The organism is Dysgonomonas termitidis, assembly GCF_054657735.1.
Genome location: NZ_BAAHYD010000003.1, coordinates 112,593 through 343,278, shown reverse-complemented (window position 1 = coordinate 343,278; position 230,686 = coordinate 112,593). Strand labels below are relative to the sequence as shown.

Below are 230,686 nucleotides of genomic sequence, written 5' to 3'. Positions count from 1 at the left end.
AACAAGATACGAGTAGACAAGATACGGGATACAAGATGTTGACTGCTAACTGTTGACTGACATATCTGTTACCTTTGTTACTTTTTCTATAGTGTTCTTTGTGTAACTCTTTGTGCCCCTTGTGGTAAAGAGTTTTTAACCACTAAGTACACGAAGGGAATCACAAAGAGCACAAAGGCTAAAAAACTGTTACCTTTGTTACCTTTTAACGAGTAGTAAGTATTAAGTAATAAGTTGAAAGTTATATGAGATACGGGATACAAGTTGTTAACTGTTAACTGATATCCCTGTTACCTTTTGCATATTTACAAAGGATTTTTAAACACAGAATAAAAGGAATAAAAAAATAATAGGTGGGGAAAGGAAATGAAAAACCTATTTAAGAAGATAAAAAAAGATTATAATACAATCAATCCCAAACAGAAATCGGGACTTCTTGAGGTATTGAAATATATCGGACCAGGACTTCTGGTTACCGTTGGCTTTATTGATCCCGGTAACTGGGCCTCAAATTTTGCGGCGGGGTCAGAGTTTGGCTACGCTCTATTGTGGGTGGTTACACTATCCACCATAATGCTGATTATTTTACAGCATAATGTCGCCCATCTGGGGATTGTTACAGGATTGTGCCTATCGGAAGCCGCAAATAAATATTTGCCGAAGACCGGTTCACGCATTGTACTCTGGTCTGCGATCGGTGCATCCATTTCCACATCACTGGCCGAAATTCTGGGAGGGGCAATAGCCTTGAATATGCTGTTTGATGTACCCGTTAAAATAGGGGCAGTATTTGTCGCGGTCTTTGTATTTATAATGATGTTCTCCAATTCCTATAAGAAGATAGAACGCTATATCATTTTCTTTGTTTCCATGATTGGACTTTCCTTTATATACGAACTGTTCCTTGTGGATATTGAATGGGGAGAAGCGGCAAAAGCATGGGTCGTGCCGTCTGTACCGGAAGGGAGTATGCTGATAATCATGAGTGTACTCGGAGCCGTAGTGATGCCACACAACCTGTTCCTGCACTCGGAAGTTATACAAAGCCGCCAATGGAACCTGCAAGACGAAAAAGTGATGGAGAAACAACTGAAATACGAGTTTTTCGATACGTTTTTTTCGATGCTTATCGGCTGGGCGATAAACAGCGCCATGATATTACTGGCTGCATCTACGTTTTTCAAACAGGGAATAGTTGTCGATGATTTGCAGCAGGCCCATTCCCTTCTGCAACCGCTATTGGGCAGTAATGCCGTTGTTATATTTGCTGTCGCGCTGTTGCTGGCCGGCATATCGTCATCCATGACATCGGGTATCGCCGCCGGTTCTATCTTTGCAGGGATGTACAACGAACCATACAATATAAAGGACATACATTCCCGTATGGGAATACTTATTTCCTTAGGTACGGCTTTACTTATAATATTTATGATAGGCGACCCGTTCAAAGGACTGATTATATCGCAGGCAATACTAAGTATGCAGCTTCCTGTAACAGTCTTTTTGCAAGTCCGGCTCACGTCATCGAAAAAGGTAATGGGTAAATACGCGAATTCGTTGCGGACTAAGATATGGCTGTACGGTATAGCATCTATTGTGACATTCCTGAACATACTTTTACTTGCAAGTTTTTTTACAGATATCAAATTATAAGGATAAGATTGTTACTTTATTACCAAATACCTATCTTTAAGGCCGTAATCCTATCCCATTTTATAAAATAGAAGTATATGAAAAAGATTATATTATTTATCCTTTGCTCTACTCTGATAACAGGAGTATCGACAAGTTGCGGACCGAAGGCAAAGACAGAAGCCCCGGCCGAAACGGCAAAAACAGAAAATAAAGCAGAAGCACCAAAATCTAAATTTGTAAAGCTGGCCGAAGAAACGAATAAGAGCATGCCGATGCCGCTACCCGGAGGTATCAGGATGGACAAAGCGGAAGCGGTATCTAAAAACGAGTTCAAGTATCACTATACATTTACCCAGACTCCAGCTGTTACGGCCGAAGAATTTGTAAGAAGCACAAAGCCGGCTCTCACCCTTGCTTTGCAAAGCACTAAAGGAAAAGATCTGGATATGTTCAAAGATGATAAAATGACATTGATATATGCATATTACACAATGGACGGAAAGCTTTTCGCGGAAGTAAAACTGATGCCGGAAGACTATATTAAGTAACAATAAAACAAAATTCAACTATAATGATCAAACATATTGTAATGTGGAAGCTCAAAGACGAGGCCCACGGAAACGACAAGGCAACTAATGCCGGACTGGTAAAAGAAAAACTGGAAGCCCTGAGCGGAAAGATCGACGGCTTATTAAAAATAGAAGTCGGTATCGATTTTCTGGGAGGAGGGAATTTCGATGTAGTACTCTATTCCGAGTTATCAAGCAAAGAAGCACTGGATATCTATCAGAATCATCCCCTGCATCAGGCAGTCCTTCCGTTTATCAGGGAAGCGGTTATGGACAGAAAAGCGGTAGATTACGAGGGATAAAATGCAACAAGAAGAAATAATAAGGGATATCCGTCAGCGTTGCCGCAAAGCCATGAACGGTATCGCATCTACCAGTATGCGGCAGCGGGGCATATCTTACAAAGTGAATTTCGGGCTGAATATCCAGCAGATAAAAGAGTTATCGGGCCGTTACAAACCGGATGCAGAGCTAGCTGAAATACTCTGGAAAGAAGATACCCGTGAACTAAAAATACTGGCGACTCTCCTCTATCCTGCTGATAACTTTACAGAGGTCGTTGCCAATAAATGGGTTACTGAGATTCCGAATCAGGAGATAAGGGAGCAACTTTCCCTTAATCTGTTACAAATCCTTCCTTTTGCCGGCAAACTGGCTTTGGAATGGGGTAACAGCAAAGACGAGAGTATCCGCACAACAGGTTATTGGCTACTGGCCCGCCTGTTTCTAATAAAGAAAACCGGCAAACAGTCTGCAAATGATTATACCTTTATATGGAATGATGTTATTTCAGATAATATGTTTCTTCGCAATGCTGCGTCGTTGGCATTGAAACATACAGGAAGGCAATCGAAAACGGAAGCCGGTACAATACTGGACAAGCTATCTATATATAAAGACGATAGCAACTTGATAAAGCAAGAAGCATATAATAGTCTGGCTTTCGAATTTGAGTATTATAGCCTCCCCAACCCCTCCGAAGGAGGGGCTTCATGAGAGACTCTATACCAGACACCTCCCCAAGGGGGAGGCCGGGAGGGGGCTCGTTTACTTCCCTATAGTATATCTCAGGCCGGCATAGAACTTACGTCCCATTGTAGGGCCCCAGACCATTGTAGCATCAAAATCGTCTCCGAATGGATTTTCGGAAGATATGACAGGATTCTTCTGCCTGAAATCAGTTATATTTTCCGCACCTACATATACGCTCCAGTTTCGGAAGTTCTTGGTAACCTGGGCATTCAGGATAGTAAACGAATCGAATCTGGTATCCCACAGCGGATTTACTGCATCAGGAGTAGGCATACGTCCGCCACCGTTAAATTGGGCAGTGAGGTCGAATACCCATTTCCTTAAAGGAGTTTCATATGAAGCAGTAGCCAATGCTTTGTAATCACTGACAAGGGGCTTCTTCATCAGCTTGCCGCCATAATTCGTCTTCGCGTTTGTCCAACGGTAAGCTCCGAGTATATTGAAGCCTTTGAATAAGGGATAGGATGCCTCTACCTGAAAACTATTGGCGTATGATTTGCCCTGTAGGTTATAGAATTGTACTGCATGAGGGTTGCTGTCCACGTCTGTTACTACCTGATTATCGAAGTCGGTACGGTACCATTCTCCGGAAATAGTAAGCTCTTCGCCTTTGACCGGGATATGGAAAGATATGCTTGTACCGTAATTCCATGCCGATTCCTGCTTCAGATTATCGGCTATCTCTATCTTCCTGCTACTGGCCAGATAGAAACTGTTCTCCGGCATAACAAATACAGTCCGGTAGCCTTTGCCTGCCGAAGCTCTCATGTTCAGCCATTGTACAGGCATATATTTCAGATGCAGGCGCGGGGTTACAAACATTTTGTCATGCAGGGAACTGTAATCGGTACGCAGACCTGCCAGCGCGATAAACTTATCATCCTTGTTGAAAGTATACTGGAGATAACCGCCTGTTGTAGTTTCCTGATCCGGCTGATTGGTAACAGGCTGCGCCAGATATATGGACTGGCTGTATTTATCCCAGTTCATACTGAGACCTGCGCTTAACTGATGCTCCTTTCCAAACCCGGTTTCATACATCAATGAGGCATACAGGTTGTTACCGTACACATTATACTTATTGGCTGCATACTGTGACTTCTGGTCGTGGTACGATCCTGTGAATATCAGTGCTACATTGCCATTCCTTTCTTCATCGAGTATATAGGAGTTCTTTGTATAAAACTCTCCGCGGTTTGCATTCACGGTTATCTCATAAGGATTATCCTTATTCAGGGACGAAGGAGTCAGGGTATGCACTGTCTGTCCGCTGGTACGGTAATCCTGCACAAAGCGTACGCCAAATTGAGAAGCATAGCGTCCCGACATATAATGCCAACGGTTCATCAGATTGAACTGATGCTTCTTCGGCGCGTCCAGAAAGCTATCGTCATTATCATCATGTGAAGCCGACTCATTCGAATAATGAAGGAATACACCTGTATTCAGTTTATCATTCAATATAAAGGCTGCATCCGCATTTCCTTCATACCGGCCTGCGTCACTCGCGAACAGATTCAGACTGAGAGGATCGGCGCTATTAGGCTTCTTGTATTCCACATTCATTTGTCCGGTAATAGATTCATAGCCGTTTTTCACAGATGCTGCTCCTTTGGATATCTGTATGCTTTCCATCCACGGGCCCGGAATATAATCCAAACCATAAATAGAAGCCGGCCCGCGAAAGTTCGGATAGTTCTCGGTAAGGGTCTGTACATATGTTCCCGCCAAGCCTAAAAGCTGGATTTGCTTTGCCCCTGTCACAGCATCACTGAACGATACGTCTACCGAGGGGTTGGTCTCAAAGCTTTCGGAAAGATTACAACATGCGGCACGATGCAGTTCCTTGGTTGTTATCTTTTCGGTATTCAAGAGGCTGGTGCGGGATTTAATAGTTCCCGGAGGGGTCTTTTCTACAATGACCTCACCCAGTTCATTATCTTCATCCAGTGTTATATCCTGCATATCCACAAAATCATGAATATGAACGACCTTATTTTTAAAGCCGATATAGTTCACTTCGAGCATATGATCTTTATGGGGCGTACCGCTTATTTCAAAGTAGCCTTTTTCATCTGTGATCACACCTGTTTTGGAATTTTCCCAATGTACGCTGGCGCCTATCAGGGGCTGTTTCTGAGCGTCATAAACATATCCTTTCAGTATGTCTTTACTGAAAGCCAGAGTGGGAAGAAGTAGTAATATTATAAATAGTTTTATCGTTTTCATCTGATTCTCTTTATTAGTAATGAGTTAATAAGCACTTAGTCGTAAGTACAAAGTATTAGCTACAGGATTATCTGAATATCCTGTATAACATAACTAACGTAGAAAAATCAAATGATAAGTACACTGATAAGGGACAGGTAATCCCTTGGAGGAATTTCGGGAGGTGATTCAAACTGAGCATATTCATCTGTATATTCTACCTTCTCGGGCAAAATATTCGAGGTGACAGCTAATGAAGCATCCGATATCCATACAAAAGGGGTTGCCACGTGAGGACGGAATGATGAGGCATCTATATCTATCGACAAGCGGGATGCCGAACAGTGTATCTCACTTTTAAACGAAGTTTCACACGTATCGTGATGTGCGGTGTCTTTAACGGAACAGCAGCCTGAAACTTCTTCAGTTTGACTAGCCTGTGCACAGCATATATGTTGTTCGGTCATAAAAAGAGTCTGCCCACTACAAGTAGTACAGCAGTAGTTCATAATTGTCACTCCTGCGCCTGTGAAAAATACAGTTGCGGCGGCAATTAATAATATAAGTGTCTGACCAAACTTTCTCATTTCAACCACAAAGGTAATTATTTTTATATAACAGATACGTTTTTAAGAAGTTTTAGCAGAAACGCACTCATGATGCATTTTTTCCAAATATGTTTATCTATATAATAGAAGCCGATAGTCTTTAGCTGTTAGCTTATAGTTCTTTGAAAGATTATAATAATATTTAAAGACTGGAAAATAAAAAATATACAAAAGTTGTCAGTTTTTCACCATCCAGCTCCCTCAAGAGGTCATAGGAAGGGTAAAAGTAATAGATGAATTTCCCCACCGGGGATCATATCGCCTATTATTCTTTATAATATATATGCTTAACCCTGTTGGATATCGATGTAAATATTTCGTAAGGGATCGTATTTATTTTTTTTGCCAAATCGGTTACCGGAAGATTTTCTCCGAAGATAGTAACAATATCCCCTTCTTTGACTTCTATACCTGTAACATCTATCATTGTCAGGTCCATACATATGTTACCTACAATAGAGACCTGATGTCCGTTAACGAGGACAACCCCTACACCGTTCCCAAACTGACGGCTGATACCATCGGCATAACCGATCCGGATAGTGGCTATTGTAGCATCGTGGTCGAAATGCCCCTTACGCCCGTAACCAACGGTTTCTCCGGCCTTGATGTGCTTTATCTGCAAAATAGTGGTTTTCAGCGTACATACATTGCGAAGCCCGTTCAAGCCACTGGCACTGACACCATAGAGGCTTATCCCCAGGCGTACCATATCCAATTGTTCTTCCGGGAAACGTTCTATTCCTGCCGAATTGAGAATATGCTTCATCACCGGATAATGACAGCTCTCTTCAATTTCTCCGGCTATCTTCTTAAATGTCTTGATCTGTTGGAGGGTGAAATCATCAAAGTTCCAGCTTTCGCTGGCAGCCAGATGGGAGAATACGGATTGTATGCGTACTCCGGTCTGCCCTTTGACGCGATCCATTAATTCGGGTAAGTCCTCTTCTGTAAATCCAAGGCGGTGCATACCCGTATCTATCTTTATATGTATCGGGTAATTAGTAATACCCTGCAATTTAGCCTCCTTAATAAAAGCATCCAGTATTCTGAAATTATAGACCTCAGGCTCTAAAGAGTATGTAGCAAGCTCCTCAAAGCCTCCGACTTCCGAATTGAGAACTATAATAGGAACTTTTATCCCTTGTTTACGCAGAATTACGCCTTCTTCGGCAACAGCCACAGCAAGATAATCACATTTATGGTACTGGAGCGTTTTAGCAACCTCGGACGAGCCTGTGCCATATCCATCGGCCTTAACCATACAGATCATCTTTGTTTTCGGATTCAGCTTAGACCGGTAAAACTTAAAGTTGTGGACAATAGCGTCCAAATCTATATCCAGTACGGTTTCATGGGTCTTTACCTCCAGCAGTTTATTTATACTCTCGAAAGAGAAACTTCTCGCCCCTTTCAGCAGGATAAACATATCATGGAAATCGTGCCAGATGTCGGAGTGTATAAAGTCTTCGGTAGTATTAAAGAACAGACTCTCGGTGTCTTTAAACATTTCCTTATGAGCTGATATCTCCTGTCCTATACCTATCAGCAGGTCTATTTTCTTATTCAAAACCAGATTGGCAGCCAGATAGTACAGTTCTCGCAGAATAAGCCCTGATTGTGGAATGTCGGATATGATAAGCACCTTTTTCTGCTCACTGGCGGTAGCACGTTGTACAAGAAAGTCCAGTGCTATATTCAGGGAATTGATATCCGAATTGTACGAATCATTAATCAGGGTAGAATTATTCTTCCCCTGACGTACATCGAGCCGCATCGCCACGGGCTCGAGGGTAGCCATACGCTCATTTATATCCGGAAGTGATACATGAAGATAGAAAGCTGTGGCCAAAACGTGGATGGCATCTTCGACAGAAGCATCGTCAGAGAAAGGAATCGTCAGCCTGGAGGCCATACCCAAAACAGAATAATGGATCGTAGTCGTTTTTTCCTGCTTCTCTATTTTCATTATGTACAAGGGACTTTTGTTCGACCCCCTGCGTGACCATGTCAACCGTTTATGCGAGAGACATGCAATTTCCATACATTCATCTATCAGTTCATTTTCCTCTTCGCAAATGATAACATCGCAGTTGATAAACAGTTCCAGTTTCTCCAGACATTTCTGCTTCATGGATTTAAAACCTTCCTGATGAGCCTGCCCGATATTGGTGAGAATGCCTATAGTGGGACGGATAATAGCTTCGAGTTTCGACATTTCTTCCGGCTGGGAAATCCCTGCTTCGAAAATACCGAGTTGTGTGTGACCGTTCATTTGCCATACCGACAGAGGCACGCCTATCTGAGAATTGTAACTGCGGGGTGAATGGGTTATATTAAAGTCCTGATGAAGTATCTGATATAGCCATTCTTTCACCACGGTCTTTCCATTGCTGCCGGTAATACCGATAACAGGTATTTCAAACTGACTGCGATGATATGCCGCAATACGCTGCAACGCAGCCAAGGTATTCGTTACCACAAGGAAGTTCGCATCCTGATAATTCTCCCAATCGGGAAGTATCTGCGAAACAACAAAATTACGGACACCCAGCTCGTACAGTTCATTGATGTATTTGTGCCCGTCGTTATTCTTTGTGGATAAGGCAAAGAATAATGTTTCAGCCGGATAAAACACCTGTCTGCTATCAGTCAGTAATATGCTTATATCCGCATCATTCAGGTCGGAAGCAATAGCGTCAAGTATTTTGGCTATTTTATGAATGGAATATTTCATTTCTCTCTTCTTTCTATTTATAGTCGACTCTCTAATTCAGAGGCTTCGGCACTACAGCAAATGTATGGATATTTCTCGTTGAAGGCTTTAATCTTTAACAAAGTTTGCCTTAAAAAATGCTTATACTCATGGGTTTCAGCATTGAAAGGCCGATGATTGAGAGCAAGATATATCTTGTTCCATTCTTCTATTACCGGATGGGCTTCGGCACTAAAATATGTATAGGAAAACCGTTCCCATATATATTTAATCGCCATCGTATTCGGATGTGTCATATCGTCATTGTAGAAGCGGTAATCACGCAGTTCATCAAGGACAATTTCGTAGGAGGGAAAGTAGTGTAATCCATCCATTTTTTCTCTTAGCTTGTCAATAGCAAGAAGTAAGACCGACTTACTAAGCTGGTTCTCATGCGCTCCATCTTTCATATGACGAATGGGGCTTACCGTAAATATAATCTGGAGGGCCGGGTTTATCTGCTTCAATTCACCTATCAAAGATTCCCAGTCACCCGCAATATCATCAACAGAAAGACGGTATCTGTCAAAATCCGATGCGGGCAGTTTATGACAATTACCTACAATCATATTATATTTCTTCGAACGGAAGACGTATGCCGTACCGAATGTGATGAACAGAATATCTGTCTGCCGTAAATCAGCAGAAGATTTTTCGATTTTTGTGTTTATTTCCCCAATACATTTATCTATATCTATATTAGAAAATACACTATGATGGTAAAAGCTATGATAAAGTCCTTTGTATTCGAAAACATCGTTTACGGTGAATTTCTTTTTTTCGATGAGCAGCCTCAAAGCCTGACTGATCGATTTGGGATTGTAAAGTACACCGAACGGATTGAGATTTACATTGAATTTATTGTCGATAAGCAATTTTCCGATATTTTCTATAAAGCAGGAGCCAAACATTAACATACTGCTTTTATGAGAAATAGCCAATCCGGATTTGAGTATCTCTATTTTTGTCCTGAATTCCATTTTTTAGATAAGATAATGGTTGTACAAAAATAAGAAAAAGGAAATTAAGAAACGGGTATAATCTTACGATATATTTTATATCTTGATATTTTCAATACAGAATCCCGTATGGCTTTAAGTCCAGGATCTTTTTCAGAATACCCTTTTGGAAACGGTCATATGGTATAACAGTGCCTAGCGTTCTTTGAAATCATTTTTATGTAAAACTCGCAGAACCATCTCTCGCCGCTGGCGGGATATCGTAATACCCGAACCATCTTTCATCAGAATATATCCCCCATCGGTTTTCACAAAGCTTTTTACTTCATTCAGGTTTATCAGATGGGATTGATGTACCCGAAGGAAATTTATAGGAGAGAGTAATTCGTCGTATTCTTTCAGAGTCTTTGAGATCAATAATTTCTCACCACTCTTGAGATAGAAGAATGTATAATTCCCGTCCGATTCGCACCGGATAATATTCATAATCTCAACGAATTCAATTTTATCGGACAGAGGCAGGGCAATCATTTTCTTATTATCCTGTTTACTCCTGTTATTCAACAAATTAAGCATTCGTGTATTATTTTGTTTACCGCGTATTGTTTCTATTGCCTTATCCACTGCTTTCAATAACTCCATCGTATCTATTGGTTTTACAATGTAATCCAATGCCGATATCTTTATTGCTTTAACTGCATAACTGGTAAATGCTGTCACAAAAATCACTTCGAAATCAAATTTGGAAAGACTCTCCAGCATCGAGAAACCATCTCCGCCTGGCATCTCGACATCAAGAAAGACCAGATCGGGTTTTAATTCTACGATATTCTGCCGGCCTTCAAGCGCCGACGAACATAGAGCAACTATCTCAACTGCAGGACAGTATTCTGAAAGAAGCCGCTGTAGGTTTTCACGATTATTTTGCTCGTCTTCTACGATAATTGCTCGTATAGGAGTATTTGTCATTAATATTTTAAGTTTTAAACCGGTATTGATATTGTAACCTTGCACCCGGTGATTTTGCGATCTGTTTCAATATTCTCTATTTGCAAGCCGATCTCCAGTTTCAGCTCCTTGTTTAACAGCTTCAGCCGTTCACGTATTGCCTGTAGACCAAATCCTGCTTTCGCCGCATCTTCCGACACAAAATAACCATTTCCCGTATCTGTTACAGTTACATACAGCACTTGTCCAGTCATGGTAAAGGTCAACTTTATATGCCCACCTCCCTCAGGAACAACCCCGTGTTTCACGGCATTTTCAACAATCGGCTGAATCAACATCCCAGGTATTTCCTCGTTCTCCACGTCGATGCTTTCATCTATATCAATAGTATACCTGAAAGGTACACGCAACTGTTCGAGGCGAAGGTATAATTCCAGTTGCTCTATTTCTTCCGACAGAGTAATCAGTCTCTTCTCCGATGTTGATAATACCAGACGAAGCAGTTTTGCAAAGTTAACCAAATAGTCATTCGCTTCTTTATCCTTCTTCTGATTTATAAGATTCTGAATGGAACCTAGAGCATTGAAAGTAAAGTGTGGATTCATCTGGGCACGGATAGCCTTCAGTTCAAGTTCTGAAATATGCCTTTTGATACGTTCTCGGCGTTGGATTACCAGCCGTACTATGAAAAATGTAAGTATTACAGAGAAAAGCGAAGATAAAATAATAGGCGCCAGAATACCGCTCGAAGCGGTACTCTGATTCTTTTGTTTTTGAATATCTTCTTCTATTACCGATAAGATAAGAATACCTGAGTCGTTATAGTTACCCAGTACCCTATCCAAAATAGTCCCATCACTTCTCATTATGATATAACATCCTTTTCGAGTAATAACTTTATCATAATAATCGCGTAATTTATCATCGGGTACAAAAGTAATATGCTCCTGCACATTGTTATTTTTTTCAAAAAGGGATTTTCTTGATTCGGAAGTTATTACGCAGGATGTTATTTTATCCCGCAGATAATCATTTTCCTTATCCGATTCTTTATAGGGATTCTTCAGTTTAAGGCTAAAGGATTCTGTTAATCCTTCATCGACAAGCAATACGATATAACTATCAGATGCATTTTTCAATGGTATATAGTTCTGAATTGCCAGATCAAGATTCTTAATATTAGCTCCGGGTTCTACTTTTTCCACCTGTTCATGCATAGAGGTTACGCTTTTACGCAACTCGGGTTCAGTGCATTTTCTCAGAAAATCGTCATATTCTCTTTGGCTATCCTCCAGATGAAAGCCTGTCATCAGATATTTCAGTGTCTCAGAGGTCAGATAAAACCGTGGATATCCCCAGAATATGGCATCAGCAAAGTAATATCTGGGAATATGTTCTTGAAGAGACCTCATTCCGGTAAGCACATCATCATTTGTTTGCCAAGCTTTGTAGCTATAGTAGCTGTCCAGGAACTCTCCATAGGTATAAGGCTGGTACAGATAGTCGGTAGTAGGAAATATACTCCCAAATTCTTTACTCGTCCAGTCTATCTGATACTGTGGAGGCATTGGTCTCATAAAGTCCCCGATATTCTGCTGCGTTATAACATTATGCATGTTCACTTTTTCGGACAAATACCAATAGTTGTATGATAGCTCTGCCGATCTTATCCAATAAGCATTCATTTCTTTGTAATAAGTTTGCAGCAGGGCCTGATGTTTGGCTTTTCCTTTGTCTAAAAAGTCGTCTATCTGTTGCTGAGTAATTTTCCATATTTCACCATAGTTCCGCAACCCTTTTTCCTCCTTATAGAACTTTACGATTTGGTGAGTATAGGCAGAATTGGCTCCGCCCCTGCCTGTAAATGAATAGTCATTTTTTACAGTATTATATTCTATCTGTATTGAATCATCAGGTGTGACGTCCAGTAAAAGGCTATTAAGTTCCATCCTTTTTGGTGAGGGCAGGAAGAACTCAAAAGTGTATGAACCATCAGATGATTTCTTTACGGGCCTGATTCTTTCGCCATCATTGGTTATAAAGACCCGATCTCCGGCTACATCTTTAGGGGGTGTATATACCAGATGTATATTCGGTTGAAGATAGAATGAAGCAGAAACTATTTGTACAAATGTAGGGGCTTGAGCATTCTGGGTAGTGACCGAATCTCTTAAATCGACAAACCACGACATCAGATTGCCTTCTCTGCTCTTTTCGATCCAATTGTGAAAGAATCCTTGAGCCGCAGTTCTCAGAACTGCCTCAAAATCTAATGTCAAATCTTTCGGAATACCACCTCCTCTGATTTTCACCCCCGTTGTTATCTGTAGTAAATCGCTATACCACCTTTTTCTGTCACGTGTGAATATTCCGCTTTCTTCGGGAATAGGGAGGAAGTTTGTACTTACTCTTCCATCCTTTATACTTGCGGAAAGGATAACGTTATTATCTCTAAATAAATAGAATATGCTTTCACCATTTGCATAACGACTAAAGAAATAAGAGTCGTAATAATTATATGTTTTAAATGGGCTGTATGAATTTGGATCATATTGATCCTTATCCTGAAAATGCGCAAACCAATTGGTAGGTTTGATTCCAAATCTGACAGAATCTTTATCTACAGAAAACACATTGAATTGTACTTCTAACTTTTGTACCTGGTCGAAATCCCATATCGAATTATGGCCGGCAACTCCATCCGATACAGTTACTTTGAGAGTGAATGAGTCACCTTGTTTCAAGTCGTTTAAAGTCCGGACCTCTCTGGCATGGATAAATGCAGGGATTAACGCTAACAGTACAATCAATAGTCTTGTTTTCATAATAACAAATTTAATTAATAACTTAAATCTCAAGTCAAATCTATGATTTAATATTATTCTGGAATGTTGTTATTATTATATAGCTATCCGGAGTTATTAAATGGTTATAAGAAGTTATTATCCGAAACAAGTCCCTCCGCATGGTCATACCAGTCAATATAGCGATGAATAAACCTTATTTATAAAGTCTTGAAAATGTTTTCATATCGTAGGTTTATGGGATTTATGTGTTTCCGGAGTAATGGTATTTATTTATCAAACAGCTATAAAAAAGAAAAGGTTGTCATCCCGACAACCAATCTTCATTGTTAACCTTAAATCTAATACTATGAAAAACACATTACAAAGATAAGAGGCGTTTGGGAATATTCCAAATAATCTCAAGTGTTATTTTAACAGTTTAAATTTGTTTAACGGAGACCTTCGGAATACCAGCCGAATTGTTAAATAACCTTGCTTATTATAAACAAATAAAAACGACCCATAACTGAGCCGTTTTTATATAATATACTGATAATAAACCTCAAACACTATCTATTCACAATATCCATAGTATCTGAAGCAATCATAAATTCTTCATCAGTTGGCACAACCATTACCTTTATTTTAGAATCCGGTGAGGTGATTACCGCCTCTTCTCCGTAAATCTTCAGATTTTTCTCCCTGTCGAGTTTTATTCCCATAAACTCTAAATCAAGACAGATTTCTTCTCTAAGATAAACGGCATTTTCCCCTATACCTCCGGTAAAAAGCAAAATATCAAGACCACCCAAAGCTGCAGTATACGCCCCGATATACTTCTTGATACGGTAGAGGAACATATCATAAGCTAATTTGGCCTTTTCGTTTCCTTCTGCAATAGCTGCCCGGATCTCGCGCATATCGGATGAAACACCTGAAACGCCGAGTAATCCGCTATGTTTATTTACCAGAGTAGAGATAGCCTGTGTACCAATATTTTCTTTTTCCATTACGAATGAGATAATACCAGCATCTACATCACCCGAGCGTGTACCCATCAATAAGCCTTCCACCGGAGTCATACCCATGGAGGTATCTATGGAAACACCCCCTTTAATAGCAGCCAGGGAGCCGCCATTACCGATATGCGCCGAAATAATCCGTTGCCCCTCATAGGGAACATCCAGTATTTCGCATGCTTTACGGGAAACATAACGATGGCTTGTGCCATGGAAGCCATAGCGGCGAATAGCGTATTTCTGATAAAGCGAGTACGGCAGACCATACATATAAGCCTTAGGCGGCATTGTCTGGTGAAAAGCAGTATCGAATACCCCAACCTGAGGAATATCTCCCATCAGTTCCTTAACAGCATAAATACCTGCAAGGTTAGGCGGATTATGCAACGGGGCAAGTTCGATACATTCCTCCATCTTCTTAATCACTTCATCCGTAATGTACACACTGCTGTTGAATTCTTCTCCGCCGTGTACTACGCGGTGACCTACGGCATCTATTTCACTTAATGATTTTATACAGCCATATTTTTCACTGAGAAGGACTCCGAGGATATATTCTATACCGGCCTGATGTTCGAGTATTTCTCCTTCAAGGACAACTTTATCTCCATTGTCTGCGGGAAATTTAAGGAATGAACCTTTCAGCCCTATTTTCTCTACACCTCCCTGAGCCAAAACTTCCTTGCTTTCCATATCGAAAAGCTTATATTTTATAGATGAACTACCACAGTTCAATACTAATATCTTCATACTGTTAAATTAAATTGTTTGGACCAAGTTGTTTTCCTGCTTCATCATAGATGTAGAATCCCCTACCCGAAGATATGCCTAACTGCTTAGAGCGATACAGACGCCATAGAATAGGAGCAGCCTTATATTTTTTATCACCGTACTCATGGAACATATCCTCCATCATCATTACCAGTTTCTCTATACCTATTATATCGGCAATATGGAAAATACCATACCGCTGGCCGTAGATAATAGTAAATTCCTTGTCGATATCTTCGATAGAAGCCACGTTCTCCATCCATATCTGGCATGCCTCATTGAGCATTATAATCAACAGGCGGAAACTCACCAGACCGCTACTTTCATGAACCGGAATCGGAAGATACTTTATCATATTGGCAAACAGATAGATCTTATCTATTGCCTCCTGTGATGTAAATGTACCTCTTACTACTTCAAGCAAGCGGGCCTCTGTATGGGTAATAGGAAAGTGAAGACTTATACAGCGTTCTTTGTGCGTCAGTTCGGCCGCCAGCTCACTAATAATAACCGTAGTGGCGTTCGTAGCAATAATCGCATCGGGCGCAAGCACCAGTTCCAGATTTCTGAAAACCTCCTTACGAAGTTCTGTACTGCGTTCTCCGTTTGCTTCGTAACGGATACATTCTATCACAAAGTCACATCCTTTAAGGTCACTGTAGTTGAGTGTGCCTTTTATACGCCCCATAGTAGCGCGTTTTTCACTCTGAGTCAACCCCCAGTTTTCAATCTTGGTATCCAGTCCATGACCTATATCTTTGAGGGCTTCCTGAATTCTGTCTTCCGAAACTTCAATGAAGACAACCTCCATCCCCGACAATGCCGTAAGGCTAACAATATGCCTGCCATCACGACCACAGCCGACAACTCCGATTTTGGAGAAAAGAGACCGTTTTTTATGTTTATTGCTTAACCCGTATTCTTCAATAGGTTCTATGATTTCTGCCATATATAATTTATTGATTGTTATTTATTTTTTGCCGCTATGGCCTGATTTGCCGCTATGGCTACCATATTATAAACATCGCTCACAGAACAGCCGCGCGAAAGGTCGTTTACCGGAGCTGCCATGCCTTGTAAGATAGGACCAACAGCTTCTGCATTGCCTAAACGCTGAACAAGTTTATATGCAATATTCCCTACCTCCAGCGAAGGAAAAACAAGCACATTTGCATGCCCCGCAACCTTACTATCCGGCGCTTTCTGCTGGCCTACAGACGGAACCAGAGCAGCATCTGCCTGTAATTCTCCGTCGATATTCATTGCAGGGTCAATTTTCTGCGCAAGCTGGGTTGCCTCTATCACCTTGTCAACCATAGGATGTTTCGCACTTCCTTTTGTAGAGAAACTCAATATAGCCACGTGCGGTTCTTCACCTACCAATGCACGAGCTGTGCGGCCTGTCGCAACTGCAATTTCTGCCAACTGGGACGCAGTAGGGTCAGGTGTAACAGCGCAATCCGCTACTACGAGCAATCCGTCTTTACCGTATTGTTTCTGAGTGGTAAACATTAAGAAGGCACCTGAAACAACGCTGATACCGGGTGCTGTCTTTATAATCTGAAGCGCAGGACGAAGCACGTCTCCTGTCGTATTTTGCGCGCCGGCTATCTCTCCATCGGCATCTCCGTTCTTTATCATCAGACAACCGATATACAATGGATCTTCGGCTAACTTAGCTGCTTGCCCGATTGTCATTCCCTTGGCCTTTCTCAATTCGAAAAGAAGATTCGTATAAGCCTCTTTTTTCTCATAGCTCTGAGGGTCAAGAATGGTTGCTTTACCTATATTTTTCAGGTTTAAACTCACAGCCAGGTCCTTAATCTCTTTTGTATCCCCTATAAGAATAATATCTGCAACTCCATCTGCAAGTAACTGGTCGGCAGCTGTAATAGTTCTCTCCTCTGTTCCTTCGGGAAGGACAATACGTTGTTTGTTTGCCTTGGCCCTTTCTACAATTTGTTTAATTAAGTCCATATAATAGATGTTTTTACTTGTGTTCTTGTGTAAGTAGTATATGCCGCCTTTTTATGCGTGCGCAAATATACTAAAAAATGCAATCTCCGGTTTGCATTTCCGAATAAAAATAATTGTTTTAAATGCAAAATATGCTAAAAAACAGCCTGATATCAACGCATAAAAAGTACCCGCCTGAATAAGCCTGAAATAAGCAATTAGCTATATGTGACTCTTTCAAAAAGGTAACATATGTTTCAGTCAACAGTTAGCAGTCAACATCTTGTATCCCGTATCTTGTCTACTCGTATCTTGTTTACTTGTAACTCGTAACTGCCCAAAGGGCGAAGTAACTCGTAACTGCTTTAATCAATACTTCAAAGAACTATCAGCTAACAACTAAAGGCTAATAGCTTATTATATAGATAAATCTTCCCAATAAATATAACATAAATGACTATAAGCATACAGTAAAAGTTTTCTATCGCCATTTCCAGTTCAGGTCTTCAACAAAAGATACGTGGCTATACTCATTATATCGCAACAGGTGTGTCCTCACCTCTTCCACATTATTTATCCGGTGTTTAGGGATTATAATAGTTACCTCATAGCTCATCGTAATAAAAAAGTAATATCCTGTTTCAATTATCGCATCCATATCATTTACGCTAAAATGACGATGGCCTTTCTTCGTCTCGAGTTCTATAACATCATTTCCGAACAAAAGTTTTGTATTGTAAGGAAAGTCAGCCCGTGAACTTTCAGATATATGCTTTCTGTACATCCGTTTATAAAACCATACCGACCACCATGGATAAATAGCAAAAAAGAAAACAGACGACCCCAGAAAAAAATAGGAGAGTAAACGATAGCCTTCATCGAAAAACAATAAAAGCCCACACAGGAACGACAGACCCATAATTTTGTATTTTTCTTTTTTACGCTGTTTTATTTGCATCTCATCCTTAGAGGCAAAATACATCTGTAGTTGCAGGAAGTCTTCCTCGTCAAAATCGTAGTTCAATTCTAGCATTGATAAGCTTTATAGAAAAACTCCCATTGTTCTATGATCTACAATGGGAGTTTTATATTATTGTTGTTTTTTCTCCTTTTCTTCCGACTGCGCGATAAAATCTTTCAATTTCTCCACCATATTTGCGCTTCCGCAATAAAACGGTGTACGCTGATGAAGTTCGGTAGGCTGCAACTCCAATATCCGGTTTACACCATCTGTCGCACTCCCTCCGGCCTGTTCGGTAATAAATGCCATAGGGTTACATTCATACAACAGTCTCAGTTTTCCTTTCGGTGACTTGTGAGTAGACGGATAAAAATAGATACCGCCTGTAATCAGATTACGGTGACAATCGGATACCAAACTGCCTATATACCGGGCAGAATAAGGCCGGTCTTCCTTTTCTTCCTGGCAATATTTAATATAATCTTTTACTCCCTGTGGAAAATGTACATAGTTCCCTTCGTTCACTGAATATATCTTAGCATTTTTAGGGCATCTCATATTCGGATGCGACAGGTAGAAACTGCCTATCGCCGGATTCAGCGTAAAGCCGTTTACCCCGCGTCCGGTTGTATATACTATCATGGTAGATGTACCGTACAGAATATATCCTGCCGCTACCTGGTTGACTCCCGGCTGGAGAAAATCTTCCATCGTTACGGGCGAACCTATCGGGGAAATACGCCGGTAGATAGAGAATATAGTGCCCACAGATACATTCACCTCTATATTGGAAGAGCCATCCAATGGGTCCATCAGTACCACATATTTATTGTTGTGCCCTTCGTCCAGTCCCTGTATGGTTATAAAATTATCATTCTCTTCCGAAGCGATACCACAAACAATCTCCCTGTTGACCAATGTTTGTATGAATACCTCATTGGCATATACATCCAGTTTTTTCTGCTCTTCACCTTGTACATTAACGTTACCGGCAGCACCGAGTATATCTACAAGCCCGGCTTTATTTACCTTATAGCTTACTACTCTGGCAGCAAGCAGAATGGAATTCAGAAGACGGGAAAGCTCTCCTGTAGAGTACCTGAAATCTTCTTGTCTCTCAATAATAAACTCGTCAAGAGTTTTTCTTGCGATATTCTTCATACTATTAAATGAGTTATGTTATTAATGCTTCAAAGATAGTGATTATTTACATTGTTCAGCGGGTTCCCCTATAAGGTTTATTTATTAATGAATAAATAGTTTCTATGCCGGATGTGATCAGATGCCCATTGCTTTTCCCTCTATTTCTTACGACTGATCCGCATAAGCAATACTATATAAACAAAAAGACAGGGGACGGCTTTTACAAGCCGTCCCCTATTCTATTATAAAAGATTTTCAATACTTATTTCGCATCGCTGCCACCAGAAAGTTTTTCTTTAAGAGCTGCCAGTTCTTCGATATCACCTAATGTGGTTTTTTCCATATTAGAAGATTGACTTACTGTTTCGTCTTTTTCTTTCTTCGCGGTTTTTCTGGCTTTCTTTTCAGCTGCTGCTTCTTTAGATTCCGGTCTTTCGTCTTCGAACACACGGCTATGAGAAACGATAATTCTCTTAGAGTCCTTGTTGAATTCGATTACCTTGAAGTCTAATTTCTCGTCTACTTTCGCTTGAGAACCATCTTCTTTTACTAAGTGTTTTGGAGTTGCGAAACCTTCTACACCATAAGGAAGAGAGATTACAGCGCCTTTATCAACCATTTCAACAACCGTACCTTCGTGTACCGAACCTACAGTAAAGATAGTTTCGAACACATCCCAAGGGTTTTCTTCCAGTTGTTTGTGACCAAGACTCAAACGACGGTTTTCCTTGTCTATTTCAAGCACCTGTACTTCGATATCAGCACCGATAGCAGTTACTTCGCTAGGGTGTTTGATCTTCTTGGTCCAGGAAAGGTCAGAGATATGGATAAGCCCGTCTACACCTTCTTCTATTTCAGCGAATACACCGAAATTAGTGAAGTTGCGGACTTTTGCAGTATGTTTGCTTCCCACAGGATATTTTTCTTCGATATTTTCCCATGGATCCGGTTTCAATTGTTTGATACCAAGAGACATCTTACGTTCGTCACGGTCAAGGGTAAGCACTACAGCTTCTACTTCATCACCAACTTTCATAAAGTCCTGTGCGCTGCGCAGGTGCTGCGCCCAGCTCATTTCTGAAACGTGGATCAGACCTTCTACGCCCGGAGCGATTTCGATAAATGCACCGTAATCAGCCATAACCACAACTCTACCTTTCACCTTATCACCAACTTTAAGTTCAGCGCTAAGAGCATCCCATGGATGAGGAGTAAGCTGTTTCAAGCCGAGAGCGATACGTTTTTTGTCATCGTCGAAGTCAAGGATAACAACGTTGATTTTCTCGTCCAGTTTAACCACTTCTTCCGGATGCTGAACACGTCCCCAAGAAAGGTCTGTAATGTGGATAAGTCCGTCTACGCCGCCAAGGTCGATAAATACACCATATGATGTGATGTTCTTAACTGTACCTTCAAGTACCTGACCTTTTTCAAGTTTCGAGATAATATCTTTCTTCTGTTGTTCAAGTTCAGCTTCGATAAGAGCTTTGTGAGAAACAACAACATTTTTGAATTCGTGGTTGATCTTAACAACTTTGAATTCCATTGTCTTACCAACGAATACATCGTAGTCGCGGATAGGCTTCACGTCGATCTGAGAACCCGGCAGGAATGCTTCGATACCGAATACGTCCACGATCATACCGCCCTTAGTACGGCATTTGATGTAACCTTTGATGATTTCATCTTTTTCAAGAGCCTCGTTAACACGATCCCAGGAACGTGTAGCACGTGCTTTCTTGTGGGAAAGGATAAGCTGTCCTTTTTTATCTTCCTGGCTTTCGATGTATACTTCTACTTCGTCACCAATTTTCAGATCAGGATTGTAACGGAATTCATTCATTGATACAACACCATCTGATTTGTAACCGATATTAACTACAACTTCACGTTTGTTCATAGCGGTTACCTTGCCCATTACCACTTCTTTGTCGTTTACTTTGTTCAGCGACTGGTCATAGGTTTCTACAAGTTCTTCTTTGCTCTTACCTGCATAAGAGTCTCCTTTTTCGTACGCATCCCAGTCAAAATCTGCAACCGGTTGTACATTTTTTAAATTGTCAATCATTCAAATCCGATCTGGCGCCTGTCCTGATCAGTATCATTAAAAAGTTAAACATTTTTTGCTTCGAAAAGCGGTGCAAAGATATTGTTTTTCAGAATATAAAGCAATTTTGAAATATATTTTAATAATCTTTTTTATTTATGGGCACTATCCACGCTTAATATCTTTGTGTCAAAGAAAGCCTGCTCATTATGCAATAAACAGCCCCAGCCCGTAATAAAACAGCATAGCCATAACCGCGCTTACAGGAATAGTCAGAATCCAGGCCACAAGCAAGTCTTTTGTCACTCCCCAGCGCACAGCTGAAAGGCGTTTTATGGAACCTACGCCGATAATGCTACCGGTGATTACATGTGTTGTACTTACTGGCACATGCAACACTTCGGTAATAAACAGTGTCAATGCACCTGCCGACTGGGCACAAAAACCTTCTATGGGTGTAATTTTGGTAATACGGTTACCCATTGTTTTCATTATCTTCCATCCTCCGCACATGGTACCGACTGCTATTGCCGTAAAACAAGCCAATGGCACCCAATCGTGCATATCGGCCATTGAATCCATCTGCAGCCATGGATGTACATCGGCATTCGTTTGGGTAAATGCGATCAGGGCAGCGGCAATGATACCCATCACTTTCTGCGAATCATTGAGACCGTGTCCTATACTAAGCAACGCGGATGATATAAGTTGCAGCCTTTTAAACCAGCGGTCGGCTTTGTTCGGTTTAACCTTTTTCACGAGATGAAGTGTCAGCAATGTAATAAAGTTACCGCCAACCATACCTATCAGCGGAGCTACAACAATAAACAATGCTATAACGCCTATCACTCCTGCATGCACAGCCTGAAAACCCGAGGCGGCAATACCGGCTCCGGCGAATCCGCCGATAAGCGTATGAGATGAAGACGAAGGGATACCCAGCCACCATGTAATCAGATTCCATGTGATAGCAGCCACCAGTCCCGCAATAATAACATGCGAAGGATTGGCTATAAAACTCATATCCACGGTTTTGGAAACGGTATCGGCAATACCGAAACCTCCGATAATGAATTTGGCTATAAAATAAGCGACAAAGTTGAAGAATGCAGCCCAGATAACGGCTTGGGTAGGAGTAAGAACTTTTGTGGATACGACTGTAGCTATTGAGTTAGCCGCGTCATGAAATCCATTGATAAAATCGAAAATAATGGCTAAAACAATAATTATTATCAGTAATGTCATTTCTACGTTGGTTATGAGTACTTAACAATCATTGTCTTTATAATCTTCCCGACAGCTTCAGAGGCATCTGTAGCCCGCTCCAGTTCGTGGAGGATATCTTTAAGTTTTATAACTTCGATGGCGTCCGTTTCATTCTCAAACAGGTCGATAAGGAAATGCTCATACACATCATCCGCCTTTTTCTCAATAACGCCTAATTGTTCGCAATATTCTTTAATCTTGGTCGTACTCTTCTTCAGGATATCCAGCTCATCAATCGCCTGAACCAGGAAACCCGCAGATTCGCGCACAAACATGGCTAGACGGATTGCGGCTTCGGGCATTACTTTCGGGCTGTAAAGCATAATGCGTTTAGCACAACTGTTGATCAAATCAGTCACATCATCCATTGTTGACGAAAGATGGTTGATATCTTCCCTGTCGAACGGAGTGATAAACGTTTCATTCAACTCTTCAAAAATTTTGTTTTGGATAGCGTCTGCCTTGCGTTCCTGTTCTTTGATTTTCTTGTAGTATTCTACAGCATCATTGTGGTTAGTTACTTGAACACATTCGATAATCAGGTCAGATGCAACCAGAATTATCTGAGCCATCTCGCTCATTAGCGGAAAGAACTTGTTTTCTTTAGGTTTAAACCTATCGAAGAAATTATTTTTCATAAAAATTTAAATATATCCATATTTGAAAAGGATTGCAAGAAAAATGCAACACCAAACGCCTGCAAAGATAAAAAAAAATCTATTCTGCGAAAGCTTTTTTAACATAAAAATAAAAACGATATCTACCTCTGAATTTGGCGGTTAGCCCTATTTATATATTTTCATTCAAATTGTATATCCCCGAAATATAAAGGCATGTGAAAATTTGGAGTTTCTGTCCCTACCGGATTCCATGAAAGAAAGTGCGGGAGAGTCAGATTATCTCCGCATTTATAAAAATTCCCACGCGCTTTTACACCGCTGAATGTCTCCAATCCGGATTGCCAATAGACCGAAACCGGAACAACGACCAACATATTCCACTTAAAATCTCCCCGCCTCTTTCCGAAGGGCTCCGTACCCAGGCTCGGATACCGTTTTACCGAAGATAATAATGCCGGGGCAGCATGTACAGGATCGGCCTTGCCTTTCCTGTACCCTAAGAGCACTTTGCCGATACAGGACATTTCCAGATTGTAATAATGGAGAGAGTCCCCGAATGATATGAAAAACTCAACGCATGAATCTTTCCAGACAGGACCGTTATCTTCACTCGCTTCAGCCAGAATTTCACTTTCTTCCACAAAGAATTGCAGGAACAGGTGTGTTCCGTTATGAGCTATCCTGAAAGCAGTTTTCGGCTTGGACGGATAAAGTTCCGGCCAATTTACGCAGGATATCTCATGTTCGGGAACTTCCTGCATGCATTCTGTTATATTTGCACAATTACTGGCATCTGCCACATCAATCAACGGAACAAACAGCATATGGTATTCGATTTAGATTTTATATAATTATCTTATCTTTTATAAACTTTTGTTTATCTGCTCAATATATCCCAATATCTCATCTACTCCCAGCCTATGCTCGGCAGATGAATAAAATACAGGGGGGATTTCTTCCCATGTTTCTTTCAGCCTATCTGTATATGCTTCTGAATTTTTCTTCAAGGCGCCTTTGCTCAATTTATCTATTTTCGTGAACACAATAGCAAAAGGCACACCTTCTTCTCCCAGCCAGTTCATAAATTCGATATCTATCTGCTGCGGCTCGTGACGGCAGTCCAACAATAGGAACAAGCAGGTTAGCTCTGCCCTGTTTACGATATAACTGTCTATGATTTTCCTGATTTGTTCTCGTCCTTCTTTCCCCCGCTGGGCATAACCGTACCCGGGCAAATCGACCAGATACCACTCATTATTGATTATGAAATGATTTATCAATTGTGTTTTCCCCGGCTTGGAGGAAGTCATAGCAAGACCTTTCCTGTTTGTCAGCATATTAATAAGTGAAGATTTACCGACATTGGAGCGCCCGATAAAGGCATATTCGGGTTTCCCATCCTGAGGACATTTGCGGTAATCGGTATTACTTATTACAAACTGAGCATCTTTTATAATCATTATCTTATTCTCTTTTATGAAGTAGAACTACAAAAATAGTCTAAAAATATGAATATCTTTGCTTTCTGAACATAACATCTTATATATTGGTTTAACATAAAACATAAAATCATGACAGCAAAGAAAGTCATCATAACAATCGCGGTCATCATTGTGGCCGGCTTTCTCATTTTCGGATATGTCTGGTACTTTGTTCCTTTCAGCGACTCGGGTGTGAAAGCCGGCATACTGAATAATGTAAAGCACAAGGGTATTATTTTCAAAACATATGAAGGAGAGCTTATACAATCCGGATTCGGTCAAGGTATGCAAGGACTTCAATCCAACGAATTCCAATTTTCGATAGACGATAAAGGCCTGGCTATAAAACTGATGGGCATGAGCGGACAAAACGTAAAACTCCACTACAAAGAATATTACGGCAGACTGCCCTGGCGTGGCTACTCAAAATTTGTTGTCGACAGCATCGTTTCCGCAGATCCTGTAATACCAGATCAGTCAAATGAAATTCCACCTCTTGTAACTCAATAATTTATGATAAGAGACGTAACCCCGGACGACGCAAAAAAAATTGCGGAGATTTACAATTATTATATAGAAAAGACCATTGTTACTTTTGAGTATGATATGGTAAGCGAACAGACAATAAAGGACCGTATAAAAAAAGTAAAAGATAAGAACTTCCCTTATTTTGTCTATGAACAAGACGGCATTGTTGTCGGCTATGCGTATCTTAGCAACTGGCGCGAACGGGCCGCATACGATATAACCTTGGAAACCAGTGTATATCTCGACCACAAAGCAACCGGGAACGGAATCGGCAGTATCCTTTATCAGGAACTGATAGACAGGGCGCGTAAGATAAATCTCCATTCCCTGATAGGAGTCATATCCCTGCCAAATCCCGAAAGCCGGAAACTGCACCGGAAATTTAATTTCGAACTGATAGGAAATTTTAAGGAATCGGGAATAAAATTCGGGAAATTGATCGACGTGGAATTCTGGCAACTCATATTATAAACGTTTGCGCAGATTATTCACGGGATAAACCACTGCAAGAAGGCTTATCAGGCTTACTGTGACAAATATGAGCAGGACATCCAAAGGTTCCACTACTACCGGATAAGCATCCATAACGAATGTCCCGGGTGTAGAGCCAAGTTGTAGCAGCCCGAAATGTTGCTGCAACAGGCAGATTATAAGGCCCAATATTATCCCGGCAATCGTACCCACAAAGGTTATCAGACAACCCTCGAACAGAAAAACTTTCAGTATAAGTTTATTATCAGCTCCTAAGTTTTTCAGGATTCTTATATCTTCATTCTTTTCTATAATAAGTATCGTCAATGATCCTACGATATTAAAAACCGCAATCACCAATATTATAGCCAGTATAAGGAAAGTAACCCATTTCTCAATGCTTACCATACGAAACAGGTCCTCCTGTTGTTCGAAGCGGTTTTTAACAAGATAATCATTACCTAAAATGGACTTGATTTTAGCCTGGACCTTATCTGCTTCGGCTGCATTTTTCAGCTTTATATCAATAGAAGACACTTCGGTCTCATACCTCAACAGTTCGCGTGCAAGGTCTATGGATACAATCATCATCTGATCGTCATACTTTGCCTGATTCAAGGCAAATACCCCGCTGATAAACACACTGCCACGATCGAATGCCGTAGATGGGTTGGCCGGATTAACTCTTACGTTCCTCTTAGGCACATAAATCTCCACGGGATCGACAAAGTTGGCACGTACACCGAGAAACATCGCGAGTCCGGCCCCTATTACTCCGTTATCTATATGCCACTCGGTCAAAGAATCGGGTTCCATGCTCCCAGCCGTACCGGAAGCATCTTCCCGCAATAAGAAACGGCCGTCTATAATAAGCTTGTCTATGTTCGCGATATTTTCGAACTTCTTCGATACCCCCTTTAGTATGATAGGTTCCTGACGATCCCCGTTTTTCAACAGGGCGTTCTCTTCGAGCGTTTCGGATGTAAACGCTATTTCGTCTATCTTTTTCACTTCCCCGATCTGAGGATTGGCCGGATTAAACACCTTGCCTTGCGCAGGGGTAATTTGCAGTTCGGGATCAAACGCACTGAATGTCTGGGATACCACCCCGGTGAACCCGTTAAATACAGAAAGGACACAAACCAAAGCCGTTGTTGCCAAAGCTATCCCGAACACCGATATCATGGATATGATATTGATGGCATTATGCGACTTTTTGGCGAAAAGATAACGCCGGGCTATGTGAAACGAAAGGTTCAAGTTCTATTCTTCCTTTTTAAGGTCGCAGACCGATTTATTACTTTTTATCTGCAACAATAATAGTCGGTTTAAGGGATGTTGCATTAAATTCTTTCTTTTACTTATTATCTGAGTTCAGCAGTTTATCTATATTCTCCAGATAATCGAGCGAATCGTCCAGATAAAAGCTCAATTCGGGAATCACGCGTAACTGTTTGCCAACCTTCTGGCCTAAATCGAAACGCAAAGCCTTTACATTCGTCTTGATATTAGCAAGCAGATCTTTCGCCTGTCCGGATGGAAAAATGCTCAGATATACTTTTGCCAATCCCAGATCGGGGCTGACACGCACCGTGCTCACAGAAACGAGTACACCCCGCATCTGCTGAGTCTGTTTCCTGAATATTTCACTTAGTTCCTTCTGAATAAGGCGGTTTATTTTTTGCTGTCTGGTAGTATCCATGTTATATTATTTTGGGTACAAAGGTAATACTTTTCAGTTAACAGTAATCAGTTAACAGTTAACAATGGTTATCCTTTATTCTGCAAAGATAAAATACCGACCGGCTATTTTTTCCAGATCAATGTCAACCCATCCCGTACAGGCAGAATAACTTTCTCCACCCTTTCATCTTCAGCAAGCATATCATTAAAAGCCTGTATTCCGATAGTCTGCTTATCTGACTGCTTCGGAGTCTCCAGCACATGCCCGTCCCACAGGGTATTATCGGCTATAATAAGCCCACCCGGACGTACTTTATCGAAGATGAGATTATAATATTCTATATAGTGGCGCTTATTGGCGTCTATAAACACCATATCGAATATGCGGTCTATATTGGGGATAATCTCCATCGCATCACCTATATGCAGATGTATCTTATCTTTCAACTTTGTCTTATGAAGGTATTTCATGATGAAATCTTCCAGTTCGTCATTTACTTCAATAGTATGGATTTCCGCATCATCGGCGGCGCCCTCTGCCATACAAAGGGTTGCATAAGCTGTATATGTGCCTATCTCCAGGATATATTGCGGCTGCATGATCCGGCAAAACATATTCAACATCCTCCCTTGCAAATGCCCCGACAGCATACGCGGCTTTAACAGATTTACATGTGCATCCCTGTTGAGCTGTTTCAACAAATCCCCTTCATCATCTATATGGGAGAGAATATAATTTTCAATGGCTTCGTTTTTGTCTAATGACATTGTTTATTACGATAAAATTAGGTAATCTAACACAGGTTAAAGATAATCATTTCGTAATTATTTTCAGAAAACAACAATACTTTCCAATATATTTCTTAATTTTAAGACATTACACCTTTAAAATCTATAGAAGTATGAGCAGAGTGATAGATAAAAATTCGGCGCCTCATTATTTCTGGGGCGACAAATGTAGTAGTTGGATTCTCATGAACAGGGATTCTTTATCGGTGAAAATTGAAACCATGCCCGCCGGAACACGGGAGACTTTGCACTTCCATACCTCCTCACGGCAATTCTTCTTTGTACTGAAAGGTCCGGCAATCTTTCACATAGACGGTAAAAAAGTTACGGTAAAAGATCAGCAAGGTATTCTGATAGAACCTATGATGAAGCATTATATTGCAAATGAAACATCGGGGCCGATAGATTTTATACTCGTATCCCAACCGGACAATGACACGACTAACGACAGAACGGACGTGGAATAAAATATAAAAAGGATGCCTGATCAGGCATCCTTTTTATTCTAACGAACTCATTAGCCCACAAACAACTACCATCATCCCAAAAATTGTCTTTTATTATATCTACATAAGGGAGGGGATGCCATGAGGATGTGTTGCTAATTACTGAACTTATCTTTCCGGCCATTCGTTAATTGTATATATGTTATTTGTTAATTAAAAAATAATGAACATGAAATCAAAAATGCCCGTTATGCTGCTGATTATTGCCACTTCATTTATTTGTCCACTTCCAACGGAATCATGCACTGGCATAACTTTGAAAAGTAAAGCAGAAACTACTATTGTTGCGCGCACTATAGAATGGGGCGGAAGCAATCTGAACAGTCAGTATGTTATTGTACCCAGAGGGCATACCAAACAATCATATATCCCCGGAGGAATCGGCGGCATGTCTTTTACATCCCGTTATGGATATGTGGGCCTGGCTGTCGAACAAAAAGATTTTGTAGCCGAGGGGTTAAATGAAATGGGACTTTCGGCCGGACTATTCTATTTTCCCAACTACGGAAAATATGAAAACTATGATACTGCAAAAAAAGAAAAGAGCATAGCTGACTTACAACTCGTATCCTGGCTGCTAGGTGAATGCAAAACAGTAGACGAAGTAAAAGAAGCCGTGAAAAAAGTATGCATCATAAGTATCGACCCACGAGCCTCAACTATTCACTGGAGATTTACCGATACATCGGGACGCCAACTTGTGCTTGAAATTATAAATGGTACTCCTCTGTTTTACGAAAATAAACTGGGGGTACTTACAAACTCTCCGGGTTTCGAGTGGCATATGACGAATCTCAATAATTATGTTAACCTTTTTACGGGTACAGCTCCTGCAAAACACCTGGGAAGTACAGAATTAATATCTTTTGGCACAGGAAGCGGCTTTCTGGGTATGCCCGGAGATATAACGTCTCCATCCCGGTTTGTCCGTGCTGCTTTTTATCAGACGTCAGCGCCACAACAAAATACCTCTCTGAAGACTGTTCTCCAATGTTTTCAAATATTAAATAATTTTGATATACCGGTAGGAATAGAATTTCCGATAGGGGAAGTACCCTCCGATATACCCAGCGCCACACAATGGACTTCAGCTACCGATATGGAGCACCGCATTATTTACTTCCGCACCATGTATAACAGTACTATCAGAAGTATCGATCTGAACACTATTGACTTTTCCAATGTCCTATATAAGGCAACACCAATGGATATTATAATGCAGCAACCTGTAGATGTAATAAATATAAATCAGAAAACGGACATATAATAAAAAAGGATGCTTGAACAAGCATCCTTTTTGTTTCAGTAAAGCGACAAATCAAAACGTATCATTCACGGCTCATCGCTTATAACTCTTACACCTTAATCTACCGGCACTTCGAAAGCGTCGCCTGCATCTACTACACGGCCAACACCATTGATTTCAAGGAAAGAAGTTCCTTTACCTTCTCCGAATGAACCGCTAAGGTAAGCAACCTGGTCATCTTTCTTAACCAGCCCTTTGTCTAACATAGAGTTAAGAGCCTTCAGGAAATATTGTTTATGTTGGTGAGTTGTAAACCCTGTCGATTCCTGATAGCTTGCCTGTATCCCGTAGCATACTGAAAGCTGGCGGGCAACTTCGTTGCTGCAGCAAACAGCGTAAACAGGACATTTACTGCGGAATGCAGCGATCGTACGGGCTGTACGGCCGGTATAGCTATCTGTGATAATGGCAGCCAGACCCAGCTGAGTTGCGGCTTTTACAGCTTGTTTTGCAAGGAATGATGTAGTATCATATTCCTCATCCTTAAACGGAACCGGAATAACTTTTTCGTCCAGTTTAGATTGCTCTGTAGTAGCACATATCTGAGCCATTGTACGAACAGCTTCCAACGGATATTTACCGTAAGCGGTTTCACCGCTCAACATCACTGCATCCGTTCCGTAATATACCGCATTGGCGATGTCTGTTACTTCGGCACGTGTAGGACGTGGATTCTCTATCATTGTGTGCAACATCTGGGTTGCTACGATAACCGGTTTCTTATACTCAATAGACTTACGGATAAGCAAACGCTGGATTGCCGGAATTTTTTCCTGTGGTACTTCGATACCAAGGTCACCGCGCGCAACCATCACGCCATATGCCGTTTCAAAGATTTCGTCGATATTGTCAACACCTTCCTGATTTTCGATTTTAGCGATAATCTTGATCGGGCTGTTATATTCGTCAAGGATTTTTTGTACATCCAGAACGTCTTGCTTGTTTCTTACGAATGAGTGAGCGATAAAATCCGCTTTGTTTTCGATCGCGATTTCGATACTTCTTTTATCTTTAGCCGTGATAGAAGGAAGGTTTACACTAACTCCCGGTATATTTACACTCTTGCGGTTGCCGATAGTTCCATCGTTCTGAATTTCACAAAGAAGGTAATCAGCCGTTTTATCTATCACTTTCATTGCAGTTTCACCATCGTCAACGAGAAGAACGCTACCTACAGGCACATCCTGTACGATACTTGGATAAGAAACACCGATTTGCTCTTGTGTGGAAAGGAAATCCAAATCTCCGACAACTTTAATTTTATCGCCTGTTTTTACAATGATCTTTTCTCCCGACGCATTTTTAGCTGTACGTATTTCCGGACCTTTAGTATCCATCATGATACCAATGTAAGGAGATACTGCGCGTACATTTGTCATTACTTGAATAAAGCCTTCTTCAGTCATATGGGCCGAATTCATTCTAACAACGTTGATTCCGGCGTCGTACAACGACTTGATGAAATCAACATCACAACGCATGTCTGAAATTGTAGCTACAATTTTCGTTTTCTTCTGAGTCATAAATGCAATTTAATTAAATGTATATAGTTCTTTTTTTGTTCTAATCTTCTCAGGCCTTTTTTACCTTTCGAAAAAAGTCTATTGCAAGTTCGTATGAGAATAGTCCCAAGCCGGCTATCGATCCTTTACATGCTGCCGCAATCATTGATTTGTGCCGGAATTCCTCCCGTGTGTGGATATTGGATATATGCACCTCCACCACCGGAGTATTCACCGCCTTGATAGCATCATGAAGGGCAACGGATGTATGCGTATAAGCTCCCGCATTCAATATGATTCCGTCAAATGAAAAGCCTGCCTCATGTATTTTATCGATCAGCGCCCCTTCGTGGTTCGATTGAAAATACGACAGTTCGCAGTCCGTGCAGGTTTGTTGTAATTGAGAAAAGTATGTTTCGAAAGAAGTATTCCCGTAAACATCCGGTTCCCTTTTACCCAACAAATTCAAATTTGGCCCGTTTATTATCAGTATCTTCATTTTTATCAGCTATTTAGCGCCGAATTCAGCTATTTTATTTGTTTAGAGGACAAAAGTACTACTTTTCTTTGAAACAAGTGACTAATATTTTACAATTAACGTAAAATTACAATCATTACTTCAAATCCTTCAGCGCCTGTATAATATCAGCCTGTAAATCTGAAACGTCTTCCAAACCGACCGACAGACGCATCAGATTATTTTCTATCCCCATCACTTCTTTCAGTTCCGGCGAAAACGTACCGTAAATAGTGGATTCGGGATGGATTATCAATGTTTTGTTGTCAAACAGGTTCGTTGCACGGCGGATAATTTGCAGCCTGTCCATAAATTTATAGCATGCTTCTTTGCTCTCAAGGCTGAAAGTAAGCATTGCCCCCGGATTCCCGCTAAACAGGTCATCCGATATTTTCTTATATGGCGAACTCTCCAGCTTCGGATAGCCCACTTTCACCACTTCCTTTTGGCCGGAGAGGAACTGAGCCAGCTCGTACGCAGAAGCAGATACCCTTTCGTAGCGCAATTGCAGTGACTCCATACCTAAAGCCTGTAAGTAAGCAGCCTCAGGGTCCATCGCCGCACCTATATTACGGGCTATCTCACGCTTTAGTTTAAAAGAGAACTGTGACATACCGCCTTTATGAGCTACGGCAGCCAACCGTTTATTGTGTGCCCAGTCGAATGTACCGTAGTCGAGGATGGCTCCGCCTATAGTAGTAGCGCCTCCGGATATATATTTTGTAGTCGATACCACTTCTATATCCACCCCCGCTTTGCGGGCATCGAAACCACACCACGGGATGATGGTAGTATCTACGATCATTGGCACATTGCGCCCCTTCAGCACCTTCGATATTCCGGGCAGATCGGCTATTTCCAAATGTGGGTTCGTTATCAGTTCGCAGAAGAAGGCACAGGTATTTTCATCAATAGCTGAGGCTATTTCTTCGATATTATCGGTATTCACAAAACGTACTTCGACACCAAAGGCAGCAAGTGTAAATTTGAATAACGAGAAAGTATTACCGAACAGATGCGGCGAAGTCACAATATTGCTTCCGGCATAAGCTATTGTAAGAAATGTATTGGATATAGCCGCCATACCGGAAGCTACCACCATCACGTTCTCAGCGCCGGATGCCGCTTTCATCTTACGTTCGAGATTTTCGACCGAAGGGTTCGTTATCCGGGTATAGGTATGGGATGCCACTTCTTCTTTATACTGAAATGCAGCAGCAATACTTTCCGAATCGGAAAACTCAAAGGCTGCATTACGGTAGACAGGCATCGCTATAGCCCCGTGTACATCCTGTTTGTTAAACTTTTCGCTGATAATGCGGGTAGAGAATTTCTTGTTTTGAGAGTCGTTTTGAGCCATTGTCTATGACATTTGAAAAATTAAAGCCCAAAGGTAAAAAAGTATTAGGAAATTATTATTACAATACGATGAAATATAATAGTAAATACCATAAATATGGCAGAGGCACTACTCCCAGAAATCGAAGAAATGATGGACAGGCCCGTGCCCCTTCCCTATTTCATAACCGGCTCCGGCGGTGATCGCCTTATTTATATAATCTTTTGCATGCTTTACCGCACCGGTCAGGGACAATCCCCGGGCCAGGAACGCGGCTACGGCAGAAGAGAATGTACAACCCGTCCCATGCGTATTCTTTGTATGGATACGCTGCGAACTCAGTTCTATTATTTCATTTGTTTCAGCATTGTAGAAGACATCCGTCAGTTTGTCCCCGGTCAGATGCCCGGCCTTCAGCAACACGGACACCCTGTTCCCAAAGGAAAGGTCTTTAATGACTTTTGGCAGCTCCTCCTGACTCCTGATCTTTTTCCCCAATAAGATTTCAGCTTCAGGAATATTCGGGGTAATAACCCTGACAAAAGGTATGAGTTCGCTTTTCAATGTTTCAATAGCCTCGTCCTGTAAAAGTTTATCGCCCGATGTGGCAACCATTACAGGGTCGAGAACAATATTCTTTATACTGTACCGCGACAATGTATCCTTTACAGCGAGTATGAGCTCCGAAGAGTGGAGCATTCCTATCTTTATCGCGTCCGCCCCGATATCATCCAATACCGATTTAATCTGTCCCGATACAAACGGGACGGGGATAGGATGCACATCCGTTACACCTATTGTATTTTCATCTACTACAGCCACAATCACCGTTGCCCCGTAGCAACCGCAAGCCGAAAATGTTTTCAGGTCGGCCTGTATCCCTGCTCCCCCGCTGGGATCACTTCCCGCAATGGTAAGCGCAATTTTATAGTGTTTCATAATGAGTTCCTCCAACCTCCCCTAAGGGGAGACTTAATCAGTGTATTTAATTCTGTATTTTTATATTTACTTACCCCCTCCTCCGGGGGACAGGGGACTTACACAGGCCATTTCTCCAATCGCCATGCACTGTCCCAGAATATCCATTCCATTCTGGAGCACATTACATACGCATCGGTCATCGCCTGCTGTTGTTCCGAGGTACATCTATCCGCGAGTTCGTCACAAATGGAAATAGCAGTTTTTACCGACTGTTCGAATTCTTCCCCGCCATATGTATTTATCCATTTCTGATATGGATTCCCGCCCATAGTCTGGTGTTCGAGGATATAATCCCCCACTTCTTTGTAAATCCAAAAGCAAGGTAATACAGCCGCGGCAATTACTTCCACAGGAGCATTTGCCAGTTGCCTCAAAAGGAATGAAGTATATAGCAAACAACCCGGAGAAGGCACCGGTTTGGATGTGGAAGATATTTTACTGACGAAGCTTTCGTGCAGCGCTTTTTCTACAGCTATACTATCTCCGGCAAAATGAATAAATGCTTCGATATGTTCGGGACGACTAAGCTTTGAGGCCAACCCGGTCAATACTTTTCCATATTCGGCCAAATATAGCGCATCCTGTTGGATATAGAACATGAATTTTTCATTATCCAGTGTGCCATCTATCAATCCCCGAATAAAGGGTTGCTCTAATATTTTTTCGTATATGGGTTTAGCTTTATCCCATGCCTGTTTACTCCATTTCATAACTTTGTATTTTTTGATCTGTTTACGATTTCTTTTAGCTGACGGGCTGATTGCCGCGGATCAGGAGCCGACATAATAGCCGACACTACCGATATTCCATTCGCGCCTGCCTGTATTATATCCTGCGCATTCGTCTGGTTGATGCCTCCTATTCCCACACCGGGATGTCCGGATATGCGGGTTATTTCACGTATTCCTTCCAGACCCAAAGCTGTCGCGGTATCGGTTTTGGTTAGCGTACTGAAAACAGGAGAAATCCCGATATAATCTACGTCCAGATTATTGGCTTCGATTGCATCTTCGACACTTTCCACTGACAGGCCGATAATCTTATCTTTGCCCAGCAGTTTACGGGCAACGGTATATGGCATGTCCTTCTGTCCTATGTGCAAACCTTCAGCATCGCAGGCCAAAGCAATATCCAGCCGGTCATTTATAATAAGAGGTACATTGCAAGGTTTCAATATTGACTTCAATCTCATCGCCATATTATAAAAATCCTGTGTAGAAGCATCCTTTTCCCTCAGTTGCACCATCGTCACCCCACCTTTGACAGCTTCCTCAACAACCGTCTCCAACGGTCGACCAAGTGAAAGCGAACGGTCGGTAACCAGATACAGGCTCAAATCGAATGACAACATAATTACGATTGCTTTATATTATTCCTTATGGCAGCCTCATCAAGATTGTAAAGCTCATCCAAAAAATTGACCTGCAAACTTCCGTTTCCGGAAGACTTACAGGCGGCAATTTCTCCGGCAACACCCATAACAGCCATACCATGTGTGGCGGCTTCCAGCATATCGCCATTGATTGCGGCAAAGGCCGCGACAACCGCCGTAGCCGTACAACCCATCCCCGTAACACGGGCCATCATCGGATTACCATTTTCTACGGTGCGGGTATTCTCTCCATCGGTAATATAATCTGTCTGTCCACTGACAACGACTACCGCACCTGTTTGCCGGGCCAGAGCCTTAGCCGAATCGAGCGCAGAATCCGAAGAATCGGTACTGTCAACACCTTTAGTCTGTACATTGGCATTCCATAAAGCCATTATTTCGGAGGCGTTTCCCCGTATAACTGAAGGTTTACACTCTTCAATTATCTGTTTACATACTTTTGTCCTGTATGAGGTTGCTCCTGCTCCTACCGGGTCGAAAACGATGGGAGTATTCTTTTTTAACGCTGTCTTACCTGCTGTTAGCATGGCCTTCACCCATTCAGGCTCAAGAGTTCCGATATTTATTACTAAAGCAGATGCTATACTTGCCATTTCGGCAACTTCTTCGAGCGAATGCGCCATAACAGGAGACGCACCTATTGCCAGCAGGCCGTTAGCTGTATTGTTCATCACCACATAATTTGTGATGTTATGAATCAAAGGGGATTTACTTCTGACAGTATTTAAATCCCTCACTAATTTTTGAATATCAATCATATCCGGAAATATTAAAATAAAAAGCCGCTTCGAATAGTACGAAACGGCTTATAGATATATATTTGTTATTAACTGCTAATCTAAAATACGACCGTTTTCCTACGATGCCCATTACAGCATATCAGGTTCAAGGGTTTAATCTCAGCTCTTTTAAAAAAAGAACACCCCTAACAGTGACATGCAAACTTAACGAAAATTATTGGAGAAACAAGTCGTATTTTCAAAGAAGTTTATCTATATAATAAGCTATTAGCCTTTAGCTGTTAGCTTATAGTTCTTTGAAGTATTGATTAAAGCAGTTACGAGTTACTTCGCCCTGCGGGCAGTTACGAGTTACAAGTTAGTTCACTGTTTACTGTTCCCTGAAACAAGTGTTACCTTTGTTACCTTTTGCGCCTTAGCGTCTCTGCGTGAAATACTGTTTACTGCTAACTGTTTACTGTTAACTGATATATCTGTTACGTTTTGTTTTTCTTTTTATTTACAGGCTATATAAAGATTAGCAAAGCTGCTAATGGTATCAGCATAACGGACTTTCCCAGATAGAACGATACACCCTTTGCTTTTCTAGGAGAGTTGTCACCTAAAGAAAGTTCTCCGGTAAAACTGTAATTATTCCAACCGGAATTGGAATTATGATTGAAAGTCCAGAAGTCATCCTGAGTAGAATCAGGAAAATAGAACAGTTCCTGGCAGTATCCGCTCAATTTCCTTCTCTTTATTTTTATTTTATCAACAGTGCCTATACAATTAACCTCACAGTGGTAAACTATATCTTCTTCCTGTCCAAATTCGTTCACCGCCCTGAATTTATAATAAGTATAGCAATCTTTCATGTAGTATTTGCCATTGCTGGCTTTTGCAAATTCGAAACGCCCTACTTTCCTCAGTATCCGGACCATCTTTCCCAGATATCTTTTTGCAGGTTGCGAGGCCAGGATAGAATCGACCGATTCTATCTCCATCGACTTAATAGTCATATCGCTTTTATTGATCCGCACCTCTCCATTCGCCCAGCCTTCTTTCCCGGCCAGAGGTTCTATATTCAGTATGATGAGAGAACTGTCGGATGTATATGTACGTGTTGTTTCATTGTTAATACTTTTACCGAACGAGAGCAGGTGCGAAGCATGATACTCGGCCCCGTAAAGTTCTGACGTAGGAGTTACGGATTTTTGCAGCCGCCTGATATCTACGATATTGTATGTATAAGGTATCCGCTCCTTTTTTAAGGACTTCTTCAATATTTTTTCATCCAGAATGGTTGTGTATTTGAGGTATATCTCGTTTTGGAGGGTGTCGGTAGTTTTTGTTTGCAGGAAATGTAACAAGTATCCGATGGAGTGGTCTGTGACCAGATTCCTTTTGGTATTGAGCATCACTTCCTCCAGCAACATATCGGCATCATACGGGTTGATAACAACCGGATTGAGGGAGACCGGATTGAGTTCCATCATAACAGTCGGCTGTTGGCGCAGAGCAGACTTCAATACTGATCTGGATTTGTAGCCGATGGATTGAAAGTAGATGACATCCTCGCTGGTTGCGGGTATAGAGAATTGTCCGCCGGCATTGGTATATGCATATTCTTTCGATGAGGTTCCGTATTGGACAATAACGTCCGGAACAGGCTTCTTTGTATCCTTATCCACAACAATGCCTTTGATGGGTGCTTGCGCAAAGGTATGTATGCATAGAAACAAGAGGGGAAGAATGATGGCTCTTTTCATCTGTTCGCTATTTAGGTTGTTATCAGATAAACGTTATTAAGCGATATTTATTGAGGTATTCTGTGACAAAAATCAAATTTATATCTTTCGGAATCAAAATCAACAACTATATGCTCTTTTTTATACCTTTGCTCAGAATATTTAAAATTGACGATACATGGCATTCAATATTGCGGATATACTACCTATCATTATCATAGTGCTCACAGTGCTTACCAGTATCAAGGGGTTTAATGACATGGCCTTCTTCGACAGATATAAATTCCAGGTGGGAGCTATATTGGGAAAATCGAAGCAGTGGGACCGGTTATTGACTTCAGCAACATTGCATGGCGATTATATGCATCTCATTTTTAACATGATGACTTTATATTTCTTCTCCGGTGTAATCATACAATCTCTGGGTATCTGGCAATATCTGACAATTTACTTCTTATCCATCATAGGAGGAGGCCTGTTGTCTTTGTGGGTTCACCGTAAGGAATATTATTACAGCGCCATCGGGGCTTCGGGTGGAGCCGTAGGTGTCCTATTCGCCGCTATCGCTTTGTTTCCGGATATGACGCTCGGTGTGATGTTCATCCTCCCCATGAAAGGATGGCTTTTCGGCATACTCTATCTCGGATATTCCATATACGCGATGCAGACACGACAAGGGAATATCGGACATGACGCACATCTCGGAGGTGCGGCTGTAGGGCTTATCCTCGCTGTGGTTTTTGCACCGGTAATACTCCAGATCCATACATTATATATCGGAATAATGATACTGCCGTTGATTATTTTGGCATATCTTGTTTTAAAAAAGAAATAAATTGTATATTTGCTACGTTTTTTAACACAAACAGAATGACAACTCAAACTGTCTTAGTCTGTAAAAACTATTTCGTTCATTGAACATAGCACTTATTACTTTGTTATAAGTTATACATATATTTGTAAGTAAAAAGCAACAATAATGAACAGCGAGAAAGACCTTATACAGTACGACGAAGATGATGCGGTAAAGTTTATACAGAACTATCTTCCCCAGGAAATGAAAGGAAAATATACGAACGATGAGATAAATTATATCATCGATATAGTGTATGACTTCTATGATGAAAAAGGATTTATGAATGATGAAACCGATGAAGAATCGGTAGTAGACATCGATGAAGATGAAATTGTCGCCTACGTCCTGAAATATACAAAGAAGGATAAAGTGAATAATTTCGCGGAAGATGAAATAGCCTTTATCATACAGGGAGAACTTGCTTATTGCGATTCTATCGGAATATTTGAATAGAGAAAATATCACAAACAAAAAGTATACAAATAATTATTAAAATTTTATCAATTATGAAACAGTTTTCAATTCTTGCAGCAATATTTATGAGTTGCGCAGTTATATTTTCTAGTTGTGGAGCTAGTGATACAGTAAAAGGCGGTGGTATCGGAGCAGGTGCAGGCGGAGCTCTTGGTGCTGGCATCGGAGCCATTATCGGTGGCGGCAAAGGTGCTGCATGGGGAGCAGGTATCGGAGCTGTAGTCGGAGGTACTGCAGGTGCTGTTATCGGGAACAAAATGGAAAAACAAAAGAAAGAATTGGAACAAATCAATGGAGCCCAGGTTGAGTCTATCAATGACGGGCAGGCTATCAAAGTTACTTTCGAATCAGGAATCTTGTTCGCTACTAACTCTAGCACACTGAATTCCGCTTCTCAAAGTGCATTGACAAGTTTTGCAACATCCTTGAAAAACAACCCTGATACAGATGTTCAGATATACGGTCACACCGATAACACCGGTAGTGATGCCATAAACAATCCATTGTCTGAAAAACGTGCACAATCGGTTTACAATTTCCTTCAATCTAAAGGAGTTTCAGGCAGCCGTATGGTATCCCAAGGGTTCGGTTCCACCCAGCCTGTTGCCGACAATAGCACTGTTACAGGAAGAAGCCAGAACCGTCGCGTTGAAATCTACATCCTTCCTAATGAGAAGATGATCAAAGACGCAGAACAAGGAAAATAAAAGCGTTGAAATTATAAGTAAGGAAGAGGGTTGTTCGTAAGGATAGCCCTCTTTCTTATATAGCCGGATTTTCTATATATTAAAAACAACAGAGAACTTTTTTAACATTCCGTATGTTATATAAATGATTGCTTTTGTAAAAGCAACTAACTGCAGGAGATTGAAGACTTCACAATATTAACAAGTAAATATAAGAAAATATGGGATTTATATGGTCAATCATAATCGGTATACTAGCCGGGTTCATAGCCGGTAAAATAATGAAAGGTAGTGGTTTTGGTCTTATCCTTAACCTTATAGTCGGAGTCGTCGGAGGATTGCTCGGAGGATGGATATTTACGTTGCTTGGTCTGGGTGTAAATGGTATTATAGGTAATCTGGTAATGTCCACAATCGGCGCTATTGTGCTGCTTTGGATAATATCCCTGTTTAGCCGGAAGAAAGAATAGAATTACTAATTGATAAAAGACGGATAATTATGAAGAAAGTATTGATAGGAGCAGCCCTGGGGGCAGCAGCAATTTACGCAGTAAGCAGACTGTATAAGCAAGGTAAATTAGACGGGTTTTGCGACGATATGAATAAATTTGCCAGCAAAGCAAAACGGAACCTGAAAAATGTTGCCGATGTAGGTAAGAATCAGGTAGAATACATCAAAGACCGCGTTGAATATGAATTAAATAACGCAAAAGAGAGTAAATAATACGCAGATAAGAAAATATAAGAATGGGTAGCTTAGCGGTTACCCATTCTTATTATATATAGAGGATGTTATTTCGTCTCTGCCTCCTGTTTCTCTTTCAAGTGTTCTCCCAAGAATTTCTCCATAGCACGATAGAAATCGAATCTGTTTTCCTCGTTATGAAATCCGTGACCTTCATTATCCTTTACCATGTATTCGGTTTCTATTCCTCGTTTTTTCAGAGCCGCCACCATCTGGTCCGATTCGTCTTTATTTACACGTGGATCGTTTGCACCCTGCGCTATAAATAGTGGAGCTTTTATATTATCTACATGAAATACCGGAGAAGAACCGGCAAGCAGAAGGCTGTCTTTCTTTGGATCACCTACCATTTCATACATCATATCCAGCATCGGTTTCCAGTATGGAGGTATCGTATTCAGGAATGTAAACAGGTTCGATACTCCTACATAGTCCACTCCGCAAGTGTAGAGATCAGGGGTGAATGTAAGGCCTGCTAAAGTAGCGTATCCACCATAGCTTCCACCATATATGGCTATTTTATCAGGATTGGCTATCCCTTTTGCTTTCAGCCATTCCACACCGTCCGTAATGTCGTCCTGCATTGTTTTCCCCCATTGCTTAAATGATATTTCCCAGAATTTTTTACCGAATCCGGTAGAACCCCGGAAATTCATCTGGAACACGGCATACCCCCTGTTTGCCAGGAACTGTATCTCAGGATTGAATCCCCATCCGTCGCGGGCCCAAGGCCCTCCATGCGGGTTAACCACTACAGGCAGGTTCTTCGCAGTCTCCATGGTATATCCTTTCGGCAGTGTCAGGTATCCTTCTATTTCCAGACCATCACGTGTTTTATATGTAACACAGTTCATTGTAGCCATGTTGTTTTCATCCAGCCACGGGTAAATATCGGCGATATGTGTCAATACGTCTTTTTCCACATCATAGACATAATAAGCTCCCGGTGTCTTGTCATTGTATGTGCGGACAATAAGCATATTCTCATCCTTATTTTTGCTGTTAATGCCAAACGGCCTGTTTTCTACCTTAGAGGATATCTTATCATATATGCCTTTCAATTTATCATCAAAGAAATGGCGTTTTATACCATCGTGCCCCTGATATGCAACCAGCTGCAACTTCTTGTCCTTTAGAGAATATGATGCTCCGGATATATCGTATTTATCATTTTCATAAAGCTTTTCATCTTCTTTCATTGTCTGAGGATCGAATATGATCAATGCATCTTTGTCTCTGCCGATATTCGATGTCGCATACAGTTTCTGGTTATCAGATGTAAAGAAATACGGATCGAGGGTTTCTTTAAAGCTGGTGGTTATAAGTACCTTGAAAGCGTCCTCTTCTTTATCCCTGTACAGAAGGCTCTGATTCACTCCGTCAAGTGCCATGGCAACGCGTAATTTGCCATCATGGTCGGTCATCCATCCCTGAATATTTCCCGGATTTTCGGCAAGCATTGTCAACTCTCCGGTCTCAATATTCAAACGGTAAGGATCGAATATCTGAGGGTTTCTTTTATTCAGCCCGATAATGACTTCACTGTCTATCTCAGGCAGGTCATCAATGATTTGAGTCCGCACTTTTTCGAATGCAGTAAGTGGCAGAGGGTTACTGCCGTCTATATTAACGCCATAAAGCTGATAGTTTTCGTCACCTCCGGTATCTTTCAGGAACAGGATGCGATTATTATTACCCCACAAATATCCGGCAATATCCCTCTCTGTTTCCGAGGTAATTCTTATCGCTGAATCTTGTCCTATTTTCTGCACATAGATATTCATCCTCTTTTGGTAAGGAGCGGTATAAGAATAGTACTTCCCGTCAGGAGATATCTGATAAGAAGATTTTTCGGGATTCCTGAAAAAATCTTCCAGAGGTAAGACCGGAGCAGCTACCGGAGCCTTGTTGCATGAGGTTGCCAACCCCAGGGTCAAACAGAATAAAACGATGATGTTCAATGAGAATGATTTCCTTTTCATAGTTAAGATGATTTTATTACTACTATAAGTACTTGTCGTACAAATGTATTAAAAAATCACAAGAATATTTTTTTATTTAAAGAAGTTGCTCCGGTAGATTTTCAGGCAATCAGTATATTTCCCAAAAAAACGGGAAAAATCCGGTTGATTCGCTAATCGACCGGATTTCTTATATCCACATCTTTAGTTCTTGAAGCTCAACTCCCCATCCTTCATATCTATTATAATTGGATTTTCTTTATCCACTGTTCCGGCGAGCAGTTGCCTTGATAATGTATCCAGAACGGTTCGTTGGATAACACGCTTAACAGGACGTGCCCCGAACTCTGGATCATAACCCATTTGCGCTATCCCGGCAATAGCTTCTTCTGTAAATTCCAGTTTCACCCCGTTGCCTTTCAGCATTTTCACTACGCTTTCGAGCTGCATGCGGACAACCTGTTCTATCTGTGCCAGATTTAATGGTTCGAACATAACTGTCTCGTCGATACGGTTCAGGAATTCGGGACGCATATTCACTTTCAGCATATCCAGCACTTCCCGTTTGGTTCTCTCTACTACTTCTTCATGGTTCTTGGGTGTTATTCCCGCGAAGTTTTCACGAATCAATGGGGAGCCCATATTGGACGTCATGATGATGATTGTGTTTTTGAAGTTTACCACACGGCCCTTATTATCGGTCAGACGCCCATCGTCCAATACCTGCAACAAGATATTGAAAACATCGGGATGCGCCTTTTCTATTTCGTCGAACAATACTACCGAATACGGCTTACGGCGGATAGCTTCTGTCAATTGTCCCCCTTCGTCATAACCTACATATCCCGGAGGTGCCCCGATAAGCCGGGTAGCACTGAATTTTTCCTGATATTCGCTCATGTCGATACGGGTCATCATATTCTCGTCATCGAACAGGAATTCGGCGAGGGCTTTCGCCAGCTCGGTCTTGCCGACACCTGTCGTACCCAGAAAGATAAACGAGCCTATGGGACGTTTGGGGTCTTGCAGTCCTGCACGGCTACGGCGTATCGCATTTGATACGGCAGAAATAGCTTCATCCTGTCCCACAACACGCCTGTGCAATTCCACTTCGAGGTTCAGTAATTTCTCCCGTTCGCTTTGCAGCATCCTGTTGACAGGGATGCCTGTCCAGCGGGAAACCACATCAGCAATATCATATGAATCGACTTCCTCTTTTATCATTGCCTGATTTCCCTGCATTTCATGTAGTTGTCCCTGCAATTTACCGATACCATCTTCCAATTCTTTCAGTTTGCCGTAACGGAGTTCGGCAACCTTTCCGTAATCGCCTTCGCGCTCGGCCTTTTCCGCTTCGAATTTGGTATTTTCTATCTCTATCTTATTCTGCTGGATCTTATTGATGACTTCCCTTTCCGATTGCCATTTGGCTTTCAGGTCTTTTTCCTCATCTTTCAGCCGGCTTATTTCTTTCGATAGCTCTTGTTCTTTCAACTTGTCATTCTCACGGCGTATAGCTTCACGTTCTATTTCGAGTTGTTTGATACGGCGGCTCTTTTCGTCCAGTTCTTCCGGTACGGAATCTACTTCCATACGCAGTTTTGCCGCAGCCTCGTCCATCAGGTCGATAGCCTTGTCGGGCAAAAAGCGGTCGGATATATAACGGCTCGACAGTTGCACGGCAGCAATAATAGCCTCGTCTTTGATACGCACCTTATGGTGGTTTTCATATTTTTCTTTCAGTCCCCGCAGGATGGAGATTGCATCGGCCTCACTTGGTTCATCCACCATTACAGTCTGGAAACGGCGTTCCAATGCTTTGTCCTTTTCAAAATATTTCTGATATTCGTCAAGTGTAGTAGCACCTATCGAACGTAACTCCCCACGGGCCAGAGCCGGCTTTAAAATATTGGCAGCATCCATGGCTCCCTCACTTTTACCTGCGCCCACCAATGTATGTATCTCGTCGATAAATAAGATAATCTCCCCTTCCGATTTGGTAACTTCGTTGACTACAGATTTCAGCCGTTCCTCGAATTCTCCTTTATATTTCGCCCCTGCAATCAGCGCGCCCATATCCAGAGAATAAATCTGTTTGCTTTTCAGGTTTTCAGGAACATCACCCCGTACAATACGATGCGCAAGCCCCTCGGCAATAGCGGTTTTACCCGTACCCGGTTCGCCTATCAGTATAGGATTGTTCTTGGTGCGGCGACTAAGTATCTGCAACACACGGCGTATCTCATCATCGCGGCCGATAACGGGGTCCAGCTTTCCGTCCTTGGCTCTTTGAGTCAGGTTTATAGCATATTTTTCCAGTGACTGATAAGTATCTTCGGCAGTCTGGCTGGTTACATTCGTGCCTTTACGTAGTTCATTGATGGCCGGTTGCAGTTCCTTTTCGGATATACCTGCATCTTTGAGCATCTGCGCCGCCGTGCTTTTGCCTGATAATACACCTAATAATATATGTTCGAGGGAAACATACTGGTCACCCATCTTCTTTGCATATTCGGCAGCTTTATCCAGTGCAGCATTGCTTTCGCGGCTGAGGAACGCCTCACCTCCTCCCGAAACCTTCGGAAGGGAATCGATCTCCTTGCTTAACACATTCGTCAAATGACCGGGATTTGCTCCCAGTTTCTGAAAGAGGAAATTCACGACATTCTCCCCGGTCATGATTACTCCCATAAGTATGTGTGCCGGTTCTATAGACTGCTGGCCTTTTTCTTTTGTGATCTCAATGGCTTTTTGTATCGCCTCCTGAGATTTGATTGTAAAATTATTGAAATTCATATGTTTAGTTTTTCTGTTTGCTTGTATTTTATATAACTATTGTCTGTTTACACTTGTTCAAAATATTTGCCAGGCTGATGTTTTTGACAAAATGTCAGATAATAATTAATTATTCGCCGGTAGCTGATCGTTTCCGGTCTTGTATTAGTGATGCTTACTAAAAGTTGACAAAGTTGACACTTTTTACAGTAAACAGTTAGCAGTAAACAGTATCGTGGTTTGTCATGCTGAGAGAAACGAAGCATCTCGTCAGGGAGTAGTTAATAACCTGTCTCTCGTGTCTTTCTCCAAAAAGGTAACAAAGGTAACAGATATATCAGTTAACAGTAAACAGTTAGCAGTAAACAGTATTTCACGCAGAGACGCTAAGGCGCAAAAGGTAACAAAGGTAACACTTGTTTCAGTGAACAGTAAACAGTGAACTAACTTGTAACTCGTAACTGCCCGCAGGGCGAAGAAATAACATTCGCCGAAGCGAAGGCGAGGCAAACTCGTAACTGCTTTAATCAATACTTCAAAGAACCATAAGCTAACAGCTAAAGGCTAATAGCTTATTATATAGATAAACTTCTTTTGAAAAAGCTACCGATCCGCTTTTTTATTTATACCCGTAAATTCTTAATTAAAGAAAAATTCGCACTATTTTTAATCAAAATCAGACATTCGATTGTTTCTATAAAATAAGCGAATTAAATTAACAACCGATTTATAAAAACCCGAGGATTATGGAAGATTTTGAACTAAATGATAAAGAGACGAAAGAACTTAAAGCTTTGAAACGAAAAAACAGAAGGCAGAATGCCTTCTGGGTATTAGTTGCCTTGCAGGCAGGGTCACTGCTGTTATCTTATTATTTGGGCAGATCTCATAAATAACAGCCCCTGATAAAAAACAATATGGAGTAAGGCATTAATATACTTTTGCCTTACTCCATATTATTTTCTTATCCTAAGCCGGAAAACTTATTGCAGGCTCTGTATTTCCTGATTGCGGGCTTGTACTTCCAATGGAGGAATCTGTCGTTGCAATTGATCCTGTTTCTTTTCCAAATCGATGATTTCTGTTGTCATCGTACGCCGGGCTTCCTGCGAAGACTTACCGTATATACTTCTGAGATTATCCAGTTTCTCAGATACAGACTTCAAGTCCGATTTCATCTGCACCACTCTGAAATATGTATCACGGGCAGTTTTATCCTTAAAATCGGCAAGTTTGTAATATGTATTTCCGTCATTGATTACAAATTCAAAATCACGTATCACTTTTACCTCCTCTTTAGGCGCCTTACGGGCAAGGGCGATTAGCTGCGAATAATTTTGTCCTTTCAGCCATGTATCTTTTATAGATGTGATACGGGCCCTGCCGGCCATATATTTTTCATCGTCGCTCTCTACGATTTTCACGATCTTGTTCGGAATAAAGGTATAAATGCATACTTTACCTTCGGGTTGGAACCTGTCGGAAGCAAACCATCCTATCCCTTTCTCTTCATCCACAACCATCATATAATCATTGTAAAGCGAGTTGAATGGCATATTCAGGCGTTCGGGCGCAAGATAGGTATCGTTATTCATATTGTAGCGCGAAACAAACAGGTCATATCCTCCCAGGCTATCATAATCTTTTGCTGAAAAATAAATAGTAACCCCGTCGGCCATGACGTAAGGATAATTAAGATCGCCTGTCAGGTTGAAATTGGTAGCCGAGAGTCTCTTCTCATTACCATACTTATCCAATAATTTCTCCATTGAATATAAAGTGTACGAACCGTTCCTTTCCGGCTGCGCATAATATATCTTCGTTTCCTTTTCATTAAAATAGACAGTAGATTCCACCCGCTTGTTGGAAGTAAAAACCTTATCAAAATAATCAAGGCGTCCCGAGCTATGACTCAACTTGTAGGCCGACAGGAAAGTAGTTTTATCCACTACCACGCTGTCTATTATCTGTATATCCTCAGTATTGGACACCACACGGTTCAGGCGTGACATCTCTTTGCGTTTCTCTTCGAGGCGGGCACGTGCGTCATCATCTTTCTTTTTCAGCATGGATTCATACTTATTGAAAGCTTCGGTAGCTTCGGCAAACCGGAACTCGCCTGTGTACAGTTGTCCCAGATAATAAAACGAATCCTGTATTCTTTTTTGTGATGCAAACAACAGGTTTTTCTCTGCCTGTACCCGGTCGCCACCTGTTTCGAACAGGCATACCCCATACCAGTGGTTGATATTAGCATCGTTGGGCTTAGCCGCATATTCTGCCTCAAATACAGGGAGAGCCTTTGCATATTCCCCTTTCAGGTAAAGGTCTTTTGCTTCCGCCAATGTCTGAGAAAATGCAACTGGTAAGCAACAGAAGGAAAGCACTATATAAATAAATACCGATTTCATAAATTGACTACTGATTATTAATGATTTCAAAGATAAGAATTTAAAATTATAAGATATTATAAGTGATGTATAGAATTTAACGATGCACCCCGAAATCGCAGCTGTTTTTATAGCTTTAATTGCCGAAATAATAAATAGATATGTAGTCTTTGTTTTCAAAATTTGAGTTACTTTTGCGTCGCAAAATATTAATGCTATTACAATTATGAATCTTGCCGGCTTATATACAATATTATTATTGGTCGTATCCAATGTGTTTATGACCTTCGCCTGGTACGGGCATCTGAAAATGAAAGAATATTTATGGTTCGCCGCACTCCCTCTCTTTGGTGTGATATTTATCAGCTGGGGTATCGCATTTTTCGAATATTGTTTTCAGGTTCCGGCAAACCGCCTGGGTTTCCAGGGTAACGGAGGGCCTTTTTCCCTGATGCAGCTTAAAATTATCCAGGAAGTTATTACTCTCACCGTTTTCGTTCTCTTCAGCACGCTGGCGTTTAAGACTGAAACGTTCAAATGGAACCATGTACTTGCTTTTGTCTTCCTTATTGCGGCAGTATATCTGGTTTTTAAGAAGTAGATTCAGTCCGGTCTCTTGTTGCGCAGGATAGACACTACAACTACACCCCCATAATACCGGAGGTCAGACTGGTAAAAACACAGCCTCTAAGTTAATAAGTTATTTTTTAGGAAGTGGTTTGCCCTAAAAAGGGATTATATTTGCACCCAAATTAAAATCTATGAAAAAAGATATACATTGGAAAGTAAACCGCTTCGACGAATTTACGATAAACGAATTATATGATATATTACATCTGCGGTGCAAGATATTCGTGGTAGAACAGGATGCGCCCTACCTCGATCTGGACTATAAGGACCAGAAAGCGCTGCATCTGCACGGCTACGTCGACAATAAACTGGCTGCCTATTGCCGCATATTCAGATCCGGCGATTATTTTGACGAGGCCAGTATCGGTCGTGTAATTGTAGCAGAGGAATACAGGAAATACGGCTATGGGAACGAACTGATGAAAAAGGCCATCGGACTGGAAGAGTCTGTATTCGGTGAAACAAAGATCACGATATCCGGGCAATTATACCTGAAAAGGTTCTATGAAAGCCTTGGTTTCAGACAAACAAGTGAGATGTATCTCGAAGACGGCATACCGCATATAGAAATGAAGAAAGAATAAAATCCTTGCGAAAAATATTGGAATTTAATATTTTATCCCTAAATTTGCAGCCCGAAAACAGAAAGGAGGTTTAATGATCTTTTGAACAGAACATAATTGATTTATAGTCAGATACTGCTTACAGAGCAGCGTTCGGGAGATTATTATACAAAAACCACCTAATAAAAATTGTATGGGAAAACATACCCCACTAATTAAATTGCATTAAACAAAACAAAAAATAAATAAAAAATAAAACGACAATTATGATCATTGTTCCATTAAAAGAAGGCGAAAACATTGAAAAAGCCCTGAAGAAATTCAAAAGAAAATACGAAAAAACAGGTGTAGTAAAAGAACTTAGAAGACGTCAGGAATTCCGCAAGCCATCAGTGGTGAAAAGAGAACAAAAATTGCACGCCGTATACGTTCAGGCAATGCACCGTTCGGAAGAATAAAATACTATTGTCTTTTTCGCATAAAATTATTAACTTCGTCATTCAGGATTGAAATTCGGATAGATGATGTTACTAATTGACAAATATAGCAGATATCTCCGTTATGAAAAGAACTTCTCTTTACATACGGAGATTTCTTATTCCACAGACCTTCATCAGTTTACCGGATTCCTGCAAGAACACTTCCCGGACATAGATATAAAAAGCGTGGACAGCGATATAGTCCGCATGTGGATCGTATCGCTTATGGAAGCAAAAATAGCGGCACGGTCAGTAAACCGCAAGCTGAGTACGCTTAAATCGTTCTACAAATATCTGTTGCGGATAGGCGAAGTTTCGGCAAACCCGGTAAAAAAGATCACAGGCCCCAAAACACCAAAACCCATCCCTTCATTCGTGAACAACGGGGATATGGAGAAAGTATTGGAAGAATCAAACTTCGATAACACATTCGAATCGCTCCGTAACCATATAATGATCGAGCTGTTTTATGTTACGGGAATTCGCCGGGCGGAGCTGATCGGACTAAAAGATACCGATGTGGATTTCAGCGCCGAAACAATACAGGTGACAGGGAAGCGTAATAAACAACGCCTTATTCCTTTCAGCGACGGGATGAAGGGAATGCTTGAACAATACCTGAATGCAAGGAACGGGGAAATAGGAAACTTATCCGGCTACTTATTTGTTAAGAATGACGGGCAGCAACTTTACCCAATGCTTGTACACAGAATTGTGACAGAGAATCTGAAACAAATACCGACTCTTTCAAAAACGAGTCCCCACGTCCTCCGTCACTCATTTGCAACAAGCATGCTAAACAACGGCGCGGATATAAATGCGGTAAAAGAACTATTAGGACATTCAAGCCTTGCGGCTACAGAAATATACACACACACTTCATTCGAAGAATTAAAGAAGATTTATAACAAGGCTCATCCGAGAGCCTAAAAGTAAAGGAGGAAATATTATGAATATTGCAATTCAGTCAGTGCACTTTGATGCAAGCACTCAATTAAAAGACTTTATAGAAAAGAAATTATCTAAACTGGATAAATTTTCTGACCTGATTGTAGACGCCGAAGTAATACTTAAAGTAGTAAAACCGGAAGTTGCGAATAACAAAGAAGCATCAGTAAAACTAAATATCAAAAGCGGAGAACTCTTTGCCAATAAGACTGCCGACTCATTCGAAGAGGCTGTTATGCAAAACATAGAAGCCCTCGAAAAACAGATACTCAAAGTCAAGGAGAAAACGCAAGCCAAATAATAACAAACATTTATCCATCCGCTTTCTATTCAACGGATAGAGGAATATGTACCAAAAGAAAGAACTCCGGAAAAATAAATACATAAAGTATTGTTATTCTAAAAAATAATTTCTAATTTTGTCGCCGTTTCGCTATTAAAAGTCGTAATGGCGGCAAAATTTGTTGTTATGCCTCTTTAGCTCAGCTGGCCAGAGCACGTGATTTGTAATCTCGGGGTCGTTGGTTCGAATCCGACAAGAGGCTCGGATAAAAGGAAAAACAAGAAGTTGTTGTAAACCTGGAATGGTTCCGCACCAAAACTTCTTAATTCTTTTCAATAAACAGGCTGGTACCTTATAATATACTATAAGGGGAATTGGAAGGAAATTTCTTTACTGTCTATGCCAATGTAGCTCAGTGGTAGAGCACTTCCTTGGTAAGGAAGAGGTCACGGGTTCAAGTCCCGTCATGGGCTCTGATTTATTTTAGTGAATTTATTCAAATAGAATTTAAATATATACATTTAACTAAATAATAGAAGATTAATTATGGCAAAAGAACATTTTAACCGGGCGAAACCGCACGTAAATATCGGTACAATCGGTCACGTTGACCACGGTAAAACTACTTTGACTGCTGCTATCACTAAAGTATTGGCTGACAAAGGTCTTTCTCAAGCTCGTTCATTCGATTCAATCGATAACGCTCCTGAAGAAAAAGAACGTGGTATTACTATCAACACTTCACACGTTGAATATGAAACAGCTAACCGTCACTACGCTCACGTTGACTGTCCCGGACACGCCGACTACGTAAAGAACATGGTTACTGGAGCTGCTCAGATGGACGGTGCTATCATCGTAGTTGCTGCTACTGATGGTCCGATGCCTCAAACTCGTGAACACATCCTGCTTGCACGTCAGGTAAACGTTCCAAAACTGGTTGTTTTCATGAACAAATGCGATATCGTCGAAGACGAAGAAATGCTAGAACTAGTTGAACTTGAAATGAGAGAACTTCTTTCATTCTATGAGTTCGACGGCGACAATACTCCGGTTATCCGCGGATCTGCTCTGGGTGCACTTAACGGTGTTGAGCCTTGGGTTAGCCAGGTAATGGAACTTATGAACGCTGTGGATACCTGGATTCCACTTCCTCCACGCGATGTTGATAAACCATTCTTGATGCCGGTTGAAGACGTGTTCTCTATCACAGGTCGTGGTACAGTAGCAACAGGTCGTATCGAAACAGGTAAGATCAAAACAGGCGAAGAAGTTCAGATCATCGGACTTGGTTCAGAAAACAAAAAATCAGTTGTTACAGGAGTAGAAATGTTCCGTAAGATCCTTGACGACGGACAAGCCGGAGACAACGTAGGTCTATTGCTTCGTGGTATCGACAAAGACGAAATTAAACGTGGTATGGTAATTTGCCACCCAGGTAAAATCACCCCTCACACTAACTTCAAAGCTGAGGTTTATATCCTTAAGAAAGAAGAAGGTGGACGTCACACACCATTCCACAACAAATACCGTCCTCAGTTCTACCTGCGTACTCTTGACGTTACCGGTGAGATCACTCTTCCTGAAGGAACAGACATGGTTATGCCTGGTGACAACCTGACTATCAACGTAGAACTTATCTATCCGGTTGCTTGTAACGTAGGTCTTCGTTTCGCTATCCGCGAAGGAGGTCGTACAGTAGGTGCTGGTCAGATTACAGAAATTACTGCATAAGGATTTCAATCTATAATAATAGAGTCGGTTTGCGATATAACCGGCTTTAATTTACGGGCGTAGTTCAGTGGTAGAGCGTTGGTCTCCAAAACCAAATGTCGGGAGTTCGAATCTCTCCGCCCGTGCTAAAAAAACTCAAGAAGAGTAATGAAAAAAATAATTAATTACATTAAAGATTCTTATAACGAGCTTGTATACAAGGTTTCTTGGCCTACTCGTGCAGAACTGACCAACAGTGCGGTAATTGTCATGATTGCTTCCATAATAATGGCACTAATCGTTTGGGGTATCGATTCTGCATTTGAGTCTATTGTCAAGTTTTTCTATAGTCTTTAATCCTTATCAAAAGCTATGACTGAAATCGAAAAAAAATGGTACGTCCTGCGTGCTGTTAGTGGAAAAGAAAATAAAGTCAAAGAGTATCTTGAAGCTGAGATAAAGAAATCAGACTTAGGAAAGTATATCTCTCAAGTTCTTATCCCTACAGAGAAGACTTATATCATGCGTAACGGAAAGAAAGTTCTGAAAGAAAGAGCTTATCTTCCCGGCTATATCTTGATCGAAGCTGCCCTCATAGGAGAAGTTATCCATGAATTGCGTAATATAAATTACGTAGCCGGTTTTTTACCGAATACAACCAACCCTCAACCGTTGAGCCAGTCTGAAGTAAACAGGATACTGGGCACTATGGACGAACTGGACGAGCAGGAAGTAGGCATGGATGTTCAATACATTGTCGGAGAAAATGTAAAAGTGACCAACGGTCCTTTCTCAGGATTTTCGGGAATCATTGAAGAAGTGAACACTGAGAAAAAGAAACTGAAAGTAATGGTAAAGATATTCGGGCGGAAAACTCCACTCGAGTTGAATTACATGCAAGTCGAAAAAGAGCAGTAAGATTGGTTACGCAACTCTGAATGCTTTAATCTTAAGTTTTAACAAAACTAAAAATTAAAAACAAAAATGGCTAAAGAAATTGCTGGACAATTAAAATTACAAATTAAAGGCGGTGCAGCAAATCCATCTCCTCCTGTGGGACCAGCTTTAGGTTCTAAAGGTATTAACATCATGGATTTCTGTAAGCAATTTAATGCCAGAACTCAAGACAAGGCAGGTAAAATATTACCAGTGGTAATTACTTACTATGTTGACAAGTCTTTTGATTTTGTTGTAAAACAACCACCGGTGGCAATTCAATTACTGGAAGCCTCTAAGGTGAAAAGCGGATCGGCAGAACCTAATCGTAAGAAAGTAGCTGAAGTTACCTGGGAACAAGTAAAAGCTATCGCTGAAGATAAGATGGTCGACCTTAACTGTTTTACAATCGAATCAGCCATGAGAATGGTTGCTGGTACAGCAAGAAGTATGGGTATTACTGTAAAAGGGGCTTTCCCTGATGTTCAATAATTAAACTTCAATTGAGAAATGGGTAAACTTACTAAAAATCAAAAGTTAGCTTTCAGCAAGATTGAAGCAGGGAAACTATATACATTAACCGAAGCGTCAGCTCTTGTAAAAGAAGTTACGACAACTAAATTCGACGCCTCTGTCGATTTGGATGTCCGCCTAGGTGTAGACCCACGTAAAGCTAACCAGATGGTGAGAGGCGTAGTGTCTCTTCCTCATGGAACAGGAAAACAAGTTAGAGTTTTGGTATTATGTTCTCCGGATGCTGAGGCTGCTGCTAAAGAAGCAGGTGCCGACTATGTTGGATTGGACGAGTATATCGAAAAAATAAAAGGTGGTTGGACTGATATCGATGTTATCATCACTCAGCCAGCTATCATGGGTAAAGTTGGTGCTCTGGGACGCGTTTTAGGACCTCGCGGTCTGATGCCTAACCCTAAGAGCGGAACTGTGACTGTGGATGTTGCAAAAGCTGTGACAGAGGTTAAATCAGGTAAGATCGACTTCAAGGTAGATAAAGCCGGTATTATCCACGCTTCTATCGGAAAAGTATCTTTTACTCCTGAACAAATCAAAGATAACGCGAAAGAGTTTATCGCTACGCTTATCAAACTGAAACCGACTGCAGCAAAAGGAACTTATGTGAAGAGTGTTTGTCTTTCAAGTACTATGAGCCCGGGTGTAAAAATAGACCCTAAATCAGTAGAAAATTAATCAAAAATTGACTGAAAATTATGAGAAAGGAAGATAAAAGCACTATCATAGAAACTATAGCAGCGACAATCAAAGGATACGATCATTTCTACCTTACCGACATTGCTACTCTTAATTCCGCTAAAACAAGCGATTTGAGAAGAGAATGCGCTAAGCAGGAGATCAAACTGATGGTTGTAAAGAACACTTTGTTGCAGAAAGCCCTGGAAAGCCTTGAAGGCGACTACTCGGAGCTGAACGCTTCATTGAAGGGAAACACTGCTATCATGTTTTCTAATTCGGCTAATGCTCCGGCAAAGCTGATTGCTAAATACAAAAAAGAAGGAATTCCTTCGCTTAAAGCAGCATATGTTCAGGAAAGTTTCTATGTGGGTTCACAAAACCTGAGCGCACTGGAAAATATCAAGAGCAAAAACGAGCTTATCGGCGATGTTATTGCAGCCCTTCAATCCCCTGCCAAGAATGTTATTTCGGCCCTTCAATCGGGTGGAAACACTATCCATGGCGTCTTAGAGACACTATCTAAGAGATAATATTAAACAAAAGAATAATAAACAATTTTAATTTATACAAAAATGGCAGATATCAAAGCTATTGCAGAACAACTAGTAAATTTGACAGTAAAAGAAGTAAGCGAATTAGCTGAAATTCTAAAAACTGAATATGGTATTGAACCGGCCGCTGCTGCTGTTGCAGTTGCTGCAGGACCAGCCGCTGCTGCTGAAGTGGTAGAAGAAAAAACATCTTTCGATGTAATCTTGAAAGCAGCAGGTGCTAACAAACTACAAGTTGTTAAAGCTGTTAAAGAACTTACAGGACTTGGTTTGAAAGAGGCTAAAGATCTAGTAGATGGTGCTCCTGGTGAACTTAAAAAAGGAGTAACTAAAGATGAAGCTGACGCATTGAAAAAACAATTAGAAGAAGCTGGAGCCGAAGTTGAACTTAAGTAAAGATAAGTCCTGAGAAAGGATATTTGGTTAGGAACCTTCCTCGAAGAAGGTTCTTAACCTTTTTGCGTCAAAAGTAATAAGTTCAATAAAATAGGTTATCCATGTCTTCAATAACAAATCAAAGAGTCAATTTCGCTTCAATTAAAAATCCGCTTCCTTATCCGGATTTTCTTGAAGTACAGTTAAAGTCATTCCGCGACTTTCTGCAACTTGATACCCCTCCTGAAAAAAGGAAAAACGAAGGCCTATACAAAGTTTTTGCTGAAAACTTTCCTATAGCCGATACACGAAACAACTTTGTATTAGAGTTTTTGGACTACTTCATCGACCCTCCGCGCTATACCATTGATGAGTGTATCGACAGGGGATTGACATACAGTGTTCCTTTGAAAGCAAAGCTAAAACTTTATTGTACAGACCCTGACCACGAAGATTTTGATACAGTTATCCAGGATGTATACCTGGGACTGATTCCATATATGACTGAGAAAGGTACCTTTGTCATCAACGGAGCAGAACGTGTTGTAGTATCGCAGTTGCACCGTTCACCCGGTGTTTTCTTCGGACAAACGATGCATGCCAATGGTACAAAGCTCTATTCAGCCCGTATTATTCCGTTCAAAGGTTCCTGGATCGAATTTGCTACCGACATCAACAATGTCATGTATGCATACATCGACCGTAAGAAAAAATTACCGGTAACAACATTGCTTCGCGCTATCGGATTCGAAAGCGACAGGGACATCCTTGAGATTTTCGACCTGGCCGAAGAAGTTAAAGTTACAAAACAAAATATCAAGAAGGTACTAGGCCGCAAGCTTGCAGCCAGGTTACTGAGAACATGGATGGAAGACTTCGTGGATGAAGATACCGGTGAGGTGACTTCAATCGAGCGTAACGAGGTCATTCTTGAACGCGAAACAGTTCTGGACAAGGACCATCTTGATCTGATCGTAGATTCGAACATTGCTTCTATCTTATTGCATAAGGATACGCAGAATATTTCAGATTTTGCCATTATCTACAATACATTGCAAAAAGACCCGAGTAACTCGGAAATAGACGCGGTTCGTCATATATACAGGCAACTCCGCAGCGCTGAACCGGCTGACGATACCAGTGCACGCGAGGTTATCAACAACTTGTTCTTCTCTGAAAAACGCTACGACTTAGGTGAAGTAGGACGTTACAGGCTGAACAAGAAATTAGGTTTGACTACAAGTACCGATATCCGCGTATTAACGAAAGAAGATATTATTGAAATAATCAAGTTCCTGATCGAGCTGATTAATTCAAAAGCGATCGTTGACGATATCGACCACCTGAGCAACCGTCGTGTACGTACAGTCGGTGAGCAACTTTTCAACCAGTTTGGAGTTGGTCTTAACCGTATGGCACGTATCATTCGTGAAAGAATGAATGTACGCGATAATGAAGTATTTACGCCGATCGATCTGATCAATGCGAAAACTATTTCATCCGTAGTAAATACATTCTTCGGAACGAATGCACTGTCTCAGTTTATGGATCAAACCAATCCGTTGGCCGAGATCACTCACAAACGCCGTATGTCGGCGCTGGGACCGGGCGGTCTTTCCCGTGAAAGAGCCGGTTTCGAAGTGCGTGACGTTCACTATACTCACTACGGACGCCTTTGTCCTATCGAGACTCCGGAAGGCCCGAATATCGGTTTGATTTCTTCCCTTTGCGTATATGCTAAAATTAACGATCTCGGATTTATCGAAACTCCATATCGTAAAGTGGCCAACAGCAAAGTAGACCTGTCTCCGAACGGTATTGTTTATCTTGCCGCCGAAGAGGAAGAAGACAAGCTTATAGCACAGGGGAATGCTCCGTTGAACGACGACGGCTCGTTTATCCGCTCACGTGTTAAAGCTCGTCAGGATGCCGACTATCCGGTTATTGCCCCCGAAGAAGTGGAATTGATGGACGTATCTCCTACGCAGATTGCATCTATCGCCGCTTCATTGATTCCGTTCCTCGAGCATGACGATGCCAACCGTGCACTGATGGGATCGAACATGATGCGCCAGGCCGTGCCATTGATGCGTACCGAAGCCCCTATCGTGGGAACAGGTATCGAAGGGCAGCTTATCCGCGACTCACGTACACAGATCGTGGCAGAGGGTGCGGGAGAAGTTGTATATGTGGATGCAAGCACTATCAAGATTAAATATGACCGTACAGCTGACGAAGATTTTGTAAGCTTCGACGATGCTGTAAAAACATATAATATACCTAAATTCAGAAAAACTAATCAGAATACCACTATCGACCTTCGCCCTATTTGCCGTAAGGGAGACAGGGTTGTTCTGGATCAGATCCTGACGGAAGGATATTCAACTGAGCAGGGTGAGCTGGCTATCGGTAAGAACCTGAAAGTGGCATTCATGCCATGGAAGGGGTATAACTTCGAGGATGCTATCGTACTTAACGAGCGTATCGTGCGCGAAGATATATTCACTTCTGTACACGTAGAGGAATTCGTACTCGAAGTACGTGATACCAAACGTGGTGTGGAAGAGTTGACTTCCGATATTCCCAACGTAAGCGAAGAGGCAACAAAAGACCTGGACGAAAGAGGTATCATCCGTATCGGTGCCCGTGTAAGCCCGGGAGATATCCTGATAGGTAAGATCACGCCGAAAGGAGAATCCGATCCTTCACCTGAAGAGAAACTGCTCCGCGCCATCTTTGGTGATAAAGCCGGTGATGTGAAAGACGCTTCGTTGAAAGCTTCTCCATCTCTGAAAGGAGTTGTTGTGGGTACAAACTTATTCTCGAAGGCATCAAAGAAAGGTAAAACAAAACTTTCGAGCAAGGCCCTGCTTCCTAAGCTGGATGAAGAGTATGAAGAAAAAATAGCGAAAGTAAAATCCGTATTGGTTGACAAGCTATTGATCTTAACAGATGGTAAAACATCTCAGGGAGTAAAAGATTATCTTAATGTAGATATCATTGCCAAGGGTTCCAAGTTTACGAAGAGCGCGCTGGACAATATCGATTACGAATCAGTACAGGTGAGCAGCTGGACAGCAGATGAGCACAAGAATGAATTGATAAAAGATGTAATCGTAAACTTCCTGCGTAAATACAAAGAACTGGATGCCGAGTTGAAACGGAAACGCTTCGACCTGACTATCGGGGATGAACTTCCTTCCGGTATTGTTCAGATCGCAAAAGTTTATGTGGCTAAGAAACGTAAAGTCCAGGTAGGTGATAAGATGGCGGGACGCCACGGTAACAAAGGTATCGTGTCGCGTATCGTTCGCCAGGAGGATATGCCTTTCTTACCGGACGGAACACCGGTCGATATCGTATTGAATCCGCTGGGGGTACCTTCTCGTATGAACCTTGGGCAAATATTCGAAACAGTATTAGGTTGGGCCGGAAAAGAGCTTGGCGTGAAATTCGCCACTCCTATTTTCGACGGGGCAAGCCTCGACGATATGAATTCATGGACAGACAAAGCCGGAGTTCCACGTTATGGTAAAGTCCGCTTATTCGATGGCGGTACAGGAGACCAGTTCGACCAGCACGCAACAGTAGGTATTATCTATATGCTTAAACTGGGGCACATGGTTGAAGACAAGATGCACGCCCGTTCTATCGGACCTTACTCTCTTATTACGCAACAGCCTCTTGGAGGTAAAGCTCAATTCGGGGGTCAACGTTTCGGAGAAATGGAGGTTTGGGCACTTGAAGCATTCGGTGCGGCTTACATCCTGAGAGAAATCCTGACTATCAAGTCCGACGACGTTGTCGGCCGTTCCAAAGCTTACGAAGCTATTGTGAAAGGTGAGCCGATGCCACAACCGGGAATACCTGAGTCCCTGAACGTATTGCTACACGAAATGCGTGGTCTGGGATTAAGCGTATCGCTTGACTAAACAATATTAGCCGTTAGCTTTTGGCTTTTAGCCTTTAGCTAACGGATTCTAAATACTCTAACAAACAGCTATTGGCTAATAGCTAACAGCGAACAGCTTTTAAAGGAAAAAAGTAATATGGCTTTTAGAAAAGAAAATAAAGTAAAGAGTAGCTTTTCAAAAATAACCGTGAGCCTTGCCTCTCCCGAAGAAATTCTGGAAGCATCGAGCGGGGAAGTTTTGAAACCCGAAACTATCAATTACCGTACATACAAACCGGAACGTGACGGGCTTTTCTGCGAACGCATATTCGGGCCTGTAAAGGATTACGAATGTCATTGCGGTAAATACAAAAGAATCCGTTACAAAGGTATTGTCTGCGACCGTTGCGGTGTTGAAGTAACAGAAAAGAAAGTTCGCCGCGAACGCACAGGTCACATCCACCTCGTAGTTCCGGTAGCTCATATCTGGTATTTCCGTTCTCTGCCTAACAAGATGGGTTATCTGTTGGGTATCCCTACCAAAAAACTGGATTCAATCATTTACTACGAACGTTATGTAGTGATCCAATCGGGAATCGCGGTAGAAGAAGGAGTAGCAGAAAAAGACCTTCTTACAGAAGATGAATACCTGAACATACTGGATAAGCTGCCTAAAGAAAATCAACTGTTGGACGATACCGATCCTAACAAGTTCATTGCCAAAATGGGAGCAGAGGCCGTTTACGATTTGTTGTCACGTATCAATCTTGATTCGCTGGCGAACAATCTGCGCCACAAAGCCAGTACAGATACATCCCAGCAACGTAAGAACGAAGCGTTGAAACAACTTCAGGTTGTAGAAGCATTCCGCGGGTCGAAAGGGAAGAATAAACCGGAATGGATGATCGTTAAGATTGTTCCTGTTATTCCGCCGGAACTTCGTCCGCTTGTTCCGCTGGATGGCGGCCGTTTTGCCACATCCGACCTGAATGACCTGTACCGTCGCGTTATTATCCGCAACAACCGTCTGAAAAGGCTTATCGATATCAAAGCACCGGAAGTGATCCTGCGTAATGAAAAACGTATGCTTCAGGAAGCTGTCGATTCATTGTTCGATAACTCACGTAAGTCGAGCGCGGTTAAGACAGATGCTAACCGCCCGTTGAAATCGCTTTCCGACAGTTTGAAAGGTAAACAAGGACGTTTCCGTCAAAACTTGTTGGGTAAACGTGTCGACTATTCGGCCCGTTCGGTAATTGTCGTTGGTCCTGAATTGAAGATGCACGAGTGCGGTATTCCTCAGGATATGGCAGCCGAGCTGTACAAACCGTTTATTATCCGTAAACTGATCGAACGCGGTATTGTTAAGACAGTAAAATCAGCGAAGAAAATAGTAGACCGCAAGGAACCTGTTGTTTGGGACATCCTCGAACACGTAATGAAAGGACATCCTGTATTGCTCAACCGTGCCCCCACTCTTCACCGTTTAGGTATCCAGGCATTCCAGCCGAAGATGATCGGAGGTAAGGCAATCCAGTTGCACCCACTATCGTGTACGGCGTTCAATGCCGACTTCGATGGTGACCAGATGGCTGTTCACTTACCACTAGGTAATGAAGCTATCCTCGAAGCACAGATGTTGATGCTTGCATCCCACAATATCCTTAACCCTGCGAATGGCGCGCCTATTACCGTACCATCTCAGGACATGGTTCTCGGATTATATTATATCACTAAGATACGCAAGGGCGCTAAAGGCGAAGGCCTTATATTCTACGGTCCGGAAGAAGCGATCATCGCTTATAATGAAGGACAAGTAGATATACACGCTCTTATCAAAGTATATGTAAACGACCTGGATGAGAATGGAAACGTTGCGAAACTGATGCGCGAAACTACTGTCGGCCGTGTTCTTGTCAATGAGAAAACTCCGGTTGAAGTGGGCTTCATCAATGAAGTGCTTTCCAAAAAATCGCTTCGTGATATCATCGGTAATGTGATCAAAGTAGCCGGAGTTGCTAAAACAGCGCAGTTCCTCGACGATATAAAAGACTTAGGATATACAATGGCATTCCGCGGAGGTCTGTCGTTCAATCTTGAGGATGTAATCATACCGGAAGAAAAAGACGAGCTGGTGCTTCAGGGTTATGACGAAGTAGAACAGATAATGAATAACTACAACATGGGATTCATTACCTACAACGAACGTTACAACCAGATTATCGACACGTGGACTCACGTCAACTCCAGATTGTCAAATATCCTGATGAAACAATTATCGGAAGACAACCAGGGATTCAACTCTGTATATATGATGTTGGATTCGGGAGCCCGTGGTTCGAAGGAACAGATCCGTCAGTTATCAGGTATGCGTGGATTGATGGCCAAGCCACAGAAGAGCGGAGCTGAAGGAGCTCAGATTATTGAGAATCCGATCCTTTCCAACTTTAAAGAAGGCCTGTCGGTGCTGGAATACTTTATCTCTACCCACGGTGCGCGTAAAGGTCTTGCGGATACAGCTTTGAAAACGGCCGATGCCGGTTACTTAACCCGTCGTCTGGTAGACGTTTCTCAAGATGTGATCATTAATGAAGAAGACTGTGGTACACTTCGCGGACTTGTTTGTACAGAGTTGAAAAACAACGAAGAAGTTGTGGCATCCCTTTACGAACGTATCTTAGGTCGCGTATCCGTTCACGATATACAACATCCTTTGACTGGTGATCTGATTGTTAAATCAGGTGAAGAGATCAAAGAAGATGCTGCGATAAAAATTCAAAACTCTCCGATCGAAAGTGTTGAAATCCGTTCGGTACTTACTTGCGAATCCAAAAAAGGTGTTTGTGGAAAATGTTACGGACGTAACCTTGCCACAGGACGTATGGTTCAGCGGGGTGAGGCTGTCGGTGTTATCGCCGCGCAATCTATCGGTGAGCCGGGTACACAGTTGACACTCCGTACGTTCCACGTTGGGGGTATCGCATCCAACATCGCTACCGAAAGCAGCATTGTTGCTAAATATGACGGTGTACTGGAAATTGACGACCTGCGTATCGTAGAAGCGGTAGACGAAGCCGGTAAAAAGACTCAGATCGTTGTCAGCCGTCTGGTTGAGCTTCGACTGGTTGATCCGAATACTAAAATTGTCCTTCTTACTCACAATATACCTTATGGTTCCAAACTTTACTTTAAAGACGGAGCCAGGGTGAAGAAAGACGACCTTATCTGCGAATGGGACCCGTTCAACGCGGTTATCATATCCGAAGCCACCGGACGTATCAAGTTTGAAAATGTTATTGAAAATGTGACATACAAAGTTGAGTCGGATGAACAGACAGGCTTGAAAGAAAAGATCATCGTTGAATCACGTGATAAGACTAAGGCCCCTGAAGCTCATATCCTCGACGAGAAAGGAAATATGATAAAGATGTACAGTTTACCGCTAGGCGCCCACATCGTAAAAGATGATAACGACACTATCAAAGCCGGTGATGTACTTGTTAAGATTCCTCGTGCCGTAGGTAAAGCGGGTGATATCACGGGAGGTTTGCCTCGTGTAACAGAATTATTCGAGGCCCGTAATCCTTCCAACCCGGCTGTTGTGTCTGAAATCGACGGAGAAATCTCATTCGGTAAGATCAAGCGTGGTAACAGGGAGGTTATTGTTACCTCCAAACTCGGAGAAGTGAAAAAATACCTTGTTCCTCTTTCGAAACAAATCCTGGTACAGGAAAATGACTTCGTAAGAGCAGGTATGCCACTATCAGACGGGGCAACCACTCCATCGGATATTCTGGCTATCATGGGACCTACCGCCGTTCAGGAATATATTGTAAACGAAGTACAGGACGTATATCGTCTGCAAGGTGTGAAGATCAATGATAAACACTTCGAAGTAATTGTACGTCAGATGATGCGCAAGGTAGAAGTGATCGATCCGGGTGATACCCGTTTCCTTGAACAACAGGTGATCGACAAATACGAAGTGATGGAAGAAAATGACAGGATCTGGGGTAAGAAAGTTGTACTGGATGCCGGAGATTCTGCTACATTCGAACCGGGACAGATTGTGACAGCACGTAAGCTGAGGGATGAGAACTCTATGCTCAAACGCAGAGACCTTCGTCCGGTAGAAGTGCGTGACGCAATTCCGGCCACAGCCAACCAGATACTTCAGGGTATTACACGCGCCGCTCTCCAAACCCAAAGCTTTATGTCTGCCGCTTCGTTCCAGGAAACTACAAAAGTACTGAACGATGCTGCTATCAACGCGAAAGTGGACAGGCTGGAAGGATTGAAAGAGAATGTAATCTGCGGACACTTGTTGCCAGCAGGTACAGGCCAGCGCGAGTTCGAAAAACTTGTTGTAGGAACAAAAGAAGACTTTGACAGGATTGCTGCTACAAGAAAGACTGTTGTAGATTTTGATGCCGTAGAATAATTAATTTATTCTTTTATATAGTTAGATAAAGGGGCTGAGTAATCGGCCCCTTTGTTTTTGGTTATCATTCATCAGATTACAAATCCTGATAAAATTAAAGTAGGTGATTGTAAATCCCCTACAACGAAGTATTACCAATTGAAGTTCAGATTTTCAGTATATCCATAGTCATCATAACTGAATTTTGTCGGATAACCTTTCTCATTTAAAGTCCAATCAAATATGTATGTAGAATCATATTCTGGTTCTCCAACATATCCATCTGTCATTTTTAAAGGCAGTTTTTTGGTTGCTCGACCAAGCAGACCTGCATAATAAGCATAGTCCATTTCATCCAAATCAATACCAAAAGTCATATCAAATAGCATTATACAACCTTTATTTTCAATACCGGCAGGGTATTTGTCGGATGTGTAAGTGATAGATGAAGTATAAATACCCTCCTCCTTATCGTCACCTTCCATCTTCACATTTGTAATATTACCACCGGCATATGTGATAGTAGTAACTTCATTATCACCTTCGCTTCTTTTCATATAATTAAGTTGATTATCACTGTTATATTTAAATTCCCAAGTCTCGGAAGAATTGTCCGCATATGTTTGTATAGCGCTGCTTACAAAACCATTATTCCCAATTTTCATATCAACAGTATAACTTTCTCCCGAATAATTCAGGTCTATATATCTCATTATTATGATGTTATTATCTGCTGTCGATTTCAGTTTTGACGAGTATTCAAAAGTAACTTTCATTTCGCTATTAGACATTTCCTGAAGCAATCCATCTACATTATATTTGATTGTTAAAGACCCGATATTTTTTGGTAAATCTCCCGTGAATACATTTTTAGGGCCAAAGTCAACAATATTTCCGCCATCAATGTTATCATCATCGCCACTACAAGAAGAAAAAGATAAGCTTGCTAAAATAAGTGTTAATAAGAATAATAGTTTTGCTATATTCATAATAATAAATTTATAAATTAATAATAGTTAGAAAATTATCATATTTTTTGTCTCCAGGATTTTCCATACGCACATAAAAAAAGCGTGGACAAAACTCCAATTATCTGCTGTGAGGTTCTCGACTACCATCCGTCAAATAAATGAGTAAAGCCCACGCCTATGGCGTGAGCGTCTTCGCTTTACTTTTGACGGATAATGAAATTGTCGAGATTTCACAGCCAAAATACAAGCTATACGCTTTTTCCTAATATCTTAAAATATGCGCAGTTTCGACGCTCCTATTCCATAGGCAAAAAAGTTTGGTTTATTGGCAAAAATACAAATATTATTTTACAAGACAATAGTATTCAGGCGAATCATTAGGGCAAACATGCAGAGGTTATTTTTCCCACGGAAGTTTATCTATATAATAAGCTGTTAGTCTTTAACTGTTAGCTTATAGTTCTTTGAAGTATTGATTAAAGCAGTTACAAGTAAACAAGATACGAGATACAAGATGTTAACTGATGACTGTTTACTGTTAACTGAAAAAACTGTTACCTTTGTTACCTTAAAAGTTATCACCAAAATTCGCCAAGAAAACAAACGAAAATAAAAGTGGTATGAATGAAAATAAATACACTTATATACAGCTATTTAAATTAGTTAACAAGAGTAAAAATAGATTTTTATTTTTCATTTACATAATCCTTTTTTATCCATTATTTGTTACCTGTTTGTTACTTATGACTTTTAATAATTGTTACTTTATTTGTTTTTCGTAAACTATTATGTTTCTTGTATTTACATAATATCTGATTATTAGTTATTTAAAAACATATATATCAAAAGGTAATTAATCCTTATTTTCCTTTGATATACCGTTCCTTGTTTGTATCTTGCCCCCGGTTTAATTTTTTCTTTTTTCTTTTTTCTTTCTTGATTTTTTAGTATTTAATTTAATATTGATCCTTATGACAAACAGCAGGAAACAACCCAAAGCAAAGGAGCCGGTAAAGATCCGCTTCAAACAACTCTCCGGCGGCAGCCAATCCATTTACTTCGATATCTACAGGAACGGCAAACGCTTGTACGAGTTCCCCAAACTCTACCTTGTACCAGAAAGGACACCCGAAGACAGGGAACTGAACCGCCGTATGCTTGACAAGGCCGTCCGTATCAAGGCGCAACGTATCGACGAACTCTCCAGTAAGGAAAACGGCTTTGTCAATATGGGACTGAAACAAAAGGCGAATTTCATCAAATATTTGCAGGCATTGACGGAACGTAAAGAAGCGGAGGGCAAGACAGCGGTATGCGATACTTATAGGAGCCTTATAAAACACCTGATCCTTTATAAGGGTGACGGGCTAACCTTCAGGTCAGTTACCAGGGAGTATTGCTGCGGCTTCAGTGAATACCTGCTGACAGCGGAGAACCTCTCCAGCCGCCGGGGCATTGCGGCAAACGCTAAAGGCAGCCTGTTATCCAAAGGCAGCCGTTACGGTTACAGCCGTGCCTTATCCATTGTATTGAACTGTGCGGTACAGGATGGTATCATTCCCGATAACCCGATGAAGAAGCTGACCCGCTTCGAGCGTCCCAAACGTCCGGAAAGCGACAGGGAATACTTAGGCCTGGAAGAAATCAGGGCGCTGGTAAAGACCGAATGCATCAAACCACTGGTAAAGTCAGCCTTCCTGTTCAGTTGTTTCAGCGGGTTGCGCTTCTCGGATGTCAAGGCCCTCAGATGGGACGATATCCAGACCGACCATGAAGGCAGGAAGCAGATCTGCTTTACCCAGCAGAAGACGAAGAAGAAAGAATACTTACAGGTATCGGACGAAGCCTTGAAATTCCTGCCGGAGAGGGGAGCCGCTATGGGGGAAGATATCATCTACCCGTTATCCTCCAGCGGCTTTACAAACCAGGCGCTTAAAAGCTGGGTACTGGCGGCAGGGATAAAGAAGCGCGTGACCTTCCATGTCGCCAGGCACACAAACGCTACCCTTTTGCTGTCCCTGGGCGTACCTATCGAGACAGTGAGCAAGCTATTGGGACATGCCGATATGAAGACGACACAGATATATGCCAAAGTCATAGATAAGAACAAGCGGGAAGCAGTCAGTAAGCTGGACGGACTGACGGATTAGGGGGGAGAGCTTTCCCTTCGTTATTCAGATGTTCGTTCCCACCCTTCAATATCCGGAGTTGCTGCTTTCAGCCTCAACATGCTCTGTGAGAAAGTTCATGATAAGCAGCAATATTTCATCTTTGAATTGAGAGTGGATTTTTACTCCGGAGTCTTCTCAATGGTGGTTAATGTTTTTTCTTAGCTTAATACTGTACCTGTCTTAAGTAGAATACTTGTATTTCGGATAATTCAAAATATTTATTCTTCATTTTTTTTCGTTAAGTAACTGTTTGATACTGAACATCTGCCCAATTTTGGGTAGATATAAATATTCGTAACTTTCATTTAGTATATTGTACGCAGTATAATTTTTATGCTCTTAACGAGCATAGGGTTTCTTTTCCGTCAGACGTTATGTAGCTTGTATCCAGAAGCATAGATAGTACAGCCGAATTTCTTATTGAATCTAATACATGTTTGTGTTCTCTCCAGAATTTTTCAACTATCGGTAGGCATTGGGATTACTTTCCCAGTCAGAATAAATATGTTGTTAACTTTTTGATTTTCAGCAAAAGTGGAATTTCCCACCTTTATCATAAATATGGGGCATATTTCATTAGGGTTTAGCGATACAATTCGCTCAAACGCATTTCAATACAACGCTACCGAAATTCAATTAAAAGGGTGCGGAACTACTTCGACAATCATCGGCTTATACATCTCAATACTACCAAAAGATCAATTAAAAGTTGTCTGACTGCTTGATATAGTGCAATATGTATTCGCGTTTCAATACTACCAAAAGTTCAATTAAAAGAACCGAAAGATTTAAACACGCCATGTCCGACATTATATTTCAATACTACCAAAAGTTCAATTAAAAGTCCGTCACTGCACAAAGCTACAATAAAAATAATAAATTTCAATACTACCAAAAGTTCAATTAAAAGTAATGGTTAGGAATAAAAAAGCTTTGAAGTAACACATTTCAATACTACCAAAAGTTCAATTAAAAGTTTTATGATTCTCTCCTGTATAGATTCCATAATATTATTTCAATACTACCAAAAGTTCAATTAAAAGATTTAAAATATGTATAAAATAAAAGGTTGGTTTCCACCTTTCAATACTACCAAAAGTTCAATTAAAAGCCGTACTAAAACGGCATACAAATATACATTTTAAGTAGTTAAAACGAGGATTTTCATGCAGGATTTTTCTGTCAAATTAGTCGGTCGGCAATAACCGGAAAAATACGGGAGACCGACTAATAGGGTATCCTGTTAATTATCAGTTTATTTCCTAATTTATATGTTCACCAAGATGTCAAAGAACTCATTTTTCACACATACCGACAACAAAAAGTATATTCAGATAAAGTTATCCAAGGTATTTCTTTCCTGTCCTACAATCTCCTTTTCAAGCCATTTTTCATCCCGGCTTTTAAATACCAGTACGCTGTCTTCCTCCAGTGTCATAATTGCCCGGGCTTTGGACAGGAGTTCTTTCAATTTCACTTCCGTAATTTCCCCTTCGAATACTGAGTTCTGTATCCAATGAAGATATTTACGGCAAAGTTTCAACATTTTACCTACCCGTTTTTCTCCAACGTCATATACCAGAATCACATACATAGCCTGACTACCAGCGTGCTTTAAACGGTTTATACTCTTCCATTCCTAATATGTGCTTTGTTAACTTGTAACATTCCAGCTTTACCAAGTGCTTATAGCTCACATGGCGTTTTAGCACAGGATGCCTGAATGTTTCATTTATCCGCTCTTCCCAAGCTTTGACAAATGTCTTCCGGCCCGGTTCCTTTAGCAGGCAACTATTCACCTGATGATCAAAATCCCTGGCCTGGATCTCCTTCTTGTTCAGCAAACGAAAAATAAGGCGATCTACCAGTACAGGCTTGAAAATTTCAGCGATATCCAGTGCTAATGAATATCTCCGGTAGCCCGGCTCATGCAAAAAACTGATAGTAGGATTTAATTGCGTATGATAAATCTGACTTAAGCAGAGTGTGTAACAAAGCATATTTCCGAACGAGATCATTGCGTTAATTTCGTTTTGCGGCGGTCGTTTACTACGGTTCTCCATTTGAAAGCCTGTTGAAATAATACCATCAAAAGCTGTATAATATGCTTGCCGGATATTTCCCTCTATACCCATCAGTTCATCGATTGCTGAAGTATTGTCTATATGTTGGGCATATTGCTCTATAGTCTCTAAAACTGGAGTAAGGTCTTTATCCCGGTTAATATAATAACGTAAGTTCTTGGTCATATTAAAGGCTGCTCCGGATACAAACTTTTTTGCTATTTCGAGACGTTTTTTCCGGTCGATATAACGTTTAGTCTGTTCAATCTGCATTTTACCCGCCAACAGATATTCTTTTGGAGCGAATGAACCTGTGTAGTGCTCGTAATAATCAAAGAAATGTACTGCAATTCCGGCCTTTCCCAGAAAATTATATAATGCGCTATTGGCATCCAGACTCCCAAAGCAGAAAAAGTCGGAAACACCCTCTATAGGAATATATTTTGGAGAACCTTCCACACCATTCTCATCGACAGGTGTAAATTTCAGGGTATTGTCTTTGCGGCTCAGCCGGCCGGGATTGAAAAGGTAATAGGTCTTTTTCATTCTTCGTCGATATAACAAAGTTCATAATATGAGCAGCTTTTACAGATGGGTTTGTGAATAACCGGAGGGCAATTCCCGTCGTTTTTTAAGGATATGATTTCTGTTACCATATTTTCTAGTGCTTTAATATCAGATTCTGTTAATTCGATTTGGGTTGTCTGCCTCAGTTGCGGGTATTCGAGGATTGCACTCACGTCCCCTGCTCCGTTCAGAAGTAACAACCACATATAAAATTTCACTTGCCATTCATGTGCAGTTTCCGCCTTGTCACTACGTTTGGTTTCATGGATAACTTTTTCCCTGGCATCATAGAAATCGATCTTGCCAAACAAATCGACACCCTTAAATTTTGCAGCAATGTCAATTTCATTATACTTTTTTGCCCGGTCGGTATAACTGGTTTCGTGGAGCAGTTTTCCGTCATACACAATGTCGCTGGTATGTTCCATGTTAATACCGTTGGCATGTAGCCAGCATTCACGTTTGCATACATGGTAAAGATTGATTAGGGTGGCTGTAATATTCATCTTTCACAAAATTTCGGATGTTTTCCAAGGTTCTTCATCATCAACTAACAATCCTAATTCAGAGCTATATTTCTTGTTTGTCATAAAATATGGGATTTGCATTAATTTTTGTTTGTTTTGAAACGCATATATTTCTTTTCTGAGATTTTGGCTTTTTAACCACCTGACAAACCTGCCTTTATTAATTTGTACTTGCAAACTTTCGGAATTAATAAAATCTCCTTTGTCTAGATATTGCTCAAATTTCGATTTTTCTGACTGCGGTAATATCTTTATGCCATCAAATTGACGATAAAAATCTTCTTCAGTATATTTATTGTCAAACATAGGCGATAATAGTTGTAATGCTTCACTCAAATAATTATACTTTCGCTCAAATTCTTCTCTTTCTTTTTCTGTCCAATCGTCATACACATAATCAATCGCATTTTGCAACAACGATTCATCTATTACTCCTTTATGATCCTTTATAATTTTATCAAATGCCTGTATTGTTTTTTCGACTGTTTGAGAGAGATAAATATATTTGTCATTTTCATTACTTTTGCGAAAAACAACACATTCGCAAATTCCTTTTATACGCTTTCTATTCACACGACCAAAACGCTGAATCAGAGCATCAATCGGTGCAGGTTCGGTGTATATAATGTCATAATCAATATCCAAACTTACTTCAATGGCTTGTGTACCAACGAGCAAACAAACATTATCTTGCATCAATTCTTTTTCTTTGATTGCTCGGTCTTTGCCCGTAAAAGAGCCGTGCAATAAAACTGCATTTTCGTTTTCAACACAATCTTTTAATCGCAAAAATGCTTGTTGTGCAGATTTAACAGTATTACAGACCACCAAAACTTTTTTGCCATCTTTTAATGAAGCTTTTATTGCATCATGCGATTCACTTAAGAGTCCATCGTGCAAGACAACACAGTGACGGCGAAATTGGTCGTATAATCCCTGTGTCGCCTTAACCGGCACGTAAATGCCCAAACCTTCTTCCAATTCTTTGCGTAAGAATTTTGGCATTGTTGCTGTCATAATCATCACTTTGGCTTTCAAATGTCGTGTCGCAAATTCAAGTAATACTTTAATTTGAGCAAAAACATCAGGGCTATAAGCGTGTATTTCGTCAAATATCAAATAACAGCCACTCATTTCAAAAATGCCCTGCTCATATCCTTTTAAGCCAAACAAATGTTTAAGCAACTGAAACGGCGTAGTAATTTTAATTGGTGTGATAATACTTTTATATTTTTCCTGTAATTCGTGAATTTTGAGTTTTTTCACATCAACATCATATTGTAAATTTTCAAAATAATTGTTCAAATAGTCGTTCAGTTTTCCGTGCAACATTCCAACTTTCTCTGACTCTTTGCCAATTATCTTGTTCAATCTTTCATACATAGCATTGATAGAAGCGGTAAATGGAAGCACATAAAAAACTCTACCTTGATTTTCGGTATTTTCCATTTGTGATTTTAGCCACAGAAAAGCACTTTCCGTTTTGCCTGCACCTGTTGGCGCAGATAATATTACATTTTCTTTGGTTTTGGCGCAGATTTTCTGGTGTTCATAAAAGTCATACCCTTCTGCCTGTAAAGCCATTCGTTGCTTCTGCAAAAAATCAAAATCTTTATTTTCAATCAAATTTATATTTGTAATTTGGGCTGAGCCTAAATGGTCGCACCATTTCAATGCACCAAACAGCATCATTAAGGCAAAATAATCGGAATGAAACAGTCGATATGGCGTGTTATTATAACTATGTATCAACCCATAAACGGAAGTTGGAACTACCTGATTAACAGGGTAATTATAGCCATTAAGCAAATCTTTAACTTCCTGAATTTCTATATTTTGCAGAAAAGCATCTTCAAAACTTATTTTTTCGCTACCCGCTAATTGTCCAAAATAGTTACCATCGTCATATATGTTCAAATAATTGCGAAGTTGCTCTAAATCTTTGTGGTGTCCGACGACAGCCAAACAAAGTAATTTTAGCGTATTTTTATCTATTTGAGGCAAAGTATCAACAAATGGAACAGAAAAAAATTCGTGTCGTTGATTATTCCACTGATTAGTAACACCGCTTAACAGTTTCTGAAATTCATTATGTGCTTTTCCTAAATCGTGGCAAATCACACAAAATCGCAATAGTTCCCAAAAACGATTTCCCAATGCAGAAACTTCGGCTGCACAGGGATACGCTTTTTGCAGAAAACTCCAAATCAACATACAATCGTCAATATGTTCCCGAAGTGTTCTTGCAGGAATATTCCGTTTAATATCCCTTGATTTGGCTAACAATACCATTAATTATCCATATTTATTTTATGAAAATACACATCGACCTCCTTGCCGCTTGGAAGTTTATCACGATAAACCTCTATATTTCCACCAACATTTATCTTGTGGTTAATGATAGAAAAGGGTCTCGTTCCTAAATTTTTTCGCGGAAATTCATTGGAAAAATATTGCGGCAAGGCTTGTATTTGCCCTGGCAGATAATACTCAAACGGAATAATTTGTCCGGATATCTTCTGTGCGACATTCATTCTTGCCAAGCAATCTTTTTCGGACACCTTTACGATTGTTGCCAAATCATTCATACGGCCCAGTAAAACAGGATAATATGGATTAGCAAAATAACCGGCAATTTTTTTGTCAGGCGTATATATGCGCAAAAAATTATTAAATAGAAATTTACGGGTTATTACATTCGATTTGGCTTCATTTGTTGGTTTTCCATCTTTTCCGCTGATTTGATAAATAGTTTCCAAATCTTCCCCTTCCATTTCGTATTCAAAATAATATGCAACACATAGATTCTTATGTTCAATATAAAAACCGGCGGCCGCATTTATCAATCCAAGTATCGTACTGATAGGTGGTACTTCCAATGTTGGCTGCATACCGCTTATCAGGTTCGGATAACGAAAACTAGCTGTCCAACTTGTTATATCTATTTTGTACACTTCCATACCTTATGGTATTTGAGTTTTTACTTGCTCGCAATATTGATCTATCGCCTGATTAATCGTTAGAACTTTGACATTGGAAAACTCCGCTTCCAATTGCTTTAGCTCGCTATTGTATTCGTCCAAAAATCCGCTGCGTTTTCCAATAAAAATTATGCCTTTAAATTGATCTTTATAATCGTTTAAAACTTCTTTAAGACCTTCTATGTTGAGTATAGTTTGCGTGTTATTTATTGGATCTGATTTTACAATATGAGAAAAAGGGTGATTTCCTGTTGTAGTAGTTGCCAACACGATAAATTTAGGTGTTACATCACCCATATTGCTTGTTTGCATTGCACCACCCGAAATAAATTTTAAAGCACAAATTGTATCTACAACACGCTTTTCTCGTATTTGCTTTGATAATCGGATTAAATTTTCAGGTTGTTTGTTTTTATCCTTTACAAATGGGTCTTGTATTTTTTGTACTCCATCAGTTTTAGCCAACAACTCGCCTACTTGCTTGGTAATGTTTTTAAAACCCGATTTGTTGTAATTAGAAAAAGTTCCGACTTGTTCCAAGTCAATAGAAAACATTCCTTTCATTATGGCGGAATATTCTTCTTTTCCATACAAAACAGGAACATCATTTTGTCTTGAAGCACTTGCAAAATTTTTGGCGACTTTTGTAGAACCGGTAGAAATAAGTACAGAATTTTTAAGTGGAGAAATTCTTGTTACAGAAGCATCTTTCGTTTTAACCACTCCTTTGTTATTTTTCTTTTCAATTCCATCTTTATCCAATTCAGGCTCTTTATTTGCTCGCATATAGCCAAAAATGTCATCATCGGCAAAATCAACAGGATTTGCTTCTGTAAAAATGACATTCTGTTTTTCCTGCTTAATCAGTGGAGATAACTTCCAAGCGAAGTGTTTCTGCAAAGTATCTCGCCACCAATATCTCCACGCCTGACCTGAAACATAAACATAATCTTGTCCATGTTTAGTGACTTTTTTTGTCTGCACTCTGTTTCCAGTGCCTGCGACAGATATTGTGCCTGAATTATTTAAGGCGACACCATCTTCGTCAATAAGAATAAATCCTTGTGTAATCATATTTTTGTATTTTAAAATTAATTTTCTGTTACTACAATTTCGTCAATAGTTTCATCATCTTCTTCATTTTCTTCATAAATCGAAATGTTATTTTCGTGAAGTTTTTGATAAATACAAATCAATAACAAGTCTCTTACCTCTGACCAATTTCGTCCTTCAGGGAAAAGATATGTTACATAATCATTTAAGGAAATAAGCTTTTCATTTCCCTCTTTATAGTTCTTGTCAATTTGACGAATTAAAAAAGACCTGATTTCGCTACCATATTTGGCAGTTTTCAAACTTCGGATATTCTTTTTCAAATTTTCTCTATCTGAAATAATATAATCCGAAATTCGTTCAATTTGTTTTAATGTTTCACTATTCATATTCATTATATGTATTTGATATTTTTTTGTTATCTCAAAATTGAAAGAATGTTTTTCATTCCATTTTAAAATTTCAGGTAGAATTGACTTCTCTTTTAGCAAGTTATTGTAAATTAAGTTTACCCATTTTTTGACAAAACCATCTTTCTTATATACCAATGTTACCGTTTCTTTTATTGTTTTATTTTCAATGCCAAAACTTTCATTTTCTTTTTTCCATTCTTTATAAAATTTGCTCTGTTTCCAATAATCAAACTCGGTTTTACTAAAAATGTAACAATCACTTTGGGATTTAGTCTTTTTATCTACAACAACTCTTTCACCTGCAGTAGACAGATTAAAATTTAACCTGTCAAATTGCCGTAAATCCAACACTTTTTTCTTCGAAATAACAATAAATTCTGTTACTTTTTCTGAATATGTTTGATTTTCTTCATCATATACTGCTCCTGCATAATTTTCAAATTTTCGATAATTTGCTATTGTGAAATTCATCCAATCTTTTTTATACCAACGAATACATTCCGCATAAAACGAAAACACAACAGCCGGCAACGTGTATAAATCAATGGTTGGTTTTGCTTGGTAATTAGTAAAGTGAAATAAATTCAAGGTTATTCCTTTCGTATTACTACGCCTTGTTTCCTCATTAATAGTTGCAGATTTTACATTTTCGATACATTGATTCGCATAATCGAACAAAGCATTCGCAGGATTAGAAAAATCAGATTTTAAGATTGATTTTGAAATTCCCGCAGAAATATCTCTTAAATTCTGTTCCAGATTCTTTTGCACAAAATAATGGCTAACATATTGATTGTTACTAAATACAATGACTACTTTATCACCTAACTGTTCAACTCCCAGTGGAACAAACAACATTCTAATCAAGGCTTCTTTCGACAGCATAATCCCGCCTTCAAAGCCGTGGTGGAAATTAATCAAAGCTCCCGAACCAGACATAATATGATTATCTCTTCCGGCAGAAAATACTTTCCCTTTTTGTCCAGTTATCCGGCAAAAACCATCCATCGCATTTTCTTCTTCAATCAATCCCTTATAAAAAGCAAGTGTCTTTTCAATTCCTTTTTGTCCTTTATTTTTATTATGCGTTATTGTTGAATTGAGAAAAAACGAATGTAAATTATTATCCCATTTATTTACGTAAATATGGGTTACTTCTTCAATCAAATCCATAATAGATTTATCAGGACTTTTTTCTTGTAAATATTCTATCACAAACCCGCCTATATCTACAAAGGGATCTCCTGTAGGTTTTGTTAACCACTCATAATTAATTGAATTATAGATCTGTTTCATATATTGTTAATGCTATTTTTAAGCAATTTTACCTCCCCACTCCCGCATCCCATCGCATTATACAATCCCGCACCAGCGTTCAGCAGCAACTCTACAAACCGTTTTTCCGCAGTGACTTTTAATTCAAAATTTAGCCATCCTCTAACTTGCGACTCATTCGGAGTGCCTGCCTTAATAGTAATTAAACGTGGTTTAAAAGCTAGCTTTATGGGTAAAATCTCCAGAAGTAAAATTGCTGATTGCGCTGTATTTTCATCATAGCAGGTTGCAATTTTACTACGCCAGTTATAAATCAGGCTTTCGGTAAAGCGCTGATCATCCGGCGAGAGGTATTCATATTTTCCATTTTCCGCTGGTATTCCTGCCACAATCATTGAATTCGGTTTCAGTATGACACTGACGATTTCGTTTTCTTTGCGGGTTTGTAATGGATCCGGAAGGCGCTCAACCGATTTAACCATAAAACTTGCCCGTGACTTCTTGTCGGCTATATCTATTCTTTCAGACTGAAATAAGCCTTTAATAAAACTCTCCATGGCAAGTGGCAAGTGGAATGATATACTGAATGAAAGCTCATTACCTTGCAATTTCATGTACTTTTCTTCCCTGTTTATATTAAAAGGACAATCGATTTGACTGAATGTAAAAAACTTGAATCCCTTACCATAGCCTGTTTCGTGTAGAAAAGCGGCGTAACGGGCATCCCCTTTGGCAATGACACGGTACAATGCGGCAGACAGTGGATACTGGTAATTGATTGGGATACATGGTTTCGGTTCTATACTTTGCAGCATTATTTTAAAGTTCATATATACATTATTTCATATAATCCTTAGACTGTTAAGGCTAAGCAAAGGTAAATTATTTTCGCACAGATATAATTTTTCCCGGCTGTTTTTTTATTAAAGCTTAAGTGAAAATAATTCATTCATATTTGGAAGTAAAATGAGATTTGCAATCTTATTGATAGTTTACATGAATTTCTTTCTTTGGCTAGTTTCTTTCTCATTTTAAACAGTTTTAATTAGGATTTAAGGACTTATTATAATTGATTATGAAAAGCATCTCTTACAATTTACTTAAGCCTTGCTACCTGAAAACGAGTTGGCATATCTCGTTACGGAAATCAGAGATTATCCCCTAGTGGGCGACAGTAAAAAATAATGGCTATTTTGTGACTATTTGAATGTCTTTCCGACTAAACCTCCTCCAAGCGTTCTTAGACTGAAATAGCATTGTTGACTGATACATTTATAGTCTATAGGTAATCATGGATTTACAGGCGCATATTTTCTTTTTATGATTTCTCTACATGTTCGGTTACAAGCCTGTGTTGGCGTCGTTTACACTCCCCGATAAATGGGAAGAATATGATATATGTCATCGTGAGAACGTCTTCATGCGATTAATAAGACGCCATAAATCAACTGACACCAGACGGGCTTCTGTCTGCGGCAGCGACTAATAACTCAAATACGGAAGTATTATCATTCCAATAAAGCTTCCACATCATCTTTATCCATGCCCTGTAAAGGGTTTGATCCGGACGCGAATACTTCGGCCAGCTTTGATTTGCCATCCTGTAAACGCCGGATCTTTTCTTCTACCGTGCCTGACGAAATGAAACGGTACGCAATCACATGCTTCTGCTGACCTATCCGGTGGGAACGGCTTACCGCCTGGTTTTCCACGGCGGGGTTCCACCAGGGGTCCAGGATGAGGACATAATCGGCTGCGGTCAGGTTAAGCCCTACGCCTCCCGCTTTGATGGAAATGAAAAAGCAATTCACTTCCGGGTCATGCATGTACAGGTCAACCTGCTTCTCCCTGTCCCGGATTTTCATATCCCCCGTCAGCCACGCATATTTCCAGTTATTTTGGTCGAAGTAGCCGGAAAATAAGCGTAGATGCTTTACAAAGGAAGAAAAGACCAGAACCTTATGCTTGCTGTTGCGCAATGTTTCCAGGTACATCGCCACCTGTTCAAACTTACCTGAATCCCCGCAGTAGGACAAGTCCAGCAGTTTCGGATGATTTGCCAGCAACCGCAATCTGGTTAAACCCTGCAAAGCCATAAATGACAGTTTCTGGGTATCGGCGGATTGCTCTCCGGCAATCAGGCTGTTACGCAATTTATTTTTCTCCAGGTTATATGATTCAGCCTGGGACTCGCTCATGTTGCAATAAACGGTTTTCTCGGTCAGGGGCGGCAGCTCCGGAGCAACTTCTGCCTTTGTCCGCCTCAGGATAAACGGTTGTATGATTTTCAGTAAAGCCGCTTCTTTTTCTTTGTTGTTCCGCCTGAGCGGATTGGCATAAGCCTTCCGGAAGTCTTGCAGGTTACCCAGCATACCTGTATTTACAATGTTAAACTGTGCCCACAGGTCTGTAAGCGAATTCTCTACAGGCGTACCGGTAAGCGCTAATTTATGCATGGCCTTAATCCGCATCACGGCCTTATAGGTCACCGAGTCCGGATTTTTCACATACTGGCTTTCATCCAGAATGAAATAATGGAAAGAACAGCATTCCAGCATTTCTATATCGATGCGGAGCGTCCCGTATGTGGTCAGTACCACATCGAACATACTGAAAAACATATCCGTGTCTTTTGTTCTCATCCGCCTGCCTCCCGAATAGATATATACTTTCCGGGCGGGCGCAAACCGTTCCAGTTCATGCTGCCAGTTATACAGCAGGGATGCAGGGACGACTACCAGCGAAGGGGGATACTCCCGGGAGCTGCTGCTTTGGGATATATCGTCTTCTGTGAATAAGGACAACTGGCCTGAAACTTTTGACTGCCGGTTTGGTTTTTCTTTTTTCCTGTGCTGGTAAAAATATTGCAGCAGGGTGATTGCCTGTAAAGTCTTCCCCAAACCCATATCATCTGCAAGGCAACCCCCGAAATTATTTTCAGACAGGCTCAGGAGCCATGAGAATCCCTTATGCTGGTAAGGCCTCAATGTGGCATTCAGCCCTTCGGGAACAGGATATAAACCATCGGAGTGTATCTCCGGGACAGGCTTATGCGTACCAGCGTCAAGGATGCCTGCCAACCGGAAATGATGCCTTTGCAGGCGGATATTCGCTCCGTCCTCCCTGCCGAAAAACATCAGTTCATAATAGCGGCTGAACCATTCCCCGGGCAATACGGCAATGCTCCCGTCCGGCAAAACATATTCCCTGATATCATTCAGTATGTGGTTCCGGAAACGGATAAAAGGAATCCTGAACGTACCGAATACGGCTTCACTTTTTACATCAAACCAGTCCGGGCTTTCATCCGGTTTGTTTTCCAGGGATATTTCACCTAAAAAATATCTCTTATCCGGGATATCCTGTACCAGGTCGAAAAGGCCCAATATTTCCCGGTGTGCCTGAATCCAGTCAATCAAGCCATTTGTATCATCTTCCGGTTCGGTTTGCTTTACCCGGAAGCCGTTAAGCCACTTCCTTTCCAGCCCGTTATCCGTGAGTAGCTTAATCAGTGAACTTTCCCGTTCCTTATCCCTGTAAAACCAGACTAATGCCGTGGTGCCGTCAGCCTGCCTTGCATATACAACCTTCTTATCGGGCGTATCGATGGGACAGGCTTTTCCCTCATATAAAAAATCGAGGGACAGGACAGGCTGCATATCCAAACCGTTTGTCAATGTCAGGCGCGCTGTGCACGGTGGGTATATTTCCTGTATATCGATCCCCCGGGCATTTACCTCAACGTTGTTCTTAAGGCAATTCGCTATAAATTTCTCTATGTAGGCTTTTTCCGAGGCTGGCGGAACCGTTACATATTCCTTCGAAAAGAACGGCAGTAATTTTTTTGCATCGATATCCTTAAACACAAGCAGTTTCCTGTCCACGAAAACACAGGCGGGATCACTGCATATGACGCCGAAAGGCTTGCCGTTCAAATCAATTATTTCATTTCCGGCGGCAAGGGTGATGAAATACCGCAACTCCTGCCCGCCATTTTTTATGAAATTAAACACAGCCCTGGCCGGGTCGGGGTATACTTCCGCTTTGGCGGAATCAAACAAGGCCCGTACTTTTACCCCTTCCCTGAAATAAACCTCCAGTCCGGACTGGGGTAAGCGCTCAATAATACGTTGCTGGTATCTTTCTATAGCCGGGCGGATATAGGTCTCTATTGTTTTTTCAGTGACATTTTTTTCAAAGCCGGATACTGTTGTTTCCTTAGAATAGCTTTTCATAAGGGATTTAGCTGTACAACGGCCTGCCAGGGCAACAATCTCCCTGTGAGCCTGCGGCAGGAATGTAAAACTACCGGCTTTTTCACCGGCTATTTCCACGATGGTCAATGAATCCGTCTTCTCCCTCCTGGCCCATAATGGCTGAAGAAGGTAGCCGAAAAGGGGATGCTCTATGATGCTTATAATAAGTTTTTCTTCCATAGTCAGTTATATGATACCTGCCCGCAGGCGTAACTCCCGGCTTACCGGAAGACCGGCAAATTTACGCACAAAATACCAGGATTGTATTGAGGCCCCGGGTATTTTATTTTTTTACCGGATGATGCTGGTATATCGCCTTTTTCCGGCTTATACTTTATCATTCCGGCTATGTAATCCGCCGTTTTTTCGGTCATTTCATCATTGCACACCAAAGAGTTCGGTATCCTTAATGTGAAATATCCTTTCAGGTACGGGTAATAGGTTCGCTGTAAATCTGAAAGTGCCTGCACGGGATCAGTGTTTTTTTATTAGCAGTTTACTGAAAGTGTTCAACCTATATACCTAGTGTTATTATAGAAAATATATAATTAAAGAATCACTCTTAAGGTAAAGCTCAAAATTATATATATACAAAGCTTTAAATAAAGCTTGCGAACACCCGGGTACACTTCTGTCATGAAGCTCTATTATTAAAATTTTTACGCGCGGTAACCACAATTTAGTATTATGACTAAAAAAAAAATTTCAGAACTTTCTATATCGATTTTTTAAATATCAATTTGATGTAAGTCATATTTTTTTATTAAATCGTATATTGATATAGCAGTGATATCAGTTGGCTCGCAACTCTCTATGACCTGAAATCCATAACTATCTGCATTTTTATTTTTTATTTCCAAACAACATGATTTATGCCATAATCCCTTTCTCAAACATGTAATATTAGAATAGGTTGCTGTATTTTTTAGCATTTGTACATAATTTTCTTTTTCGGGTTCTATTGCAAATACCCGGGCTGTTCGATATTTATTTGCAAAGTATATTGCCGCAATACCGATATTTGCACTCTTCTTTGGAAGAAATTATCGAAAGGGTATTCGATAAAAAGATACCGAAACTAGTTGAAACAGAAACCGAACGGACTTTTAGTATCAATCAGGTAGCTAAAATACTCCGGCATTCACATAAGAAAATTTCCGATTTGGTAGCTGCTAATATTTTGAGGTGTACACCTGATATGGAAGGATGCATGAAAGTTCGATCAAAGAAAACAACCAAAAGTAGAGATTTATAAAACATCCAGATAAGTACGGTAAGGGTATATATTTTATGGAGTCTTTTTCATCCACTACATGAGAAAGTTATGAAGAAGGTGTCTCTTTTTCGAGACACCTTCATTGTCTTTTATCGAATCCACAGCTTGCCTGAAAAATAGCCAATAATCAAAAGCCATCATTCTTTATCCTTTATTTTCAAGCTAATGGCTTTTAACTGTTGCCATCCCGCCTTATCTGTTACCCTTATTATCATAAAGTGATAATCCCCCGTATCGACATCGGCAGGGATAGCAATTCCGTTGTCGGCTTCAAACATGGTATATCCGTTAGGAATAGAGAAATCCTGATTATAGACAAAAGGATTAACCGGTTGTTCCTTCGGGTCTAATTCGCACTCTTTAGCCTCTTCTTGTTTAATAACCCTCAAAGACTATTTATTCTATTTGTTTTCATCAATAATGGTTGCATTATTTTCAGTAGATGTTATTATCTAATAATATTAAGATGAAGTTGCCTGTTTAATATCTCAGTCTTAGGCCTTTTACTTAGGTAAAACCCCAATCTCATATGCCCATTTTTCCCAGGCTTTTTTCATTCTGGCAGCTCTTTGCGAACCTTTCGAAGATAAGTCGTTCGTCTCCGTACGGTCCAATGCCATATTGTACAGTTCCCAGTTTTCGCTGAAAATATCTTCGGTTACTAACTTCCAATCACCCAACCTAATACCGCCATGTCCTTCATGCTCCCATGCCATCATCTTATGTTCAGTAATCTTTCTACCTTTTATTACAGGAGCAATGCTCCGCCCTTTAAGCGGACGTATTTGCCGACCTTCATATTCTGCCGGATAATTTGTTTGAGCAAGTTCAATAAACGTTGCCATTATATCAGGTAGATAACATGGAGTTTTTTCAAGTCTTCCTGCTTTCTTCATTTCCGTAGGATAGCTTATTATAAAAGGAGTGGAAATTCCACCTTCATGGATATACTTCTTATAAAGACGAAAAGGAGAATTGCTGGCTATGCTCCACATCTTTCCCTGACTGGCTCCCTGACGTGCAGATATCATTTTCCATTCTGCATAATTGGACTTACGGTCTTTTTCCCATGAATAGCCAAAAGGAGAATCTTCCGGTTCGGCAGAACAACCATTATCCGAAAGAAAAACAATCACGGTATTTTCATATACCCCTTCTTCTTTAAGTTTGGTTATTAAACGTCCTATATTGTAATCGAGTATTTCCACCTGAGCAGCATAAATAGCACGACGAAAATCAAGATTCTCCCTGTCATCGTCATTCAATGAAGCCCATTCTACCATTTCTTGTTTACCAATAGGTATATCTTTACCAATTATACCCATATCTTTCAAACGGTTGAGTCTTTCCTTCATAATAGGATCCCACCCGTTGGCATACTTACCTATATATTTCTCAATGACCTTATCATGAGCTTCGAGGGGCCAGTGAGGAGCATTATAAGCTACATACGAAAAGAACGGTTTGTTCTGTTGCACCGAATTCCCGATTTGCTTAATAGCCTCGTCGGTAAACACATCGGTGGTATACCAACTGCTTCCGTTCTCCCGGTAAATCAGATCGTCCGGAGTATTAGCGTGTAAGAAGAGACTATCGTTGCGATAGACCTCGCATCCACGAAGTACCCGAAAATAACTGTCTACCCAATTATGTATGGCATATACATTTTGAAAACCACGATGATACGGCCATGCAACTTCTTCAGTTCCCATATGCCATTTACCCGACATATTTGTAGTATATCCCGCCGCTCCCAATACTTCGGCAAGAGTAACGCATTTATCGTTGAGGTATCCCTGATAGCTTTCTTTTTTAGAGCCTCCTCCGGTCATGTGTCCTATACCTGTTTCATGAGGATAAAGCCCAGTCATAAGCGACGCCCTGGAAGGACAGCTCCTTGCCGTATTATAAAATTGGGTAAAACGTACCCCTACGGATGCCAGTTGATCCAGATTCGGTGTGCTGATCTCGCTTCCGTAACATCCAATATCCGAATAGCCCAAATCATCACATAGTATAAGTAATATATTGGGCCTATTTTTTTCTCCCTGGGCGTGCAGATAAGAGTTGCTTCCCACTATTCCGCCTGCTAATAAAGCCACCGGAAAAACCAATTTTCTGTTTATCATTTTATTGTTTAATATTATAAGGATGTGCCAAGACTACCTTGACACCCGACACATCCTTATTGTTGTGTTAGCACTGACTTAAATACAAGAAAAGTTATAACTCTTTTTTTACTCTTAATTTTACGGAATAAACCGTTATATCTTTCAGATCGCGGTGAGGAGTGTTAGCCAATGCCGTCACCAGTATAAGCCCTTTCTTCCCCTCTGCTGTAACATATGCATAAACCGTATTGGCACTGATTTTAACTATCTCCGCTGATGCGCTGATGCCTTGCAACGGAGAAGCATCGACCTCTTTTATTGCATTAAATTCCACAGCAGTAAGAGTTGTCTGGGCAAATCTGGTTTTCTTTGCTCCCATATAAGATTCTCTTCCTGCCTGTACCCTAGCATCAGGTGACACAAAACAAGGTTTACCATCCACCTCCCCCATGGAAATGTCCACCTGTGATGCCCATTGTTCTACGTCACGATGCTTATATACCCTTCCTTCGTACCAAGTTGCCAGATACATTCCATACCAGTAATCGTATGACTCAAGTGTTCGCTCCAGTGTAAATTCCACAACCGGTGTAATGGTTATTGCCACCCCTGCCTGAAAAGATTCATCTTCCCCCGATACTATTTTTATCCGCAGAGCCTTATTACTCTCTATGTTTTCAACAATATAATCGAAATTATATTCCAAGGGATAGTTTTCATCGAATATCTCCTCCGTTCCTGTAATAGGGTTATTTTCCGGTATTCCGCTTTTAGGATTAGCATTATAAATACCGAATTGCTTTATTCCCTGTTGGCAAGTCACATGACCTTTAACGCGAAAGCTGGTAACTCCATGTGCCAACTGAACAATGTTGTTATTGTCAAGCCCTTCGAAATTGATCGTAGTCGGAATATCGTATTCGTAACCCCGGGAATCACAACTGTTCATAAACATAGCCGATATAATCAGCACTGTTATCATTAGTATATAATAGATTTTTTTCATATTCATTTTTTAATTGAAAGTATTACATTTACCATCCCGGATTCTGCCATATTTTACCTTCACTTTTGTTTACTTCAATATTGGGCAAAGGCAACAGATACATTTTATCCATAAATTTACGATTTTCTATAAAATACCTGCTATACTTACCATTCTCATTGACAAAGCCTCCATACACAGTTGCTCCCAATATTTCATGACCTAACTTCCAGCGACGTGCATCCCAAAAACGATGTTCTTCCGCAAAGAATTCCATTCTTCTTTCTAGCATGATCTGGTTGTTAAGCGAAGTTTTTGTCCACGCTCTGCCATATGGATCATCTGCTTCATCCAACAAATCTGCTTTCACACGATTACGTACCCGGTTAACTGCTCTTATCACCGCTGCTGAAGGTCCGTTTGCCTGATTTTCCGCTTCAGCGAATATAAGCAAGACTTCGGCAAATCTCATCATCTGAACATTCTGGTGTATACCGCCGCTTTGCCTGAAATCATGGTTCGGATTAATGTACTTTTTTACCAGAAAGCCGTTCTGTCCGCTGGGTGACGGTTCATCATAAATACGCATGTTTATGGTTTGCCTGGATCCATTAACCAGTATCTGGTCACCGTGCCTGAATATCTGCATTTCCATACGCGGGTCCCTGTTCAACCAGAACTGTTCATCATCGTAGTTGGTTACCTGCTGATTAAAGACCGGCTCTCCGTTTTCATAACCCAGTACCGGCTGTTTTCCATCTTTCATAGCATAAGCATCTATCATATTGAAAGTAGGGCGCATACCACAAACATTACCACCAGCAAATTCTGAAGAAAGACTCATGGTATAGGCTTGTGTTCCTATTACCCGTAAATAGGGAAGAATATTTTCCTCTGTTTTACGAGTATTGAAAAACTCTACATAATTGGGATGTAAGTCATATTTGTTTTCCACTATCAGAGCGTTTGCAGCGTCGGAAGCAGCCTTCCACCGGGATTTAATGTCCGATTCGGAAACGCCTTGAGTATATAGCGGACTGGCATAGTATAATAGCATACGTGCTTTGTATGCCATTGCCATACCTTTGGTAGCCCTACCGTAATCCCCATCGTTCTCCCATTCCCATTTCATTCGTGGTATAAGTTGGTCGAATTCATTCACAATATAGTTAATCGTCTGATCTACGGAAGACCGTTCAAATCCTTCCAACGTTTGTCCATCGGATATTTCATCACCCACAATTACAAGCGGCCCATAACCCTTAAACAATTCACAGTAATAGAGCGCCCTTAAAAATAGAGCTTCGATCTTCATATCAGCTTTTTCTTCATCTGTCACAGGCGAAGAATCGATGTTTGCGAGAAATGCATTTGCCATACGTATGGCTTTGTAATAATCTCTCCACGGAAGGTTACCTGATGCAAAAACATCTTGCCCCGGTTTTAAAGTAGATTGTGTAAACGTTGGTATAGGAAAGTTCCATAACATATTGCGTCCATTATCAGTAACAGCATCCAAAAGCTGTTGATTGTTATTTTCGGTGAACGAATGATATCCGGCAATATGCCTCATCGAGCCATATAAATTGTTCAGAGCATTACGTGTCTTCACCTTATCGGAAAAAACGGATTTTTCGCTATCCGATGATATTTCTATCCTTTCCAAACCTCCATCGCAAGCGACGAAAATTGAAAATACAGAAAATAATATTATTGTTTTCAGTTTCATGATGTAAGTTTTTAAAAGTCGAACTTCAATCCCATATTAAATATTCTGGTTTGAGGATAAGCTTCATCTGCTATACCTTCAGGATCGCATCCTTTCACCTTACTCCACGTATATACGTTAAAACCATTCAAATATATACGTATGTTCTGCATTCTCATTTTTTTGCTTACAGACGAAGGAAGCGTATAGCCAAGCTCTACGTTTTTAAGCCTGATGTATGACCCGTCCTGAATGTAATAAGAAGAATTTAACGGAGTGGTTCCCACACCCACACCCAATCTGCGGAAAGTTGCAGTCGATGCTGTTTCGGGTGTCCAACGGCCAAGATGCATCTCTTTGGGACTGTTCTCATACAAATATTCATGCACCATAAACGTTGGGTAGAACATCGATACATTAGTTACTCCCTGTAACAACATAGAGAAGTCAAAGCCTTTGTACGAGAAACCAAAACGGCCGGAGAAATTGACTTCGGGATTGTTCGGATACCCAATAGGTACTTCATCGTAAGAATCGATAACGCCATCGCCATTCACATCGCGGAAACGAACATCACCTGGCTGAACACTCCCCACGTGTTGAGGAGCAGCAGCGATCTCCGGCCATGATTGGAATAAGCTCAATGCATCCCAACCAAAATACTGACCGATGGATTGTCCTTTATGACTCTGGTAGTCATATTTCGGAGGTATTTCACCATTTTCGATGATTTCATTGCGTGCAAACGAAGTTATAAATTTCACATTATACTTAAAATCCCTTAGCTGTTGATTCCAGCCCAACTCCAGATCAAACCCCTTGTTTTTTATTTGCCCAACATTAATCGGACTCAAGCTTTGTATTCCTGAAAAAAGATAATAGCTCGTTACATTCCGCAGGATATCCGTTCTATTCTCCATAAAGTATTCAGCACTAAAGCTCAATTTGTTGTTAAAAAACTGGGTATCGATCCCCACATTGTATTTCGTTGATTTCTCCCATGTAATATTATCGTTACCGATCTGAGTTTCCTTGAGTCCGTTAACTCCAGTTGGATTCACTCCAAAGTTGTATCCGGCTCCTCCTCCCCAAACACTGTCATAATAATACGCAAAACCACCCAACGCATCGTTACCTACCTGGCCGATGGATGCACGAAGCTTCAGGAAAGAGAGAATATCATTCTCTTTGAAGAATTTTTCTTGTGTGAGAATCCAGCCCACAGAAGCGGCAGGAAATAATGCGTACCGGTGTCCTTTTGCAAAACGGTTAGAGCCATTATATCCCATATTAAATTCAAATAAATAACGATCGTCATATTGATAATTAATGCGCCCTACCACTCCTTGATAAATTTGCGATATATTACCATACATACTGGTTTCCTTGTTCGGTTGCTTACGCGAATCTATATTTACAAGTACCATTCCAGCAACATCATGTTTGCCAAAAATCTGTTTATAGTTAACCGCAGCCTCCGTGTAGGTTTTACCATGCATTCCGCTTTGGTCGGTATTATATTCAGGTGCGGAATAGCTGTTATTTTGAAGCGAGTACGTATTAGTAAATCTGTTGTACCGATATAATCCCTGCCCCACCGAGTATTCACGACTGGAAGATATGGCATTATCATACGAGAATTTGGCACTGAACGATAATCCTTTGAGAAGTTCATCGAGTTCGAGACGGTAGTTTACAGTTGCCTGAAGTGTGTTGGTATATTCTTTCTTGTAACCCTGAAAGTTTATCGACTCGATCGGGTTATCCTGCCTGCGACCATTAGCGCCAAAAGTACCGTTGGCATTTATCCATGCAAAATCGGTAGCATTCTTTATGAAGTTTTCATAATATTCGCTTCGTCCTGGTCCTCTTATGATACCTGTTATATAAGCCAGATTAAATGTGAGCGAACTTTTCTTTGTGAGATTGATATCTATGTTTCCCCTGAAATTGATTCGCTGATATCCGAAATCGGGATCATAATTACGGATAGGAAGTTTTTCCCTCAAACCGGGATTTTCCTCAAAGAGATCGCGTATATACCAAAGATCATAAATCTTATTGAGATTTGTTTGATAATTTCCTCCCTGATCGAATAACCCGATCGAAACGAAGTAACGAGCCCGCTCGTTTCCTCCACTTATATTTGCATAATATTTCTGTTGAAAGCCGGTCCTGAAAAGGTCGGGAGCATACCCTGTGAAGTGAGTAGACTGATTATCTTTGAGCAGATACCGCTCCAGATCATAATCGGTGAAAACCGGAGTGCTTCCGTTATTTGTCGCAAATTCGTTTCTCAACAGGGCATACTGATAATTATCCACAAGTTTCGGTAAACGTATAAACTCGGTAATACCAGCCTCAGCCGAGAAAGAGAACTTTGTTTTCTGTGCAACCCCACGTTTAGTTGTAACCAATATCACACCGTTTGCACCACGCACACCATATACAGCTGTAGCCGAAGCATCTTTCAACACAGAAAGGTTCTCGATATCGTTCGGATCGATATCGCTGAAGTTTCGCTCAATACCATCCACCAACACGAGCGGATTCGTATTGTTGAATGTCGCTACCCCCCTGATCTTGATACTGGAACCATCCTGTCCTGGACGGCCGCTCGAACGGATCGACGATAAACCACTGATGTTTCCGGAAAGAGAATTGGTAATATTGGAAGTAGGTATGCTTGTCATTTCATCCGTCCGGATGGAAGAGATAGACCCTGTTACCGATACTTTCCTCTGCACACCGTAGCCCACTACAACCACTTCTTCCAGCAGCTGGGCATTTTCTTTCATTACGATCGAGAAATTAGTCTGGCTGGAATTTACTTTAAGAGACACGGTCTGGTATCCCACATAAGAAACAGTAATGGAATCGGATACCCCCGACATTTGCACTATGAAAGTACCATCCATTGCCGTAATAGTACCGTTGGATGTTCCGTTTTCCTTAACAGTAACACCAATCAGTGTTTCGCCTCCCTCATCTTTCACAACCCCCTTGATGGTCATGTGTTGTGAATATATTAACGTGGAAGACAGTAAAAATATAAAAAAGATATATAGTTTTTTCATATTATTTCGCTTTATAGTAATTTACCATCCGGGATTCTGTTCGATATCCAGTTTCAGTTGTTCATCATAAGGTATGGGAGCAAAATACATAGGCTGTGTAAACTTTCGTTTTTCGTCTACCACTACTTTCTGATAGCTATAATTGCCACCCTCGCGAACAATTTTCATCCCATGAACCGGACTGTTAAGAATGTTTACTCCCAATTTCCATCTTTTGAGATCGAAATATCGTTGATCCTCAAAGCAAAGCTCGATACGGCGCTCGTTTATCACACGTTGGCGGAAATCATCTTGTAAAATGTTTGAAGGAAGTGCTGTCTTTATACCCCCTCGCATACGAACATCATCCAACGCCTTTTTAGCGGTCATACTGAATTGACGCGCATCATCCGGTCCATACAGTTCGCTCATCATTTCGGCATACAATAAAAGGATATCCGCATACCGGATTATCGGATAAATGTGATGAGTAACTCCCGGAACCGCGTTATCAAAATTAACCGCCCCATAATTGGCGAATTTCTTCAGGTAGTAACCAGTTCTTGTCGATTTCTGATGTACAACCACAAAACCATCCTGTGTTTGCTCCGTACCTGTATACGTATAGATGGTGTTGTTTGTCCTTACTTTCGATCCGTTGTAAATGATAATATTATTCAGTCTCGGATCACGGTTCGCCCACTGAGTTTCATCCAGATTGGCAGAAGCTACATATTTGCTGCCGTCGGCATTGTCAAAGGCATCTACAAATTCCTGTGTCGGATAAATACCACCATTACCGCCCAACGATGGAATAAACAGCAATGATTCAACACCGTTGCTTTGAGGTTTCCCTTTATACACCACATATTCTTTTTTGAACTGACCATTATTAGGTTCCCAGAAGAACATATTATAATTGTTAGCCAACCCGAATTCGGTATATTTCATAAAATCGTCCATAGCCTCAACTGCTGCTAACCTTGCAGCATCTTGGTTATTTTGGATATAGCCATGAAGTGGTGATTTTACATCTTTATGATAAAGGTCGCTCGCAGCATAGGCCAATGTCTTTGCTTTTATGGCTTTGGCTGCACCTTTCCCCCACCGCCCCGGAGTTGTATTTATGATCGATGGCTGATCTTCTGCAGCTTTATCGCACAACCCGACGATATATGTAACCACATCGGCAAACGATGCTCTTTGTACATCCTTAATATTCTCGCCCAGTTCCATTTGCCGTTTAACAAGCGGTACTCCGCCATACATTCTCAACAATTCAAAATACAGGTAAGCCCTTACCATCATGGCTTCGCTTCCGAACTCCTTGCGTTTGGTCTCGAAATAAACATCCGGGTCAGACACACTGGAACCTTTGGGAATATTCATATAGTGAAGATTATCTTCCACAAGGAAAGTTTGCGAGATCCCCTTGTAACACCTGTCCCATATATTCAGTACAGGCGTACTGGAAGTGTATTCTCCACGAGCCAGCTTATTAATACCGCTTCCTTCTATGCGATAAACCGCATCGTTTGTAGCCGCATCCAGAAAAGAGCCATCCACATCGTTATAACCGTTCGGCAGATAATAATAGCATTCATGCACGGCAAGTTCCATTTGCGATTCTTCTTTGAAACGCTCTCCCGGCTGCAGATAATGCAGCGGTTCTTCATTCAGATAGTCACAACCTGCAAGCATAACTACAATCAGCAGGTATAGTGATCTTAAACTATGTTCAGATATATATTTCATAGCCTATAGGTTTTAAAATTTCAGAGATAATCCAATATTATATACTCTCGGAGGTGCTATACCGATATAGTCGCCCGTACTTTCGGGATCTATCACATCCAGCTTATCCCATGTCAACAGGTTATAGCCTGAAATGAAAACACGCAGTTCCTTCAACCATAACTTATTTGCGAATGTGGATGATAGAGTATAGCTCAATGTCAGACTCTTCAGTCGCAGGTACGAGGCATCTTTTAACCAGAAAGAAGAGAGTCGATTATTGTTCGCCGATTCGTCAACCGTTACCCGGGGAAGCGCAGCATCTTGATTTTCCGCGCTCCAGACATCCGTTTGATGTTCGAAAATAGATGTATTCCCTGCAAACGCATTTCTCCACTGACCGGCAATATTGATCGATCTCTGTGCTGCTCCCTGAAACAATGCCTGAAGATCGAACCCTTTGTATGAAACTCCCGCCTGAATACCGTAATAAATACGCGGGTTCCTACCGTAACCCAACCATTTGGAATCATTCTTTTCGTCAATACTATTATCATCATTCAAGTCGGCATACCTTATATCGCCCAGTTCAGGAGTGGCAAAACCCGGCAAAGCCGTAGCATTATCCAATTCGGTCTGTGTACGGTAAAGCCCATCAGCTACCAGCCCGAAGAAATCACCGTTTGCATGCCCTTTCCTATACATCCACGGATATTTTTGCAACGGTTCGTCCCACTCAATGATTTCGTTTTTATGGAACGAGAAGTTTCCGCCTATAAAGTATCTCACCGGGAATCTGTTCTCCTTATACCGCAAAGCAATATCCACTCCTGTGGTTTTCTCGTGGCCCACATTCAAACTTGGCAGATTTACATAACCAAATATCTGGGAGTATGACATATTCGAAGTTAACGGAAGGTCTTTCCGGTGATCAATAAAATAATCCACGCTGAGCGAAATCCTGTCGTGCAGGAAATTTAGATCCAGCCCAGTATTAAACTTATAAACTTTACCATCCTTCAGAAGTGCATTCGCCACTTGCTGCTGATATACACCCGCTACCATTCCCATACCGTTTCCGGTATTGTATTGATCATTCACCTGAGCAAGTGAAGTCATGTAAGCAAACGGATAGGCATCGTTGGTTCCTGTTATACCGTAACTCGCCCTTAGCTTCATATATGATATAGCTTTCTTCATACCTTCGAAAAACTTCTCGTTCGACACATTCCAACCCGCAGCAACCGTAGGATACCAATGATATTTTCTCCCTTTGGCGAATTTGTGAGAACCACCGTAAGCCAATGCTACGTCAGCAGAATAACGTTTATCATAATCATACCCGCCGGAAAGACCGATGCTTTCGAACCGGATCGGTACATCACTGGCATTACCGTCTTCATACCGATTCCAAAGTAAATCCCCGTATACAGTATGCTGATCAAACGACCGTAAATAATCCAGTCCCAGTTCATAGGAAGTCATCCTGTTCATTTCTTTGGGCTGAATGGTATTCGGCATATATCCTTCGCTACCCCTCATATACAAGTTACCGGATCCCATATACTCGTAGTTTGCAAAAGGAACTCTTCTGTCAAGGTTTTCTTTGCCGTAAAGAGTAAAATAGATCATTCCGTTAACAGCCAGTCCCAGTGTGATAAAAGAGAGGTTCTGATTAATCGAGGTCTGCACCATCCCTTTCAACGTTGTAGTTGCAGTATAACCGTTGCGGTTAAGCTGGCTCCATGGATTTATATTTATTCCGTTTCCACCACCTATTTTTCCTTCGATTCCTGTTATGGCATTACCTGTTTGGTCCACATACCCATCGGACGCATTATAATACATCGGAAAAGCATTTGCCGGAATAGTGAATATGTTCGAATAAACCTCACCAATGTTATCCGGTCTCGAAGGATAGTTATTATCCTGCAATTCTCCACCCAGACGGAAATTCACCAGCGTTCCTTGCCACGGTTTGAATTCGATGTTGGAGAGAAGTTTATAGTTGGTAAATTCACTGTTGGTGCTGTATGTAAAGTCATCACCGGTTTTAAACATTCCTCCTGTCTGACTAAGTCCTACGGATACATAATAATTAAGATTATCGGATCCGCCGGCAACACTCACATGATGGTTGTGTGAGATATACCCTTTCTTAAGGAGTTCATTCTTCCACTCCACATTGGGATGAGACAACGGATTAGATCCGTCGCGGTACATGGCAATGTCTTCGGGCGAGTAATAATCTTCCTGCGATATGCCGCTATTCTTTCGTGCCTGATTAAAGAACATAGCATGAGTGGCAGCGTCCACACGGTTGGGCATACCTACCAGTTCATTGTACTGCATCTGCGATTTTACAGTCACCGATGGAGCCGATGTAGTTCCCTTCTTTGTTTTGATAATGATCGCTCCGCCCGGATTCCGTACACCGTAAAGTGCAGCAGCCGTGGCATCCCTCACTACCGTGATGGTTTCGATGTCATCGACTGAAACATCGCGGTAGTGCCCCACGCGTCCGTCAATGTAAACACTTGGGGTAGCCCGGCGTATATATACATCCGCGCCGTCAAAACCCGGCTCACCCGAACTTTGTATGGTAGTAAGGCCGGCTATACGTCCCGAAAGCTGATTGGAAAGAATGGAAGTCGGTACATCTGTAAGTTCGCGTCCGGTTATGGTTTGAACAGAACCGTTAAAACGTCCCGTTGTATAATCCCGCCATAAAGTAGAGATCAATGCCTCTTCATTAGATGTCAATTCAATGACATATTCATTTTTGTCGGGTAAAACCATGAACTCGGCAGCAATATAATCCGTATTGCTCACACTTATCACATACTCGTCATTAGTGTCCGGCAACACCATGGAAAAACTTCCGTTCTGGTCTGAAATGACTTGTGTTTGTGAGTCTTTCAACCATAGTATCGCAAACGATACCGGATTTCCATCCATAGTGCTTACCACTTTCCCTTTTATCTCTTTGGCAGTCAGCGGAAATGCAATACATATAATTGCAGCTGCTAAAAAAGATTTTAGTTTAGTAGATAAACTCATACGCATAAATTTAAAGGTTAATAAATAATTTGCTCTGTATTACAAATAGTTCGTCTGGTTAGGATTATTCTTTTTAAAATCGTTAGGAGTCATCCCGGTAAACTTCTTAAATATTCTACTGAAATAACTTGGAGTGTGGAATCCCAATTGCCATGCTATTTCTGCAAATGTTTGTTCGGTTTCACTTATCTTTTGCCTGGCAACATCAATCTTCACCTTATTCACAAACTCGGTGGCACTCATACCGGTTAGCCTTTTGAGTTTGTTATATAATTTCGTGCGACTGATACTCATGTGTTCGACAAGTGAATCCACATCCAGATTCTCTTCCTGAAGGTTTTGGAGAATATAGTGTGTGAGTTGTTGGATAAAGTCTTCATCCTTATTGCTTAGGTTTTCCTGCAAACGGATGGTTTTCATGTTTTCATAATGCTCACGGATACTGCTCTTTGACTTTATGAGGTTTTTAATGCGCAGATGGAGTTCATCGAATGTAAATGGTTTTTCAATATACGCATCGGCTCCGGTGGCTAAACCCTTCAATTCACTTTCCTTGGACGATTGCGAGGTAATGAGTATTACTGGGATATGCGAATATTCCCGGGAGTTTTTTATAAACTTACTCAATTCGTTTCCATCCATATAAGGCATCATAATATCGCTGATAACGATATCCACTATATGGTTTTTCAATACCTCGAGGGCTTCCCTGCCGTTATAAGCGGTTCTCACTTTGTAGTTTCCTGACAGTTTGCTTTTAATCACCTTATTTATATCGGGATTATCCTCTACCAGTAATATGGTAAGTTTTGCCTGTGAGTTTGTTTTCAGGTTCTCGTTTATTTCGGAATTGGTGAGGTTATAAATCGTATCGGCAACTATATCCTGAGAATGGGTAATTTCCAGATCATCCGTAGGTACGATCATATCTTTGGTATCTTCTACAATAGGAAGTGATACTTTGAAAATGGTTCCTGTTTCCGGGCTGCTTTCAATATCTATTTTCCCAGATAGTAATTGAACCAATCCATTTACTAACGCGAGCCCGATACCAGTATTCGAGTATTTTTTATCCGCCGAATCCGTTTTGTGGAAAGCCTGTATCACATCCTGATATCTTTCCGGATGTATGTACGAACTGCTGTTGTGGCAGGTTATTATTAATTGTTTGTTCACTTCATCCACACCAACACTCAGGTTTAGATCACTTTTATAACTGGAGTGTTTGAAGGCATTGCTCAACAAGTTACTGATGATCTTTTCTATCTTATCCCGGTCGAATATGGTATAGAAAGAAGCCGGAGTGGTAATGTATTTGTAATTAATCTCCTTCTGCCTGAAAATAGGAATGAATAATTCGAATATATTTTTTCCATATGCTATAACATCTCCCTTAACATATTCAATCCGGGCATGGGCGGTTTCTATGGAACGGAACTCCAATACCTGATTAATAAGGAACTGCAAGCGGTTCACATTCCGGTTCACAATGAATATCTCTTCTTCGGTCATATTCCGTTGAGGAGAAATATCTTCGAATACCGCCATAATTATAGACAGTGGAGTCTTGAATTCGTGGGTAATAAAGGTAAAAAAGTTAAGTTTATTCCTGTTCAATTCCTGCAGATTATTTTTTTCCATGCGCTCGATGCGTATGTCCATCTTATCACGCAGGCGGGTACGATAAAACCGGATTATCATAAAAGCAAGGAGAGTGCCAAGCAATCCATACACGCCAATCATAAAACCGCTTAACAGAAAATGCGGAATAATTTTAATTTCAATCTGCCGCTGATTCAGCACCACACCCTCCTTATTTACTATGCGTACATGGAAAACATAATTTCCAGGTTCCAGGTTAGTGTAAGATGCCGATTGAGGCATTTGCTGCACACCATTCCAATTATTTTCAAGTCCCTCCATGCGGTATTCGCAGGTAAACTGCGACCGATAATTCTCATTATAATTAATGATCAGGAAATTGAACGTAAACGTGTTCATGCTGTATTTAAGTCGAAGCGAAGCAGTATTGTCTATGTTGTTTTGCAACACGCTTTTATCACCTGGTTTTATATGCTGTCCGAATATTTTAAAATCCGAAAAGGTTATGTGAACGTTGGGCGTTCCTTCACTGTTAAGCAAGTCTTCGGGCCGAAAGAAACAAACGCCGTGTATGCTTCCGAAATATATACTCCCGTTTTCATCTTTATAACCGGAACTTAAATTAAACTGATTGGATATTAAATTGTCCGAGACCTGATAATGTGTAAAACTTTCAGTGCCGGGGTTAAACGAATAAATTCCATTATCGGTACTTAACCAGAGATTACCATATGTATCTTCCTGTATGGAACAGATATCCCGCTGAATGAGTTCACTTTCTTTACCGTATATAACCATACTGTCACTCGGTTGGGCATACAACATTAACCCGCCGTTACTCGTGCCGAACCACATTCTTCCTTTTGAATCTAGAAACGAAGTATATATGTTTGTGCTCACCATTTCGGAACATCCGGGCATACCATAACCATAAAACCTGGCTGCTCCGGTTTTCAGATTATAGGACCAGATACCGTCGAAATGGTATGAAAACCAAAGATGATCATTATTATCCCGTGCGATATCGTCAATGCGCACCTTCCATAATTTATGAGGTTCGAATTCCGTAAACACACCTGTCTTAAAATGATAAACATGGGCTCCATGATTGGTTCCGATAATCATGGAGTCAGTATTGTGTATGTATAATTTATAAATGGAGTTATTTGATATTCCCAGCGTATCTCCCGTGGTATTCTTAAACGACTTTATTTGCCAGTTTCTTGTATCGATGCGTTGCAATCCGTCTACAAAGTTGCCCACCCAGATATAACCGAAAGGATCCTCAGCCAAGGCGTGTACATTATTACCATTCAATGCCGGAGTAGAGTTCTTATTGAGACACTTCATGTTCCCACCTGCGTCAACAACGGTAATTCCCTGATCCTCTGACGCAAACCACATCATCCCGAGGCTATCCTTTATGATGTTGCTCACAGCCTTGCCTTTTAGCGAACACTTCCCATTATCCGATATAATATAATTAAAATTATTATCCTTCAGATTAGTATAATCCACTCCACCAAAGAATGTGCCTACCCACATAATATCCTCACGGCTTTTAAATATGGAATAAACGGCATTGTCCGAAATCGAAGTCTGTACATTTGACTGTTCTCCCTGGTAATGCGTATACGTATTGCCGACATAATCATAAATAAAAAGTCCGTTCTCGGTTCCTATCCATAAATTACCACGCAAATCCTCCTGTATGCAACGCACATAGCGCATATCTTTTCTTTCCCCATCTTTAAAAGTAACCGGTATGAGTTCCCGCTGATTTCTGTTAAGCCGATAAATGCCCTCTTCAGTAGTGCCTACCCATAATATACCCTGTAAATCTTTATATATAGCGGTAAATTCAGTTGGAAAAGCCAGTGAAATATCTCTTCCTTTAATCTCTCGGATAAGCTGGCCGGTGGAACTCAAGCAATACACCGAAAATGCTTGAGCCACCCAGATGTTATTATTAATATCTATAGCTATTTTCCCAAATTTAATATCAGCCAGTCGATTCAGATTATGATTGTGTTTATTATAAGTAAATAAGCCCGCATTCGTTGAAAGATAGATTTCCGTACCATTGTCAACCATATCTATAATATTCTTAACAGACGCCGGCGTAGTTATGGTGATAAATTTTTCCTTCACTCCGTCGAACAGACACAGTCCGTTATCCGTACCCAGTAGCAAAGAATCTTTGCCTATAGGAATTATTTTCTCAATGCAATTAGAAGGCAATCCGTTTTCAGACCGGTAGTATTGTTTAATGCCGTATCCATCGTATCTGTTCAGTCCTTTGAGTGTAGCTATCCATATATAACCGTTATCGTCTTGGGCAATATCGCGAACGGCCATGTTGGTCAAGCCGTGTCTGCCTCCTAGATGATTGAAGATTAACTCCCGTGGCGCCGCGTTAAGCAAAACAGAAAAGAATAATATTAATGCCAGTGTCAGTTTTCTCATCGTATCAGTTTTATAATTACAAATTTCAGAAATATATCCGATTCCATCATGTAACGAATCGTCAGATACTACCAATAATATTCTTTTTTGACCTAACCAGAAAGAATAAAGCCATAATTAACAGTTAATAAATAATAGTTTTGAGGAGATAGTACAATTACAAGCTATTTTTGCATAAAAAGTTTAATCATTCTTTCCGGATGCTTAATCTGGTAATCGCATAAACACTCAAATTGAACATGGTATGAAAAATATACTTATTGGATTATATGTGCCCAGTGTGATGACAAGCTGTACGCAAAAAGAGCAAAAAATTACTCCTGTTCCGTTTAACCAAGTAATGCTTACCGGCGGATTATGGAAAGACCGGATGGAAACCGAGATTAAAACCACTGTTCCATTCTCCGTGGATCAAAGTGAACCGGCAATCGAATGCTTCTGCCGCGCATTAGCCTTCCTTAGGGGCGAACCCACAGATTTACCGGAAGCTCACCGGTTCGTCAACTCGGATCCCTACAAAGTGATGAACTATTCTTCGGTAGCTATCTGTATATTGTAAGCTGGTTTAAGTTGGCCATTCTTCATATGGTCTTCCTTCATAATCATAGAAGTTGCATCCTCATCGGTTTTACTGCAAGAGTTACAATCTCCAAGTTTTTCTAATTGACCCTCATACTTCTCTAAACGGGAAAGGTAGTCTTCCTGAAGCTGTTTAACCTGTTTGTGTTCTATCTTAGCCATTTTATCCAAACGGGAGTTCAACTCTTTGACTTTAGCACAAAGCCGATCACTGTCAATGGGCTTAGGATTTTAATTTAGCTTTTTCACCCCTTTATCTTGTTCAATATGTTTATCAACCAATGATAATACCTGACGGATTTTATTTTCCAATTTGGATTTGTACTTCTCCACACTATCATGCCAAACAAAGGTATAAGAGTTGGAGGCTGATTCAATCTTCGTTCCGTCGATATACTGAAGCTCCAAACTTACAGAACCAGCTTCTTGAAGCAGTAGAACAATTTGGGTAAACAAGGATTTTATATCTTCCTCCAAGCCATCACCTCGGAAGCGGTTGATGGTACGGAAATCAGGGCTGTTAATACCTGAGAGCCACATAAAATAGGTATTCAGTGGGCTATCTTGCGACAGGTATAGATATAACCGACTTGTTTAGTATGGAAGTATCAGTCTTTTTGACTTTAGAAATTTAGACGATACAATCATACGGTTGGAATCAAGAGAACTACGGAATTGAAAAGTTTATCATAGCAGCAATAAACAAAAGACAAATGTCATTTTTTTCATAGGGTTGATTTTATTTGTTTATCAAGGCTTATTTTAAATCGAATTTTACCTGAAGTACTCCGACTGCAGCATCAGGTCTGGGAGTCATAGCTAACCTGATCATCTTCGCCATACATTGGTCTCCTGAGGAATGTACCAGATTGAACTGGTCTTTTATCAGGCTGTAGGTGTCGGTCGTGTATAACGGAAACGGTATCCATATTTGCCCGTCCGGTGAATATTCCAACGACCAGCTTTGCGGTATTTTTATACCGTCATTATCGTCATACCAATAAACGGAAAACGATTTTATGTTTGATATTTTTTCGAAATCGAATTCTATAAACTGCTTCTTTTCTTTTTCGGGATAAGATGTCCATTTCTTTATATTGGCATCTTTCGAGTTTTCGGGAAACTTGCCACTGACGATAGAAAGTACATTGTCGCCCGGATAAGTGAAAGACGCCGAAATATTTTTGAAAGACGCCGGAATCGTAATGCTATTTTCCTTTACGGTATTTTCATTATCTCCAAACCAGATATTCATAGATGATATTCCTCGATTGTTCCAAGCATAATATGGAATCAAAGTTAATTTTTTGTCTTCAATGTTTCCATTAAGATTTAAATATCCGGCGGGTACTTCGCTAATAATGTCTATGTGTTTAAATATGCCGTCTTTTTCCTTCCTGACTTTGTATTTACCGGAAAATGCCGGAATAAAGTACCGGTTAACATTCGATTCATTATCTATTCCTTCTGCGCAATATACCAGAGGTCCTTTGGTAAAAGCAATCCTGTTTAAATCGGCCTTAACTCTTTTGTCGGCTAGCGAGCACCTTAAAGCCATCGGCAGCCTCAACTCAACTTTATCTCCTTTCTTCCATTTTCGGTTAATGGATACAAATCCTTTTTCAGTATTGGTATTTTTGATTTCTTTACCATTGATGTATAGCGAGAATGTCTTGCTACCTTTATCTGAATACGAATACAGCTTTCCGGGTACAAACTGTGTGCCGAGCCATGTAGGGATACGCATCTTTAAAGTAAAAATCTGATTATCAACCTCTGGTGTTATTTCTATTTTTATATTTTCATCAAAAGGGTAATTACTTGCTTGTTTCAGGTTTACTTTGCCATTTTTCAGGTCAATACTTGTTTGATTACTTGTATAAAGTGCACAATATATTTCTGTATCTGTATGTGCATACATCAGTCCCGATACTTGAGGTATAAGGCGTGCCAGATTGGTTGGGCAACAGGCTGTTCCAAACCAGAAAGAACGGTCAGCCATTCCTTCCGACTCCAAAGGATTGACGTAAAAGAATTTGTCTCCTTTCAGATTTACTCCGGCCAATACGTTGTTTAGCAATGATACTTCTGCTACATCCATATATTTTCCCTCTTTTTCGAGTAAAAACATCCTATGATTGAAAAACACATTTCCTACGGCAGCACATGTTTCGTTATAGGCTTCTTTATTGGGCAAATCGTATTCATCGCCAAAACCTTCTATACCATGTACGGCTCCCAATCCTCCTGTTATATGGAATTTAGTATCCACGATATTGTCCCATATTTTATGAAGAGCCGGTTGTAGCGTACTGTCTCCGGTCAAAGAACCGATATCAGCCATGGCCGAATACATATAGGCAGCCCGTACGGCATGTCCCACAGCTTTATCCTGCTCTCTTACCAGTTTATGCTGCTGGGAATATTCGGGAGACATTACGTTTTGTCCCCGAGGAATATATGTAATTCCCCTTATATCTATAAATTTCTTTGCCATTTGTAAATATAGATCATTTCCGGTAGTGCGATAAAGTTTTACTAAGGCCAATTCTATTTCCTGATGACCGGGAGCCTGATTAACAGGCTTCCCATAATTATATTTGGCATCTCCCCCTTCAAAGAAAACTTTATTGATATGCCTGGCGCTTTTTTCGGCAATATCCAGCAGGTTTCGTTTTCCGGTAGCCTGATAATATGCAGTAGCGGCTTCATACAGATGTCCTACATTGTATAACTCGTGACTATGGATCACCCATGAATAGGGTCTGTCGCCCATTCCGGCACCACCCCAAAGTTCGGCGAAACGGTATGAACCTGTTGAATGAGCGGGATATAAATATCCGTCTTCTTCTTGTGCCTGTGCTATTAGTGTTGCAATATCGTCGATCTGCTTCTCCAATACAAGATCTTTTTCCAGTGTTAATAAGTATGCTGCTCCTTCAATTACTTTATACAGATCTGATGTATAGAAACGGCCGGGACTGGCAAGTGATATCGGATTTCCTTTAAGAAAATCAGCAGTCTTTTTCAGGTCGTTTATGGCTTGTTGTGTTCTTTCAAAGGCTACCGGAACCAGAACCTGTTTTTGAATCTCCATTCTGTTTTTCCAGAAAGTATCTTCCAATATTACCTTGTTAAATGTAACAGGGACGAGCAGATTTTCTTTTTGATTATCCTGTGCGTAAATGTTAATAACGGAAAAGTAGCACAATAAGGACAAAACTACTAGTAAAAGCCGTTCTTTCATTTTGAGTTTTAATTTAAAAGTTGAGTTATTATTGCATTTTTATTTGTACTGTAATGTATTCAGATTCGACGGGAACTGTAATCTTCGTTAATGGACAGCTATTTTCATCGATGGTGAATGTCGTATTTAATTTCTTGTTTACGGAAACTTCATATTTGCAGGCTTTAAGGTTTCGGAATACGATGGTGGTATCATGTTTTTTATTTGTCCGGTTTTCTATTTTAGTTGCGGATATCTATATTCCAGTCTATCTCATTTTCTACAACCTTGAAACTTTGAGTAAACTCTATATTTTCCGGTAAAAACCACGATATTTCAATTTTGTATGTATCGTTATTTAATACCCGGCTTTTAACATCAGCTAATTTAACCGTTCGGACTACATCTCCTGAGCTGTATTTCAGCATAAACTCGCCTAAATAGCTTCTGTCATTGATATAGTTTCTGCCATTAGCGGCTTTCTGATAAGAAAGATACCCTAATCCTTTTTGATTATCGCTGAGTTTAATCTCCGGCTTGGATGTAGCAGATACCAGTGCGGTAACAGTAATTAATATTGCAAATAAAATATATTTCATATCCATAGTATATCATTGGTAATAGATATCAAATCGTGTTAACTTTAAAATCCTAATTATCTAATGGGTATTCAAAGTCTTTGAAGCAAAAATAAACAATATATGTTTTTCAATCTAATACGGATATTTTTTTTATGCAACTTATGATTCATTTACAATAAAAAGCATTACTTTGAATATATATGCAAGTCTGTGATTAATAATCTTTGTATAATATACCCATTATTTTCTTTTTTAAAATTATATGGAAACCATATGGTAAAAAATCCTTTCTAAATAAAAACCGGCGTCTTACGAGGTTTATTATAACTTTCAGTAAAACGCCGGGGTGTTATAACCTAAGGAAGATACTCCTTCAGTTGGCTATCTTTCCTCAAACCCATCTGTTTGATTTTCCTTACTTTGTATCCCTTCTTTGACAGCTTTTTCGATAGCTTCCCTGCGTTGCCTGCGCAAATACTCCGATTGATGGTTTCCTGTCATAACCAAGGCAGGCGGGACATCACCGAATCCGGATTTATACTTATCCAATTGAGTAGCCATTTCTTTTGCTTTCGAAGGATTCTTCTTGAAAAGATCGACCCTTTCCGCCGGATCGTTTTTCAGGTTAAACAATAAGGTATCATGGGCTGCCGTGCCTGTCCGCCAGAAGTTACCCTTGATTTCTGCCTGAGGCAATGTGATTTTCCAGTCACCTACCCGCAATCCTGTTACGTCTTTATTATCCCTGAAATAGGCATAAGCATCACTGGCCCGTTTTCCGTTGTTTAGCAGCAGGTCTGACAGGTCGTAACCATCCAGGCGGATATTACCGGGAATATCGACATTACATACATGGGCGATGGTCGGGTACCAGTCCATTGTGGAAATTATATCTTTTCTTTCGACCGGGGTTATCCTTCCTTTCCAATAGGCAATGGACGGTATCCTGACTCCACCCTCGTAACTCGTTGTTTTTCCTTCCCGGAGAGGGAGAGCCTCTCCGCCCAACGGGCCTTCCTGTAACCACGGGCCATTATCGCTGGCAAAAATAATCAGGGTATTTTCCAGTATCCCCTGCTTTTCCAGTTCCTTTACAACCTCGCCCACACTCCAGTCTATTTCAAGTACTGCATCGCTGTAAATCCCTGCCGCCGATTTCCCCCTGAATTCCTCGGAACAGAAGATAGGAACATGCATCATATTATGTGCCAGGTAAAGGAAGAAGGGTTTATCCTTATGTCGTGAAATAAAATCTTTGGCTTCAGCCGTATATTTTTTTGTCATCTGGGACTGGTCTACATGGAAATCTTCCACTTCGTTGCCCCGCAAATACACCTGTGCTCCCATATCGTTGCTGTAAGGAATACCGAAATATTCGTCAAAACCGTTCTGGAGAGGCAAAAACTTATCCCTACTGCCGAGATGCCACTTGCCGACGATTCCCGTGGCATATCCGGCCGGTTTCAGTAATTCGGAGAGAAGAAGCTCTTCCTGTGGAATCCCCGTATAACTGTCCGGATAAAAGACGCCCTGGATTCCCATACGGGCTGGATAGCGCCCCGTAAGTAATGCCGCCCGGGAAGGACTGGATACGGGAGAAGCCGAGTAAGCGTCCGTGAACCTGACCCCTTCCTGTGCCAGGCGGTCGATATGCGGTGTAGACCATTTCTTTTGTCCGTAACAACTGATATCAGAGTAGCCCATATCGTCAAGATAGATAATCACTATATTAGGGCGTTCCTGGGCGTTTACATGTCCTCCTGCCAGGGACAACAGGGAAGTTGTCATCAATATATTCCGTACCTTCATATTTGCCTGTTTCATAGTTACCAAAGATATGATATGACGGATTTTGCAGGTATGGCATATTTGAAGCTGTCTTTTCCGTCATCTATTCTTATCGTTTTACTTTCAGTACTGTTGTTTAGTAACACCACGGCATGCGTGCCGTCGGGATTTTCAAAGGCCGAACTGACCACTTCCGGGTCTGTAAAACCTGTTGTGCCGATCCTGACCGCTCCCGGCTTTATCACTGCGGATAAATGGCCGACAATGTAATAATGTGAATTGAACGATAATGTTTTATAATCGGAAGCAATATCCACGGCGCCAAAGCAGGTCTTGCAGCCGCCGGGACGGTTTGGTCCCCGTTCCGCATCCAGCATTAAGTTCCAGACGATCACTGCGCGGCACCAGTTGTTGACCGTGCCCAGTGCTACATTTTGCATATCTTCCATCAGCCGGACAGACAGGTCTTTCCCGTTGTTCCATGTACCGATGGATGTCTCTGTGAATATCAGTTCCTTATTGGGATACTTGCCGTGTATATCCAGCAACTCCGACCTGCTTCCGCCGTAATTATGATAGGCTGCGCCGACTACGATGTCGTCTACACCTGACTCATATATTCTGGCCGGATAATCATCCTGTTCCCCCATGTTATCATAATTGTAATTGTGGTCGAACAAATAGATCGTGGTTTTCAATCCGGACGATTTCAATGCCGGAACCAGGGCAGAATTCACAAAGTCGCGCTGTTCCTGCCAGCCCATATACAACGAAGCGGAATTACCCCTGTTCAGCGGTTCGTTCTGAGGCGTCACCGCTGTAATAGAGATCCCTTCGGCTGCAAACGCCTGTACCCACTTTATAAAATAAAGGGCATAATCCTGGTAATAAGCCGGATTCAGTTGCCCGCTTGTCCATGAATTGTATGGCTGTAGATCGGCCAGGTTATTAACTTTCATCCAACGCGGACAGGTCCATGGGGAACCCAGTATTTTTATGCCGGGATTTATAGCCAGTATCTCTTTGAGTATGGGCATTACATAATGTGTTTCTTCATTTGTCAGCGTAAAGTTTTCAATACCCGGGACATCACAGCAGGTATATTCGCTCAGTGAAAAGTCAGAACATCCGATAGAGATACGTATATAGCTATATCCCATTCCATCTGTCGGAGAGAATGTATTTTTCAGGAATTTAGCCCTGTCCGCAACAGTCATCTTCAACAGGTTATAACATGTGGAACCCGTTATCGCCGCGCCAAAGCCGTACATTGTCTGGAAGCGCTGCCCGGGATCGAGCTTAATAGCCGGTACAGGCAGGTCACCCGGTGATGAGAAATTGACTTCCAGCTTGCTGAAAGCATATGTCCGGTCGGCCGATGTAAGGTAAATCCTGGCGGCTTTGTTTTCCGGTATGGGATTACCGTTGCTGTTTTCCTGCTCCGACCCTTTACAGGCGGATACTGTCATGCAAACAGCCAGAAAGAGATTCAATAAATTCATGTTTTTTATATTATTATTCATAATCGTTTACTTATCAGGGAAAGGGATATTTCCCCTACAAAATATCCCTTTCAATGGAAATATATCAATATCCCGGATTTTGAGTCAGCAGATCATTTGCATCCAGGATGGCTTTCTGTATCGGGAACTTATAGTGGGTGCGTGTAAACCTGTTCGTAATACGCGAATACGGGTCACGTTCCTTGAAAGAGTTCAACACCTCCTCTACTTTTTCAAGCCGTACCAGATCGTTCCACCGGTGTCCTTCAAATGCCAGTTCCTTGCGGCGTTCTTTCAGCATAGTATTCAATGCGGCCTCTTTATTTGCCATCGCCGGTGCCGTTAAGTCTGACAGGCCGGCACGGTGCCTGATCTGGTTAATGATTCCGGCTGCCCCGGACAGGTCAGGGTTCTGTTTTAATATCAATGCCTCGGCTTTTAGCAATAGGATATCCGCATAGCGGTATTTGATATTGCTGCTGAACGAAGAACGGAATTTATACATGTGCGGGTAATGGCTGGTGGTGTATCCCCAGTTACGCGGCGGTGTAAAACCGAGTTGGGTACCTCCGTAATACACGATTGTCTCGGGATAACGCTTATCGCCGCTTTCACTTTCGTACAGGTCGATCAGTTCATGGGTCGGAAGCACCCAGTTGGCAAATGTAACAGGAGTGAAATTGTCCAGTAACGGGCCGAATATCTGGTTATTAAAGCTGCCCCTGTCACCGGCCGCGGAGAACTGTATTTCGAAGATAGCCTCTTCTGTATTCCGTCTCCTGGCATTTATAGCCGGATTCGCGGGCCCCGGAGGATTTGCCGGATCTTGTAGCTGTACGCCGAATAAGTCGCTGAAATCTCCTGCCAGTGAAAACCCAAGGTCACGTACCTGGTCGCAGTATTGGATAACTTTATCATAGTCCCTGAACGAAGTGTTGTCTGCATAGATCTTGGCCAGTAAAGCACAGGCCAGCCCTTTCGAACAAAGGCCTTTATTGCTGTTGTCCACAGGCGCGTCAGGCAGGGCATCGAGCAGGTCTTTCTCTATCTGCGCATATACTTCATCCTCGGTGTTTTGCTTTGGAAAGTATTTTTCGTACGATTCCCCTATATTTTCGGCAGTGATGTCGCCGGCCTCGATAATAACAACCGAAACGCGCCCCCACAGCAATGCCATATCATAATAAAGCATGGCGCGGTAAATCAGGGCCTCGGCTTTATACTGCCTGCGTTCATCATCAGTAAGTGCAGGGTCAGGGACATTATCTATGTTCGATATCAGCTTATTGGCAAGGGCTATATTTGCCATACGACGGTTCCAGCCACGTTGCAAAGGCGGCTTTGCCATCATATCGGCCACATCATTCTTTTCAAATCCCGGAGGTGCTCCGCCTTCATTCCCTGAATAGGCATTATCTGAGTGTATTTCTGCAAATAAGAGTACATCCTGATAAAAATGCTCGCATTCCTTCAGTGCTATATACATCGATTGCCTGTGTGCAAGAACATCGGCTTTACTGGTAAAGGCCAGTCCCACCTCCGTGCCTTCGGTCACATCCGAGTAAGCGCCGACCGGATCATAATTAAGGGAGCAGGATGATAACAGGATCAAAAGTCCTGCTGTAAAAAACAGCTTATTCCTTTTCATATTATCGTAGTTTAAAATTCAACATTAATACCGAACACGAATGTTTTACTGTATGGATAGGTTCCCCAGTCGATCCCCTGGACACCGCCTGCATCACCCCATTCATTTACTTCAGGATCTGTTCCGGAGTATTTTGTAAATGTAACCATGTTGGTTGCCGTGATGTAAGGCTGTAATCTTGTTATACCGGCCTTTTTCAGGAATTTCCCAGTAATGTTATACGATAACGAGATGTCCTTGATCCGCAGGTAGCTTCCGTCTTTCACATAATAGGATGAGTTGGTGACGGCAGTTCCGGCTTTAGGTATCTTTGTGATATCCCCCGGCTTTTTCCACCGGTTCACCACAGTTGCCGCCTGGTTTCTCTGGGTGGTCATCGATTCGGTTTCTATCTTCGATGCATTGTAAATGTCATTTCCGTAAGAGCCTTGCATAAATATACTGAGGTTGATCCCTTTCCATGAGAATGTATTGGTCATACCTAAAATAAAATCGGGATTCGGGTCGCCTATATAGGTGCGGTCGTCGGGCGTAATGCCTTCTTTCCCGTCCAGGTCTTTGTATTTAAGTTCGCCTGTCTGCGGATCGACACCTTCGCAGATATAACTGTAAAATCCGCCGAGCGGGCGTCCCGGTTCATTACGGACGATATTATCCCTCAGGATTTCGCTGTTGATATAGGCGCCGTAATATACCTGCTGCAGGGCAAGGCTCTCAAGACGGTTCCGGTTAAACGACATGTTAAAGTCGGTCGTCCATGTGAAAGCGCCTTGTAAATTGCGTGAATTGACGGAAAACTCAAATCCTTTATTGGTCATTACCCCTTCATTGCGGATAATGCTGCTGGCTGCCTGTCCTGCCGGGAGGGATACATACATCAGCATATCGGAGGTGCGTTTGTGGTAATAATCCATAGCAACCGTAAGTTTGTTCCCAAAAACAGTGAAGTCGAGTCCTATATCCGTTTGTGAAGTTGTTTCCCATGTCAGGTCCCTGTTCCGCAGGTTGTTTACCGTGATGCCCGGAAGATCGTTGCTATGCCCCTCGATTGTCCAGTCGGAACGGACAATATTATATGTCTGGAGATAAGCATAGTCGCCAACACCTGACTGGTTCCCGGTTTGCCCCCATCCGCCACGGATCTTCAGGTCGTCGAGCCAGGTCATGCCTTCCATGAATTTTTCCGATGAGATACGCCACGCGGCCGAAAAGGAAGGAAAGGTGCCCCAACGGTGATCCGGGTGTAGCTTTGAAGAGCCGTCTTTACGGACATTGGCCGTCAGCAGGTATTTGCTTTCATAGTTATAGGCGGCACGTCCGAAGTAAGACATGATCCCCCATTGCGAGGCGTTGGATCCTGCGTTGTTCCAGGCGATCTTATTGGCGGCATTCAGCGTATGTATATTGCCATTCCGGAAATGGGAGGCATTAACGTAATTTTGCGACCAGTCGGACGTAGTCCGTGATGTACCGGCCATAGCTTCAACGTTGTGTTTACCGAACGATTTATTATAGGTAAGTACATTGTCCAGTACCGTCAGGGTATTGACACTCCGTGTATCCGACCCTGCTCCGTAATCGATCCTGCTCCCGTGAACGCCCGGTTCTTCCTCGATGTAAACCGGAGGACGGAAAGACGTATTCAGCCCGTTGCGTCTGTCCAGCGTAAATTGTGTTTTCAGTGTAAGCTCCGGCAAAAAAGAAATCAGGGAACTTCCCGAAGCGATCAGGCGGTTTTCCTTCGAACGGTTGTTCTTCCCGTTTTCCATGGCTTCTACCGGATTTGTCAGGTTCAGCCCGTTGAAATTACGGTTATAAGCGCCCATTGATTCATCCCATACGGGAGCTCCTGTAGGCAGGTTGATCGCCGACAGTACGAAACCTCCCCGGTTGGCGGGCAATCCGGTAGCTACCCCGTTGCCGGTATAGTCTGAATAGGATATGTTGGTATTGACAGTCAACCACTTGCGTATCTGGTTATCTACCTTTGCCCTGATGCTGTAACGGTTGTAGAAGGTTGAGTTGATAATCCCTTTATTATCCAGGTAACCGGCCGATAAAAAATATTTCATCTTGTCGTTACCGTTAGAAATGGATACCTGGTAGTTTTGAGTATATCCTGTACTGTAAATTTCCTTATACCAGTCCGTTACATCACCTGAGCCATAGGTGGCAAAACCAAGTTCCGACATCAGGTCATCATATTGTGCCGCATTGAGGGATTTTATCTCATTGCTCAGGTTGCTGACGCCTAGCTGTGCGTTAAGAGTCACTTTCGCCTGGTTCTGTACGCCTGACTTGGTGTTGATAATCACTACCCCGTTTGCCGCACGTGATCCGTAAATAGCGGCAGAAGAGGCATCTTTGAGTATCTGCATGCTCTCGATATCGGTAGGTGACAGGAATTTCAGGTTATCCACAGGTACGCCGTCCACTACATAGAGGGGATTGTTGCTGCCGTTAAACGATGTTGTACCGCGTACCCGGACTGTCAGTTCACTGCCGGGAGAACCGTTTGGTTGGGAAACCATCACGCCGGCCGCCTTTCCTTGCATAGCTTGTGCCGCTGAAATGATCGGCCGCTGGTCTATCTCTTTATTCGAAATGGTCGCCACGGCTGTGGTCAGGTCTCCTTTTTTTACTGTTCCGTACCCGATAACCACGACCTCGTCAAGTTCCCTGCTGTTTTCTACAAGAGTTATTTGCAGGTCGCTCTGATTGCCTGTGGTTATCTCCTGCTTCTCAAAACCGATATAAGATATAACCAGCGTGGAACCGGGGCGGGCTTCCAGCGAAAACCTGCCGTCATCATCTGTTATTATTCCTGTTTTACTGCCTTTAATGGTAATACTGGCACCGATAATAGTTTCACCCGATTCGTCTTTCACGATGCCTGAATACTTTTTTTGAGGGATGCCGGCATTTTTTTCCCCTTCTTTATTCTTAGCGTCCGTCAGCATGATCTGTTTATTTGCGCCTACGGAAAAGTTTATATCCGTTCCTTTGAATACCTTGGACAGCGCCGATTCGATACTTTCATTTTTTATATCCACGCTGACTGTCTTATCCAGGTCCAGGTAATCGTCGCTATAGAAAAAGCTGTATCCGCTGCTTTTCTCTATTTGCAGGATAATCTGCTTTATTTTGGTGTTTTTTGCCGAAACCGTAACCTGTGCTAAGGCGGATGCTTGTGTAGCGGCTATCAGGAGGAATAATAGCAGGCAGCCGAGCATTTTATTTTTTCTGTTTTTCATATCTTTATGATAATTAGATGTTGTTGGGATATTTTACTATCTTTGTTATGCAGACAGGGGTATAAGACAACCCGTTGAAGAGTATTTCCTCAATGGCGTTTTATGGATTAAGCTATCGACCCTTTGCATACGAACGGAATAATGCTCCAACATTGTTCCGTTTTTTCATTTTACAGGCAGTTTATGATGTGTTCATGGTTTGGATAAATTTGATAATTATAGGTTCTATTTATTACGGATAATTACGGTCGTGTCATTTTCCAGTGAATACCGGATTGGGGAAACAAAAGCAATCAACTGTAGTACACCTTCCAGGTTGTTGTTTTTAACCGTTCCCGAAAAGCGGATGTTTTTCAGATCATCGGAGGCAAAATGTATCCGGACATTATACATCCGTTCCAGTGTCTTGGCTATATTTTCCAGCCGTTCCTGCTCGAATGCGAGCTGGTTATTGACCCATGAAGAATTTTTCTCCGCATCCGGCATTATGCTTTTGGTAAACGCGCTGTTATCCTTGTTAAAAGTCAGTTTTTCGTTCGGCTCCAATATGGCCGATTGAAATGGTGAATTTACCCGGATGCTGCCTTCTATCAGTGTTGCGGCGATATAATTATCATCGGGGTAAGCCTTGACATCAAAGCTTGTTCCCAGCGCTTCGATAGAAATTTCATTGGCCCTTACAATAAAAGGCCGGGCCTTATCCTTGCTTACTTGAAAATAGGCTTCTCCTTGCAGGTAAACGACACGTTCCTTCTTATTGTATGTGCCATCATAGGTCAACGAACTGGCGGAATTGAGCCATACATCAGTACCGTCCGGCAGTTGCATTTTCGCTTTTTGCCCGGTCTCTACCTGTATCGTCATTTTATTACTACCCTGTACCGGTTTGCTTCCGGAATAGAAATATCCCAGTCCTATGCAAAGTAACGGCACCAGTATCGAAGCGGCTATGCGCAGGTATTTTTTCCAAACGGTGCGCTGTACCGGCACCGGTAAAACGTCAGTAGATTCAGGGCGTATTTGTTCACGTAACTTCAGCCAGATACGGTCTTCCATATCTTTTTCCGGGGAGGAAGCCGCCTGTTCCCATTTTTCATCGTATAAGCCGGAAAGCATATCTTCTGCTTCCGCCTGCATAAGCAGTTCTTTTAAACGGTTAGCTTCCCCGTCGCTTATCTGCCGGCGGAGGAACTTTTCTATCAATATGGTTAATTCGTTTTCCATTAAATTTCTACTGTATATAACTTATATATACGTGAGAGGGAATTTTATTAACAGCAGGATTGAAATTTAACGTAGTTTAACTTTTGTGTTTGTTTTTATTGGAAATAAATGCAGGCTAGTAGAGCGATGTAATTTTTTAAGTGTTTGCGGATATAATCCAGCGACCGCCGGATTTGCTGTGCGACATTTTCTTCCGAGATGGAAAGCCTCGCAGCTATTTCCTTGTTGCTCATATCTTCCGTAAAGTGTAGCAAGAATATTTTTTTACGCACTTCGGGGAGATTATCTATCAGACGGAAAATGGTTTCCCCCAGGGAATCGGCATGGATCGCTTCCTCTGTGGAAAGGTCTTCTTCATTCCGGCGCATTTGAAGGATATGGCTTTCATAGCGGTAGGACAGCACCATTTTTTCCGTTTCCCTGAAAACCATATTTTTGGCTATGGCATAGAGGTAAGCTGAAAAATTCTTTTCGGGTACAATATCTTCCCTGTGTTCCCAAACTGACAGGAAAACATTCTGGGTAATATCTTCCGCCAGGGTTTTATCATAAAGCGTATCCGATACGAAATGATAAATTTTCGCATTGTATTTTCTGAAAATGGCTTCGAAGGCTTCTTCATTTCCCTGTTTTAAAGCATATAATACCTTGATATCCATAATGCAACGGTAGATATGTTTAAAAACAAAAGTATATAATTATCCCGATTATTATAATAGATTGGGAACAATTATTTTTTGCTGCGTAGTTTATATAGACAATCCTGTTTCTGGCCTGAGGAAGTGATACATCGTACTGCAAACGGTTTGATGATTGTAATTTTCTTACGGTAAAGCTATAAAGTTTTATTGCGTTCACATATTAAGAACAGGTGTTTTCCTTTTCAAAGGCGAAGTTATCCCGCACCCTTTGAAAGCAAAGCGCCTGCCTTGGAGAAGGCGTATAATATAATTAACCCAAGTTGCCACTTGACAGGAACAGTGAAATATGGCTGCGTCACTTCGACTTGGAATAAGACGGTAACAATTGGAAGCTTAGCATGCAACAATGGTACAATAGGTCTGAGTTCCTATCATGTGGAATAAGCATACGCTGCATAAAGTAGTAAAAAATGCATATCCTATCTATTGCCTAATATCTTTTTCATATTGATTTTAATATCCGTAAAACTTTTTACTGCGTATGCCGTTTTATGGATATAGTTTTGTAAAGTTTGTGTTAAGGCCCTGAAGTTAACGAAGTGATTTTGTGAACTTCCTTTTTTGTTTAGATTGAGTTTGAATCCTGTTTAAATTTTATTTGCCCCGGTTTTTAGACAAAAAGAGGCTGTGGGTTATATAGGATTGATGTAATGTTGCTACTGTAAGCTATGCATCTGTTACACCTTGCTTACTAATAGATAGTAATTTCCTATTAAACCATACAGTATAGCTTGCTGGTTGCTTACAAATTGATGAGGCTATTGCTGCTTTTGGTTGCAAAAATCTTGTTTCTGCTCTTTTACTCTTATGATATACAGATCACAGAACCAGGATAAATAATATAATAATCCTGCTCCTGCTTATATATGGACAGCAAGGGATTATAAGCATCAATAAATATGATTTCCAAACAATTACATTGAATCCGCTTTACCAATTCCTGTATATATCAAATAAAACAGGATTGAAATACACAGACTATCCAATGACCTCTACTGTCCTGTTGCCTGTCAGTTGCTCCTGTTGCTTCCATCAGCTACAAGCAGTAACACACAAGCAACCAACCCAAGCTAAAAGCAACACCGGACAGCAACTACAAGTGTAAAAATGACCAAAAACAAGCGTGAACGATTACCCGCAGATATACAGTGAGTTATACGGGATTTGTTTTTGTTATTTTTGTATTTAACAAAAATGAATCCGGTGTGCAGGTCGTGTTTTGTTGGTTGTTGCCGCTTATCTGCTACACCTGTCGCTTCTAACTTGTACAATCAGGAAAGTACAAGCTACAACAAACTATAAAAACACACCTTGATATCCTGATGCATGCCTTTACAGACCTTTGCAAAAAAAAATATGGGCCCGGATTCAGGCCCATATAAATCCTTTATTATTTTACAATACACGGTTTACCAAATGCTTACATTCCTAAAGGCAGGGAAGCTGTCAGAGGTATTTAAACTATTCCAGGACTAAGCTCCTGTCGTTTACCGGATGATTGCATCAGGATGTAAAACACCCTGCTGCAACCCATAAAATACCCGTTCCGTTATACCCCTTATAATTCATCTGCAAGCCTTATAAGCCTGTCAATGAGTTTCCTTGCATCATCCTTCGTAACGGATATAACCAAAGATCCGTCTTTTGTCAGTCCATCAGGTATGATATCCCCGGCCAGGAATAAGAGCTCCTTTTGTGCCGGAATCCCGTCAATCTTAGGCGTTACCACCTGTAGGCTGAAATTTATACCTTCGTTGTTGTCAATCATGTAAGGCTTTTTAGCCGCTGTCTTTAAAAATTTCCGTTCCATTTTTTTTTAATTTTAAGTGTTGCGTATTTATATAAATTATTTAAGCCACTGTTCCTCAATATCTTTCATAAAGTGGGAAATTCCCCATTTTATGGGATTATCTTTATTTCCACTGTTTTTCATAAAAGGGCGGATATTCTTCTTTACGGGGTCACATCCCGGATCAATAAAATAGCCCTGCTTCTGAAGGATATAAAATATCCTTTCCGCGTTAGCCGTAGAATCGGATATCTCATCAGTCCTCCTGTAGCTCCAGCCTTTCCTGTTCCTTTCTGTTTTGTAAGCCTTCGTTAATCCGGTACATTCAGGAAGCCCGTTTTTGTCTCCTGCCGGATAACGATGCCGGATAAATCCCGGTCTGCGGATTTCATTGTTATATTTGTTTTCATTTCCCCATGTGTTTAAATGTATTTAAATATTTAGAAGGGACGTTTGCCCTCATTTTTCAATACCGGGGACTCTATGTCCGTAAACTGCGTCGTTTCACTGTTGAACGACACCAGGAAGCTGACAAGCCCCGTATTGCGTCCCTTGCCCCCGATGATAAGGGCCTTCGCCTGCGTATCGTAAGCTTTGAAAGGCTCCGGGAAATCCCTCCTGTAGAGTTCGGGACGGTAAACAAAGTAGATGTTGTCCGCTGCTTCCCCTATCTGGCCGCTGTCCCTCAGCCTGTTGATGTTCGGTTCCGGGTTGGATGCGTCCCGGCTTAACTGCGACAGGGCGATAACCCAGATGTCCAGCTCCCTGGCTATGTTCTTCAACCGCCTGGCCGCATCCGCCATCTGCTGCTCCTTGCCGGCTCCCTTCATGTTTACGGTCAGGATCTGGAGGTAGTCTACCACCGCCCCGTCGATATCATAACGGGCTTTCATCATGCGGATGGACGAAAGGATATTGTCGATGTTGGATGTGCTCCTGTCGTCAAAGTAGATGCCCGAATGGTACAGGGGTGATATGGACTTGTCCAGTTGCCCGAACCTGTGGTCTTCCAGCGGGGCGTACAACAGCTTTGCGGCGGGTATCCCGCTTTCCATGGCCATCAGGCGGGCCGTCAACTGTTCCTTCTTCATCTCCAGCGAGTAGACGGCTACACGGCTACCGTATTTGACCGTATTGTTGAGGACGGACATGGCGAACGATGTCTTGCCCTGTGAGGTCTCCCCGGCGATGATGACCAGGTCGGACTTTTGCAGGCCGCCTGTCCTGCTGTCCAGCTCCCGGAATCCCGTAGGGGAGCCGCTAAGGCATTTATTGGTCTTATTGGCCTCGATGATCGAGTATACGCCTTTGATGGCATCCTGTATCGTCGTTACCGGGTTCTGCGGCATGCTATAGAGGTTTTTCAGTACCTGGCCGCAATATGCCGTAATGTCGGCTATATCCGTAGAGTCCGTATAAGCTTCGAGCCTGACCCTATCGGCCAGTTGCACCAGCTTGCGCCGTGTATCGAGGTCGGAGAGCCGCAGGGTATGGCTGTACACCTGTGTTACTTCCGTCAGTTCGCCCATCCCTGCCAGCTCCACAAGCTTTATTTCGCCGGTTCCGGCTTTATACAGGCTTGCTATGCCGGCGATATCGGGCTCGGCGCCTTTGGCCTCTATCTCCCTGAAGATCCTGAATACCCTCCGGTGGAAGTCATCATAGAAACAGTCTTCGTGCAGGATGTCCCGGACTTCATCATATCCGTGGCGGTTGGAGATAACCGTACCGAGCACGATCTTTTCCAGTTCCGGGTCATGCGGCGGCATATATGCCGGAGTATCTGTATGTACCTGCTTTTTCATCTGGTGTATACCCTGTTTGATTGTATGTTTAACGCATTACGGAAGGTTGCCTGCCAGTCTATGGCCTGCGACCTGGTCTTTTTCTTGTTTTTCCATCCGGCTTCCAATGACCAGAACTCGACACAGGCTTTTTCGACCGATAATTTGATATCCACGTTCGGGTGGTAGCGCTGCATTTTGTTCAGCAGGCCTTCATCCGACATAAGGGTGTCATAGGCTTTCCTCAACCCGTCCAGGTATGTACCGAAATCATCCCTCCAGTTTTTAGCACTGGCAGCCGCTTTATCTTCCCCGGATGAGTGGGAAGGGGATACGCATGCAGGAAGGGAAGAAGGTAAAGGAAAAGAAGAAAGGCAGGGGGAAGGTAAAGGAGAAAGGCCGGGAGAAGATAAAGAAGAATCTGAATATTTATATGAAGATTCTTTCTCCTTATCATTCTTTTCGTTCTTATCATTCTTATCATTCTTGTTAGTTGTGAGGTCTTTGCCACCGCTTTGTGAAGGCTTTGTTATGCCTTTGCGGGAATCTTTGTCCCCTCCGCTTTTCGCCTGCTGGTAACAGTCCCAGTTACAGATGGTTATCAGCCTGCCTGTCTTTGCCGACTCGTTTGTCAGGAACCCGTATTTTTCGAAGCGTGCCAGGGCTGTCCTGACATGCTGTACCGATATCCCCTTGCCTGCCCTGCGGGTGATCTTCTCCAGGCTGGTAACCACCTGTCCCGGCTGGCAGTTGAACTTCCTGCCCTGCCATTCCCATCCGGCCTCTTTATGGTTGACCATCAGCAGCAATGTAATGAGTACTGTTTTTTGCCCGGGGGTCGAGAGATGCCAGATCGGTTTATCCGGCAGCGACCTGTATAGCTTGATATATCCTTCGTTTTCCATTTTTTTTGTATTACCTGTTTTGTTATTTACATTTATGCCGGCGATTCAATTATCTATGCCGGCTATCCGGTTGTTCAGACTACTGTTTTATTTATCTTTTCAGGATAACCCTTTCCCATACGCATATCAGGTTATCAGGTTAATATTATTGGATTCATATTAGTTATGTGGCAAAGGCTTTACCTCCTATACAGGGGCTTCCGGCTTATTTTCCGGAAATCCTGTATTTATGGACTCATCCGTAGTATTTTCTTTATATCGCTCACCCGGTACCTCCTTCTCCCCACGGTGGAGACAGGGCACAGGTAGCCGGATTTATTCCAGCGCCGGAGCGTGCCTGTATTTACATCCAGTAGCTGCGCCGCCTGTCCGGCGCTCAGGCAGGTTCCGTTTTCAACGTCCGTATCCTGATGCCCCGGTTCTTCCCGGGTTTTGTCTATACAATAATCGATTGCTTCGATCAGTTGCCCGGCATTGATGGTTACATTCAGGCTGGCATTGTCGCTTAATAAGTCATACAAGTTCATTATGCAAAAATTTTTGGTTTGCCCGTGTTCCGGTAGCTTACGGCCTATCCCGCACGTCCGGCAGTCCGTAAGTACCTGCCGTTTTAGACAATACAAAATTGCACAAAGGATACCTGTTTACAGAAAAGGGAATTTTCGAAAACAGGTAATAATGTAATATACAGAATATTGCAGGAAAAAGAGGGAATTGCTACAGGGAACAGGCAGGGAATTTATAAACGACAATTCCCTTTTATAATTTTTTAGTTATACTTTACAGGTAACCGAATAGCTTTTTGAGATCCCCCGAGGGTGTGTCCAGGTTATTGGGCTTGTATCCCTTGCCTTTCTCAATGCCAATGGCCTCACAGAACAGGCCGTACCATTGGGAGAATGTTGCAGGCTTCCTGCTGTTCATATGCTTGCCTGTGTATATCATATAAGCGATCTGGCCAAACTCTTTGGCTGTCCGGTCTGTATGTAATTCATCGACCAGGGTGTCGAAATAGTTGATGTTATTTCCCATGCCCCTGAAGGCAGGGCTAAAATAGTCTTTCAACTTACCGGCATCTATTATCCGCTGAGGCCTGTCCTCCTTTACTCCCGGATGTGCAGGCTGACCGGATTGCCCTATGCTTATCAATTCCTTTATAAGCCCTATTTCCAGCAGGCAGTTACCGGTAAAGGTGTTTTGTTCCGGAGTACCATCTGCATCCCGGTATTTTTGTAAAAAGGCCGTTTTACGCTCCAGCAGGTACGCCAGCTTTCCGGGATAGCTTTCGATTGTTGCCAGGTGCTCTTTCTCATCGTCCCAGTCAAAGCCTATGGCCTTTTCTATTTCTTCCCTGTCCGGCACGCAGTCATACGTAAAAAGGCGGCCGGGATTCCTGTTCTGCTCGCTTGCCAGCAGGTAAAACAGGTAGCCGAAGCTTTTATCCTGTTCAACGGCTTGCAGTAATTCAAGGCGCACTGCCGGGGCCGTATCTTTATTTATTTCACCGGGATTGTAGGCAAAGACAGGCTTTTGCCCGGCCATGATGCTTTTATTCAGTTCATAATCCATCGCGGAGTACCTGTACTTTTGGTACCGCCGGTCGGCGGTCAGGATACGCTCATGGTATTCACCGGTTGCAACCTCATCGGAACGGAGGGGATACAGGTCAGCTATGGCCTGTGTAACTTCCTCCAAATGGCTGATGCTGTTTTTATTTTTTTCGATATAATCTTTTGCCCTCATGACCGCTTATAAAAAACAGGTTGTTAGATTGCAAATGTAAGGCTTTAATTTAAAATCATGTAAAACAGTACCCGTTATAAATAAAATATGTTATATCTTGCAACCGTTATTTTTGACGCTTGATTATGGCCGTACAGGGATGTCATGGAAAGGAAAAGAAAGGTAGTTGGTGGTATCGGAAAAGAAATGTATCTTTACAGACTTAATCTTTCCAGGCGAATGTTGTTTTCTGCATTTTTGTTACCCGGTTGTTACTCACTATTTTTAAAAAGCAGGCTTATGTATTTATTATCAATTGATTACAAATACCATTTACCTTTGTTACCCTTTTAAGAAAGTTACGAGTTACTTCGCCCTTTGGGCAGTTACGAGTTACAAGTAAACATGATACGAGATACGGGTTGTTAACTGATAACTGTTTACTGTTAACTGATATATCTGTTACCTTTGTTACCTTTTGCGCCTTAGCGTCTCTGCGTGAAATACTGTTTACTGCTAACTGTTTACTGTAAAAAGTGTCAACTTTGTCAACTTTTGTATAAAACTATCTAATAGCAGTTACTCCTATTTTTTTATTACCGACCACAAGTAAAATCTAAAAGCAGAACAAAACGATTCAAAATAACATTATATTAAACAATAATGACACCTTTTGGCTACAAAACAGTCATAATTGTTAAATATTGCACTTTTTTATAAATTTTTGTACATAATTGAAAAATTGTTGTACATTTGTCGACTATAAAAATACGATCTATCACTATGAAACATTATTTGTCTTTTTAGAATCTTTTTGAGCTATTTCTGATTACTATCATTTCATAATGATAGAACTATGACAAATATAAAATCATATTAAAACAATCGTATATGTAGTACTAATCTAAAAAGAGTGTGTGTATATGAAAAAAAGGTTGTTATTGATTCTATCCTGCTTATTTCTAAGTATAGGATACATTGCGGCACAAACAACAAAGATCACGGGAACTGTTGTTGATGATCTGGGAGAACCCGCCATAGGCGTATCTGTGGTAGTAAAAGGTACTACCATTGGTACCGTGACTGATGTCGACGGAACGTTTTCCATTAATCTTCCCGATGGAAAATCAGCATTAGTATTTTCCCTGATAGGGATGAAATCAAAAGAAGAGACTGCCAGAGCAGGAATGAGAGTGGTATTGGAACAAGATGCCAAAGTTATGAATGAAGTTGTAGTCACAGCAATGGGCATACAACGCGATCAGAAGATATTAGGATATGCTGCTACTCAAATCAAATCGGATGAAATATCAGCAGCGAAATCCGGGTCTGTAATGAGTGGACTGAACGGTAAGGTAGCCGGGGTCAATATTTCCACAGCAGGACCTGCCGGAACCTCACAAAAGGTACTGATCCGCGGTATATCTTCATTCAACGGTAATAACCCTTTGTATATTGTTGATGGTGTGCCAATCACTAATGAACGTTCAGGAACTGACTATGTCGATTTTGGTAATAGCGCCAACGACATAAACTCCGAAGACGTGGAATCGGTAACGGTACTGAAAGGAGCGTCTGCTACCGCACTTTATGGTTCCCGTGCTGCTAACGGCGTTATAATGATAACAACCAAAAGGGCAAAAAATGAAAAACTCACAATATCCTATGACGGTGCGTTCACAGCATCAAACGTCCTTCGCGTGATGCAGACCCAGGATCTTTATGGGCAAGGCTGGGGTGCTTGGGACAGGGCCGAGAATGGTTCCTGGGGACCTCGTCTCGATGGAACTATCCACGAGTGGGGATCAGACGAATTGGACCCGGTAATGACAAAGCCTTTTTCGTATGTGAAAGATAATATTCGTAACTTTTACAAAACCGGTTCTGAATTGAATAATGTTCTATCGGTACGTTATGGAACAGATAAACTCGGGCTTTACGCTTCATATGGAAATGTGACCAGCAATGGTACCCTGCCTAATAACGGGGATACATATTCACGTAATACAATCTCTTTGCGCGGAAATGCAAAATGGGATAAATTCTCGGTAGATGTATCTATCAATTATGCACGTAAAGATATACGCCGGACGCAAGAAATGGAAATGGAACTTCTGCAACACGCAGTGGATGTAAATTATTCGGAAATGAAAGATTATAATGATGAACGTTACAATCTTGACAACTATTATACTTACTATGCTACTAACCCTTACTGGATGATTGATAACAACTATTATCTGTATCAGGATAACCACACATACGGTAAGATCGAAGCTTCATATCAGTTATTAAGCGGACTAAAAGCGACGGCAAGACTTGGTGGAGACTTCCTGAATTACGACAGGGAAAACATTAATGCGAAAAACTCTTTCACTCCGGGTTCTTATAGCGACTTAGGTGGAGCTACGGCACAGAACGGGTATTATTCGAACTACAGGTACAACAGAGACCAGTTGGATGCAACAGCATTCCTTTCGGCCGACTATAAAATATCCGACTTCTCTTTAGGCGGTACTGCCGGATGGAACCTGAATAAGCGTACATACGAATATACCGGAGGTTATGTAAACGGCCTGGGTGTACCCGACTGGTACAATCTCCAGAATACAGGTTCGGCAGCATATGCCGATCAGTATAACGAAGACCGTCGTCTGATAGGTATATTCGCTCAGGCGGAAATTGGCTATAAAAACTTTGTATATCTTAACCTGTCGGGACGTAAGGACTATTCTTCCACACTTCCTAAAGGTGAAAACAGCTATCTTTATGGAGGAGCCAACCTTTCACTTATCCTTACCGAACTTTTGCCGACACTGAAAAATTACAAAGTAGATTTTCTGAAGATACGTACCGCTATAGGGCAAACCGGTAATGACGCTGGGGTTTACAGGACTTCTTCATGGTTCGAACCGGTAGCCGGATCTAACTCTACATATTATTACACATGGTTGCCTATCAATGGAGTACTGGGGTTGACCGAATACAACAGGCTTCCAAGTCAGACATTGAAACCTGAAATTACGACTGAATATGAATTCGGCTTACAAGGTAGTTTCTTCGACAACCGTATCCGCTTAGATTTTGCTTATTATAATAAACAAAGTAAAAACCAGATAATCTCAGCGACACTAGCTCCCGAGACCGGATATACATCCGAAACACGCAATGTCGGACTCCTGGAAAATAAAGGGGTGGAAATAGCTGCCGGATTTACACCTGTGCGCACAAAAGACTGGGAATGGGATGTAAATACCACATTTACTAAAAATACGGGTAAAGTGCGTGAGCTTTGGGATGGTTTACAAGAATATACTATTGTTTCATGGCGCGGTATAGAATATAAGATGAGATTAGGACAAGAAATCGGAACCTTTCAGGTACCTGACGTTGACCGTGTGAAAGATGCGAGTAGTCCTTACAATGGATATGCAATAGTTAACAATAACGGATTCCTGACACAGTCGACCAGCGATAAGAAGATTATTGGTTCATCTCAGCCGGATTTTATCCTGGGATTGAATACCTCCGTTAAATTTAAAGATTTCAGGCTGACTGTAGTAGGAGACTGGCATAAGGGTGGATGGATGGCATCTAATACATCTTATATTACTCACTTCAATGGTAACTCGACGCAAACGGTATTTAATGAACGTAATTCTTTCATTTATCCAAATTCGGTGAAAATAGTAGACGGAAAATATGTAGAAAACAATATTCCGCTGATGTCAAACCAATTCAATTATTATGGCAACTACTCATACACTCCGACAGTAAGGGACGAGATGATCATACCTAAGGATTTCTTTAAGATCAGAGAAATAACACTTTCCTACGATGTGCCAAAGAAATTCTTAAGCTCTACTCCTCTGAGTAAAGTGGTATTAAGTGTCATCGGCCGTAACCTGTTCTTGTTTACGCCTAAGAAAAACAATTATGTAGATCCGGAAGTGGCAAATATGGGTAATGACCTGAATTCCGAATTCGGTGAAATATCCAGTGCGGCTTCGTACCGTACATTTGGTGGTGCCATTAAGGTTGAATTTTAAATAGAAAAATGATGAAAAAGAAGAATTTAATATACATAGCCCTGTCAGTGCTTCTGACAAGCATATCATTTACATCGTGCGACGGTTATTTAGATGTAAATGAGAACTCAAATTATCCTGCAGAGGCTAACCTCGAAAGCTTGCTGCCTGCTGCGGGAGCAAGTACAATTGCCCAATTAGGATTGAACGGACAACTTATAGGTGACTTATGGTGCCAGTACGTTACTCAGGGGAACTCTACGAACCAGTACAATACAACTGTAACCTATAGTTTGAGCCAGGAGTCATATAACGCTTTTTGGACCAATGCTTACGCTAATACCCTTAAAGATCTGAAGATCATGATCCCTTTGGCCGAAGAAAAAGGTGCATGGAACTATTGGTTGATAGGTAAAGTGCTCACGGCATATAATTTCCATGTACTTACCGATTTATATGGTGATATACCGTTCACGGAAGCTTTAGACATAAAAAAATATCCGGCGCCAAAGTACGATGACAGCAAAACCGTTGTATATCCGGCTATCATTGCGCTATTAGATGAAGCTATCGCCAAAGCTCCTCAGGCGAAGGTTGCCAGTAATCCCATAATAGATACAAAAGATTTCTTTTTTAGGGGGAATATCGATAATTGGGTAGCTTTCGCCAAAAGCCTGAAACTAAAAATATACATGCGTGATTTTGAAGCCAACAAGACAGAAATAGAAGCTCTTATCAGTGCCGGCGGACTATTGACAAAGAACTGTGCTTTCAGTGTATTTGAAAATGCCACTAACAAAGGAAATCCTCTGTACGAGTATAACATTCGGCAATTAAATACAAAAGAAAATATAAGGGCATGCCATACTTTCACAGAATTTCTATTAGCAGCGAACGATCCGCGAATTGAGAAGATCTATGAATTAACAGCCGTAGCCGCAGATGCCATCGCTAAAGGCGAAACGCTTACTTACAGGGAAATGTACGGAGGTCTGCCTTGCGGAACAAAACCTTCTACAACTGCCGGAGCTGCCGATGCTGTACCTCTCGTAAATTCATCAAGATACAAACAAACCTTTGCCGACAGTGTTTATCTGATGAATGCAGCGGAAGTTAGCTTCCAGGTCGCAGAAGCCCAGGCCAGATTAGGTAAGACTAATGAAGCTAAAGCTGCCTATGAAGAAGGTGTACGCCGTGCATTCAATCGCTGGGGGTATGACGCTACCGATTTCATAAAAGCCGGAGGCCCCTACGCATTCAATGCTTCTTCTCCGGACGCCATGTTGAAAAGTATTCTTACTCAGAAATGGGTGGCCGGAGCAAAAGCCAACTCATGGGATTCTTGGATGGATCGTAACCGTACAGGCATTCCGGCAATCAGTGATGCGGAAAAGGTTCGTGAAAGCAATACTACTCCGGGACTTGCTGAAGGATATGAGTTAGGTACTTTGGTGAGTCCGGGAACAACCGTACTTCAGCGCAGAGAAATACCCCGTCGTCTGCCCGTACCTAATGTTTCTGCCCTTTACAACCCTAATGCTCCGGCGACTAAACCTACACAGGAACCGCTATGGTGGCAGGTTGCTAACGGCAAGTAATATGAAACATCAATTCCAATTTTAGTATTCAGTACCTAATTTTAAAAAATATGAAACAAATAAAATATATTCCATTCTTATTCTTATTGCTTCTGGGATTCGTTTCCTGCGATACATATGGAGATTATGAAATTGAATATTCTTCCATTCACCCCTTAGGCGGTAAATACAGAGTGATAGTAACAGATGAAGCGGGGGCACAAGTGTACAAAAACTATTGTGAAATTTCCAATACAATAGATGGTTCTACCACTCAGTGCTGGTTGCGGATAGGAAGTTATTCCCTCAGTGGAGCAAACGCTTATTCAATCAATGGAAAAATCAATTGTGATCTAAGCTCTCTTACTTTTTCGGGAACTAACATAGAGAATCTGGCCGGGAATGTGGCCTCCTCTACCAATACATTTACCCTTACCGGAGGAAAGATTACCCTGAAAGGTGCAACTGCCCCGTCAGGTACAGTGGCAGATGCTATATCTTTCACTTTCACAAATTCCCGTTTTCCGGGAAAGACCTATAAAGCAGAAGGTTACCGCTTCACTGGTTGGTCTGAAGACTAAGACGTACACGATCAATAATAAATTGTAAAATCAAGAAGCCCGGAGTTCTTATTGCCCCGGGCTTTATACTAAAAGGGGGGAATTATGTCCGTATTATCCCTCAACTTCAAAAGAACGGACATCATACAAACACTATAATGCAGAGATGTATCAATTTTGGAAGGGACTGACAGCTTACCTCAAGCCAGTCTCTTTCACCCCTTTTTATTTTCTTTTTATAGAGTATTTATGTTCTATGCTTAGAATGCCCTTATATATGATCCGCTCTTCGAAAGCAGGTGTCCTGACCATTCCCACTGATTCCATCAATCTGACAGAAGCCGTGTTTTCCGAGTCGGTTATTCCATAAACTTCATTTACTCCGGTTATCTTAAAAGAATAATCTATGAGCAGTTCCAATGTCTCTTTTGCAAAGCCACGGTTCTGATATTCGGGAGAAATGTTACATCCGATTTCAGTTCTATCGCCTTCTATCTTTAGAGCACAATCCCCTATAAGTTTTTCAGTATCCTTACTGATAATAGCCAGCCCAATCCATTCTCCTCTTTTTCCAAAATCTGGATTGCCGTTTTGATTTACAAAGTCCAGTGTCTGTTCTTTTGTGAATGGTTCCCAATATTGATATCTGGCGACTTCAGCGAGTGAGCGATAAGAGAAAACAGCATCTGCATCAGCTACAGCTATAGGTCTAAGTAAGACCCGGCCTGAAAGAATGAAGTTTGGCATCTCTTCATTCATGGTTAAATCCCAAATTTCTCAGGATATCTCTTTCTTCTTCCGATGCATTTATAACCGTATAGGCAAAGTATTCGCGTCGCAGCGGATATTCATTCCTCAACCCTTTGAAATTATCGGGAGAAGCCTTTAGCAAAGCGAAATCATCTAATGGATTATAAGTATCCAATATTGCCCCATAGATCCGATCCACATTTTTTGCATATCGGTTCACATCTATTACTGGACTTGCAGGAGCAGGCTCTTTAACCAAAGAAACAGGTTGTTTATCCAATCCGTAAAGATCGGCAATCGACTCCAGTGACATACGTGTCGCATTCGCTTTGCCATCGGCAGAATAACCCGCGATATGAGAGGTGGCTATATCTGCCAGGCCGAGATATTCCAAATCGATCCGGGGTTCATTCTCCCAGCAGTCTATAATGGCACCCGATATCTTATTCTCCTTAATTGCGTCTTTAATGGCTACAGTATCTATTATCCCTCCGCGTGCAGAGTTAATGATAACAGGCTTTTTCTTCAGTAAAGAGAAGAATTCTTTGTCTGCCAGATGATATGTTTTGTATTGCCCTTCTTTTATCAGAGGAGTATGGAATGTAATTATATCCGCCTCATCCATTATCGTTTGCAGGCTGGCAAAATCGCTGCTTTTTTCCTGATCCTGTCTTGGAGGGTCATTCAGCAGGACTTTCATTCCTAATATTTCACAGGCTTTTGCTACCTTCTTCCCTACATTACCCACCCCGACAATGCCTATTGTTTTATCTCTTAAGTCAAAACCTTTTTTCCGGGCAATCGTAATAAGGGAAGACACCACATACTGCATCACTGAACCGGAATTACACCCCGGAGCATTTTTCCATATAATACCATGCGCATCACAATACGCCGTATCTATATGGTCATAACCGATAGTAGCGGAGCAAATCAACTTTACATTACTTTCCTTCAATATGCTTTCGCCAAAATGGGTCACTGTACGGACAATCAATGTGTCCGCATCTTTTATCGTATCCTGCGTAAAGGCAGAGCCATCGAGATAAGTTACATCTCCAAAATGCTCAACGATTCCTTTCAGATACGGTATATTTTTATCAGCTATTATTTTCATTTGTCAATTTATGAAACATATTTTCTATCGAGTCTATTTCCCCGATTTCGTGGTCTGCGATAAGCTGACCTTTATCCAACAGGATAAATCTTGAACAGATATCTTTTACCTCATGCAGGATATGTGTCGAAAACAGCACCACCTTATTTATAGATAAATCTATAAGCAGATTATTCAGACTTTCGCGTTGGTTAGGGTCCAGTCCGCCGGTTGCCTCGTCCAGAATCAGGAATAAAGGGTCGTTAACCAAAGCCTGCGCAATTCCCACCCGTTGCCTGTTCCCTTTCGACAAGTCTTTTATTTTCTTCTTGTACTCCTTTTGCAGGCCTGTTTGTTCTATCACTTCCGATATACACTCTTTATCTGCATCGTATATTCCGGCCACATAACTGATGTATTCCTTTACATACATATCTTCATACAAAGGGTTATCTTCGGAAAGATAGCCTGTTTGCCGCTTTATTTCCAGAGAATTCTCAAAAAGGTTTTTCCCGGAAAAACTTATATGCCCGCTATCCGGCCGGATAATTCCGGACAGAATTTTCATCAGTGTAGACTTTCCTGCCCCGTTAACACCCAGCAGCCCGATTATTTCCCCTTTATTCATAGAGAAACTGACATCTGATAATACTATCTGATCGCCATAGCTCTTCGATATATGTTCTATCTGTATCAAATACTTCTTTTTTAATAATTAAAGGTATAAAAATAACAAATCTCCCTGACATTAATCAGGGAGACTTGCCTTATTCGTATTCAAAATCGTTATGATCTTGCTTTCAGCTCCTTGTCAAGAGTATAGATACCGAATCCGTTATCCTTGATCATTTTCAGAGCATCGATATATCCCTGTGCTGTAGATTCTTCTTCTACCTGCTCGTTTACAAACCATTGCAACATGCTTTCTGTAGCATAGTCCTTTTCTTCACGGGCTATAGTAACCAGATTGTTAATCATAGCGGTTACTTTTTGCTCATGTACCAGAGTATCTTCAAAGGCTGCCAACGGAGATTGCCATGACTGAGCAACTTTTGCTATTGGTTTTAAATCCACTTTACCTCCTCTTTCAATCACATAATTGAAAAGTTTCATTGCATGTTGCTGCTCTTCGTCAAACTGGTTTTTGAACCAATGAGCGAAACCCGGCTTACCATCTGCGGCAAAATGGGCAGACATAGATAGGTAAAGGTATGCAGACCAAAATTCTGCATTGATTTGCGCATTTAATGCGGCTTCTAATTTTTTACTTAACATAATAATGATATTTTTGATGATAGTTATTGTTCTGAACAATTTAGATACAATATTACAAATATAATATTAACCCATCAAAAAATATAGATATTTGTTAACAGGATATTGATAATAACTATAAAGTCAGCCACCTCAGATACCGCAATAACATATAGATAAATATATTTCTGAAAAATATCAAAAACAATCACTAATATTTATCGTTTAATTAAATGTATGCTTCAAAAGTTAAAAACTTATCGGCAAATACATTTATCTTTGTTCGCATTTATACAAAACTGAACTGAGCCAACAGCATAGAAATGAAAAGATACTGGCAAATACTAAAGAAATACTCGCTCAGCCTTGTTATCAGCCCTTTTCTTGTACTGATAACGGTAATGAGCGAAACCATACAGCCTTTATATATGGCTGAGATAATCGACAATGGTGTAATGCCAAAGGATTTATCGGTGATAACCGGTGTCGGCATCAAGATGGTGGCAGTATCTCTGGTAGGATTGATAGTCAGCATCATTAACGTATATGTATCGTCCCGCGCATCCATCGGATTTGGTACGGACCTGAGGTCGGGCCTTTTCAACAAAATACAGCAGCTTTCATTTACCGAAATAGACCGTTTCAATTCGGCATCATTAATCACCCGCCTTACCAACGATATTTCACGTATCCAGCAGGTAATACTGATGGGAATGCGGCTGATGCTGCGCTCTCCGCTGATGCTTGTAATGGCTATATTCTTTGTAATCAAGATCAATGCCGATTTAGCCCTGATACTTATCGGAGCAGTGCCTGTTCTGGGTATCAGCGTATTTCTTATTCTCCGTAAAGGTTTTCCATTGTTTATGAAGGTACAGCAAAAAGTCGATAACCTGAATGCCGTAGTAAGGGAAAACCTGATTAATATCCGTGTGGTAAAATCCTTTGTCAGAGAAGATTTTGAGAGTGAAAAGTTCACCCGTAGCAGTGAAGACCTGCGCGACATGGTTGTCAGGGCATCCAATATAGTTGTTACGATGTTCCCGGTCATGCAACTGATAATGAACGTATCTACCATCGCCATCCTTTGGGCAGGAGGGGGAAAGGTTATATCCGGTGAACTGAAAGTGGGAGAACTGATCTCATTCGTGAACTATCTGGTGCAAATATTGATGGCTCTGATGCTGCTTTCGATGGTAATAATGGGTATCGCCCGTGCATCAGCCTCATCTCAACGCATACTTGAGGTGCTGAATACCGACCCTTCACTATCCGATACAGAAACAGGCTTACTCAATAAACACAAGGTCACCAAGGGAGAAATCACATTCAGCAATGTCTATTTCCGTTATAGCGGAGGAGAGAACGATGTCCTTAAAGACATCAGCTTCCATGCCCGCCAGGGAGAAACCATAGCAGTGGTAGGAGCAACAGGTGCGGCAAAAAGTTCAATGCTCCAGCTTATTCCCCGGTTATACGACACCACAGGGGGCGAAGTTTTGATAGACGGGATAAACGTGAAAGATTATAGTCTGGATGAACTCCACTCGGAGATAGGTATGGTATTGCAAAAGAACGAATTGTTTACAGGTACTATTATAGATAATCTCCGTTGGGGAAAACCCGACGCTACAACAGAAGAGGTGGAGGAAGCAGCTAAAGCGGCACAAGCCCACGACTTCATTATGTCCTTCTCCGACGGATACAATACACTGTTGGGGAGGGGTGGCATAAATGTGTCGGGCGGGCAGAAACAACGGATTTGTATAGCGCGCGCCCTGTTGCGCAAACCTAAGATTCTCATTCTCGACGATAGTACCAGTGCTGTGGACTCGGAGACCGAGCAAAAGATCCGCCACAACCTTGACAACCTGCTCCACGACACAACTGTGTTTATCATCACACAACGTATAAACACGATGCAGTCTGCCGACAGGGTTATCGTACTCGAAGACGGGGAAATAGATGCCATCGGCAAACCATCCGAACTGATAGAGAGATCGAAGGTATATAAGGAAATATATAATTCACAGCAAATAGCATTCTGAGATATGGCACACGGAGACCACTACAAGCATACAGGTAAGCCAACCGAGGGAAGGAAAACATTCCTGCGGCTAATGTCATATCTTACCTGCGATAAGAAACTGCTCTCGGTGATCGGCTTTCTTATTATTATCAGCATAGTATCCAGCCTGCTGGGTTCATATATGCTCCGTCCCATTATTAACGACTATATTCTGCCTGGTAATTTCAACGGTCTTGTAAAAATACTCCTCGTATTGGCAGGCATTTATCTGGCCGGAGTCGTAGCTACTTATGTCCAATACATTCTTCTGAATAAAATAGGGCAGAATACAGTGACCCGCATGCGTACCGATTTGTTCAAAAAGATGGAACAGCTACCTGTCAAGTATTTCGACACTCATCAGCATGGCGACCTGATGAGCCGCTATACGAACGATATAGACCAGATAAGCACGGCGCTTACCGACAGCTTGTCCGATATGCTTTCCAGCGCGCTGATGCTAATCGGGATTTTTGCCCTGATGATATACATCAGCCCGATATTAACGCTGGTGACCCTGATTACCGTTCCGCTTATGTTTATCAGTGCTAAACTGATCGTAAAACGCAGCCGCAAGTACTTCAAGGCTCAACAAGAGACACTGGGTGAGGTAAACGGATACATCGAAGAAATGATAAGCGGGCAAAAGGTCATTAAAGTATTCGGACACGAAAAAAAGGTAGAAACCGACTTCGATGTAATCAATCAGAGCCTGAGAGGTAAATCCGAAAAAGCCCAGTTCTATTCGGGTATGATGATGCCCGTAATGCAGAACCTGAATACACTGAACTATGTCATTATTACCATTGTGGGCGCGTTACTTGCCATATTCAGAGGCTTCGACGTGGGGGGACTTGCCGCATTCCTGCAATACTCGCGCCAGTTCGGGCGGCCGATAAACGAACTTGCGAGTCTATACAACAGCATACAGGCTGCGATAGCAGGGGCTGAACGTATCTTTCAGGTAATAGACGAAGAGCCTGAACAAGCCGATACACCCGATGCCATTAGCCTCCGTAATGTAAAAGGCGATCTGGAAATGAAAGGCGTCTGCTTCGGCTACAAACCTGAGAAACTTATCCTGAAGAGAGTATCCCTGCATGCTACGCCGGGAACTAAGATCGCATTGGTAGGCGAAACCGGAGCAGGCAAAACTACAATACTCAACATGTTGCCCCGCTTCTTCGATATCAAATCGGGAGAAATAACCATAGATGGTATATCTACCCGAAATATCAGGCGTGAGGACCTTCGCAGGTCAATGGCCATTGTCTTGCAGGATACTCATTTATTCACAGGGACTGTACGTGAGAATATCCGCTTCGGGCGACTCGATGCAACTGATGAAGAAGTAGTCCGGGCCGCGAAACTGACAGCCGCACATTCTTTTATCAAACGTTTGCCGCAAGGTTATGATACAGTGCTCGAAAATGACGGGGCAAACCTTAGTCAGGGACAACGCCAATTGCTCAATATCGCACGCGCGGCTGTTGCCGACCCTCCAATCCTATTGCTCGATGAAGCTACAAGTAATATTGATACGCGCAGCGAACTGCTTATACAGAAAGGGCTAGACCAACTGATGGAAGGACGTACCAGCCTGATTATAGCCCACCGCCTGTCTACAGTCATGAATGCGGATAAGATTCTTGTAATGGATCATGGACAAATCATAGAGCAGGGCAGCCATAAAGAATTACTGGACATGAAAGGAAAATATTATTCTTTATATCAGGAACAATTCGAAGAATTTTAATTTCTCTATTATTCATTTTGTTCTGCTAATACAAGGCTATTAAACAGGAACTAATAACCGTAATCCGTTTACATACTAAACGAATCTTCTATTCAACTCTGAAGCGCCTGTGCTCAAGCCAAAACTTTCGGGCTTCAAAACTGTTAATAACTCTGTGGTTTACCTGCCCACAAAACAGTACAAAGTTCTTAAATCAGTTGAATAGAGATAAATAGGCAATCTATGATCCGTAAGAAAAATTAACCGTATATAATACTTTTATACAGAATTATCTTGTACTTTTGGGGCAATTTTCAATATGAGAATGCATGAAAGAAAATCATAAAGTCCCGTTTAGTGCCTTGGGTGTCGTACTTGCCATCGGTATCGTATTTGGCGATATAGGTACATCTCCCTTGTATGTAATGAGGGCTATACTGAATGCCCTGCCTGCCGGACAACTTACACGTCCCGACTATATTCTGGGAGCTGTGTCCTGTGTTATCTGGACGCTGACTATCCAGACCACTCTTAAATATGTCATCATCACCCTGCGTGCCGATAATAAAGGTGAAGGTGGAATACTTTCTCTATATGCACTCGTACGTCAGAAATACCGTTGGGCGTATGTCCTAGCCGGATTAGGAGCGGCGACACTACTTGCCGATGGAATTATTACTCCGGCGATGACCGTTATGTCGGCCGTGGAAGGGTTGAATACAATTGCCCCGCATATTCCTGTTATACCTGTCACTATAGCCATAGTCCTCATACTGTTCCTTGTCCAGCCCTTTGGTACAGGTTCCCTGGGTAAATACTTCGGTCCGCTGATGATAACATGGTTTACCATGATGGCAGTTATGGGAATGAGCCAGCTTGTCACCGATGTCACTGTATTGAGAGCATTCAACCCGATGTATGCGATTAATTTCCTTATTGCCGTTCCGCAAACAATGATTATACTGGGTGCGGTATTCCTTTGTACCACAGGTGCAGAAGCTCTCTATTCCGACCTGGGGCATTGCGGTCTGAAGAATATCCGCGTATCGTGGATATATGTGAAGATAGCGCTTATACTCAACTATCTGGGACAGGCAGCATGGATTATCAACAGCCACGGTAAGGTAACCCACGACATCAACCCGTTCTTCGCCATGATGCCCGAATGGTTTGGTCTCATCGGAGTGATGATGGCTACAATCGCCGCCATTATTGCCAGCCAGGCACTTATCAGCGGTTCGTTCACCGTTATCAGTGAGGCTATCTCCCTTAACATCTGGCCAAATGTAAAAATTCAATATCCGACTAATATAAAAGGACAACTCTATATCCCTTCCATCAATCATATGATGATGGTGCTGTGTATCATTATCATTCTTACCATGCAGTCCTCTATGAAACTGGAAGCGGCTTACGGGCTTGCTATTACCCTGAGCATGCTGATGACAAGTGTGCTGCTATTCCTTTACTTTATGAAGAATAACAGGCCTTTGTGGTTCAGTATTCCATTGACTTTATTCTTCGTCGTTATTGAGTTCAGCTTCTTCCTTGCCAATATGCAGAAGTTTGCCCACGGTGGTTTTGTGCCTATTGTTATAGCAAGTATATTACTACTGTTCATGTACTCATGGTACAACGGACGCAGGATAAAACGCCACTATACAGTCTACGATCAGGTGGACGAGCAATATATCAACCAGATTATCCGTATCAGTAAGGATGAAACCGTACCCAAAGCGGCAACACATCTGGTATATATAGTAAAAGCCAATAACAAGAACTTCCTTGAGAGCAAAATAGCATACTCTCTATTTAAAGGAACCCCTAAGCGCGCCGACACTTACTGGTTTGTCCGTATCAAGAGAACGGATGAGCCTTACGAATTCAGCTATGAAACAACGGTGTATGTCCCGAAGAAAGTATTCCGTATCAATATCAGAGCCGGATTTAAGTTGGGTATCCACACCGATAAGTATGTGACACTGATAGCTAATGAGCTGGAGCGCCACGGGCTTGTCGACCTTACTACCCGCTACCCGTCTATGCAGGAAGGAATAGATAAGAGAGGCGATTTCAAATATATGGTAGTAGACCGTATATTTCGCAATGTGCATATGAATCCGTCGCGTCAGATCGTACTCGCCTGCTATAATCTGGTCAAGAAGCTTACTACTTCCGACACCCAGATGTATGATATAGACCCATCACTGGCCGTTGTCGAAACAGTACCGCTAAGGCAGGTCGATCATACCGAGGAGCAGCTGAAAGAATTACTGAAGCAATCGGCGGAAGAATCAGAGTCGTAGACCGTCGAGCAGTTTCACATACAACTCCATACCTTCCCGTATCTCACTGAGCAGGATATACTCGTTTGCAGTATGCGAACGTGCCGAATCTCCCGGCCCCATCTTCAGAGTAGGGAACGGCATAAATGTCTGGTCCGATAAGGTAGGCGAGCCATACGGTTCTTTTCCTATCATTATCGCACGTTGGACAAACGGATTTTCCAATGCGATACGGGACGAATTAAGACGATACGAACGCGGCTTCACTTCGCATCCGGTCTGCCTGTCTATCAGTTTGAACAGTTCTTCGTTACTATATAACTCGTTGCTACGGACATCCACAACAAAGTCACATTTATCGGGAACTACGTTGTGTTGAGTTCCTGCATTAATCATCGACACGGTCATTTTTACAGGGCCCAGCAGATCGCTGACCTCGGGAAATTGATATGTCCTGAACCACTCTATATCTTTCAACGCCTTGTAGATGGCATTCTCTCCTTCGTTGCGGGCAGCATGACCCGCCTTTCCATATGCAGTGCAATCAAGTACCAGAAGTCCTTTTTCGGCAATAGCAGGATTCATCTGTGTAGGCTCTCCCACAATGCCGAATTCTATTTTGGGAAGGAGGGGAACTACAGCTTCGGCTCCATCTTTTCCAGAGACCTCTTCTTCACATGAGGCCAGGAATATAAGGTTATAATCCTGTTTCTTAGCTGTCAAAATAAAGAATGTATGCAACAGGGAAACAAAACTTGCTCCGGCATCATTACTTCCTAACCCAAACAACTTATCATCCTCTACCTCGGGAGCAAAAGGGTCTTTAGTCCATCCCGATACAGGGCGCACGGTATCCATATGCGAATTGAGCAGGATAGTCGGCTTGGCCTCATCAAAGTCTTTCGACTGTATCCAAAGATTGTTGCCTTTCCGCTGTGGTTCATAACCCGCCTTACGCATACAAGTGGCTATGACTTCCGCCACATTATGCTCCTCCCTGCTGAAAGAGGGTGTTTTAATCATTTCTTTCAGTAGGTCTACTGCATTGTAGTATAGCGCGTCGATATCGTGTTCCATAATGGTCTTTATTTCTTAATTTTTATTATTCGAATAGTTCAGGATATAATTCCTTAGATATACAATGCACCTGATACTTGATATCATCATCCACAATCGTATTCCAATCAAGTGACTCAAAAATCTTTTCCAACGCCATACAAACCTGAAAATCATCTTCCGACACTTTGTATGCCAACCCCGCTTTCGCTCCCGATACAGATAGTTCGAAACTGTTGGGTAAGACCCATATATGTACTTTGTAGCCGGAAATGATGATATGTTGAGGCTGTTCCAGATCGGGATATTGGTTGATAGTAATTCTCAGTTTATCCAGATCGTCGAAAGAGTAGGAGACTGTAGGATCGAATGGGATACATCCTTCTTCAAGTTTATTAAGCATTACACCCAATTGTAAAAGCTTTTCCCCAAGGTCTTTTCTATCCGCATATCTGAAATAGGCGCAAAAAGAGTCACCTTCGCAATTATGCCCTCCTCTCGAACGCATGTAATGGAAGTATTGCAGCCGGTTACCCCAACGCTTGATTTCTTCACGTGTATTGTTCTGAAAAATACGGTCTTCTGCTATTTTGTCTAAATTCACAGCCTATTTATTTAAATTAAAAAACAAAACTATTCACCTTTCACTATCAACTCCCCTATTTTCAAATCCAGCGGAGTTGTTATCTTTATATTCGTCACTTCTCCTTTCACCAGATGCACATCTACCCCCATAGCCTCTACTACCGACGCATCATCGGTAAATGTATCTTTGAATTCCGTTTCATATGCCTTTTTCAATATATCCGTATGAAAAACCTGCGGGGTCTGTACCAGCCTGATTCCGGAACGGTCTATTATCCTGCTCTTCGTACCGCCAATCATCTCCCGAAGGCTGTCTGTAGAATCTATCACCGGGATAACAGCATGATATCTTTTAGCTGCATCGAAACACCTCGCAATCATTTCTTTAGAAGCAAACGGCCTCACCCCGTCCTGTATAGCCACTATTCCTCCATTTATCAATCCTAATCCGTTTTTCACCGAATGAAAGCGGGTCTCACCTCCCATAGCAATTGTATGCGGTATTCCGAAGTGGTAATTGGCGCATAACTCCTTCCAGTACACATGATGAGAATAGGGAAGTACCAGAACAATATTCACACTGTTATCGTAAGAGTGAAAAGCCTCGATAGTACGCATCAAAACAGGTTTACCCGCAATCGGGATAAATTGTTTGGGCAGATCGCTTCCCATGCGCAACCCTTTGCCGCCCGCAACGATAATGACACTTCTACTGTTCATTCTATCTTATCGAGTATTTTTTGTATTTCAATGTTGGTCTTCTGTAATTTGTCTTTACAAAACTTGATAAGTGTAGCTGCCTTCTTTACTTCCTCAAGAAGCACATCCACATCGAGTTCTTCATTTTCGATACGATACATAATGTCTTGTAGCTCCTGCATCGCTTCTCCGTATGTTTGTTCTTTCTTTGCCATATCCTTTAATTATTTTATTCTATACCAATGCTCTGATCAGCATAAATATCAATGCTGCCGCAGCAAGCCCTAGAAACCCTAACTTTACATAATCGAGAATATTGTAACTTCTCTTCAACGCAATATTTACCTCACCGTTTTTATCAATAAAATAGGCATTACGCCCTTTTTGCATAACCAATGCCAGCCCTTCGGAATAGCTGTAAACCGTTTCGAATGCAAAAGGTACAACCGCTTTATTCTCGTTGTTTATAAATCCCCAGACATTTCCCATACGTGCAGCCGCGCGCCCTTCCGAAAAATTACGCAGGTCGTCATATATAAAAGGGATAACGGTATTGCCCTGCTTGTCGATGCATCCATACTTACCGTCTTTTCCTACCGCAAGGAGTTCTTCGGAAAATTCGACAGCCATATCGTCGTAGATGAAAGGGATAACTTCGCGACCATCTTTGCCCAATACTCCCCATTTATTCTCCTTCGAAATGCAGATAAGGCCTTCTTTAAACAGGCCGCTGCCTTTACAATCATATACAAAAGGAATAACCTCATTGCCTGATCGGTCGATATATCCGCCATGTCCGTCTTTACAGGCATAAGCAAGGCCATTGTTGAAATCCATCACTTCTTCATAGATGCCAAAAGCTATGACTTCATTACCCTGCTTGTCTATAACTCCGGCTTTACCATCCTTAAACACACCGCAAAGGCCTTCCGAAAACCAGTTTACGCCGTCATACACATATGGGATAACCTGCTTTCCCTGCTTATCTATAAAGCCCCATTTACCATCTTCAGACACTCCTGCCAGACCGTCGGCAAAGGCATCGGCATTTTCATATTCGATAGGAATAGCTACATTTCCTGCCTTATCTATAAAACCGTTTTTTTTGTCTTTCTGTACCATTGCCAAGCCATCAAAGTAACTATACGCCATTTCATAAATGCAGGGGACCGCCAGTTCTCCGTATTTGTTTATAAATCCTGTACCCGACTTGCGTATTATATGTGCCATTCCGTCCATAAAGCTGAAAGCATAAGAATAAGAAATCGGTTTTTTATCTGTGTTCATAGTATTTTTTTAAGAGTATATGACTTCATTTTACAATAGATTCTATTTCTCCATCCGGGAAAAAAGTTGTAATCTCATCACCCTTTCTTAGTATCCCGCTTTGTTTTACAATCTTCCCGTCTTTCATTGTCAGGGTATAGCCCTTTTTTAATATATTTTCGGGTGAGGATAAATGTAACTGTTTATCCAACGTTTCCAACTTATTCAATTCTTCCTTATATTGCTGTTGTATACTTCTTTTCAAGCTATCCTCCAGCATGGAAAATTTGCTTTGGTTATCTTTCAATAATTGTAAGGACTTCCTCTTCAAATTATCTTCCAGGAATGCGAACTTGTTCTGATTTTCGCGTTGTATCCGCACCATACCTTTTGCCAATACATTTCTGGCAGAAGAAAGTACAGTTTCCTGTTCTCTATACCAGCCCTTCAGGATAAATGAGTTTTTAGTTTCGAATACACTCAGGCGCACAGTTTCATCCTGTAGCCGTTGCGAAACCAAAGATACTATATCCTGAGATATTTCTGTCAACTCCATTGCTGTTTCTGTCAGGTTGCCGATCAGGAATTCAGCTACTGCCGTCGGTGTTTTTGCCCGGGTATGTGCTACAACATCCAGAACGGTTTCGTCCCGTTCGTGTCCTATCCCCGTGATAACAGGCAGTGGAAATTGGGCGCAACTGGCAGCTAAGAGATAAGAATCGAAACTGCTAAGATCGGATGTAGCTCCCCCTCCCCTTATAATAACGACAGCATCGAAGCAATCCTGATATTCGTATATACGCTCCAGTGCTGAAATAATAGAATCCTCAGACCTGTCACCCTGCATGATGGCCGGAAAAAGTTTTGTATAGAATACAAATCCAAAAGCATTCTTATGCAGCTGATCGAGAAAGTCCTCATAACCCGCTGCCGTAGGAGAAGAAATAATGGCGATGCGATTCATCGGAAGAGGCAATTCCAGTTCCTTGTTAAGATAAAGGACTCCGTCTTCCTCTAGTTGCTTGAGAATGGCAGCACGGTTCAGGGCCTGATCGCCTAAGGTATAGCTGGGGTCGATATCGTGAACCGTAAGGCTGAACCCATATAATTCATGAAACTCGATACTCACCTGTACCAGTACTTTGAGGCCCGAAGAAAAAGTCTGTTTAGTAGAATTTTCGAAATAAGCCCTTAACAGATGGAAGGTATTCGCCCATATCATGCCCCGGGCTTTGGCCACAAGCGTTTTGCCGATACGGTCTTTTTCTATAAATTCCAGATAGCAATGGCCGTTCTGATTAACCCGTACGTCGCTCATCTCCGCCCTGATCCAAACCATTTCGGGGAGAGTGTCGTTAAGTACTCCTTTTATAAGGTTGTTCAGTTCATATAGCGAGATAGCCTGATTGTTCATTTCTTTTTCTTTGAAGCTTCTTTAACCTGACTTGCTGCTTTTTCTTTCTTTTCCACTAAAGATTGGGCCAGGGACATTGCCTTGTTCATGTCGGGCAAGCCGTATCCGTAATCCTGATCGGGAGTTTCGAAATTGTCGGACGATTCGCGTACAATACTTACTATTTCGCGGTTAGTCAATGTCGGAAATGCCTGCCACAGACAAGTAACCATCCCGCACATGATAGGAGATGAAAATGAGGTGCCTGCCTTGAAGCTTACACGTCCATTATCATCAATAGTTGCCGCCCCTAGCCCTAATGCCATCACATCAGGCTTTATCCGGAGGTCGGCGGTCAGACCACGCGAACTGAAACCGACAATGCTTGAATCCTGTTGTATAGCGCCCACAGTGAGCACATTCACCGCATCAGAGGGTGGGGTTATCTTTCTCCATTCCGAATCGCCGGAGTTACCTGCACTGATTACCACCAGCATCCCTTTCTGAGAGGCCTTATCTGCCGCCCGTGAAATAAGAGCCGTTTTGCCATCGAGGTCTTTATGTGTATAGCTTTTTGCAGGCTTATCATAGTTGTTATATCCTAACGATGTATTTACTACATCTACTCCCACGCTATCGGCATATTCTATAGCTGTAGCCCAATAATCTTCCTCGATAGGGAATTCACTACGGGGGTCTTCCGAACCCAGAAGCCAAAAGCTGGCCTCGGGCGCGGTACCTACAAACTGCATCGGTTTGTTTGTCCCTATACATGACAATACGTTCAATCCGTGCTGATTGGCATTGCTAAACAAGTCTTCGTTTTCGTATACAAATCCCTTGTAACCTTTTATATCCAGATTATCAAGCATCTCTATCTGTGGCAAATGATTAAACCCGGCATCTATAACGGCTATGGTCATACCTTTACCTTTATATCCGGCATTATGCAGAGCCTGCCCGTTGTTCATCTCTATATTTGTACCCGATTTTGAATAATAATTGCCAAATGCGACTGTTTCTTTTGCCGCATAATTTATGATACTATCTGTTTTCACTTCACCTTTTGGCTTTCCTTTCCATACAAAGAGAGCATCGGATACGAAAGGGAGTTCTTTATATTTTTCTACCAGTGTACTGTCATTACAATGGACGGCTACTGTTCCCATCCACTTACTTTTGGCTACGATAACTCCTCCCACATTTTCTATGGCTTTGAGATATTCCGATGAAATTGGAAGATCGGAAGTGTCTATCGCAAACCCTTGTCTATGACGACGTTCGATCGCTTTGGGAGAAAGGAATTCTTCAGGCTTATCTATTGTATAGGGTGTCTGTCCTTTATCTTTGAGTGTCAGCCGGAATTTGTAGTTGTAATCCTGCGCAAACAGAGCCGAAACCGATATGAGCAGGGCGCAAAGTAATGTTACCTTTTTCATGTTGTTATTTGTTTTATACAAAAGTAAAGATAATAGTCGTTAGTCACTTATTTTTGTAATAATAATTAAGGTTTACGGCCAATGTCAATTTGATCGTTCATCAATATGTCCAGACTGTATTCCTTATCTCCTTCCTATTTTCCACATCTCTTCCTGAACCGGCACATGGCACATCAAATATAAAAATCACAAGTTAAGAAACTAATAATCATACATTTATTAAATACGCTTCATTTTTTTCAAAAAAAGTTGGTGAAAAATTTTGTCAGTTAAAAAATACCGCCTAGATTTACAGTGTACTAGTTTTCTAATACACTAATAAAATAATAAACGAATAACTAAAAACATACAATTATGAAAACAGCAATCCTAACTTCAGTATTCGCAGTATTGGTTTCAACAATGAACCTTGGCGCCAGAAATATTATCACATACAGCAATGTAGAAAGCGGTGAGTTTGGAGTAAAGAAAGAATATGTTTCCATTAATAAAGAAACATCCAAACCCGAAAGCAAAGGATATTACCACTATGACAGGAAGGGCAATATCGTGGAAAAGACAGTAAGTATATGGAATGATGAAAAAGGATGGGAGAATTTAGTGACATACACTTATCAATACGGAGATGCAAACAAAGTGACTTATATAACATGTACAAGATGGGATAAAGATAATGCCAGATGGTCCGAAAAATCAGACGTTACTGTGCATATATATAATGATAAAGACGAATTTCTGACGACGAAAAGAGTTCAGGTAGAAAACAAAGCCGCCTTCGACTTAGTTTCTCAGAAATAAATACTAAGCAGAATATATTGAATATCGATAAGAGAGGGATAACAACCTATATATAATATAATTACGCAGTATTAACTTCGAATAACAAAAATCAAAAACAAATCCCCTTACCCAAAAATATGTTCTTCTAAAAAGACTAAGGTTGCCTGTTGAGCAACCTTAGTCTTTTTAGAAGAGTTAAATAATTGATTATAGCAAATTGCCGATCTTAAATCCGAGAAATACAGTACGAGGCAAACTCGGTCCGTAAATATATGAAGGGTCACGGTCGATACCCTTATCAAAATCTTTCTGATAAGAATTGAATATATTTTTCATACCGGCAAACCACTCAACAGTGACACCTCCCGTTATCCTCATATCATAATGAAACTTCAAGCCCGCATCAAAAAATGTTTTTGATCTGCGCAATTCTCCGGCATCCCGAACCTCGCCCTCAGATAAATCAACTCCAAAATACGGAACTAACATCCGGCCGGTGTAATTACCTGTTGCAGACAGGCCGAAATTACGGGCAAACTCCCAGTCCACGGTAAAAAAGCCATAGGTATCAGGCGTTCTGAAAAAGTTCTTTTCCCCGAAGGTTTCTTCAGCCGTTTTATATTTACTAGACTGAATAGTAAATCCTGCGCTCGCGCTCAACTTATCTGATGGCATCAGTTTCAGTTCCAAATTCAAACCCTGAACAGATGCTCCGTCCTTAGAATTGATACGGGTATAAATCACTGTTCCATTCTCATCCGGCGCACCGATTTCATTCCGGAAGGGATTATGCAGTTTGTTGAGAAAACCTTCTACAAGTATATTCGTGTTGATACCTCCAAGTTTTTTGTTGAAATCGAATGACAGGGTAAAACTTGAACTGTTCTCCTGCTTAAGACCAGGGTCATTTTTATTTACCACCTGGCGCGAACCCGATGTTTCGATATGAAGATCCTCATCAAATATTTGCGGAGCACGGTAACCTCTCGAAAAACCAAGACGTGTTTGCAGATACTCCGTAAGATCATACATTATACTTGCGCGGGGTACAAGCACAGTTCCCGATTTGTCGCTATCTGTCTGTTTATCGTTGATAGAATAATGCTCTATACGTGCGCCGGCAAGAAACCTGGCTTTGCCTACTTTAATCTCATATTGGGCAAAAGCACCGGTAGTAGAAAGCGACTGGTCGGATACGATACGGTTAGGGACATGCGTTGTTTCTATTTCCCCATCATCATTGACCTTGTATTCAGGATACCCTAACTTCTTATCTGTCAGATGTGACCCGGTATATTCCACACCTCCTATAAGAGTTGAAACATCATTTACCGAGGCCTTATACTGAGTACCGATATTAAACGTTTTATCCTTTGTGTTTCCGTAATCGCTTAACGATTGCCTGGCTCCGTAGTATGAATCACGGTCAAGATATTGTCCCGAAGCAAATACGGTAAGCAGGTCGCTCTCCCGCAGATATTGTTCATAGGTCAATGCCCCTGTCACCATATCATGTTTTACTGATTCCGAGATATCCCGTTCATGATCAGGATAATCCTGTTTATTACCGCCTTTACGCTGTTCGCGAATATTGAAAAAATCGAGGCTTATCTTACTTCTGTACGCAGGACGGTGAAATATACGGGTGCCGATAACGGTATTCTTCATTGGCGCTATTTCGGAAAAGCTATCACCATTGGCATCGAACATCTTGCGGTCACGCATATTACCGAATACAGAAATACCGGTTTTATGATCTTCTGTAACGAGTGTTGCATTCATTGTGGCATTATAATCGGCCGCTGGCCCATTAGAACCGCTTAGTCCCGTCCCTATCAATGAAGTATTAAATCCGGCTTCGAATGAATTCGTTTTCGGATCTTTCAGTATCAGGTTAATTGTTCCGGCAATAGCATTCGATCCATAAAGCACAGAACCACCGCCACGAACAACTTCTATCCGTTCCAGCATATTTGCGGGAATTAATTCCAATCCGTAAACACCTGCAAGGCCACTGAACATAGGGCGGCTGTTTATCAGTATCTGCGAATACGGACCCTCCATCCCATTCATACGGATTTGGGAAAAACCACAATTCTGGCAGTCATTCTCATAACGTAAGCCGGTACAGTAATTCAAACCCTCACCTAACACAACCGACTGGGTCGTTTCCAGCATCTTGGTACTGATCGTATTTACTATCACGGGAGCTTCTGCTCGCTTTTGTGAAGTACGTCCCGCTGTTACAACCACTTCGTTAAGATTGAGTGCATCCTCTTCTATTTCGAAGTTCACCTCTAACGACTTTCCACGCATCAGTTCCACTTCTTTTTCCTGAGGTTTGAATCCTATACCTTCGGCTACAACAGTAAACTTTCCTTCGGGCAGGTTCTTAAGCGCATAATGTCCGCTGGCATCCGTAGCTACACCTATTGTCGTATTTTTAAGGACAATATTAATATACGAGACATGTTTGCCTGTCTTACTTTCAATCACATGTCCGAAAATATTGGCGTCGGTACGCACCAGATTAGCCTGCATCACTCCTGCAGGCAGCATAAGTATCAATAATACTACTATATATTTTTTCATCTTCTGTTTTTAGTTAATCAGTATCTGTAAAAGTAAAGTCCGGTTCCGGATATCAGGTTAGAAAAAAGGAGGAGGACGCAGCAGAAAACTGCCTCTTTGATACTGAAAATGCAATACAGCATTTGAACTTGTCAGAAGAACAACAGTATTGACTGACGGAATAGTCAGGTCAATAACAGCTACAGACAGATCTATTACCTCAAAAGCAGATAAGTGCTGTATTAATTGTAATTCTGTTTTTATATGAGTATGCGCGGGTTTTCCATCACATCCTTTTTTATAGGGATGTGAATGGAGGATCATAATATCATCAATCTTATGAATGTGATAAAAGAAGTTTATAGATCCCAGATATAAGACCGTCACAATCAGGAGGCAAAACTTACTGATTGTTAGCGAATAACTGTTACGCATTAAATTGCGGTGTAATGATAAATAGCTTTTTAGTTGAAGTGCAAAGCTAAAAAAATCGCATTTCTCCGGCAATCACTATTACTAGGTATATAAAAAAGCATCAATACCTAGATATAGGTATTATATATACGAGATAGAAAAACATTATAACTAAAAAATCCGCAACATTTGTTACGGATTCAACTATACCTTTAAAACATCGGGCCGCCCGGACCTCTGCCTCCACCACCCGGAGGGCCGTAACGCCTGCGTCCGCTATCGGACCCGTCCATATCACTACTCTTCGCTCCGCCCTTGAATGACTGGAAGCGAATAGTAAGACCCACCATGAAATAACTGCTGATGGTATTATATGTGCTATAAGTTAAAGTATTGGAATTATCATTGCGTGATATATTACTCTGGTCTTGCAATATATCATATATCTTGAATCGCAGGGTCGCAGGGAGATTGATAGCTCCGGACTCTCTCTTTATCTTTATATTAAATTCTTTAGCCAGCGAAGCGTTCCACAACCAGGAATTTTCCTGATAACCGCCGGCATACCCCGAATTAGAAAAATAGGTCAGATCACTTTCGAGGACAAAATTGTAGGGCAGATACCACGAAAAGTCACCCCCTCCGCCATAATTATAAATTTCCGTATTTTTAAGGGACTCGTCCTGACCGGAAGAAGACAACGAGTTCAGGGTCTTCTCGTAAGATATATTCCCACGTATATTGAACTGGAACTTATCGGAATTAAATTTCAATCCGAGATTTTCACCTATATTATAGGTATTAGCTGTGTTCTTTTGTGGGTCGCTGCCGTCATGTGCGGAAATAAATGTATTATCGCGGTTATAATTTCCGGATGTACGGGAATTGATTGAGAAGCGTTTGTTTCTCAACGGAGTGTTATACATAAACATGAGCCGTCCGGTCATATTCCCATCGATATTCTCATAGGTAGTGTTCCGGCTATTCCCTTCTCCGAAACGGGAAATACTCGCAATAGCATTTGTTGTGTATCTCACGTCGGCAAAACCCATTATGGTAGATGTCTTTTCCTGTATATATTTCTGATAACGTATATTCAGCCTGTGTTCAAAGCTCGGTTTCAAATTCGGATTACCCCGTGTAGTATCGGTTGCACTCTGGGAAAGAACCCCATCGAACAATTGGTCGGTAGAGGCCTGATTTGTTTGACCGCTATATCGAATTCGCAAATTATGGCGCTTATCCCACAGGTAATTAAATTCCAGTCTTGGAGCAAAATTCACAAAATTCCGGGCTCTGTCTTTATTTTCCTTCTCTCCGGGCTCTACGACCGAAGTCTGGGAACGGGATGGATTCAATTCCATACCTACAGTATAATTATACTTTTGCCTGCGGGCCTGAAAATTTAATGATATATTCTGATTCAGGAAGTCATTTTTTGTATTACGTGTATAATCTTCCGCAATAACTGTATATTTCCCGGAAGCATCCTTTTCGTATGTCTTCTTGTCCGTTTCGGAATGGGTATTCCTTATGTCATAAGCCAGTTCAAGGAAATTATTCCGGCCTATTGGCTCCAGATAAGAAAGACGGGCACGCCAGTTATAATTATTATTTTTCTGATTATAGACCTGATCCTGAATACTTGTCGAATCTCTATTGAAGTAATTGGTTTTCGAATATGTTATACCATCGGTATCTCCATCCGATAATCCACCGGATAGTTCTACGGTAACAGAACGCCCCTTGCTATTCAGCTTCCGGTTTATTAACAGATTCCCATCCAGCCGGAGCGTATGTCCATCCGAAGAAGATTCGGAATCGGTCAAAAAGTTATCATTGGGTCTGGAAACGCTCGTACGCTCCGAATAACCCATCGAAAACTGATTTGATTTGGAATAAGAAATATTGGGACGGAATATAATATTAGTAAGACTGTCGGGTGTCCATTCAAACTTGAATCGTCCGTTCATATTTTTATTTATACTGTTCTGTGCCGAGGTCTTGTCTTCAAGCACATCACTGCGCTTATACGATGTATTACTGGTTGTTTCCACAGTATTATCTGTCCCCCGGTACTGAACATCCCCGTCATACTTAAATTTTTTGGAAGGCTCCATAGCAACATTCACCCCACCCATTGTAGTCTCAGTGAGTCCTCTGTTGTTTCCCCAGCCACGTCCGCCGCCGCCACCGCCGGCATTGTTATTATTATTGAAATTGCCCAATGCCGAAAGACGGTTGTCCCCCCTGGCTATATTGACAAATCCGTTTGCTTCGTAGCGGTCTTTGTTCCCGTATCCTCCCGATACAGTACCCATGATTCCTTCTTTCATCCCTTGTTTTACTACCAGATTTATCACAGTTTGTTCTTCTCCGTCATCAAAACCTGTAATCTGAGCCATATCCGATTTTTGGTCCAGTACCTGCAACTTCTCTACCATCTTAGCCGGTAAATTCTCGGATGCGGTCTTAGGGTCTTCACTGAAAAACTCTTTTCCATCTACAAGAATTTTAGATATATCTTTTCCGTTCACGGTTATTTTACCTTCCGAGTCTATCTCCGCTCCGGGTATCTTCTTTATCAGGTCTCCCAACACCGCGCTTTCCTGTACTTTATAAGCCGCTGCATTATATTCTGTCGTATCCCCTTTTATAATTATTTCAGGTGCTTTGGCTTCTACTGTGGCTTCACTCAGCAAAATGCCGTCCTCTTTCAGATATACATTACCTATTGCAGTTTTTGTCCTTGTATTCACCGGGAAATATTGCTCAAGATACCCTAAGAACGAAACATGTACCAGATAGTTTCCCGGTTTTACGGCTACACTGAATTTACCTTTTGCATTTGTAGCGGCACCTGTCACATAAGCACTGTCCTTTGCGTTCAGCACGCGGATACTCGCCAATTCAATTTCTTCTTTCGTACCGTCGTCAAATACGGTTCCTGTTATATTTACTGTCTGGGATTGCGCACTCAATTGAAAAAATATGCACAAAAAGAGAAGCAGGGGAATATTCCTTTTCATTGTTTCCTTAAGTCTAATTTTTATTTACCTGACATGTCAGACTTGATTAATTAGAAAAGGTTTAATTTCAATTTGCTTTTTTAATAAAAAAACGGGGAATATTATATTTTTTGTATTATTCCTTTTAAATTCTTTTACAAAAGATAAAAAAAGCCTGCACCATTCCTTTCTAAAAAAGCGTTATATTTGTGTTTTATATTATTACAAAAAATTAAAGAGATAAAGAGTTCTCGACTCACTTCACCATATGGCTAAAAAAACAGTCCAAAAAAAGAAAAACTCCGGTAAAGGTGCTCAATTTTTAGAGTTTATAAAAAAAGAACGTACCAGATTCCTGCTAGGTGTATGCCTGGCATTTATCGGAGCGTATATAATACTCGGTCAGATATCGTTTTTCATCACCGGAGCAGCCGACCAAAGCAAAGTAGTAAACAGGTACTTCATCGATCTTATATCCCATAAGCAGCAGATAGCCAACTGGACAGGCGTCGCCGGGGCTTTTATCGCCGAGAAATTCATAAACCAGTGGTTTGGCATATTTTCATTGCTTATCCCGGTCTACTTTATACTGATGGGACTAAAAATGATGCGGGTAATAAACATATCTGCGATCCGCACATTCCTGCTCCTGGCCTTCGCTATGATCTGGGGCTCTATAACAAGTGCCTTTACCTTGTCCCGTATCTTTGCCGACAGCCATATTATATGGGGAGGCGCTCATGGACAGTATATAGAACAAACTTTAGAGGCCGCGCTGGGAATACCCGGAGTGCTGATGATTATCGTCTTGCTCCTGATCATATTTCTTATTATCACAAAAAAAGCGTCCATGGAGTTCTTCCGAGGATTGTTTAGAAACCCATTAAAAAACAATTCGGCTCAGGACACAGATCCCGAGCTTGAAAATTTCTATGAAGAAGAAATAGAGGAAGAAGTACCTGCGAAAGAAAAGAAAAGCTGGTTCAGCTTCTTTAAACGGAAGAAGGCGGACAAAGATATCGAAGAAGAGGACAATAAAGATACTCCTGAAGAGGATATGGGAATATCTCCGGCAGGAAATACAAAGACAAGAAAAACTCCGACGACATTAAAAGTGGATCAGGATTTCGAAATTGTTGTGCCGAAAGATGAAGAATTTATCCAACCCGTAAGAAATACAGATGCGCCGCCGAAACAGACCGTACCGGTTTCACCCGTTCCTGACGGAGAAACGGACATACTGCCGGAAGGTGAGGAGATGGAAGATTACGATCCTACCAAAGACCTGTCCAGCTTCCACTTTCCATCTACCGAACTGCTGAAAGTATATGACACCACAGGCAAAGGTGTGGATATGGAAGAACAGAATGCCAATAAGAGCAAGATTATAACTACCCTGCAAAATTACGGCATAGAAATTACTTCTATCAAAGCAACCGTAGGACCTACAATCACATTATATGAGATAGTACCGAAAGCAGGAGTGCGGATTTCCAAAATCCGTAATCTGGAAGACGATATCGCACTGAGCCTATCAGCCCTGGGTATTCGCATCATAGCTCCTATGCCGGGCAAGGGGACAATCGGAATAGAAGTACCGAACAAAGATCCGCAAATCGTATCCATGCAATCGGTGATAGCCTCGCGCAGATTTCAGGAATGCGCTTACGACCTGCCTGTTGCTTTGGGCAAGACGATCACAAACGAAATATTCATGTTCGACCTTTGCAAAATGCCGCACTTACTGGTTGCAGGAGCTACAGGACAAGGAAAATCGGTAGGACTGAATGCCATCATCACATCATTGCTTTACAAGAAACATCCGGCCGAAATGAAAATGGTGCTGGTAGACCCTAAGATGGTGGAATTCAATATCTATTCAACAATAGAAAAGCATTATCTGGCAAAACTGCCGGATGCAGAAAAGGCGATCATCACGGATGTAAGCAAAGTAACCCAGACACTCAATTCTCTTACAAAGGAGATGGACGACCGTTACGAATTGCTGATGAATGCCGGAGTGCGTAACATAAAAGAGTATAACGAAAAATTCCGTAAGCGCCGTCTGAACCCGTTGAAAGGGCATCGCTTCCTGCCGTATCTCGTCATCATCATAGACGAGTTTGGCGACCTGATTATGACCGCCGGAAAAGAAATAGAAATGCCTATCGCCCGTATAGCACAGAAAGCACGTGCAGTAGGTATGCATATGGTCATTGCCACACAACGCCCGACTACAAACATCATCACAGGTACGATAAAGGCAAACTTCCCTGCCCGTATGGCATTCCGTGTAACATCGCAGATAGACTCACGTACGATTCTGGATATGTCCGGCGCAAACCAGCTGATAGGACGGGGAGACTTACTCTTCTCACAGGGTAGTGATCTGGTCCGTATCCAATGCGCCTTTGTAGACACCCCGGAGGTAGAGGGAATAGCCCAGTATATCGGGAACCAGCAGGGATATTCGCATGCGTTCGAGCTGCCTGAATATGTGGGTGAAGGCGGAGAAGATAAGATCGGCAATATCGATCTTAACGACCGCGACCCGTTGTTCGACGAGGCCGCGCGCCTGATAGTTGTACACCAGCAGGGTTCAACCTCACTTATTCAACGTAAATTCTCTATCGGATACAACCGTGCCGGACGCCTCATGGACCAGCTTGAAGCAGCAGGTATCGTCGGTCCAACGCAAGGAAGTAAGGCCCGTGATGTACTGATCGCCGATGAATACAGCCTGGAACAGAAATTGAACGCATTTAATTAGATAATTATACCAATAAAAATTACCGCAATGTTTTTCCCGGCCACAAGTAAGGGCCAATTGAAAATCGGTGGAGCCAATAAACATTCGCCCGTAATAAAAGAAATGATGCAATATTTTTTCCATTACCCAATATAATTTACCTTTGTAGAATCATTTCTCTAATCAAGATCAGCTATGGCTATACTATATCAGGCGGAAGAGGTAAAACTACCTTCGATAAAAAAGCGGGAGACTACCAACTGGATAAAATCGGTGGCCGCTTCCTACGGGAAAGCGGTGGGAGACATTTCTTTTATTTTTTGTTCCGACGAGAAAATCCTGGAAATAAACAACCAGTATCTGCAACATGATTATTATACTGACATAATTACATTCGACTATAGCGAAGGCGGAACTATTTCCGGCGATATATTCATAAGCCTGGATACAGTAAAGAGTAATGCCGAACAATTCGGGACAAATTACAACGAAGAGATTCACCGGATTATAATCCACGGCATCTTACATCTGTGCGGAATCAACGACAAAGGTCCGGGAGAACGTGAATTTATGACCGGATGTGAAAATATAGCGCTTAAAATGCTGGAGAAATAAAGTCATGCAAAAATATCTCAGTAAACTATACTACATCGTTCCCATCTGTTGCCTGTTTCCATTCTTTTCAGCCCCCCTGGCCTTGTTTACCGGAATCCTGCTTGCCATCTTCTATAAAGGGAAAGAAGTTGTGAAAACCGGGAAATTAACAAAATACCTGCTACAGGCTTCAATCGTATGCATGGGTTTTTCTATGTCGGTACACGATGTCGTGCAAACAGGAAAAACAGGATTTATGATTACAGTTGTCTCCGTCGCAGTGACAATGGTTTGCGGTATCGCTTTGGGGAAATTTTTCCAGGTACAGAAAAATACATCCATGCTCATTTCGGGAGGGACCGCTATCTGCGGAGGAAGTGCCATAGCAGCGATAGCTCCCGTATTAGGTGCAAAAAACAATGAAATAAGTTTCTCCCTGGCTGTTATATTCGTATTGAATGCAGTCGGACTATTCATTTTCCCAGTGATCGGACATTTATTGCAGATGGACCAGACCCATTTCGGTTATTGGGCAGCCATAGCTATCCACGATACCAGTTCGGTAGTCGGAGCCTGCTCCGCGTACGGAGAGCAAGCCCTTCAGGTAGGGACTACGGTGAAACTTACCCGTACTCTGTGGATTATTCCTTTGGCATTGTGCATAGCATTCTTCAACAAGAACAAAGCATCTAAAATTAATATACCCTGGTTCATTTTTTTATTTGTAATAGCTATCATTATAGGTAATTACATTCCGGGAATGGCTGAGACAAACGGACATCTGAGCTGGCTTGGCAAGAAGGGAATGATGGTTTCCCTGTTTTTCATAGGAACGTCCATAAACATGAAAGAGGTAAAGGAAACCGGTGTGAACACATTTTTGCTGGGTATTATCCTATGGATTATAATAGCCGTTCTTTCTTATTGCTGGATTCGCTTCGTCTTCTAAAAATGCAAAAGGGCAAATCTGTCCAGATTCACCCTTTCCATAGCTATTTGCAAGTAGCTGTTGCAAAAGACTTCCCCAATAATAAATTGTAATTGTAAGTAAGCTAAGTCTTGCGGGAAAAGTATCTTTGCCTAATAAACCTAACGTATATCGAATTCTCCGATAGCAATATTTATTCCAGCTGCATCTGATAAAGTAATGGTATATCTACCGCTATTCCATCCGGAGGTATTTATTTTCACTTTAGTATTGTCACTATCCGGTGTAAACTGACGTAAATAAACCGGCATTCCTGCATTATCAACAATCTTGATATTCAGCTTTCCGTAAACGAACAGATTAACCTTTAAGCCAAAATTACTCTGATAAATCTGTACAGGTTTAAACAGAGACACAGACTTGCCGGCATCCGCCACTCTTGGCCTATTTGATCCCGTGAGAATCTTCACTGCAATTTCCCAGTCAACATCATCATCATTCACACTTAGAATGTAATAACGATTCTTACTATTGAACGAATACATATATGTGTTTATAATAAATGAAACAACCAATACCCAAAAAAACAAATAGATTTTTTTCATCGCTGTAAGGAATTTCTGAAGGTTGCTTATCTCTGTTGTCTGATACAAAACTAATGGATGAAATAAACAAATGCAATGTTTTTTCAAACTATATAGATTTTTACAAGTCCTGTTTTATGTATATAATTATAAATATGTAGATTACATTATTAAATATATAAATTTATATAGATTTTTTCTTAGAAAAATTATATCTAAATACTTGCTTAGTTACCATTTTTTCATTAACTATGAAGTCAATTTCAGAAAATATCCCCCTAATGATTCAAATTATGTATAAAAATATTGGGCTCATTCTGGCATCATGCATTATGTTTTCATCCTGTAATCTGAACGAACATAAAACAGATGAAATACTAAGCCGTGTGGAAATTCTTATAGAGCAGAATCCGGGTGAGGCGCTACAAATACTAAACAATGAGATAGATGTCAAAAAACTGGATAAAGATGCTTACAATAAATATATCCTGCTGCATATACAGGCTAAAGACAAGGCATTCGAAGATATAACCAACGATACGTTAATTTTTGCGACAAAGAAGTATTACGAAGAAAAGGGCGATGAGGAAAATATAGCAATGGCTTCCCTGTACAGCGGATATGTTTCAGCCGCACGAGGAGATATGCAAAAGGCCATGACTACTTACTTAAACGCAGAAGTGCATGCCAAAGAAGGCAACAACAGTGCCCTCAAAGGGTTGATAGAATTTTACATCGGAGATCTTTACTGGGAACAACTTCTGAACGATGAGGCTATCTTCAGATACAGGCAGGCTATCTCGCATTTCAATAAAGCGGGAAAATATAAGAATGAAATTATAGCGTATGATAAAATAGGCTCCAATTTACTCATGAAAGGTGAAATAGACAGCAGTTTCCACTATTATAACAAAGGCTTGTCCCTGGCCAAAATACATAGCGATTCCATAGAACAGGCTTTTATCATACGCAATATGGGTTTTGCACTCGGCAGCATTGGTGAACAAAATCAGGCCAGAACATACTTCAGGCACTCTATACCTTATTTAAATAATAATGAAGAGATAGCAAAGAATTATCTTAACATGGCATATTCGTTCGATGACGAGCAAAATAAAGACTCAACCCTGTTTTATATCAACAAATCGCTTAAACTATTAGAAGGCCGGGACAATTATTCCCTAAAGTTAATCATCTACCAATTATTAGCTAAAACAGAAGAAAAAGAAAATAACTATCAACAAGCCTTAACCAATTATAAAGAATACGCAGGGCTATTGAAGAAAATGCTTAAAAATACGAATAACCGTATCATTCTGGATGTCCAGAAAAAGTATGACTTTGAGTTGTTGCAGAACGAAAACAACAGGCTTCTGATCCAACGGCAAACAGCTTTCCTCGTTATATTACTGTTATTTATCATTATTCTGGCAATGAGTTTGATCTTTTACCGGAAGAGAGCTAAGGACAAAGCTGCACTGGCAGTTGCACAGGAAAGGATACTCCAGATGCAGGAAATGGCCGACAACATTGATGAGAAAGAAAGCTCATTCAGAAAAGTTCTATTTCAGCATTTCGATATCTTCAAGAAGGTAGCCCTGCTTAAAGTTGAATTAAAAGGAGAGGAAAAGAAACATGGCCAGAAATTATTGAAGAAAGTAAACGAAATAGTTTACAATCAGGAAGGCCTGGATTGGAGCCGGTTATTTGATATAATGAACCAGTTATATAAAGGTGTCCCGAACACAATACGCAAGAAATACCCTCAACTCGATGAAATTGAAACCCGGATATGCTGCCTTGAATATGCCGGACTCAGTAATAATGAAATCGCTATCATATTAGAATTCAGCGTCAATACCATCCAGATGAAAAAGTCTGTTATCCGTAAAAAACTGGAAATAGAAGGCTATGGAAATATCGTCGAATTTTTCCACAAAAACTTAAACTAACAAATTATATGATATTTTATAGCAGATAATGACTCAGTAAATAAACTTTGTCGTAACTTTGCGTGTCAGGTTTCAAAATATCTTGACAAAAGGATTGTTTTAAACCCTAATCACATATTTTATCGATGAAAAGGCTGCATTTTGATATTTTAATAACCTACCCCATATACTTTTAATATAACACGTAAAAAGATAAATTGTTTATACATCTAAAAAAACTAATCATAAAATCTAAATAAGTCTCTTAAACTAATATTCTGAATGAATAAAATTGTAGACAAAGAGTATTTCTCTGAAAATGTAGTAAAATTTGAGGTGGAAGCACCTCTGATAGCACGAAGTCGTAAAGCCGGACACTTTGTAATTGTGCGGGTAGGCGAAAAAGGAGAGCGTATTCCTCTCACAATTGCCGCCTCCGATGTGGCCAAGGGTACAATAACAATCGTGATACAGGCCGTAGGGGCATCATCCAAAAAGATTTGCGACCTCAACATTGGTGATTATATCACAGACGTTGTGGGTCCCCTGGGGCAGGCTACCCATATTGAAAACTACGGCACAGTGATATGCGCCGGCGGTGGCGTTGGTATTGCTCCTATGTTACCTATCATAGAAGCAATGAAAAAGGCCGGTAATAAAGTCATTTCAGTTTTAGCCGCACGGACAAAAGACCTGGTAATTCTTGAAAAACAGGTTGCCGAGTATTCTGATGAAGTAATTGTTATGACAGACGATGGATCGTACGGATACAAGGGATTAATTACAAATGGCATTGAGATGGTAGTCAATCGGGAAAAAGTAGACCTCTGTGTTACCATCGGACCAGCTATCATGATGAAATTCGTATCACTTCTCACTCAAAAATATAATATACCTACAATGGCCTCCCTGAACACTATTATGGTAGACGGAACGGGGATGTGCGGAGCATGCCGTGTAACAGTAGGAGGTAAGACCAAGTTTGTATGTGTCGATGGCCCTGAATTCAATGCTCACGAAGTTGATTTCGACGAAATGTTAATGAGGCTGAAAGCATACAATTAAGTATTAAGTAAAAAGTGGAAAGGGCTAAGAAGGACTGACTTCTTTCATTTCAACTCCGTTACTTACTACACATTACTTAAAAACTTATAACTAAAAAAATGACAGAACAAGAAAATATACAGGCAAGACGTAGCGAACCCTGGAGAGACGAACTACGCAGAGGGATGAAGGCCAAAGAGCGTGGTGAAAGGCCGCGTGTGCACATGCCCGAACTGGACGCCGAATACAGAAGCCATTCATTGAAAGAAGAAGTTAATCTGGGATTAACAAAGGAACAGGCAATGTTTGAAGCCGCCCGCTGCCTAGATTGCGCCAACCCTACATGTATGGAAGGTTGCCCGGTTAATATCCAGATACCTTCATTTGTCAAAAATATAGAGTGTGGCGAGTTCCTTGAGGCCGCCAAGGTGCTGAAAGAGACAAGTGCACTTCCTGCCGTTTGCGGACGTGTATGTCCTCAGGAAAAACAATGTGAAGCAAAATGCATCTATATACAGAAGATGAAAAAGGAACCTGTGGCTATCGGTTATTTAGAGCGGTTTGCAGCAGATTACGAGCGCGAAAGCGGACAAATGTCGCTACCTGAACTGGCTCCTGCTAACGGCATCAAGATTGCAGCAGTAGGATCAGGGCCGGCAGGGTTGGCTTTTGCCGGAGATATGGCAAAACTGGGATACGATGTCACTGTATTTGAAGCGCTGCACGAGATTGGAGGCGTTTTGAAATATGGTATTCCTGAATTCCGTTTACCTAATGAGATAGTAGATGTAGAAATAAACGTCCTTCGCAAAATGGGTGTAAAATTCGTCAATAATTGTATCGTGGGTAAAACCATTTCCCGCGAAGACCTTTTAAATGACGGATTCAAAGGTATATTCGCTGCCAGTGGCGCAGGGCTGCCTAACTTTATGAATATTCCGGGAGAGAACCTTATCGGCGTGATGTCATGCAACGAGTTCCTTACCCGTGTAAACCTTATGGATGCCTCAAATCCGGAAAGTGACACTCCTGTGCAAATGGGCAAGAAAGTTGCTGTCATAGGAGCCGGGAACACAGCAATGGACGCCGTACGTACAGCGAAACGCTTAGGCGCCGAAAAGGCATATATTGTATATCGTCGTTCGGAAGAAGAGATGCCTGCACGTATCGAAGAAGTGAAACATGCCAAGGAAGAAGGAATAATATTCCATACTTTACACAATCCGCTCAGATACGAAGGGGACGAAAACGGACGGGTACAACGCATGCTGCTTCAAAAAATGGAGCTGGGTGAGCCTGATGCGTCCGGACGCCGTAAACCGGTCGCAATTGAAGGCGCAACCGAATGGTTCGATGTAGATCAGGTAATCGTCAGCGTGGGCGTTTCTCCTAATCCGTTAATTCCATCTACATTCAAAGGTCTTGAGGTTACCAAATGGGGTACAATCGTTGTAAATCAGGAAACCATGCAATCCGCCCTGCCGGAAGTATATGCAGGGGGAGATATTGTACGTGGAGGCGCCACTGTGATCCTTGCCATGGGCGACGGGCGTAAAGCTGCGGCAGCAATGGACAAAGCGTTAAGAAATTAAGCAAAATAGAAAATCAAAATAAAAGAGGTTATAAAGAAATTTATAATCTCTTTTTTATTTGTATACTACATTCTTTATTAGGGCAACCGCATGAAAATGTTTTTTTTGAAAAAGTTTATCTATATAGTAAGCATTAGCCTTTAGCTGTTAGCTTATAGCTCTTTGAAGTGTTGGATTTAGGATTTAAAAATTTGATGTTTAAGGATTCAATAATTAAAATGCGTAAAAGCTGTAACCTTTTTGGGAATAGTTACAAGTAGATAAGATACGAGATACCAGTTGTTAACTGATGACTGTTAACTGTTCACTGAAAAAACTGTTACTTTTGTTACTTTTTTTGAGATACGAGTAGACAAGATACGAGTGATGACTGATGATTATTCACTGTTAACTGGCGAGATGCTTTGCTCTGCTCAGCATGACAAGCTAATTATTAATTTTTCATTCTTAATTCTTAATTAGTTTCTGTTACCTTTGTTACTTTTTCAAACTACAGGTATACTGTAAGCTGAAATAAAAACAGATAGCAATTATCCTCTCTATTCACTACAGCCCCCTACAGATCAAAAAATAAGATTTATCAAGCAAAAAGACTGCTCACTTTTACCTTCTTTGTGCAACCTACATAGATAGCAGACAAAAAACGGAAAGATTACGCTTTTTTTATGACAAATTGATAATTTTAATAATTGTTTTATTCTTTTATTCAGATATAAAAACTTAAATTTGTAAGGCAATCAAAAGATTGATATACAGTTGATGAATTAACAGATTTTAGAGTATGCACAAGCCGTTCTATGCTACTCTTTTTCAATATAACTCTAAAAACAGATATGGGAAAAGAAATTAAATTTAGCCTAGTTTATCGTGACATGTGGCAGTCGTCCGGGAAATACCAGCCGCGTGTTGACCAGTTAACACAAATTGCACCTGTAATTATTGATATGGGCTGTTTCGCCCGTGTTGAAACAAACGGAGGAGCTTTCGAACAAGTGAACCTGCTTTACGGCGAAAATCCGAACAGAGCGGTTCGCGAATGGACTGCACCATTCAACAAAGTGGGAATACAGACTCACATGCTCGAGCGCGGACTGAATGCCCTACGCATGTATCCTGTCCCGAAAGACGTACGTAGCCTGATGTTTAAGGTAAAACACGCTCAGGGCACAAACATTTCCCGCTCTTTTGACGGGCTAAATGATCCCCGCAATCTGGAATTGTCGGTAAAATATGCAAAAGAAGCAGGGATGATCTCCCAGACGGCGCTTTGTATCACACATTCCCCGATTCACACTGTTGACTACTATGTAAATTTCGCCGATAAACTGATAGATTTCGGTGCTGACGAAATTTGCCTCAAAGATATGGCCGGAGTAGGACGCCCTGCTTTTCTCGGCAAACTTGTAAAAGCTTTAAAGGACAGACACCCGAATACCCCTATCGAATACCACGGACATACAGGACCCGGATTTTCCGTAGCTTCTATGCTCGAAGTTGCAAGAGCGGGAGCTGATTATCTGGATACTGCTATCGAACCCTTAGCATGGGGAATGGTGCATCCTGACGTTATTACAATACAGGCTATGCTGAAAGACGCTGGCTTCTCTGTTCCTGATATCAATATGAACGCGTATATGGAGGCCCGTGCTTTGACCCAGTCTTTCATCGACGACTTCTTAGGATACTGGATCGACCCTTCAAACAAGTTCCTGAATTCTCTGCTTGTAGGCTGTGGACTTCCGGGTGGTATGATGGGTTCCATGATGGCTGACCTTCGCGGCATGCATTCAGCTATCAACATGGCGCTCCGCAACAATGGCAAGGCAGAAGTAACACTCAACGACCTAGTCGTTCAGCTATTCGAGGAAGTAGAATATATCTGGCCTAAACTTGGTTATCCTCCATTAGTAACTCCATTCAGCCAATACGTGAAGAATATCGCGCTGATGAATATCTTCGCGATGGCTCAGGGACAACCTCGTTTCTCTAATATTGACAAAGACAGCTGGAACATGATACTTGGTAAAACCGGTACACTTCCGGGCAAACTGGATGATGAAATCATAGCTCTTGCCAAAGCCAAAAATCTTGAATTCTATACCGGTAATCCTCAGGACGAATACCCTGATGCACTGGATACATACCGCAAAGAAATGGACGATAACGGATGGGACTACGGTCAGGATGATGAAGAGTTATTCGAGCTTGCGATGCACGACCGCCAATACCGTGACTACAAATCCGGTCTGGCTAAAGAACGTTTCAATGAGGACCTGGAAAAACAAAAGGAGAAAGCCGGTGCCCCTATTATCGTTACACGCCAGGTGATTGAAGTGCCTGCATTCGACGCGGAAGCTATCCAGGCGAAATATCCTGATGCAAAACCAATCCAATCTACTGTAAGCGGCCAGGTAATCTGGCAGGTGGATGTAGACGATGTATCCACTGCTCCTGTTATCGGTACAGAAGTAAAAGAAGGTGATGTTGTTTGTTTCGTTCAGACTTACTATGGTATAGAAGAAGTGAAGGCTCTCTCTTCCGGTAAGATTCTCCAGATAGAAACCAAACAAGGTGCAAAGGTTCAAAAGAATCAGGTATTAGCATACATTGACTAATATTTCCTAACTATATCGAAAAAGGAGTTTTATAACAATAGAGCTCCTTTTCCGCATTTATATCACATATTTAATTAAATCAAACAGCGATGAAGAAAGTATTACTTTGTCTGTCATTCTTTGTTTTGGCATTATCAAACATACAATGCCAAAACAAAGAGGATTCTTTAAATGGCAAATCTGACAACAAATATACCATTTTACTGACCGGAGCCTCTTTTGCCTCATCTAACAACGGTTGGTTCGAACTGGCTTGCAAACAGCTGAATGCAAAACCGATCAATACTGCTATAGGAGGAACAGCAATAGCCGATGCCGCAAACCGGATGGTAAACGGGACATTATATACCAAAGAAGAACTTGAGGACATAGACGCATTTGTAATCATGCATGTTCACGACGAAAATGTAGCCGATACCGCCGGACTCAAACAAAATTACGAAGATTATCCCGTTCCGTTCGACCGCTCAAACTACGCGGCAGCATACGATTATGTGATAAAACGGTATATTACAGAATGCTATAATCTGAAATTCGATAAGAGTTCCAAATACTACGGCTCAAAGAGCGGTAAGCCTGCTGTGATCGTCATGTGCACCCATTGGCACGATGCCCGCACCATATTCAATCCGGCTATCCGGAAACTGGGAGAAAGATGGGGCTTTCCTATTGTAGAATTCGACAAATACATCGGCTTTTCCGGAAATCATCTGCATCCTGTTACCGGGAAGCAATACAGTATATTGTACGCCCATAACAATGAGGTGGTCAAAGGTGAAGAATTTGGCTGGCATCCCTACGAAGGGCAAGATGAATATATCCAGCAACGTATGGCGGCCATTTTTACCGAGTTGATGGAAAAAGTTTTACCTTTGAAGCCATAATGCTTTACTATAAGGAATATATAACCGCAGCCTCACTGATAGGTGTATGGAAAATAGAAGAGACGAGGGAGGAACTCCTATCGGCTTTGTCTCATCACAACTGGATTGACAACATACAATCCATCAAATCCGAATCCCGCGTATTGGAAATACTATCTGCCCGGCTACTGATCAAAGAACTGGCAGGTGAAGAGAAACAGGTATATTATAACCCGTCAGGAAAACCTTACCTGACAGACAAGTCATTCCATATAAGCGTATCCCATACCAGAAAATTCGTTGCCGTCGCCATCAATAAGGAAAAGCCGATAGGACTCGATATAGAACAGATATCCGATAAGATAAGGCGGGTACAGAGCCGCGTCATAGGCAAAGGTGAATATATAGATAAGAATAACGAACTGGTACATCTCCTCCTGCACTGGTCAGCCAAAGAAGCTATGTTCAAATTTCTGGACGCGGACAGTATTGACTTCAGGGAGCATCTCTTTGTCGGAAATTTTATCCCCGTACAGAAAGGCATATTCGAAGCATCGGAATACCGTACAGGTTCAGGGCATCAGTTCAAAGCCTATTATAAAGTAGAACCGGACTTTGTTATGGTTTGCCTGGAGGAACAGAACTGATCCCCCAGACTATATTTCCTTATTTTAGCAGGAAGTTGAAATCATCCTTCCCGGTTAATTCCTCCGGTTCCTGACCATATCTGAATATACGGGCCGACCTTTTTCCTATCAGTTTCAATACATCCCCTTCAAGGTTAAGCATTGTACCCTCACGTAAGCCTACGACATATACATCCTGATTTTCGGTAATAAACTCATTAATACGCACCTCCCGGGTCTCTCCACCGTGATTGGATGGGTGATCGTCCAGATAGTGAGGGTTGATCTGGAAGGGTACTAAATTAGCTACATCAAAACCTTTAGGGTCGATAATAGGCATATCATTCGTCGTGCGCAATGTAGGACAAGCTACATTCGAACCTGCGCTCCACCCGATATACGGAGTTCCACCCTTTACCTTTTTATGGATGAGGTCAATCAATCCGTTATCACGCATCATACGAACGAGCTTCCATGTGTTCCCTCCGCCAACTATAATAGCTTCAGCTTCTTCCACAGCTTTCTTCGGATCATCGAAATGATGGATACCAACCACACTGTGTCCTATTTCCTTGAAGCGGTCATTCACTTTTTCTTCGTATTCATTATACGAAAAAGTCACTGCCGCATAGGGAATAAACAATGCCTTTACCGGTTTCTCACCCAAAAATTCTTTGATATTGTACTTCGGATAATCCAGATAAGCTTCTCCGGGATTGGTCGAATTGCTGATTAATAGTAATCTCATAATAATAACGTTTTCCACAAATATACGAAACTATTTAAACTTACAGAAGGCATCAGCCGTTTTTCGAATCCCCGGCCATCTAAGAAGTTGGAGTTAATAAAAAGTTGACAAAGTTGACATATATTTCAGTAAACAGTAAGCAGTATCGTGGTTTGTCATGCTGAGAGAAACGAAGCATCCCGTCAGAGAGTAGTTAACAACCTGTCTCTCGTATCTTTCTCCAAAAAGGTAACAGATATGTCAGTAAGCAGTAAACAGTCAACTAATTTATAACTCGTAACTGCCCGCAAGGCGAAGAAATAACATTCGCCGAAGCGAAGGCGAGGCAAACTCGTAACTGTTAAAAGGCAACAAAAGTAACAGTCTTTTCAGCCTTTGTGCCCTTTGTGATTTCCTTCGTGTACTTAGTGGTTGAAAACTCTTTACCACAAGGAGCATAAAGATTTACACAAAGAACACTATATAAAAAGTAACAAAGGTAACAGAAATATCAGTTAACAGTCATCAGTCAATAACTCGTAAGATGTAAAACTTTGTGCCTTTGCGTCTTTGCGTGAAACAAAACAAAACGCCTGCCAACTTGTAACTCGTAACTGCCCGCAGGGCGAAGTAACTCGTAACTACTTTAATCAGCACTTCAAAGAACTATAAGCTAACAGCCAAAGGCTATTAGCTCTAATTATATAGATAAAGTAAATGGAAATTGATATAGAAAGAGATAACAATCAATAGAGTAGAAAAAATATCATTTCCCCTTCTTCCAGTTTTCATAATCCGTAATAAACCCGCGGCACATCCAGTTTGCCAAAGCCTGACGGTTATTCGGGTCTAAAAATCTCCGCTGGTCGAAACTGTTTTGAATATTGCCCAGTTCGGCGTAAATGCCCACAGGTGTCGTCTTATCCAACACAAAGAGACTGCGCTCACCAACCGTCCCTGTAAAGCCCCGGCTTGGCTGATGCTTATCGTAATGGCTTTCGAAGGTGGTTCTCATTGTATTCGCCAGTTTTTTACCGCCGCTGCTTTTGGGTGCCCAGTAAAAAAAGACATCCAGTTGCTCCTTCTGGCTACGGCTGTCTACATGGATAAAAACAGCCCTTTTATATTTCTCTTTCGTCCTTTTCGCCAGACTGTTTATCTTATCACTCCGTTGCTGTAATCTTTTCACCTGATTGAGAGGGATTACTTCACCCATACAGGTTTCGCGGTCACTGTTCGAAAGATATCTGTCGTCCCGGATGCCATCCAGCGCATCCTGTATGATCATATGCACCGTCGCTCCCTCTTCGAGCAGGGTGCGGGCAAGCCGCAGGGTTATATCGTAGGCATATTCATCTTCGTGAAGCTCATAACCATCCACCTTGCCGATAGCTCCGGGATCAGGACCGCCATGTCCGCTCGAAAGATAGAAGCAGGTACCTTTCAGTTTATTCGATTTGATTGTATATTCCTGATACTTGTTCCCGAATAACTTATTTATCTTTGTCTTGCTGTCTTGTTTATCTGCGGCAGGCTTATCCTGGGCTTCCGTATTCCGCTTGCCGGATAATGGAGGGAGCGTATATGCGACGCCCAATAAAAGAGAGTTGTTCCGTCCGAATTTACCTTTATTCAGCTCCAGAAACTGCTCGTATTGCCCACTGCCCGTACGTTTATTCCGCTTGAGGAATAAATGGATACCTTCTCCGTTGCGCGGTGTATCTTTATCACTCTGAGCAGAAACGCTAATGCCTGAAATTGAAAACAGGAAAAGTAGTATAATGAAAATCCGATTCATAGGCTCTAATTCATAAAAACATTTAATGATGTATTCTAAAACAGCCACAGTTTATTGCTGCTATACTTAGAGAATCAATAAATAGGTCTGCGATCTTAAGCTGCCGTGTAAAGTAATAATAGCCCCTTCACCAAGGCTTCCGCAAATATATGCAGATTCATATAAAAATCAAAAACCGGTACCCTTTCGGATACCGGTTTTCTATAATATTAAGAATTGACTTCTTATTTTTTGCGTTGAACGCGTTTCCAACCATAAACAGCCTTGTCGCCAAGTTCTTCTTCGATACGAAGAAGCTGGTTGTATTTAGCCATACGGTCTGTGCGGCTAAGAGAACCGGTTTTGATCTGTCCTGAGTTAGTAGCAACGGCGATGTCTGCGATAGTAGCATCTTCAGTTTCACCCGAACGGTGAGAAGTTACGCTTGTATATCCTGCACGGTGAGCCATTTCGATAGCATCCAATGTTTCGGAAAGTGTACCGATTTGGTTTACTTTGATAAGGATAGAGTTAGCACATCCGCTTTCGATACCTTTTTGAAGGAAGTCAACATTAGTTACGAACAAGTCGTCACCTACAAGCTGAACTTTGTCGCCGATAGCATCTGTAAGCTTTTTCCAGCCGTCCCAGTCGCTTTCGTCCATACCGTCTTCGATAGAGTCGATAGGGTATTTTTCAGTCAGTTCTTTCAGGAATTTAACCTGGTCGGCAATTTTGCGTTTTGCCCCGCCTTTTCCTTCAAATTTGCTATAGTCATACACCTTAGTTTCTCTGTTGAAGAATTCAGAAGCAGCACAGTCAAGAGCGATAGTGATGTCTTTTCCTGCTTTATAACCTGCATCCTTAATGGCTTTAAGGATAGAATCCAGCGCGTCTTCTGTTCCGTTAAGAGCAGGAGCGAAACCACCTTCATCACCCACTGCTGTGCTAAGGCCACGGTCGTGAAGCACTTTTTTCAGTGAGTGGAAAACTTCAGCACCCATTCTCAAACCTTCTTTGAATGATTTTGCACCTACAGGGCGGATCATAAATTCCTGAAATGCGATAGGAGCATCAGAGTGAGAACCTCCATTGATGATGTTCATCATCGGTACAGGCAGTGTATAAGTGTTGGTACCACCGATATAGCGATACAAAGGAAGTTCAAGATAGTTAGCCGCAGCTTTGGCTACAGCAAGAGAAACACCAAGAATAGCGTTAGCGCCAAGTTTAGATTTGGTTTTAGTTCCGTCCAGCTTAAGCATTTTGCTGTCGATTCCCCTTTGGTCAAGAGAAGATTCGCCCAGTAAGGCAGGAGCTATTATTTTGTTTACATTATCTACAGCTTTAGTTACCCCTTTACCTCCATAACGTTTTTTATCACCATCGCGAAGTTCCAAAGCTTCATTTTCTCCCGTTGAAGCACCTGATGGTACAGCAGCGCGGCCAAGGATACCGCATTCAAGGGTTACATCAACTTCAATTGTAGGATTTCCTCTTGAATCCAAGATTTCACGTGCGAAAATTTTCTCGATTCTCATTGTTTTTATTTGTTTAAAAATGAATAATGTATTTCGTTTTTTCGTTTGTTAGAGTCTGTTTAAATTTGACCCACAAAATTAGTCTTTTTTCTTGTATTTAAAGAACTAATAAGATGGAATTTATAGGTTTTGTGTTTTTTTAAACACCATCATTCATTAACTATACCGATAAAATAGACGCTTCATAATGCCGGTATCTTCTTTTTAAATGATTTTTGCCAGAGACCTTATTATCCATCCGCTATTAGCACTGATTTATCAAATATGTTTTATAACTTGCATTTATTTTATTTCATGCTGTTTATTTTTAACCAACTAAAACACTATTACTATGCTACCTGCTAATTATCAGCAACTAAAAGACGAATTATCGAAAACACTCCCTGTCAAACGCATTATCACAAATCCGTTGCAATTATTAGCTTACGGAACAGATGCGAGCTTTTACCGTCTGATTCCGAAAATAGTAGTACAAGTACATACCGAAGAGGAAGCTGTGGAGGTAATCCGCCAAACCGGACGTCTGAATCTTCCCGTAACATACCGGGCAGCAGGCACAAGCCTTTCCGGACAGGCAATTTCCGATTCCGTACTTATGGTAGCGACTCACGAATGGCGCAAATATACCATCCTGGACGATGACGGCATGAAGATCAGGCTGCAACCCGGAATCACAGGGGCAAGGGCAAATATATACCTGCAACCGTTCGGTCGAAAGATCGGCCCCGACCCCGCGTCGATAAATGCAGCGATGATTGGGGGAATAGCCGCCAACAACGCCAGCGGGATGTGTTGCGGCACGGCCCAGAACTCATATAAAACAATTGCCGACATCCGTATTGTACTCTACGATGGCACCATTCTCGATACATCCGACGAGGAGAGCAAAAAGGCATTCAAAGCAAAGCACCCCGGCATAATAAAGGAAATAGAACAGTTAAGAGACGATATTAAATCCGATACTGTTTTGGACGAACGTATCAGGCGTAAATTCAAGATTAAAAATACAACCGGTTACAGCATCAATGCTCTGGTAGACTATCAAGACCCTTTCGATATCATCAAACACCTGATGATAGGCTCGGAAGGGACACTCGCTTTTATATCCGATATTACCTATCATACCGTTACCGACGAGAAGTACAAGGCTTGTGCCCTGATGATATTCGAAACCATCGAACTGGCGTGTGAAGCTGTTCCGCTTTTGCGTGAAAGCCCTGTTTCAGCAGTTGAATTACTGGATAGGGATTCTATCCGCTCGGTAGAAGACGATCCCGATGCTCCGGATTATTTCCGTACAATGCCCGAAACCGCTTGCGTGCTGCTGGTAGAAATACAGGCGAACGAAAAAGCAGATATGGATGCCAGAGAAACCGCTGTACGCAAAGCTGTGGAAACGATCCCTACGATACAACCATACAGATTTACTTCCGACCCGAAAGAATATAATTTCAACTGGAAAGCCCGTAAAGGCCTGCTGTCTTCTGTCGGCGGCCTGCGCAAAACAGGGACAACCTGCATCATAGAGGACGTCGCTTTTCCTGTACCCCGTCTCGCGGAAGCATGTATTGCCCTGAAAGCCCTGTTCAAAAAATATGAATACCATGACGCGGTCCTTTTCGGACATGCGCTGGAAGGCAATCTGCACCTGAATTTCTCACAGGATTTCAGTACGCCGAGCGAAGTGCAACGCTATGCCGATATGATGGACGAACTGGCCGATATTGTTGTCAACAAGTTTGACGGCTCACTCAAAGCCGAGCATGGAACAGGCCGTAATATGGCCCCTTTTGTGGAAAAAGAATGGGGCGAAGCCGCCTACAAGATAATGCTCCGCATAAAGAAAATATTCGACCCTTACCACCTCATCAACCCGGGTGTGGTGATCAATGAGAATCCGAAGATACATCTCGAGAACCTGAAACCTTTGCCTGCCGTAAACGAAATTGTAGACAAGTGTATGGAATGCGGCTTCTGCGAACCTAACTGTGTCGCCGAAGGCCTGACCCTGTCGCCCCGTCAGCGCATTGTCATCGCCAGGGAGATTTCAAGGCTGAAAATACAGGGAGAAAATCCGGCACGGCTGAAGCAGATGTTGCACGACGCAAAATATTATTCGGACGAAACCTGTGCAACCGATGGCCTTTGCGGGCTGGTATGCCCTGTAAAGATAGATACGGGTAAGTTCATAAAAGACCTGCGACATAATGAGGCATCAGGCACAGCCAAAAGTATCGCTTCATATATAGGTAATCGTATGGCAGGAACCACCTCTCTGATGCGGGGCGGACTCAATTTCGTACATGCTTTCCATACTATATTGGGAGATACGCTGATGGGAGGCATCGCATCAGCAATGAGAACCGCATCCTTCAAGACCATTCCCAAATGGAACAAGGATATGCCAAGGGGCGCGCACAAGATAAAAGACTCTGTAGTCAACGAGGGACAAGCCGATAAAGTCGTTTATTTTCCATCCTGTATCAATCGATCGATGGGTAAATCGAACGGCTATGAGAAAGGGGATGTGGAACTTACTCAAAAGACCAAAGAGTTACTCCAGCGAGCAGGCTTTACCATCATCTATCCCGAAGGCATCAACCATCTGTGCTGCGGCATGGCTTTCAGCAGTAAAGGACTGAAAGAGGAAGGCTCACGTAAATCGAAGGAACTCGAAGACGCATTATATAAAGCATCCGAAGGAGGTAAATATCCGGTGCTGTTCGATATGAGCCCGTGTTTCTATACTTTCCATGAAGCCTATACGAATAAAGATCTGAAGATATATGATCCTATAGAGTTTATGATCGACTTTGTAATGCCTAAGCTACAAGTTAATAACCCACGGGAAGCAGTAACTGTATTTCCGGTCTGCTCTGTTAAGAAAATCGGCATGGAACAAAAGTTGCAGCAACTTGCTAAAATGTGCTCGAAAGAGGTCGCCTTTGTAGAAAGTAACTGCTGCGGATTTGCCGGAGACAGAGGCTTTACTTATCCCGAACTGAACAAGCACGGGTTAAGGCATCTATCCGAACAGGTTCCTGCCGTCTGCAAAGACGGGTATTCTACCAGCCGCACCTGCGAAATAGGAATGAGTGAATACAGCGACATCAATTTTAAATCTATTTTTTATCTGATAGACGAAGTGACAAGGTGAAATTTTATTAAAACTTGACAAATCTGACATGTTTTTTAATATTTCGGGTTGCCATCCTTTTAGATTTCGTGCATCTTCTTTCTTTCGCGAGTTTCGACACCAAGGATGCCGTGATATCCCCGGCCGATTTTCTTTTGCTGCATATCAGACCGTCACTTAAAATTACGTCTATTTTCGAGGCCTCGATTCTATCGGTGTGCGGTCGTGGCATCTCCGCATTCACTCCATCTCCAATCACTTCCTCTAAAACGACACGGCTGTCTTCAGAAACATGCTCCACTTCCTTCTTCACGGGAAGTCTGGAGAGGCTTTTCTTATCGTTACGTTCCAGCAGCATCTTTATTGTACGCAGGTCGGGGGCACACTCTTTTTTTGTAATTACTTTCGATTTAAACACCAATTCTCCGGGATTATTCACATCCGGTACATATACATCTTTTTCTTCAACAGTCATATAACCTTCCAGTTTTTTCTTCAACGAAACATGCACCATCGTCATCAATGCTTCATCGCGCCTATGAGTGGCATCCTCTATTTCCTTCCTGAACTCAGGTTTGCTATCCATCCAGCTATAAAAAGCCTGTCTGCTAAATCCCAGAGCCTTACATATCTGGGTAGTTGTATAAAACTCTTCTTCGAGAAGAAAGACTACCTTTTCCACTAATTCTTCGCTATACTTTGCCATACCTTAAATATTTAAGAGTTATAAATTATGAAGGTGTATCGACAGGAAGTAATTGTTCTTCATCAACTGCCCTTCATGTACTATTTTTAGTATAGATAAATGAATTCGGATTTAATAATGTGAGAGGTTTATTGTTTCTTCAATTCATCCCAAGCTTTTTTTGTGTTATCAATATATTTTCTACTATGACTTGGACTATTTAATTTAAAATCTATTAAAATATCAGAACTATCATTACAAAAAATTTCAGCCCATTTTGCAGAGAACCTAAATAAATTCATATTCAAACACTCATATATCCCATTTTTTAAAGGGGTCTTTATTTCTTTATATAGCAATAAAACCTTTTCAAAGTTCCCTGAATCCTTAAGATATTCATCTTCAATATCAGGATTACCCTTCGATAGTTTTATTGTTTTTTCTAAATAATGCTCAAATGTATGATGTACAACAATCCCAATGTATTGCAATTCCTCTTGGATTAAATAGGCGTTTGTAATAGCTTCTCCACACATCACATTTTTCAATTTACTATTTGGTTGCCCTATAAAAGCATATCCATGTGCAACTCCTCCTTTTATAGGTATTCTGCGTATCAATGCGTGATGAAAAAAACAAGAAACAGCATAAGTAAATAATCTCCACGATGTTAAACTTTCATCTTTAGTGTACATAAATATACTATCTGAAAATATCCTAAACTGAACTATATCTTTAACATTCTCATCTTCTACAAATGGGCTGTTTTTATCTCCGTCTAAATAATTTACTAAAGTTTCCAATTGTTCAACAGCATGACGTGTTCCTTTTTGAAGCATATTTTTGAAGCCCAGAATATCAAAAAAAGCAACATAACGGCGTATAGTATATTTTTCTATCTGTGTCTGTTTCTCGTTTTTATCTCCACCTTTTTGCCCTTTCTCCTTTTCCGTTTTATCCATAGAATAATTAGATTTAATTTAAGTTACCCAAATATACAAAATATAAACCAATTTAAATTAACAATTGGGTAGAAGAAACGGTATTAATTCCCGTTTCGACCTCTCAAACCACCATACGTGCCATTCAGCAAAGCGTAGCGGAGTCAATGACAAAATACGGATACAGATAGTTTCTTTCTTTACTTAATGAAATTGAGCTTACGCGAGTGTGAGCAGTCGCAACTTTGACGGCAAACGCCCGTTTGACTATGAAAATATCTGATGCGATGCTCGCTCAAAAAGATATGAAAATTAGAACGTATAAAAAACGTACTTATTTTTTATCACGAAGCGAAAAAAGAATAAATATTAAAGCATCCTGACATGAACCTTTTTTTTTACTAAATGTTAAATTATTAGTAAAAAACTAATTGTCGCTATCGTATTTTAGAAAATGTATATACTTTTGCGTATAGTTGCATAAACAATCAATTGCAGGTTTATTAGATTAACTCCAGTATGATTAAAAAAAGTTGTGGAATAATTCTCCTTTTAATATCCGTTTTCAATATAAACAGTGCCGCACAGCAACTCCTTAGCCTGGAGCAATGCCGGCAGTTGGCTATAGAAAACAATAAGGCTCTGAAAATAGCATCGGAGCAGGAAAAGATTGCATATTACAATAAGAAAGACGCATTAACCAAATTCTTTCCTGAAATACAATTTCTGGGAGGTTACATGCATAACCAGAAAAACCTGCATCTTATCTCATCATCCGCTATACCCAGTGCAATCCCCTTACCCGTACCTATTGGAGAAGTATCTTCCATACCCATTCCTGATAATATAAGAGACGGCATCTGGAAAATGGGCGAAGTAGACATAAAAAACATTTGGGCAGGCGGTTTCAACCTTACCCAGCCTATATTTATGGGTGGAAAAATAATCGCTTATAACGACCTGCGCTCTTACGCCGAAGAACTAGCTAAAACAATGAAAGAAACCCAGATGACAGATGTTATCGTAGAGGTGGATAATGCATACTGGCAGGTAGTATCGGTTGCAAATAAAAGAAAATTAGCCGGGGCCTATGTAGAGCTGATGAAAAAAATGGACTCTGATATTTCAGCTATGGAGCAGGAGGGTGTTGTTACCAAGGCCGACCGCTTATCCGTGAATGTAAAACTGAACGAGGCGGAAATGACGCTTACTAAAGCGGAAAACGGACTTAGCCTTGCCAAGATGCTGTTGACTCAAATATGCGGATTGGAAATCAGCGATGAAATCACGCTGCAAGATGAAAATCTCGACAATCTGATTATCAATGGAGAAAATGAGACGATGCCTAATATAGATGAAGCATTAACCAACAGGACTGAAATAAGAAGCTTGGAACTGGCCACAAAAATATATGGCAAACAGGAGAAGATAGCACAGGCCGACTTTATGCCTAATCTGGCTTTTACAGCCAATTACCTCTGGACAAATCCGAATTTATTTGATGGTTTTGAGAAAAAATTCGGTGGAATGTGGAATGTCGGAGTGGTGCTAAAAGTGCCTCTAAATTTCGTTTCCAGTTCAGCAAAATTAAATGCAGCAAAAGCTGAAACACGTATTAAACGATTTGAACTGGCTGAAGCTAAAGAGAAAATCACTTTACAGATAAACCAGTCGGTATATAAACTGAACGAGGCAAACAAAAAACTGGCATCTACACAAAAGAATACTGAAAAAGCCGATGAAAACCTGCGATATGCTAATGCAGGCTTTGAGGAAGGAGTTATAGCTGCGTCGGATGTAATGGCCGCACATACAGCATGGCTCGCCGCGCATTCCGATAAGATAGATGCACAAATAGATATAATCCTCTGCAAAATATATCTGAATAAAGCGTTAGGGCGAAAATTATAGTCCCACCAACCTCCCCAAGGGGAGGCTACAAGGAGAGCATAAAAGAGAAATGGCAAGATAAAAATTAAAAATGGCGCAAGCAACTCGTAACTTGTTTACTTGTAACTCGTAACTAATTAAAATATGGATACAGAAAATAAAAAATCAGGGTCGAAACTTATACCTATACTGGTTTTCGCAACAATAATCATTGTAGTGGGCCTTTATGGCTTCTTTTTCCTGAATCAGGAAGATAATATCATACAAGGAGAAGCCGATGTAACAGAGGTCCGCATATCCAGCAAAGTTCCGGGGCGTATATCCAGATATCTGGTCGACGAAGGCAGTTTTGTAAAAAAGGGAGATACTTTGGCTATTCTCAGCATCCCGGATATAGATGCCAAACTGGCTCAGGCCAGCGCTGCCGAACAGGGAGCTGCGGCACAGAACCAGAAGGCCATAAAAGGAGCGCGTGTAGAGCAAATACAAGGTGCTTTCGAAATGTGGCAAAAAGCTAAAGTGGGTGTGGATATAGCCCGGAAATCATTTACCCGTGTACAAAATCTGTATGATAAAGGCGTGGTAACAGCTCAGAAACGCGACGAAGTAGAAGCTCAGCTAAATGCTGCCATCGCTACGGAAAAAGCTGCGAAATCACAGTATGACATGGCTGTGAACGGAGCTGAAAGAGAGGACAAGGAAGCTGCCCTCGCTTTATTGGAGAGGGCAAAAGGCGCGGTTGCAGAAGTGGCTTCATACATATCGGAAAGCTACCTGATTTCACCGACTGATGGTAAAGTAACCGAAAAATTTCCGAACGAAGGCGAACTTGTAGGTACAGGAGCACCAATAATGAATGTAGCTAAACTGGATGACAAATGGGGTTCGTTCAATATCCGCGAAGACCGCCTCAAAGATTATAAAGATCTGGGTAAGACATTCAAGGCTTATGTACCTGCACTGGACCGGGATGTAGAGATGACTGTCTACTATGTGAAAGACCTTGGCTCGTATGCCGCATGGAAAGCGACAAAAACTACGGGGCAATACGACCGTAAAACGTTTGAAGTGAAAGCCCGGTTCAATGATAAATCGATAGATGTGCTTCCGGGAATGTCCCTGATCATAAAAGAGTAATAGCAGTCAACAGTTAACAACTAGTATCTTGTTTACTTGTAACTCGTAACTGCCCACAGGGCGTAGAAATAACATTCGCCGAAGCGAAGGCGAGGCAAACTCGTAACTATCAAAAGAATAAAATGACCAAAGAAACCGGCATATTCGCGATATTCAAAAGGGAATGGTTGCGCATTTCTTCTTCCAAGATATGTATCTGGGGGATATTTGTCGCACCCTTACTATCCATGATTATACTGTTGTGGATGATGAGCAGCGGACTGCCGTCACGCATTCCTATTGCGGTTGTAGACCTTGACAATACAACCACCACACGTACACTCATCCGACAGCTCGACGCTTTCGAGAAAACAGATATCAAGTACAAAAGCCTTTCTTTCAGGGAGGCCAGACAGCAAATGGAGCGAATGGAAATATATGCGATATTAACCATCCCGAAAGATTTCACAGAAGACGCCATATCGGGTAACCGCCCTAAGCTCGTTTATTATACCAATAATGCATTCCTCATATCCGGCTCTCTCCTGTTTCAGGACTTAAAGACGATATCCACACTGGCCTCAGCAGCCGTAGGGCTGCAAACAGCCGAAGCAAAGGGCTTTACGGAAAACCAGATAATGCCTATACTACAACCGATAACAATAGATGCACATCCCTTAGGTAACCCATGGCTCAATTATTCAGTATATCTGAATAATATACTGATGCCCGGAATACTGCAACTTATTATACTTATGTTTACAGTATCCTGTTTCGGTTCGGAAATAAAAGCCGGTAGGGGATCTTATCTGATGGCAATGGGAGACAATTCGATATTAAAGGTAATCATTGGAAAATTATTGCCATATACCATTATCTATACGGGTATTGCCTTCTTTTTCATATCAATATTTTATTACATCAATAAGTTCCCATTGCACAGCGGATTCTGGCCAATGTTCCTGAATTATCTCTGCCTTATTCTGGCAGCACAGGGAATGGGCGTTATCCTGCTGGGAATATTCCGCAACTATCGCTTGTCTTTAAGTATTGCAAGCCTTATAGGAATGGTATCGTTCTCAATTACCGGATTTTCATTCTCCACGTTGGCGATGGATGGTAGTTTAAGTGCGTTAAGTAACTTTTTCCCTTTGCGTCATTTCTTCCTCATATATGTAGACCAGGCGCTCAATGGTATCCCTGTAGGATATTCTATGTATCAGTATGCAGCCTTACTCGCATTTGTACTGCTTGCAGCCTTTTTCTTCGGTGTGATCAGAAAAATGCTGACGGATAATATTTATGAAGAATAAATCAGAAACAGCATGAAAAAGTTACTGCTCGATATATATTATGTTTGGATCAATGAACTAAAGGTTGTCTTCAGAGACGGAGCCGTCATACTCCTGTTCTTCATTGTGCCTCTCGCCTACCCTGTTTTATATAGTTTTATATATAACAACGAGACTGTACATGAAGTCAAAGTTGTAGTCGTGGACGATTCCAACTCGGCCCTATCCCGCGAATTCAAACGAAAAGTAGATGCTACGGCCGATGTGAAGATTATCGGATATGCAACCGATATGGAAGAAGCCCGGGAAGCCATGAGAAGGAAAGAGGCATACGGCATCATGTATATCCCGAGAGATTTCAGCAAAAATATAAACACGCAGCAACAAACACAGATCAGTGTATTCTCCGATATGAGCAGTTTGTTGTTTTATAAAGCGATGCTTTTAAGTGCAACAGAGGTATCCCTCGATATGGGAGCCGACATCCGGGTTGCAGAAACAGGCGGAGGCAGCCAGGAAGAAGATGCCGCAACACGTCAGACGGTAGAAAACCAGTGGGTAACGATGTATAATCCGCAAAACGGCTTTGCCAGTTTCCTTGTTCCGGCGATTCTAATACTGATCATACAACAGACACTTATATTAGGCATAGCTACAATAGTTGGTACACACAACGACAGGAAGCGTTTCACTATTGCCTCTCATACAGCGCAAGGCAAAAGCGTTCATCCCGTAAAACTTACCATAGGGAAAGCTTTCTGCTATGCATCACTTTATATGCTTATATCTGTATGGGTACTGAGAGTCATCCCTTACATTTTCAAATTCCCCCAGATAGGTGATCCCCTTACCATTGCAGCTTTTCTGATGCCATTCTTACTGGCTGCTACATTCTTTGCAATGACATTGTCATACTTTTGTTCACAGCGGGAGTTCGGTATGATGCTGTTTGTTTTCACCAGCGTACTTTTCATATTCATTTCGGGCATATCATGGCCCTGGACAGCTATCCCCGCACCTATAAAGGCAATTGCCTATATAGCTCCATCTACACCGGGTATTCACGGTTTTATAAAGATAAATACAATGGGGGCGACACTAACCGATGTCTGGTTCGAATATATCGCATTATGGATACAGGCCGGAATATATTGCATTACCGCGGTGTTCATGTATAAATGGTGGATTCAGAATTACGATCCTGAATACAAGGGAATGGTAAGAAATTAAAATTTTGTCCGTTATCCTTTACCACGGGTAAAACTTCTTTTCATTTTCGTCCAAACCATGAAGTTATTTTCTCATACCATTTCACTAAAAACAAGGTAGATCCGGGTATTTCATAGTCTTCTTTCCTGGCAAAGCCGCCTTCGAGTAAAAGGTTGATCGCTTGTTCCGCATCCTCTTCCCTTACCTGTAGTTTTATTCCGCCTACGGCATAGGGATGAACCTGATTTATCAACTCATCCTTCAGGAAACAATAGATATCATTATCCTCTAAATATGATTTTGCGACAGCCAGTTCCCCCGGAATATTTGAAGTCTTTACTGTTATCATTTCACTCATGGCATCATACAATTAGTCGTTTAAAGATACATATAACCTGTAATTTATCCAAGTCATCATCCGCCTTTATTAAACTATGATCTGAAAATATTACTGCATTATTAAAACAAAACACCGACCTGATTGTTTTAATGATTAAGACTATCTATACATATCTGACTCAAACTGCAATTTTAACTTATATACCACTTTAAACACACTGCATTATGGAAGAGAACAAAAAGATTCTAACTACAAATCAGGGAAATCCCGTAGACAATGACCAGGCCTCCATCACTACCCAAAAACACACGATGACTTTGCTGTCTGATGTACATACCGTAGAAAAACTGGCTCATTTCGATAGGGAACGTATTCCCGAAAGAGTTGTCCATGCCAAAGGTTCCGGTGCATTCGGCTATTTTGAAGTAACACACGATGTGGCAAAGTACACCTGTGCCGGTTTTCTCTCACAGGTAGGTAAACGAACCGAGATGCTCGCCCGCTTTTCCACTGTGGGTGGTGAAAAAGGCTCTGCCGACACTGCCCGTGACCCCCGCGGTTTCGCTTTGAAGTTCTATACCGATCAGGGGAATTATGACATGGTAGGTAATAACACCCCCACATTCTTTATCAGGGACGGCATAAAGTTTCCCGACTTTATCCATACACAAAAAAGAAATCCGCTGTCCAACCTGAAAGATGCGGACGCATTCTGGGACTTTTTGTCACTCACTCCGGAGAGCATCCACCAGGTTACAATTCTCTTTTCCGACAGAGGGACACCTGACGGTTATCGTCATATGCATGGTTTTTCGAGCCACACATATATGTGGTACAATGAGAAAGGAGAGCATGTTTGGGTAAAATGGCATTTCAAGACAGATCAGGGGATAAAGAACCTGACAGACCAGCAAGCTACTGAGTTGGCCGGTACCGACCCTGATTATGCTACACGCGATCTGTTCAACAGTATCGAAAAAGGTGATTTTCCTTCCTGGACTGCCTATGTGCAGATCATGAAGCCGGAAGAAGCCGATAACTATAAATTCGATCCTTTCGATATCACCAAGGTATGGTTCCACAGTGACTACCCCCTTATCCCTGTAGGTAAATTCGTATTGAACAGAAATCCGCAAAATTACTTCAACGAGATAGAACAAGCCGCTTTCTCTCCGGGTAATTTCGTGCCGGGGATAGCGTCTTCTCCCGACAAGATGCTTCAGGTCCGGCTTTTCAGCTATCCTGACACACAGAGACACCGGCTGGGTACGAACTTCGACCAGCTTCCTGTAAACGCGCCTAAATGCCCTATACACAATTATCAACGTGACGGACAGATGAATACCGGCAGCCAGGAAAGTGCACCTAATTATTACCCTAACTCATTTAACGGACCTGCGCCGGATATAAAATTCACTCCTCCCGCTATCGATGTGCAGGGAATGGCTGCGCGCCATGAATACCCATTGGGAGATATCGATTTTGTACAGGCCGGAGAATTGTATTCGCGCGCCATGTCCGATTATGACAGGAGCAATCTCATAAGTAATATTGTAGGGCATATCAAAAATGCGCAACAGCGCATTCAGTACCGTCAATGTGCCATATTCTATAAGGCGCACCCGGAATACGGGACACGTGTTGCCGAAGGTCTGAGATTAGATATCAACAAAGTAAAAAGCCTGGCAGCGATGAACCAGGAAGACAGGGTAAAAGCCACTGCCAGTTAATATCAACCATCTGAAATAAATAAGAGGCTGTCCCAAAAGTAATATTACACTATTAAAATGTTATCCTCTTTGTCATTGGCTCCGCTTCGCTTTGCCGAACGTTGTTTCTGAGTGTAACGAAGAATCTCGGCCCTCCGGATACGAGATGTTTCACTCCGTTCAACATGACAAAATGATATGAAAAAATACTTTTGGGACAGCCTCTTTATATATAACACAGTTCATTCCCTGAAGTCATAATCCTCCCGCTTAGCGAATCCCCCTTTAATAAGCAATTCCAGTGCACGGTTATAATCTCCTGACATCACCTGCAACCTTGCTCCTCCCCCTTCGGGTAAGGAAATTGTAATATATTCCCCATTTACGACACAATCTATGCCATTATCTATCAGGTATGACTTTGCGATAGCCAGATCAGCCTCAAAATCAGACGTCTTTACAGTTACCAGCTCATCCATAATATTATTCTTTAATTAATACTGTTTATAAATATACATAAAATTAATAAGTAATACGAATCAGTAGCCGGGATTTAACGTTCGATCCCTTTCTGCCACGCGAAAGATACTATCCAAAAGAGTACAACATTATTTAACTTAATTCACTCCATTATTTTCTTTGCCGATTATCTATACTGAAAGCAATTTTAATAACTGTTTAAATATTTCAGTATCATGGCAAAATATAACCAGGAATTGGCAGAAAAAATTACTTCATTGATTGCAGAAGAACTGTGCAGTATATCCGATATTTGTAAAGCAACAGGAATCAGCAGGAATACTTTCTACAAATGGAAGCGTGAGAATCCCGGCTTCGATAAAGAAATTGAAGACGCGATGAGTTATCGTAATGAGATATTGCTGTCAATGGCATATTCTTCTATCAAACAACGGCTCGGACGCTATACCCTTATTGAAGAAAAAGACATCTACACACCTGACGAGACTAACCCTGAGGAAATGATATTCAAATCGAAAACCGTACACAAAAAAGAGTACCTGCCCGATCTGAGGACGATAAAAATGATTCTCGACAGGGCCGATAAAAGCATAAAAGATAAGGCTTGCAAACGGGAATCTGAAATAAAGGATATTGAAATAAAAGAACCACAAGTTGCGACACACACTGCAACCATACCTGCCGGCGAAGAAACGGATAATATACAAGGGCTGCAACCAGCCACGATTTCAGAAAATAGTATATCCCAAAAGAAGAAAAACAATGTGGAAAACATGAAGAAGAATATTAAAATACCGGGTAGCTGCAAATTGCAAAGAAATACACGGCACAGGAAACAATTTTTGAAGGCAGGTTAGAAATTAATGCAGAAGTGTAACTTTTGTAACTTTTTATAAGAATTATAAGTGGAGCAATTCTTAGATACTGTGTTTAAACTTTTCTGTTTATTAATTGTCTATATTTGTATATTAAACAAAATAAGAAATGAAAATCAAATTATTCACATTATTCTGCCTTATCACATTCACAGCCGGATTATCTGCTCAAAATGCCCGTGAGATATTAGACAAAGCATCGGAAACATATAATAAGGCGGGTGCTGTAACGGCAAGTTTTACACTGGACTCGAAGGATACAAAAGCCCGGACAATTCACAGTTACGACGGTAAGGCCTTCATGAAGGGCAATAAGTTCAGGATAGAGATCCCCGACGCGATTACCTGGTTTGATGGAACCACGCAGTGGGTCTATATTAAAGACACCGAGGAAGTGAACATAAGTAATCCTACCGGGGAGGAATTGCAGGCAATCAGCCCTTCGGTACTATTCAATATATATAAGAAAGGATTCAACCTGTCATATAAAGGGGAAAAAAGACTAAACGGCAAATCATTGTATGAGGTCGAACTGATACCGCAGAAGAAGAGTGGTGATTTTACCAAAATAGTTGTCATGATAGATAAAGCAAACAATATATTCTCCCGGATTACGGTAACAGATAAAGCTGGAATAGAAAATACACTCATCATTAAAAGCTACCAGACCGGAAACAACCTGACTGACGACACATTCCAATTCAGCAAAAAGGAGTATCCGAGGGCTGAGATCGTCGATTTACGATAGATAGATTCTGTTTATCATACTATAAAAAATAAGAAATAGATAAACTTTGTACAAATAAATATTTTCTATATTTTTGCATTAAATATAAACAAAACATATAAATCTCACAACATGAACGAAAAAGTACGTTGCCTGATTATCGGTTCAGGCCCCGCAGGATATACTGCGGCTATTTATGCGTCTAGAGCAAATTTATCTCCTGTACTCTACGAAGGAATACAACCCGGCGGACAGCTGACAACGACCACCGAGGTTGAAAACTTTCCCGGTTATCCGGAAGGCATTACAGGCCCCGAACTGATGGAGGACCTGAAAAAACAAGCTACACGCTTCGGTGCCGATATACGTTTCGGTATCGCTACCTCTGTAGATTTTACGGGCTATCCCCGCAAAGTGACCATCGACGGGGAAAAAGTTATAGAAACCGATACGGTAATCATTGCTACGGGAGCCAGTGCAAAATACCTCGGATTACCCGATGAAACAAAATACGCCGGTATGGGAGTTTCTGCCTGTGCGACATGTGACGGGTTCTTCTACCGTAAGAAAGTAGTAGCCGTAGTAGGAGGTGGAGACACTGCCTGTGAAGAAGCTATATACCTGGCCGGCCTGGCAGAAAAGGTTTATCTGGTTGTACGCAAACCTTACCTCCGTGCATCGAAAGTAATGCAGGACAGGGCAATGCAAAATCCAAAGATAGAAATCCTGTTTGAATGCAATGCCGTGGGATTGTTTGGAGAGAACGGTGTGGAAGGCGCCCATATTATAAAACATCAGGGAGAGGCCAATGAAGAGAAATTCGACATCAAGATAGACGGATTCTTCCTCGCCATAGGCCACAAACCGAATACAGACATATTCAAAGACCAGCTTAATCTCGACTCCGTGGGCTATATCCTTACCGAACCGGGAACACCAAAAACATGCTTAGAAGGTGTATTTGCAGCGGGTGATGTTGCCGATCCACATTATCGTCAGGCTATTACAGCCGCAGGCACAGGTTGTCAGGCAGCGATAGAAGCCGAAAGGTATCTGAGCGAAAGGGGATTGTAATATAGTTACGGGTTACAAGTAAACGAGTTGCGGATGGGTTGAAACCCGAACGGTGCGAAACCACCAAAGACTTATTACTTGTAACCCGTAACTGCTTCAAGGAGAAGCAACCCGTAACTAAAACAACCTTGATGAACTGGAAAGACTACTTCTACTTTCAGAAACGTGACAGAACCGCAATACTGCTATTGCTCGTCCTTATCGCCCTCTCCGGAGGGATATACATCTTTACCAGGCCTAAGCAAAGCGCAGATAAAGAAAGCGTTACCGTTTCACCAACGCCACTAAGTACAAATATTGATACTTTGACCTGCAAAACGGCTACTAATATCTACGAACAGGAGAAGAAAAAGAACGCAGGCTATGCCTATCAGGAGAAGCTGAAAAGGGGTGAAACCATAGAGCTCAATTCGGCAGATACTACATCGCTGAAAAAGATTCCCGGTATAGGAACCGGTTTCGCAAACCGGATAGTCAGGTATCGCAATCTATTAGGAGGATTCGCGGATATCACACAACTGAAAGAGGTATGGGGGCTGGACAATGAATTGTATGAAAGGATCATGCCTTACATTACACTTACCCCTCAGGTAAAGAAGATAAAAGTCAATTCGGCAGAATTCACCGAATTGAACAAGCACCCCTATATCGATTACAGGCAAGCGAAGATTATTATGGATATCAGAAGCCGGAAAGGCAGTATAGAATCACTGAAACGCCTGTCCCTGCTCGAAGAATTTACCGAGGATGACATCAAAAGGCTCACACCTTACCTCTCTTTCGACTAGATATAATATTCGGCCAGATCTACCAGTCCCGCGCGCATAGCGTACTTGATGGCTTCGTGCACATTGTTTACCTCCAGTTTACGGAAGATATTCTTACGGTGAGTGATGATTGTGTGAAAGCTTAAATTGCGGTTAGATGCTATTTCTTTCGTCGTCCGCCCTAATGCTATCTCCTTGAGAATCTCTTTCTCAGTAACAGTAAGAATATGGTCCAGCGATTCGGTCATAGGCTTCTGGCTTTGCAGAAGCTGGTTTGTTACACGACCGCAGATAAAGCGTTCGCCACGGAATATATGCAGCAAACCCATATTTATTTCATCCAGTTCGCAGGACTTCAGTACGATGCTAAACGACTCGCTGCTCATAATCAGGCGACGGAGAAAGTCATAACTCAGTTCATCGGAAAATAACAGCCAACGGGATTGTGAGAAGCGATAGCCTACATTCATAAGCTCGTCCACACTTCCGAAATCGGAAAGAGTATAGTCCAGTATCACAACCGCATCGGGGACAGAGGCCAGTATCTTTATCAGATCGCCCTTACTATCCGCTATCTGAACAGAAGATGCCTTCTTCGTATCACTCACAAGGGTTTCCATCCCAATGCGCGTAATATCCTGCTTGTCGACTATTATTACATCTTTCATCTTCACCTTTAGGAGTTTGATATGATCAAAGGTCAAAGATAGTTATTTCTGTCCGAAAAATTTAGAAAAGAACATCATTTGATAATCCACCGCATTATTCCAGTAGTCATGTGTATGCGCCCCCGGACGTACAATATAATCGTGAGGGATATTCATGTAGAGCATTTTCTTATGCAGTTCTTCATTTACATTGTAGAAGAAGTCATTCACGCCGCAGTCTATTATAATAGCCAGAGAATTCGGCTGTATCTTATCCAATTGATCTATGACAGTATGCCTGTCCCACTGTTCTTTGTTATCTTTATATTTACCAAGCCAGCTTTTCATTTCCCAGTTATTCGGAAAAGGACGGATATCCACCCCTCCACTCATAGAACCGCATGCGCCGAACACGTCTGAATGATTTATCCCCAACCATAAACCGCCATGGCCGCCCATACTGAAACCTGTTACAGCACGCCCTTTCGGAGAAGCCACAGTATTGTAATGCTCATCTATATATTTAATAAGTTCGGAGCTTACATACGTTTCAAATTGCATCGACGATTCAACAGGGCTATCCCAGTACCAACTATTCTGCCCGTCGGGACAAACCACTATCATCTGCCAACGTGTAGCATCCTGGGGCAGGCTCTTTTTAGTACCTTTTACCCATGTATCGTATCGCCCCCCATAACCATGCAAAAGGTAAAGAACCGGATATTTAGCCGTGCTGTTTTTGTCATACCCCGCGGGGAGGACAACCACATTTTTGATTGTTTTGTTCATCTTTGGACTGAATACCTGAATGGTATCTACTGTTTGCGAAAACAATGGCAGGCAGACTATAGCTACCAACAAAGTCAAAGTTGTAAATAGTTTTTTCATTTTTCGTTAGATTATTTAGTTATTAGGTTCATCATTTTAATATCATCTGAATATACCCCAGTTATCATTCAATTTCTTTAATGCCGGACCTTCTTTATTCTCGGATTCCGTAAGTCCTTTTACACTATACCAATATTCGAATGGAGCAATATAATTCTCGAAATCGACATTCAGATGAATTATCGCCGTATCATCCGTATCATATGTTATCCAATATCTTCGCACCGACAATTTATTTTTCAGTGAATCAATCATCCTGATATCTTCGCCTTCGTCTTTCTCTGGAGCCGATATCTTATCTTTTAATAATTCGAAAGAGAACCTGTTGTCTTCATAAAACATCGTTATTTTCTCTTCTTCGGTATACCAGAATCGCTGGTAAGATATATAAAGAAATACCATTATTATGCATATTGTGAGTATCCCTCTAGTCGATCCGTTTCTCCTGTTGCTCATATAATCACTCCTCTTTCTTTCCAAATGATTTCTTCACCCATCCCGGTACAATCACTGCGCCCACAAACAGGTAGTTGTAATAAGTCAGCAGCCGCCAAAGGAGAATTATAACGGGTACCACTCCGGCTAAAGGTATAAACTCGCTCAGATATTGTTTGAATATAAATTCCGTAAATCCGCTTCCTCCAGGTGTAGGGCTAACCACCATCACCACCCACATAACAAACTGACGGGCAAATATCAGCAGATTTTCGTGCACCTGAAAGAATGCCATGAAAATAGCATTCACCACCAGGTAGCGGGAACTCCACGACAGGATAGTAGCCATTATCAGGGGGAACCAGTATGATAATGTTTTTCCTCTTATCTCCCGTGAACTCACAATAAGGTCGTCCCCGGCTTTAGCCGCGCTTTTGTGCCAACGACGGAGAAACGGCAATCTGAAAACCTTTATTATCAGCCAGCGGATAGCTTGAGGCTTGAAGAATAGCCCGATTATCAACAATGTACACAGGAGCATTTTAATAATGTAGGCGACGATAAAGAGCACCAACACTCCCGAACCCAAGGCTGTATTGTCGGCAAACAGGGAGTGAAAAGGGATAAATAACAGCAGCATCGGGAAGGTGACCACAAAAAACATCTCATCCAGCAACAAAGTCACAAATACCATCGCTGTACTACGTCCAACAGGGATTTTCTCTTTTGCCAGAAACAAAACGGCCATACTCGACCCTCCTACCACAGAAGGAGTGACTGCCGTGCCAAACTCAGCCAGCAACGTGACTTTGATACATTGTTTCCATGACAACTGCTTCTCGGAAAGGTAACGATAACGGATTACAAAACCCGTATCACGCCCAAGCATAAAACAAAAAGCAATAAAAATCCAGAAAACAGTATGTTCCGTTATTGTAATCTGCCTAAAATCATCCAGATCAAATTCACGGCTGAACATATAGAGGATAACCCCCATGCCTATAAATGCAGGCACAAGTATTTTCCATATGCTAAAGCTTGAAGATTCCTTTCCCATCCACAAAATCTGATGAAGATACAAAAATAAGAAAACATTTTATCTTTTTCTTTTCTTTTGTACATTTACAGTAAAGTAAGTTAATATATGAAGTAATTTGCGGAATATTAACACCATGAGGCTGTTTAGATAAATTATATAAAAAACAGGCCTGTAATTGGTATATTCTTCCATAACTTTATCTATATAATATAACCGGAAACATTAAAGCCGGAGATTAAACTGAAAAGGTAATAATAGGAAAAGTATGAAAAGGTGTAAAGTTCATCAGGTTTTAACAACTCATCAAATTAAACAATAGATAAAATAAAAAATAATGAGGCAGTTCCTGCAATCAACAAAAATATTCCTTATACGTCAGTGGGAACGATATAAGAAAGCTAAGATGAAATACCGGATTGGCATTCCTGTCTGCCTTATTTTACTCGCATGGTATATATTCTGTCTGCCGTCGCCATTATTCCATGTACCGTACAGTACAGTAGTATCCGACAGGCATGAGGAACTACTCGGCGCACGTATAGCCAATGACCAGCAATGGCGGTTCCCTATGTCAGATTCCATACCTGACAAATACAAGACCTGCCTGACAGAATTTGAAGACAGGCATTTCAACCGCCACTGGGGCGTAAATCCATTAGCCCTGGCCCGCGCGATAAAACAAAATATCAGTAGCGGACGGATCGTAAGCGGAGCAAGTACCATCACGATGCAAACTATCCGCCTCTCGCGTAAAGAGAACCGCACGTTCGGTGAAAAGTTCATCGAGATGATTCTGGCTACACGCCTTGAACTCTCTTACTCGAAAGACGAAATACTGAACCTGTATGCCTCACATACCCCTATGGGTGGAAATGTAGTAGGTATAGAGGCCGCATCGTGGCGATATTTCGGGCATCAAGCAGCTACCTTGTCGTGGGCAGAAGCAGCCACCCTCGCTGTATTGCCCAACTCCCCTACCCTGATGCACTTTGGTAAGAACAGGGACAAACTATTGACTAAAAGGAACAGGCTACTGGAGCTGTTGTATCAGCGGGAAATACTGGATAAAGTAGATTATGAACTGGCAATAGCCGAACCTCTGCCCTTCCAGCCACATCCCCTGCCCCAGGTAGCACCGCATCTTGTCACCCGCCTGTATAAAGAACAGGGCGGAAAGCACATAACTGCCACCATAGACAAATCGCAACAGGAACGTATAGAGTCTGTTCTCGGCCGCTGGAATGCCGAATTCTCCCAAAATGGGATAAGGAATATTGCAGCAATAGTTTTCGATGTACAAAAGAATGAGGTCGTAGCCTATTGCGGCAATGTAGACTTTGAAAAAAGTATTTCGGCCAACCAGGTGGATGTAATACAGGCGCCACGCAGCACAGGCAGTATTTTGAAACCATTCCTTTACTGTGCCATGCTACAGGAAGGCGAACTACTACCCGGCCAGCTACTACCCGATGTGCCGATTAATCTGAACGGCTTTGCCCCGAAAAATTTCAGCCTGCAATATGATGGGGCTACGCATGCTTCGGAGGCGCTTGCCCGTTCGCTTAATGTACCATTTGTTGTTTCACTCCGCAAATACAGCGTTCCTAAATTCTACAACCTGTTAAAACGGGCGGGAATGACTACACTCAACCGCACAGCCGACAACTATGGCCTGTCGCTTATTTTAGGGGGTGCAGAAGGCAAGTTGTGGGACATCAGCACCATGTACCTGCAAATGGCTCAACAACTCAATATATTCAATGAGGAAAGCCGGTATTATGATATGAAGCAGCCCTCATATATCCTAAGCGATGACAACGACCAAAAAGGTGATAGAAACCGGACTCCATTATTCTCGGCAGGAGCCATCTGGCAAACATTCGAAGCCTTGACAAATGTAAACCGTCCTGATGAGATAGACTGGCGCTCTATCCCTTCTATACAGAAAATAGCATGGAAAACGGGAACCAGTTTCGGATTCCGTGACGGATGGGCGGTAGGTATCAGTCCAAAATACGTTGTAGGCGTATGGGTAGGCAACTCCGACGGAGAAGGCCGTCCGGGGCTCACAGGGGCACGCACTGCAGGTATGGTGATGTTCGATATATTCAATGCCCTGCCGCAAAGCCGTTGGTTCGCCAGACCGGAAAGCGACCTTGTAAGAGCCGAGATATGCCACGAAAGCGGTTGTCTGAAAAGTATGAACTGTCCGGCTACGGAAACCGATACGATATGGATCAGTAAAAAAGGGCTGAACGGTTCGGTTTGTTCCTATCATAAACTGGTACATTTGTCCGAAGACATGAAGTATCAGGTATATGACGAATGCGCAGGTAAAAGGGGGATTATCCATACTTCATGGTTTATATTGCCTCCTTCGTGGGAATGGTACTATAAAGAACAACATCCGGCATACCGTCCGTTACCACCGTATTCACCCGAATGCAGTGAAGGTTCGGACATAAAACCAATGGATTTTATCTATCCTTTCCCCAATGCAGTCATCAGCCTGCCTAAACAATTGGACGGCACTCCCGGCCAGTTGGTCTTCGAACTGGCCCACCGTTCTCCACAGAACCGGGTATTCTGGCATCTGGACGGTCAGTATATCGGTGAGACGAAAGGATTCCATAAGATGGAGTACAGTCCGGCAAAAGGAGAGCATCATTTGATCGCTGTCGACGAAACCGGAGAGAGTATTTCTGTAAAATTTTCAATTAAGTGAATATTTTAATAAAGACATAAACATCTGATAAACAAAGCTGTAGACCGACAATGATTTAATTAATTCAATATTTCTTCATTTTTTTTTAATTCGTTATGCAACGTTTCCCATATTTAGCCATCTTATAAATGTAAAGTAGATTAAATACCTACTAACGAATAAACAGACTTCCCAACCTTACGCAGAGTTTAAACAAACTACATTGACTTCACATTCGAGATTTGTGTGATGTTCTGAGACAATAGTTCTACAGAAGAACTGGCTTTTATTAAAGCAAAAAAAAGTATCCTGTTTCAGGATACTTTTTTTATTATATAAATAAGAGTCTATAATCTCTTATTCTTCAGTCTTAGGCTTGTCTTCTTCAGTAGCCGGAGCTTCAGTAGCTGCATCATCAACTAAAGGTAAAGATTCCGGAGCAGCTTCCAATGCTTCTACTTCTTCCACAACAGGTGCTTCAGGAGTGGCTACAGCTTTTGCTTTTGGAGCTACAGTTTCTTTAGCTGTTTCAGGTTGGTCAGCAGCTTTCTTGGATCTACGGGTTCTACCTTTCGATGCAGCTTTCTTCTCCTTCAACATATTTTCGTTATAGTCTACCAATTCAATAAAACACATAGAGGCATTATCCCCCAAACGGTTACCAGTCTTGATAATACGGGTGTATCCTCCGGGACGGTCAGCTACTTTCTGAGATATATTCTGGAATAACTCAGTTATGGCAGCTTTAGTCTGATCGCTGTTAATCTTAAGATCCTGGAAAACCAGACGTCTCGAATGTGTTGTATCTTCTTTCGATTTTGTAATCATCGGCTCTATAACCTTCTTCAAAGCCTTTGCTTTGGCTACGGTCGTAAAGATACGCTTATTAGGGCTCATGATCAAAGATACACACATATTAGCCAGCATGGCATTTCTGTGTGAACTGGTACGCCCTAAATGATTAAATTTTTTATTATGTCTCATGTCGCTTACTAATCTTTATCTAATTTATATTTAGAAATATCCATACCGAAAGACAGGCTCAGGCTATCCAACAGTTCATCAAGTTCGGTAAGTGATTTTTTACCAAAGTTTCTGAATTTAAGAAGGTCATTCTTATTGAATTGCACTAATTCACCCAGTGTCTCTACTTCTGCCGATTTCAAACAGTTAAGGGCACGAACCGAAAGGTTCATATCAGATAACTTAGTCTTCAGAAGCTGACGCATATGCAGAATTTCTTCATCGAATTCTTCGTTTCCATCCACTTCGCTTTGCTCAAGAAGGATCTTCTCATCTGAGAACAGCATAAAGTGGTGGATAAGAATTTTAGCAGCTTCTTTCAATGCATCTTTTGGATGAATAGAACCATCGGTTGCTATTTCTATCACAAGTTTCTCATAGTCCGTTTTCTGCTCTACACGATAGTTTTCTATCGAGTATTTCACATTGCGGATAGGAGTATAAATAGAATCAATAGCTATAACATTAACATCGTCGGACAGATTGCGATTTTCATCAGCAGGTACGTATCCACGGCCTTTGTTAATATTCAATTCGATTTGGAAGCTAGCATTCTTGTCTAAATGACAGATTTCCAAGTCAGGGTTCAATACTTCAAATCCTGACAGATGCTTTCCAATATCTCCAGCTTTGAATACTTCGGCACCTGAGACTGTAATACTCACCTTCTCGTTTTCGATCTCTTCTACTATCTGCTTGAAACGTACTTGTTTCAGATTCAGAATGATATTTGTAACATCTTCTATAACACCCGGTACGGTGGCAAATTCATGTTCAACACCGTCGATTTTTATAGAAGTGATAGCAAAACCTTCAAGAGATGAAAGCAGAATACGGCGTAAAGCATTACCAACGGTAATACCATATCCGGGTTCTAAGGGACGAAATTCGAATTTTCCGAAGAAATCGTCCGCTTCTAACATCAATACTTTATCCGGTTTTTGAAATGCTAATATAGCCATGAATTTAATTAATTTTTAGAATACAACTCTACGATCAACTGCTCTTTAATGTTTTCAGGGATATCTGCTCTTTCAGGCAGGTGAAGGAACTTACCTGTCATAGATGCTGCATCCCATTCGATCCAAGGGTATTTACTATGGTTGAACCCAGACAATGCTTCGCTTACTACTTCCAGAGATTTTGATTTCTCGCGGACTGCGATCAATTGTCCCGGTTTGATTGTATAAGACGGAATATTCACGACCGAACCGTCCACTGTGATGTGGCGGTGAGATACAAGCTGACGGGCAGCCGCTCTCGTAGGCGCTATTCCAAGACGGAAAACAACGTTATCCAATCTTGATTCCAACATTTGAAGCAGCACTTCACCTGTGATACCACGTGATGAAAGCGCTTTGTCAAACATGTTGCGGAATTGTCTTTCGAGTACACCATATGTGTATTTTGCTTTTTGCTTTTCACGCAATTGAATACCGTACTCGGACGATTTTTTCTTCCTTCCGTTTCCGTGTTGTCCGGGAGGGTAGTTCTTTTTAGAAAGAACTTTGTCAGGTCCGAATATTGGCTCTCCGAATTTACGGGCGATTTTTGATTTTGGTCCAGTATATCTTGCCATTTTCTTTACTAATTAATAATTGATGAAAGCTGAAATTGTGCAGCCGCGATTACAGAGAGGGTAAACTTGCAATCAAAATCACAATTTAAGTTCCAAATTTAAAATTTTGATTAAACTCTTCTGTGTTTTGGAGGACGGCATCCGTTGTGAGGAAGCGGAGTAACGTCAACGATTTCTGTTACTTCTATTCCTGCTGCATGGATAGTTCGGATAGCAGACTCACGTCCGTTGCCCGGTCCTTTTACATACACTTTTACTTTTCTCAATCCTAAGTCAAATGCAACTTTGGCACAATCTGATGCTGCCATTTGAGCTGCGTACGGGGTGTTCTTTTTTGAACTTCTGAAACCCATCTTCCCTGCCGACGACCAGCTGATAACCTGGCCATCGCTGTTTGTAATCGAAATAATGATATTGTTGAAAGAAGAATGTACATGAGCTTGTCCTGTAGCATCCACTTTAACGTTTCTCTTTTTCGCTGCGACTGTTTTCTTTGCCATATCAAATTAATTATTTTGTAGCTTTTTTCTTGTTAGCAACAGTTTTCTTTCTACCCTTCCGTGTACGGGCATTATTTTTAGTACTCTGACCTCTCAAAGGCAGACCGATACGGTGACGGATACCTCTGTAACAGCCTATATCCATCAATCGCTTGATATTAAGCTGTACTTCCGAACGCAAGTCTCCTTCTACTTTGAACTGGGCAGCGATGATTTCACGCACTTTACCAGCCTGATCGTCATTCCAGTCTTTCACTTTGACATCTTTGTCTATTCCTGCTTCAGCCAGGATTTTGTTAGCAGAACTACGTCCGATACCATAAATGTATGTCAAGGCTATTTCGCCTCTTTTATTTTGTGGTAAATCGACACCAACTATTCTTATTGCCATATATTTTTTCGATTAATTTGCAAAATTAATAAATTATCCCTGACGTTGTTTGTACTTAGGATTTTTTTTGTTAATAACGTATAAGCGTCCTTTTCTCCTGACAATTTTGCAATCAGCGGTACGCTTCTTCAATGATGCTCTTACTTTCATATGTTTGTTTTTTATTTGTATCTGAATGAAATCCGTCCTTTTGATAAATCATAGGGTGACATTTCCACACGTACTCTATCTCCCGGAAGTATTTTGATATAGTGCATACGCATCTTTCCTGAGATGTGCGCGGTTATTTCATGTCCGTTTTCAAGTTCGACACGAAACATCGCGTTTGATAGTGCTTCTACGATCACTCCGTCTTGTTCTATTGCTGCCTGTTTAGCCATATATAAATAAAGGTTTTTTAAATTGCGTTATTTCCTAAAACAGCTTCTACAAATTCAAATGTTGATAAAATATCAGCTTTTCCCTGGCGAATAGCCACAGTATGTTCGAAGTGGGCCGAAGGTTTACGGTCACGGGTCCTGATAGTCCAGCCATCGCTTTCGAAAACAACATTCTTGCTCCCCATGTTGATCATCGGTTCTATTGCTATACACATCCCTTTCTTGAGTAAGGGGCCTGTACCCCGTTTGCCATAGTTAGGAACCTCAGGTGCTTCATGCATCTTACGTCCTATACCATGTCCTACCAGTTCGCGAACAACCGAATAACCACGTTTCTCACAATATGTCTGAACAGCATCGCTGATATCGCCTATGCGATTACCATCTACCGCCTTTTCTATTCCCTTATAAAGCGCTTCTTTCGTCGCTCTTAGTAAAGCTTTCACGTCTTCTGCTACTTCTCCTACACAAAATGTATAGGCCGAATCGCCACAAAACCCGTTTTTTTCTGTACCACAATCGACAGAAATAATATCTCCGTCTTTAAGAACATAGTCTGTTGGAAATCCATGTACAACCTGTTCGTTAACTGAAGCACAAATCGCTCCCGGAAAATCCACAGCACCCGGAGCACCCTTATATCCCAAGAAGGAAGGTCTGGCTCCGTGATCCTGTATAAATTCTTTCGCAATTTTATCTAATTGAGCCGGAGTAACCCCCGGTTTTATATGCTTTGCCATTTCGCCCAGGGTCATACCTACAAGGCGATTTGCTTCACGCATCAATTCGATTTCTTCGTCTGTTTTCAGAAATATCATTTAAACCTCCTTAATATGCTGCAATTGAACCCGAACGGCCTTTGATTCTGCCCGATTTCAATAAACCGTCATAATGTCTCATCAACAAGTGGCTTTCGATCTGCTGTAATGTATCAAGCACAACCCCAACAAGGATCAACAATGATGTTCCTCCAAAGAATTGTGAGAATTCACGGCTTACCCCGAAGTAGCTGGCAAACGCAGGAAGAATGGCAACCATAGCCAGGAACAATGATCCCGGGAATGTTATACGAGACATGATAGAATCGATATAATCCGCTGTTTTCTTTCCCGGTTTGATACCCGGTATAAATCCGTTATTACGTTTCAGTTCATCGGCCATCTGCACAGGGTTTATGGTCACAGCTGTGTAGAACCATGTGAAAGCAATAATAAGAAATGCAAACACAACATTATATGCTACGCTGGTATGATCCATAAATGAGCCCAGGAACCCGCCTTTTTCGGTAGAGAATCCCGCAATAGAGATAGGCACAAACATAATTGCCTGGGCAAAGATGATAGGCATTACGTTAGCAGCATTTACCTTCAATGGTATATACTGGCGTGCGCCGCCATATTGTTTGTTCCCAACAACTCTTTTTGCATACTGTACCGGTATACGCCGTGTACCTTGTACCAACAGGATTGCTCCGCAAATAATAAGCAACAGGAATACAATTTCGGCAAGGAACATAACCAATCCGCCTCCCTGGCTTGCCAGACGTGAAGAAAATTCACCGATAAGCGCATGTGGCAAACGGGCTATAATACCCACCAAGATGATGAAAGAGACTCCGTTTCCGATACCTTTATCAGTGATACGTTCTCCTAACCAAAGAACAAACATACTACCTCCGGCCAGGATAATGGTTGAAGGAATAAGGAAGTCCCATGAAGTAGGAGCCGCCGCACCCAATGCACCCAACAGGTAAGCCGGACCCTGGAATAGAAGTATGGCCACTGTCAGATAACGTGTGTACTGGTTCATTTTGGTACGTCCGCTTTCACCTTCGCGTTGAAGTTTTTGGAAATACGGCACAGCCATACCCAGCAACTGCATAACGATAGAGGCAGAGATATAAGGCATAATACCCAATGCAAAAATCGACGCATTAGCAAATGCACCTCCCGAGAACATGTTCAATATGTCCAGGATACCCCCCGAAGTCTTAGCCTGAAGGGCATTAAGAGCTGCCGGGTCTACACCTGGCAGGACAATATGAACTCCGAAGCGATAGATCACTACGAAAAAGAAGGTAATCATGAGTCTTTTCCTAAGATCCTCAATCTTCCATATATTTTCCAGTGTTTTTACTAATCCCATCTTACTTCAGTTTAGTTACTGTTCCACCTATTGCCTGAATTGCAGCTTCCGCTGTTTTTGAGAAAGCGTGAGCTTCAACATCCACTTTAGTAGTGACAGCTCCGTTTCCTAATATTTTCACTAATTGATTGGAAGAAATAAAGCCTGCATCGATCAATGTCTGAATATCGATTTTAGCAAGTTTCTTGGTTTCTGCCAAACGTTGCAAAACGTCCAGATTGATTGCTTTGTATTCTACCCGGTTTATGTTTTTAAATCCGAATTTAGGCAAACGGCGTTGGATAGGCATCTGCCCTCCTTCAAATCCGATCTTCTTAGAATAACCTGATCTGGACTTAGCTCCTTTATGACCTCTTGTGGAAGTACCACCTAATCCTGAACCCGTACCACGTCCGATTCTTTTTCCGGTTTTAGTTGATCCTTCAGCAGGTCTCAAATTTGATAAACTCATATTTTTATATTTTTTTATCTTATAAACTAAATTACTCTACAATAGTAACCAAATGGTGTACTTTGTTGATCATCCCTCTGATAGCAGGTGTATCTTCGTGTTCTACCACACGGTTCAACTTTTTCAGCCCAAGAGCGTCTAAAGTTAATTTTTGGTCTTTCGGACACTTGATTCTGCTCTTAACTTGTTTAACTTTAATCTTTGCCATAATAATTTTCTTTGCAAATTAACCTTTAAACACTTTTTCCATAGAAATACCTCTGTTCTGTGCTACAGTGTATGCATCTCTCAACTCACCTAAAGCTTCGATCGTAGCCTTCACAAGGTTGTGAGGGTTTGACGAGCCTTTCGATTTAGCCAATACGTCTGTTACACCTACGCTCTCAAGCACGGCACGCATCGCACCCCCTGCCTTCACCCCTGTACCGGGAGCAGCCGGGCGAATAAGTACTTCAGAACCTCCAAAACGGGCAACTTGCTCGTGAGGTACTGTTCCTTTAAGTACCGGAACTTTGATAAGGTTTTTCTTAGCAGCTTCAACTCCTTTAGCTATAGCTGTCGTTACTTCACCAGCTTTACCTAGACCCCAGCCTACTATACCATCTTCATTTCCTACAACTACGATAGCAGCGAAACTGAATGTACGTCCCCCTTTTGTTACTTTAGTAACACGGTTGATCGCAACTAGCCTGTCTTTTAATTCGATATCGTTGGTCGATTTTACTCTATTGTTAACTCCTGCCATGTCTATTAAAATTTAAGTCCACCGTTACGGGCAGCATCTGCCAATTCTTTAATTCTACCATGGTACAGGTAACCGTTACGGTCAAATACCACAGTTGTTACACCAGCTTCCTGAGCATTCTTAGCAATTAGTTCACCAACTTTCGCGGCTATTTCTTTTTTAGGAGCCTTGTCTGCTATTTTAAGAGACGAAGCCGCTGCCAAAGTCTTACCTGTAAGATCGTCGATAACCTGCGCATATATTTGCTTGTTGCTTCTGAACACTGTCAGACGCGGACGTTCGGTAGTTCCTGAGATCTTCCCGCGTACGCGTAATTTTATTTTATTTCTTTTATCTGTCTTTGTTACCATGATTACTACAGTTTATGAATTATTTACCTGCGGTTTTACCAGACTTGCGACGGATAACTTCACCTACAAAGCGTATACCTTTACCCTTATATGGTTCCGGTTTACGGAATGAGCGAATTTTCGAGCAAACCTGACCGATCAGTTGTTTATCACAAGATTCTAAAATGATTAGCGGGTTCTTGTTTCTCTCCGATTTTGTTTCAAGGCTTACTTCTTTCGGCAACATCAAAAAGATATTGTGAGTATAGCCTAATGAAAGTTCCAAGATCTGACCGTTGTTTGACGCACGGTAACCAACCCCTACTAATTCCAATTCTTTGCGATATCCTTCAGAAACTCCAACAATCATATTGTTGATCAACGATCTGTACAATCCATGCAGAGAACGGTGATTTTTTTCGTCAGACGGACGTGCTACTGATAACACACCATTTTCAACAGAGACTTTGATATCCGGATTAACTTCTTGCGATAGTTCTCCTTTTGGTCCTTTTACTGTAACTAAATTATCCTTGCCAACAGTAACGTTTACTCCGGCCGGAAGATTTATGGGTAATTTTCCTATTCTTGACATAACTTTACTATCCTCCCCTTAATTAATAAACATAACACATTACTTCGCCGCCGACTTTCAGCTCGCGAGCTTCTTTGTCTGTCATCACTCCTTTTGAGGTAGATACTACAGCTATACCCAGTCCGTTAAGGACACGAGGCAAATCTTTATACCCTACATATTTACGAAGACCTGGAGTTGAAACACGGATTAATTTCTTAATCGCGTTCACTTTATTTACAGGATCGTATTTCAAGGCTATTTTGATAGAGCCCTGAGGTCCTTCTTCTACAAACTTATAGTTAAGAATGTAGCCTTTTTCCAAGAGAATTTTTGTAATCTCTTTTTTCAAATTTGACGCCGGAATTTCTACAACTCTGTGTCCAGCCATGATGGCGTTTCTTACGCGCGTCAAATAATCTGCTATTGGATCTGTCATGATTAAATTGATTTAAATTAATCCCGCATCCGGGACAATATTTAAAAAATAATTATAAATGATGAATTAAGAATTATAAATTGGAATCAGGAATAGCATCAATCCTCAATTCATCATTTATAATTCATAATTCTTTTACCAGCTTGCTTTCTTCACTCCCGGTATTAAACCTTTAGAAGCCATTTCCCTGAATTGGATACGGGAAATTCCGAACTGGCGGATAAAGCCTTTCGGACGACCTGTAAGGCTGCAACGGTTGTGCAGACGTACCGGTGAAGCATTCTTAGGCAGAGCTTGCAGCGCTTCGTAATCGCCATCGGCTTTGAGTTGCGCTCTCTTAGCTGCATATTTAGCAACCATCTTAGCTCTTTTTACCTCACGAGCTTTCATTGATTCTTTTGCCATCTTATATCAATTCTTTTTTTGCGTTCTTAAATGGTAGTCCGAACTCTCTCAGCAGGGCATACCCTTCTTCATCCGTTTTGGCGGAAGTTACAAAGGTAATATTCATTCCCAAAATACGACTAATATTGTCAATATTAATTTCAGGGAAGATGATTTGCTCCTGGATACCCAATGTATAATTCCCTCTTCCGTCAAGCTTGCTTTCGATACCTTTAAAGTCGCGGATACGGGGCAATGCTACACGTACAAGTCTTTCAAGAAACTCGTACATTCTGTCGTGGCGCAGTGTAACCATCACACCGATAGGCATTTTCTTACGCAACTTGAAGTTCGATATATCTTTCTTAGAGTATGTCGCTACTGCTTTTTGTCCGGTGATAGTTGTGATTTCGTTAATCGCTGTTTCGATTATTTTCTTATCGGCAACTGCTATACCAAGACCTTGATTAATTACTATTTTCTTCAATACAGGAACCTGCATTGTTGATTTATAACCGAATTCTTTCATCAAAGAAGCTACAATACGGTCTTTATAATCTGTTCTAAGAGTTGTTGTATTGCTCATTATTTAATTTCCTCCCCTGATTTTTTAGCGTAACGTACTAGCTTTCCATTCACTTCTTTACGACCGACACGTGTAGGTTTTCCCGATTTAGGGTCTACTACGTTAAGGTTAGATATATGAATGGCAGCTTCTTTCTTCTCTATTCCTCCCTGAGGGCTTTTAGCGTTAGGCTTAGTAGATTTGGATACCATGTTCAGGCCTTCAACGATAGCGCGGTTCTTTTCAACCAACACTTTCAGCACGCGGCCGGTTTTACCTTTGTCGACACCGGTATTCACATAAACTATATCGCCTTTTTTGATATGTAATTTACTCATTGCTTTTTTAGTTTTATGGATTATAGTACCTCTGGTGCCAACGAAACGATTTTCATATTAGTTGCGCGAAGTTCACGGGCAACTGGTCCGAAAATACGGCTTCCTCTGATTTCACCTGCTGCGTTTAGCAATACACAAGCATTGTCATCGAAACGGATATAAGAACCGTCTACACGGCGGATTTCTTTTTTAGTACGCACGATGATAGCTTTTGTTACAGCACCTTTCTTAATATCACTCGAAGGGATTACATTCTTGATAGCAACCACAATCACATCCCCTACAGACGCATAACGTCTTCTTGTACCGCCTAATACGCGGATACATAAGCATTCTCTAGCCCCACTGTTATCAGTAACTACTAGTCTTGATTCTTGTTGTATCATAATTATTTAGCCCTTTCGATTATTTCGATTAATCTCCATCTTTTAGTTTTACTCAACGGACGAGTTTCCATGATGCGTACTGTGTCGCCGATGTTACACTCGTTCTTTTCGTCATGAGCATGATATTTCTTCGTTTTGTTAACGAATTTTCCATAAATAGGGTGTTTTTCTTTCCATTTTACAGCTACTGTGATGGTTTTGTCCATCTTGTTGCTGAAAACGACCCCGAATCTTTCTTTTCTTAAATTTCTCGTTTCCATCAGCTCTTATTTATTTTTTAGTTCTCTGTGGCGGATCTCTGTTAAGAAACGTGCTATATCGCGACGCTTTTCTTTAATCTTAGTCGGAGCATCCAATGGAGATACACTGTGGTTTAACACCAATTGGTTTAATGCTATTCTTTCAGCATCTAATCTTTCTTTCAATTCTTTGTCCGAAAGTTCTCTTACTTCTGCAATTTTCATACTTCTTAAGCGTTTTGAGTTAAGTCATAATCTCTGCGAACTATAAATTTAGTAGTCACAGGAAGCTTTTGTGCTGCAAGGCGCAATGCTTCTTTTGCCACATCATAAGATACTCCTTCGATTTCGAATAGTATTCTACCAGGTGTAACCGGTGCAACGAACCCTTCAGGAGATCCCTTACCTTTACCCATGCGGACTTCGGCAGGTTTCTTAGTGATTGGTTTGTCAGGGAAAATTCTAACCCAAACTTGTCCTTGACGCTGCATGTAACGAGTTACTGCAATACGGGCCGCTTCTATCTGGCGCCCTGTGATCCATTTGTTCTCCAGGGTTTTGATGCCAAACGAACCGAAAGCCAGTTCATGCCCTCTCTGAGCATTACCTTTCATACGACCTTTTTGCTGTCTTCTGAATTTTGTTTTCTTCGGTTGTAACATTTTACTTCAAACGTTTTTTTAATTACTTTCTCTTATTTCTCTTGAAACCTTTTCCCTGTTCTCTGTCGCCTCTGTCGTTACGACGGTCACCGCCACCTCTGTTGTTAGAGTGGCCACCATCTTTAGACGCAACAAATGAAGGTGCAAGGTCTTTCTTGCCGTAAACTTCTCCACGGCAAATCCATACTTTGATACCTATCAAACCAACTTTTGTCAATGCTTCGGCATGTGCATAGTCGATATCGGCACGGAATGTATGAAGTGGAGTACGTCCTTCTTTATACATTTCCGAACGAGCCATTTCCGCTCCGTTCAAACGGCCTGAAATCTGAATCTTGATACCTTCGGCACCCATTCTGATCGTAGAAGCGATAGCCATTTTGATAGCACGGCGATAGGCGATTTTGCCTTCCACCTGACGCGCTACATTGTTAGCTACGATAACTGCATCCAGCTCAGGTTTTTTGATTTCGAAAATATTGATTTGAATATCTTTATCTGTAATTTTCTTCAACTCTTCTTTCAGCTTGTCTACTTCCTGTCCGCCTTTACCGATAATGATACCCGGACGTGCTGTACAAACTGTAATAGTTACAAGTTTCAGTGTTCTTTCGATAACGATACGCGATACACTGGCTTTAGCTAGACGGGCATTCAGATATTTACGGATTTTGCTGTCTTCCAGCAGTGTGTTGCCGTAACTTTTGCCTCCATACCAGTTAGAGTCCCATCCTCTGATGATTCCTAAACGATTTGCTATTGGATTTACTTTTTGTCCCATCTGCTATTAATTTTGATTTTCTTTATTTAGTGTATCTACGTGAAGGGTCACATGGTTTGAACGCTTACGTATTCTGTAACCTCTTCCCTGTGGAGCAGGACGCATTCTTTTCAGCATTGCGCCACCATCTACGTTTATCAATGATACAAATAGCTCACCACTTTCTGCTTTACGTTCATTTTTAGCTTCCCAGTTTGCGATAGCTGAACGCAATAGTTTTTCTAATTTGGCAGCAGCTTCTTTATTTGAGTATTTCAATACACCAAGCGCTCTGAATGCCTCCATTCCACGGATCATGTCAGCCACAAGGCGCATTTTGCGTGGTGAAGTCGGTACATCGTTCAACTTGGCAAAAGAAATGGTTTTTTGAGCTTCCTTTCTTTTTTCAGCTGTTATTCTTTTTCTAGCACCCATTATTTTTAATGTTTTCTTTTAATTAATTTATTGGCTTCTGCTCCAATTATTTTTTCTTGTTACCTCCGTGTCCACGGAATGTACGTGTGAGGGAGAATTCTCCTAATTTATGTCCTACCATATTTTCTGTCACATATACCGGAATGAATTTGTTTCCGTTGTGAACAGCAATAGTGTGACCTACAAAGTCAGGAGAGATCATTGAAGCCCTTGCCCATGTCTTAACTACAGCTTTTTTACCTGACTCATTCATGGCCAAGACTTTTTTCTCAAGCTTAACATTAATATACGGGCCTTTTTTTAACGAACGACTCATAATTTCTTAATTAATCAGGTTATTATTTCTTTCTTCTTTCGATTATGTACTTAGAAGAATGTTTCTTAGGAGCTCTAGTCTTAAGACCCTTAGAATACAATCCTTTACGTGATCTTGGGTGTCCTCCCGAAGCGCGACCTTCACCACCACCCATTGGGTGATCGACAGGGTTCATTACAACACCACGGTTGCGAGGGCGACGTCCAAGCCAGCGAGAGCGTCCGGCTTTACCTGATTTTTCAAGAGCATGATCTGAATTACCTACACTGCCTACAGTAGCTTTACAAGCCAATAGGATCTTGCGTGTTTCGCCCGAAGGCATTCTGATGATAGCATAGTCTCCTTCACGGGAAGTCAACTGAGCAAATCCACCTGCCGAACGAACCATTTTAGCTCCTTGTCCGGGACGTAATTCGATATTATGAATAACTGTACCAATCGGAATTTTTGCCAGAGGCAATGTATTTCCGACTTCAGGAGCAGCATCAACTCCCGATATCACTGTCTGACCTACTACCAATCCCTGAGGAGCCAGGATATATGTCTTTGCTCCGTCAGCGTAATATAACAATGCGATACGAGCCGAACGGTTCGGATCGTATTCTATTGATTTTACAGTGGCTGGTATTCCGTCTTTTGTTCTCTTGAAGTCGATTAGCCTCAATTGTCTTTTGTGACCACCACCAAGATAACGCATAGTCATCTTTCCCTGGTTGTTACGGCCACCTGACGCTTTTTTACCGACTACAAGGGATTTTTCTGGTACACTTGCAGTGATTTCTTCGAATGTACCAATAATTTTGTGTCTCTGCCCCGGTGTTGTGGGCTTTAATTTACGTACTGCCATTTTTTATTTAGATATTACTAAAAAAGTCTATACTCTCACCTTGTTTAAGGGTGATTATTGCTTTCTTGAAAGCCGAAGTTTTACCACTGATTACACCTGCTTTAGTGTAACGGCTTTTGCGCTTTCCGTCGTATTTGATCGTGTTCACTGACTCAACTGTTACGCCGTAAAGCTCTTCTATAGCTTTCTTAATCTCCGCTTTGTTTGCATCTGGAGCAACACGAAAACCATAACGATTAGGGAATTTCTCCGAAATCGCAGTTTGTTTTTCTGTTAATATTGGTTTAATTATAATTCCCATAGTATCCTCCTTATGCTTTTAAAAGGTTATCTATAACAGCAACCGATGACTCAGCCAATACCAGACTTGAACAGTTAAGTATTGAGTAAGTATTTAAATCAGAAGCTTTTACAACTTTTACTCTTTCTAAATTACGAGCCGACAAATATACATTTTTATTTTGGTCTGGCAAAACTAGAAGTATCTTTTTATCAGCCACTTGCAAATTTTTAGTCAATGCTACGAAATCCTTAGTTTTCGGCGCATCGAAAGAAAAGTCTTCAACTATTACGATCTGGTTACCTTTTGCTTTGGTAGCAAGAGCAGATTTACGGGCAAGCTGTTTTACTTTCTTATTTAATTTGAAGCTGTAATCTCTTGGTTTTGGACCGAATACACGGGCACCCCCGACCAATACCGGAGAGTTGATGTCACCACGACGTGCACCACCTCCACCTTTCTGGCGGATCAGTTTGCGTGTACTTCCCGACATTTCACTTCTTTCTTTAGATTTGTGAGTCCCCTGACGTTGGTTTGCCAGGTATTGTTTCACATCCAGCCAAAGAACGTGCTCGTTAGGTTCAATTCCATAAATAGCATCGTTCAACGCTACTTTTTTACCGGTATCTTTACCGTTTTTATCTAATACACTCAGTTCCATTATTTCTCAATTATTACGATTGAACCTTTACTTCCCGGTACAGAGCCTTTAATCAACAAAAGATTGTGTTCCGGAATCACTTTAATTACTTCAAGGTTTTGGACAGTTGTGCGTACATTACCCATTTGTCCGCCCATTCTTGTTCCCTTAAATACCTTCGCAGGGTAAGAACAAGCACCGATAGAACCCGGAGCACGAAGACGGTTGTGTTGTCCCAAAGTAGCCTGTCCTACCCCACCGAAATTGTGGCGTTTAACTACCCCCTGGAATCCTTTACCTTTCGATGTTCCGATAACATCTACATACTGTGCGTCTTCCAAGAAGTCTACAGTAAGTACATCGCCTAGTTTGCGACCTTCAATTCCTTTGAACTCGGCCAAGTGTCTTTGAGGTGCTACTCCAGCTTTCTTGAAATGACCGGCTTGCGGCTTGGCTGTGTGTTTGTCTTTCTTTTCAACAAACCCTAGCTGTAAAGCTTCGTAACCGTCTTTCTCAACTGTTTTTACCTGAGTAACAACACAAGGACCCACTTCGATAACAGTGCATGGAATATTTTTTCCCTCGGCACTGAAAACGGATGTCATTCCGATTTTTTTTCCTAATAATCCTGGCATTTCTCTTAATTATTTATTTAAACTAGTATAAAAATTCATCAAACTTTGATTTCAACTTCAACGCCACTTGGCAACTCAAGTTTCATCAGCGCATCTACTGTTTTAGCTGTAGAGCTGTAGATATCGATCAGTCTTTTATAAGAAGACAGCTCAAATTGCTCGCGGGACTTCTTGTTAACGAAAGTTGAACGGTTTACAGTAAAGATACGTTTGTGTGTTGGTAACGGAATTGGACCGCTGACTACTGCACCTGTTGCTTTTACCGTTTTAACGATTTTCTCGGCAGACTTGTCTACCAGCATGTAATCGTAAGATTTTAGTTTAATCCTGATTTTTTGACTCATTGTCTGTTTTTAATTAGTTATTCAAAAATTTATTGTATAAAATAGATTCAGACTGCGATTAAGAGTCATTTACTAACCGCAGTCTGGATTTTATTATTTGATCAGATCGACACGTCCTTTAACCTCAGTCAATACCTGGCGCGCAATCGACGGAGATACTACCTCGTAGTGAGAGAACGTCATAGCTGAAGTTGCCCTACCTGATGTAATTGTTCTCAACGACGTTACATAGCCAAACATTTCCGCCAAAGGCACTTTCGCTTTCACGATGCGTGCGCCGGAACGGCTCGATTCCATACCTTCTACTTGCCCGCGGCGTTTGTTCAGGTCGGAAATCACATCACCCATACTTTCTTCCGGAGTAACGACCTCCAGTTTCATGATAGGTTCCTGTAATACCGGGCTTGCTTTCTCACAAGCATTTTTGAAAGCAAACTTAGCTGCAAGTTCGAATGACAACTGGTCAGAGTCCACTGTATGGTATGAACCGTCTACAAGGACTACTTTCAGTTTATCAAGCGCATATCCTGCAAGTACACCATTTTTCATTGCAGCAGCAAATCCTTTCTGTACAGAAGGGATAAATTCTTTCGGAACGTTACCACCTTTTACTTCATCGATGAATTGCAATTCACCTTCAAAGCCTGCATCTGTAGGACCAACTTTAACAATGATATCGGCAAACTTACCACGACCTCCCGATTGTTTCTTATAAACTTCGCGAAGCTCCACTGTCTGGGAGATCGCTTCTTTATAGGATACCTGAGGGCGTCCCTGGTTACATTCTACTTTGAACTCGCGTTTCAGACGGTCAATGATAATTTCCAGGTGAAGCTCACCCATACCTTCGATGATTGTCTGGCCTGAATCTTCATCGGTATGCACACGGAATGTCGGATCTTCTTCTGATAGTTTAGCAAGACCATTAGAAAGCTTATCCACATCCTTTTGAGTGATAGGCTCAATTGCTATTCCGATAACCGGTTCAGGGAAGTCCATAGACTCAAGAACGATAGGATGGTTCTCATCACACAATGTATCACCTGTACGGATATCTTTAAATCCTACACCTGCGCCTATATCACCACAACCAATCACATCCTTCGGATTCTGTTTGTTTGAGTGCATCTGGAATAGACGGGAAATACGTTCTTTCTTTTCGGAACGGGTATTATATACATAAGAACCGGCTGCCAGTTCTCCCGAATATACACGGAAGAAACATAAACGTCCTACAAACGGGTCAGTAGCGATCTTAAACGCCAAAGCACACATAGGTTCGTCCGGACTAGGGTGACGTACGATTGTATTTCCGTTTCTCGGATCTGTACCTTCGATAGCTAATGTATCGATAGGGCTGGGAAGGAATTTACATACGCCGTCCAGTAATGGCTGTACACCTTTGTTTTTGAATGAAGAACCGCAAAACATCGGGTTGATCTGCATTGAAAGAGTTCCTATACGAAGTGCTGCAAGAATTTCGTCTTCAGTAATGGAAGAAGGATCATCGAAGAATTTCTCCATCAGTGTTTCATCACATTCAGCGGCTTTTTCAAGCATTTTTTCTCTCCACTCCTGAGCTTCCGCCAGGTATTCTGCCGGAATTTCATCCAGTTCGTAGTCAGCGCCCATAGTTTCATCGTGCCAGTACATCGCCTTCATTTTCACTAAGTCGACGATTCCTTTGAAGTTTTCTTCTGCACCGATAGGAATCTGTACCGGACAAGGATTTCCGTTCAGCATTTCTTTTATCTGGCGAACTACTTCAAAAAAGTCTGCACCCGAACGGTCCATCTTATTCACATAACACATACGAGGCACATCGTATTTGTCAGCCTGACGCCACACTGTTTCCGACTGGGGCTCTACCCCGCTTACGGCATCGTAAGCAGCGATAGCTCCGTCGAGGATACGGAGTGAACGCTCTACCTCTACCGTAAAGTCAACGTGTCCGGGAGTATCTATAAGGTTGATTTTAAACACCTCATTATTATACTTCCAGCTCGCAGTGGTAGCAGCAGATGTGATGGTGATACCACGTTCCTGTTCTTGTTCCATCCAGTCCATAGTGGCAGCGCCATCATGTACCTCACCGATCTTATGAGTAAGACCTGTGTAGAACAAAATACGTTCGGAGGTAGTGGTTTTACCGGCATCAATGTGAGCCATGATGCCTATATTTCTTGTATTTCTTAAATTGTCGATAATTTTTGCCATCGGTTTATAGCTCTTTCCTTTTTGTTAAAATCTGAAATGAGCGAAAGCACGGTTAGCCTCAGCCATTTTGTGCATATCCTCTTTTCTTTTATATGCGCCTCCCTGGCCATTAAATGCATCCGTAATTTCAGCGCCTAATTTATCAGCCATAGTCTTCCCGCCTCTCTTACGAGCATACAGGATAAGATTTTTCATACAGATTGATTCTTTGCGATCAGGGCGAATTTCGGTAGGAACCTGAAATGTTGCACCACCTACACGGCGAGACTTCACTTCTACTTGCGGAGTTACATTATCCAATGCTGCTTTCCATATCTCAAGAGCAGACTTTTCTTCGTTTGGTAGTTTTTTCTTTACAATTTCTAATGCTGTATAGAAAATATCGAACGCAGTCGATTTTTTACCATCGTACATCAAGTGGTTAACAAATTTTGTAACCTTTACATCACCGAAAACAGGATCCGGGAGGATCTGTCTTTTCTTTGGTTTTGCCTTTCTCATTGTTTACTTAAAAAAATTTTGTTTTTGTTTTTGGTTGCCAATTTTCTGATGTCTTCAACGGTTCCGCCGAACCATTTACTCAACCCATGTATAGCCTATCCAATAAACTTAAACCGTTTTAATACTTAATTAAAAATCTCGGTTAAAGGGATTGCTTCAGGGATTATTTTTTCTTACCCCCTTTAGCTGGTGCACCTTTAGCTGGCGCTGCTCCCGGTTTAGGACGTTTTGCTCCGTACTTAGAGCGACGTTGTGTACGACCGTTAACACCGGCTGTATCCAATGTTCCGCGAACAATGTGATAACGAACTCCGGGCAGGTCTTTCACACGGCCACCTCTAACAAGTACAATCGAGTGCTCCTGCAAGTTATGCCCTTCTCCGGGAATATAAGCATTAACCTCTTTTGTGTTTGTTAAGCGCACACGTGCTACTTTACGCATCGCTGAGTTAGGTTTCTTAGGAGTAGTTGTGTACACGCGAATACAAACACCTCTGCGTTGAGGGCAAGAATCCAATGCACGGGATTTACTCTTTTCAACCAAAACAGTACGTCCTTTTCTTACTAATTGTTGAATCGTAGGCATCTTGTTTTAATCTTTAGAACTTTAAATTCAATTTTTATTATACATTTTACTTTACCGAATAACACAATAAACAGAAGCTATTTCAATGACAATCAAATGTTTGCCACCAAAACAAGCCTCTTTTCATGCTTTATTCGGGTTGCAAATGTAGACATAATCAGTAAGATACACAAATAATTACAAAAGAAAATGAATATATCTGCCTAAAATACAAAGGCGGGGAAGCCTGCCGCTTCCCCGCCTTCATTATATTATCTATATCAAAGTTTTCAGAACGAGAAATCTACCCCGGCTGCAAATACTTTATTGGTACGGGAGAATACATCTTTACCCGAAAGGTAGACGACAGGGTCTGATCCCGGAATGGAAGCATATTTTGCATTTTCTTTGTCCCAATCGGAATAGGTTGTCCAGAAATAGCCTATATTTATCATTACATTCTTTGCTACATTCACAGCACCACCAAAACCTATCGAGTATGAGTTGATAGAGAAGCTAAGATCCTTTTGGTAATCATCTGTAACCCCATATCGTGTTATCTGTCCGCCTGCACTAACCAGAAACATACTATTTATACGAAATTCAAGTCCTGCAAGATATTCATTTGTACCTCCATTAATAAATTTTTGCTTATCATCAGCCATTTTAGCGTCCGAATCAAAGAAATGATGATAGCCAACACTAGCCAGGAATTGAGGTGTTATCTGATATGATGCTCCGACTGTAAACAAAGAAGGTATATCATGCGGAGTATTTACACCATCCTTAAACTGCGCCAGTCCTCCATCTTTGCCATCTATTGTTTTACTTTCAACATTAAGGCTTGTTTTAAATTCATACTTCATACCAATATTAAGAGCCTTACAATTAAAGTTTAGTCCAAGGATAGGCGCAACTCCCCATCCTGTTTGCTTATTATCAATTTCTCTGTCAGCAACCATAGCAGCCAGTTCCGGTTTTCCTGCAGCTGTAAGGAAATCAGTAGCAAGCATCATCCCCCCCGTAGGGTTTACCAGTGGATGCTGTGGATTTACTTTTACATTTTTCAGATAGCCTTCGTAGCCATTATTCACGATATTGAGGCGGAAGCCGGCATATGCGGAAAACATATCATTGATTGCATAACTCCCACCCATCTGAGCTCCATAGATAAATGACGACCCTCTCATATATGCATCGACAGAATATTGAGTTGTAGGTACCCCCATTGCACTTATTGCTGTAGGCAATACTGCCAGCTGTGATTCAAAAGACGGTAAGCCATCATTAAATGTAGCCTTACCACCGCCTCCTGTAACCGCGATATTTCCGGAGAGCACCCATTTCCCTGTTTTATAGGCAGCTTGCAGGCTCGGTATTATCGGCGCCGAGGCCGTTCCCTTGAATTCTTTTGTAGCATTGCCGCCATATCCTGCGAAAGGCGCGAAAGTGGAAGTAATTGTCCTTGTCTGGAAAGCACTTTGATTGGAAAACGAAAAGTGGAATCCATCGTTCAGCTTCACCAGTCCGGCCGGATTAGTATATGCCGCATCGATCTGCAATGAAGCATCGCGGGCAACCATTCTGATAAAGTGGGCACTTTGATTGGTATTGGTCAATATTCCTCCTGCGAAAATAAAAGAGGCCTGACATAGAGATAAAATGGTTATCAGTATCGATTTCTTATTCATTATTAATAAAATTAGTTAAATGAGGGGACAAAGATATGAGTATTATATTAGTTTCAAAAGAAACCATGTTAAAAATATGACTTTATCTTACTGATAATCAAATATTTGTTGTCTATGCAACTAAATTAAATATCTAATATCTTGACTCAATAACATTTACATTCAAGAAAAAAAATGTACCTTTGCAACACTAAAAAACGATATAACTATGAGACTTATACGTCTTTTCACCATTCTCTATCACTGAGGGATTCCTCATTCCTCACAATCCTTAATTTTAATTAAGGTAAAATCATTTTCACACACATTTGTTTAATAAACAGCAAATCGCAGACATATACCGGTTTGTTTAACACACAGCTCTTTATAGCAGAGTAACTATATTTATGAATAATTGGAAAAGAACGTTTATCATCATATGGTCGGGACAGTTTTTCTCTACACTGACCAGTTCCATAGTGGGTTTTGCAGTTGTATTCTGGCTTAGTATAAAAACCGGTTCGCCCGAAGTCCTGGCCTCAGCCATGATTGCCGTACTGCTTCCTTTCATTATTCTCGGCCTGTTCACAGGGGTATATGTAGACCGCTGGGACAGAAAACGCACAATGATACTTGCCGACAGCTTTGTTGCTCTCTGTTCGGCAGCACTGGGAATTCTTTTTTATCTGGAAATGACCCCTTTGTGGCTCATCTACCTTCTGCTGGCATTACGCTCGGCAGGCAGCGCATTCCATATGCCTGCCATGCAGGCATCCGTCCCGTTGCTGGCTCCCGAGAGCGAGTTGATGCGCATTGCGGGAATAAACCAGATGATACAGTCCATCAGCAATATTGCGGGCCCGGCGCTGGGTGCTGTACTCATATCGCTTTTAAGCATGACTTATGTAATGATGTTCGATGTGTTGGGTGCGGCAATAGCTTGTACCTCTCTCTTATTTGTTAAAATACCAAATCCGGAAAAGAAAGAGGACATCGAGCCTAACGTATGGCTGGAGGTGAAAGAGGGGGTCAGGCACCTGTTTATGAACAGGGGAATTACCTATCTTATGGTATCGGTAATAGGGATCACATTCTTTATAGTGCCTATTGCAGCCCTTTACCCGCTGATGACGACAAGTTACTTCGGTGGAAATGCCTACCAGATGGGGCTGGTGGAAACGGCATGGGGTATCGGCATGCTGGTAGGAGGAGCAGTCCTCAGCCTCAAATTTATGAAGACTACGAATAAGGTTGTAAGTATGAATATCGTAGCCATGGGGCTGGGTATAACATATTGGGCCATGGGCATATTACCTACGTCAGGCTTCGCCATGTTTGTTGTACTGACCTCTATCAGCGGGGTGGCAGGTTCCATATACTGGAGCTCTTTCACAGTAATATTGCAAACCAAAATAGATCCCGCCGCGCTGGGGCGTGTATTTTCCATATACGATAGTGTAAGCCTGCTGCCAACGATACCGGGATTACTTGCCACGGGATTTATTGCCGAAAAAATAGGGCTTCTCAATGCATTTATCATAGCAGGAGTGGCAACCCTTGCCATAGGTGCAATTGCCAGTTTCATTCCTGTAATAAAAAGACTAGGCTATACTACGAAGGGAGCGAAAGAATGAATCCGTTAAATTAACGTAATTAAATAGCCCCTTTATCCGGATCATAAAACTAATAGCCGAAAGTAAATGTTGTAATTGAATACAAAGGTTTACTTCGCATAATTAACCCCTTAATTATATTGGCTATGAGTAATGATATAAAAAAGCCTCTGAACTATCTGGAGGACCCGCACCTTAGTAAGAAAACCAAAGCTTTTCTTAAAGTATTGAATGCCGCCGGCAAGCCGGTAGAATCGCTCCCTGTACCCGATGCCCGCAATGTACTGATACAAGCACAGGCTTCTGTAAAGGTAGATTTGTCGGGAATCGACGAATCGGAAAAGACAATCACAGCGGACGGATATACGATCAAGTTGAACATAGTACGTCCGAAAGGAGTAAAGGACAAACTACCCGTATTTATCTTTATTCATGGCGGAGGATGGGTATTAGGCGACTATCCGACACATCAGCGTCTCGTGCGTGATTTGGTCGTAGAATCAGGATACGCTTCCGTTTTTGTAAACTATTCATTATCACCCGAAGCTAAATTTCCGCAGGCTGTCAACGAAGTGTATGCTGCTACAAAGTGGGTTGCAACCCACGGCGACGAAATCAACGTAGACGGTAAACGGCTGGCTGTAGTAGGCAACAGTGCCGGAGGGAACATGACTACTGTTACCTGCATCAAGGCTAAAGAGAATAACGGGCCCCATATCAAGGTACAGATACTTCTATGGCCTGTCACCGATGCAAGCACCGATTATGAGTCATTCAAACTATATGGTAAAGAGAGATTCCTCACAACATCCCTCCTCGACTGGATGGCAGGACAATACATCTCAAAACCTGAAGATGCCAAAAGTATTTACCTGTCCCCATTATTAGCATCCATAGAGCAACTCAAAGATTTGCCGCCCACCCTTATAGAAGTAGCTGAAAACGACATACTTAGGGATGAAGGCGAAGCCTACGGGCGAAAACTGGATGAAGCCGGCGTGGATGTAACCACTGTACGGTTCAATAGTGCAATCCATGACTGGGGCATGCTCAACGGGCTAGCCGATACACCGGAAACGAAAGCACTGATCCTGTTGTCCGCTGCGACACTGAAAAAATATCTGAAATAAAAAATTCGCAATATAACATAGAGACGGCTGTTCAAATTGAATAGCTGTTCTCTTATCAGATCACCAGATCTCCTGTGAAGTCTGTATAAATTGACTCACAATATTCCTGTACTGTTCTACACCGATAGAAATATTTTTAGCGGAATTGGCTGTCCCTATCCCGTATACAACCAGAGGCGTTTTCCAGACCATGCCCGCATATATAGCTCCCGCCTGATAAGGACGCAGCAATTCATCCACTGTAAAGCCTATTTTGCCTCCGCTCCTGTATGCCTCCTGATTCCATCCGGTCGTGGTAACCACCATAAACGGTTTACCTGCGATAGCCGGAGTTTTTGCCAAAGAATTCATCACCTCGTCTTGCCACTCTTTTAGTTTCGCAGGTGCAGACATCCAGTAGAAAGGGAATTGAAAAATGACAAATGATGCTTTGGCCATAATATTCGCCCAATCCGTAACTGTATATTCCTTATCGCCATATAAGTTGTACAAATCTACATCGACAGGGTTATATACGGCATCCAGCAAGGCTTTATTAGCTTCCGATTCGTTCCAGTCAGGGTGTGCCAATAGAATGACAACCTTATTCTTTTCATTTCTGTTTTCCAGTTCCATGTGTGATTTTTTTAGAATTAGAATGCGAAGTTCTCCTTCTACAAATATACATTTTTTTTCAATAGTGTTATCTTCAATGTAATATTTGATTAAAAATTTTGCTTTATCTGGTAAAGTTACCTATATTACTCACAGGCAAACTATTACATATATTACACAGAAGCAAATCAAAGCAATGTATCCAGCTGTTTCATCCACAAAGCCACTGCGGCATCGCTCGGCATACGCCAGTCACCCCGTGGCGACAGGTTGACCGAACCCACTTTCGGCCCGTCGGGCAGGCAAGAGCGTTTAAACTGCTGGGAAAAGAACCGCCGGAAGAATGTCCGGAGCCATTTCAGTATCACTTCATTTTCATACTGCCCCCTGAATGCATGTTTTGCCAGATAATAGATTTTAGCAGGGGAGAAACCGAAACGAAGTACATAATATAAAAAGAAATCGTGCAGAATATAAGGTCCTACCACATCTTCTGTTCTCTGTGCTATTGTCCCATCCTCCGCCGCAGGCAGCAATTCGGGGCTGACAGGTGTATCCACCACATCTTCCAAAATTATTTTTGACGCTCGATCCATCTGTGTTTCAGCAACCCACGACACAAGGGTACGCACCAGTGTTTTCGGAATACCCGTGTTCACGGCATACATCGACATATGGTCACCGTTGTAAGTACACCAGCCCAGAGCCAGCTCTGAAAGGTCACCTGTACCGACAACCAGGCCATTCACCTTGTTGGCATAGTCCATCAGTATCTGTGTACGTTCGCGCGCCTGTGAATTTTCGTATGTTATATCATGTATGCCTGCATCATGCTCTATATCTTTGAAATGCTGGACAACCGCGTCCCTAATCGATATCTCTTTGATAGTAACACCTAATGACCGCATCAGCTTTATGGCATTGGTATAGGTACGGTCGGTAGTTCCGAATCCGGGCATTGTAATACCATAGATACCTTCGCGAGACAGGTTCAGTTTATCAAATGTCTTCACCAGTACCAGTAATGCAAGGGTAGAATCGAGTCCGCCCGACACGCCTATCACAGCGGTCTTGCCATTCACATGCAGCATCCTCTTTGCCAGACCGCCCACCTGCATGGAAAAGATTTCATCGCAGCGTTCGTCCAGTGTAGCATCCTGTGCCGGGACAAACGGGGTGGACGAAACATAGCGGTTGAGTGCAAATTCTTTTTCCTCCTTATTTATATCTATGTCTATCTCTTCGAATTGTATATTATCCAACACCCTGTACTCTGATAATGAGAATGATTTATTTCTCAACCTGTCATTTCTCAACCGTTCTATATCTATATCTGCCGTTATCAGCTGGCTGTCGAATGAGAAGCGTTCCGCTTCGGCAAGTACAGACCCGTTCTCGGCTATCAGACTGCTGCCTGCAAAAATAATATCGGTAGTGGATTCTCCAGCTCCGGCAGCTGCATAGACATACCCGGCAATGCAACGAGCCGACTGCTGATTCACCAGCGCTTTGCGATATGCATGCTTTCCTGTGGTCTCATTACTTGCCGACAGGTTGAATATAACTTCAGCTCCGCTCAACGCAGATGCACAGGAAGGAGGAACAGGCGTCCACAAATCTTCACATATTTCTATGGCAAAGCTGAATCCGGGCGTTCTGAATATCAGATTAATTCCTACAGGCACACACTGCCCGCAGAGGGATGCCGACTGTGCTTTCAATTCCTCTGACGAAGAAAACCAGCGTTTTTCGTAAAACTCATTATAATTGGGCAGGAACGTTTTCGGTACTGCTCCACGAATATACCCGGCACCGATAACTACCGCCATATTATAAAGTCTGCCCGATATTTCGACCGGCACGCCTACAATGGCTGTAACTGACAAGTCACGTGTAGCATCACATATTCGTTGCAGTGACTTCTCCGCTTCTTCGAGAAGCAGCCTTTGCAGAAACAGGTCGCCGCAGGTGTAGGCCGTGATGCCCAATTCGGGGAATACAATGACCGAAACACCCTTACTTTGCGCTTCATTTATTTGTTTCAGTATCTCGTCTGTATTATAGTCACAATCCGCCACCTTCAGTGAAGGGCTGGCAGCCGCAACGCGGACAAATCCGTAGTTATTCATATGAGCAATATATTTTTACAATCACAAACTTACAAAAGTTTTTTATGTTGTTTATCAGTTTCTTTTAGACAAACCCATGAAAATTGGTAACTTCTATAATTATCAGTTATTTTTTACATTAATTAACCATATATTGTTAAAACCTGACACTTCTGACACATTTTTCATTATTTTTATTCTGTCATTTTTGCATTCATTAACCATGTATGGCTAAATATCTTCGCCGCAAGGGACACAAAGGTTTACACAAAGAACACTATATAAAAGGTAACTTTTCAGTAAACAGTCATCAGTTAACAATAAACAACCTGTAAGATGTAAAAACTTTGCGTCTTTGCGTGAAACAAAACAGGGCGCCAGCTAACTCGTAACTATTTCAAAAAAGTTACAAAAGTTACACTTTTTCCACTATTTTATTATCTGTTACTTTTTCCCTCTATGTAAGTCCCCCTTTGGGACAGGGCTGTTAAGTTCTGGATTCTGTTCCATTATTTTCTGCTGTCATCCTGAGTGGAACGAAGGATCTCGACCCTGAGAAACGGGATGTTTGCCTCGCCTTCGCTTCGGCGATTTGCAATTCACTTCGTTCAACATGACACAGAGGGTATAAGAAATCAGAACTTAACAGCCCTGCCCCGGAGGGGAGATTGGAGGGGCCAATCAATACTTCAAAGAACTACAAGCTAACAGCTAAAGGCTAATAGCTTACTATTACATAGATAAACTTCTACAAAAAGAATAAAACCTCATGCATTTGAACCAAAAATATATACCTTTGTTATATCTTAAAAAAAGTAAATATTATGGGATTCGATATCAGTTTAACGCAAATCTTAAGTGCATTTGTTGTCTTGTTCGTTCTAATCGACGTATCGGGCTCTATCCCTATATTTCTGAGTTTCAAGGGAGAAGGACGGGATGTTAACCCATTACAGGCAGCTATCTACTCATTTATCATAATGACAGCTTTCCTGTTTATCGGAAACTGGGTATTGAAATTATTCAATGTCGATGTCTCATCCTTTGCCGTTGCCGGAGCACTGGTTATCTTCATCATATCCATAGAGATGATATTCGGCGTGGAAGTTTTCAAAAATGATGCTCCTGGCGGCTCAAAGACACTTGTCCCCATTGTTTTTCCCTTAATAGCCGGACCCGGTACATTTACGGTGTTGTTATCTATGCGTGCAGAATATGATGTATCGAATATTATTATCGCCCTGTTCCTGAATATGATAATCGTATTCCTTGTGCTCAGGTACCTCAATGTAGTGGAAAAGATACTGGGCATAGGCGGAGTCTACGTCCTGCGAAAATTTTTCGGGGTCATCGTTATGGCGATTGCCGTAAGGTTATTTACCGCAAACATCAATGCACTGCTGGACAGCTTGCAGCAATAAATAGAAGAGGCTGTCCCAAAAGTAATATTACACTATCAAAGTGTTACCCTCTTTGTCATTGGCTCCGCTTCGCTCTGCCGAACGTTGTTTCTGAGTGTAACGAAGAATCTCGGCCCTCCGGATACGAGATGTTTCACTCCGTTCAACATGACAAAATGATATGAAAAAATACTTTTGGGACAACCTCTTCTCTATATTAATTTTAGTCGTATCGTCAATAAAAATCAATGATTGGCATAATATATTATTTCTTCAATAACACCTTATCTATGGCCTCTTTCAGTGCAGGCTTAGGCAATGCGCCCTGGGCCATCTGAGGCTGTTCCTCACCCATAGGCACAAACAACAGGCTCGGGATACTTCTGATTCCGAACAAGGCTGCAAGTTCCTGTTCTTCCTCCGTATTTATCTTATATATATAAATCTCGCCGTCATATTCTGCTGCCAGTTCTTCCAGTACGGGAGCAATGGCTTTACACGGGCCACACCAGTCGGCATAAAAGTCTATCAGCGCGGGTTTATCGCCCAGATATTTGAATTCACCCGGATTAGCCTCATAATTAGCTACTTTTTTCAAAAAGTCTATTTTATTCAAATGTATTGTTTTCATTTTAGTCTCCTTTTTTGCTGGTTCTTTTGTTTGAGTATTCTTTGTTTGTCCGTTGCAGGAACTGAATGTCAGTCCGGCTATAAACAGCGTCAATAAAATATGTTTCATAACTTCCTTCTGTTATTTTTCGTTTGTTTTTTCTGTTGTCTGTTCATAATCCACAGTGCTGGCCTGGCAGTATCCTGTAACACAACACGATGATAAAATATAGATTATAAGCATTGCAAATACCATGCCCTTAATACAGACAGGCAGCATACTCCATTTATTCACTATCTTGCTCATTCCTTGTTTCTTTTCTGAAAAGGCTGAGCAGCAAGCCTCCTGTCACTGCTCCCCAGATCATACTGCTTACAGGTGAAGCCGTAATAGGACATGTACCGCTGCTGCACCCGATAAAGTACCAGTACAGATAACCGGTGACAGCGCCGGAAGCGGCTCCGGCGAGATATGTCCAGTTTCGTTTCAATATGGTTATTATTTTCTCCATTGGTCAAAGATAATTTAATATTTCTCAAATAAATAAATTCACATTGGCATTCTCAGCCCTGTCGAGATAAGCAGCCACACCGCCGATGGTGACACCGTCCATCAGTTCCTCTCTCTTTATCCCCATTACATCCATCGACATGGAACAGGCTATAAATTCCACTCCATTATCTTTTGCCTGTTGCATCAGGCTTTCGAGGCTGTCGATACGCTTATCTTTCATTATCATACGCATCATTTTGCTGCCCATTCCACCCATATTCATCTTTGAAAGGCTTAGCTTTTTACTGCTCGACGGCAACATAAGGCCGAACATCTTACCCATAAAGTCTTTCTTTACGGCTGGCTTTTCCACCTTCTTTATCACATTCAGTCCCCAGAATGTAAAGAATATACTCACTTTCTTGCCCGAAGCCACCGCTCCGTTGGCTATAACAAAAGAGGCTAAGGCACGGTCGAGATCATCGCTGAAAACGATGAGTGTTTTATTATCTCCGCAGGCGACTGCCTTCTCAGATCTTTCGTCTGCGGGCTGTTTCTCCACAACAGCAGTAATTACTCCCCCTGCATTCTCCATGCCGAGAACTTTAGCGCCCACCATACGGCTCCATCCATTGAGGTCTTCGCCGAAAGCCTGGTCGGTCACTTTTATTTCGAGGCGGTCACCCGCTTCTATACTGTCATAGTTCTTTTTGAGTTGCATTATCGGTCCGGGGCATTGCAGCCCACAGGCATCTATGGCGATCGTTTTCATATTGGTGAATTGTTGTGTTGCAGGTTTATTTTCTTCTTTAGCTGATGCACATATATTGTTTGAACCAGAATAATCTTCCGTGGCACAGAAATATGTTTTATATCCTCCCGACAGGTTGAAAATATCTTTATATCCGTGTTGCGCCAAAATGCGATAGGCAATATATCCTCGTAGTCCTACAGCACAATATAATACAATCTTCTTATCTTTCGGTATTTCCGGCAGGCGGCTGCGCATCTCGTCCACGGGAATATTTACCGAGCCGGCGATGTGTCCGAACTGATGTTCTTCCGCAGTACGGGTATCGATAATAAATACATCCTGTCTATCCTGCTTTTTCAGTTCATCCCACTGAATGATATTTACTTTCTTCCTCAAAATATTATCCGCTACAAAGCCTGCCATATTAACAGGATCTTTCGCCGAGGAATAAGGCGGAGCATAAGCATGTTCCACTTCCTGCAGATCGTAAATAGTACCTCCCTTTTTTATTACTTGCGCAAACAGGTCGATGCGCTTATCCACACCGTCGAAGCCTACTGCCTGAACACCTAACAACTTACCGTCGTCAGGTGAAAAATTGATTTTCACAGACAGGGGCAAGGCATCGGGATAATAACCTGCATGCGAACTCCCGTGTGTATAGGAAGTAATATGAGGAATATTTTCCCTGTCCAGCAATTTGGACGAAGCTCCTGTGGCGGCAACCGTAAGGTCGAACACCTTGGCTATGGATGTACCTATTGTGCCGGCATACTTATATTTATTATTTTCGAGAATATTGTCCGCTACTATACGCGCCTGCTTATTGGCAGGGCCGGCAAGGGGAATAAGGGCATGTTTACCGATTACGGGGTTGAACACTTCTACTGCATCGCCCAACGCATACACATCCTTATCCGACGTCTGCATATAGTCGTTTACCTTAATCCCGCCGAGCGAACCAAGTTCAAGACCGGCATCTTTTGCCAGCTTTGTTTCGGGACGGACACCGATACTAAGGATAACCATACCGGCATCCAACGCAACTCCCTTTTCCAATAAGACTTTCAGGTTATCTCCTTCCGGTTCAAAACCTGTCACCCCTTCTTCAAGATAGAGCGATACGCCTTTTTGCCTTAGGTGCTGATGTACCATAGCAGCCATTGCATAGTCCAGTGGCGCCATCACCTGATTGCCTTTTTCCACCACAGACACCTTAATCCCTGCATCATGTAGGTTTTCCACCATCTCCAGACCGATAAAACCGCCACCGATAACAACGGCAGTTTTGGGTTTATGCTGATCTATATAGTCTTTTATCTTATCCATATCGGGCACATTACGCAGAGAGAATATCCGGCCGTCATGAAGACCCGTCAAGGGCGGTTTTATCGGTTCTGCCCCGGTGGATACAATCAGCTTATCGTAACTTTCGATATAATTGTCTCCGGTAGTTAAATCATGCACCGTCACTGTTTTACTTCTGGTATCGATGCCTGTAACTTCCGACTTTACCCGTATATCTATATTGAACCGGCCGGTAAAGCCATCTACAGTCTGCACAAACAACCTGTCACGCTCGCTTATCGTCCCGCCGATATGATATGGCAGCCCGCAATTCGCATAGGATACATATTCACCCCGCTCGAATAATATAATTTCCGCGTCTTCATCCATACGCCTGAGCCTTGCTGCCGCTGTCGCCCCTCCGGCAACTCCTCCTATTATAAGTACTTTCATAATTTATGATATAAATATTTGCTATTAGCAATTAATCGATTAAAATTTTTATTCCTGCAAATTTGAAATTAAAGCTGTGAACTCCGAAAAATCCATTCCCTGCGCCTGCATTTCCTTTGTTTTCTGTTTTCCTGATTCCGTCAATGTGAAAATCATCTGGCGTTTATCAGCAGTTCCTATTTCACGGACTATATATCCCTTGCCTTCCACGGTGGTAATGACACGTGACACACGCGAATTAGACAATCCTACAAAGTCACATAACTCGTTAGCCGACCTTGGCTTGCCGTCTTTGAGGCAGCAAAGCAACATTCCTTCGTTGATGGTGATGCCATTAGCTTCTGCAAAACGTTTTTCGAAGTTGTAAAGGGCTTTATATATATCTTTTAATTTACAAATCGGTTCCATTTTATTTATTTGCTAGTACGAAATATTTGTAAAGGAAATATTTTTATTTAGAACAGGCAAATTATCTTAGTTTTTTTATTGAGTCAAAATATTATTGAAATGAAACTATCATAGTACATGACAAAATAAATTATTAAGAATGAATCGTCAGCGTTGTAGAACAAACTCTGATACAAATAAAAACAGGATGAATTCTAAGTTTCCTGTTTTTATTTGCCGGAAACTTAGAATTCATCCTCTTCAAACTATATTATCCTATGATAATCGTTATTCGACGGCGACGAAATCCGCTTCAAGAAAATTGGTTACTTCAGTGTCCCAACGCTCTTTTACAAACTTCACATGCTCAGGATGGCCATTATAGGCCTGATAAGCATCCTGATTGTCGAAAACCATTGAGAAATAGAACTTAAATTCATTCTTGCTGCTGATCTGACGGGATACTTCGAAATTCCTTACCATAGGGAGGGCGCCTAAAATGCGCTGGCCGTCCTGCAAAAATTTTACCGTTTCGGGAGCATCCACATCATATTTCAAATTGAACATGACTGTATGCCGTATATTCCCTTTTTCCAGTTTTGCAAAAATTCCCGGCTGTTCAACGATCAAACTTTCGTTTACCTCATTCTCCTGTTTAGACCTGTTACATGCACAAAACAGAGAAAATACGAACAGAAGTCCTATTATCCTTATTATCATATTATTTCAGAGTAAGTTTTTTAGCAACGCTGGCGGGTAAGGCATTTTTGTGTATCATTACACTCATTGTCTTATACTTTACAAAAGCTTCCGAGGCATACCAGATACCTTTATATGCACCGGCCTCTCCCCAGGAGTTTTTTACCAGATAATACTTACTTCCATTCTGGTCTTTAGCGATACCATATATCTGCATGCCATGATCGTCGGTTGTTTCCTGATTGTCGTACGCTATCTGACGCATTTCCTGCGTGATTACTTTTTCTTTTACAGGTCCTTGTTCTATTTTAGACTTAATGCGGTTATTTTTTTCTGTTTGGGATAGGCCTAACCAGTGTGCCTGGTCTGAACCTACATTCTCAGGCGCTTCATCGTCAGGAATAACGGCCAGTCCGTTACGGGTAAAGCCTATCTCGCTCACATCAGAAGCCCATGCCACTGTATAACCGTTATTCAGGGCATTGTCGATAGTTTGCATCAGTTCATCTATTGGGAGGTTATATGAAAGCGACCAACGCCAGTTATCCGGAATTTCAAGGGCAAACGGAGCATAGAACGGATGATGGGTAAACGAGGTAAGAGATATATAATTACTTGCCTCCAAGCCTAAAGACTGACGCAGCGACCCGGCTGTATATGATTTCCCCTGATATTGGAAATTCTGAGGAACAACTCCGAAATAAGCGTCAAGAATGCCGTTCAGACCCTGTTTCCATACCGGAGATATACGCTTGTTCTTATTTTCATTAATTCCTTTTACATATCCGGAAAGGCCTGCTTCAACTTCCCCGTGCTTATGCATTGTTTCACCATAGTTAAGGCCGGTATAAACCTCATTCGGGAGAACCCCATACTCATTTAATGTTTCTACGACATCGGCAAAAGAACCTCCCTGAGCAAAATTCAGGTTACCTCCCACCCTTACAAACTTGTCCGCCTTGTCTGCATAATTGCGGCGTACAATGTACATCTCCGACAGATCGTGCTCTCCTTTGCCCATGCGGATAACTTCCGATTCGAGGAAGCCCAGTCCGGAAAAACTCCAGCAAGTGCCACTGTTTCCCTGATTCTTGATAGAGGTAATCGGGTTTTCTTTTACTACGGAGAACTGATAGCCTGTTCCCGCGTCCTGGGCATTTATACCCAGAGTCAGCAAAATGAATGCTGATAACACTACTAATTTTTTCATTTATAATTTAGTTTTTACAGTATTAAAATCCTTATTGTTCTATCAACGTTTCATCATTCTGCTTCTTCAATTCGGGATACGCTACACGCATATGGCGCATACTTACCAGTTTTTCGGAAAACACCTCTTTTGCCAGTTCTATATCTTTGAATGTGATAGGCGCATTTTTGAAAAGCCCGTCGGCTACCTGCGAATCGACAAGTCTGTTGACCAGTTCGCTGATCGCTTCTTTGCTGTTGTCTTTCAAACTGCGTGATGCGGCCTCTATGGTATCAGCCATCATCAGCAAGGCCGTTTCCCGGGTAAAAGGATTTGGGCCCGGATAAGTGAAGTCGGCTTCGTCTGTATCTTCATCCGGATGACTATTTACATACGAATTATAGAAATACTTAGCCTTTCCTTTCCCGTGATGTGTTTGTATGAAGTCTATTATCTGCTGTGGCAGGTTATTTTTTTTCGCTATCTTCACTCCTTCGGCAACATGTCCGATAATAATGCGGGCACTTTCTTTTTCTGTAAGACCTGCATGCGGATCAATTCCCTCAACCTGGTTTTCGGTGAAGAAAATAGGGTTCACCATCTTGCCAATATCGTGATAAAGAGCCCCTGTGCGGACAAGAGTCGCATTTGCCCCTATACGGTGTGCCGCCGAAACCACCAATGTGGACACCTGCATCGAGTGCTGAAATGTACCCGGAGCTACTTCCGATAGTTCCTGCAATAATGGTCTGTTGGTATTCGATAATTCTATCATACTTACTTCGGAGATGAAGCCGAATACGCGCTCGCACATATAGACTAACAGATAAGCAAACGATACAAATACAAAATTGATACAGAAATAGATATACATCCTCCCGTTTTCGATCAAAAGCGACGGGTCTCCCTCTGTACAGAGAACCCACGCGGTATATGCAACAACATATGTCAGCAAAATAAGGATGGAGCAATATACGAGCTGGGAACGCTCCGAAAGGTTTCTCAGACTGAATATGCACATATAGCCTATCATCACCTGAATGACGATAAACTGGGCCATCTGAGCCAATGGGAGCATCAGAGCACAGATGAGTACCGTAATCATATGCGTGGTCATAGCTGTCCGTGAATCTATAAATGTACGGATCAGTATGGTAGGGATGGCAAACGGAACCAGATACATCAGGCTGAACATCTTCGTATCGGCCATCAGACCGGTGATAATAGGAAAGATACCGACCATTATCAGAATAAAGATGATATTCTTCCGGTTGTTATACTCATGCAACCTGTAAAATTTGAGATATATCATCAGCGATATCAGGAACAGGGACAACATTACCAGTTCGCCGAACATCAGCCAGCCGGGCTTGGACTTTGTCCCCACTTTGCTTTCTACCTCCCTGTTGTAAGAATCGAGGATATTCTTTGTGCGGGCATCGACAATTTCGCCGCGGTCTATTATTTTCTCGCCTGATTGTACTTCTCCCTCGTATAATGCCACCTGTTTGAGCAACTCTTCTTTCTCTTTCTGCGAACGGCTTTCGTCATACAATATATTTACATTCAGGTAGTCATTCAGGTTTATGGCCCTCAGATGCGTAATATCCAGACTCGAAGGCGCATCCTGGATGATTTTTTCATAGGCCTGTCTGGGAGTATAGAAAGATGCAAGATGGCGTGTACTGGCGACATTGTTATCATTCACCAGTTGCAATTGCTTTTTGTTGAGCTGCTGGACTTTATCATAATCCTCCGCAGATATTATACCTGCCTTATATACTTCGCTGAGCTTGCGGCTTATATAACTGATATATTCGGATGAGATGCTTTTTGCCGTCGCATCCTGTGAAAATTGTATAATCGTCTTCTTCGATATGTCCGAACTCGGAAGATAATATGGCTGATAAGACTGCATTATACTGTCTTTCTCTCCTTGTACCTGCTTATCGGATTTATGAATATGGAAATTGAAGGGGGCTGTCAGTAAACCATACTGCCAGGGTCTGTTTTCGGTATATGAATACTTATACTTGCCTTCACGGGGCAAGAAATACCAGATGACCAGGATGGTCACTATAAAAAATACAGGGGTAGGTATCTTAATCTTGGAATTGAATATCTTACTTATTTGCGCCATAACACTATGGTTTAGAATACAAATCTACAAGAATATTTTTTATTAGAAGAAAAATATACCCGAAAACGGAAAGTTCAAAGTTTGAGGACATTCATCACCCTGTCCACAACCCCGCTATTGGAACGTACATAATCGGCGGCATGCTTTCCGGCAGCATTCAGCGTTTCGTCATATTGGATAAACTCATCCATCAAGCCCCTGAATGACTGGTTATCAGCGATAGAGTAACCACCTCCCTGCTCACGAAGTCCCTGTGCTTCACGGAATTTCTTGAAGTTAGGGCCGAATATAACAGGAATACCATAAACGGCAGCCTCAAGCACATTGTGTATCCCTACACCAAAACCACCACCCACATATACAATCTGCCCGTAGCGGTAGACAGAAGACAGCAATCCCATACAGTCGATAATAAGACAATCGTAATCGGCCATCATTTCGGGAATAGCGTTCGAATAACGGATGTAGGGCCGCTGAAGATTACTCTCTATATATTTCAGATGAGCTTCATTTATTTCGTGTGGCGCGATTATCATTTTCAGGTCGGTAGTCATATTGAAATATGGCATTATCACATCTTCATCTTTTGGCCACGAACTGCCTGTTACCAGTATTTTCTCTCCTTCGGCAGAAGCCTTTTTGGCGAATGCTTCGACAATATTCAGATGTTTTGCCTGTCGCTTTATATCCAGCACCCTGTCGAAGCGGGTGTCGCCACAGACTTCAACGTTTGTGACTTTTATATTCCGCAACAATTCGGCCGAATTTGTATCCTGCACACAAATACATTCATATTTCTTCAACAGCTTGCGCATATCCATTCCGTACCATTTGAAGAAAATCTGTGAGGAACGGAAGATAGCCGAAACCATATAGATAGGTATTCCCTGCTTGTGAAGAGTATTTACAAAGTTGTACCAAAACTCGTATTTAATAAAAATAGCTGTTTCGGGCTTCACCAGTTTCAGGAACTTCTTTACATTACGCCTTTTATCGAATGGCAGATAACAAACGATATCGGCCAACGGATAATTTTTACGCATTTCGTATCCTGACGGCGAGAAGAATGTAAGCAATATCTTATATTCCGGATTGTTACGCTTCACCTCTTCGATGATCGGGCGACCCTGCTCAAATTCGCCTGACGAAGCAGCATGGAACCAAATATATTTTGCCGTAGGGTCAACTTTTTCTTTGAGTATCTTATATGTTTGCTTATGTCCTACTATCATTTTCCGTGCCTTTTTGTGGAAAGGGGAAATAATGCGGACTATAAATGCATACAGGTATATGGCGAAATTATAAAAAAACATGGCTATGATTTTTTATGGTCACTGACCTATTTATCTCTTTCATATGTATAACAGTAATGGTTAGCTGTAAAGATATTCCGGAGGAACACTCCTCTGTTACTTAATGTCCTGAACGGCCCTCCGAATGCGGGCGATAGTCTCGTCCTTACCAATAGCCGCCGTTATATCAAACATATGCGGACCTTTCGATTCGCCTACAACAGCCAAACGAAAAGCATTCATTACATTGCCCAGATGGTAACCTTTCGATTCGATCCATGCCTTTACGATTTCTTCCTGATTATAGGCGGAAAAATCATCTATATCCTTCAATACATCTGCCAGCTCTGTCATTTGCGCGGAAGAATCTTCCTTCCAGCGTTTTTTCACCACCTTTTCATCGTATGAAACCGGTGCAACGAAGAAGAAGAAGGATTGGTCCCACAACTCTTTCACAAAGCTTACCCGCTCTTTAACCAGTCCCACCACTGTTTCTACATAGTCGAGAGTAACATCCACTCCTTTCTCTTCCAGAATGGGATAATATATATTGGCAATTTCGGCGTTCGGGCGCAATTGTATATACTGATGATTGAACCACTTGCCTTTTTCATAATCGAATTTGGCCCCGCTTTTGCTACATTTTTCAAGGGAGAAAAGCTGCACGAGTTCATCCATAGACATTATCTCCTGATCGTTACCCGGATTCCAGCCTAAGAGCGCAAGGAAATTAATAACGGCTTCGGGCAAATAACCGCTTTCGCGATAACCGGAAGAGATCTCTCCTGTTTTCGGATCTTTCCATTCCAACGGGAATACAGGGAATCCCAGGCGATCCCCGTCACGCTTGCTCAATTTACCGTTTCCTTCGGGTTTAAGCAATAACGGCAGATGGGCAAACTGCGGCATAGTGGCCTCCCATCCGAAAGCTTTATACAAAAGCACATGTAAAGGAGCCGAAGGCAACCACTCTTCGCCACGGATGACGTGGGTGATTTCCATCAGGTGGTCATCGACAATATTTGCCAGATGATATGTAGGCAGATTATCGGCTGACTTAAACAATACTTTATCGTCGAGCACCGAAGAATTATATTTTACCTCGCCGCGGATAAGGTCATTAACTATCACTTCCTGATTCGCTTCAATCCTGAAACGGACAACGTACTGACTACCGGCGTCTATCAGTGACTCCACTTCCTCCCTGCTCAGAGTCAATGAGTTCCTCATTTCACCACGGGTAGACGCATCGTATTGGAAATTGGCTACCGCCGCACGTTTAGCTTCAAGTTCCTCAGGAGTATCGAAAGCAATATAAGCGGCACCTTTATCCAATAATACATCGACATATCTACGGTATATCTCTTTCCTGTCCGACTGACGATACGGAGCATAGGCCCCTCCGACATGCGTACCCTCATCAAACTTCAGTCCGAGCCACGTAAGAGCTTCTATTATATATTCTTCGGCTCCGGGAACAAAACGTTGGGAATCGGTATCTTCGATACGGAGAACAAAGTCTCCGCCGTGCTTTTTAGCAAACAGGTAATTGTATAATGCCGTGCGTACACCTCCAATATGCAATGGGCCTGTAGGGCTGGGTGCAAAGCGTACCCGTACTTTCTGAGACATATCTTATAGTTTAAATCAAGGCTACAAAAGTATATAAAATAAGTGAAAAACGAATTAGCTGTATATGATTTATCATTTTGAAAATAATTTATCAATATGTAAAAGCTGTCAGCCATCGGTGTTTATAAATAATGCGAATCAGTAGCTAAGTTTTAATGCTGGATTGTTTTTATACAGTAATAACAACATCCCTTTGCTGCCGTGCGAGTTTTCCGCGTGGTATTTCAAGCCACACGATACAATCCTACGGCAGTGCGGGCAGGCTCGAACCGAATGATAAAAGTTTTTACAAAGAATGCTTGTATGATCAAAAATGAGCATATGTCAGGTTTTAACAATTAATAGATATATCTTTAAATCCAAATCAAAGAAAGACGCCAACACATACATATATACAATATATTGGTTAACAGCAAATTATACAAAAAGGCATTTTTTTTTGAAAAATATTTTCAAAAATCTGTAACCGAACACAATGCCGTGTAGTCATATATTCGGAAACAGATTAATAACAATATAAAAAATTAGAAATTATGGACTTTATGCACAACATTATACCCATTGTGGCTATTCTTTCTTCAGTAGCGCTCCCTATAGGCTTCGGTATGTTTCTTGGCCTGAAATCGATCGCCTCGAAACACAAGGAACGTATGGAATTGATTAAACAAGGCATTATTCCGCCGGATCAGAGAAAACCTACTCCAAACAAATACAGGTCGCTACGGAACGGTATCCTTTGCATCGGAATCGCGCTGGGGCTAATTATCGCCCTGATTATATCCAAGACTATGAATCTCAGTGAAGACCAGGCCTTCTGGGTAGTCGGTTCCGGAGTATTATTATTCCTCGGATTAGCCTATGTAACATTCTACATGCTGGTAAAAGACAAAAAAGAATTTGACGACGACGCTGAATAAATGAACGAAAAGCAACAGATACACAAAGTACTGAAGGGGGATAGTTCCGCCTTCGGCTACTTTGTAGATACCTATCAGGACATGGCTGTCACTATAGCCTTCCGTGTCTGCGGAAACAAGCAGGATGCGGAAGATATAGTGCAGAACGCCTTTGTCAAAGCTTTTCACAATTTGCATACATTCAGGTCCGACAGTAAATTCTCCACATGGTTTTACCGTATAGTCTACAACACTGCCGTCACCGAAACGAGAGGCAGTGCATATAGCACCGAATTTGTCGATTATAAACAAATCGATATGAACGACTCCTACTCCGATATGGACACTATGGCTCAGGTGGAAGAGAATGAGAGGAAAGAACTTGTCAATAAAGCGATGGAACGCATGCCTAAAGACGAAGCTGTGATACTTACTTTATACTATCTGGAAGATAACTCCGTAAAAGATATTGTACAAATAACGGGACTGACTGATGCGAATATAAAGGTCAAGCTGCACCGGGCGCGAAAGCGATTCGCCGATACTATAAACCTGCTGATGAGACATGAATGTGCCTGATAAAAAACTTTTTATATATTTGAATGATAAAAACAACGATATGCAAGATGATAAAATAAAGGACCTTCTGTCGGGCACAAAGATGAAAGCCGGAGAGAATCTGAAATACAGAATCATGCAACAGATAGAAACGGAGAAGGCTTTGGTGCCGAAAAGGAGTGTGAGTTCCCGCCCCGTTATAAAAAATATGCTTACTGTTTTCGGTGTTATGTATGCTCTCATTGCCATTGTAGGGCTGGCAGTGTATTCTACATCGGGACAAAGCGGATTGAGTTCGGCTACTTTTCTCGTGCCTGTGATACTTATATCCTCTGTTTGCAGCATGTTCTGGATGATTTCTCTTTATGACGACCGCAGACGGAATAAGCACAGAGCCAAATAATAGGCGGACAATAAAAACGGCCTCAATTAATTGAGACCGTTTCCTTGTGTATACTAGTGAGGTATTTTAATATGTAAATATTCTTTCGTTTATTTCTTTACTTCACTTTTTACTTTTTTTGCTTCTGATTTAACAGCCTTTGCATCTGATTTCACATCAGCTTTTGCAGCCTTTGCATCGCTTTTTAGAGCTTTAGTCTCTTTTTTTGCAGTTTTTTCAGCAGCTTTCACTTCAGTTTTAGCTTCTTTTTTCACTTTGGATGCTTCTGATTTTGGAGTAACATTTTGAGCCATTACACTAGTAGACGCAATTAACGCGATTGCCATTACACTTGAAAGAATAATCTTTTTCATAATTTTTTGTCAATTAAAAAAGTTAAACATGTTGTTTAAATACGGAGCAAATGTATATCTGATTTCAGATTAGCCGCTGTTAATCCGCGTTAAAAAAAACGGCTCTATGTGTAAGGTTTATTAAGGATTATTTACTTCGTTTAAATAGTGTCTCAGCGCTTGTTTTAGGACAAAAAATATATCCGGATTTTACAGTTTTATTTATGTATTTATTAATTTAAGATTTATTAGTATCAAAATGGCAGAAAACAGAAAAAGGGCCCGAAAATTATCGAACCCCCTTCCCATATATTATCTACAAACTATCTCCGAAATCTTCCTTGAATTTCTCCAGTAGCCTTTGCGGCCAATCGCTCACCGGTTCGAGTCCACCCATAAAGAAGCGCAGCACAGGTGGTTCGTACACAAATCTAAGGCCTCCTATCAGGTGACGGTTTTCGTAGAGCCATGTCATGCGGTCCTCTACATATTTGATTTGAGAAAGGGTGAATACACGACGAGGAACAGCCAGACGCAACAATTCCATATCAGCATATGTCTCATTGCCATATTCATCGCGCTGATTAGACACTGATCCCCGCTCCATACCGCGAATCCCGGAGATAAGGAAGAACGCAGCAGCAAGCGATCCTGCCGGGTACTCCGTCTGGGGAATGTGGGAACAGATCTCCATGGCGTTCACATGGCAGCCAAGTACTCCCGCAGGCGTTACCACAGGGATACCTTTAGCGTCGAGTGCATTTACTAAATAAGCGATAAACTGAGGGCTCTGGCAAATCATACTTTCATCCAGTGTTTCGTACAAGCCCACTGCGATCGCTTCTATTTCGCGGACCGACATACCTCCATAGGTAAGGAACCCTTCGAATAAAGGCACCAACGGTTCCAGTTCTTTGAATATCGCATGGTTATTGGTACAGATCCCGCCTCCGCGGGATGAACTCAATTTACGGGCCGAGAAGTAAACAAGATCGGCGAGACCTGTCATACAAAGTATGATTTCGGCCATAGAGCTATTCTTAAATTCTTCTTCCCGTTGTTTCACCAACCATGCGTTTTCACCTAGCAAACTGGCATCCAATACAAGCTTGATTCCATATTTATCGGCAATAGCGCGAACTCTGCGCAGATTCTCTATAGAAAAAGGTTGCCCGCCAATCAGGTTTGTGGAAGCCTCCATACGGATGTAGGGTATATTTGCCGCACCATGCTTTGTAATACATTTCTCCAGCTTTTCCAGATTCATATTCCCTTTGAAAGGATGCTTACTGTTTATTACATATGCTTCGTCATACAACAATTCCTCTATCTTACCTCCATATTGGGTAATATGCGCCATTGCCGTTGTGAAGTGGTAGTTCATCGGTACGATACTACCCTTACGGATAAAGGCATTTGAGATAATATTTTCGGCAGCGCGTCCCTGATGCACCGGCAACAGGTATTTCTTACCGAGAACATCTTCAACAGCTTTCTGGTAACGTACAAAACTCTGTGAACCGGCATAAGCATCGTCGGCAATCATCATGGCTCCCATTTGACGGTCGCTCATCGCGTTTGTTCCGCTGTCGGTAAGCATATCGAGGAATACATCTTTTGTATCGAGCCTGAATGTATTAAATCCGGCTTCGCATAATGCTTCCAAACGACGTTCGATAGGAACTAAATGTAATTTCTGTACTATCCGTACTTTGTGCAACTCCAGTGGAATATCTTCTCCACCGTAGAATTTGATTTTAGCAGAATTGTCTGACATGATATTAGTTTATATAGTATGTTAAAATAGATAATGCAAGATATAAATAATTAATTTAAGTTGCTATTTATAGATTGTAAATTTTATCAAAAGTATATCCCCAAATGAAAGCAATAAGTTTAATCAAGAACCCCTTTTGAGTGACGGCATGAATTTTCTTAGGCAAATACTTGGTAATATCACTAAAAGCTGTTTCAATCCGCTTTCTGTGAATAGATATCAGATATTCCATACACGGATTATGCGGCTTTGTGGAATTACTTTTCCTGGCAGCTTTCAGATAAATATTATTATCGGCCAGCATGTCTTCAAGCAAATAATCAGTGTAAGCGGAATCAGCCAGAAGTTGACTTCCATCAGGCAGGTTGACCGGCAATTGTTTTATACCGTCAATATCATGGATTCCGCCTGCTGTAAAGGTAAATTCTACGGGAATACCATCCGAAGTAACTATCATATGAACTTTAAAACCATAAAAATAAACACGTTTGGAAGCACATTTACCTCGGTATTGTTCCCCTTTGACAATCCTGGATCTACTTATGCGTATATTATGGCAGACCTCTACAGGAAAGCTATCGATGCTATAAGTTGTCTCAAGGCTCATACCCTTTATTGCCTGGCCTGTATAGAAAAAGAGTTGGCTAAGAAATTCTCCTATATTGTGCAACCTGCGGTTGAAGCGGCTTTTGCCAAGCATACGAGGCATCAATCCGGTAGAACGGACAAAACAGATGGATTTCTCTATATTGCCTGCAAAATACTGGGCGGCAATCAGAACTACCGTAATGATTTCCGCATCACTGGTCTTACGGCTCTCAGGCTCTTTGTGGTTCATCGATTTCAATATATCATCAAAAAATACGTATATTGCAATGGTTTTTGTAACCATGGTCAGTCCTTTTTTGTGTGTTAGCACCGCAAAGTTAAGGGATTGACCTTTTTTATTGGATAATTCTATAAATAGCAACTTGAATTAATTATTCAATAAGCAACAGAATTGTGAGTTAGATAATAAAAATTTACATAACAATAGATTTTAGCTGTCTTTTTGTTAATATTCATTTTATAAAGCATCATCTTGCGAAGGCGATAGGATCAGAATAACAACACCTTTTACAGTTAACAACGCACCTGCCTACCCGTCTGCACATTACTTATTTCAATATCTCAAAGAGTTAAAAGCCATATTTATATAGATAAAATTATCTAAACTTAATCACAGTTTAAATTGTTAAATTAATATCACGGTCAATAATCTATAAATAGAAAAGCAATGGAAAAAGTAAAACTGAATAATGGTGTACAAATGCCATGGATTGGTCTTGGCGTATTCCGCATCGAGGATAACAACGAGGCGCAAAGAGTAGTAGAAACCGCGCTAAAGGTCGGATACAGGCA

Annotated in this window: 201 protein-coding genes, 3 tRNA genes, 1 pseudogene, 1 CRISPR repeat array and 1 riboswitch (1 of these 207 running past the window's edge); of the genes and pseudogenes, 67 read left to right on the top strand and 138 right to left on the bottom strand. The window is 41.6% G+C overall.

Annotation, left to right across the window (positions count from 1 at the left end; translation table 11 throughout):
* The first annotated feature begins 366 nt into the window (after positions 1 to 366).
* From ACYQ3L_RS22665 to ACYQ3L_RS22650, 4 genes are all read left to right on the top strand, one after another.
* Positions 367 to 1,653 (top strand): Nramp family divalent metal transporter, encoded by a 1,287-nt coding sequence (locus tag ACYQ3L_RS22665; protein ID WP_291111889.1) that lies wholly within the window; start codon positions 367 to 369, stop codon positions 1,651 to 1,653.
* A gap of 77 nt (positions 1,654 to 1,730) precedes the next feature.
* On the top strand, positions 1,731 to 2,183 hold the full coding sequence (locus ACYQ3L_RS22660) for a hypothetical protein (protein WP_379998492.1): 453 nt from the start codon (positions 1,731 to 1,733) through the stop codon (positions 2,181 to 2,183).
* Positions 2,184 to 2,206: 23 nt separating this feature from the next.
* On the top strand, positions 2,207 to 2,506 hold the full coding sequence (locus ACYQ3L_RS22655) for a Dabb family protein (protein ID WP_291111883.1): 300 nt from the start codon (positions 2,207 to 2,209) through the stop codon (positions 2,504 to 2,506).
* Between the two features lies 1 nt (position 2,507).
* On the top strand, positions 2,508 to 3,200 hold the full coding sequence (locus ACYQ3L_RS22650) for a DNA alkylation repair protein (protein WP_379998490.1): 693 nt from the start codon (positions 2,508 to 2,510) through the stop codon (positions 3,198 to 3,200).
* 51 nt (positions 3,201 to 3,251) lie between these two features.
* On the opposite strand, the gene ACYQ3L_RS22645 is transcribed toward ACYQ3L_RS22650, so the two are convergent.
* The 16 genes from ACYQ3L_RS22645 to yihA form a co-directional block, all read right to left on the bottom strand.
* Positions 3,252 to 5,465: a TonB-dependent receptor gene (locus tag ACYQ3L_RS22645; RefSeq protein WP_379998488.1), complete on the bottom strand. Its 2,214-nt coding sequence runs from the start codon at positions 5,463 to 5,465 to the stop codon at positions 3,252 to 3,254.
* 107 nt (positions 5,466 to 5,572) lie between these two features.
* The gene (locus ACYQ3L_RS22640; protein WP_379998486.1) at positions 5,573 to 6,031 is read right to left on the bottom strand and encodes a hypothetical protein; all 459 of its coding nucleotides are present in this window, start codon (positions 6,029 to 6,031) and stop codon (positions 5,573 to 5,575) included.
* Between the two features lie 286 nt (positions 6,032 to 6,317).
* Positions 6,318 to 8,789 (bottom strand): bifunctional UDP-N-acetylmuramoyl-tripeptide:D-alanyl-D-alanine ligase/alanine racemase, encoded by a 2,472-nt coding sequence (locus tag ACYQ3L_RS22635; RefSeq protein ID WP_379998485.1) that lies wholly within the window; start codon positions 8,787 to 8,789, stop codon positions 6,318 to 6,320.
* Between the two features lie 17 nt (positions 8,790 to 8,806).
* Positions 8,807 to 9,787: a GSCFA domain-containing protein gene (locus ACYQ3L_RS22630; protein WP_379998483.1), complete on the bottom strand. Its 981-nt coding sequence runs from the start codon at positions 9,785 to 9,787 to the stop codon at positions 8,807 to 8,809.
* A 174-nt stretch (positions 9,788 to 9,961) separates the two neighbouring features.
* Positions 9,962 to 10,735, bottom strand: coding sequence for a LytR/AlgR family response regulator transcription factor (locus ACYQ3L_RS22625; protein ID WP_379998481.1), 774 nt, complete (start codon positions 10,733 to 10,735; stop codon positions 9,962 to 9,964).
* Between the two features lie 14 nt (positions 10,736 to 10,749).
* Positions 10,750 to 13,539 carry a sensor histidine kinase gene (locus ACYQ3L_RS22620; protein WP_379998479.1) on the bottom strand — a complete coding sequence of 930 codons (2,790 nt, stop codon included), beginning with the start codon at positions 13,537 to 13,539 and terminating at the stop codon, positions 10,750 to 10,752.
* Between the two features lie 530 nt (positions 13,540 to 14,069).
* Positions 14,070 to 15,269, bottom strand: coding sequence for an acetate kinase (locus ACYQ3L_RS22615; protein WP_379998477.1), 1,200 nt, complete (start codon positions 15,267 to 15,269; stop codon positions 14,070 to 14,072).
* Between the two features lie 4 nt (positions 15,270 to 15,273).
* The gene (locus ACYQ3L_RS22610) at positions 15,274 to 16,239 is read right to left on the bottom strand and encodes a 3-hydroxyacyl-CoA dehydrogenase family protein (RefSeq protein WP_379998475.1); all 966 of its coding nucleotides are present in this window, start codon (positions 16,237 to 16,239) and stop codon (positions 15,274 to 15,276) included.
* 17 nt (positions 16,240 to 16,256) lie between these two features.
* Positions 16,257 to 17,267, bottom strand: a complete 1,011-nt coding sequence (pta, locus tag ACYQ3L_RS22605) for a phosphate acetyltransferase (RefSeq protein WP_379998473.1) — start codon at positions 17,265 to 17,267, stop codon at positions 16,257 to 16,259.
* 460 nt (positions 17,268 to 17,727) lie between these two features.
* A complete protein-coding gene (locus ACYQ3L_RS22600) occupies positions 17,728 to 18,279 on the bottom strand; it encodes a YcxB family protein (protein WP_379998471.1) in 552 nt (183 codons plus the stop codon).
* Between the two features lie 57 nt (positions 18,280 to 18,336).
* Positions 18,337 to 19,368 (bottom strand): class 1 fructose-bisphosphatase, encoded by a 1,032-nt coding sequence (gene fbp / locus ACYQ3L_RS22595; RefSeq protein WP_379998469.1) that lies wholly within the window; start codon positions 19,366 to 19,368, stop codon positions 18,337 to 18,339.
* A gap of 244 nt (positions 19,369 to 19,612) precedes the next feature.
* Positions 19,613 to 21,415 (bottom strand): 30S ribosomal protein S1, encoded by a 1,803-nt coding sequence (gene rpsA / locus ACYQ3L_RS22590; protein WP_379998503.1) that lies wholly within the window; start codon positions 21,413 to 21,415, stop codon positions 19,613 to 19,615.
* Positions 21,416 to 21,604: 189 nt separating this feature from the next.
* On the bottom strand, positions 21,605 to 22,642 hold the full coding sequence (locus ACYQ3L_RS22585; protein ID WP_379998467.1) for an inorganic phosphate transporter: 1,038 nt from the start codon (positions 22,640 to 22,642) through the stop codon (positions 21,605 to 21,607).
* A gap of 11 nt (positions 22,643 to 22,653) precedes the next feature.
* The gene (locus tag ACYQ3L_RS22580; protein ID WP_379998465.1) at positions 22,654 to 23,301 is read right to left on the bottom strand and encodes a DUF47 domain-containing protein; all 648 of its coding nucleotides are present in this window, start codon (positions 23,299 to 23,301) and stop codon (positions 22,654 to 22,656) included.
* Between the two features lie 161 nt (positions 23,302 to 23,462).
* A complete protein-coding gene (locus ACYQ3L_RS22575) occupies positions 23,463 to 24,107 on the bottom strand; it encodes a carbohydrate-binding family 9-like protein (RefSeq protein WP_379998463.1) in 645 nt (214 codons plus the stop codon).
* Positions 24,108 to 24,146: 39 nt separating this feature from the next.
* Positions 24,147 to 24,743: a ribosome biogenesis GTP-binding protein YihA/YsxC gene (yihA, locus tag ACYQ3L_RS22570; protein ID WP_379998461.1), complete on the bottom strand. Its 597-nt coding sequence runs from the start codon at positions 24,741 to 24,743 to the stop codon at positions 24,147 to 24,149.
* A gap of 111 nt (positions 24,744 to 24,854) precedes the next feature.
* Between yihA and ACYQ3L_RS22565 the strand changes: the two genes are divergently transcribed.
* Together ACYQ3L_RS22565 and ACYQ3L_RS22560 are read left to right on the top strand one after the other, a co-directional pair.
* Complete coding sequence (locus ACYQ3L_RS22565) at positions 24,855 to 25,274, top strand: hypothetical protein (RefSeq protein ID WP_379998459.1); 420 nt, start codon at positions 24,855 to 24,857, stop codon at positions 25,272 to 25,274.
* A 3-nt stretch (positions 25,275 to 25,277) separates the two neighbouring features.
* A complete protein-coding gene (locus tag ACYQ3L_RS22560; RefSeq protein WP_379998457.1) occupies positions 25,278 to 25,763 on the top strand; it encodes a GNAT family N-acetyltransferase in 486 nt (161 codons plus the stop codon).
* Here the strand turns inward: ACYQ3L_RS22560 and ACYQ3L_RS22555 are convergent.
* The 3 genes from ACYQ3L_RS22555 to ACYQ3L_RS22545 all read right to left on the bottom strand — a co-directional run bounded on the left by ACYQ3L_RS22555 (position 25,758) and on the right by ACYQ3L_RS22545 (position 28,214).
* Positions 25,758 to 27,023 carry an FtsX-like permease family protein gene (locus tag ACYQ3L_RS22555; protein WP_379998455.1) on the bottom strand — a complete coding sequence of 422 codons (1,266 nt, stop codon included), beginning with the start codon at positions 27,021 to 27,023 and terminating at the stop codon, positions 25,758 to 25,760. The genes ACYQ3L_RS22560 and ACYQ3L_RS22555 overlap by 6 nt on opposite strands.
* A 97-nt stretch (positions 27,024 to 27,120) precedes the next feature.
* Positions 27,121 to 27,465, bottom strand: a complete 345-nt coding sequence (rbfA, locus tag ACYQ3L_RS22550) for a 30S ribosome-binding factor RbfA (RefSeq protein WP_379998453.1) — start codon at positions 27,463 to 27,465, stop codon at positions 27,121 to 27,123.
* A 104-nt stretch (positions 27,466 to 27,569) separates the two neighbouring features.
* Positions 27,570 to 28,214 (bottom strand): O-methyltransferase, encoded by a 645-nt coding sequence (locus tag ACYQ3L_RS22545; protein ID WP_379998451.1) that lies wholly within the window; start codon positions 28,212 to 28,214, stop codon positions 27,570 to 27,572.
* A 134-nt stretch (positions 28,215 to 28,348) separates the two neighbouring features.
* On the opposite strand from ACYQ3L_RS22545, the gene ACYQ3L_RS22540 reads away from it, so the two are divergent.
* Positions 28,349 to 28,702: a cupin domain-containing protein gene (locus tag ACYQ3L_RS22540; RefSeq protein WP_379998449.1), complete on the top strand. Its 354-nt coding sequence runs from the start codon at positions 28,349 to 28,351 to the stop codon at positions 28,700 to 28,702.
* Between the two features lie 220 nt (positions 28,703 to 28,922).
* Complete coding sequence (locus tag ACYQ3L_RS22535) at positions 28,923 to 30,008, top strand: linear amide C-N hydrolase (protein WP_379998501.1); 1,086 nt, start codon at positions 28,923 to 28,925, stop codon at positions 30,006 to 30,008.
* A gap of 95 nt (positions 30,009 to 30,103) precedes the next feature.
* On the opposite strand, the gene pyk is transcribed toward ACYQ3L_RS22535, so the two are convergent.
* The 8 genes from pyk to ACYQ3L_RS22495 all read right to left on the bottom strand — a co-directional run bounded on the left by pyk (position 30,104) and on the right by ACYQ3L_RS22495 (position 38,267).
* Positions 30,104 to 31,570 carry a pyruvate kinase gene (pyk, locus tag ACYQ3L_RS22530; RefSeq protein WP_379998447.1) on the bottom strand — a complete coding sequence of 489 codons (1,467 nt, stop codon included), beginning with the start codon at positions 31,568 to 31,570 and terminating at the stop codon, positions 30,104 to 30,106.
* 49 nt (positions 31,571 to 31,619) lie between these two features.
* Entirely contained in the window at positions 31,620 to 32,048 is a 429-nt protein-coding gene (gene aroQ / locus ACYQ3L_RS22525; RefSeq protein ID WP_379998445.1) for a type II 3-dehydroquinate dehydratase, read from the bottom strand.
* A 115-nt stretch (positions 32,049 to 32,163) separates the two neighbouring features.
* Positions 32,164 to 33,426 (bottom strand): PLP-dependent transferase, encoded by a 1,263-nt coding sequence (locus ACYQ3L_RS22520; protein ID WP_379998443.1) that lies wholly within the window; start codon positions 33,424 to 33,426, stop codon positions 32,164 to 32,166.
* A 108-nt stretch (positions 33,427 to 33,534) separates the two neighbouring features.
* Complete coding sequence (gene thiD, locus ACYQ3L_RS22515) at positions 33,535 to 34,344, bottom strand: bifunctional hydroxymethylpyrimidine kinase/phosphomethylpyrimidine kinase (protein ID WP_379998441.1); 810 nt, start codon at positions 34,342 to 34,344, stop codon at positions 33,535 to 33,537.
* Between the two features lie 98 nt (positions 34,345 to 34,442).
* Entirely contained in the window at positions 34,443 to 35,096 is a 654-nt protein-coding gene (gene tenA / locus ACYQ3L_RS22510) for a thiaminase II (protein WP_379998439.1), read from the bottom strand.
* Complete coding sequence (gene thiE, locus ACYQ3L_RS22505; protein WP_291107137.1) at positions 35,093 to 35,737, bottom strand: thiamine phosphate synthase; 645 nt, start codon at positions 35,735 to 35,737, stop codon at positions 35,093 to 35,095. The genes tenA and thiE overlap by 4 nt, the downstream gene beginning before the upstream one ends.
* A gap of 2 nt (positions 35,738 to 35,739) precedes the next feature.
* Complete coding sequence (thiM, locus tag ACYQ3L_RS22500) at positions 35,740 to 36,537, bottom strand: hydroxyethylthiazole kinase (protein WP_379998436.1); 798 nt, start codon at positions 36,535 to 36,537, stop codon at positions 35,740 to 35,742.
* Positions 36,538 to 36,616: 79 nt separating this feature from the next.
* A riboswitch (TPP riboswitch) is annotated at positions 36,617 to 36,716 on the bottom strand.
* A 309-nt stretch (positions 36,717 to 37,025) separates the two neighbouring features.
* A complete protein-coding gene (locus ACYQ3L_RS22495; protein WP_379998434.1) occupies positions 37,026 to 38,267 on the bottom strand; it encodes a peptidase associated/transthyretin-like domain-containing protein in 1,242 nt (413 codons plus the stop codon).
* Between the two features lie 157 nt (positions 38,268 to 38,424).
* Between ACYQ3L_RS22495 and ACYQ3L_RS22490 the strand changes: the two genes are divergently transcribed.
* The 5 genes from ACYQ3L_RS22490 (at position 38,425) to ACYQ3L_RS22470 (ending at position 40,986) form a co-directional block, all read left to right on the top strand.
* The gene (locus tag ACYQ3L_RS22490) at positions 38,425 to 39,081 is read left to right on the top strand and encodes a rhomboid family intramembrane serine protease (protein ID WP_379998432.1); all 657 of its coding nucleotides are present in this window, start codon (positions 38,425 to 38,427) and stop codon (positions 39,079 to 39,081) included.
* A gap of 144 nt (positions 39,082 to 39,225) precedes the next feature.
* Positions 39,226 to 39,555 carry a hypothetical protein gene (locus tag ACYQ3L_RS22485; protein ID WP_379998430.1) on the top strand — a complete coding sequence of 110 codons (330 nt, stop codon included), beginning with the start codon at positions 39,226 to 39,228 and terminating at the stop codon, positions 39,553 to 39,555.
* Positions 39,556 to 39,608: 53 nt separating this feature from the next.
* Positions 39,609 to 40,283, top strand: coding sequence for a YiaD family glycine zipper/OmpA-like lipoprotein (locus tag ACYQ3L_RS22480; protein ID WP_379998428.1), 675 nt, complete (start codon positions 39,609 to 39,611; stop codon positions 40,281 to 40,283).
* Positions 40,284 to 40,483: 200 nt separating this feature from the next.
* Entirely contained in the window at positions 40,484 to 40,732 is a 249-nt protein-coding gene (locus ACYQ3L_RS22475) for a GlsB/YeaQ/YmgE family stress response membrane protein (protein WP_291107119.1), read from the top strand.
* Between the two features lie 29 nt (positions 40,733 to 40,761).
* A complete protein-coding gene (locus tag ACYQ3L_RS22470; RefSeq protein ID WP_379998427.1) occupies positions 40,762 to 40,986 on the top strand; it encodes a hypothetical protein in 225 nt (74 codons plus the stop codon).
* Between the two features lie 68 nt (positions 40,987 to 41,054).
* Here the strand turns inward: ACYQ3L_RS22470 and ACYQ3L_RS22465 are convergent, their stop codons facing one another.
* Both ACYQ3L_RS22465 and clpB read right to left on the bottom strand, forming a co-directional pair.
* Positions 41,055 to 42,989 carry a S9 family peptidase gene (locus ACYQ3L_RS22465; protein ID WP_379998426.1) on the bottom strand — a complete coding sequence of 645 codons (1,935 nt, stop codon included), beginning with the start codon at positions 42,987 to 42,989 and terminating at the stop codon, positions 41,055 to 41,057.
* Positions 42,990 to 43,172: 183 nt separating this feature from the next.
* On the bottom strand, positions 43,173 to 45,764 hold the full coding sequence (gene clpB, locus ACYQ3L_RS22460; RefSeq protein WP_379998424.1) for an ATP-dependent chaperone ClpB: 2,592 nt from the start codon (positions 45,762 to 45,764) through the stop codon (positions 43,173 to 43,175).
* A 725-nt stretch (positions 45,765 to 46,489) separates the two neighbouring features.
* On the opposite strand from clpB, the gene ACYQ3L_RS22455 reads away from it, so the two are divergent.
* On the top strand, positions 46,490 to 46,639 hold the full coding sequence (locus ACYQ3L_RS22455; protein WP_006800180.1) for a hypothetical protein: 150 nt from the start codon (positions 46,490 to 46,492) through the stop codon (positions 46,637 to 46,639).
* 87 nt (positions 46,640 to 46,726) lie between these two features.
* Here ACYQ3L_RS22455 and ACYQ3L_RS22450 read toward each other — a convergent pair whose 3' ends face one another.
* Entirely contained in the window at positions 46,727 to 48,154 is a 1,428-nt protein-coding gene (locus ACYQ3L_RS22450) for a tetratricopeptide repeat protein (protein WP_379998422.1), read from the bottom strand.
* Positions 48,155 to 48,359: 205 nt separating this feature from the next.
* On the opposite strand from ACYQ3L_RS22450, the gene ACYQ3L_RS22445 reads away from it, so the two are divergent.
* From ACYQ3L_RS22445 to rpoC, 17 genes are all read left to right on the top strand, one after another.
* Complete coding sequence (locus ACYQ3L_RS22445; RefSeq protein WP_379998420.1) at positions 48,360 to 48,734, top strand: DMT family protein; 375 nt, start codon at positions 48,360 to 48,362, stop codon at positions 48,732 to 48,734.
* Between the two features lie 160 nt (positions 48,735 to 48,894).
* Positions 48,895 to 49,347, top strand: coding sequence for a GNAT family N-acetyltransferase (locus tag ACYQ3L_RS22440; protein WP_379998418.1), 453 nt, complete (start codon positions 48,895 to 48,897; stop codon positions 49,345 to 49,347).
* A 245-nt stretch (positions 49,348 to 49,592) separates the two neighbouring features.
* A complete protein-coding gene (rpsU, locus tag ACYQ3L_RS22435) occupies positions 49,593 to 49,784 on the top strand; it encodes a 30S ribosomal protein S21 (protein WP_379998416.1) in 192 nt (63 codons plus the stop codon).
* Positions 49,785 to 49,847: 63 nt separating this feature from the next.
* A complete protein-coding gene (locus ACYQ3L_RS22430; protein ID WP_379998414.1) occupies positions 49,848 to 50,735 on the top strand; it encodes a tyrosine-type recombinase/integrase in 888 nt (295 codons plus the stop codon).
* Between the two features lie 19 nt (positions 50,736 to 50,754).
* Positions 50,755 to 51,054, top strand: a complete 300-nt coding sequence (gene hpf / locus ACYQ3L_RS22425; RefSeq protein ID WP_379998412.1) for a ribosome hibernation-promoting factor, HPF/YfiA family — start codon at positions 50,755 to 50,757, stop codon at positions 51,052 to 51,054.
* A gap of 170 nt (positions 51,055 to 51,224) precedes the next feature.
* Positions 51,225 to 51,298 (top strand) — tRNA-Thr (locus ACYQ3L_RS22420).
* A gap of 139 nt (positions 51,299 to 51,437) precedes the next feature.
* Positions 51,438 to 51,509: transfer RNA gene (locus tag ACYQ3L_RS22415), tRNA-Thr, on the top strand.
* Positions 51,510 to 51,582: 73 nt separating this feature from the next.
* Complete coding sequence (tuf, locus tag ACYQ3L_RS22410) at positions 51,583 to 52,770, top strand: elongation factor Tu (RefSeq protein ID WP_379998410.1); 1,188 nt, start codon at positions 51,583 to 51,585, stop codon at positions 52,768 to 52,770.
* A 53-nt stretch (positions 52,771 to 52,823) separates the two neighbouring features.
* A tRNA-Trp gene (locus ACYQ3L_RS22405) sits at positions 52,824 to 52,895 on the top strand.
* Positions 52,896 to 52,917: 22 nt separating this feature from the next.
* Complete coding sequence (gene secE / locus ACYQ3L_RS22400) at positions 52,918 to 53,106, top strand: preprotein translocase subunit SecE (protein ID WP_006800207.1); 189 nt, start codon at positions 52,918 to 52,920, stop codon at positions 53,104 to 53,106.
* Between the two features lie 15 nt (positions 53,107 to 53,121).
* The gene (nusG, locus tag ACYQ3L_RS22395; protein WP_006800206.1) at positions 53,122 to 53,667 is read left to right on the top strand and encodes a transcription termination/antitermination protein NusG; all 546 of its coding nucleotides are present in this window, start codon (positions 53,122 to 53,124) and stop codon (positions 53,665 to 53,667) included.
* A 66-nt stretch (positions 53,668 to 53,733) separates the two neighbouring features.
* On the top strand, positions 53,734 to 54,177 hold the full coding sequence (rplK, locus tag ACYQ3L_RS22390; protein ID WP_379998407.1) for a 50S ribosomal protein L11: 444 nt from the start codon (positions 53,734 to 53,736) through the stop codon (positions 54,175 to 54,177).
* A gap of 18 nt (positions 54,178 to 54,195) precedes the next feature.
* The gene (gene rplA / locus ACYQ3L_RS22385; RefSeq protein ID WP_006800204.1) at positions 54,196 to 54,891 is read left to right on the top strand and encodes a 50S ribosomal protein L1; all 696 of its coding nucleotides are present in this window, start codon (positions 54,196 to 54,198) and stop codon (positions 54,889 to 54,891) included.
* Positions 54,892 to 54,911: 20 nt separating this feature from the next.
* Complete coding sequence (gene rplJ, locus ACYQ3L_RS22380) at positions 54,912 to 55,424, top strand: 50S ribosomal protein L10 (RefSeq protein ID WP_379998405.1); 513 nt, start codon at positions 54,912 to 54,914, stop codon at positions 55,422 to 55,424.
* A 42-nt stretch (positions 55,425 to 55,466) separates the two neighbouring features.
* Positions 55,467 to 55,841 carry a 50S ribosomal protein L7/L12 gene (gene rplL, locus ACYQ3L_RS22375; protein ID WP_379998403.1) on the top strand — a complete coding sequence of 125 codons (375 nt, stop codon included), beginning with the start codon at positions 55,467 to 55,469 and terminating at the stop codon, positions 55,839 to 55,841.
* 101 nt (positions 55,842 to 55,942) lie between these two features.
* A complete protein-coding gene (gene rpoB / locus ACYQ3L_RS22370) occupies positions 55,943 to 59,752 on the top strand; it encodes a DNA-directed RNA polymerase subunit beta (RefSeq protein ID WP_379998401.1) in 3,810 nt (1,269 codons plus the stop codon).
* 117 nt (positions 59,753 to 59,869) lie between these two features.
* Positions 59,870 to 64,153, top strand: a complete 4,284-nt coding sequence (gene rpoC / locus ACYQ3L_RS22365) for a DNA-directed RNA polymerase subunit beta' (protein WP_379998399.1) — start codon at positions 59,870 to 59,872, stop codon at positions 64,151 to 64,153.
* A 131-nt stretch (positions 64,154 to 64,284) separates the two neighbouring features.
* Here rpoC and ACYQ3L_RS22360 read toward each other — a convergent pair whose 3' ends face one another.
* Positions 64,285 to 65,121, bottom strand: a complete 837-nt coding sequence (locus ACYQ3L_RS22360; protein WP_379998397.1) for a DUF4595 domain-containing protein — start codon at positions 65,119 to 65,121, stop codon at positions 64,285 to 64,287.
* 953 nt (positions 65,122 to 66,074) lie between these two features.
* On the opposite strand from ACYQ3L_RS22360, the gene ACYQ3L_RS22355 reads away from it, so the two are divergent.
* The gene (locus tag ACYQ3L_RS22355; RefSeq protein ID WP_459952485.1) at positions 66,075 to 67,253 is read left to right on the top strand and encodes a tyrosine-type recombinase/integrase; all 1,179 of its coding nucleotides are present in this window, start codon (positions 66,075 to 66,077) and stop codon (positions 67,251 to 67,253) included.
* Between the two features lie 700 nt (positions 67,254 to 67,953).
* Positions 67,954 to 68,385: direct repeats of the CRISPR family, unit length 30 nt; unit sequence TTTCAATACTACCAAAAGTTCAATTAAAAG.
* Positions 68,386 to 68,604: 219 nt separating this feature from the next.
* On the opposite strand, the gene cas2 is transcribed toward ACYQ3L_RS22355, so the two are convergent.
* The 19 genes from cas2 to ACYQ3L_RS22260 form a co-directional block, all read right to left on the bottom strand.
* Positions 68,605 to 68,868 (bottom strand): CRISPR-associated endonuclease Cas2, encoded by a 264-nt coding sequence (cas2, locus tag ACYQ3L_RS22350; RefSeq protein ID WP_379993734.1) that lies wholly within the window; start codon positions 68,866 to 68,868, stop codon positions 68,605 to 68,607.
* 7 nt (positions 68,869 to 68,875) lie between these two features.
* Positions 68,876 to 69,883 carry a type I-B CRISPR-associated endonuclease Cas1b gene (cas1b, locus tag ACYQ3L_RS22345; RefSeq protein WP_379993735.1) on the bottom strand — a complete coding sequence of 336 codons (1,008 nt, stop codon included), beginning with the start codon at positions 69,881 to 69,883 and terminating at the stop codon, positions 68,876 to 68,878.
* Positions 69,880 to 70,410, bottom strand: coding sequence for a CRISPR-associated protein Cas4 (gene cas4 / locus ACYQ3L_RS22340; RefSeq protein ID WP_379993736.1), 531 nt, complete (start codon positions 70,408 to 70,410; stop codon positions 69,880 to 69,882). Before cas4 ends, cas1b begins: the two co-directional genes overlap by 4 nt.
* Positions 70,411 to 70,413: 3 nt before the next feature.
* Positions 70,414 to 72,723 carry a CRISPR-associated helicase Cas3' gene (gene cas3, locus ACYQ3L_RS22335; RefSeq protein WP_379993737.1) on the bottom strand — a complete coding sequence of 770 codons (2,310 nt, stop codon included), beginning with the start codon at positions 72,721 to 72,723 and terminating at the stop codon, positions 70,414 to 70,416.
* On the bottom strand, positions 72,723 to 73,391 hold the full coding sequence (gene cas5b / locus ACYQ3L_RS22330) for a type I-B CRISPR-associated protein Cas5b (protein WP_379993738.1): 669 nt from the start codon (positions 73,389 to 73,391) through the stop codon (positions 72,723 to 72,725). The genes cas3 and cas5b overlap by 1 nt, the downstream gene beginning before the upstream one ends.
* A gap of 3 nt (positions 73,392 to 73,394) precedes the next feature.
* Complete coding sequence (gene cas7i / locus ACYQ3L_RS22325) at positions 73,395 to 74,486, bottom strand: type I-B CRISPR-associated protein Cas7/Cst2/DevR (RefSeq protein ID WP_379993739.1); 1,092 nt, start codon at positions 74,484 to 74,486, stop codon at positions 73,395 to 73,397.
* 17 nt (positions 74,487 to 74,503) lie between these two features.
* A complete protein-coding gene (locus tag ACYQ3L_RS22320; RefSeq protein ID WP_379993741.1) occupies positions 74,504 to 76,174 on the bottom strand; it encodes a hypothetical protein in 1,671 nt (556 codons plus the stop codon).
* Positions 76,171 to 76,983: a CRISPR-associated endoribonuclease Cas6 gene (cas6, locus tag ACYQ3L_RS22315; protein ID WP_379993742.1), complete on the bottom strand. Its 813-nt coding sequence runs from the start codon at positions 76,981 to 76,983 to the stop codon at positions 76,171 to 76,173. Before cas6 ends, ACYQ3L_RS22320 begins: the two co-directional genes overlap by 4 nt.
* A gap of 678 nt (positions 76,984 to 77,661) precedes the next feature.
* Entirely contained in the window at positions 77,662 to 80,589 is a 2,928-nt protein-coding gene (locus ACYQ3L_RS22310; RefSeq protein WP_459952377.1) for a DEAD/DEAH box helicase, read from the bottom strand.
* Positions 80,590 to 80,630: 41 nt separating this feature from the next.
* Entirely contained in the window at positions 80,631 to 80,879 is a 249-nt protein-coding gene (locus ACYQ3L_RS22305; RefSeq protein WP_459952484.1) for a hypothetical protein, read from the bottom strand.
* A 258-nt stretch (positions 80,880 to 81,137) separates the two neighbouring features.
* Positions 81,138 to 81,422, bottom strand: a complete 285-nt coding sequence (locus ACYQ3L_RS22300; RefSeq protein WP_459952545.1) for a class I SAM-dependent methyltransferase — start codon at positions 81,420 to 81,422, stop codon at positions 81,138 to 81,140.
* A gap of 400 nt (positions 81,423 to 81,822) precedes the next feature.
* Positions 81,823 to 82,074 carry a DUF4625 domain-containing protein gene (locus ACYQ3L_RS22295; protein WP_380000698.1) on the bottom strand — a complete coding sequence of 84 codons (252 nt, stop codon included), beginning with the start codon at positions 82,072 to 82,074 and terminating at the stop codon, positions 81,823 to 81,825.
* Positions 82,075 to 82,188: 114 nt separating this feature from the next.
* Complete coding sequence (locus tag ACYQ3L_RS22290; RefSeq protein ID WP_380000700.1) at positions 82,189 to 83,814, bottom strand: arylsulfatase; 1,626 nt, start codon at positions 83,812 to 83,814, stop codon at positions 82,189 to 82,191.
* A 94-nt stretch (positions 83,815 to 83,908) separates the two neighbouring features.
* Entirely contained in the window at positions 83,909 to 84,802 is an 894-nt protein-coding gene (locus tag ACYQ3L_RS22285) for a hypothetical protein (RefSeq protein WP_380000702.1), read from the bottom strand.
* Positions 84,803 to 84,830: 28 nt separating this feature from the next.
* Positions 84,831 to 86,510 carry a RagB/SusD family nutrient uptake outer membrane protein gene (locus tag ACYQ3L_RS22280; RefSeq protein ID WP_380000704.1) on the bottom strand — a complete coding sequence of 560 codons (1,680 nt, stop codon included), beginning with the start codon at positions 86,508 to 86,510 and terminating at the stop codon, positions 84,831 to 84,833.
* An 11-nt stretch (positions 86,511 to 86,521) separates the two neighbouring features.
* Complete coding sequence (locus ACYQ3L_RS22275; RefSeq protein WP_380000706.1) at positions 86,522 to 89,566, bottom strand: SusC/RagA family TonB-linked outer membrane protein; 3,045 nt, start codon at positions 89,564 to 89,566, stop codon at positions 86,522 to 86,524.
* 21 nt (positions 89,567 to 89,587) lie between these two features.
* A complete protein-coding gene (locus tag ACYQ3L_RS22270; RefSeq protein ID WP_380000709.1) occupies positions 89,588 to 91,300 on the bottom strand; it encodes a RagB/SusD family nutrient uptake outer membrane protein in 1,713 nt (570 codons plus the stop codon).
* A gap of 12 nt (positions 91,301 to 91,312) precedes the next feature.
* Entirely contained in the window at positions 91,313 to 94,339 is a 3,027-nt protein-coding gene (locus tag ACYQ3L_RS22265; RefSeq protein ID WP_380000711.1) for a SusC/RagA family TonB-linked outer membrane protein, read from the bottom strand.
* Between the two features lie 39 nt (positions 94,340 to 94,378).
* Complete coding sequence (locus ACYQ3L_RS22260) at positions 94,379 to 98,407, bottom strand: two-component regulator propeller domain-containing protein (protein WP_380000713.1); 4,029 nt, start codon at positions 98,405 to 98,407, stop codon at positions 94,379 to 94,381.
* Between the two features lie 244 nt (positions 98,408 to 98,651).
* Between ACYQ3L_RS22260 and ACYQ3L_RS22255 the strand changes: the two genes are divergently transcribed.
* A complete protein-coding gene (locus ACYQ3L_RS22255; protein ID WP_380000715.1) occupies positions 98,652 to 98,966 on the top strand; it encodes a hypothetical protein in 315 nt (104 codons plus the stop codon).
* Here ACYQ3L_RS22255 and ACYQ3L_RS22250 read toward each other — a convergent pair.
* The 14 genes and pseudogenes from ACYQ3L_RS22250 to ACYQ3L_RS22185 form a co-directional block, all read right to left on the bottom strand.
* Positions 98,942 to 99,538, bottom strand: a pseudogene (locus ACYQ3L_RS22250) (IS5/IS1182 family transposase); the annotation flags it as partial. The gene ACYQ3L_RS22255 and the pseudogene ACYQ3L_RS22250 sit on opposite strands and share 25 nt — an antisense overlap.
* Before the next feature lie 205 nt (positions 99,539 to 99,743).
* On the bottom strand, positions 99,744 to 102,233 hold the full coding sequence (locus tag ACYQ3L_RS22245; protein ID WP_380000717.1) for a glycoside hydrolase family 127 protein: 2,490 nt from the start codon (positions 102,231 to 102,233) through the stop codon (positions 99,744 to 99,746).
* Between the two features lie 221 nt (positions 102,234 to 102,454).
* Entirely contained in the window at positions 102,455 to 102,811 is a 357-nt protein-coding gene (locus ACYQ3L_RS22240) for a hypothetical protein (protein ID WP_380000719.1), read from the bottom strand.
* A 363-nt stretch (positions 102,812 to 103,174) separates the two neighbouring features.
* Positions 103,175 to 104,617: a sulfatase family protein gene (locus ACYQ3L_RS22235; RefSeq protein ID WP_459952483.1), complete on the bottom strand. Its 1,443-nt coding sequence runs from the start codon at positions 104,615 to 104,617 to the stop codon at positions 103,175 to 103,177.
* 2 nt (positions 104,618 to 104,619) lie between these two features.
* The gene (locus ACYQ3L_RS22230; RefSeq protein ID WP_380002060.1) at positions 104,620 to 106,083 is read right to left on the bottom strand and encodes an endo-1,6-beta-glucanase; all 1,464 of its coding nucleotides are present in this window, start codon (positions 106,081 to 106,083) and stop codon (positions 104,620 to 104,622) included.
* Positions 106,084 to 106,168: 85 nt separating this feature from the next.
* Positions 106,169 to 107,731 (bottom strand): RagB/SusD family nutrient uptake outer membrane protein, encoded by a 1,563-nt coding sequence (locus ACYQ3L_RS22225; RefSeq protein WP_380002062.1) that lies wholly within the window; start codon positions 107,729 to 107,731, stop codon positions 106,169 to 106,171.
* Positions 107,732 to 107,742: 11 nt separating this feature from the next.
* Positions 107,743 to 110,985 carry a TonB-dependent receptor gene (locus ACYQ3L_RS22220; protein ID WP_459952257.1) on the bottom strand — a complete coding sequence of 1,081 codons (3,243 nt, stop codon included), beginning with the start codon at positions 110,983 to 110,985 and terminating at the stop codon, positions 107,743 to 107,745.
* A gap of 225 nt (positions 110,986 to 111,210) precedes the next feature.
* Positions 111,211 to 112,209, bottom strand: coding sequence for a FecR family protein (locus tag ACYQ3L_RS22215; protein ID WP_380002010.1), 999 nt, complete (start codon positions 112,207 to 112,209; stop codon positions 111,211 to 111,213).
* 95 nt (positions 112,210 to 112,304) lie between these two features.
* On the bottom strand, positions 112,305 to 112,868 hold the full coding sequence (locus tag ACYQ3L_RS22210; protein WP_380002012.1) for an RNA polymerase sigma factor: 564 nt from the start codon (positions 112,866 to 112,868) through the stop codon (positions 112,305 to 112,307).
* A 1,600-nt stretch (positions 112,869 to 114,468) separates the two neighbouring features.
* Positions 114,469 to 114,720 (bottom strand): hypothetical protein, encoded by a 252-nt coding sequence (locus ACYQ3L_RS22205; RefSeq protein ID WP_380001150.1) that lies wholly within the window; start codon positions 114,718 to 114,720, stop codon positions 114,469 to 114,471.
* A gap of 419 nt (positions 114,721 to 115,139) precedes the next feature.
* Entirely contained in the window at positions 115,140 to 116,504 is a 1,365-nt protein-coding gene (locus ACYQ3L_RS22200; protein WP_459952260.1) for a replicative DNA helicase, read from the bottom strand.
* Positions 116,501 to 117,388 (bottom strand): hypothetical protein, encoded by an 888-nt coding sequence (locus ACYQ3L_RS22195; protein ID WP_459952261.1) that lies wholly within the window; start codon positions 117,386 to 117,388, stop codon positions 116,501 to 116,503. Before ACYQ3L_RS22195 ends, ACYQ3L_RS22200 begins: the two co-directional genes overlap by 4 nt.
* Before the next feature lie 227 nt (positions 117,389 to 117,615).
* Complete coding sequence (locus ACYQ3L_RS22190; RefSeq protein ID WP_380002133.1) at positions 117,616 to 117,915, bottom strand: helix-turn-helix domain-containing protein; 300 nt, start codon at positions 117,913 to 117,915, stop codon at positions 117,616 to 117,618.
* Between the two features lie 253 nt (positions 117,916 to 118,168).
* On the bottom strand, positions 118,169 to 119,131 hold the full coding sequence (locus ACYQ3L_RS22185; RefSeq protein WP_459952262.1) for a hypothetical protein: 963 nt from the start codon (positions 119,129 to 119,131) through the stop codon (positions 118,169 to 118,171).
* Positions 119,132 to 120,033: 902 nt separating this feature from the next.
* Between ACYQ3L_RS22185 and ACYQ3L_RS22180 the strand changes: the two genes are divergently transcribed.
* The 3 genes from ACYQ3L_RS22180 to ACYQ3L_RS22170 are packed head-to-tail and all read left to right on the top strand — an operon-like array spanning position 120,034 to position 125,296.
* Complete coding sequence (locus ACYQ3L_RS22180; protein WP_379997378.1) at positions 120,034 to 123,159, top strand: SusC/RagA family TonB-linked outer membrane protein; 3,126 nt, start codon at positions 120,034 to 120,036, stop codon at positions 123,157 to 123,159.
* An 11-nt stretch (positions 123,160 to 123,170) separates the two neighbouring features.
* Positions 123,171 to 124,736 (top strand): SusD/RagB family nutrient-binding outer membrane lipoprotein, encoded by a 1,566-nt coding sequence (locus ACYQ3L_RS22175; protein ID WP_379997380.1) that lies wholly within the window; start codon positions 123,171 to 123,173, stop codon positions 124,734 to 124,736.
* 50 nt (positions 124,737 to 124,786) lie between these two features.
* Positions 124,787 to 125,296 (top strand): lipid-binding protein, encoded by a 510-nt coding sequence (locus ACYQ3L_RS22170; protein WP_379997382.1) that lies wholly within the window; start codon positions 124,787 to 124,789, stop codon positions 125,294 to 125,296.
* A gap of 204 nt (positions 125,297 to 125,500) precedes the next feature.
* Here the strand turns inward: ACYQ3L_RS22170 and ACYQ3L_RS22165 are convergent, their stop codons facing one another.
* The 4 genes from ACYQ3L_RS22165 to ACYQ3L_RS22150 all read right to left on the bottom strand — a co-directional run bounded on the left by ACYQ3L_RS22165 (position 125,501) and on the right by ACYQ3L_RS22150 (position 128,396).
* Complete coding sequence (locus tag ACYQ3L_RS22165; protein ID WP_379997384.1) at positions 125,501 to 126,034, bottom strand: GNAT family N-acetyltransferase; 534 nt, start codon at positions 126,032 to 126,034, stop codon at positions 125,501 to 125,503.
* The gene (pdxB, locus tag ACYQ3L_RS22160) at positions 126,027 to 127,142 is read right to left on the bottom strand and encodes a 4-phosphoerythronate dehydrogenase PdxB (protein WP_379997387.1); all 1,116 of its coding nucleotides are present in this window, start codon (positions 127,140 to 127,142) and stop codon (positions 126,027 to 126,029) included. The genes ACYQ3L_RS22165 and pdxB overlap by 8 nt, the downstream gene beginning before the upstream one ends.
* Complete coding sequence (locus ACYQ3L_RS22155; RefSeq protein ID WP_379997389.1) at positions 127,126 to 127,818, bottom strand: ABC transporter ATP-binding protein; 693 nt, start codon at positions 127,816 to 127,818, stop codon at positions 127,126 to 127,128. The genes pdxB and ACYQ3L_RS22155 overlap by 17 nt, the downstream gene beginning before the upstream one ends.
* Before the next feature lie 89 nt (positions 127,819 to 127,907).
* On the bottom strand, positions 127,908 to 128,396 hold the full coding sequence (locus ACYQ3L_RS22150) for a ferritin (RefSeq protein WP_006800194.1): 489 nt from the start codon (positions 128,394 to 128,396) through the stop codon (positions 127,908 to 127,910).
* Between the two features lie 302 nt (positions 128,397 to 128,698).
* On the opposite strand from ACYQ3L_RS22150, the gene ACYQ3L_RS22145 reads away from it, so the two are divergent.
* From ACYQ3L_RS22145 to ACYQ3L_RS22135, 3 genes are all read left to right on the top strand, one after another.
* Positions 128,699 to 130,423, top strand: coding sequence for an ABC transporter ATP-binding protein (locus ACYQ3L_RS22145; RefSeq protein WP_379997391.1), 1,725 nt, complete (start codon positions 128,699 to 128,701; stop codon positions 130,421 to 130,423).
* Positions 130,424 to 130,426: 3 nt separating this feature from the next.
* Positions 130,427 to 132,199 (top strand): ABC transporter ATP-binding protein, encoded by a 1,773-nt coding sequence (locus ACYQ3L_RS22140; RefSeq protein ID WP_379997393.1) that lies wholly within the window; start codon positions 130,427 to 130,429, stop codon positions 132,197 to 132,199.
* A gap of 308 nt (positions 132,200 to 132,507) precedes the next feature.
* Positions 132,508 to 134,484, top strand: coding sequence for a KUP/HAK/KT family potassium transporter (locus ACYQ3L_RS22135; RefSeq protein WP_379997395.1), 1,977 nt, complete (start codon positions 132,508 to 132,510; stop codon positions 134,482 to 134,484).
* On the opposite strand, the gene ACYQ3L_RS22130 is transcribed toward ACYQ3L_RS22135, so the two are convergent.
* From ACYQ3L_RS22130 to ACYQ3L_RS22100, 7 genes are read right to left on the bottom strand one after another with little or no spacing between them, the layout of a single operon-like run.
* On the bottom strand, positions 134,473 to 135,540 hold the full coding sequence (locus ACYQ3L_RS22130) for a M20 family metallo-hydrolase (protein WP_379997397.1): 1,068 nt from the start codon (positions 135,538 to 135,540) through the stop codon (positions 134,473 to 134,475). The genes ACYQ3L_RS22135 and ACYQ3L_RS22130 overlap by 12 nt on opposite strands.
* Before the next feature lie 25 nt (positions 135,541 to 135,565).
* Positions 135,566 to 136,123: a hypothetical protein gene (locus tag ACYQ3L_RS22125; RefSeq protein ID WP_379997399.1), complete on the bottom strand. Its 558-nt coding sequence runs from the start codon at positions 136,121 to 136,123 to the stop codon at positions 135,566 to 135,568.
* A 29-nt stretch (positions 136,124 to 136,152) separates the two neighbouring features.
* Positions 136,153 to 136,824 carry a 2-C-methyl-D-erythritol 4-phosphate cytidylyltransferase gene (locus ACYQ3L_RS22120; protein ID WP_379997401.1) on the bottom strand — a complete coding sequence of 224 codons (672 nt, stop codon included), beginning with the start codon at positions 136,822 to 136,824 and terminating at the stop codon, positions 136,153 to 136,155.
* A complete protein-coding gene (gene xseB / locus ACYQ3L_RS22115; protein ID WP_194224434.1) occupies positions 136,821 to 137,018 on the bottom strand; it encodes an exodeoxyribonuclease VII small subunit in 198 nt (65 codons plus the stop codon). Before xseB ends, ACYQ3L_RS22120 begins: the two co-directional genes overlap by 4 nt.
* 19 nt (positions 137,019 to 137,037) lie before the next feature.
* Positions 137,038 to 138,090 (bottom strand): WG repeat-containing protein, encoded by a 1,053-nt coding sequence (locus ACYQ3L_RS22110; protein WP_379997403.1) that lies wholly within the window; start codon positions 138,088 to 138,090, stop codon positions 137,038 to 137,040.
* Between the two features lie 25 nt (positions 138,091 to 138,115).
* Positions 138,116 to 139,483 carry an exodeoxyribonuclease VII large subunit gene (gene xseA, locus ACYQ3L_RS22105; protein WP_379997405.1) on the bottom strand — a complete coding sequence of 456 codons (1,368 nt, stop codon included), beginning with the start codon at positions 139,481 to 139,483 and terminating at the stop codon, positions 138,116 to 138,118.
* Positions 139,480 to 140,901, bottom strand: coding sequence for a S8 family peptidase (locus ACYQ3L_RS22100; RefSeq protein WP_379997407.1), 1,422 nt, complete (start codon positions 140,899 to 140,901; stop codon positions 139,480 to 139,482). Before ACYQ3L_RS22100 ends, xseA begins: the two co-directional genes overlap by 4 nt.
* Positions 140,902 to 141,255: 354 nt before the next feature.
* Here ACYQ3L_RS22100 and ACYQ3L_RS22095 point away from each other — a divergent pair, with 354 nt between their 5' ends.
* Positions 141,256 to 141,699, top strand: coding sequence for a hypothetical protein (locus tag ACYQ3L_RS22095; RefSeq protein ID WP_379997409.1), 444 nt, complete (start codon positions 141,256 to 141,258; stop codon positions 141,697 to 141,699).
* A 189-nt stretch (positions 141,700 to 141,888) separates the two neighbouring features.
* On the opposite strand, the gene ACYQ3L_RS22090 is transcribed toward ACYQ3L_RS22095, so the two are convergent.
* The 3 genes from ACYQ3L_RS22090 to ACYQ3L_RS22085 all read right to left on the bottom strand — a co-directional run bounded on the left by ACYQ3L_RS22090 (position 141,889) and on the right by ACYQ3L_RS22085 (position 147,695).
* A complete protein-coding gene (locus ACYQ3L_RS22090) occupies positions 141,889 to 144,273 on the bottom strand; it encodes a TonB-dependent receptor (protein WP_379997411.1) in 2,385 nt (794 codons plus the stop codon).
* Between the two features lie 57 nt (positions 144,274 to 144,330).
* Positions 144,331 to 144,687 carry a hypothetical protein gene (locus tag ACYQ3L_RS27840; protein ID WP_488193110.1) on the bottom strand — a complete coding sequence of 119 codons (357 nt, stop codon included), beginning with the start codon at positions 144,685 to 144,687 and terminating at the stop codon, positions 144,331 to 144,333.
* Between the two features lie 191 nt (positions 144,688 to 144,878).
* Positions 144,879 to 147,695, bottom strand: coding sequence for a TonB-dependent receptor (locus ACYQ3L_RS22085; RefSeq protein ID WP_379997413.1), 2,817 nt, complete (start codon positions 147,693 to 147,695; stop codon positions 144,879 to 144,881).
* A 247-nt stretch (positions 147,696 to 147,942) separates the two neighbouring features.
* On the opposite strand from ACYQ3L_RS22085, the gene ACYQ3L_RS22080 reads away from it, so the two are divergent.
* The 3 genes from ACYQ3L_RS22080 to ACYQ3L_RS22070 all read left to right on the top strand — a co-directional run bounded on the left by ACYQ3L_RS22080 (position 147,943) and on the right by ACYQ3L_RS22070 (position 151,966).
* Positions 147,943 to 150,444, top strand: a complete 2,502-nt coding sequence (locus ACYQ3L_RS22080; protein ID WP_379997415.1) for an FtsK/SpoIIIE family DNA translocase — start codon at positions 147,943 to 147,945, stop codon at positions 150,442 to 150,444.
* A 174-nt stretch (positions 150,445 to 150,618) separates the two neighbouring features.
* Complete coding sequence (gene ybeY, locus ACYQ3L_RS22075; RefSeq protein WP_379997417.1) at positions 150,619 to 151,038, top strand: rRNA maturation RNase YbeY; 420 nt, start codon at positions 150,619 to 150,621, stop codon at positions 151,036 to 151,038.
* 4 nt (positions 151,039 to 151,042) lie between these two features.
* A complete protein-coding gene (locus ACYQ3L_RS22070; RefSeq protein ID WP_379997419.1) occupies positions 151,043 to 151,966 on the top strand; it encodes a YeiH family protein in 924 nt (307 codons plus the stop codon).
* A gap of 140 nt (positions 151,967 to 152,106) precedes the next feature.
* Here the strand turns inward: ACYQ3L_RS22070 and ACYQ3L_RS22065 are convergent, their stop codons facing one another.
* Positions 152,107 to 152,550 carry a T9SS type A sorting domain-containing protein gene (locus ACYQ3L_RS22065; protein WP_379997421.1) on the bottom strand — a complete coding sequence of 148 codons (444 nt, stop codon included), beginning with the start codon at positions 152,548 to 152,550 and terminating at the stop codon, positions 152,107 to 152,109.
* A gap of 272 nt (positions 152,551 to 152,822) precedes the next feature.
* Between ACYQ3L_RS22065 and ACYQ3L_RS22060 the strand changes: the two genes are divergently transcribed.
* From ACYQ3L_RS22060 to ACYQ3L_RS22035, 6 genes are all read left to right on the top strand, one after another.
* Entirely contained in the window at positions 152,823 to 154,481 is a 1,659-nt protein-coding gene (locus tag ACYQ3L_RS22060; protein WP_379997423.1) for a tetratricopeptide repeat protein, read from the top strand.
* A 261-nt stretch (positions 154,482 to 154,742) separates the two neighbouring features.
* Entirely contained in the window at positions 154,743 to 155,525 is a 783-nt protein-coding gene (locus ACYQ3L_RS22055) for a sulfide/dihydroorotate dehydrogenase-like FAD/NAD-binding protein (RefSeq protein ID WP_379997425.1), read from the top strand.
* A gap of 98 nt (positions 155,526 to 155,623) precedes the next feature.
* Complete coding sequence (gene gltA, locus ACYQ3L_RS22050; protein WP_379997427.1) at positions 155,624 to 157,096, top strand: NADPH-dependent glutamate synthase; 1,473 nt, start codon at positions 155,624 to 155,626, stop codon at positions 157,094 to 157,096.
* Positions 157,097 to 157,929: 833 nt separating this feature from the next.
* Positions 157,930 to 159,711: a biotin/lipoyl-containing protein gene (locus tag ACYQ3L_RS22045; RefSeq protein WP_379997429.1), complete on the top strand. Its 1,782-nt coding sequence runs from the start codon at positions 157,930 to 157,932 to the stop codon at positions 159,709 to 159,711.
* A gap of 89 nt (positions 159,712 to 159,800) precedes the next feature.
* Complete coding sequence (locus tag ACYQ3L_RS22040; protein WP_379997431.1) at positions 159,801 to 160,595, top strand: DUF5040 domain-containing protein; 795 nt, start codon at positions 159,801 to 159,803, stop codon at positions 160,593 to 160,595.
* A complete protein-coding gene (locus ACYQ3L_RS22035) occupies positions 160,595 to 161,221 on the top strand; it encodes a 4'-phosphopantetheinyl transferase family protein (RefSeq protein ID WP_379997433.1) in 627 nt (208 codons plus the stop codon). Before ACYQ3L_RS22040 ends, ACYQ3L_RS22035 begins: the two co-directional genes overlap by 1 nt.
* A gap of 19 nt (positions 161,222 to 161,240) precedes the next feature.
* Here the strand turns inward: ACYQ3L_RS22035 and pepE are convergent, their stop codons facing one another.
* The 3 genes from pepE to eno form a co-directional block, all read right to left on the bottom strand.
* Positions 161,241 to 161,948, bottom strand: a complete 708-nt coding sequence (gene pepE / locus ACYQ3L_RS22030) for a dipeptidase PepE (protein WP_379997435.1) — start codon at positions 161,946 to 161,948, stop codon at positions 161,241 to 161,243.
* A gap of 745 nt (positions 161,949 to 162,693) precedes the next feature.
* The gene (locus ACYQ3L_RS22025; RefSeq protein WP_379997437.1) at positions 162,694 to 163,725 is read right to left on the bottom strand and encodes an N-acetylmuramoyl-L-alanine amidase family protein; all 1,032 of its coding nucleotides are present in this window, start codon (positions 163,723 to 163,725) and stop codon (positions 162,694 to 162,696) included.
* 224 nt (positions 163,726 to 163,949) lie between these two features.
* Positions 163,950 to 165,245: a phosphopyruvate hydratase gene (gene eno, locus ACYQ3L_RS22020; protein WP_006800140.1), complete on the bottom strand. Its 1,296-nt coding sequence runs from the start codon at positions 165,243 to 165,245 to the stop codon at positions 163,950 to 163,952.
* 331 nt (positions 165,246 to 165,576) lie between these two features.
* On the opposite strand from eno, the gene ACYQ3L_RS22015 reads away from it, so the two are divergent.
* Entirely contained in the window at positions 165,577 to 168,402 is a 2,826-nt protein-coding gene (locus ACYQ3L_RS22015; RefSeq protein WP_379997439.1) for an FAD-binding and (Fe-S)-binding domain-containing protein, read from the top strand.
* A gap of 7 nt (positions 168,403 to 168,409) precedes the next feature.
* On the opposite strand, the gene ACYQ3L_RS22010 is transcribed toward ACYQ3L_RS22015, so the two are convergent.
* Positions 168,410 to 169,087: a hypothetical protein gene (locus tag ACYQ3L_RS22010; protein WP_379997441.1), complete on the bottom strand. Its 678-nt coding sequence runs from the start codon at positions 169,085 to 169,087 to the stop codon at positions 168,410 to 168,412.
* A gap of 128 nt (positions 169,088 to 169,215) precedes the next feature.
* Positions 169,216 to 170,028, bottom strand: a complete 813-nt coding sequence (locus ACYQ3L_RS22005) for a hypothetical protein (protein ID WP_379997443.1) — start codon at positions 170,026 to 170,028, stop codon at positions 169,216 to 169,218.
* A 498-nt stretch (positions 170,029 to 170,526) separates the two neighbouring features.
* Between ACYQ3L_RS22005 and ACYQ3L_RS22000 the strand changes: the two genes are divergently transcribed.
* The 4 genes from ACYQ3L_RS22000 to ACYQ3L_RS21985 all read left to right on the top strand — a co-directional run bounded on the left by ACYQ3L_RS22000 (position 170,527) and on the right by ACYQ3L_RS21985 (position 175,535).
* Entirely contained in the window at positions 170,527 to 171,918 is a 1,392-nt protein-coding gene (locus ACYQ3L_RS22000) for a TolC family protein (RefSeq protein WP_379997445.1), read from the top strand.
* Positions 171,919 to 172,041: 123 nt separating this feature from the next.
* Positions 172,042 to 173,034 (top strand): HlyD family secretion protein, encoded by a 993-nt coding sequence (locus ACYQ3L_RS21995; RefSeq protein ID WP_379997447.1) that lies wholly within the window; start codon positions 172,042 to 172,044, stop codon positions 173,032 to 173,034.
* 122 nt (positions 173,035 to 173,156) lie between these two features.
* Positions 173,157 to 174,326 (top strand): ABC transporter permease, encoded by a 1,170-nt coding sequence (locus tag ACYQ3L_RS21990; protein ID WP_379997449.1) that lies wholly within the window; start codon positions 173,157 to 173,159, stop codon positions 174,324 to 174,326.
* A 12-nt stretch (positions 174,327 to 174,338) separates the two neighbouring features.
* Positions 174,339 to 175,535: an ABC transporter permease gene (locus ACYQ3L_RS21985; protein ID WP_379997451.1), complete on the top strand. Its 1,197-nt coding sequence runs from the start codon at positions 174,339 to 174,341 to the stop codon at positions 175,533 to 175,535.
* 40 nt (positions 175,536 to 175,575) lie between these two features.
* On the opposite strand, the gene ACYQ3L_RS21980 is transcribed toward ACYQ3L_RS21985, so the two are convergent.
* Positions 175,576 to 175,872, bottom strand: coding sequence for a putative signal transducing protein (locus ACYQ3L_RS21980; RefSeq protein WP_379997453.1), 297 nt, complete (start codon positions 175,870 to 175,872; stop codon positions 175,576 to 175,578).
* A gap of 206 nt (positions 175,873 to 176,078) precedes the next feature.
* Between ACYQ3L_RS21980 and ACYQ3L_RS21975 the strand changes: the two genes are divergently transcribed.
* Positions 176,079 to 177,584 carry a catalase gene (locus ACYQ3L_RS21975; protein WP_379997455.1) on the top strand — a complete coding sequence of 502 codons (1,506 nt, stop codon included), beginning with the start codon at positions 176,079 to 176,081 and terminating at the stop codon, positions 177,582 to 177,584.
* Between the two features lie 221 nt (positions 177,585 to 177,805).
* Here ACYQ3L_RS21975 and ACYQ3L_RS21970 read toward each other — a convergent pair whose 3' ends face one another.
* Positions 177,806 to 178,042, bottom strand: coding sequence for a hypothetical protein (locus tag ACYQ3L_RS21970; RefSeq protein ID WP_379997457.1), 237 nt, complete (start codon positions 178,040 to 178,042; stop codon positions 177,806 to 177,808).
* 216 nt (positions 178,043 to 178,258) lie between these two features.
* Between ACYQ3L_RS21970 and ACYQ3L_RS21965 the strand changes: the two genes are divergently transcribed.
* The 4 genes from ACYQ3L_RS21965 to ACYQ3L_RS21950 all read left to right on the top strand — a co-directional run bounded on the left by ACYQ3L_RS21965 (position 178,259) and on the right by ACYQ3L_RS21950 (position 181,507).
* Positions 178,259 to 178,900, top strand: coding sequence for a helix-turn-helix domain-containing protein (locus ACYQ3L_RS21965; protein WP_379997459.1), 642 nt, complete (start codon positions 178,259 to 178,261; stop codon positions 178,898 to 178,900).
* A gap of 127 nt (positions 178,901 to 179,027) precedes the next feature.
* Entirely contained in the window at positions 179,028 to 179,666 is a 639-nt protein-coding gene (gene lolA1 / locus ACYQ3L_RS21960) for an outer membrane lipoprotein periplasmic chaperone LolA1 (RefSeq protein WP_379997461.1), read from the top strand.
* Positions 179,667 to 179,777: 111 nt separating this feature from the next.
* Entirely contained in the window at positions 179,778 to 180,719 is a 942-nt protein-coding gene (gene trxB / locus ACYQ3L_RS21955; protein ID WP_379997463.1) for a thioredoxin-disulfide reductase, read from the top strand.
* Positions 180,720 to 180,757: 38 nt separating this feature from the next.
* Complete coding sequence (locus ACYQ3L_RS21950) at positions 180,758 to 181,507, top strand: helix-hairpin-helix domain-containing protein (RefSeq protein ID WP_379997465.1); 750 nt, start codon at positions 180,758 to 180,760, stop codon at positions 181,505 to 181,507.
* Here ACYQ3L_RS21950 and ACYQ3L_RS21945 read toward each other — a convergent pair.
* From ACYQ3L_RS21945 to ACYQ3L_RS21930, 4 genes are read right to left on the bottom strand one after another with little or no spacing between them, the layout of a single operon-like run.
* Positions 181,504 to 182,154, bottom strand: coding sequence for a helix-turn-helix transcriptional regulator (locus tag ACYQ3L_RS21945; protein ID WP_379997467.1), 651 nt, complete (start codon positions 182,152 to 182,154; stop codon positions 181,504 to 181,506). The two genes, ACYQ3L_RS21950 and ACYQ3L_RS21945, sit on opposite strands and share 4 nt — an antisense overlap.
* 42 nt (positions 182,155 to 182,196) lie before the next feature.
* On the bottom strand, positions 182,197 to 183,021 hold the full coding sequence (locus ACYQ3L_RS21940; RefSeq protein ID WP_379997469.1) for an alpha/beta hydrolase: 825 nt from the start codon (positions 183,019 to 183,021) through the stop codon (positions 182,197 to 182,199).
* A gap of 42 nt (positions 183,022 to 183,063) precedes the next feature.
* Positions 183,064 to 183,477 carry a hypothetical protein gene (locus ACYQ3L_RS21935; protein ID WP_379997471.1) on the bottom strand — a complete coding sequence of 138 codons (414 nt, stop codon included), beginning with the start codon at positions 183,475 to 183,477 and terminating at the stop codon, positions 183,064 to 183,066.
* Between the two features lie 4 nt (positions 183,478 to 183,481).
* Positions 183,482 to 184,513 carry a lysylphosphatidylglycerol synthase transmembrane domain-containing protein gene (locus tag ACYQ3L_RS21930; RefSeq protein ID WP_379997473.1) on the bottom strand — a complete coding sequence of 344 codons (1,032 nt, stop codon included), beginning with the start codon at positions 184,511 to 184,513 and terminating at the stop codon, positions 183,482 to 183,484.
* Positions 184,514 to 184,829: 316 nt separating this feature from the next.
* Here ACYQ3L_RS21930 and pbpC point away from each other — a divergent pair, with 316 nt between their 5' ends.
* Entirely contained in the window at positions 184,830 to 187,220 is a 2,391-nt protein-coding gene (pbpC, locus tag ACYQ3L_RS21925; RefSeq protein ID WP_379997475.1) for a penicillin-binding protein 1C, read from the top strand.
* A 336-nt stretch (positions 187,221 to 187,556) separates the two neighbouring features.
* Here pbpC and rplQ read toward each other — a convergent pair whose 3' ends face one another.
* The 34 genes from rplQ to ACYQ3L_RS21755 form a co-directional block, all read right to left on the bottom strand.
* The gene (rplQ, locus tag ACYQ3L_RS21920; protein ID WP_379997478.1) at positions 187,557 to 188,183 is read right to left on the bottom strand and encodes a 50S ribosomal protein L17; all 627 of its coding nucleotides are present in this window, start codon (positions 188,181 to 188,183) and stop codon (positions 187,557 to 187,559) included.
* A gap of 8 nt (positions 188,184 to 188,191) precedes the next feature.
* Positions 188,192 to 189,184 carry a DNA-directed RNA polymerase subunit alpha gene (locus tag ACYQ3L_RS21915; protein ID WP_006800234.1) on the bottom strand — a complete coding sequence of 331 codons (993 nt, stop codon included), beginning with the start codon at positions 189,182 to 189,184 and terminating at the stop codon, positions 188,192 to 188,194.
* Between the two features lie 8 nt (positions 189,185 to 189,192).
* Positions 189,193 to 189,801, bottom strand: coding sequence for a 30S ribosomal protein S4 (rpsD, locus tag ACYQ3L_RS21910; RefSeq protein ID WP_379997480.1), 609 nt, complete (start codon positions 189,799 to 189,801; stop codon positions 189,193 to 189,195).
* 110 nt (positions 189,802 to 189,911) lie between these two features.
* A complete protein-coding gene (gene rpsK, locus ACYQ3L_RS21905; RefSeq protein WP_006800236.1) occupies positions 189,912 to 190,301 on the bottom strand; it encodes a 30S ribosomal protein S11 in 390 nt (129 codons plus the stop codon).
* A gap of 10 nt (positions 190,302 to 190,311) precedes the next feature.
* Entirely contained in the window at positions 190,312 to 190,692 is a 381-nt protein-coding gene (gene rpsM, locus ACYQ3L_RS21900) for a 30S ribosomal protein S13 (RefSeq protein WP_006800237.1), read from the bottom strand.
* 33 nt (positions 190,693 to 190,725) lie between these two features.
* On the bottom strand, positions 190,726 to 190,842 hold the full coding sequence (gene ykgO / locus ACYQ3L_RS21895) for a type B 50S ribosomal protein L36 (protein ID WP_006800238.1): 117 nt from the start codon (positions 190,840 to 190,842) through the stop codon (positions 190,726 to 190,728).
* Between the two features lie 11 nt (positions 190,843 to 190,853).
* Positions 190,854 to 191,072, bottom strand: a complete 219-nt coding sequence (infA, locus tag ACYQ3L_RS21890) for a translation initiation factor IF-1 (protein ID WP_006800239.1) — start codon at positions 191,070 to 191,072, stop codon at positions 190,854 to 190,856.
* 17 nt (positions 191,073 to 191,089) lie between these two features.
* On the bottom strand, positions 191,090 to 191,890 hold the full coding sequence (gene map / locus ACYQ3L_RS21885; RefSeq protein ID WP_379997483.1) for a type I methionyl aminopeptidase: 801 nt from the start codon (positions 191,888 to 191,890) through the stop codon (positions 191,090 to 191,092).
* Between the two features lie 10 nt (positions 191,891 to 191,900).
* A complete protein-coding gene (gene secY, locus ACYQ3L_RS21880; protein WP_379997485.1) occupies positions 191,901 to 193,217 on the bottom strand; it encodes a preprotein translocase subunit SecY in 1,317 nt (438 codons plus the stop codon).
* A 1-nt stretch (position 193,218) separates the two neighbouring features.
* Positions 193,219 to 193,668, bottom strand: coding sequence for a 50S ribosomal protein L15 (gene rplO, locus ACYQ3L_RS21875; RefSeq protein WP_379997487.1), 450 nt, complete (start codon positions 193,666 to 193,668; stop codon positions 193,219 to 193,221).
* 31 nt (positions 193,669 to 193,699) lie between these two features.
* Positions 193,700 to 193,876 carry a 50S ribosomal protein L30 gene (gene rpmD, locus ACYQ3L_RS21870; protein ID WP_006800243.1) on the bottom strand — a complete coding sequence of 59 codons (177 nt, stop codon included), beginning with the start codon at positions 193,874 to 193,876 and terminating at the stop codon, positions 193,700 to 193,702.
* 18 nt (positions 193,877 to 193,894) lie between these two features.
* Positions 193,895 to 194,413: a 30S ribosomal protein S5 gene (gene rpsE / locus ACYQ3L_RS21865; protein ID WP_006800244.1), complete on the bottom strand. Its 519-nt coding sequence runs from the start codon at positions 194,411 to 194,413 to the stop codon at positions 193,895 to 193,897.
* A gap of 5 nt (positions 194,414 to 194,418) precedes the next feature.
* Positions 194,419 to 194,763 carry a 50S ribosomal protein L18 gene (rplR, locus tag ACYQ3L_RS21860; RefSeq protein ID WP_379997490.1) on the bottom strand — a complete coding sequence of 115 codons (345 nt, stop codon included), beginning with the start codon at positions 194,761 to 194,763 and terminating at the stop codon, positions 194,419 to 194,421.
* A gap of 19 nt (positions 194,764 to 194,782) precedes the next feature.
* Positions 194,783 to 195,337, bottom strand: coding sequence for a 50S ribosomal protein L6 (gene rplF, locus ACYQ3L_RS21855; RefSeq protein WP_291108957.1), 555 nt, complete (start codon positions 195,335 to 195,337; stop codon positions 194,783 to 194,785).
* A gap of 22 nt (positions 195,338 to 195,359) precedes the next feature.
* Positions 195,360 to 195,755 carry a 30S ribosomal protein S8 gene (gene rpsH, locus ACYQ3L_RS21850; RefSeq protein WP_379997492.1) on the bottom strand — a complete coding sequence of 132 codons (396 nt, stop codon included), beginning with the start codon at positions 195,753 to 195,755 and terminating at the stop codon, positions 195,360 to 195,362.
* Positions 195,756 to 195,890: 135 nt separating this feature from the next.
* Entirely contained in the window at positions 195,891 to 196,160 is a 270-nt protein-coding gene (rpsN, locus tag ACYQ3L_RS21845; protein WP_379997494.1) for a 30S ribosomal protein S14, read from the bottom strand.
* A 1-nt stretch (position 196,161) separates the two neighbouring features.
* Complete coding sequence (gene rplE, locus ACYQ3L_RS21840) at positions 196,162 to 196,725, bottom strand: 50S ribosomal protein L5 (protein ID WP_291108953.1); 564 nt, start codon at positions 196,723 to 196,725, stop codon at positions 196,162 to 196,164.
* The gene (gene rplX / locus ACYQ3L_RS21835; RefSeq protein ID WP_379997497.1) at positions 196,725 to 197,042 is read right to left on the bottom strand and encodes a 50S ribosomal protein L24; all 318 of its coding nucleotides are present in this window, start codon (positions 197,040 to 197,042) and stop codon (positions 196,725 to 196,727) included. Before rplX ends, rplE begins: the two co-directional genes overlap by 1 nt.
* A 20-nt stretch (positions 197,043 to 197,062) precedes the next feature.
* A complete protein-coding gene (gene rplN, locus ACYQ3L_RS21830) occupies positions 197,063 to 197,428 on the bottom strand; it encodes a 50S ribosomal protein L14 (protein WP_006800251.1) in 366 nt (121 codons plus the stop codon).
* A 2-nt stretch (positions 197,429 to 197,430) separates the two neighbouring features.
* Positions 197,431 to 197,688 (bottom strand): 30S ribosomal protein S17, encoded by a 258-nt coding sequence (gene rpsQ / locus ACYQ3L_RS21825; RefSeq protein WP_006800252.1) that lies wholly within the window; start codon positions 197,686 to 197,688, stop codon positions 197,431 to 197,433.
* Positions 197,689 to 197,694: 6 nt separating this feature from the next.
* Positions 197,695 to 197,892, bottom strand: a complete 198-nt coding sequence (gene rpmC, locus ACYQ3L_RS21820; protein WP_296941741.1) for a 50S ribosomal protein L29 — start codon at positions 197,890 to 197,892, stop codon at positions 197,695 to 197,697.
* A 5-nt stretch (positions 197,893 to 197,897) separates the two neighbouring features.
* On the bottom strand, positions 197,898 to 198,329 hold the full coding sequence (rplP, locus tag ACYQ3L_RS21815) for a 50S ribosomal protein L16 (protein WP_006800254.1): 432 nt from the start codon (positions 198,327 to 198,329) through the stop codon (positions 197,898 to 197,900).
* Positions 198,330 to 198,351: 22 nt separating this feature from the next.
* On the bottom strand, positions 198,352 to 199,110 hold the full coding sequence (rpsC, locus tag ACYQ3L_RS21810; protein ID WP_291111230.1) for a 30S ribosomal protein S3: 759 nt from the start codon (positions 199,108 to 199,110) through the stop codon (positions 198,352 to 198,354).
* 6 nt (positions 199,111 to 199,116) lie between these two features.
* Positions 199,117 to 199,524 carry a 50S ribosomal protein L22 gene (rplV, locus tag ACYQ3L_RS21805; RefSeq protein ID WP_379997501.1) on the bottom strand — a complete coding sequence of 136 codons (408 nt, stop codon included), beginning with the start codon at positions 199,522 to 199,524 and terminating at the stop codon, positions 199,117 to 199,119.
* A gap of 46 nt (positions 199,525 to 199,570) precedes the next feature.
* Positions 199,571 to 199,840 (bottom strand): 30S ribosomal protein S19, encoded by a 270-nt coding sequence (gene rpsS, locus ACYQ3L_RS21800; protein WP_006800257.1) that lies wholly within the window; start codon positions 199,838 to 199,840, stop codon positions 199,571 to 199,573.
* A gap of 22 nt (positions 199,841 to 199,862) precedes the next feature.
* Positions 199,863 to 200,687, bottom strand: a complete 825-nt coding sequence (gene rplB / locus ACYQ3L_RS21795) for a 50S ribosomal protein L2 (RefSeq protein ID WP_379997503.1) — start codon at positions 200,685 to 200,687, stop codon at positions 199,863 to 199,865.
* A 7-nt stretch (positions 200,688 to 200,694) separates the two neighbouring features.
* Positions 200,695 to 200,988 (bottom strand): 50S ribosomal protein L23, encoded by a 294-nt coding sequence (rplW, locus tag ACYQ3L_RS21790; RefSeq protein WP_379997505.1) that lies wholly within the window; start codon positions 200,986 to 200,988, stop codon positions 200,695 to 200,697.
* A gap of 10 nt (positions 200,989 to 200,998) precedes the next feature.
* Positions 200,999 to 201,628, bottom strand: a complete 630-nt coding sequence (gene rplD / locus ACYQ3L_RS21785; RefSeq protein WP_006800260.1) for a 50S ribosomal protein L4 — start codon at positions 201,626 to 201,628, stop codon at positions 200,999 to 201,001.
* Complete coding sequence (rplC, locus tag ACYQ3L_RS21780) at positions 201,628 to 202,242, bottom strand: 50S ribosomal protein L3 (protein ID WP_006800261.1); 615 nt, start codon at positions 202,240 to 202,242, stop codon at positions 201,628 to 201,630. Before rplC ends, rplD begins: the two co-directional genes overlap by 1 nt.
* Before the next feature lie 38 nt (positions 202,243 to 202,280).
* Positions 202,281 to 202,586 carry a 30S ribosomal protein S10 gene (rpsJ, locus tag ACYQ3L_RS21775; protein ID WP_006800262.1) on the bottom strand — a complete coding sequence of 102 codons (306 nt, stop codon included), beginning with the start codon at positions 202,584 to 202,586 and terminating at the stop codon, positions 202,281 to 202,283.
* Between the two features lie 93 nt (positions 202,587 to 202,679).
* Positions 202,680 to 204,803, bottom strand: coding sequence for an elongation factor G (fusA, locus tag ACYQ3L_RS21770; protein ID WP_379997508.1), 2,124 nt, complete (start codon positions 204,801 to 204,803; stop codon positions 202,680 to 202,682).
* A gap of 24 nt (positions 204,804 to 204,827) precedes the next feature.
* Entirely contained in the window at positions 204,828 to 205,304 is a 477-nt protein-coding gene (rpsG, locus tag ACYQ3L_RS21765; RefSeq protein ID WP_006800264.1) for a 30S ribosomal protein S7, read from the bottom strand.
* 163 nt (positions 205,305 to 205,467) lie between these two features.
* A complete protein-coding gene (gene rpsL, locus ACYQ3L_RS21760; RefSeq protein ID WP_006800265.1) occupies positions 205,468 to 205,890 on the bottom strand; it encodes a 30S ribosomal protein S12 in 423 nt (140 codons plus the stop codon).
* A 269-nt stretch (positions 205,891 to 206,159) separates the two neighbouring features.
* Positions 206,160 to 207,560 carry an OmpP1/FadL family transporter gene (locus tag ACYQ3L_RS21755; protein ID WP_379997511.1) on the bottom strand — a complete coding sequence of 467 codons (1,401 nt, stop codon included), beginning with the start codon at positions 207,558 to 207,560 and terminating at the stop codon, positions 206,160 to 206,162.
* A gap of 386 nt (positions 207,561 to 207,946) precedes the next feature.
* Between ACYQ3L_RS21755 and ACYQ3L_RS21750 the strand changes: the two genes are divergently transcribed.
* Both ACYQ3L_RS21750 and ACYQ3L_RS21745 read left to right on the top strand, forming a co-directional pair.
* Positions 207,947 to 209,173 (top strand): MFS transporter, encoded by a 1,227-nt coding sequence (locus tag ACYQ3L_RS21750; RefSeq protein ID WP_379997513.1) that lies wholly within the window; start codon positions 207,947 to 207,949, stop codon positions 209,171 to 209,173.
* A 125-nt stretch (positions 209,174 to 209,298) separates the two neighbouring features.
* Positions 209,299 to 210,282 (top strand): alpha/beta hydrolase, encoded by a 984-nt coding sequence (locus ACYQ3L_RS21745; protein ID WP_379997515.1) that lies wholly within the window; start codon positions 209,299 to 209,301, stop codon positions 210,280 to 210,282.
* Positions 210,283 to 210,342: 60 nt separating this feature from the next.
* Here the strand turns inward: ACYQ3L_RS21745 and ACYQ3L_RS21740 are convergent, their stop codons facing one another.
* The gene (locus tag ACYQ3L_RS21740; RefSeq protein ID WP_379997517.1) at positions 210,343 to 210,897 is read right to left on the bottom strand and encodes an NAD(P)H-dependent oxidoreductase; all 555 of its coding nucleotides are present in this window, start codon (positions 210,895 to 210,897) and stop codon (positions 210,343 to 210,345) included.
* Positions 210,898 to 211,064: 167 nt separating this feature from the next.
* A complete protein-coding gene (locus ACYQ3L_RS21735; RefSeq protein WP_379997519.1) occupies positions 211,065 to 213,005 on the bottom strand; it encodes an NAD(+) synthase in 1,941 nt (646 codons plus the stop codon).
* 803 nt (positions 213,006 to 213,808) lie between these two features.
* On the opposite strand from ACYQ3L_RS21735, the gene ACYQ3L_RS21730 reads away from it, so the two are divergent.
* The gene (locus ACYQ3L_RS21730; protein ID WP_006800272.1) at positions 213,809 to 214,405 is read left to right on the top strand and encodes a MarC family protein; all 597 of its coding nucleotides are present in this window, start codon (positions 213,809 to 213,811) and stop codon (positions 214,403 to 214,405) included.
* A 244-nt stretch (positions 214,406 to 214,649) separates the two neighbouring features.
* Here ACYQ3L_RS21730 and trxA read toward each other — a convergent pair whose 3' ends face one another.
* From trxA to gltX, 9 genes are all read right to left on the bottom strand, one after another.
* Positions 214,650 to 215,123: a thioredoxin gene (gene trxA, locus ACYQ3L_RS21725; protein ID WP_379997521.1), complete on the bottom strand. Its 474-nt coding sequence runs from the start codon at positions 215,121 to 215,123 to the stop codon at positions 214,650 to 214,652.
* Positions 215,124 to 215,280: 157 nt separating this feature from the next.
* Positions 215,281 to 215,505: a hypothetical protein gene (locus tag ACYQ3L_RS21720; RefSeq protein ID WP_379997523.1), complete on the bottom strand. Its 225-nt coding sequence runs from the start codon at positions 215,503 to 215,505 to the stop codon at positions 215,281 to 215,283.
* A gap of 24 nt (positions 215,506 to 215,529) precedes the next feature.
* On the bottom strand, positions 215,530 to 217,980 hold the full coding sequence (locus ACYQ3L_RS21715) for an FAD-dependent oxidoreductase (protein WP_379997525.1): 2,451 nt from the start codon (positions 217,978 to 217,980) through the stop codon (positions 215,530 to 215,532).
* A 48-nt stretch (positions 217,981 to 218,028) separates the two neighbouring features.
* Entirely contained in the window at positions 218,029 to 218,388 is a 360-nt protein-coding gene (locus ACYQ3L_RS21710) for a MarR family winged helix-turn-helix transcriptional regulator (protein ID WP_379997527.1), read from the bottom strand.
* A gap of 267 nt (positions 218,389 to 218,655) precedes the next feature.
* On the bottom strand, positions 218,656 to 219,087 hold the full coding sequence (locus tag ACYQ3L_RS21705) for a Dabb family protein (RefSeq protein WP_379997529.1): 432 nt from the start codon (positions 219,085 to 219,087) through the stop codon (positions 218,656 to 218,658).
* Between the two features lies 1 nt (position 219,088).
* On the bottom strand, positions 219,089 to 220,276 hold the full coding sequence (locus tag ACYQ3L_RS21700) for a C1 family peptidase (protein ID WP_379997531.1): 1,188 nt from the start codon (positions 220,274 to 220,276) through the stop codon (positions 219,089 to 219,091).
* 31 nt (positions 220,277 to 220,307) lie between these two features.
* Positions 220,308 to 222,395 carry an HD family phosphohydrolase gene (locus ACYQ3L_RS21695; protein WP_379997533.1) on the bottom strand — a complete coding sequence of 696 codons (2,088 nt, stop codon included), beginning with the start codon at positions 222,393 to 222,395 and terminating at the stop codon, positions 220,308 to 220,310.
* A 74-nt stretch (positions 222,396 to 222,469) separates the two neighbouring features.
* Complete coding sequence (locus tag ACYQ3L_RS21690) at positions 222,470 to 223,708, bottom strand: 3-deoxy-D-manno-octulosonic acid transferase (protein ID WP_379997535.1); 1,239 nt, start codon at positions 223,706 to 223,708, stop codon at positions 222,470 to 222,472.
* A gap of 96 nt (positions 223,709 to 223,804) precedes the next feature.
* Positions 223,805 to 225,319: a glutamate--tRNA ligase gene (gene gltX, locus ACYQ3L_RS21685; RefSeq protein ID WP_379997537.1), complete on the bottom strand. Its 1,515-nt coding sequence runs from the start codon at positions 225,317 to 225,319 to the stop codon at positions 223,805 to 223,807.
* A gap of 533 nt (positions 225,320 to 225,852) precedes the next feature.
* Here gltX and ACYQ3L_RS21680 point away from each other — a divergent pair.
* From ACYQ3L_RS21680 to ACYQ3L_RS21670, 3 genes are read left to right on the top strand one after another with little or no spacing between them, the layout of a single operon-like run.
* A complete protein-coding gene (locus ACYQ3L_RS21680) occupies positions 225,853 to 226,236 on the top strand; it encodes a DUF6249 domain-containing protein (protein WP_379997539.1) in 384 nt (127 codons plus the stop codon).
* Positions 226,237 to 226,794, top strand: coding sequence for an RNA polymerase sigma factor (locus tag ACYQ3L_RS21675; RefSeq protein ID WP_379997541.1), 558 nt, complete (start codon positions 226,237 to 226,239; stop codon positions 226,792 to 226,794).
* Positions 226,795 to 226,834: 40 nt separating this feature from the next.
* Positions 226,835 to 227,176 (top strand): hypothetical protein, encoded by a 342-nt coding sequence (locus ACYQ3L_RS21670; RefSeq protein WP_379997543.1) that lies wholly within the window; start codon positions 226,835 to 226,837, stop codon positions 227,174 to 227,176.
* Positions 227,177 to 227,265: 89 nt separating this feature from the next.
* On the opposite strand, the gene ACYQ3L_RS21665 is transcribed toward ACYQ3L_RS21670, so the two are convergent.
* The 3 genes from ACYQ3L_RS21665 to ACYQ3L_RS21655 form a co-directional block, all read right to left on the bottom strand.
* Positions 227,266 to 227,529 carry a hypothetical protein gene (locus tag ACYQ3L_RS21665; protein ID WP_379997545.1) on the bottom strand — a complete coding sequence of 88 codons (264 nt, stop codon included), beginning with the start codon at positions 227,527 to 227,529 and terminating at the stop codon, positions 227,266 to 227,268.
* A 295-nt stretch (positions 227,530 to 227,824) separates the two neighbouring features.
* On the bottom strand, positions 227,825 to 229,285 hold the full coding sequence (locus ACYQ3L_RS21660) for a tryptophanase (RefSeq protein WP_379997547.1): 1,461 nt from the start codon (positions 229,283 to 229,285) through the stop codon (positions 227,825 to 227,827).
* A gap of 67 nt (positions 229,286 to 229,352) precedes the next feature.
* Complete coding sequence (locus ACYQ3L_RS21655) at positions 229,353 to 230,177, bottom strand: IS982 family transposase (RefSeq protein ID WP_459952367.1); 825 nt, start codon at positions 230,175 to 230,177, stop codon at positions 229,353 to 229,355.
* Between the two features lie 384 nt (positions 230,178 to 230,561).
* Between ACYQ3L_RS21655 and ACYQ3L_RS21650 the strand changes: the two genes are divergently transcribed.
* On the top strand, positions 230,562 to 230,686 hold the beginning of the coding sequence (locus tag ACYQ3L_RS21650; protein WP_379998510.1) for an aldo/keto reductase. Its footprint extends 697 nt past the window's final position; 125 of the gene's 822 nt are visible here — the first part of the coding sequence; it begins with the start codon at positions 230,562 to 230,564; its stop codon lies off the right edge, out of view.

Excerpts from the sequence above, each read along its gene's own strand:
- trxA (WP_379997521.1), bottom strand. The coding sequence starts at position 215,123 with ATGAAACATATTTTATTGACGCTGTTTATAGCCGGACTGACATTCAGT.
- ACYQ3L_RS22320 (WP_379993741.1), bottom strand. The coding sequence starts at position 76,174 with ATGAAACAGATCTATAATTCAATTAATTATGAGTGGTTAACAAAACCT.
- ACYQ3L_RS22620 (WP_379998479.1), bottom strand. The coding sequence starts at position 13,539 with ATGAAAACAAGACTATTGATTGTACTGTTAGCGTTAATCCCTGCATTT.
- ACYQ3L_RS22185 (WP_459952262.1), bottom strand. The coding sequence starts at position 119,131 with ATGAGGGCAAAAGATTATATCGAAAAAAATAAAAACAGCATCAGCCAT.
- trxB (WP_379997463.1), top strand. The coding sequence starts at position 179,778 with ATGAACGAAAAAGTACGTTGCCTGATTATCGGTTCAGGCCCCGCAGGA.
- ACYQ3L_RS22540 (WP_379998449.1), top strand. The coding sequence starts at position 28,349 with ATGAGCAGAGTGATAGATAAAAATTCGGCGCCTCATTATTTCTGGGGC.
- ACYQ3L_RS22615 (WP_379998477.1), bottom strand. The coding sequence starts at position 15,269 with ATGAAGATATTAGTATTGAACTGTGGTAGTTCATCTATAAAATATAAG.
- rpsG (WP_006800264.1), bottom strand. The coding sequence starts at position 205,304 with ATGAGAAAGGCAAAACCAAAGAAAAGACAGATCCTCCCGGATCCTGTT.
- ACYQ3L_RS22630 (WP_379998483.1), bottom strand. The coding sequence starts at position 9,787 with ATGGAATTCAGGACAAAAATAGAGATACTCAAATCCGGATTGGCTATT.
- thiM (WP_379998436.1), bottom strand. The coding sequence starts at position 36,537 with ATGATTGATATTCAAAAATTAGTGAGGGATTTAAATACTGTCAGAAGT.
- ACYQ3L_RS21975 (WP_379997455.1), top strand. The coding sequence starts at position 176,079 with ATGGAAGAGAACAAAAAGATTCTAACTACAAATCAGGGAAATCCCGTA.
- cas7i (WP_379993739.1), bottom strand. The coding sequence starts at position 74,486 with ATGATTACACAAGGATTTATTCTTATTGACGAAGATGGTGTCGCCTTA.
- ACYQ3L_RS21675 (WP_379997541.1), top strand. The coding sequence starts at position 226,237 with ATGAACGAAAAGCAACAGATACACAAAGTACTGAAGGGGGATAGTTCC.
- ACYQ3L_RS21985 (WP_379997451.1), top strand. The coding sequence starts at position 174,339 with ATGAAAAAGTTACTGCTCGATATATATTATGTTTGGATCAATGAACTA.
- ACYQ3L_RS21940 (WP_379997469.1), bottom strand. The coding sequence starts at position 183,021 with ATGAAAAAACTATTTACAACTTTGACTTTGTTGGTAGCTATAGTCTGC.
- ACYQ3L_RS21660 (WP_379997547.1), bottom strand. The coding sequence starts at position 229,285 with ATGTCAGACAATTCTGCTAAAATCAAATTCTACGGTGGAGAAGATATT.
- ACYQ3L_RS22645 (WP_379998488.1), bottom strand. The coding sequence starts at position 5,465 with ATGAAAACGATAAAACTATTTATAATATTACTACTTCTTCCCACTCTG.
- rplO (WP_379997487.1), bottom strand. The coding sequence starts at position 193,668 with ATGAGTTTATCAAATTTGAGACCTGCTGAAGGATCAACTAAAACCGGA.
- tuf (WP_379998410.1), top strand. The coding sequence starts at position 51,583 with ATGGCAAAAGAACATTTTAACCGGGCGAAACCGCACGTAAATATCGGT.
- ACYQ3L_RS22215 (WP_380002010.1), bottom strand. The coding sequence starts at position 112,209 with ATGGAAAACGAATTAACCATATTGATAGAAAAGTTCCTCCGCCGGCAG.
- ACYQ3L_RS22170 (WP_379997382.1), top strand. The coding sequence starts at position 124,787 with ATGAAACAAATAAAATATATTCCATTCTTATTCTTATTGCTTCTGGGA.
- ACYQ3L_RS22470 (WP_379998427.1), top strand. The coding sequence starts at position 40,762 with ATGAAGAAAGTATTGATAGGAGCAGCCCTGGGGGCAGCAGCAATTTAC.
- rplQ (WP_379997478.1), bottom strand. The coding sequence starts at position 188,183 with ATGAGACATAATAAAAAATTTAATCATTTAGGGCGTACCAGTTCACAC.
- ACYQ3L_RS22110 (WP_379997403.1), bottom strand. The coding sequence starts at position 138,090 with ATGAACACAGATAAAAAACCGATTTCTTATTCTTATGCTTTCAGCTTT.
- thiE (WP_291107137.1), bottom strand. The coding sequence starts at position 35,737 with ATGTTGTCATTCGATTTGAGCCTGTATCTGGTTACCGACCGTTCGCTT.
- ACYQ3L_RS22205 (WP_380001150.1), bottom strand. The coding sequence starts at position 114,720 with ATGGAACGGAAATTTTTAAAGACAGCGGCTAAAAAGCCTTACATGATT.
- rplA (WP_006800204.1), top strand. The coding sequence starts at position 54,196 with ATGGGTAAACTTACTAAAAATCAAAAGTTAGCTTTCAGCAAGATTGAA.
- ACYQ3L_RS22040 (WP_379997431.1), top strand. The coding sequence starts at position 159,801 with ATGAAGAAAGTATTACTTTGTCTGTCATTCTTTGTTTTGGCATTATCA.
- rpsN (WP_379997494.1), bottom strand. The coding sequence starts at position 196,160 with ATGGCAAAAGAATCAATGAAAGCTCGTGAGGTAAAAAGAGCTAAGATG.
- ACYQ3L_RS22120 (WP_379997401.1), bottom strand. The coding sequence starts at position 136,824 with ATGAACAGTAGAAGTGTCATTATCGTTGCGGGCGGCAAAGGGTTGCGC.
- rpsM (WP_006800237.1), bottom strand. The coding sequence starts at position 190,692 with ATGGCAATAAGAATAGTTGGTGTCGATTTACCACAAAATAAAAGAGGC.
- cas4 (WP_379993736.1), bottom strand. The coding sequence starts at position 70,410 with ATGAATATTACAGCCACCCTAATCAATCTTTACCATGTATGCAAACGT.
- ACYQ3L_RS22490 (WP_379998432.1), top strand. The coding sequence starts at position 38,425 with ATGGCATTCAATATTGCGGATATACTACCTATCATTATCATAGTGCTC.
- ACYQ3L_RS22660 (WP_379998492.1), top strand. The coding sequence starts at position 1,731 with ATGAAAAAGATTATATTATTTATCCTTTGCTCTACTCTGATAACAGGA.
- ACYQ3L_RS22210 (WP_380002012.1), bottom strand. The coding sequence starts at position 112,868 with ATGGATATCAAGGTATTATATGCTTTAAAACAGGGAAATGAAGAAGCC.
- ACYQ3L_RS22025 (WP_379997437.1), bottom strand. The coding sequence starts at position 163,725 with ATGAATCGGATTTTCATTATACTACTTTTCCTGTTTTCAATTTCAGGC.
- ACYQ3L_RS21990 (WP_379997449.1), top strand. The coding sequence starts at position 173,157 with ATGACCAAAGAAACCGGCATATTCGCGATATTCAAAAGGGAATGGTTG.
- ACYQ3L_RS22465 (WP_379998426.1), bottom strand. The coding sequence starts at position 42,989 with ATGAAAAGGAAATCATTCTCATTGAACATCATCGTTTTATTCTGTTTG.
- ACYQ3L_RS22230 (WP_380002060.1), bottom strand. The coding sequence starts at position 106,083 with ATGAATTTATTGAATCTCTTTCTGGCTGTTTGCATGACAGTATCCGCC.
- rpsC (WP_291111230.1), bottom strand. The coding sequence starts at position 199,110 with ATGGGACAAAAAGTAAATCCAATAGCAAATCGTTTAGGAATCATCAGA.
- ACYQ3L_RS21935 (WP_379997471.1), bottom strand. The coding sequence starts at position 183,477 with ATGAGCAACAGGAGAAACGGATCGACTAGAGGGATACTCACAATATGC.
- ACYQ3L_RS22175 (WP_379997380.1), top strand. The coding sequence starts at position 123,171 with ATGAAAAAGAAGAATTTAATATACATAGCCCTGTCAGTGCTTCTGACA.
- ACYQ3L_RS21745 (WP_379997515.1), top strand. The coding sequence starts at position 209,299 with ATGAGTAATGATATAAAAAAGCCTCTGAACTATCTGGAGGACCCGCAC.
- pdxB (WP_379997387.1), bottom strand. The coding sequence starts at position 127,142 with ATGAAAATAATAGCTGATAAAAATATACCGTATCTGAAAGGAATCGTT.
- map (WP_379997483.1), bottom strand. The coding sequence starts at position 191,890 with ATGATATTTCTGAAAACAGACGAAGAAATCGAATTGATGCGTGAAGCA.
- rpsS (WP_006800257.1), bottom strand. The coding sequence starts at position 199,840 with ATGAGTCGTTCGTTAAAAAAAGGCCCGTATATTAATGTTAAGCTTGAG.
- ACYQ3L_RS22650 (WP_379998490.1), top strand. The coding sequence starts at position 2,508 with ATGCAACAAGAAGAAATAATAAGGGATATCCGTCAGCGTTGCCGCAAA.
- rpsQ (WP_006800252.1), bottom strand. The coding sequence starts at position 197,688 with ATGGAAACGAGAAATTTAAGAAAAGAAAGATTCGGGGTCGTTTTCAGC.
- ACYQ3L_RS22655 (WP_291111883.1), top strand. The coding sequence starts at position 2,207 with ATGATCAAACATATTGTAATGTGGAAGCTCAAAGACGAGGCCCACGGA.
- pbpC (WP_379997475.1), top strand. The coding sequence starts at position 184,830 with ATGAGGCAGTTCCTGCAATCAACAAAAATATTCCTTATACGTCAGTGG.
- ACYQ3L_RS21670 (WP_379997543.1), top strand. The coding sequence starts at position 226,835 with ATGCAAGATGATAAAATAAAGGACCTTCTGTCGGGCACAAAGATGAAA.
- ACYQ3L_RS22455 (WP_006800180.1), top strand. The coding sequence starts at position 46,490 with ATGGAAGATTTTGAACTAAATGATAAAGAGACGAAAGAACTTAAAGCT.
- pta (WP_379998473.1), bottom strand. The coding sequence starts at position 17,267 with ATGGACTTAATTAAACAAATTGTAGAAAGGGCCAAGGCAAACAAACAA.
- ACYQ3L_RS21755 (WP_379997511.1), bottom strand. The coding sequence starts at position 207,560 with ATGAATAAGAAATCGATACTGATAACCATTTTATCTCTATGTCAGGCC.
- ACYQ3L_RS21720 (WP_379997523.1), bottom strand. The coding sequence starts at position 215,505 with ATGGAGAAAATAATAACCATATTGAAACGAAACTGGACATATCTCGCC.
- ACYQ3L_RS21710 (WP_379997527.1), bottom strand. The coding sequence starts at position 218,388 with ATGGAACCGATTTGTAAATTAAAAGATATATATAAAGCCCTTTACAAC.
- rpoB (WP_379998401.1), top strand. The coding sequence starts at position 55,943 with ATGTCTTCAATAACAAATCAAAGAGTCAATTTCGCTTCAATTAAAAAT.
- ACYQ3L_RS22225 (WP_380002062.1), bottom strand. The coding sequence starts at position 107,731 with ATGAAAAGGAATAAGCTGTTTTTTACAGCAGGACTTTTGATCCTGTTA.
- ACYQ3L_RS22665 (WP_291111889.1), top strand. The coding sequence starts at position 367 with ATGAAAAACCTATTTAAGAAGATAAAAAAAGATTATAATACAATCAAT.
- lolA1 (WP_379997461.1), top strand. The coding sequence starts at position 179,028 with ATGAAAATCAAATTATTCACATTATTCTGCCTTATCACATTCACAGCC.
- gltX (WP_379997537.1), bottom strand. The coding sequence starts at position 225,319 with ATGTCTCAGAAAGTACGGGTACGCTTTGCACCCAGCCCTACAGGCCCA.
- ACYQ3L_RS22085 (WP_379997413.1), bottom strand. The coding sequence starts at position 147,695 with ATGAAAAGGAATATTCCCCTGCTTCTCTTTTTGTGCATATTTTTTCAA.
- ACYQ3L_RS22060 (WP_379997423.1), top strand. The coding sequence starts at position 152,823 with ATGTATAAAAATATTGGGCTCATTCTGGCATCATGCATTATGTTTTCA.
- ACYQ3L_RS22560 (WP_379998457.1), top strand. The coding sequence starts at position 25,278 with ATGATAAGAGACGTAACCCCGGACGACGCAAAAAAAATTGCGGAGATT.
- ACYQ3L_RS22065 (WP_379997421.1), bottom strand. The coding sequence starts at position 152,550 with ATGAAAAAAATCTATTTGTTTTTTTGGGTATTGGTTGTTTCATTTATT.
- ACYQ3L_RS22355 (WP_459952485.1), top strand. The coding sequence starts at position 66,075 with ATGACAAACAGCAGGAAACAACCCAAAGCAAAGGAGCCGGTAAAGATC.
- rpmC (WP_296941741.1), bottom strand. The coding sequence starts at position 197,892 with ATGAAAATTGCAGAAGTAAGAGAACTTTCGGACAAAGAATTGAAAGAA.
- ACYQ3L_RS22135 (WP_379997395.1), top strand. The coding sequence starts at position 132,508 with ATGAAAGAAAATCATAAAGTCCCGTTTAGTGCCTTGGGTGTCGTACTT.
- ACYQ3L_RS22450 (WP_379998422.1), bottom strand. The coding sequence starts at position 48,154 with ATGAAATCGGTATTTATTTATATAGTGCTTTCCTTCTGTTGCTTACCA.
- rbfA (WP_379998453.1), bottom strand. The coding sequence starts at position 27,465 with ATGGATACTACCAGACAGCAAAAAATAAACCGCCTTATTCAGAAGGAA.
- ACYQ3L_RS22165 (WP_379997384.1), bottom strand. The coding sequence starts at position 126,034 with ATGAATGAAGAGATGCCAAACTTCATTCTTTCAGGCCGGGTCTTACTT.
- rpsH (WP_379997492.1), bottom strand. The coding sequence starts at position 195,755 with ATGACAGATCCAATAGCAGATTATTTGACGCGCGTAAGAAACGCCATC.
- ACYQ3L_RS22140 (WP_379997393.1), top strand. The coding sequence starts at position 130,427 with ATGGCACACGGAGACCACTACAAGCATACAGGTAAGCCAACCGAGGGA.
- ACYQ3L_RS22080 (WP_379997415.1), top strand. The coding sequence starts at position 147,943 with ATGGCTAAAAAAACAGTCCAAAAAAAGAAAAACTCCGGTAAAGGTGCT.
- rpsL (WP_006800265.1), bottom strand. The coding sequence starts at position 205,890 with ATGCCTACGATTCAACAATTAGTAAGAAAAGGACGTACTGTTTTGGTT.
- cas3 (WP_379993737.1), bottom strand. The coding sequence starts at position 72,723 with ATGGTATTGTTAGCCAAATCAAGGGATATTAAACGGAATATTCCTGCA.
- nusG (WP_006800206.1), top strand. The coding sequence starts at position 53,122 with ATGACTGAAATCGAAAAAAAATGGTACGTCCTGCGTGCTGTTAGTGGA.
- ACYQ3L_RS22625 (WP_379998481.1), bottom strand. The coding sequence starts at position 10,735 with ATGACAAATACTCCTATACGAGCAATTATCGTAGAAGACGAGCAAAAT.
- ACYQ3L_RS22535 (WP_379998501.1), top strand. The coding sequence starts at position 28,923 with ATGCCCGTTATGCTGCTGATTATTGCCACTTCATTTATTTGTCCACTT.
- cas6 (WP_379993742.1), bottom strand. The coding sequence starts at position 76,983 with ATGAACTTTAAAATAATGCTGCAAAGTATAGAACCGAAACCATGTATC.
- secY (WP_379997485.1), bottom strand. The coding sequence starts at position 193,217 with ATGGGATTAGTAAAAACACTGGAAAATATATGGAAGATTGAGGATCTT.
- rplV (WP_379997501.1), bottom strand. The coding sequence starts at position 199,524 with ATGGGTGCTAGAAAAAGAATAACAGCTGAAAAAAGAAAGGAAGCTCAA.
- ACYQ3L_RS22545 (WP_379998451.1), bottom strand. The coding sequence starts at position 28,214 with ATGTCATTAGACAAAAACGAAGCCATTGAAAATTATATTCTCTCCCAT.
- ACYQ3L_RS22095 (WP_379997409.1), top strand. The coding sequence starts at position 141,256 with ATGAAAACAGCAATCCTAACTTCAGTATTCGCAGTATTGGTTTCAACA.
- ACYQ3L_RS22575 (WP_379998463.1), bottom strand. The coding sequence starts at position 24,107 with ATGCTGTTTGTTCCGTTGATTGATGTGGCAGATGCCAGTAATTGTGCA.
- ACYQ3L_RS22310 (WP_459952377.1), bottom strand. The coding sequence starts at position 80,589 with ATGGAAGAAAAACTTATTATAAGCATCATAGAGCATCCCCTTTTCGGC.
- rpsK (WP_006800236.1), bottom strand. The coding sequence starts at position 190,301 with ATGGCAAAGAAAACAGTCGCAGCGAAAAAGAGAAACGTTAAAGTGGAT.
- ACYQ3L_RS22360 (WP_379998397.1), bottom strand. The coding sequence starts at position 65,121 with ATGAATATAGCAAAACTATTATTCTTATTAACACTTATTTTAGCAAGC.
- ACYQ3L_RS22635 (WP_379998485.1), bottom strand. The coding sequence starts at position 8,789 with ATGAAATATTCCATTCATAAAATAGCCAAAATACTTGACGCTATTGCT.
- ACYQ3L_RS22495 (WP_379998434.1), bottom strand. The coding sequence starts at position 38,267 with ATGAAAAGAGCCATCATTCTTCCCCTCTTGTTTCTATGCATACATACC.
- ykgO (WP_006800238.1), bottom strand. The coding sequence starts at position 190,842 with ATGAAAGTAAGAGCATCATTGAAGAAGCGTACCGCTGATTGCAAAATT.
- ACYQ3L_RS21695 (WP_379997533.1), bottom strand. The coding sequence starts at position 222,395 with ATGGCGCAAATAAGTAAGATATTCAATTCCAAGATTAAGATACCTACC.
- ACYQ3L_RS21740 (WP_379997517.1), bottom strand. The coding sequence starts at position 210,897 with ATGGAACTGGAAAACAGAAATGAAAAGAATAAGGTTGTCATTCTATTG.
- ACYQ3L_RS22055 (WP_379997425.1), top strand. The coding sequence starts at position 154,743 with ATGAATAAAATTGTAGACAAAGAGTATTTCTCTGAAAATGTAGTAAAA.
- ACYQ3L_RS22270 (WP_380000709.1), bottom strand. The coding sequence starts at position 91,300 with ATGAAATATATATCTGAACATAGTTTAAGATCACTATACCTGCTGATT.
- ACYQ3L_RS22190 (WP_380002133.1), bottom strand. The coding sequence starts at position 117,915 with ATGAACTTGTATGACTTATTAAGCGACAATGCCAGCCTGAATGTAACC.
- gltA (WP_379997427.1), top strand. The coding sequence starts at position 155,624 with ATGACAGAACAAGAAAATATACAGGCAAGACGTAGCGAACCCTGGAGA.
- ACYQ3L_RS21700 (WP_379997531.1), bottom strand. The coding sequence starts at position 220,276 with ATGAAAAAATTAGTAGTGTTATCAGCATTCATTTTGCTGACTCTGGGT.
- ACYQ3L_RS21690 (WP_379997535.1), bottom strand. The coding sequence starts at position 223,708 with ATGTTTTTTTATAATTTCGCCATATACCTGTATGCATTTATAGTCCGC.
- ACYQ3L_RS22015 (WP_379997439.1), top strand. The coding sequence starts at position 165,577 with ATGCTACCTGCTAATTATCAGCAACTAAAAGACGAATTATCGAAAACA.
- infA (WP_006800239.1), bottom strand. The coding sequence starts at position 191,072 with ATGGCTAAACAGGCAGCAATAGAACAAGACGGAGTGATCGTAGAAGCA.
- rplW (WP_379997505.1), bottom strand. The coding sequence starts at position 200,988 with ATGGGAATTATAATTAAACCAATATTAACAGAAAAACAAACTGCGATT.
- ACYQ3L_RS22260 (WP_380000713.1), bottom strand. The coding sequence starts at position 98,407 with ATGAGAAAACTGACACTGGCATTAATATTATTCTTTTCTGTTTTGCTT.
- ACYQ3L_RS21930 (WP_379997473.1), bottom strand. The coding sequence starts at position 184,513 with ATGGGAAAGGAATCTTCAAGCTTTAGCATATGGAAAATACTTGTGCCT.
- rpoC (WP_379998399.1), top strand. The coding sequence starts at position 59,870 with ATGGCTTTTAGAAAAGAAAATAAAGTAAAGAGTAGCTTTTCAAAAATA.
- ACYQ3L_RS22005 (WP_379997443.1), bottom strand. The coding sequence starts at position 170,028 with ATGGATAAAACGGAAAAGGAGAAAGGGCAAAAAGGTGGAGATAAAAAC.
- ACYQ3L_RS22480 (WP_379998428.1), top strand. The coding sequence starts at position 39,609 with ATGAAACAGTTTTCAATTCTTGCAGCAATATTTATGAGTTGCGCAGTT.
- ACYQ3L_RS21735 (WP_379997519.1), bottom strand. The coding sequence starts at position 213,005 with ATGAATAACTACGGATTTGTCCGCGTTGCGGCTGCCAGCCCTTCACTG.
- ACYQ3L_RS22430 (WP_379998414.1), top strand. The coding sequence starts at position 49,848 with ATGATGTTACTAATTGACAAATATAGCAGATATCTCCGTTATGAAAAG.
- ACYQ3L_RS22200 (WP_459952260.1), bottom strand. The coding sequence starts at position 116,504 with ATGAAAAAGCAGGTACATACAGATACTCCGGCATATATGCCGCCGCAT.
- ACYQ3L_RS22290 (WP_380000700.1), bottom strand. The coding sequence starts at position 83,814 with ATGATAAACAGAAAATTGGTTTTTCCGGTGGCTTTATTAGCAGGCGGA.
- ACYQ3L_RS22445 (WP_379998420.1), top strand. The coding sequence starts at position 48,360 with ATGAATCTTGCCGGCTTATATACAATATTATTATTGGTCGTATCCAAT.
- ACYQ3L_RS22475 (WP_291107119.1), top strand. The coding sequence starts at position 40,484 with ATGGGATTTATATGGTCAATCATAATCGGTATACTAGCCGGGTTCATA.
- pepE (WP_379997435.1), bottom strand. The coding sequence starts at position 161,948 with ATGAGATTACTATTAATCAGCAATTCGACCAATCCCGGAGAAGCTTAT.
- ACYQ3L_RS21970 (WP_379997457.1), bottom strand. The coding sequence starts at position 178,042 with ATGGATGAGCTGGTAACTGTAAAGACGTCTGATTTTGAGGCTGATCTG.
- ACYQ3L_RS22245 (WP_380000717.1), bottom strand. The coding sequence starts at position 102,233 with ATGAAAGAACGGCTTTTACTAGTAGTTTTGTCCTTATTGTGCTACTTT.
- rpmD (WP_006800243.1), bottom strand. The coding sequence starts at position 193,876 with ATGGCAAAGATTAAAGTTAAACAAGTTAAGAGCAGAATCAAGTGTCCG.
- ACYQ3L_RS22485 (WP_379998430.1), top strand. The coding sequence starts at position 39,226 with ATGAACAGCGAGAAAGACCTTATACAGTACGACGAAGATGATGCGGTA.
- eno (WP_006800140.1), bottom strand. The coding sequence starts at position 165,245 with ATGAGAATCGAGAAAATTTTCGCACGTGAAATCTTGGATTCAAGAGGA.
- ybeY (WP_379997417.1), top strand. The coding sequence starts at position 150,619 with ATGGCTATACTATATCAGGCGGAAGAGGTAAAACTACCTTCGATAAAA.
- ACYQ3L_RS22235 (WP_459952483.1), bottom strand. The coding sequence starts at position 104,617 with ATGAAACAGGCAAATATGAAGGTACGGAATATATTGATGACAACTTCC.
- rplC (WP_006800261.1), bottom strand. The coding sequence starts at position 202,242 with ATGCCAGGATTATTAGGAAAAAAAATCGGAATGACATCCGTTTTCAGT.
- ACYQ3L_RS21705 (WP_379997529.1), bottom strand. The coding sequence starts at position 219,087 with ATGATAATAAGGATAATAGGACTTCTGTTCGTATTTTCTCTGTTTTGT.
- tenA (WP_379998439.1), bottom strand. The coding sequence starts at position 35,096 with ATGAAATGGAGTAAACAGGCATGGGATAAAGCTAAACCCATATACGAA.
- ACYQ3L_RS21750 (WP_379997513.1), top strand. The coding sequence starts at position 207,947 with ATGAATAATTGGAAAAGAACGTTTATCATCATATGGTCGGGACAGTTT.
- rpsD (WP_379997480.1), bottom strand. The coding sequence starts at position 189,801 with ATGGCAAGATATACTGGACCAAAATCAAAAATCGCCCGTAAATTCGGA.
- ACYQ3L_RS22580 (WP_379998465.1), bottom strand. The coding sequence starts at position 23,301 with ATGAAAAATAATTTCTTCGATAGGTTTAAACCTAAAGAAAACAAGTTC.
- rplE (WP_291108953.1), bottom strand. The coding sequence starts at position 196,725 with ATGAGCAATACAACAACTCTTAGAACAGATTATAAAGACCGTATTGTA.
- rplB (WP_379997503.1), bottom strand. The coding sequence starts at position 200,687 with ATGGCAGTACGTAAATTAAAGCCCACAACACCGGGGCAGAGACACAAA.
- ACYQ3L_RS22090 (WP_379997411.1), bottom strand. The coding sequence starts at position 144,273 with ATGAAAAAATATATAGTAGTATTATTGATACTTATGCTGCCTGCAGGA.
- rpsJ (WP_006800262.1), bottom strand. The coding sequence starts at position 202,586 with ATGAGTCAAAAAATCAGGATTAAACTAAAATCTTACGATTACATGCTG.
- ACYQ3L_RS22130 (WP_379997397.1), bottom strand. The coding sequence starts at position 135,540 with ATGGAACACGATATCGACGCGCTATACTACAATGCAGTAGACCTACTG.
- ACYQ3L_RS22275 (WP_380000706.1), bottom strand. The coding sequence starts at position 89,566 with ATGAAAAAACTATATATCTTTTTTATATTTTTACTGTCTTCCACGTTA.
- rpsU (WP_379998416.1), top strand. The coding sequence starts at position 49,593 with ATGATCATTGTTCCATTAAAAGAAGGCGAAAACATTGAAAAAGCCCTG.
- ACYQ3L_RS22000 (WP_379997445.1), top strand. The coding sequence starts at position 170,527 with ATGATTAAAAAAAGTTGTGGAATAATTCTCCTTTTAATATCCGTTTTC.
- rplP (WP_006800254.1), bottom strand. The coding sequence starts at position 198,329 with ATGTTACAACCGAAGAAAACAAAATTCAGAAGACAGCAAAAAGGTCGT.
- rplD (WP_006800260.1), bottom strand. The coding sequence starts at position 201,628 with ATGGAACTGAGTGTATTAGATAAAAACGGTAAAGATACCGGTAAAAAA.
- ACYQ3L_RS22440 (WP_379998418.1), top strand. The coding sequence starts at position 48,895 with ATGAAAAAAGATATACATTGGAAAGTAAACCGCTTCGACGAATTTACG.
- rplK (WP_379998407.1), top strand. The coding sequence starts at position 53,734 with ATGGCTAAAGAAATTGCTGGACAATTAAAATTACAAATTAAAGGCGGT.
- fbp (WP_379998469.1), bottom strand. The coding sequence starts at position 19,368 with ATGAAGAATATCGCAAGAAAAACTCTTGACGAGTTTATTATTGAGAGA.
- rplL (WP_379998403.1), top strand. The coding sequence starts at position 55,467 with ATGGCAGATATCAAAGCTATTGCAGAACAACTAGTAAATTTGACAGTA.
- rplR (WP_379997490.1), bottom strand. The coding sequence starts at position 194,763 with ATGGTAACAAAGACAGATAAAAGAAATAAAATAAAATTACGCGTACGC.
- ACYQ3L_RS21655 (WP_459952367.1), bottom strand. The coding sequence starts at position 230,177 with ATGGTTACAAAAACCATTGCAATATACGTATTTTTTGATGATATATTG.
- rpsE (WP_006800244.1), bottom strand. The coding sequence starts at position 194,413 with ATGGCAGGAGTTAACAATAGAGTAAAATCGACCAACGATATCGAATTA.
- ACYQ3L_RS22220 (WP_459952257.1), bottom strand. The coding sequence starts at position 110,985 with ATGAAAAACAGAAAAAATAAAATGCTCGGCTGCCTGCTATTATTCCTC.
- ACYQ3L_RS21980 (WP_379997453.1), bottom strand. The coding sequence starts at position 175,872 with ATGAGTGAAATGATAACAGTAAAGACTTCAAATATTCCGGGGGAACTG.
- ACYQ3L_RS22035 (WP_379997433.1), top strand. The coding sequence starts at position 160,595 with ATGCTTTACTATAAGGAATATATAACCGCAGCCTCACTGATAGGTGTA.
- thiD (WP_379998441.1), bottom strand. The coding sequence starts at position 34,344 with ATGAAACACTATAAAATTGCGCTTACCATTGCGGGAAGTGATCCCAGC.
- secE (WP_006800207.1), top strand. The coding sequence starts at position 52,918 with ATGAAAAAAATAATTAATTACATTAAAGATTCTTATAACGAGCTTGTA.
- clpB (WP_379998424.1), bottom strand. The coding sequence starts at position 45,764 with ATGAATTTCAATAATTTTACAATCAAATCTCAGGAGGCGATACAAAAA.
- hpf (WP_379998412.1), top strand. The coding sequence starts at position 50,755 with ATGAATATTGCAATTCAGTCAGTGCACTTTGATGCAAGCACTCAATTA.
- ACYQ3L_RS22150 (WP_006800194.1), bottom strand. The coding sequence starts at position 128,396 with ATGTTAAGTAAAAAATTAGAAGCCGCATTAAATGCGCAAATCAATGCA.
- cas2 (WP_379993734.1), bottom strand. The coding sequence starts at position 68,868 with ATGTATGTGATTCTGGTATATGACGTTGGAGAAAAACGGGTAGGTAAA.
- ACYQ3L_RS22145 (WP_379997391.1), top strand. The coding sequence starts at position 128,699 with ATGAAAAGATACTGGCAAATACTAAAGAAATACTCGCTCAGCCTTGTT.
- ACYQ3L_RS22240 (WP_380000719.1), bottom strand. The coding sequence starts at position 102,811 with ATGAAATATATTTTATTTGCAATATTAATTACTGTTACCGCACTGGTA.
- ACYQ3L_RS22600 (WP_379998471.1), bottom strand. The coding sequence starts at position 18,279 with ATGCTAGAATTGAACTACGATTTTGACGAGGAAGACTTCCTGCAACTA.
- xseB (WP_194224434.1), bottom strand. The coding sequence starts at position 137,018 with ATGGCAAAGAAAGAACAAACATACGGAGAAGCGATGCAGGAGCTACAA.
- ACYQ3L_RS21665 (WP_379997545.1), bottom strand. The coding sequence starts at position 227,529 with ATGAAAAAGATTATTCTTTCAAGTGTAATGGCAATCGCGTTAATTGCG.
- ACYQ3L_RS22195 (WP_459952261.1), bottom strand. The coding sequence starts at position 117,388 with ATGGAAAACGAAGGATATATCAAGCTATACAGGTCGCTGCCGGATAAA.
- ACYQ3L_RS22010 (WP_379997441.1), bottom strand. The coding sequence starts at position 169,087 with ATGGCAAAGTATAGCGAAGAATTAGTGGAAAAGGTAGTCTTTCTTCTC.
- fusA (WP_379997508.1), bottom strand. The coding sequence starts at position 204,803 with ATGGCAAAAATTATCGACAATTTAAGAAATACAAGAAATATAGGCATC.
- ACYQ3L_RS27840 (WP_488193110.1), bottom strand. The coding sequence starts at position 144,687 with ATGCGTAACAGTTATTCGCTAACAATCAGTAAGTTTTGCCTCCTGATT.
- ACYQ3L_RS21995 (WP_379997447.1), top strand. The coding sequence starts at position 172,042 with ATGGATACAGAAAATAAAAAATCAGGGTCGAAACTTATACCTATACTG.
- pyk (WP_379998447.1), bottom strand. The coding sequence starts at position 31,570 with ATGACTCAGAAGAAAACGAAAATTGTAGCTACAATTTCAGACATGCGT.
- ACYQ3L_RS21965 (WP_379997459.1), top strand. The coding sequence starts at position 178,259 with ATGGCAAAATATAACCAGGAATTGGCAGAAAAAATTACTTCATTGATT.
- ACYQ3L_RS21730 (WP_006800272.1), top strand. The coding sequence starts at position 213,809 with ATGGGATTCGATATCAGTTTAACGCAAATCTTAAGTGCATTTGTTGTC.
- rplF (WP_291108957.1), bottom strand. The coding sequence starts at position 195,337 with ATGTCAAGAATAGGAAAATTACCCATAAATCTTCCGGCCGGAGTAAAC.
- ACYQ3L_RS22045 (WP_379997429.1), top strand. The coding sequence starts at position 157,930 with ATGGGAAAAGAAATTAAATTTAGCCTAGTTTATCGTGACATGTGGCAG.
- ACYQ3L_RS21915 (WP_006800234.1), bottom strand. The coding sequence starts at position 189,184 with ATGGCTATATTAGCATTTCAAAAACCGGATAAAGTATTGATGTTAGAA.
- ACYQ3L_RS21945 (WP_379997467.1), bottom strand. The coding sequence starts at position 182,154 with ATGAAAGATGTAATAATAGTCGACAAGCAGGATATTACGCGCATTGGG.
- ACYQ3L_RS22265 (WP_380000711.1), bottom strand. The coding sequence starts at position 94,339 with ATGAGTTTATCTACTAAACTAAAATCTTTTTTAGCAGCTGCAATTATA.
- ACYQ3L_RS22255 (WP_380000715.1), top strand. The coding sequence starts at position 98,652 with ATGAAAAATATACTTATTGGATTATATGTGCCCAGTGTGATGACAAGC.
- ACYQ3L_RS21715 (WP_379997525.1), bottom strand. The coding sequence starts at position 217,980 with ATGAAAGTACTTATAATAGGAGGAGTTGCCGGAGGGGCGACAGCGGCA.
- ACYQ3L_RS22585 (WP_379998467.1), bottom strand. The coding sequence starts at position 22,642 with ATGACATTACTGATAATAATTATTGTTTTAGCCATTATTTTCGATTTT.
- aroQ (WP_379998445.1), bottom strand. The coding sequence starts at position 32,048 with ATGAAGATACTGATAATAAACGGGCCAAATTTGAATTTGTTGGGTAAA.
- ACYQ3L_RS22640 (WP_379998486.1), bottom strand. The coding sequence starts at position 6,031 with ATGAGAAAGTTTGGTCAGACACTTATATTATTAATTGCCGCCGCAACT.
- cas1b (WP_379993735.1), bottom strand. The coding sequence starts at position 69,883 with ATGAAAAAGACCTATTACCTTTTCAATCCCGGCCGGCTGAGCCGCAAA.
- yihA (WP_379998461.1), bottom strand. The coding sequence starts at position 24,743 with ATGATTATAAAAGATGCTCAGTTTGTAATAAGTAATACCGATTACCGC.
- ACYQ3L_RS22285 (WP_380000702.1), bottom strand. The coding sequence starts at position 84,802 with ATGAAAAAAATCTATTATATACTAATGATAACAGTGCTGATTATATCG.
- rplX (WP_379997497.1), bottom strand. The coding sequence starts at position 197,042 with ATGAGTAAATTACATATCAAAAAAGGCGATATAGTTTATGTGAATACC.
- ACYQ3L_RS22070 (WP_379997419.1), top strand. The coding sequence starts at position 151,043 with ATGCAAAAATATCTCAGTAAACTATACTACATCGTTCCCATCTGTTGC.
- ACYQ3L_RS22565 (WP_379998459.1), top strand. The coding sequence starts at position 24,855 with ATGACAGCAAAGAAAGTCATCATAACAATCGCGGTCATCATTGTGGCC.
- ACYQ3L_RS21680 (WP_379997539.1), top strand. The coding sequence starts at position 225,853 with ATGGACTTTATGCACAACATTATACCCATTGTGGCTATTCTTTCTTCA.
- ACYQ3L_RS22180 (WP_379997378.1), top strand. The coding sequence starts at position 120,034 with ATGAAAAAAAGGTTGTTATTGATTCTATCCTGCTTATTTCTAAGTATA.
- ACYQ3L_RS22100 (WP_379997407.1), bottom strand. The coding sequence starts at position 140,901 with ATGAAAAAGGTAACATTACTTTGCGCCCTGCTCATATCGGTTTCGGCT.
- ACYQ3L_RS22520 (WP_379998443.1), bottom strand. The coding sequence starts at position 33,426 with ATGGCTCAAAACGACTCTCAAAACAAGAAATTCTCTACCCGCATTATC.
- ACYQ3L_RS22280 (WP_380000704.1), bottom strand. The coding sequence starts at position 86,510 with ATGAAACTGAAAACAATAATATTATTTTCTGTATTTTCAATTTTCGTC.
- cas5b (WP_379993738.1), bottom strand. The coding sequence starts at position 73,391 with ATGGAAGTGTACAAAATAGATATAACAAGTTGGACAGCTAGTTTTCGT.
- rplJ (WP_379998405.1), top strand. The coding sequence starts at position 54,912 with ATGAGAAAGGAAGATAAAAGCACTATCATAGAAACTATAGCAGCGACA.
- xseA (WP_379997405.1), bottom strand. The coding sequence starts at position 139,483 with ATGAACAATCAGGCTATCTCGCTATATGAACTGAACAACCTTATAAAA.
- ACYQ3L_RS22610 (WP_379998475.1), bottom strand. The coding sequence starts at position 16,239 with ATGGCAGAAATCATAGAACCTATTGAAGAATACGGGTTAAGCAATAAA.
- rplN (WP_006800251.1), bottom strand. The coding sequence starts at position 197,428 with ATGATACAACAAGAATCAAGACTAGTAGTTACTGATAACAGTGGGGCT.